The organism is Microbacterium sp. LWO13-1.2 (assembly GCF_038397725.1).
GTDB lineage: Bacteria > Actinomycetota > Actinomycetes > Actinomycetales > Microbacteriaceae > Microbacterium.
In genome coordinates this window covers 394,337-622,590 of record NZ_CP151634.1, presented here as the reverse complement: position 1 = coordinate 622,590, position 228,254 = coordinate 394,337, and the positions used below count along the sequence as shown (strand labels likewise).

At 67.9% G+C, this 228,254-nt stretch carries 208 protein-coding genes and 3 tRNA genes (2 of these 211 running past the window's edge); 138 read left to right on the top strand and 73 right to left on the bottom strand.

Going from position 1 to position 228,254, the window contains the following annotated elements; genetic code table 11:
* The 3 genes from MRBLWO13_RS02955 to MRBLWO13_RS02945 all read left to right on the top strand — a co-directional run.
* Positions 1-848, top strand: the 3' portion of a protein-coding gene (locus MRBLWO13_RS02955) for an amidohydrolase family protein (RefSeq protein WP_341976296.1). Its footprint begins 388 nt before the window's first position; the window shows 848 of its 1,236 coding nt (coding positions 389-1,236); the start codon falls outside the window, past its left edge; the stop codon is at positions 846-848.
* A gap of 65 nt (positions 849-913) precedes the next feature.
* Entirely contained in the window at positions 914-2,110 is a 1,197-nt protein-coding gene (locus tag MRBLWO13_RS02950) for a helix-turn-helix domain-containing protein (RefSeq protein ID WP_341976295.1), read from the top strand.
* 58 nt (positions 2,111-2,168) lie between these two features.
* Positions 2,169-3,224: a DUF998 domain-containing protein gene (locus MRBLWO13_RS02945; RefSeq protein ID WP_341976294.1), complete on the top strand. Its 1,056-nt coding sequence runs from the start codon at positions 2,169-2,171 to the stop codon at positions 3,222-3,224.
* A gap of 12 nt (positions 3,225-3,236) precedes the next feature.
* Here the strand turns inward: MRBLWO13_RS02945 and MRBLWO13_RS02940 are convergent, their stop codons facing one another.
* Positions 3,237-3,593: an HNH endonuclease signature motif containing protein gene (locus tag MRBLWO13_RS02940; protein ID WP_341976293.1), complete on the bottom strand. Its 357-nt coding sequence runs from the start codon at positions 3,591-3,593 to the stop codon at positions 3,237-3,239.
* Between the two features lie 118 nt (positions 3,594-3,711).
* Between MRBLWO13_RS02940 and MRBLWO13_RS02935 the strand changes: the two genes are divergently transcribed.
* The 14 genes from MRBLWO13_RS02935 to MRBLWO13_RS02870 all read left to right on the top strand — a co-directional run bounded on the left by MRBLWO13_RS02935 (position 3,712) and on the right by MRBLWO13_RS02870 (position 18,928).
* Positions 3,712-4,017: a hypothetical protein gene (locus tag MRBLWO13_RS02935; protein ID WP_341976292.1), complete on the top strand. Its 306-nt coding sequence runs from the start codon at positions 3,712-3,714 to the stop codon at positions 4,015-4,017.
* A 23-nt stretch (positions 4,018-4,040) separates the two neighbouring features.
* Positions 4,041-6,977 carry an AAA family ATPase gene (locus MRBLWO13_RS02930; protein ID WP_341976291.1) on the top strand — a complete coding sequence of 979 codons (2,937 nt, stop codon included), beginning with the start codon at positions 4,041-4,043 and terminating at the stop codon, positions 6,975-6,977.
* A gap of 569 nt (positions 6,978-7,546) precedes the next feature.
* Positions 7,547-7,750: a cold-shock protein gene (locus tag MRBLWO13_RS02925; RefSeq protein ID WP_102193879.1), complete on the top strand. Its 204-nt coding sequence runs from the start codon at positions 7,547-7,549 to the stop codon at positions 7,748-7,750.
* 209 nt (positions 7,751-7,959) lie between these two features.
* Positions 7,960-8,991: an iron-siderophore ABC transporter substrate-binding protein gene (locus tag MRBLWO13_RS02920; RefSeq protein ID WP_341976290.1), complete on the top strand. Its 1,032-nt coding sequence runs from the start codon at positions 7,960-7,962 to the stop codon at positions 8,989-8,991.
* Positions 8,988-10,034 carry an iron ABC transporter permease gene (locus MRBLWO13_RS02915; protein ID WP_341976289.1) on the top strand — a complete coding sequence of 349 codons (1,047 nt, stop codon included), beginning with the start codon at positions 8,988-8,990 and terminating at the stop codon, positions 10,032-10,034. Before MRBLWO13_RS02920 ends, MRBLWO13_RS02915 begins: the two co-directional genes overlap by 4 nt.
* Positions 10,031-11,053, top strand: a complete 1,023-nt coding sequence (locus tag MRBLWO13_RS02910) for an iron chelate uptake ABC transporter family permease subunit (RefSeq protein WP_341976288.1) — start codon at positions 10,031-10,033, stop codon at positions 11,051-11,053. The genes MRBLWO13_RS02915 and MRBLWO13_RS02910 overlap by 4 nt, the downstream gene beginning before the upstream one ends.
* Positions 11,050-11,850, top strand: a complete 801-nt coding sequence (locus MRBLWO13_RS02905; protein ID WP_341976287.1) for an ABC transporter ATP-binding protein — start codon at positions 11,050-11,052, stop codon at positions 11,848-11,850. The genes MRBLWO13_RS02910 and MRBLWO13_RS02905 overlap by 4 nt, the downstream gene beginning before the upstream one ends.
* Positions 11,840-12,790 (top strand): siderophore-interacting protein, encoded by a 951-nt coding sequence (locus MRBLWO13_RS02900; RefSeq protein ID WP_341976286.1) that lies wholly within the window; start codon positions 11,840-11,842, stop codon positions 12,788-12,790. The genes MRBLWO13_RS02905 and MRBLWO13_RS02900 overlap by 11 nt, the downstream gene beginning before the upstream one ends.
* Before the next feature lie 32 nt (positions 12,791-12,822).
* Positions 12,823-12,948 (top strand): hypothetical protein, encoded by a 126-nt coding sequence (locus MRBLWO13_RS02895; protein WP_341976285.1) that lies wholly within the window; start codon positions 12,823-12,825, stop codon positions 12,946-12,948.
* Complete coding sequence (locus tag MRBLWO13_RS02890) at positions 12,945-13,661, top strand: Type 1 glutamine amidotransferase-like domain-containing protein (RefSeq protein ID WP_341976284.1); 717 nt, start codon at positions 12,945-12,947, stop codon at positions 13,659-13,661. The genes MRBLWO13_RS02895 and MRBLWO13_RS02890 overlap by 4 nt, the downstream gene beginning before the upstream one ends.
* A gap of 137 nt (positions 13,662-13,798) precedes the next feature.
* On the top strand, positions 13,799-14,872 hold the full coding sequence (locus MRBLWO13_RS02885; protein WP_341976283.1) for a DUF998 domain-containing protein: 1,074 nt from the start codon (positions 13,799-13,801) through the stop codon (positions 14,870-14,872).
* 19 nt (positions 14,873-14,891) lie between these two features.
* The gene (locus tag MRBLWO13_RS02880) at positions 14,892-15,743 is read left to right on the top strand and encodes an ABC transporter ATP-binding protein (protein WP_341976282.1); all 852 of its coding nucleotides are present in this window, start codon (positions 14,892-14,894) and stop codon (positions 15,741-15,743) included.
* A gap of 33 nt (positions 15,744-15,776) precedes the next feature.
* The gene (locus MRBLWO13_RS02875; protein WP_341976281.1) at positions 15,777-16,808 is read left to right on the top strand and encodes an iron-siderophore ABC transporter substrate-binding protein; all 1,032 of its coding nucleotides are present in this window, start codon (positions 15,777-15,779) and stop codon (positions 16,806-16,808) included.
* Complete coding sequence (locus MRBLWO13_RS02870; RefSeq protein ID WP_341976280.1) at positions 16,805-18,928, top strand: iron ABC transporter permease; 2,124 nt, start codon at positions 16,805-16,807, stop codon at positions 18,926-18,928. Before MRBLWO13_RS02875 ends, MRBLWO13_RS02870 begins: the two co-directional genes overlap by 4 nt.
* A 180-nt stretch (positions 18,929-19,108) precedes the next feature.
* Here the strand turns inward: MRBLWO13_RS02870 and MRBLWO13_RS02865 are convergent, their stop codons facing one another.
* Complete coding sequence (locus tag MRBLWO13_RS02865; RefSeq protein WP_341976279.1) at positions 19,109-19,951, bottom strand: alpha/beta hydrolase; 843 nt, start codon at positions 19,949-19,951, stop codon at positions 19,109-19,111.
* Between the two features lie 92 nt (positions 19,952-20,043).
* Here MRBLWO13_RS02865 and MRBLWO13_RS02860 point away from each other — a divergent pair, with 92 nt between their 5' ends.
* Together MRBLWO13_RS02860 and MRBLWO13_RS02855 are read left to right on the top strand one after the other, a co-directional pair.
* Positions 20,044-20,628 (top strand): TetR/AcrR family transcriptional regulator, encoded by a 585-nt coding sequence (locus MRBLWO13_RS02860; RefSeq protein ID WP_341976278.1) that lies wholly within the window; start codon positions 20,044-20,046, stop codon positions 20,626-20,628.
* 11 nt (positions 20,629-20,639) lie between these two features.
* Complete coding sequence (locus MRBLWO13_RS02855; RefSeq protein ID WP_341976277.1) at positions 20,640-21,227, top strand: VanZ family protein; 588 nt, start codon at positions 20,640-20,642, stop codon at positions 21,225-21,227.
* Between the two features lie 46 nt (positions 21,228-21,273).
* Here MRBLWO13_RS02855 and MRBLWO13_RS02850 read toward each other — a convergent pair whose 3' ends face one another.
* From MRBLWO13_RS02850 to MRBLWO13_RS02825, 6 genes are read right to left on the bottom strand one after another with little or no spacing between them, the layout of a single operon-like run.
* Positions 21,274-21,945, bottom strand: a complete 672-nt coding sequence (locus tag MRBLWO13_RS02850) for a response regulator (RefSeq protein WP_341976276.1) — start codon at positions 21,943-21,945, stop codon at positions 21,274-21,276.
* Entirely contained in the window at positions 21,942-24,479 is a 2,538-nt protein-coding gene (locus MRBLWO13_RS02845) for an ATP-binding protein (RefSeq protein WP_341976275.1), read from the bottom strand. Before MRBLWO13_RS02845 ends, MRBLWO13_RS02850 begins: the two co-directional genes overlap by 4 nt.
* Positions 24,476-25,090 (bottom strand): K(+)-transporting ATPase subunit C, encoded by a 615-nt coding sequence (gene kdpC / locus MRBLWO13_RS02840; protein WP_341976274.1) that lies wholly within the window; start codon positions 25,088-25,090, stop codon positions 24,476-24,478. The genes MRBLWO13_RS02845 and kdpC overlap by 4 nt, the downstream gene beginning before the upstream one ends.
* 27 nt (positions 25,091-25,117) lie before the next feature.
* Positions 25,118-27,271, bottom strand: coding sequence for a potassium-transporting ATPase subunit KdpB (kdpB, locus tag MRBLWO13_RS02835; RefSeq protein ID WP_341976273.1), 2,154 nt, complete (start codon positions 27,269-27,271; stop codon positions 25,118-25,120).
* Position 27,272: 1 nt separating this feature from the next.
* Positions 27,273-28,952: a potassium-transporting ATPase subunit KdpA gene (kdpA, locus tag MRBLWO13_RS02830; protein ID WP_341976272.1), complete on the bottom strand. Its 1,680-nt coding sequence runs from the start codon at positions 28,950-28,952 to the stop codon at positions 27,273-27,275.
* Positions 28,952-29,041, bottom strand: a complete 90-nt coding sequence (locus MRBLWO13_RS02825) for a potassium-transporting ATPase subunit F (RefSeq protein ID WP_341976271.1) — start codon at positions 29,039-29,041, stop codon at positions 28,952-28,954. The genes kdpA and MRBLWO13_RS02825 overlap by 1 nt, the downstream gene beginning before the upstream one ends.
* A 207-nt stretch (positions 29,042-29,248) precedes the next feature.
* Here MRBLWO13_RS02825 and MRBLWO13_RS02820 point away from each other — a divergent pair, with 207 nt between their 5' ends.
* Positions 29,249-30,427 (top strand): SLC13 family permease, encoded by a 1,179-nt coding sequence (locus MRBLWO13_RS02820; RefSeq protein WP_341976270.1) that lies wholly within the window; start codon positions 29,249-29,251, stop codon positions 30,425-30,427.
* Between the two features lie 9 nt (positions 30,428-30,436).
* On the opposite strand, the gene MRBLWO13_RS02815 is transcribed toward MRBLWO13_RS02820, so the two are convergent.
* On the bottom strand, positions 30,437-32,392 hold the full coding sequence (locus tag MRBLWO13_RS02815) for an APC family permease (protein ID WP_341978268.1): 1,956 nt from the start codon (positions 32,390-32,392) through the stop codon (positions 30,437-30,439).
* Positions 32,393-32,739: 347 nt separating this feature from the next.
* Here MRBLWO13_RS02815 and MRBLWO13_RS02810 point away from each other — a divergent pair, with 347 nt between their 5' ends.
* Both MRBLWO13_RS02810 and MRBLWO13_RS02805 read left to right on the top strand, forming a co-directional pair.
* Positions 32,740-33,642 (top strand): intradiol ring-cleavage dioxygenase, encoded by a 903-nt coding sequence (locus MRBLWO13_RS02810; protein ID WP_341976269.1) that lies wholly within the window; start codon positions 32,740-32,742, stop codon positions 33,640-33,642.
* Between the two features lie 61 nt (positions 33,643-33,703).
* Positions 33,704-34,390, top strand: a complete 687-nt coding sequence (locus MRBLWO13_RS02805; protein WP_341976268.1) for a GTP pyrophosphokinase family protein — start codon at positions 33,704-33,706, stop codon at positions 34,388-34,390.
* 131 nt (positions 34,391-34,521) lie between these two features.
* On the opposite strand, the gene MRBLWO13_RS02800 is transcribed toward MRBLWO13_RS02805, so the two are convergent.
* Positions 34,522-35,736: an amidohydrolase gene (locus MRBLWO13_RS02800; RefSeq protein WP_341976267.1), complete on the bottom strand. Its 1,215-nt coding sequence runs from the start codon at positions 35,734-35,736 to the stop codon at positions 34,522-34,524.
* A gap of 30 nt (positions 35,737-35,766) precedes the next feature.
* Positions 35,767-36,282 (bottom strand): redox-sensitive transcriptional activator SoxR, encoded by a 516-nt coding sequence (soxR, locus tag MRBLWO13_RS02795; protein ID WP_341978266.1) that lies wholly within the window; start codon positions 36,280-36,282, stop codon positions 35,767-35,769.
* Positions 36,283-36,358: 76 nt separating this feature from the next.
* Here soxR and MRBLWO13_RS02790 point away from each other — a divergent pair, with 76 nt between their 5' ends.
* The 6 genes from MRBLWO13_RS02790 to MRBLWO13_RS02765 are packed head-to-tail and all read left to right on the top strand — an operon-like array spanning position 36,359 to position 40,133.
* A complete protein-coding gene (locus tag MRBLWO13_RS02790; protein ID WP_341976266.1) occupies positions 36,359-37,732 on the top strand; it encodes an FAD-dependent oxidoreductase in 1,374 nt (457 codons plus the stop codon).
* Complete coding sequence (locus MRBLWO13_RS02785; RefSeq protein WP_341976265.1) at positions 37,729-38,253, top strand: flavin reductase family protein; 525 nt, start codon at positions 37,729-37,731, stop codon at positions 38,251-38,253. The genes MRBLWO13_RS02790 and MRBLWO13_RS02785 overlap by 4 nt, the downstream gene beginning before the upstream one ends.
* Before the next feature lie 35 nt (positions 38,254-38,288).
* Positions 38,289-38,918, top strand: coding sequence for a superoxide dismutase (locus MRBLWO13_RS02780; RefSeq protein ID WP_341976264.1), 630 nt, complete (start codon positions 38,289-38,291; stop codon positions 38,916-38,918).
* Positions 38,919-38,975: 57 nt separating this feature from the next.
* Positions 38,976-39,323 (top strand): metalloregulator ArsR/SmtB family transcription factor, encoded by a 348-nt coding sequence (locus tag MRBLWO13_RS02775; RefSeq protein WP_341976263.1) that lies wholly within the window; start codon positions 38,976-38,978, stop codon positions 39,321-39,323.
* Positions 39,316-39,747, top strand: a complete 432-nt coding sequence (locus tag MRBLWO13_RS02770; RefSeq protein WP_341976262.1) for an SRPBCC domain-containing protein — start codon at positions 39,316-39,318, stop codon at positions 39,745-39,747. Before MRBLWO13_RS02775 ends, MRBLWO13_RS02770 begins: the two co-directional genes overlap by 8 nt.
* 23 nt (positions 39,748-39,770) lie before the next feature.
* Positions 39,771-40,133, top strand: coding sequence for a nuclear transport factor 2 family protein (locus MRBLWO13_RS02765; protein WP_341976261.1), 363 nt, complete (start codon positions 39,771-39,773; stop codon positions 40,131-40,133).
* A gap of 9 nt (positions 40,134-40,142) precedes the next feature.
* On the opposite strand, the gene MRBLWO13_RS02760 is transcribed toward MRBLWO13_RS02765, so the two are convergent.
* Positions 40,143-40,550 (bottom strand): arsenate reductase ArsC, encoded by a 408-nt coding sequence (locus MRBLWO13_RS02760; RefSeq protein WP_341976260.1) that lies wholly within the window; start codon positions 40,548-40,550, stop codon positions 40,143-40,145.
* 20 nt (positions 40,551-40,570) lie between these two features.
* Entirely contained in the window at positions 40,571-41,563 is a 993-nt protein-coding gene (locus MRBLWO13_RS02755) for a metalloregulator ArsR/SmtB family transcription factor (RefSeq protein WP_341976259.1), read from the bottom strand.
* A 256-nt stretch (positions 41,564-41,819) separates the two neighbouring features.
* Between MRBLWO13_RS02755 and MRBLWO13_RS02750 the strand changes: the two genes are divergently transcribed.
* The 3 genes from MRBLWO13_RS02750 to MRBLWO13_RS02740 all read left to right on the top strand — a co-directional run bounded on the left by MRBLWO13_RS02750 (position 41,820) and on the right by MRBLWO13_RS02740 (position 43,304).
* Positions 41,820-42,215: a hypothetical protein gene (locus tag MRBLWO13_RS02750; RefSeq protein WP_341976258.1), complete on the top strand. Its 396-nt coding sequence runs from the start codon at positions 41,820-41,822 to the stop codon at positions 42,213-42,215.
* A gap of 85 nt (positions 42,216-42,300) precedes the next feature.
* Positions 42,301-42,660 (top strand): metalloregulator ArsR/SmtB family transcription factor, encoded by a 360-nt coding sequence (locus tag MRBLWO13_RS02745; protein ID WP_341976257.1) that lies wholly within the window; start codon positions 42,301-42,303, stop codon positions 42,658-42,660.
* On the top strand, positions 42,633-43,304 hold the full coding sequence (locus MRBLWO13_RS02740; protein WP_341976256.1) for a cation transporter: 672 nt from the start codon (positions 42,633-42,635) through the stop codon (positions 43,302-43,304). Before MRBLWO13_RS02745 ends, MRBLWO13_RS02740 begins: the two co-directional genes overlap by 28 nt.
* Before the next feature lie 50 nt (positions 43,305-43,354).
* Here MRBLWO13_RS02740 and MRBLWO13_RS02735 read toward each other — a convergent pair whose 3' ends face one another.
* Complete coding sequence (locus MRBLWO13_RS02735; protein WP_341976255.1) at positions 43,355-44,659, bottom strand: FAD-dependent oxidoreductase; 1,305 nt, start codon at positions 44,657-44,659, stop codon at positions 43,355-43,357.
* A gap of 83 nt (positions 44,660-44,742) precedes the next feature.
* On the opposite strand from MRBLWO13_RS02735, the gene MRBLWO13_RS02730 reads away from it, so the two are divergent.
* Positions 44,743-45,084: a metalloregulator ArsR/SmtB family transcription factor gene (locus tag MRBLWO13_RS02730; RefSeq protein ID WP_341976254.1), complete on the top strand. Its 342-nt coding sequence runs from the start codon at positions 44,743-44,745 to the stop codon at positions 45,082-45,084.
* Positions 45,085-45,086: 2 nt separating this feature from the next.
* Here the strand turns inward: MRBLWO13_RS02730 and MRBLWO13_RS02725 are convergent, their stop codons facing one another.
* From MRBLWO13_RS02725 to MRBLWO13_RS02700, 6 genes are all read right to left on the bottom strand, one after another.
* Positions 45,087-45,785, bottom strand: a complete 699-nt coding sequence (locus MRBLWO13_RS02725; protein ID WP_341976253.1) for a TrkA family potassium uptake protein — start codon at positions 45,783-45,785, stop codon at positions 45,087-45,089.
* A gap of 43 nt (positions 45,786-45,828) precedes the next feature.
* A complete protein-coding gene (locus MRBLWO13_RS02720) occupies positions 45,829-47,193 on the bottom strand; it encodes a potassium transporter TrkG (protein WP_341976252.1) in 1,365 nt (454 codons plus the stop codon).
* A 143-nt stretch (positions 47,194-47,336) separates the two neighbouring features.
* On the bottom strand, positions 47,337-48,137 hold the full coding sequence (locus tag MRBLWO13_RS02715) for an ABC transporter permease subunit (protein WP_341976251.1): 801 nt from the start codon (positions 48,135-48,137) through the stop codon (positions 47,337-47,339).
* A complete protein-coding gene (locus tag MRBLWO13_RS02710) occupies positions 48,130-49,065 on the bottom strand; it encodes an ABC transporter ATP-binding protein (RefSeq protein WP_341976250.1) in 936 nt (311 codons plus the stop codon). Before MRBLWO13_RS02710 ends, MRBLWO13_RS02715 begins: the two co-directional genes overlap by 8 nt.
* 71 nt (positions 49,066-49,136) lie before the next feature.
* Positions 49,137-50,147 carry a LacI family DNA-binding transcriptional regulator gene (locus MRBLWO13_RS02705; RefSeq protein ID WP_341976249.1) on the bottom strand — a complete coding sequence of 337 codons (1,011 nt, stop codon included), beginning with the start codon at positions 50,145-50,147 and terminating at the stop codon, positions 49,137-49,139.
* 9 nt (positions 50,148-50,156) lie between these two features.
* Positions 50,157-51,818, bottom strand: a complete 1,662-nt coding sequence (locus tag MRBLWO13_RS02700; RefSeq protein WP_341976248.1) for an alpha-amylase family glycosyl hydrolase — start codon at positions 51,816-51,818, stop codon at positions 50,157-50,159.
* 160 nt (positions 51,819-51,978) lie between these two features.
* Here MRBLWO13_RS02700 and MRBLWO13_RS02695 point away from each other — a divergent pair, with 160 nt between their 5' ends.
* A complete protein-coding gene (locus MRBLWO13_RS02695) occupies positions 51,979-52,407 on the top strand; it encodes a DUF1761 domain-containing protein (protein WP_341976247.1) in 429 nt (142 codons plus the stop codon).
* A gap of 170 nt (positions 52,408-52,577) precedes the next feature.
* Here MRBLWO13_RS02695 and purQ read toward each other — a convergent pair whose 3' ends face one another.
* The 3 genes from purQ to MRBLWO13_RS02680 all read right to left on the bottom strand — a co-directional run bounded on the left by purQ (position 52,578) and on the right by MRBLWO13_RS02680 (position 54,133).
* Positions 52,578-53,285, bottom strand: a complete 708-nt coding sequence (purQ, locus tag MRBLWO13_RS02690; RefSeq protein WP_341976246.1) for a phosphoribosylformylglycinamidine synthase subunit PurQ — start codon at positions 53,283-53,285, stop codon at positions 52,578-52,580.
* Positions 53,282-53,530, bottom strand: coding sequence for a phosphoribosylformylglycinamidine synthase subunit PurS (gene purS / locus MRBLWO13_RS02685; RefSeq protein WP_341976245.1), 249 nt, complete (start codon positions 53,528-53,530; stop codon positions 53,282-53,284). The genes purQ and purS overlap by 4 nt, the downstream gene beginning before the upstream one ends.
* Positions 53,531-53,602: 72 nt before the next feature.
* The gene (locus tag MRBLWO13_RS02680) at positions 53,603-54,133 is read right to left on the bottom strand and encodes an adenine phosphoribosyltransferase (protein WP_341976244.1); all 531 of its coding nucleotides are present in this window, start codon (positions 54,131-54,133) and stop codon (positions 53,603-53,605) included.
* Between the two features lie 181 nt (positions 54,134-54,314).
* On the opposite strand from MRBLWO13_RS02680, the gene MRBLWO13_RS02675 reads away from it, so the two are divergent.
* The 6 genes from MRBLWO13_RS02675 to MRBLWO13_RS02650 all read left to right on the top strand — a co-directional run bounded on the left by MRBLWO13_RS02675 (position 54,315) and on the right by MRBLWO13_RS02650 (position 61,183).
* Entirely contained in the window at positions 54,315-55,592 is a 1,278-nt protein-coding gene (locus MRBLWO13_RS02675) for an ABC transporter substrate-binding protein (protein WP_341976243.1), read from the top strand.
* Between the two features lie 136 nt (positions 55,593-55,728).
* Positions 55,729-56,715, top strand: a complete 987-nt coding sequence (locus MRBLWO13_RS02670; RefSeq protein ID WP_341976242.1) for a sugar ABC transporter permease — start codon at positions 55,729-55,731, stop codon at positions 56,713-56,715.
* Positions 56,712-57,644, top strand: a complete 933-nt coding sequence (locus MRBLWO13_RS02665; RefSeq protein WP_341976241.1) for a carbohydrate ABC transporter permease — start codon at positions 56,712-56,714, stop codon at positions 57,642-57,644. Before MRBLWO13_RS02670 ends, MRBLWO13_RS02665 begins: the two co-directional genes overlap by 4 nt.
* Positions 57,641-59,062, top strand: coding sequence for a GH1 family beta-glucosidase (locus MRBLWO13_RS02660; RefSeq protein WP_341976240.1), 1,422 nt, complete (start codon positions 57,641-57,643; stop codon positions 59,060-59,062). The genes MRBLWO13_RS02665 and MRBLWO13_RS02660 overlap by 4 nt, the downstream gene beginning before the upstream one ends.
* A gap of 73 nt (positions 59,063-59,135) precedes the next feature.
* Positions 59,136-60,134 (top strand): LacI family DNA-binding transcriptional regulator, encoded by a 999-nt coding sequence (locus MRBLWO13_RS02655; protein WP_341976238.1) that lies wholly within the window; start codon positions 59,136-59,138, stop codon positions 60,132-60,134.
* A gap of 389 nt (positions 60,135-60,523) precedes the next feature.
* On the top strand, positions 60,524-61,183 hold the full coding sequence (locus tag MRBLWO13_RS02650) for a TetR/AcrR family transcriptional regulator (RefSeq protein ID WP_341976237.1): 660 nt from the start codon (positions 60,524-60,526) through the stop codon (positions 61,181-61,183).
* A 12-nt stretch (positions 61,184-61,195) separates the two neighbouring features.
* Here the strand turns inward: MRBLWO13_RS02650 and MRBLWO13_RS02645 are convergent, their stop codons facing one another.
* Complete coding sequence (locus MRBLWO13_RS02645; RefSeq protein ID WP_341976236.1) at positions 61,196-61,852, bottom strand: GntR family transcriptional regulator; 657 nt, start codon at positions 61,850-61,852, stop codon at positions 61,196-61,198.
* A gap of 134 nt (positions 61,853-61,986) precedes the next feature.
* On the opposite strand from MRBLWO13_RS02645, the gene MRBLWO13_RS02640 reads away from it, so the two are divergent.
* Genes MRBLWO13_RS02640 through MRBLWO13_RS02625 form a run of 4 tightly spaced genes read left to right on the top strand, consistent with a single transcriptional unit; the run spans position 61,987 to position 67,530 of the window.
* Positions 61,987-63,279 (top strand): NRAMP family divalent metal transporter, encoded by a 1,293-nt coding sequence (locus MRBLWO13_RS02640; protein WP_341976235.1) that lies wholly within the window; start codon positions 61,987-61,989, stop codon positions 63,277-63,279.
* A gap of 4 nt (positions 63,280-63,283) precedes the next feature.
* On the top strand, positions 63,284-64,048 hold the full coding sequence (locus MRBLWO13_RS02635) for a 5-oxoprolinase subunit PxpA (protein WP_341976234.1): 765 nt from the start codon (positions 63,284-63,286) through the stop codon (positions 64,046-64,048).
* 51 nt (positions 64,049-64,099) lie between these two features.
* Entirely contained in the window at positions 64,100-65,821 is a 1,722-nt protein-coding gene (locus tag MRBLWO13_RS02630) for an urea amidolyase family protein (protein ID WP_341976233.1), read from the top strand.
* Positions 65,818-67,530 (top strand): biotin carboxylase N-terminal domain-containing protein, encoded by a 1,713-nt coding sequence (locus MRBLWO13_RS02625; protein ID WP_341976232.1) that lies wholly within the window; start codon positions 65,818-65,820, stop codon positions 67,528-67,530. Before MRBLWO13_RS02630 ends, MRBLWO13_RS02625 begins: the two co-directional genes overlap by 4 nt.
* A gap of 21 nt (positions 67,531-67,551) precedes the next feature.
* Here MRBLWO13_RS02625 and MRBLWO13_RS02620 read toward each other — a convergent pair whose 3' ends face one another.
* From MRBLWO13_RS02620 to MRBLWO13_RS02600, 5 genes are all read right to left on the bottom strand, one after another.
* Positions 67,552-68,616 carry a hypothetical protein gene (locus MRBLWO13_RS02620; protein WP_341976231.1) on the bottom strand — a complete coding sequence of 355 codons (1,065 nt, stop codon included), beginning with the start codon at positions 68,614-68,616 and terminating at the stop codon, positions 67,552-67,554.
* Positions 68,589-69,461 carry a DUF1266 domain-containing protein gene (locus tag MRBLWO13_RS02615; RefSeq protein ID WP_341976230.1) on the bottom strand — a complete coding sequence of 291 codons (873 nt, stop codon included), beginning with the start codon at positions 69,459-69,461 and terminating at the stop codon, positions 68,589-68,591. Before MRBLWO13_RS02615 ends, MRBLWO13_RS02620 begins: the two co-directional genes overlap by 28 nt.
* Positions 69,462-69,617: 156 nt before the next feature.
* Positions 69,618-70,958, bottom strand: a complete 1,341-nt coding sequence (locus tag MRBLWO13_RS02610) for a solute carrier family 23 protein (protein ID WP_341976229.1) — start codon at positions 70,956-70,958, stop codon at positions 69,618-69,620.
* Between the two features lie 104 nt (positions 70,959-71,062).
* Complete coding sequence (locus MRBLWO13_RS02605) at positions 71,063-71,263, bottom strand: dodecin family protein (RefSeq protein WP_341976228.1); 201 nt, start codon at positions 71,261-71,263, stop codon at positions 71,063-71,065.
* Positions 71,264-71,353: 90 nt separating this feature from the next.
* Positions 71,354-72,232: a phosphoribosylaminoimidazolesuccinocarboxamide synthase gene (locus MRBLWO13_RS02600; protein WP_341976227.1), complete on the bottom strand. Its 879-nt coding sequence runs from the start codon at positions 72,230-72,232 to the stop codon at positions 71,354-71,356.
* 109 nt (positions 72,233-72,341) lie between these two features.
* On the opposite strand from MRBLWO13_RS02600, the gene MRBLWO13_RS02595 reads away from it, so the two are divergent.
* From MRBLWO13_RS02595 to MRBLWO13_RS02575, 5 genes are all read left to right on the top strand, one after another.
* On the top strand, positions 72,342-72,890 hold the full coding sequence (locus MRBLWO13_RS02595) for a GNAT family N-acetyltransferase (protein ID WP_341976226.1): 549 nt from the start codon (positions 72,342-72,344) through the stop codon (positions 72,888-72,890).
* 251 nt (positions 72,891-73,141) lie between these two features.
* Positions 73,142-74,569, top strand: coding sequence for a DHA2 family efflux MFS transporter permease subunit (locus tag MRBLWO13_RS02590; RefSeq protein ID WP_341978264.1), 1,428 nt, complete (start codon positions 73,142-73,144; stop codon positions 74,567-74,569).
* A 49-nt stretch (positions 74,570-74,618) separates the two neighbouring features.
* Complete coding sequence (locus tag MRBLWO13_RS02585; protein ID WP_341976225.1) at positions 74,619-75,149, top strand: GNAT family N-acetyltransferase; 531 nt, start codon at positions 74,619-74,621, stop codon at positions 75,147-75,149.
* A 119-nt stretch (positions 75,150-75,268) separates the two neighbouring features.
* Positions 75,269-76,747, top strand: a complete 1,479-nt coding sequence (locus MRBLWO13_RS02580; protein WP_341976224.1) for an amino acid ABC transporter substrate-binding protein/permease — start codon at positions 75,269-75,271, stop codon at positions 76,745-76,747.
* Positions 76,744-77,472, top strand: coding sequence for an amino acid ABC transporter ATP-binding protein (locus tag MRBLWO13_RS02575; protein ID WP_341976223.1), 729 nt, complete (start codon positions 76,744-76,746; stop codon positions 77,470-77,472). Before MRBLWO13_RS02580 ends, MRBLWO13_RS02575 begins: the two co-directional genes overlap by 4 nt.
* A 19-nt stretch (positions 77,473-77,491) precedes the next feature.
* Here the strand turns inward: MRBLWO13_RS02575 and purD are convergent, their stop codons facing one another.
* Complete coding sequence (purD, locus tag MRBLWO13_RS02570) at positions 77,492-78,769, bottom strand: phosphoribosylamine--glycine ligase (protein WP_341976222.1); 1,278 nt, start codon at positions 78,767-78,769, stop codon at positions 77,492-77,494.
* Positions 78,770-79,007: 238 nt separating this feature from the next.
* Entirely contained in the window at positions 79,008-79,679 is a 672-nt protein-coding gene (locus MRBLWO13_RS02565; protein WP_341976221.1) for a CoA pyrophosphatase, read from the bottom strand.
* Positions 79,680-79,790: 111 nt separating this feature from the next.
* Between MRBLWO13_RS02565 and MRBLWO13_RS02560 the strand changes: the two genes are divergently transcribed.
* Both MRBLWO13_RS02560 and MRBLWO13_RS02555 read left to right on the top strand, forming a co-directional pair.
* Entirely contained in the window at positions 79,791-80,159 is a 369-nt protein-coding gene (locus MRBLWO13_RS02560; protein WP_341976220.1) for a sterol carrier family protein, read from the top strand.
* A 184-nt stretch (positions 80,160-80,343) separates the two neighbouring features.
* The gene (locus MRBLWO13_RS02555) at positions 80,344-80,658 is read left to right on the top strand and encodes a potassium transporter Trk (RefSeq protein WP_341976219.1); all 315 of its coding nucleotides are present in this window, start codon (positions 80,344-80,346) and stop codon (positions 80,656-80,658) included.
* Between the two features lie 6 nt (positions 80,659-80,664).
* Here MRBLWO13_RS02555 and MRBLWO13_RS02550 read toward each other — a convergent pair whose 3' ends face one another.
* Positions 80,665-81,297, bottom strand: a complete 633-nt coding sequence (locus MRBLWO13_RS02550; RefSeq protein ID WP_341976218.1) for a zinc-binding alcohol dehydrogenase — start codon at positions 81,295-81,297, stop codon at positions 80,665-80,667.
* An 85-nt stretch (positions 81,298-81,382) separates the two neighbouring features.
* Between MRBLWO13_RS02550 and purM the strand changes: the two genes are divergently transcribed.
* The 3 genes from purM to MRBLWO13_RS02535 are packed head-to-tail and all read left to right on the top strand — an operon-like array spanning position 81,383 to position 85,281.
* On the top strand, positions 81,383-82,498 hold the full coding sequence (gene purM / locus MRBLWO13_RS02545) for a phosphoribosylformylglycinamidine cyclo-ligase (protein ID WP_341976217.1): 1,116 nt from the start codon (positions 81,383-81,385) through the stop codon (positions 82,496-82,498).
* Between the two features lie 6 nt (positions 82,499-82,504).
* On the top strand, positions 82,505-83,980 hold the full coding sequence (gene purF, locus MRBLWO13_RS02540; protein WP_341976216.1) for an amidophosphoribosyltransferase: 1,476 nt from the start codon (positions 82,505-82,507) through the stop codon (positions 83,978-83,980).
* Positions 83,977-85,281, top strand: a complete 1,305-nt coding sequence (locus tag MRBLWO13_RS02535; protein WP_341976215.1) for an MFS transporter — start codon at positions 83,977-83,979, stop codon at positions 85,279-85,281. Before purF ends, MRBLWO13_RS02535 begins: the two co-directional genes overlap by 4 nt.
* Before the next feature lie 61 nt (positions 85,282-85,342).
* On the opposite strand, the gene MRBLWO13_RS02530 is transcribed toward MRBLWO13_RS02535, so the two are convergent.
* Positions 85,343-85,528, bottom strand: coding sequence for a DUF3073 domain-containing protein (locus tag MRBLWO13_RS02530; protein ID WP_102193934.1), 186 nt, complete (start codon positions 85,526-85,528; stop codon positions 85,343-85,345).
* Between the two features lie 148 nt (positions 85,529-85,676).
* Between MRBLWO13_RS02530 and MRBLWO13_RS02525 the strand changes: the two genes are divergently transcribed.
* Positions 85,677-86,222 (top strand): universal stress protein, encoded by a 546-nt coding sequence (locus MRBLWO13_RS02525; protein WP_341976214.1) that lies wholly within the window; start codon positions 85,677-85,679, stop codon positions 86,220-86,222.
* Between the two features lie 127 nt (positions 86,223-86,349).
* Here the strand turns inward: MRBLWO13_RS02525 and MRBLWO13_RS02520 are convergent, their stop codons facing one another.
* The 3 genes from MRBLWO13_RS02520 to MRBLWO13_RS02510 form a co-directional block, all read right to left on the bottom strand.
* Complete coding sequence (locus tag MRBLWO13_RS02520; RefSeq protein ID WP_341976213.1) at positions 86,350-86,976, bottom strand: PadR family transcriptional regulator; 627 nt, start codon at positions 86,974-86,976, stop codon at positions 86,350-86,352.
* Positions 86,973-87,812 (bottom strand): DUF4097 family beta strand repeat-containing protein, encoded by an 840-nt coding sequence (locus MRBLWO13_RS02515; RefSeq protein ID WP_341976212.1) that lies wholly within the window; start codon positions 87,810-87,812, stop codon positions 86,973-86,975. Before MRBLWO13_RS02515 ends, MRBLWO13_RS02520 begins: the two co-directional genes overlap by 4 nt.
* A gap of 164 nt (positions 87,813-87,976) precedes the next feature.
* The gene (locus MRBLWO13_RS02510; protein ID WP_341976211.1) at positions 87,977-90,463 is read right to left on the bottom strand and encodes a glycogen/starch/alpha-glucan phosphorylase; all 2,487 of its coding nucleotides are present in this window, start codon (positions 90,461-90,463) and stop codon (positions 87,977-87,979) included.
* Between the two features lie 118 nt (positions 90,464-90,581).
* Here MRBLWO13_RS02510 and MRBLWO13_RS02505 point away from each other — a divergent pair, with 118 nt between their 5' ends.
* Entirely contained in the window at positions 90,582-91,361 is a 780-nt protein-coding gene (locus tag MRBLWO13_RS02505) for a MerR family transcriptional regulator (RefSeq protein ID WP_341976210.1), read from the top strand.
* A 156-nt stretch (positions 91,362-91,517) separates the two neighbouring features.
* Here the strand turns inward: MRBLWO13_RS02505 and MRBLWO13_RS02500 are convergent, their stop codons facing one another.
* On the bottom strand, positions 91,518-92,363 hold the full coding sequence (locus tag MRBLWO13_RS02500) for an SMR family transporter (RefSeq protein WP_341976209.1): 846 nt from the start codon (positions 92,361-92,363) through the stop codon (positions 91,518-91,520).
* A complete protein-coding gene (locus MRBLWO13_RS02495; protein ID WP_341976208.1) occupies positions 92,360-93,235 on the bottom strand; it encodes an alkaline phosphatase family protein in 876 nt (291 codons plus the stop codon). Before MRBLWO13_RS02495 ends, MRBLWO13_RS02500 begins: the two co-directional genes overlap by 4 nt.
* Positions 93,236-93,303: 68 nt before the next feature.
* Between MRBLWO13_RS02495 and MRBLWO13_RS02490 the strand changes: the two genes are divergently transcribed.
* The 12 genes from MRBLWO13_RS02490 to MRBLWO13_RS02435 all read left to right on the top strand — a co-directional run bounded on the left by MRBLWO13_RS02490 (position 93,304) and on the right by MRBLWO13_RS02435 (position 106,122).
* Complete coding sequence (locus MRBLWO13_RS02490) at positions 93,304-94,185, top strand: LysR family transcriptional regulator (RefSeq protein WP_341976207.1); 882 nt, start codon at positions 93,304-93,306, stop codon at positions 94,183-94,185.
* Positions 94,186-94,195: 10 nt separating this feature from the next.
* Entirely contained in the window at positions 94,196-94,579 is a 384-nt protein-coding gene (locus MRBLWO13_RS02485; protein ID WP_341976206.1) for a CrcB family protein, read from the top strand.
* On the top strand, positions 94,576-94,935 hold the full coding sequence (locus tag MRBLWO13_RS02480; protein WP_341976205.1) for a CrcB family protein: 360 nt from the start codon (positions 94,576-94,578) through the stop codon (positions 94,933-94,935). The genes MRBLWO13_RS02485 and MRBLWO13_RS02480 overlap by 4 nt, the downstream gene beginning before the upstream one ends.
* A gap of 118 nt (positions 94,936-95,053) precedes the next feature.
* The gene (locus MRBLWO13_RS02475; protein WP_341976204.1) at positions 95,054-96,328 is read left to right on the top strand and encodes a sugar ABC transporter substrate-binding protein; all 1,275 of its coding nucleotides are present in this window, start codon (positions 95,054-95,056) and stop codon (positions 96,326-96,328) included.
* Positions 96,329-96,334: 6 nt separating this feature from the next.
* Entirely contained in the window at positions 96,335-97,294 is a 960-nt protein-coding gene (locus tag MRBLWO13_RS02470; RefSeq protein WP_341976203.1) for a sugar ABC transporter permease, read from the top strand.
* Positions 97,287-98,180 (top strand): carbohydrate ABC transporter permease, encoded by an 894-nt coding sequence (locus tag MRBLWO13_RS02465; RefSeq protein ID WP_341976202.1) that lies wholly within the window; start codon positions 97,287-97,289, stop codon positions 98,178-98,180. The genes MRBLWO13_RS02470 and MRBLWO13_RS02465 overlap by 8 nt, the downstream gene beginning before the upstream one ends.
* A gap of 47 nt (positions 98,181-98,227) precedes the next feature.
* Positions 98,228-99,238, top strand: coding sequence for a LacI family DNA-binding transcriptional regulator (locus MRBLWO13_RS02460; RefSeq protein ID WP_341976201.1), 1,011 nt, complete (start codon positions 98,228-98,230; stop codon positions 99,236-99,238).
* A 44-nt stretch (positions 99,239-99,282) separates the two neighbouring features.
* Positions 99,283-100,452, top strand: a complete 1,170-nt coding sequence (locus MRBLWO13_RS02455; RefSeq protein ID WP_341976200.1) for a Gfo/Idh/MocA family oxidoreductase — start codon at positions 99,283-99,285, stop codon at positions 100,450-100,452.
* A 184-nt stretch (positions 100,453-100,636) separates the two neighbouring features.
* A complete protein-coding gene (gene phnA / locus MRBLWO13_RS02450) occupies positions 100,637-101,995 on the top strand; it encodes a phosphonoacetate hydrolase (RefSeq protein WP_341976199.1) in 1,359 nt (452 codons plus the stop codon).
* Between the two features lie 72 nt (positions 101,996-102,067).
* Positions 102,068-103,387, top strand: a complete 1,320-nt coding sequence (locus MRBLWO13_RS02445) for an MFS transporter (protein ID WP_341976198.1) — start codon at positions 102,068-102,070, stop codon at positions 103,385-103,387.
* Positions 103,388-103,478: 91 nt separating this feature from the next.
* Complete coding sequence (locus MRBLWO13_RS02440) at positions 103,479-104,591, top strand: zinc-binding dehydrogenase (protein ID WP_341976197.1); 1,113 nt, start codon at positions 103,479-103,481, stop codon at positions 104,589-104,591.
* A gap of 22 nt (positions 104,592-104,613) precedes the next feature.
* On the top strand, positions 104,614-106,122 hold the full coding sequence (locus tag MRBLWO13_RS02435) for an aldehyde dehydrogenase family protein (protein ID WP_341976196.1): 1,509 nt from the start codon (positions 104,614-104,616) through the stop codon (positions 106,120-106,122).
* Between the two features lie 85 nt (positions 106,123-106,207).
* On the opposite strand, the gene MRBLWO13_RS02430 is transcribed toward MRBLWO13_RS02435, so the two are convergent.
* Positions 106,208-107,098 (bottom strand): LysR family transcriptional regulator, encoded by an 891-nt coding sequence (locus MRBLWO13_RS02430; RefSeq protein WP_341976195.1) that lies wholly within the window; start codon positions 107,096-107,098, stop codon positions 106,208-106,210.
* Positions 107,099-107,163: 65 nt separating this feature from the next.
* The gene (locus MRBLWO13_RS02425; protein ID WP_341976194.1) at positions 107,164-108,264 is read right to left on the bottom strand and encodes a hypothetical protein; all 1,101 of its coding nucleotides are present in this window, start codon (positions 108,262-108,264) and stop codon (positions 107,164-107,166) included.
* 159 nt (positions 108,265-108,423) lie between these two features.
* Between MRBLWO13_RS02425 and MRBLWO13_RS02420 the strand changes: the two genes are divergently transcribed.
* Positions 108,424-109,029, top strand: coding sequence for a TetR family transcriptional regulator (locus MRBLWO13_RS02420; RefSeq protein ID WP_341976193.1), 606 nt, complete (start codon positions 108,424-108,426; stop codon positions 109,027-109,029).
* 21 nt (positions 109,030-109,050) lie between these two features.
* On the top strand, positions 109,051-112,230 hold the full coding sequence (locus tag MRBLWO13_RS02415) for an efflux RND transporter permease subunit (RefSeq protein ID WP_341976192.1): 3,180 nt from the start codon (positions 109,051-109,053) through the stop codon (positions 112,228-112,230).
* Between the two features lie 164 nt (positions 112,231-112,394).
* On the opposite strand, the gene MRBLWO13_RS02410 is transcribed toward MRBLWO13_RS02415, so the two are convergent.
* Positions 112,395-113,291 (bottom strand): aldose 1-epimerase family protein, encoded by an 897-nt coding sequence (locus tag MRBLWO13_RS02410; protein WP_341976191.1) that lies wholly within the window; start codon positions 113,289-113,291, stop codon positions 112,395-112,397.
* A gap of 274 nt (positions 113,292-113,565) precedes the next feature.
* Here MRBLWO13_RS02410 and MRBLWO13_RS02405 point away from each other — a divergent pair, with 274 nt between their 5' ends.
* Both MRBLWO13_RS02405 and MRBLWO13_RS02400 read left to right on the top strand, forming a co-directional pair.
* Positions 113,566-115,995 (top strand): DEAD/DEAH box helicase, encoded by a 2,430-nt coding sequence (locus MRBLWO13_RS02405; protein ID WP_341976190.1) that lies wholly within the window; start codon positions 113,566-113,568, stop codon positions 115,993-115,995.
* A gap of 136 nt (positions 115,996-116,131) precedes the next feature.
* Complete coding sequence (locus MRBLWO13_RS02400) at positions 116,132-117,310, top strand: PIG-L family deacetylase (protein ID WP_341976189.1); 1,179 nt, start codon at positions 116,132-116,134, stop codon at positions 117,308-117,310.
* Positions 117,311-117,334: 24 nt separating this feature from the next.
* Here MRBLWO13_RS02400 and MRBLWO13_RS02395 read toward each other — a convergent pair whose 3' ends face one another.
* Complete coding sequence (locus MRBLWO13_RS02395) at positions 117,335-117,874, bottom strand: YaeQ family protein (RefSeq protein ID WP_341976188.1); 540 nt, start codon at positions 117,872-117,874, stop codon at positions 117,335-117,337.
* 46 nt (positions 117,875-117,920) lie between these two features.
* Positions 117,921-118,964, bottom strand: coding sequence for an Rv2578c family radical SAM protein (locus MRBLWO13_RS02390; RefSeq protein ID WP_341976187.1), 1,044 nt, complete (start codon positions 118,962-118,964; stop codon positions 117,921-117,923).
* Positions 118,965-119,048: 84 nt separating this feature from the next.
* Here MRBLWO13_RS02390 and MRBLWO13_RS02385 point away from each other — a divergent pair, with 84 nt between their 5' ends.
* Both MRBLWO13_RS02385 and MRBLWO13_RS02380 read left to right on the top strand, forming a co-directional pair.
* Positions 119,049-119,978, top strand: a complete 930-nt coding sequence (locus MRBLWO13_RS02385) for a M15 family metallopeptidase (RefSeq protein ID WP_341976186.1) — start codon at positions 119,049-119,051, stop codon at positions 119,976-119,978.
* Positions 119,979-120,138: 160 nt separating this feature from the next.
* Positions 120,139-121,302, top strand: coding sequence for an acyl-CoA dehydrogenase family protein (locus tag MRBLWO13_RS02380; protein ID WP_341976185.1), 1,164 nt, complete (start codon positions 120,139-120,141; stop codon positions 121,300-121,302).
* 217 nt (positions 121,303-121,519) lie between these two features.
* Here the strand turns inward: MRBLWO13_RS02380 and MRBLWO13_RS02375 are convergent, their stop codons facing one another.
* The 5 genes from MRBLWO13_RS02375 to MRBLWO13_RS02355 all read right to left on the bottom strand — a co-directional run bounded on the left by MRBLWO13_RS02375 (position 121,520) and on the right by MRBLWO13_RS02355 (position 126,269).
* Positions 121,520-122,203, bottom strand: a complete 684-nt coding sequence (locus MRBLWO13_RS02375) for an ECF transporter S component (protein ID WP_341976184.1) — start codon at positions 122,201-122,203, stop codon at positions 121,520-121,522.
* Positions 122,200-123,075, bottom strand: coding sequence for a siderophore-interacting protein (locus MRBLWO13_RS02370; RefSeq protein WP_341976183.1), 876 nt, complete (start codon positions 123,073-123,075; stop codon positions 122,200-122,202). Before MRBLWO13_RS02370 ends, MRBLWO13_RS02375 begins: the two co-directional genes overlap by 4 nt.
* A 14-nt stretch (positions 123,076-123,089) precedes the next feature.
* Positions 123,090-123,902, bottom strand: coding sequence for an energy-coupling factor transporter transmembrane component T (locus MRBLWO13_RS02365; protein ID WP_341976182.1), 813 nt, complete (start codon positions 123,900-123,902; stop codon positions 123,090-123,092).
* The gene (locus tag MRBLWO13_RS02360; RefSeq protein WP_341976181.1) at positions 123,899-125,623 is read right to left on the bottom strand and encodes an ABC transporter ATP-binding protein; all 1,725 of its coding nucleotides are present in this window, start codon (positions 125,621-125,623) and stop codon (positions 123,899-123,901) included. Before MRBLWO13_RS02360 ends, MRBLWO13_RS02365 begins: the two co-directional genes overlap by 4 nt.
* 103 nt (positions 125,624-125,726) lie before the next feature.
* Positions 125,727-126,269, bottom strand: coding sequence for an ECF transporter S component (locus tag MRBLWO13_RS02355; RefSeq protein ID WP_341976180.1), 543 nt, complete (start codon positions 126,267-126,269; stop codon positions 125,727-125,729).
* A 144-nt stretch (positions 126,270-126,413) separates the two neighbouring features.
* Here MRBLWO13_RS02355 and MRBLWO13_RS02350 point away from each other — a divergent pair, with 144 nt between their 5' ends.
* The 7 genes from MRBLWO13_RS02350 (at position 126,414) to MRBLWO13_RS02320 (ending at position 135,952) form a co-directional block, all read left to right on the top strand.
* The gene (locus MRBLWO13_RS02350; RefSeq protein ID WP_341976179.1) at positions 126,414-129,464 is read left to right on the top strand and encodes a S8 family serine peptidase; all 3,051 of its coding nucleotides are present in this window, start codon (positions 126,414-126,416) and stop codon (positions 129,462-129,464) included.
* A 172-nt stretch (positions 129,465-129,636) separates the two neighbouring features.
* Entirely contained in the window at positions 129,637-131,922 is a 2,286-nt protein-coding gene (locus MRBLWO13_RS02345) for a carbon starvation CstA family protein (RefSeq protein WP_341976178.1), read from the top strand.
* 10 nt (positions 131,923-131,932) lie between these two features.
* Complete coding sequence (locus MRBLWO13_RS02340; protein ID WP_341976177.1) at positions 131,933-132,169, top strand: YbdD/YjiX family protein; 237 nt, start codon at positions 131,933-131,935, stop codon at positions 132,167-132,169.
* Between the two features lie 49 nt (positions 132,170-132,218).
* Positions 132,219-133,400, top strand: coding sequence for a histidine kinase (locus MRBLWO13_RS02335; protein ID WP_341976176.1), 1,182 nt, complete (start codon positions 132,219-132,221; stop codon positions 133,398-133,400).
* Positions 133,401-133,407: 7 nt separating this feature from the next.
* Positions 133,408-134,127: a LytTR family DNA-binding domain-containing protein gene (locus MRBLWO13_RS02330; protein WP_341976175.1), complete on the top strand. Its 720-nt coding sequence runs from the start codon at positions 133,408-133,410 to the stop codon at positions 134,125-134,127.
* A complete protein-coding gene (locus tag MRBLWO13_RS02325) occupies positions 134,124-134,498 on the top strand; it encodes a heavy metal transporter (protein ID WP_341976174.1) in 375 nt (124 codons plus the stop codon). Before MRBLWO13_RS02330 ends, MRBLWO13_RS02325 begins: the two co-directional genes overlap by 4 nt.
* Positions 134,495-135,952 carry a cation acetate symporter gene (locus MRBLWO13_RS02320; protein WP_341976173.1) on the top strand — a complete coding sequence of 486 codons (1,458 nt, stop codon included), beginning with the start codon at positions 134,495-134,497 and terminating at the stop codon, positions 135,950-135,952. The genes MRBLWO13_RS02325 and MRBLWO13_RS02320 overlap by 4 nt, the downstream gene beginning before the upstream one ends.
* Before the next feature lie 48 nt (positions 135,953-136,000).
* Here MRBLWO13_RS02320 and MRBLWO13_RS02315 read toward each other — a convergent pair whose 3' ends face one another.
* Positions 136,001-136,978 carry a pirin family protein gene (locus tag MRBLWO13_RS02315; protein ID WP_341976172.1) on the bottom strand — a complete coding sequence of 326 codons (978 nt, stop codon included), beginning with the start codon at positions 136,976-136,978 and terminating at the stop codon, positions 136,001-136,003.
* Positions 136,979-137,052: 74 nt separating this feature from the next.
* Here MRBLWO13_RS02315 and MRBLWO13_RS02310 point away from each other — a divergent pair, with 74 nt between their 5' ends.
* On the top strand, positions 137,053-137,427 hold the full coding sequence (locus tag MRBLWO13_RS02310; RefSeq protein ID WP_341976171.1) for a hypothetical protein: 375 nt from the start codon (positions 137,053-137,055) through the stop codon (positions 137,425-137,427).
* An 11-nt stretch (positions 137,428-137,438) separates the two neighbouring features.
* Here the strand turns inward: MRBLWO13_RS02310 and MRBLWO13_RS02305 are convergent, their stop codons facing one another.
* Positions 137,439-137,753: a GNAT family N-acetyltransferase gene (locus MRBLWO13_RS02305; RefSeq protein ID WP_341976170.1), complete on the bottom strand. Its 315-nt coding sequence runs from the start codon at positions 137,751-137,753 to the stop codon at positions 137,439-137,441.
* 130 nt (positions 137,754-137,883) lie between these two features.
* Between MRBLWO13_RS02305 and recQ the strand changes: the two genes are divergently transcribed.
* The 5 genes from recQ to MRBLWO13_RS02280 all read left to right on the top strand — a co-directional run bounded on the left by recQ (position 137,884) and on the right by MRBLWO13_RS02280 (position 144,975).
* Positions 137,884-139,887 (top strand): DNA helicase RecQ, encoded by a 2,004-nt coding sequence (gene recQ, locus MRBLWO13_RS02300; protein ID WP_341976169.1) that lies wholly within the window; start codon positions 137,884-137,886, stop codon positions 139,885-139,887.
* Positions 139,888-140,121: 234 nt separating this feature from the next.
* Positions 140,122-140,976 carry an SGNH/GDSL hydrolase family protein gene (locus tag MRBLWO13_RS02295; RefSeq protein ID WP_341976168.1) on the top strand — a complete coding sequence of 285 codons (855 nt, stop codon included), beginning with the start codon at positions 140,122-140,124 and terminating at the stop codon, positions 140,974-140,976.
* A 167-nt stretch (positions 140,977-141,143) separates the two neighbouring features.
* The gene (locus MRBLWO13_RS02290) at positions 141,144-143,210 is read left to right on the top strand and encodes an acyl-CoA dehydrogenase (RefSeq protein ID WP_341976167.1); all 2,067 of its coding nucleotides are present in this window, start codon (positions 141,144-141,146) and stop codon (positions 143,208-143,210) included.
* Between the two features lie 59 nt (positions 143,211-143,269).
* A complete protein-coding gene (locus MRBLWO13_RS02285) occupies positions 143,270-143,809 on the top strand; it encodes an MOSC domain-containing protein (RefSeq protein WP_341976166.1) in 540 nt (179 codons plus the stop codon).
* 119 nt (positions 143,810-143,928) lie between these two features.
* Positions 143,929-144,975: an NAD(P)-dependent alcohol dehydrogenase gene (locus MRBLWO13_RS02280; protein WP_341976165.1), complete on the top strand. Its 1,047-nt coding sequence runs from the start codon at positions 143,929-143,931 to the stop codon at positions 144,973-144,975.
* A 34-nt stretch (positions 144,976-145,009) separates the two neighbouring features.
* Here the strand turns inward: MRBLWO13_RS02280 and MRBLWO13_RS02275 are convergent, their stop codons facing one another.
* Positions 145,010-145,978 carry a hypothetical protein gene (locus MRBLWO13_RS02275; RefSeq protein ID WP_341976164.1) on the bottom strand — a complete coding sequence of 323 codons (969 nt, stop codon included), beginning with the start codon at positions 145,976-145,978 and terminating at the stop codon, positions 145,010-145,012.
* An 88-nt stretch (positions 145,979-146,066) separates the two neighbouring features.
* Between MRBLWO13_RS02275 and MRBLWO13_RS02270 the strand changes: the two genes are divergently transcribed.
* From MRBLWO13_RS02270 to MRBLWO13_RS02135, 28 genes are all read left to right on the top strand, one after another.
* Positions 146,067-146,633, top strand: a complete 567-nt coding sequence (locus MRBLWO13_RS02270) for a DNA-3-methyladenine glycosylase I (protein WP_341976163.1) — start codon at positions 146,067-146,069, stop codon at positions 146,631-146,633.
* Between the two features lie 130 nt (positions 146,634-146,763).
* Positions 146,764-152,841 carry an Ig-like domain-containing protein gene (locus MRBLWO13_RS02265; protein WP_341976162.1) on the top strand — a complete coding sequence of 2,026 codons (6,078 nt, stop codon included), beginning with the start codon at positions 146,764-146,766 and terminating at the stop codon, positions 152,839-152,841.
* 143 nt (positions 152,842-152,984) lie between these two features.
* A complete protein-coding gene (locus MRBLWO13_RS02260; protein WP_341976161.1) occupies positions 152,985-159,092 on the top strand; it encodes an Ig-like domain-containing protein in 6,108 nt (2,035 codons plus the stop codon).
* A gap of 49 nt (positions 159,093-159,141) precedes the next feature.
* Positions 159,142-160,113 (top strand): MoxR family ATPase, encoded by a 972-nt coding sequence (locus MRBLWO13_RS02255; RefSeq protein WP_341976160.1) that lies wholly within the window; start codon positions 159,142-159,144, stop codon positions 160,111-160,113.
* Entirely contained in the window at positions 160,113-161,375 is a 1,263-nt protein-coding gene (locus tag MRBLWO13_RS02250) for a DUF58 domain-containing protein (protein ID WP_341976159.1), read from the top strand. The genes MRBLWO13_RS02255 and MRBLWO13_RS02250 overlap by 1 nt, the downstream gene beginning before the upstream one ends.
* The gene (locus MRBLWO13_RS02245; protein WP_341976158.1) at positions 161,372-163,759 is read left to right on the top strand and encodes a transglutaminaseTgpA domain-containing protein; all 2,388 of its coding nucleotides are present in this window, start codon (positions 161,372-161,374) and stop codon (positions 163,757-163,759) included. The genes MRBLWO13_RS02250 and MRBLWO13_RS02245 overlap by 4 nt, the downstream gene beginning before the upstream one ends.
* Positions 163,756-165,042 (top strand): RDD family protein, encoded by a 1,287-nt coding sequence (locus MRBLWO13_RS02240; RefSeq protein ID WP_341976157.1) that lies wholly within the window; start codon positions 163,756-163,758, stop codon positions 165,040-165,042. The genes MRBLWO13_RS02245 and MRBLWO13_RS02240 overlap by 4 nt, the downstream gene beginning before the upstream one ends.
* Positions 165,039-165,848 (top strand): protein phosphatase 2C domain-containing protein, encoded by an 810-nt coding sequence (locus tag MRBLWO13_RS02235; protein WP_341976156.1) that lies wholly within the window; start codon positions 165,039-165,041, stop codon positions 165,846-165,848. The genes MRBLWO13_RS02240 and MRBLWO13_RS02235 overlap by 4 nt, the downstream gene beginning before the upstream one ends.
* The gene (locus tag MRBLWO13_RS02230) at positions 165,848-167,383 is read left to right on the top strand and encodes an FHA domain-containing protein (RefSeq protein WP_341976155.1); all 1,536 of its coding nucleotides are present in this window, start codon (positions 165,848-165,850) and stop codon (positions 167,381-167,383) included. Before MRBLWO13_RS02235 ends, MRBLWO13_RS02230 begins: the two co-directional genes overlap by 1 nt.
* A complete protein-coding gene (locus MRBLWO13_RS02225; protein WP_341976154.1) occupies positions 167,380-169,026 on the top strand; it encodes a protein kinase in 1,647 nt (548 codons plus the stop codon). Before MRBLWO13_RS02230 ends, MRBLWO13_RS02225 begins: the two co-directional genes overlap by 4 nt.
* A complete protein-coding gene (locus MRBLWO13_RS02220) occupies positions 169,023-169,754 on the top strand; it encodes a hypothetical protein (RefSeq protein ID WP_341976153.1) in 732 nt (243 codons plus the stop codon). The genes MRBLWO13_RS02225 and MRBLWO13_RS02220 overlap by 4 nt, the downstream gene beginning before the upstream one ends.
* Positions 169,751-171,103: an RDD family protein gene (locus MRBLWO13_RS02215; protein WP_341976152.1), complete on the top strand. Its 1,353-nt coding sequence runs from the start codon at positions 169,751-169,753 to the stop codon at positions 171,101-171,103. The genes MRBLWO13_RS02220 and MRBLWO13_RS02215 overlap by 4 nt, the downstream gene beginning before the upstream one ends.
* 43 nt (positions 171,104-171,146) lie before the next feature.
* Positions 171,147-175,658, top strand: coding sequence for an FtsK/SpoIIIE domain-containing protein (locus tag MRBLWO13_RS02210; RefSeq protein WP_341976151.1), 4,512 nt, complete (start codon positions 171,147-171,149; stop codon positions 175,656-175,658).
* Positions 175,659-175,763: 105 nt separating this feature from the next.
* A complete protein-coding gene (locus tag MRBLWO13_RS02205; RefSeq protein WP_341976144.1) occupies positions 175,764-176,051 on the top strand; it encodes a WXG100 family type VII secretion target in 288 nt (95 codons plus the stop codon).
* Between the two features lie 77 nt (positions 176,052-176,128).
* Positions 176,129-176,437: a hypothetical protein gene (locus tag MRBLWO13_RS02200; RefSeq protein ID WP_341976150.1), complete on the top strand. Its 309-nt coding sequence runs from the start codon at positions 176,129-176,131 to the stop codon at positions 176,435-176,437.
* Positions 176,438-176,448: 11 nt separating this feature from the next.
* Positions 176,449-177,615: a hypothetical protein gene (locus MRBLWO13_RS02195; protein ID WP_341976149.1), complete on the top strand. Its 1,167-nt coding sequence runs from the start codon at positions 176,449-176,451 to the stop codon at positions 177,613-177,615.
* A 64-nt stretch (positions 177,616-177,679) separates the two neighbouring features.
* Complete coding sequence (locus tag MRBLWO13_RS02190; protein ID WP_341976147.1) at positions 177,680-178,297, top strand: hypothetical protein; 618 nt, start codon at positions 177,680-177,682, stop codon at positions 178,295-178,297.
* Complete coding sequence (locus tag MRBLWO13_RS02185; protein ID WP_341976146.1) at positions 178,294-178,914, top strand: hypothetical protein; 621 nt, start codon at positions 178,294-178,296, stop codon at positions 178,912-178,914. Before MRBLWO13_RS02190 ends, MRBLWO13_RS02185 begins: the two co-directional genes overlap by 4 nt.
* Positions 178,902-179,963, top strand: a complete 1,062-nt coding sequence (locus tag MRBLWO13_RS02180; protein ID WP_341976145.1) for a hypothetical protein — start codon at positions 178,902-178,904, stop codon at positions 179,961-179,963. The genes MRBLWO13_RS02185 and MRBLWO13_RS02180 overlap by 13 nt, the downstream gene beginning before the upstream one ends.
* A 117-nt stretch (positions 179,964-180,080) precedes the next feature.
* Entirely contained in the window at positions 180,081-180,368 is a 288-nt protein-coding gene (locus MRBLWO13_RS02175) for a WXG100 family type VII secretion target (RefSeq protein WP_341976144.1), read from the top strand.
* Positions 180,369-180,553: 185 nt separating this feature from the next.
* Positions 180,554-180,841: a WXG100 family type VII secretion target gene (locus tag MRBLWO13_RS02170; RefSeq protein ID WP_341976144.1), complete on the top strand. Its 288-nt coding sequence runs from the start codon at positions 180,554-180,556 to the stop codon at positions 180,839-180,841.
* Positions 180,842-181,055: 214 nt separating this feature from the next.
* The gene (locus MRBLWO13_RS02165) at positions 181,056-181,646 is read left to right on the top strand and encodes a hypothetical protein (RefSeq protein WP_341976143.1); all 591 of its coding nucleotides are present in this window, start codon (positions 181,056-181,058) and stop codon (positions 181,644-181,646) included.
* Positions 181,647-181,657: 11 nt separating this feature from the next.
* A complete protein-coding gene (locus tag MRBLWO13_RS02160; protein ID WP_341976142.1) occupies positions 181,658-182,149 on the top strand; it encodes a hypothetical protein in 492 nt (163 codons plus the stop codon).
* 148 nt (positions 182,150-182,297) lie between these two features.
* On the top strand, positions 182,298-182,486 hold the full coding sequence (locus MRBLWO13_RS02155) for a hypothetical protein (protein ID WP_341976141.1): 189 nt from the start codon (positions 182,298-182,300) through the stop codon (positions 182,484-182,486).
* The gene (locus tag MRBLWO13_RS02150) at positions 182,483-182,764 is read left to right on the top strand and encodes a hypothetical protein (protein WP_341976140.1); all 282 of its coding nucleotides are present in this window, start codon (positions 182,483-182,485) and stop codon (positions 182,762-182,764) included. The genes MRBLWO13_RS02155 and MRBLWO13_RS02150 overlap by 4 nt, the downstream gene beginning before the upstream one ends.
* Before the next feature lie 3 nt (positions 182,765-182,767).
* A complete protein-coding gene (locus MRBLWO13_RS02145; RefSeq protein WP_341976139.1) occupies positions 182,768-184,330 on the top strand; it encodes a hypothetical protein in 1,563 nt (520 codons plus the stop codon).
* A gap of 2 nt (positions 184,331-184,332) precedes the next feature.
* The gene (locus MRBLWO13_RS02140; RefSeq protein ID WP_341976138.1) at positions 184,333-184,827 is read left to right on the top strand and encodes a hypothetical protein; all 495 of its coding nucleotides are present in this window, start codon (positions 184,333-184,335) and stop codon (positions 184,825-184,827) included.
* Positions 184,824-185,483 carry a hypothetical protein gene (locus tag MRBLWO13_RS02135; RefSeq protein WP_341976137.1) on the top strand — a complete coding sequence of 220 codons (660 nt, stop codon included), beginning with the start codon at positions 184,824-184,826 and terminating at the stop codon, positions 185,481-185,483. Before MRBLWO13_RS02140 ends, MRBLWO13_RS02135 begins: the two co-directional genes overlap by 4 nt.
* Positions 185,484-185,492: 9 nt before the next feature.
* Here the strand turns inward: MRBLWO13_RS02135 and MRBLWO13_RS02130 are convergent, their stop codons facing one another.
* Both MRBLWO13_RS02130 and MRBLWO13_RS02125 read right to left on the bottom strand, forming a co-directional pair.
* Complete coding sequence (locus MRBLWO13_RS02130; RefSeq protein ID WP_341976136.1) at positions 185,493-185,963, bottom strand: recombinase family protein; 471 nt, start codon at positions 185,961-185,963, stop codon at positions 185,493-185,495.
* Between the two features lie 54 nt (positions 185,964-186,017).
* Positions 186,018-187,007: a malate dehydrogenase gene (locus MRBLWO13_RS02125; RefSeq protein ID WP_341976135.1), complete on the bottom strand. Its 990-nt coding sequence runs from the start codon at positions 187,005-187,007 to the stop codon at positions 186,018-186,020.
* A 44-nt stretch (positions 187,008-187,051) separates the two neighbouring features.
* Between MRBLWO13_RS02125 and MRBLWO13_RS02120 the strand changes: the two genes are divergently transcribed.
* Both MRBLWO13_RS02120 and pip read left to right on the top strand, forming a co-directional pair.
* Positions 187,052-187,924 (top strand): neutral zinc metallopeptidase, encoded by an 873-nt coding sequence (locus MRBLWO13_RS02120; RefSeq protein ID WP_341976133.1) that lies wholly within the window; start codon positions 187,052-187,054, stop codon positions 187,922-187,924.
* A 68-nt stretch (positions 187,925-187,992) separates the two neighbouring features.
* A complete protein-coding gene (gene pip, locus MRBLWO13_RS02115; RefSeq protein ID WP_341976132.1) occupies positions 187,993-188,958 on the top strand; it encodes a prolyl aminopeptidase in 966 nt (321 codons plus the stop codon).
* Between the two features lie 165 nt (positions 188,959-189,123).
* Here pip and MRBLWO13_RS02110 read toward each other — a convergent pair whose 3' ends face one another.
* Genes MRBLWO13_RS02110 through MRBLWO13_RS02100 form a run of 3 tightly spaced genes read right to left on the bottom strand, consistent with a single transcriptional unit; the run spans position 189,124 to position 192,606 of the window.
* A complete protein-coding gene (locus MRBLWO13_RS02110) occupies positions 189,124-190,866 on the bottom strand; it encodes an aldehyde dehydrogenase family protein (protein ID WP_341976131.1) in 1,743 nt (580 codons plus the stop codon).
* 28 nt (positions 190,867-190,894) lie between these two features.
* A complete protein-coding gene (locus MRBLWO13_RS02105) occupies positions 190,895-192,292 on the bottom strand; it encodes an MFS transporter (protein ID WP_341976130.1) in 1,398 nt (465 codons plus the stop codon).
* Between the two features lie 50 nt (positions 192,293-192,342).
* Entirely contained in the window at positions 192,343-192,606 is a 264-nt protein-coding gene (locus tag MRBLWO13_RS02100; RefSeq protein WP_341976129.1) for a glutaredoxin domain-containing protein, read from the bottom strand.
* 104 nt (positions 192,607-192,710) lie between these two features.
* Here MRBLWO13_RS02100 and MRBLWO13_RS02095 point away from each other — a divergent pair, with 104 nt between their 5' ends.
* The 3 genes from MRBLWO13_RS02095 (at position 192,711) to MRBLWO13_RS02085 (ending at position 196,348) form a co-directional block, all read left to right on the top strand.
* The gene (locus tag MRBLWO13_RS02095) at positions 192,711-193,886 is read left to right on the top strand and encodes a glycosyltransferase (RefSeq protein WP_341976128.1); all 1,176 of its coding nucleotides are present in this window, start codon (positions 192,711-192,713) and stop codon (positions 193,884-193,886) included.
* Between the two features lie 80 nt (positions 193,887-193,966).
* A complete protein-coding gene (locus MRBLWO13_RS02090; protein WP_341978262.1) occupies positions 193,967-195,106 on the top strand; it encodes a low temperature requirement protein A in 1,140 nt (379 codons plus the stop codon).
* A gap of 123 nt (positions 195,107-195,229) precedes the next feature.
* Positions 195,230-196,348, top strand: coding sequence for an acyl-CoA desaturase (locus MRBLWO13_RS02085; RefSeq protein ID WP_341978260.1), 1,119 nt, complete (start codon positions 195,230-195,232; stop codon positions 196,346-196,348).
* A gap of 68 nt (positions 196,349-196,416) precedes the next feature.
* Here the strand turns inward: MRBLWO13_RS02085 and MRBLWO13_RS02080 are convergent, their stop codons facing one another.
* From MRBLWO13_RS02080 to MRBLWO13_RS02060, 5 genes are all read right to left on the bottom strand, one after another.
* Positions 196,417-197,040: a response regulator transcription factor gene (locus MRBLWO13_RS02080; protein WP_341976127.1), complete on the bottom strand. Its 624-nt coding sequence runs from the start codon at positions 197,038-197,040 to the stop codon at positions 196,417-196,419.
* Positions 197,037-198,251, bottom strand: coding sequence for a sensor histidine kinase (locus MRBLWO13_RS02075; RefSeq protein ID WP_341976126.1), 1,215 nt, complete (start codon positions 198,249-198,251; stop codon positions 197,037-197,039). The genes MRBLWO13_RS02080 and MRBLWO13_RS02075 overlap by 4 nt, the downstream gene beginning before the upstream one ends.
* 56 nt (positions 198,252-198,307) lie before the next feature.
* Positions 198,308-199,150: an ABC transporter permease gene (locus MRBLWO13_RS02070; protein ID WP_341976125.1), complete on the bottom strand. Its 843-nt coding sequence runs from the start codon at positions 199,148-199,150 to the stop codon at positions 198,308-198,310.
* Positions 199,151-199,152: 2 nt separating this feature from the next.
* Positions 199,153-200,091 carry an ABC transporter ATP-binding protein gene (locus MRBLWO13_RS02065; protein WP_341976124.1) on the bottom strand — a complete coding sequence of 313 codons (939 nt, stop codon included), beginning with the start codon at positions 200,089-200,091 and terminating at the stop codon, positions 199,153-199,155.
* Positions 200,092-200,235: 144 nt separating this feature from the next.
* Entirely contained in the window at positions 200,236-201,696 is a 1,461-nt protein-coding gene (locus MRBLWO13_RS02060; RefSeq protein ID WP_341976123.1) for a cell division initiation protein, read from the bottom strand.
* A gap of 258 nt (positions 201,697-201,954) precedes the next feature.
* On the opposite strand from MRBLWO13_RS02060, the gene MRBLWO13_RS02055 reads away from it, so the two are divergent.
* Positions 201,955-202,293 carry a metalloregulator ArsR/SmtB family transcription factor gene (locus MRBLWO13_RS02055; RefSeq protein WP_341976122.1) on the top strand — a complete coding sequence of 113 codons (339 nt, stop codon included), beginning with the start codon at positions 201,955-201,957 and terminating at the stop codon, positions 202,291-202,293.
* Positions 202,290-202,991 carry a DUF2071 domain-containing protein gene (locus MRBLWO13_RS02050; RefSeq protein WP_341976121.1) on the top strand — a complete coding sequence of 234 codons (702 nt, stop codon included), beginning with the start codon at positions 202,290-202,292 and terminating at the stop codon, positions 202,989-202,991. The genes MRBLWO13_RS02055 and MRBLWO13_RS02050 overlap by 4 nt, the downstream gene beginning before the upstream one ends.
* Here MRBLWO13_RS02050 and MRBLWO13_RS02045 read toward each other — a convergent pair whose 3' ends face one another.
* A complete protein-coding gene (locus MRBLWO13_RS02045; RefSeq protein ID WP_341976120.1) occupies positions 202,992-203,585 on the bottom strand; it encodes a short chain dehydrogenase in 594 nt (197 codons plus the stop codon).
* An 85-nt stretch (positions 203,586-203,670) separates the two neighbouring features.
* Positions 203,671-203,973: a hypothetical protein gene (locus MRBLWO13_RS02040; protein WP_341976118.1), complete on the bottom strand. Its 303-nt coding sequence runs from the start codon at positions 203,971-203,973 to the stop codon at positions 203,671-203,673.
* Between the two features lie 111 nt (positions 203,974-204,084).
* Here MRBLWO13_RS02040 and MRBLWO13_RS02035 point away from each other — a divergent pair, with 111 nt between their 5' ends.
* Entirely contained in the window at positions 204,085-204,366 is a 282-nt protein-coding gene (locus MRBLWO13_RS02035; RefSeq protein ID WP_341976117.1) for a hypothetical protein, read from the top strand.
* A gap of 6 nt (positions 204,367-204,372) precedes the next feature.
* On the opposite strand, the gene MRBLWO13_RS02030 is transcribed toward MRBLWO13_RS02035, so the two are convergent.
* The 5 genes from MRBLWO13_RS02030 to MRBLWO13_RS02010 form a co-directional block, all read right to left on the bottom strand.
* On the bottom strand, positions 204,373-204,537 hold the full coding sequence (locus MRBLWO13_RS02030) for a hypothetical protein (protein ID WP_341976114.1): 165 nt from the start codon (positions 204,535-204,537) through the stop codon (positions 204,373-204,375).
* A gap of 39 nt (positions 204,538-204,576) precedes the next feature.
* Positions 204,577-204,900: a hypothetical protein gene (locus MRBLWO13_RS02025; protein ID WP_341976113.1), complete on the bottom strand. Its 324-nt coding sequence runs from the start codon at positions 204,898-204,900 to the stop codon at positions 204,577-204,579.
* 99 nt (positions 204,901-204,999) lie between these two features.
* A tRNA-Phe gene (locus MRBLWO13_RS02020) sits at positions 205,000-205,072 on the bottom strand.
* 67 nt (positions 205,073-205,139) lie between these two features.
* A tRNA-Asp gene (locus tag MRBLWO13_RS02015) sits at positions 205,140-205,213 on the bottom strand.
* Between the two features lie 28 nt (positions 205,214-205,241).
* A tRNA-Glu gene (locus MRBLWO13_RS02010) sits at positions 205,242-205,314 on the bottom strand.
* Positions 205,315-205,525: 211 nt separating this feature from the next.
* Between MRBLWO13_RS02010 and MRBLWO13_RS02005 the strand changes: the two genes are divergently transcribed.
* Complete coding sequence (locus tag MRBLWO13_RS02005; RefSeq protein WP_341976111.1) at positions 205,526-206,893, top strand: M23 family metallopeptidase; 1,368 nt, start codon at positions 205,526-205,528, stop codon at positions 206,891-206,893.
* Between the two features lie 76 nt (positions 206,894-206,969).
* On the opposite strand, the gene MRBLWO13_RS02000 is transcribed toward MRBLWO13_RS02005, so the two are convergent.
* From MRBLWO13_RS02000 to MRBLWO13_RS01990, 3 genes are read right to left on the bottom strand one after another with little or no spacing between them, the layout of a single operon-like run.
* Positions 206,970-207,461, bottom strand: coding sequence for an inorganic diphosphatase (locus MRBLWO13_RS02000; protein ID WP_042536967.1), 492 nt, complete (start codon positions 207,459-207,461; stop codon positions 206,970-206,972).
* A 42-nt stretch (positions 207,462-207,503) separates the two neighbouring features.
* Positions 207,504-208,124: a TMEM175 family protein gene (locus MRBLWO13_RS01995; protein WP_341976108.1), complete on the bottom strand. Its 621-nt coding sequence runs from the start codon at positions 208,122-208,124 to the stop codon at positions 207,504-207,506.
* Positions 208,125-208,183: 59 nt separating this feature from the next.
* Positions 208,184-209,116 (bottom strand): LysR family transcriptional regulator, encoded by a 933-nt coding sequence (locus MRBLWO13_RS01990; protein ID WP_341976106.1) that lies wholly within the window; start codon positions 209,114-209,116, stop codon positions 208,184-208,186.
* Between the two features lie 151 nt (positions 209,117-209,267).
* Here MRBLWO13_RS01990 and MRBLWO13_RS01985 point away from each other — a divergent pair, with 151 nt between their 5' ends.
* The 4 genes from MRBLWO13_RS01985 (at position 209,268) to MRBLWO13_RS01970 (ending at position 215,376) form a co-directional block, all read left to right on the top strand.
* The gene (locus MRBLWO13_RS01985; protein WP_341976104.1) at positions 209,268-210,641 is read left to right on the top strand and encodes an MFS transporter; all 1,374 of its coding nucleotides are present in this window, start codon (positions 209,268-209,270) and stop codon (positions 210,639-210,641) included.
* Positions 210,638-211,411, top strand: coding sequence for a 3-hydroxybutyrate dehydrogenase (locus tag MRBLWO13_RS01980; protein WP_341976102.1), 774 nt, complete (start codon positions 210,638-210,640; stop codon positions 211,409-211,411). The genes MRBLWO13_RS01985 and MRBLWO13_RS01980 overlap by 4 nt, the downstream gene beginning before the upstream one ends.
* Before the next feature lie 15 nt (positions 211,412-211,426).
* The gene (gene tilS / locus MRBLWO13_RS01975) at positions 211,427-212,413 is read left to right on the top strand and encodes a tRNA lysidine(34) synthetase TilS (protein ID WP_341976101.1); all 987 of its coding nucleotides are present in this window, start codon (positions 211,427-211,429) and stop codon (positions 212,411-212,413) included.
* A gap of 125 nt (positions 212,414-212,538) precedes the next feature.
* Positions 212,539-215,376 carry a hypothetical protein gene (locus MRBLWO13_RS01970; RefSeq protein ID WP_341976100.1) on the top strand — a complete coding sequence of 946 codons (2,838 nt, stop codon included), beginning with the start codon at positions 212,539-212,541 and terminating at the stop codon, positions 215,374-215,376.
* A 102-nt stretch (positions 215,377-215,478) separates the two neighbouring features.
* Here the strand turns inward: MRBLWO13_RS01970 and MRBLWO13_RS01965 are convergent, their stop codons facing one another.
* A complete protein-coding gene (locus MRBLWO13_RS01965) occupies positions 215,479-216,084 on the bottom strand; it encodes a DUF937 domain-containing protein (RefSeq protein WP_341976099.1) in 606 nt (201 codons plus the stop codon).
* Positions 216,085-216,225: 141 nt separating this feature from the next.
* On the opposite strand from MRBLWO13_RS01965, the gene hpt reads away from it, so the two are divergent.
* The 10 genes from hpt (at position 216,226) to MRBLWO13_RS01915 (ending at position 224,949) form a co-directional block, all read left to right on the top strand.
* The gene (gene hpt, locus MRBLWO13_RS01960; protein ID WP_341976098.1) at positions 216,226-216,777 is read left to right on the top strand and encodes a hypoxanthine phosphoribosyltransferase; all 552 of its coding nucleotides are present in this window, start codon (positions 216,226-216,228) and stop codon (positions 216,775-216,777) included.
* Between the two features lie 78 nt (positions 216,778-216,855).
* A complete protein-coding gene (gene ftsH, locus MRBLWO13_RS01955; protein WP_341976096.1) occupies positions 216,856-218,865 on the top strand; it encodes an ATP-dependent zinc metalloprotease FtsH in 2,010 nt (669 codons plus the stop codon).
* 2 nt (positions 218,866-218,867) lie between these two features.
* Positions 218,868-219,488, top strand: a complete 621-nt coding sequence (gene folE / locus MRBLWO13_RS01950) for a GTP cyclohydrolase I (protein WP_341978258.1) — start codon at positions 218,868-218,870, stop codon at positions 219,486-219,488.
* On the top strand, positions 219,485-220,288 hold the full coding sequence (gene folP / locus MRBLWO13_RS01945) for a dihydropteroate synthase (RefSeq protein ID WP_341976094.1): 804 nt from the start codon (positions 219,485-219,487) through the stop codon (positions 220,286-220,288). Before folE ends, folP begins: the two co-directional genes overlap by 4 nt.
* A gap of 5 nt (positions 220,289-220,293) precedes the next feature.
* The gene (folB, locus tag MRBLWO13_RS01940) at positions 220,294-220,695 is read left to right on the top strand and encodes a dihydroneopterin aldolase (protein WP_341976093.1); all 402 of its coding nucleotides are present in this window, start codon (positions 220,294-220,296) and stop codon (positions 220,693-220,695) included.
* The gene (gene folK, locus MRBLWO13_RS01935) at positions 220,692-221,231 is read left to right on the top strand and encodes a 2-amino-4-hydroxy-6-hydroxymethyldihydropteridine diphosphokinase (RefSeq protein WP_341976092.1); all 540 of its coding nucleotides are present in this window, start codon (positions 220,692-220,694) and stop codon (positions 221,229-221,231) included. Before folB ends, folK begins: the two co-directional genes overlap by 4 nt.
* A complete protein-coding gene (locus tag MRBLWO13_RS01930) occupies positions 221,228-221,710 on the top strand; it encodes a DUF3180 domain-containing protein (protein ID WP_341976090.1) in 483 nt (160 codons plus the stop codon). Before folK ends, MRBLWO13_RS01930 begins: the two co-directional genes overlap by 4 nt.
* Positions 221,661-222,242, top strand: coding sequence for a PH domain-containing protein (locus MRBLWO13_RS01925; RefSeq protein ID WP_341976089.1), 582 nt, complete (start codon positions 221,661-221,663; stop codon positions 222,240-222,242). Before MRBLWO13_RS01930 ends, MRBLWO13_RS01925 begins: the two co-directional genes overlap by 50 nt.
* Positions 222,239-224,230 (top strand): PH domain-containing protein, encoded by a 1,992-nt coding sequence (locus MRBLWO13_RS01920; RefSeq protein ID WP_341976088.1) that lies wholly within the window; start codon positions 222,239-222,241, stop codon positions 224,228-224,230. Before MRBLWO13_RS01925 ends, MRBLWO13_RS01920 begins: the two co-directional genes overlap by 4 nt.
* Before the next feature lie 2 nt (positions 224,231-224,232).
* Positions 224,233-224,949, top strand: a complete 717-nt coding sequence (locus MRBLWO13_RS01915; RefSeq protein WP_341976087.1) for a DUF2520 domain-containing protein — start codon at positions 224,233-224,235, stop codon at positions 224,947-224,949.
* 205 nt (positions 224,950-225,154) lie between these two features.
* On the opposite strand, the gene MRBLWO13_RS01910 is transcribed toward MRBLWO13_RS01915, so the two are convergent.
* On the bottom strand, positions 225,155-226,996 hold the full coding sequence (locus tag MRBLWO13_RS01910) for a DUF2207 domain-containing protein (protein ID WP_341976086.1): 1,842 nt from the start codon (positions 226,994-226,996) through the stop codon (positions 225,155-225,157).
* 79 nt (positions 226,997-227,075) lie between these two features.
* On the opposite strand from MRBLWO13_RS01910, the gene lysS reads away from it, so the two are divergent.
* Positions 227,076-228,254: the 5' portion of a lysine--tRNA ligase gene (lysS, locus tag MRBLWO13_RS01905; RefSeq protein ID WP_341976084.1), read on the top strand. It continues 351 nt past the right edge of the window; 1,179 of the gene's 1,530 nt are visible here — the first part of the coding sequence; the start codon lies at positions 227,076-227,078; its stop codon lies off the right edge, out of view.

Genomic DNA, 228,254 nt, shown 5'->3' with positions numbered 1-228,254 from the left:
ACTCCGGCATCTGCGAAGGTCCGCGCATGGTGTGCGCCGGCGCCTACGTCACCTGCTCGTCCGGCGGAGGCGAGATCACCGACCTCGCCGTCGACATCGAACTTCCGAAGTCCTACCGCTTCGGCGTGGCCGATTCGGTCGACGAGGTGCGCTCCGCGGTGCGTCGGATCGCGCACCGCGGAGCAGATGTGATCAAGGTCATCACCACCGGAGCCGTCTACGCCTCGGGCACGAACCCCGGTGCGCCCGAATACACCGAGGCCGAGCTGCGGGCCTGTGTCGAAGAGGCGGCTCTCTACGGTCTCTACGTCGCGGCCCACGCGCACGGTGAAGAGGGCGCGCTGCGGGCGATCCGCGCCGGTGCCCGGACCATCGAGCACGGCACCCTGCTCGGCGAGGCCGCCATGTCGGCGATGATCGAGCACGGCACCTATTACGTGCCGACCACCTATCTGCTGCAGTGGGTCGAGGAGCACGCCGAGCGGGAGAATCATCCGGCCGGCGTCCGGGCGAAGACGGCTGCGGTGGGTGCCTCGGCGCGTGCCGCCGTGCGGCTCGCCATCGAGGCCGGCGTGCGCATCGCGTACGGCACCGACGCGATCGTGTTCCCCCATGGCAGGAACGCCGGCCAGTTGGCGGAGTTCGTCGAGTGGGGAATGACTCCCATGCAGGCGCTGCAATCGGCGACGACCGTCGCGGCCGACTGCCTCGGGCGATCGGCCGACATCGGGGCGATCGCTCCCGGGCGGTACGCCGACCTCGTTGCGGTCCGTGGAGCGCACCTTGGGGCGATCGAGCGTTTCTGCGATGTTTCGGCAGTCGTGAAGGGTGGAGAGCTCGTCGTGTGACGGGTCCTCGTGCGGTCCGCGGCGTAGGATCAGAGGCGTCTCGCCGGTCAGGTAGCGGAGGCCCGATGTTCGACACCGTGCAGGAGACCGTCGATCGGCTCGCGATGTCGCTGCGCCGGTCCGTGGTGCTCGAAGATGCCGAGTTCGTGCTGCTCGCCAGTAGCGCTCACTACGGCGATCTCGACCCGGCGCGGCTGCAGACGTTGTCGGAGCGGCGCCCGACGGATGCCCTCGCCGCCGAGCTGCGCAACCGACGGCTGCACGCACAACGCGCGCCCCGTGTGATCGAGCCCGATCCCGCTTTCGGGATCGAGTACGCGCGACTCTCGATCACGCTGCGCTCGCGCTACGGCGTGCTCGGGTTTCTGTGGGTCACTCTCGTCGAGCCGCTCACCCCCGGCGAGGTCGTCCTCATCACGGAGACGGTCGAGACGCTGCGCGCCGTGCTGGTGAACATCTCACAGTCGATCGAAGCGGTGAACGCCGAGGTCGAATCCGAGATGCTCGGTCTGCTCACCTCTGATGCACCGAGCAGAGAAAATGCAGCGAACGAGCTCATCGAGCTCGGCATGTTCACGCGATCGCGTCGATTCGTGGCGCTCTGCCTCTCGCTGAATGCCGAGTGGGCGCCGTGGGGAGGGCCACCCCCACGCGAGGTGATCTCGCACGCGCTGCTGCGTGCGATCACCACCCCGATGATCGACGCCTACAGCTTCGTGCCGACCATGCCGGAGACGTTCATCCTGATCGGTTTCCGGAATGAGCCGACTCCGGAAGCGATCGGCAGTGTCGTTGCCGCGATCATTCGCGAGACGGACGCCTCCGACGCGCAGGAGCCGCTCGGCGCCGTCCTCGGCATCGGGGCGCCGGTCGACGAACTGGTCGCGTCGTGGGAGTCGTACGAGCAGGCGCTGATCGCGGTGCGCGTCGCGCGGTCGCGGGGCAGCCGATCGGCATCCTGGAGCGCCGACCCGATCGCCGCGTCGATTGCGACCCTCCTGGCGGACGAGCCGCCGGAGCACCTGCTCCCGGAGCCGCTTCGTCGTCTGGCCGAGGCCCCAGCCGAGACGATCGAGCTGTTCGAGGCGTACGTGACGCACGGCGGCCGGATCGCCGAGGTGGCAGATCGACTCGGCGTGCATCGGGCGACCGTGCACTATCGCCTGCGTCGCGCCGCTGCATCGATCGGTGTCGACATCGATGCCGACGACACGCGATTCGTGATCGGAGCATGGCTCCGGCAGCGATGGCTGCGGGGGTGACCGGCGCGATCTCGGCGGGGTTGGACGCCGCGTCGGCGACCCGTGCTTCGATGGAGTCATGGACACGGCGCGGCGGCTTCGGCAGGAGACCCAGGCGATCTGGGCCATGGTGCTGTGCTTCGCCGTTGGCACCGGCGCGGGGATGCTGCTGCTTCAGGGGGTTCCGCGTCCGCTGGCCGGGGACGGCTCCGTCGTGTTCCCCGCGGCAGGCGTCGCCGCGATCTGTGCGGCGACCGCGTTCGTGGCCAGCACCGTTCTGCACCGACGCGGTGAGACCGCGCCGATGCCGCGCTGGCAGGCGGTGATCTCCGACGTCTCTGCGATCGCGCTCACCATCGCGTTCGGCGCCGTCGCCGCGATGGGGGTGCTCCTCGCCGGCGAGATCCTCGGCGTCGGTCTGCAGGGGCTGGAGCTCTCCGCTCTCGGCGGCGGTCTGCTCACCGGTGCGGCGAGTGCGTTTGCCGGCCGATTCGCGTTCGACGCCGGGATCACCCTGCGCACCGGAGACCTCGCCGGTCTCCTCTTCGGATTCCTCATCATCGGCACGCTCTTCGCGATGCTCACCGCCACCGACCCGCGCTGGTGGGAGCGCAACTTCTCGCAGCTCGGCCTCGGGACCGGCTCCTGGGCCTTCAACGGCACGCTCGTCGTCGCCGGGCTCCTGGTGGCGACGGTCGGCTCGTACATCGGACGCGACCTGCATCGGCTGCGCGGTGATGCTCCACTGCCCCGCATCGGCGGAGTGGTCGCGCTCTGGGCGGCGACCGGGGTCGCGCTCGCCGCGGTCGGGCTGTTCCCGCTGCACGCGGCGCCCGTCGTGCACAACATCGTCGCGTTCGGCGCGCTGGTGCTGTTCGGGGCAGCCGCTGCATCCACCACGTTCGTGATCTCGAAGCCGCCGCGTGCTCTCGTGGTGACCACGATCGGGGTGGTCGCCCTCGTCGTGCTCGCGGTGCTGCTGTGGGTGTTCTTCGGGCTCTACTCGGTCACGGCATTGGAAGCGATCGTGATCGGGCTCGGCCTGGCGTGGATGACGACACTCGTGCGGATGCTCGCCATCGTCGTCCCGCCGGAATCTCGGCCGTCGCTGCGCGCCACGCTCCTGCGCGCCTGACCCGCTCGCGGCTCAGTCCGGCTGGTCGTCCGTCACGAAGGACAGCTGCACGGCATGGTGGCGCAGCAGGAACGCGCTCTCATCGAGCCCGCGGCGCCGCAGCCAGCTCGTCACCTCGCCGTTCGACTTGCTGGCGTTGCAGGAGCCGCACGCGGGGACCACGTTCGTCAACGTGTAGCGGCCGCCGCGTGAGATCGGCTGCACGCAATCCTTCTGCAGCGGAACGTCGCCGATGCCGCAGTACGCGCATCCGCCCCACTCCCGCCGCAGCGCGTCCCATTCCGCCGGCGTCAGGTCGTTGTCGGCTGCCGCCACCCGCCGGCGTCGCCGACGATCCACGCGGGCACGGCGGCTGCGACTGACGGGCATGAGGCCACCCTAGACGGATGCCGCCTCAGATCCGCGCCGAAGATAGGGCATCCGTCCGATGTCGGCAGGGGGCCTCAGAGCGGAATGTAGGGGTACAGCAAACCGTCAGGAGAACCTCATGTTCGAACACCCCTATCTCAGCCAACGTGCGACCGAGCTCGAACTCGAGCAGCTGGAGCGGGCGCTCGCACGCCGTCGCTTCATCCAGGAGCACGCCGACCAGGTCGTCCTCCGTCCTGAGGGCGTTCTGCGTCGGGCGATCCGCCGCGTGGTGGGCCGGGCACCGCGGGCGACCGCGGTGCCCGCATCGGCGACGACGCGGACGGCCCCGGATGTCGCCTCCCGCCGGGTGGCGTCGGATTCCGCATCCGCATCCGCATCGCGTCGTGCCGCGGTGCCGTGCGAGCCCGCTGCGGCCCGGTGATCCCTGCGGTGACGGTGAATGCCATGAAGACGGCCGCCTCGGACGCCCCTGATGTCCGTGGAGAGTGGGACGATGTCTTCATGCTCCCATCCGTCCCGATCGCGGCGATGGTCGGCCGCGACGCCGACCTCGCCCTGCTGCGCGGGATGTTCGAGCGCACCACCGAGGGTACGCCCGCCGCCGTGCTCGTCGAGGGCGAGGCGGGCATCGGCAAGTCCCGGCTGCTGCGCGAGTTCGGCGAAGAGATCGCCACCCGTGCCGACGTGCACGTCGGCTGGTGTCTCGATCTGGGATCGGCGCGCACGCCGTACGGCCCCCTCACCGGCATCCTGCGCTCGCTCGTCGCTCTGCTGGGCATTGAGCAGACGCGGGCGGCGGTCGGCGTCGGCGCCGAGGCGCTCGGGATGCTGTTGCCCGAACTCGTCGACGTTCCCACCGACCGTGCGCACACCAGCCCGGAGCGGCTGCGTGATGCGATCGCCACCCTCATCGAAGTGGCGGCAGAACGTGCGCCGCAGGTACTGATCGTCGAGGACGTGCACTGGGCGGATGACTCGACCCTGGCGATGCTGTCGTTCCTGCTGCGCACCCTCACCCGCGGGCGCATCCTGCTGGTGATCAGCTGCCGCAGCGATGACGTGCGCCGCGGCGACGCCGTGAGCGGCTTCATCGGCGAGGCGAGCAGAGCGCGACTGCTGGAGCGCGTCGCATTGAAGCGTCTCGATGAGGGCGCGGTGCGCCAGCTCGCGGAGCAACTCGTCGGACGGCCCCTCACCGAGGGCGCGCTGGAGCGGATGCAGGAGCGCGCCGAGGGTGTGCCGTTCTTCATCGAGGAGATCGCCTGCTGCGCGTCCGGTCCGTTGCCCGAGGGGCTTCGCGACCTTCTGCTCGGCCGCTTCGACCGACTCGGAGCCGATGCCCGGCGTGTGGTCCAGGTGACGTCGGGCTCCGAGCGGCCGCTGTCGCATTCGCTGCTCTCGCGGCTGGTCGACATCTCCGAGACTCAGCTCGACGATGCGCTGCGCGAGGCTGCGCGCAGCGGCATTCTCATCGTCGTCGACGACGGCTACCGCTTCCGGCATGCGCTGCTGCGCGAGGCCGTGCACGGCGATCTTCTCCCCGGTGAGCGTGCTCGGCTGCACCGCGCGTATGCGGAGATGCTCGAAGAGAACTGCGCGGGAACCGGCAGCGGCGATGCGGCCGCGCTCGCGTATCACTGGCAACTCGCGCAGGACGATCGGCGGACGCTCACGGCATCCGTCGCCGCGATGCTGCACGCCAAGACCCGCTATGCCTTCGCGAGCGCTGCCCGTTTCGGCGAGTTGGCGCTCGAACTCTGGCCGCGGGTTTCAGATGCGGCGGATGCGGCCGGCATCGAACGCATCCCGTTGCTCGCGCTGCTCGGCTCCGTGCTGCGCAACGCCGGCGACGGCGAGCGTGCGCTGGCGGTGGTGAACGTCGCCCTCGGCGAGATCGATCCGGCCGTGGTCGACCCCCGGACCCATGTGCGCCTGCTGCGCGACAAGGCGCTGTACCTGACCAATCTGGGCCGCCCTGGGCCGATCGAGTTGTTGAGCGAAGCCCTCGACGTGCTCGATGCCGGAGTCGATGACGATCGCCTGCGCGCCTCGATCCTGAACTACCTCGCCAGCCGGCACATGGTCGCAGGTCACCGGCAGAAGGCGATCGATTTCGCGGCGCGCGCACAGGAATTCGCCGAGCGCGCCGGTTCCGACACCGAGATCTCCGTTGCGGCCAACGTTCGCGGGGGGAGCCTGGTGCATCTCGGCGACCTCGTCGGTGGCTTCACCGCCTACGAGACCGCGCGGGTGCGCGCCGTGGAGTCGAACGCCGAGCTGCGCTACCGGGTGAACTTCTCGGACACGCTGACCCTGCTCGGTCGCTATCGCGAGGCGGTGCAGGTCGCGGAAGAGGGGTTCGGGCGCGCGCGCTCGCTCGGTGTCGAGCGCACGTCGGGGTCGATCCTCACGCAGAACATGGTGTCGCCGCTTCTCGAACTCGGATACATCGAGAGGGCGGAGCAGCTTCTCGCACGTGATCTGGAGAAGAGCACGCTGCGGGTGTTCCGCCTGTACACGACTATGTCGCAGGTGCGATTGCTCGCCTGGCGGGGGCGGTCCGAGGAAGCCGCCGAACTGCTGCGGGGACTGATGCCGGCGTTCGAGGAGACCGGACAGGTGGAGCGTCAGATCTGGTACGACGGTGTGGTCATGAAGGTGGCGGTGGCCGAGAGCAGTGGTGACCTCACCGGCGCTCTCGACGCGATTCTCGCGATGCTGAACGACGAGGGCCCGGTCCTTCTGCACCAGCGACGGTTGCTGCTCCAAGCCGGATGGATCATCGCCGCGCTGCGTGCCGACGGCGGTGTCGTCGCTCCCGCCGTCGACGCGGTCCGTGCGGCCTGGCAGGCTCAGCCCGAGCAGTTGCGCGCCGGGGCATGGTGGTCGATTCTCGACGCGTTGCTCGCGCCGACCGTTCCCGCCCTGCAGCACGCGGTGTCCGTCGCCGATGGCGACGACATGCCCGTCACTTTCCGGGTGATCACCCGGTTGGAGCTGGGACGGATGCTGGTCGACAGCGGCGACCGCGCGGCTGCCGCCGTCTTGCTCGCCGAAGCGTTGACCGTCGCCGAGAAGCTCGGCCACGTGCAGCTCCAGACCGCCGTCAGCACCTTCGCCGATGCCGCCGGACTGCGCGCGGATGCCAGTGCCGGCGGCGACTCCGGGGAGGCAGAGCACCTCACGGCGAGGGAGCGTCAGGTGCTCGCGCTCGTCGCCGAGGGGCTCAGCAACCGGCAGATCGGCGAACGTCTTTACATCAGTGTGAAGACCGTCAGCGTGCATGTGTCGGCTGTGCTTCGCAAACTCGGAGTCAGTACGCGCACCGAAGCGGCGCTGGCCGCGCGGCAGATCGACGCGGTCGAACTGGTGGCCCGTTGACCGTGGGGAGAACTGCCAGGTCCAATTCCGGGTGGGCATGGTACGGTGGGAACGTCCCTCCTACCGGAGGCATCATTCATCACCGGCCCGCGAACGCATTGTGCGACGTGTGTGGCCCTAATACCAGGATCCGAATCTCTGTGCCCCGATCGGTTCGGCACGGATCCCACCGAAAGCTTCTTCACTTGTCAAACGCAGTCGGCTGCGGTGCATGCGCACCCAGCCAAGAACTCCACTGGCGCGACGCCGACGTCGACGTCCGAGTGGCCACCAGTGCCGGCGAATACGCCGGCTACGTCGTCGTTGAATTCGACGGCGCCGCCGCTTTCGGCGCGCGCGGCCAGGACCTCGGTCATCACGACTCGGCGCACGACGCCGAGGCCGCCGTCGCGGCATCCGCCATCATCGGGCTCGTCGCAGCCCGTCCCGCCGGCGCTGAAGGACACGTCCTCAGCGCCCCCCATTCCGTGGCCTCTCTTCATGAGAGCGTCCCCGCACGTGCCCGCCGGAGGTTCCGGCGCGGCGCTCAAGGCCGTGCAAACGGCCCGATCAACAGAAAGAAGAAACACATGGCCACTGGCACTGTGAAATGGTTCAACTCGGAAAAGGGCTTCGGCTTCATCGCTCCCGATGACGGCTCGGACGATCTTTTCGCCCACTTCTCGGCTATCTCCGGCTCTGGCTTCAAGGAGCTTCGCGAGAACCAGAAGGTCGAATTCGACGCTGAGCGTGGCCCCAAGGGCATGCAGGCTGCGAACATTCGCCCGCTCTGAATGCGAGAACCGCTCCGAGTTTGATCTCTGAGCGCTTCAAGCCGGTCGCTGCCTTCGGGCGCGGCCGGCTTTTCGCATGTCCGGGCGCGGGCTCGCGGCATGGCGGGCGGGAACTGAGGCAACCCTAACCATCTGATAAGTTAGGACAGGCTTACCAAAGCCTCCGCGCATTCGCGCCTCCCCCCGTTCCATACTCGAAGGGAATGCCCGTGCGCACTTCTCGACTCATCGGCCTCGGCTCCGCCGTGGTCCTCTCTCTCGGCCTCGCGGCCTGCGCGACCGCACCGACCAGCGACTCTGCTGCAGGCTCCGGCAACCCGGCGTCCGCCGGTGCTTTCCCCGTGACCATCGAGCATGTCTACGGTGAGACCACCATCGCCGAGAAGCCCGAACGCATCGCGACCATCGCATGGGCGAACCACGAGGTGCCACTGGCGCTCGGCGTCGTGCCGGTCGGAATGGCCGAGGCCACGTGGGGCGATGACGACGGTGACGGCGTTCTGCCCTGGGTCGAAGACAAGCTCGAAGAGCTGGGTGCCGAGACCCCCGTCCTGTTCAACAACGACGACGGTCTCGACTACGAGGCGATCGCCGACACCCAGCCCGACGTCATCCTCGCCTCCTACTCCGGCCTGACGCAGGAGGAGTACGACCAGCTCACGAAGATCGCGCCGGTCGTCGCCTACCCCGAGGTCGCCTGGGGCACCTCGGTCGATGACATGATCACGATGAACTCCGAAGCGATCGGCCTCGCCGACGAGGGCGCGGCACTCATCGAGCAGCTGCACGCCGACGCGGAAGCGGCGATCGACGCGCACAGCGGCTTGAAGGACAAGAAGCTCCTGTTCTCCTACATCGATCCGACCGACCTCAGCCAGATCGGCTACTACACCGCGATCGACACGCGCCCCGGCTACCTGCACGGAATCGGCTTCCCGATGCCCTCGATCGTCGAGGTCAACGCTGACAGCGACCAGTTCTACCTGACGGTCAGCTCCGAAGAAGCCGAGCTGTTCGACGATGTCGACGTGTTCGTCACCTACGGCGACGAGTCGATCATCCCTTTGCTGCAGGCCGACCCGCTGCTGTCGAAGATCCCCGCGATCGCTGAAGGGCGCATCGCCGTGCTCGGCGACGCCACACCGCTCGCCGCGTCGGCCAACCCGTCGCCGCTGTCGATCCCGTGGGGCCTTGACGACTACTTCGCCGTCCTCGAGGCACCTCTCCTCGCGGCGGAGTGACCACCGCGACTCGGATCCTCACGCCGGGCGCCGCTGCACTGCGGCGCCCGGCGCTGGTGCGTACCCTCTGGCTGCTCGCCGGGGTCGGAGTCATCCTCGTCCTCAGCATCCTCTCCATCTCCTTCGGGACGCGATCCGTGAGCGCCGGTGACATCGCCGCCGCGCTGACGGGTCATGACGACACCGTCGCGCAGGCGGCGGTCATCAAACGGATCCCGCGCACGGTCCTGGCCATCGCGATCGGGGCGGCGCTCGCGCTCTCCGGGGCGACCATGCAGGCCGTCACCCGCAACCCGATCGCCGACCCCGGCATCCTCGGTGTCTCCAACGGCGCCTCTCTCGCCGTCGTCATCGGCATCGCGTTCTTCGGACTCTCGAGCCAGTACGGCTACATGATCGTGGCGATCGTCGGCGCGGCCATCGCGGCGACCTTCGTCTACGCGGTCGGCGCCCTCGGCCGCGGCGGGGCGACGCCTCTCAAGCTGGCTCTCGCCGGGGCGGCGACATCCGCCGCCCTCGGTTCGCTCATCAGCGCCATCATGCTCCCGCGGGTCGATCTGCTTCAGGTGTTCCAGTCCTGGCAGATCGGCGGCGTCGGCGGCGCGGACTGGACACGCCTCGCCATCACCGCGCCCGTGCTCGCCCTCGGTGCTCTCATCTGCTTCGCGTGTGCACGCGGCATGAACTCGCTCGCCCTCGGTGACGACCTCGCCGCCGGCCTCGGTGAGCACGTCTTCCGCACCCGCCTCGTCTCCGCCCTCGGCGCGGTGATCCTCGCCGGAGCCGCGACGGCCATCGCCGGACCCATCGGCTTCGTCGGCCTGGTCGTTCCGCACATCTGCCGGATGCTCATCGGCACCGACCACCGGTGGTTGCTGCCCTTCTCCGCTCTCGCCGGCTCGGCGCTGCTCGTCGCCAGCGATGTCATCGGACGCGTCATCGCTCCTTCCTCCGAAGAGATCCAGGTCGGCATCATCACCGCGGTGATCGGCGCTCCGTTCTTCATCTGGATCGTCCGGCGCCAGAAGGTGCGCGAGCTGTGACCGCCGCGATCATCGCCGGGCGCCGTGCCCGCCACCGCCGCCACGCCACTGCCAGCGTGGTGCTCGGCACACTGCTTCTCGTCCTCGCAGCGGTGGCGCTCATGGTCGGCAACACGTTCTACGGGCCTGGCGAAGTGATCCGTGTCATCCTCGGCGAGACGGTGCCTGGAGCTTCCTACTCCGTCGGTGAACTGCGCCTTCCGCGCACTGTGCTCGCCGTGCTCGCGGGCGCCTGCTTCGGCATCGCGGGCGTCGCGTTCCAGACCCTGCTGCGCAATCCGCTGGCATCCCCCGACATCATCGGCATCGCCGAAGGCGCCAGCGCCGCGGCGGTGGTCGGCATCGTGGTGCTCTCGGTCAGCGGCCCGCTCGTGTCGGTGATGGCACTGGCCGGTGCCCTCCTCACGGCGATCGCGATCTACCTGCTCTCCAACAAGGGCGGGTTCGCGGGCACCAGGCTGATCCTCATCGGGATCGGCGTCGCGGCGATGCTGCAGAGCATCGTCTCGTACGTGCTCTCGCGCGCCGCCCAATGGGACATTCAGACGGCGATGCTGTGGTTGACCGGCAGCCTCAACAGTGCTTCCTGGGATCGCATCGCCCCGCTCGCCATCGCGTGCCTGGTGATCCTGCCGTTGATGTTCTCCCAGGGGAGGGCGCTGGGGATGCTGCAACTCGGCGACGATTCCGCTGCCGGGCTCGGTCTGCGGGTGAACGGCACTCGACTGCTGTTCATCTTGGGCGCCGTCGCGCTCCTCGCCTTCGCGACGGCGGCGACCGGCCCGATCGCGTTCGTCGCGTTCATGGCCGGACCCATTGCAGCGCGCATCACGGGACCGGGTGCGAACCTCCTGCTGCCGTCGGCGCTCGTCGGTGCCGCCCTGGTGCTCGCCGGCGATCTGATCGGTCAGAACCTGTTCGACGCGCGCTACCCCGTCGGCGTCATCACCGGCGTCCTCGGCGCCCCGTATCTCATCTACCTCCTCATCCGCACCAACCGCTCGGGAGGCTCGCTATGACGCAGCCGCACACACTCTCCGCCGAGGGGGTCACCCTCGCCTATGGCGATCGGACCGTCATCGACGCGCTCGACCTGGCGATCGCGCCGGGCAAGATCACCACGATCGTCGGAGCGAACGGATGCGGCAAGTCGACGCTGCTGCGATCGCTGGCGCGCCTGCAGTCGCCGAGCGCGGGTCACGTGATTCTCGACGGCAAGTCCGTGCACGCCCGCCCGTCGAAGGAAGTCGCCAGGATCCTAGGTCTCCTACCGCAATCGCCGATCGCGCCCGAGGGCATCGCCGTCGCCGATCTGGTCGGCCGGGGGCGGCATCCGCACCAGAAGGTGCTCTCGCGCTGGAGCATGCACGACTACGAGATCGTGGCCGACGCGCTCGCGGCCACCGGCACCGCCGACCTCGCCGACCGCAGTGTCGACGAGCTCTCCGGCGGACAGCGCCAGCGCGTCTGGATCGCGATGGCCCTGGCGCAGGAGACCGATATTCTCCTGCTCGACGAGCCGACCACCTTTCTCGATGTCGCGCATCAGGTCGAGGTGCTCGACCTGCTCACCGATCTCAGCGTCTCGCGCGGCACCACGATCGTCATGGTGCTGCACGACCTCAATCTCGCCGCGCGATACGCGGACGAGCTCGTCGCGATGAAGGACGGCCGGGTCCACGCGGTCGGCGCACCACACGACGTCCTCACCAGTGCGCTCGTCGAAGAGGTCTTCGGCCTGGCGAATCAGATCACCACAGACCCGGTTTCCGGAAAGCCGCTGGTCACACCAATCGGGAGGCACCATGTCCGCTGAGGCAACCACGCGCACGCGTCCGTCGTACATCCTCGCTCGCGCCGAGGTGCGCGCCGTCGAGCGGGTCTCGCCGAACTTCGTGCGGATCACGTTCGGCGGCGATGAGCTCCACGAGTTCGGCATGCCGGGGGAGATGTTCGACGTCAGGATCAAGATCATCTTCCCGCCGGCATCCGGCATCCTCCCGCCGCTCGACCGCACGGACGACGATTGGTGGGGCGCGTATCTGGCAGTGCCGGAGGACGAGCGCGGGTCGATGCGCACGTATTCCGTGCGGGAACTGCGAGTCTCGGACGCCGGCACCGAGGTGGTCGTCGATTTCGTGCTGCACCTGCAGCCCGGGCTCACCGGTCCGGCATCGAGCTGGGCGAGCACCGCGGCCGTGGGCGACGCGCTGATGATCGTCGGCCCGCGGCGCGGACGCGAGGACCGAGGCGGCATCGAGTACGACCCCGGCGCCGCGCGGTCCGTCGTGCTCGCCGGCGATGAGACGGCCGCTCCCGCGATCGCCCGCGTCCTGGAGGATGCCCCACGAGATCTTCGCGGCATCGCGTTCATCGAGGTGCCGCTGGCCGAGGACATCCTGCAGATCGATGCCCCGGCTGGCGTCGAGGTGCACTGGTTGCCCCGCGGCGACGCGCTGCACGGGCTGCGGCTGATCCCGACGGTGCTCGACTATCTCGGCGATTCCGATGCCAGCGCCGAGATCACCGTGAAGGACATCGAAGGTGAAGATCTGGTGTGGGAGACGCCGGACTACTCCGGCCTCGGTGAGGAGATCGCCTCCGGCGATGGCCCGGCCGAGCGCTACTTCTGGATCGCCGGAGAGAGCGGAGTCGTGACAACGCTGCGTCGCCACCTCGTCAAGGATCTCGGTATCGACCGGTCACAGGTCGCGTTCATGGGCTACTGGCGCCGCGGCGTCGCGATGCGGGGCTGAGGGGCCGCCTTGACGCCCAGTAGGCTCTTCGGATGACGTTCGATGCGAGCGATGCGGACACCCGCATCGACGGAATGCGCCGCGAGATCCTCACCGGGGACCAGTTCCGTGAGGCGGCACCATCGCGTGCCGTCGCAGCGGGGGACGGTGTCGCATGAGCGTCCACCTCATCGGGGGCGGCGCGACAACGGCTGCGGATGCCGCGCTCTACGCGCCGTTCGTCGCCGAAGCGGCGCTGCGAGCGGGCCACGCGCGGCCGCGCATCGCCGTGATCTCACTGCACCCCGAGGCCGAGGAGAAGGCGGCGGCGCTGGGCGAGCTACTCGTCGAGTCCGCAACGGGTACCGCGATCGAGATGCACCTCACCGCGGGGCGACCCGGCGAGCCGATCGGGCTCGGCGCGATCGCCGACGTCGACGGCATCGCGGTGGGGGGCGGCGTCGTCGAGGATGTGCGCGCGGGGCTCGAGCCGGTGTTCGGCGAGTTGCGCCGGCTGGTTGCCGAGGGTGTGCCCTACCTCGGCGTCTCGGCCGGAGCGATGATCGCGGCGGAGGGCTCGCTCGGAAGCGGCTCGCGCATCGGTGGCGTGGTCGTCTCACCCGAGGACCCCGACGAAGCGGGCGACGAGTTGGAGATCGAGACCGGCATCGGCCTCGTCGACGTGGCCATCGAGGTACATGTGGCTCAGCGCGGCATGCTTTCCCGACTGGTCGCCGCGGTCGAGTCCGGGCTGGTCCAGGGCGGGCTCGGCATCGACGAGCGCACCGCCCTGATCGTGGGCCATGGCGAGCTCCGGGTCGAGGGCAAAGGCAGCGTCTGGCGGGTGTTGCCGGCCGAGGGCGGCGTGCTGGTCTCCACGATCGGCGGCTGAGGGCGCCCCGAAGTCCCTCGCATGGGTAGGGCCTCCCCCCTTCGCGGATGCCGACAGGCCGTTTCCTGACCGGTGGTGGGAGCTCGCTCCTGTCTCTGGCGCCAAGAGGCGTGGTCGGTTCATGGTTCGATGGATGCGTGGACCAGAGCCGACAGCTGAGGCAGGAGTTCCGCGCGATCCGGGCGACGGCGATCTGCTTCCTCGTCGGAATCGGCGTGGGCACTCTCGTGCTCTGGGGCAACCCGCGCCCGGTCGCCGGCGCCGGCTCTGTCGGCATCCCGGCTGCGGTGGTCGCCGGTGTCATCGCAGCCGCGACCTTCATCCTCGGCACGTTGCTGCGTCGACGTGTCGAGCAGGCGGTGATGCCGCGGTGGCAGCGGATCATCTCGGCGGGGTCGGCCGCGGCCCTCACCGTCGCGTTCGCCGGGGTCACGGCTCTCGGCGTGCTTCTGGCGAGCGAGATCCTCGGCGTCGCGCTGAAAGGGCTCGAGCTGCCGCCCTTCGGGGGCGGGATCGTGATCGGCATCGCGAGCGCAGTCGGCGGGCGCCTGGCATTCGACGCCGTGGCGGGGTTGCGCACCTCCGATCTCGCAACCCTGCTGCTCGGATACGTCGTGATCGGCACTCTTCTCGCCATGCTCACGGCCACCGACCCGCGGTGGTGGGAACTGAACTTCTCGCAGCTCGGCGTCGGCGCGGGTTCCTGGGCGTTCAACGGCACACTCGTGGTGGCGGGTCTTCTGGTCGCGACCGTCGGAGCGTACATCGGACGCGATCTGCACAGGTTGCGGGGCGACAGCGCGCTCGGCCGGATCGGCGCTGTGGTCGTGCTGTGGTCGTCCACCGGCGTCGCGCTCGCCGCCGTGGGCGTTCTCCCGGTGCATCGCGGCGAGATCGCGCACAACGTCGCGACGATCAGCACCCTGGTCTTGTTCCTCGCCGCAGCGGCGCTGACGACGGCGGTCATGCCCGGACCGCCGCGCATGCTGGTCCTCTTCACCATCGGCGTCTGCGTGCTGCTCGTCGTCGCGGTCGTGCTCCGTGATCCGTTGCGGGTGTACTCGCTCACCGTGCTGGAGGTGATCGTCGTCGGGCTGGGACTGGGGTGGATGACGGTGCTCGTACGCACGCTCTCCTGGCTTGCTCCGCCCGATCCGCGCCCCTCGGAGCGCGAGTACCTGCTGCACAGGGCTTCACGGGCGGCAGCGTAATAGGTTAGGCTCTCCTAACGTGACCACCAACGAGCTCCCGGCATCCGCCGCTCTGCGTGGCGATGCGCTCGCGCTGAGTTACGGACGAACCCGTGTCGTGCACGACGTGTCGCTGCGACTCACGCCGGGGCGCGTGACGGCCCTGATCGGTCCGAACGGCAGTGGCAAGTCGACGGCGCTCCGTGCCCTCGCCCGCCTGCATCGCATCGGCGGCGGAACGGTGCAGGTCGGAGAAGGAGCAGATGCGCGCGACGTGTCGACGCTCTCCGCGAAGGAGTTCGCTCGCACTGTCGCGATGCTCTCGCAGTCGCGTCCGCATCCGTCGGGCATCGAGGTCGCAGACGTCGTCGCGTACGGCCGCCACCCGCACCGCGGACGGTTCTCCGGAACGACCGACGCTGACCGGGCGGCCATCGCGCACGCGCTCGCTCTCACCGGGTTGAGCGAAATGGCGCATCGCGCCGTCGATCAGCTCTCCGGCGGCGAGCTGCAGCGGGTGTGGCTCGCCACGGCGCTGGCGCAGGACACCGGAGTGCTGCTTCTGGACGAGCCGACCAACCACCTCGATCTGCGCTACCAGATCGAAACGCTCGACCTGGTGCGCGACCTCGCTGACAACCACGGCACGGCCCTCGGCGTTGTGCTGCACGACCTCGACCATGCCGCATCGGTCGCCGATGAGATCGTGCTGCTGCACCAGGGCCGAGTGCACGCGTCCGGGCTCCCCGCCGACGTACTGACCGGCGAGAACCTCTCCCTCGTGTACGGGCTGCGCATCGACACCGTGGTGGATGCCGAGACCGGCCTCGTCCGCGTCATCCCCCGTGGCCGTCACCACGAGCGGCACCGTGCCGTGGCGGCATCCCGATAGATCTCCCTCGTCCCCGACCCCGATAGAGGAACCATGAAGAAGACTCCCTTGACCGCGCTCGCTCTCGGCAGCGCCCTGCTACTCGCGCTCACCGCGTGCGGTACGACTCAGCCGACTTCGGCCGGCACGGACAAGCCGGTCTCCGCGTCCAGCGAGGACTGCTCCGCCGACTCCACGGAGACCTCGACCGGTGCGGTGACGCTCACCGATGCGTTCGACCGCAAGATCGAGCTCGACAAGCCCGCCGAGCGGATCGCGGTGCTCGAGTGGCAGCAGATCGAGGACGCTCTCACGCTCTGCGTCACCCCGGTCGCCGTCGCAGACGTCGAGGGATACAACACGTGGGTCAAGGCGGAGGAACTCCCGGCAGATGTGAAGGATGTCGGCACCCGGCAGGAGCCGAACCTCGATGCGCTGGTCGCCGCGGATCCCGACCTCGTCATCGTCGAGGCCTTCGTGCGCGATGACGCGATCATCGCTCAGCTCGAGGCATACGGCATCCCGGTACTCGCGACCCTCGGTGCCGACACCGCCGACCCGCTCGCCCAGATGCTCACCACGTTCGACCTGATCGCCCAGGCGACCGGTCGCGAAGATCGGGCTGCGGTCGTGACCGACGAGTTCGAAGCACACCTGGCCTCCGCGAAGGCGAAGGTCGCCGACCGCGTTGCCGACACCGACGAGTTCGTCTTCTTCGACGGCTGGGTCGATGGCAGCAACGTGCGACTGCGCCCCTACGGTCAGGGCTCGCTGGTCGGTGAGGTCGGCGAGGCGCTCGGCCTGACCAACGCATGGACTGGTGAGGTCGATGCAGCGTACGGTCTCGGCCAGACCGACATCGAAGGCATGACGGCAGCGGGTGACGCGAGCCTCTTCTACGCAGGCACCAGGGAGACCGACGGCAGCATCTTCATCGATGCCGTCGCCGACAACGCGGTCTGGAAGTCGCTGCCCGCAGTGCAGGACAAGCGCATCCACGCGTTCCCGGCGGGTGTGTGGATGTTCGGCGGACCGCGCTCGACCGAGCAGATCATCGACGCCTACCTTGAGGTCCTCTCGAAGTGACCCGCATCCAGCTCCCGTCCGCGTCGGATGAACAGACGGCCTCCGGGTCAGGCGTCGCACACGCGTCGTCCGGGTCGTCGGTCGTCTCGCCCGGCACGGACGGGGCTGGAGACGCCCGGACCGGCGGATCGAGCGTCGTCCGGGGGATCGTCGTTCTCGGCGCTCTCGTGGTCGCGCTCTCCGCGGTGGGGTTCTGGCACCTCACGCAGGGAACCAGCGACGCCTCGTTCACGGATGGGGCGATCCTCGTCGGATCGCGCCTTCCGCGCCTCGCCGCGGGGGCTGCGGTCGGCATCGCGCTCGGCGTCGCCGGCCTCATCCTGCAGTCCCTCGCGCGTAACGCGCTGGCCTCACCAGACACCCTGGGTGTCACCGCTGGTTCCTACCTGGCCGTGACAGCCGTCGCCGCGTTCGGCATCGCGATCCCGGTGTGGGCATCGGGTGCCGTCGCGTTCGCCGGCGGTATCATCGCCGCCGGTATCGTCCTGGGCCTCGCCGGGGGCGCAGGCTCTTCGACGACCCGCCTCATCCTCGCCGGCTCCGCCCTCGCGCTCGCCTTCCAGGCGTGCACATCGACGCTGCTGGTGCTCTTCGACGAGGAGACCGAGGGGCTGTTCGCCTGGGGCAGTGGCAGTCTGTCGCAGCTCGGGTTGGATGCGTTCCTGCAAGCAGCGCCCGTCGTCGTGGTGGCCACGATTCTGGCGCTCCTGCTCTCCCGACGCTTCGACGTTCTCGCTCTCGGCGATGACACGGCGTCGTCGCTCGGGGTTCCGATCCGGTCGACCCGGGTCGTCGGCATCCTGCTCGCCGTCGTGCTGATCGCTGTATCGGTCACGCTCGCCGGCCCGATGGGATTCGTCGGACTGTGCGCCCCGGTACTCGCGCGACTGCTCGCCCGCGTCGTGCCGATCCTGCACCGTCACGTGCTGCTCATCCCGGTCTCCGGATTGCTCGGTGCGATCGTGGTGATCCTCTCCGACGCGCTGCTGCGGGCCATCATCGGCGCGGAGGCGGCGATCGCGGTGCCCACCGGTGTCGCCACGACGCTGCTCGGCGCCGTCGTGCTCGTCGTGATGGCGCGCCGACTGCGCGACTCCGGACCGACGCGCGAGCCGCCGAAAGTGCGCTTCGGTGTCCGCAGCACGCGGCGGTTCCGCCTTGTTCTCGTCGTGACGGTGGCCGCGGTGATCGGGGCTGTGCTGCTCGGCCTGCTGGCAGGGAGCACCTGGCTGCTCACCGGAGACATCGCCCTGTGGCTGCGCGGCGAGGCTCCGCCGCTGATCTCGTTCTCGCTCGACGAGCGCGCGCCGCGGGTGATCGCCGCGGTCGTTGCCGGGGGAGCACTCGCACTGTCGGGCGGCATCTTCCAGGCCGTCAGCCGCAATCCGCTGGCCGATCCCGGCATCCTCGGTGTCACCGGCGGCGCCGGTCTCGGCGCGGTCCTGGTGGTGACCAGCGCCGTCGCCTCGACCGCCGGCATGATCGCCGCTGCGCTGGTCGGTTCGCTCCTCGCGTTCGCCCTCGTCTACGGCCTGGCCTGGCGGCGCGGGCTGAACGCCGACCGGTTCATCCTCATCGGCATCGGGGTGTCCTACGGCACGACCGCATTGACGACCTTCTTCCTCCTGCGCGCGAATCCGTGGGACACCCCGAAGGTCTACACCTGGCTCTCCGGCACGACGTACGGGCGGATCTGGGAGCAGGTCGTGCCGGTCGCCGTCGTGCTCGCCATCGCCCTGCCGCTGGTCTTCATGGCCCGGCGAGAGCTCGATGTGATGTCTCTCGATGAGGACACCCCGCGCCTGGTCGGCATCAGCCTGGAGCGCACCCGGCTCGGCCTGCTGCTCCTTGCCGCCGTGCTGGCATCGTTCAGCGTCGCGGCTGTCGGCGTGATCGGCTTCGTCGGACTGGTCGCCCCGCATGCCGCCCGCGCGCTGGTCGGCTCACGGCACGCGCGCGTGATCCCGGTATCCGTGCTGCTCGGGGCCGTGCTCGTCGCCCTCGCCGACACCCTCGGACGCACGGTCATCCAGCCGGCCCAGCTGCCTGCCGGGCTCATCGTGGCACTGCTCGGAGCGCCGTACTTCGTCTGGCTGCTCTGGCGCTCGCGCGACGCGTAGGCGCACCGGCCGCCGTCTCATTGCTGCGGCGGCGCCATCGCCGAAAACAGGAGGACCGCCCGAGATCAGGAGAATCCCGCGAAGATTCTCCTGATCTCGGGCGGTCCTCCTGATCTCGGGACGCCGGATGACGCGCCATCCGCTCCCCAGATCTGGAGGAGCGGATGCCGCGGCGAGACGCTACTTCGTGAGGAACTCCTTCAGCGCGGCATTGACCTCGTCGGCGTGGGTCCAGAGGAGGCCGTGCGGCGCGCCCTCGACCTCGACGTAGTCGGCCTCAGGCACCGCCTGGTGGAAGCGGCGGGCGGTGGCGTCGATGGGGAGGATGTTGTCCTTCGTGCCGTGCAGGATCAGCGTGGGCTTGCCCGCCGCGCGCACCGCCTCGACGTCGCCGCGGAAGTCCTCGATCCAGGCCGGCACGACGGCGTAGGCCGCGACCGGAGCGCTGGTGACGGAAAGGTTCCAGTTGGCGGTGACGACCTCCTGGCTGATGCGCGAGCCGAGGTTCTCGTCGAGGTTGTAGAAGTCGTTGTAGAACTGCGTGAACCAGGCGTAGCGATCGCCCTTCGCAGCCGCGGCGATCCCGTCGAAGACCTCCTGCGGAACGCCTTCGGGGTTGTCATCGCGCTGCACGAGGAAGGGCTCGAGCGAGGCGAGGAACGCCAGCTTCGCGACACGCTCGTGTCCGTAGCGGGCGACGTAGCGGGCGAGTTCGCCGGTGCCCATCGAGAAGCCGACGAGGACGACATCGCGCAGATCCAGGGTCTCGAGCACGGTGTTCAGATCGGCGGCGAAGGTGTCGTAGTCATAGCCGGCGCCCACCTTCGACGACTGGCCGAAGCCGCGACGGTCGTAGGTGATGACGCGGTAGCCCTGGTCGAGGAGTTCGCGGGTCTGGCGCTCCCAGCTGTGGCCGTTCAGCGGGTAGCCGTGGATCAGCACGACGGGCTGGCCAGCGCCCTGGTCCTCGTAGTAGAGCTCGATGGACGTGCTGTTCTCCGTGCCGACGGTGATGTAACCCATGATCGTTTCCTCTCTGTCTGCGAGAACGATCGTTCTCACTTGATGTCATCAATCTAGAGAACGAACGTTCTCTTGTCAAGTAAACTCTTGGTATGACCGAAGAAGAGGCTCGCGAGCGCATCCTCGCCGCCGCCGAGGAGCTCTACTACCGCAAGGGATACGCGGCCGTCGGGATGGATGAGCTGCGCACGGCGGCCGGCGTGTCGCTGCGCCGGCTGTATGCGCTGTTCCCCGCCAAGACCGACATCGTCGCCGCGGTCCTGCAACGCAAGCACCACGAGTGGGAGACGTCGCTCACGGCCGCGGTGGCGGATGCCGGCACCGACCCGCGCACCCGACTGCTCGCGGTCTATCGATACCTCGAGGGATGGTTCTGCACGGACGGCTTCCGCGGCTGCGCCTTCATCAACGCGTTCGGCGAGCTCGGCGGCACCAACCCCGAGGTCGCGCAGATCGTGCGCGAACACAAGGCGTCGTTCCAGAAGTACATGGCCTCGCTCGCCGCAGAGTCGGGCGCGCCCGCGACGCTCGCAGCTCAGCTGTCCATCCTCGCCGAAGGGGCGCAGAGCACCGCGGCGATCTCCGCCGACCCGCAGGTCGCCGCGCAGGCCAGGGCGGCCGCCGAAGTGCTCATCGACGCTGCGCTGGTGCAGAGCATCCATAACAGCGCTCGGTAACCTGATTCCCTATGAACGACCCCTTTCAGCAGATCCCGGTGCTGCCGGTGGTCATTCCTCTCGGCGCCGTGATCTTCGCGCTGCTGCTCTGGCGCCTCAACGCCGAGCGGATCTTCTCCGTTCCGCGCGCCATGGTGGCCGCAGCTCTCGCCGTGTACGCCGCCGGCATCGTGGGGAACACGATCTTCCCGATCTATCTCAACCCCATCACTGGCGGCACCAACTGGGTTCCCGGGCTGGCGATCATCCCCTTCGCCGACTACGAGTGGGGCGACGCGGTGACGAACATCCTGGTGTTTGTGCCGCTCGGCATCCTCAGTGCACTGCTGCTGGCGAAGCCATCCTGGTGGAAGGTCCTCATCGCCGTGGCCGGAACCAGCCTCGGCATCGAGGTGGCTCAGTTGGCGGCGCAGAAATTCTTCGCCGGAGGGCACATCGCAGACATCAATGACCTCCTCTCCAACATCGCGGGAGGGATGCTGGGCTACGGTCTGCTGCTGATCCTGTCGCGCATTCCTCAGGTGTCCGGTCTCGTCGACCGCTTCCGCTGGTCGCAGGTTCCCGCTCCAGCGGAGATCCCGGCGCCTGTCGCCGCTTAGGGCGCTGGCGGCACCGCCGCCGCAGATCTGAGGCGCACGAGCGTGCTCACAGCACGAGGCGGTAGCCCATCCCGGACTCGGTCAGCAGGTGCACGGGTGCGGCGGGCGAGAGCTCGAGCTTCTTGCGCAGCTGAGACATGTACAGGCGCAGATAGCCGGAGTCGGACACCTGTTCGCTGCCCCAGATCTCCTTCAGCAGGTCCTGCCGCGTGACGAGGGCGCCCGGATGCCGGCACAGATGCTCCAGCATCCGCCACTCCGTCGGAGTCAGGTGCACGCGTGCGCCCGCTCGGGTCACCGCCTTCGCTGACAGGTCGACGACGACGTCGCCGAAGCTCACCGTCGACTCTCCGGCCGCGGGAGCCGTGCGTCGGGCGAGCGCGCGCAGCCGCGCGAGCAGCTCGTCGACCTGGAAGGGCTTGGTGACGAAGTCGTCGGCTCCGGCATCCAGGGCATCGACCTTGTCGGCAGAGCCGGTGCGGCCGGAGACGACGATGATCGGTGCGCTCGTCCAGCCGCGCAGAGCCTGGATGACCTCGATGCCGTTCATCTTCGGCATCCCCAGATCGAGCAGGATGATGTCCGGATGCGTCTGCGCCGCGGTGGTGATGGCGGCGGCGCCGTCAGCGGCGGTGATCACGTCGTAGCCGTGCGCCGCCAGGGTGATGCGCAGCGCCCGCACCATCTGGGGGTCGTCGTCGGCGATGAGGAGCTTCACTGCTGCGCTTCCTCCGTGTCGGACTGTTCTGCGGCCAGGGGCAGAGAGATGACCATGGTGAGGCCGCCTCCCGGCGTATCCTCCGGAGTCAGGCTACCGCCCATGCCCTCGGTGAACCCGCGGGACAGCGCGAGTCCCAGACCGAGTCCGGTGGTGTTGTCGGTGTCGCCATAGCGCTGGAACGGCTGGAACATGCTGTCGCGCCGGTTCGCGGGCACGCCCTCTCCGCGGTCGATGATCCGGATCTCCGCGCGCGCACCGAGCCGGCTCGTCGACACGATCACCTGCCGCCCATCCGGGGAATGCCGGTGCGCGTTGGCGAGGACGTTCACCAGCACCCGCTGCAGCAGCACGGGATCGGCCTGCAGCGGCGGCAGCGAGGGGTCGAGCGCGAGTTCGACATCGGACGGGCCGAAAGACAGCTCGTCGATGGCGGCGAGGATGCTGCCGGCGGCATCCATCCGCGTCGCGGACACGGCGAGCACACCCGCCTGCACTCGACTCACGTCGAGCAGATCGGTGATGAGCGTCGACAGCGTGCCCAGGCTTTCATCGGCGGTGGCGAGGAGCTCGTCCCGATCGGCGGCGGACAGCGCACCCGCCCCTCGTAGACCGCCGATGGCGGCGACCGCTGATGCGAGCGGGCGGCGGAGGTCGTGACTCAGCGCCGAGAGCAGGGCGCTTCGCACCTGATCGGTCTCGGCGAGGGTGACCGCCTCGCGCGCCGTCGCACGGAGGTCGGTGTGCTCGATCGCTGCCGACAACTGGGCGACGATCGCGTCGAGCAGTCGCCGGGCCGGACCGTCCAGCGGCCCGCCATGCAGTTCGAGCATCGCGCGCGGGGCATCGCCGGATCCGACCGGCACCGTGATCGCTCTGCCGTCCCGCAACGGCTCCCCGTCGCGCGCGAGCACCTCGCCGTCGGCGTCGAGCAGGCGCACCCCGCTCAGCCCGAACGCCTCACGGGTACGACTCACGAGCGCGAGCACGGCGTTGTCACCGCGGAGCACGTTGCCCGCGACCGCGGCCAGCAACTCGGCCTCAGCCGTGGCGCGCTTGGCGGTGCGAGCCCGACGCGCGGCCTGATCGACGATGATGCTCACCAGGATCGCGATCGTGACGTACAGGGCGAGGGCGAGCACATGCAGGGGATGAGCGATCGTGATCGTGAACTGCGGCGCGACGAAGAGGAAGTCCAGGGTGATGCCGGAGAGCACTGCGGCGAACACCGCAGGGCGCAGCCCTCCGATGAGCGCGACCACCACGACGAGCAGCTGATACGCGAGAACCTCGGCGGTGATCGATTCGGGGCTGCGGAACGTGAACATCAGCCAGGACAGCAGCGGCCCGAAGGCGAGCGCGACGGCGAATCCGAGCACCTGGCGGCGCCATCCGAGCGCCCCACCGGTGATCTTGGGGAGCGAGGCGCGTCCGCCGGCTGCCGCGTGGGTGACGATGTGCACGTCGATGTCGCCGGAGTGACGGATGATCTCCGCACCGATCCCCGGGCCCGTCAGCGCTGTCATCAGACGGCCGCGCCGGCTCACGCCGATCACCACCTGCGTGGCGTCCACGGACTGCGCGAACTCCACCAGGGTCTCCGGGATGTCGTTGCCGACGATCTGGTGATAACTGCCACCCAGCGACTCGACCAGGGTGCGCTGGGCCGTCAACGCCCCGGGTGAGTCGTTTCGCAACCCGTCCTGCGCCGACACGTGCACGGCGAGGAGCACCCCGCCCGCGGATCGGGCAGCGATCCTGGCACCGCGGCGAAGCAGGGTCTCGCCCTCCGGGCCACCGGTCAATGCGACGACCACGCGTTCCCTGGCCTGCCACGTGCCCTCGATGCCGTGGTCGGCCCGATAGCTGCGCAGGGCACTGTCGACTTCGTCGGCCAGCCACAGCAGGGCGAGCTCGCGGAGTGCGGTCAGGTTGCCGAGACGGAAGTAGTTCGACAGCGCCGCATCGATGCGCTCGGCCGGGTAGACGAGCCCCGCCGAAAGCCTGTCCCGCAGCGACTGCGGGGCGAGATCCACGACTTCGACCTCGTCGGCGGCACGGACGACGGCATCGGGGATCGTCTCCTGCTGGGCGATGCCGGTGATCTTCTCCACGACCGCGTTCAGCGACTCGATGTGCTGGACGTTGACCGTCGTGATGACATCGATGCCGGCATCCAGCAGCACTTCGACGTCCTGCCAGCGCTTCGAATGCTGCGAACCGGGGATGTTCGTGTGCGCGAGCTCGTCGACGAGGGCGATCTCCGGGGCGCGGGCGATGACCGCATCGAGGTCGAGTTCGGAGAGCTCGACGCCGCGGTGGCTGTCGATCCGTCGGGGCACCTCGGGCAGGCCGACGGTCTGCGCCAGCGTCGCCTCGCGCTCATGGGTCTCGACGATCGCGATGACGACATCCCGGCCCTCGTCGTGAAGCCGACGGCCCTCGGCGAGCATCTCGTAGGTCTTCCCGACCCCAGGGGCTGCGCCGAGCAGCACGCGGAGGCGACCACGTCGCTGCATCCGCTCTCCGGTCATGCGCCCTCCCGCTCGTCAAGAGCGAGATTGAGTTCTGCGACGTTGACGCGCTCTTCGCCGAGGAATCCCAGATCCCGCCCTTGAATCCTAGACTCCACGAGCGAGAGCACCTCTGCTTCGGAGAGGCCTCGCTCTGCTGCCACCCTGGGGGCCTGGAGCAGTGCATAGGCGACGCTGATGTGCGGGTCGAGTCCGGATGCGGATGCCGTGACGGCATCCGCCGGAACCTGCGCGGGCGCGACGCCCTCGCGCTCGGCGATCGTCGTGCGACGCTCCTCGATAGCGGCGACGAGATCGGGGTTCTCCGGCCCGAGGTTGCTGCCGCTGGAGCTGGCGCCGTCATAGCCGTCGCCGGCCGCCGACGGTCGTGACTGGAAGTACTCCGGCAGGGCCTCGCCGTCGGCGTCGGTGAAGGACTGGCCGATCAGCGCACTGCCGACCACGGTGCCCTTTCCATCGGCGAGGGGAGAGCCATTCGCCTGCCAGGGCAGGAGCACCTGTCCGATGCCCGTGACGAGGAGGGTGTAGCCGACGCCGAGGACCAGCGTGAGGACGAGCATCGCGCGGAGTGCGACGCCGGTGGTGCGAACGGTGCTGCGGAATGAGGACATGTCTCTTCCTTGTCGGATCGGGGAGGGTCAGAAGCCGGGGATGAGGCTGACGACGACGTCGATGAGCTTGATCCCGATGAACGGCGCGATCACACCGCCCAGGCCGTAGATGAGCAGGTTGCGCTGCAGGATCTGCGAGGCGCTCGCCGGCCGGTACTTCACGCCGCGCAGGGCGAGCGGGATGAGGAAGACGATCACGATCGCGTTGAAGATGATCGCGCTCGTCACGGCGGATGCCGGCGAGTGCAGCTGCATGATGTTGAGCGCTGCGAGTCCGGGGAAGACCCCCATGAACATCGCCGGGATGATCGCGAAGTACTTCGCGATGTCGTTCGCCAGGGAGAAGGTCGTGAGAGCTCCCCTGGTGATCAGCAGCTGCTTGCCGATGCGCACGATGTCGATGAGCTTCGTGGGATCGGAATCGAGGTCGACCATGTTGCCGGCCTCCTTCGCGGCGGAGGTGCCGGTGTTCATCGCCACTCCGACGTCCGCCTGGGCGAGGGCCGGGGCATCGTTGGTGCCGTCGCCGGTCATCGCGACGAGCCGGCCGCCGTCCTGCTCCCGGCGGATGAGCGCGAGCTTGTCCTCGGGAGTGGCCTCCGCGAGGAAGTCGTCGACGCCGGCCTCGGCGGCGATCGCCTTCGCCGTGAGCGGGTTGTCGCCGGTGATCATGACCGTGCGGATTCCCATGCTGCGCAGTTCCTCGAAGCGCTCCCTCAGGCCCTCCTTCACGATGTCCTTGAGGTGGACGGCGCCGAGCACACGGCCGGCGCCTGCAGGCGCTTTCACGGCGACGACGAGGGGCGTGCCGCCGCTCTGCGCGACGGCATCGGTGCGGCTCGTCAGCTCGACGTCGTCTCCGGTGATCTCGAGCCAGGCGCGCACCGCTGATCCGGCGCCCTTGCGGATCTGGGTGCCGTCGGCGAGGTCCAGTCCGCTCATCCGGGTCTGCGCGGTGAACGGCACGACGATCGCATCCGCCGGTTCCGCGACCCGGATGCCGCGTGCCGCAGCCAGTTCGACGATCGATGCGCCCTCCGGTGTCGGGTCTGCCAGCGAGGAGAGAGCGGCCGTGCGGAGCAGCTCGTCGGCGTCGACACCCGGAAGCGGCAGCACCTCGTGCGCGCGGCGGTTTCCGTAGGTGATGGTTCCGGTCTTGTCGAGCAGAAGCGTCGTCACGTCGCCGGCGGCCTCGACCGCGCGCCCGGACATCGCCAGCACGTTGCGCTGCACCAGTCGGTCCATGCCGGCGATGCCGATGGCCGACAGCAGGGCGCCGATCGTGGTCGGGATCAAGCAGACGAGAAGCGCGATGAGCACCGGGATGCTCACGGGTGACGCGGCGTAGGCGGCGATCGGGTTGAGGGCGAGGACCACGATCAGGAACACGATGGACAGGCTCGCCAGCAGGATGTTGAGGGCGATCTCGTTCGGCGTGCGCTGGCGGCTCGCGCCCTCGACGAGGGCGATCATCCGGTCGACGAAGGTCTCGCCCGGTTTCGACGTGATGCGCATCACGATCCGGTCGGACAGCACGCGGGTGCCGCCGGTGACGGCGCTGCGGTCGCCGCCGGACTCGCGGATGACGGGGGCGCTCTCGCCCGTGATCGCCGATTCGTCGACGGTCGCGATACCGGAGACGATGTCGCCGTCACCGGGGATCAGTTCGCCGGCCTCCACGATCACGATGTCGTCGCGCTGCAGGTCGGCCGAGGAGACCTGCTCCGTCTCGGTGCGTACGGCGGCGGCGTCCTGCGCCGCGTCGTAGCCGGTGACCCGACGGGCGAGGGTGCTGGTGCGCGTCTCGCGCAGACTCGCCGCCTGCGCCTTGCCGCGGCCCTCGGCCACGGACTCGGCGACGTTCGCGAAGAGCACGGTCAACCACAGCCAGACCGCGATGCCCCAGGTGAACATCGGCGGCACGGCGGTGCCGCCGGATTCCCCGGGGCCGCCGAGGAAGGGTTCGGCGATCGCGAGAACGGTCGTGAACACGGCGCCGGCCCAGACGAGAAGCATGACGGGGTTGCGCACGAGGGCTCGGGGATCGAGCTTGCGCAGGGCGCCGGGCAGGGCCTGGACGAGTTGCGCCCAGCCGAACGCGCGAGGCTTCGCGGTCTCGGATGAAGGGGAGGCGGATGCCGCGGCATCCTGCATCTCGGGGGTGGAGGTGACGATGGTCATGTCAGACGAGTCCTTCAGCGAGCGGCCCCAGAGTGAGGACCGGGAAATAGGTGAGTGCGGTGACGATGACCGTCACGGCGAGGAGGAGACCGACGAACTGCGGCCGATGGGTGGGGAGGGTGCCCGCGGTGGCCGGTACTCGCTCCTGCGCGGCGAACGAGCCGGCCAGTGCGAGCACGAGCACGATCGGGAGGAATCGCCCGAGCAGCATCGCCACGCCCAGCGCCGTGTTGAACCACGGGGTGTTCGCCGTGAGTCCGGCGAAGGCCGAGCCGTTGTTGTTCGCCGCCGAGGTGAACGCATAGAGCACCTCGCTCATCCCATGGACGCCCGGGTTCAGGATGCTGGTCGACTCGACGTCTTCCCGGATCCCGGGAATCGCGAAGCTCAGGGCGGTACCGCCGAGCACGAGGGCAGGGACGACGAGGATGTAGAGGCTCGCGAGCTTGATCTCGCGCGGGCCGATCCGCTTGCCGAGGTATTCCGGGGAGCGTCCGACGAGCAGCCCGCCCACGAAGACGGCGATGATCGCGAGTACGAGCATCCCGTACAGGCCGGAGCCCACGCCGCCGGGAGCGACCTCTCCGAGCATCATGTTCAGCATCGGCATCATGCCACCGAGAGCGGTGTACGAGTCGTGCATCGAGTTGACCGCTCCGGTCGAGGTGAGCGTGCTCGCGCTGCCGAAGAGGGTGGATCCCAGGATGCCGAAGCGCTGTTCCTTGCCCTCCATCGCCGCTCCGGCGAGTTCCGGCGCCGAGCCGCGTCCTGCCAGTTCGAGTGCCGAGAGCGCGAAGGTCGAGACGAGGAAGATCGTGCCCATGACGGCGGCGATCGCGTACCCCTGGCGGTTGTCGCCGATCATGCGTCCGAAGGCGCGGGGGAGCGCGAACGGGATGGCGAGGATGAGCAGGATCTCCAGCAGGTTGGTCCACCCGGTCGGGTTCTCGAACGGGTGCGCCGAGTTGGCGTTGAAGAAGCCGCCGCCGTTCGTGCCGAGCAGCTTGATCGCCTCCTGCGACGCGACCGGTCCGCCCGGAATCGACTGCGCCGTGCCGCCGATGGTCTGCACCTCGGTGAAGCCGGCGAAGTTCTGCACGACGCCGCCGATGATGAGCGCGACTGCGCCGATGAACGCGATCGGCAGCAGCAGCCGGCCGAGCCCGCGGATCAGGTCGACCCAGAAGTTGCCGATCGTCGCCGAGCCCCGGCGGGCGAGCCCACGGGTCAGTGCGATGGCGACGGTGAGGCCGACGGCGGCGGAGACGAAGTTCTGCACGGTGAGGCCGGCGAGCTGCACCGTGTAGCCCATCGTCTGCTCGGGGGAGTAGGACTGCCAGTTCGTGTTGGCGACGAAGGATGCCGCGGTGTTGAATGCGAGGCCTTCGGGGACGGCCGGGAGGCCCAGGGATTCCGGAAGGAACGCCTGGAGCCGCTGCAGGCCGTAGACGAGGAGGAGCCCGGCCGCGGAGAACACGAGCACGCTGCGGGCGTACGCGCGCCAGGTCTGCTCGGACGAAGGATCCACGCCGATGAGGCGGTAGAAGCCGCGTTCGACGCGCAGATCGCGCGCCGAGGTGTACACGTGGGCGATGTAGTCACCGAGGGGCCGGTACAGGAGCACGAGCGCGATGATGAGCGCCGCCGCCTGCAGGATGCCGAACCAGATGCCCGCGCCCATCAGAACTTCTCCGGGGCGACGAGGGCGACCACGAGGTAGGCGATCGCTGCGAGTGCGAGAGCTGCAGCGATGATCTCGAAGACGATCACAGCCGCTCCACCCCCTTTGCGGTCAGCGAGACGAGGGCGAAGAGCGCGAGAGTCAGCGCGAGGTAGAGGATGTCGAGCACGGAGTCGATACAACTCCGGCTGACGCGTGTCGACGACGATCCTCACGGTTCCCCTACGCCCTTCGCCGTGACGCATGCGGCTTGCTCACGGCGAGTGTCCAAGGGGAAGCCGTCGTATGCTCTCGGAGTGACTGCGGCACGACGAACGCTCAGCAGGGGGTCGATCATCGTCCTCGTGCTGGCCGGCGTCGCCGCGATCGTCGTCGTCACCGGCATCCTTCCTGCACCGGATGCCGGTGCGCTCGGGCTCCGCATCGTGCCCGTGCTGGGATTCGTGGTCGCGATCACGATCGTCGCCGAACTCGCCCGCGACGCTGGTGTCTTCGATGTGCTCGCGCAGAGGCTCGCCCGCTGGGGGCGGGGGCAGGTTCTGGCGCTCTGGGCATCGGTCGTCGCGCTCGCGGTCGTCAGCACGGTCTTCCTGTCACTCGACACGACGGCCGTGATCGTGACCCCGGTCGTCGTGGTGCTGGCGCAGAGCATCGGCGTCTCACCGCTCCCGTTCGCGCTCGCGACGGTGTGGCTGGCGAACACGGCATCCCTCGCGCTGCCGGTCTCGAACCTCACGAACCTGCTCGCCGCGCCAGCGGTCGGCAGTGACCCGGCGGCGTTCATCGCGCTCAGCTGGGCGCCGACGCTGATCGGCGTGCTCATCCCTGTCGCGATCCTCACCATCGTGCACCGGCGCACTCTGTTCGGCGGCTACCGCGTGCCGCCGCCGGGGTCACCCTCTGACCGTGTGCTCTTCTGGGGCGCAGCCGCGGTGCTGATCGCGCTGCTTCCGTTGCTCACGGTGACGCACGACGTGTGGATCCCCGCCACGGCCGCCGCCCTGCTCCTGGTCGTGCTGTTCGCGGTGCGGCGTCGACATGTGCTGCGGCTCGGACTGGTTCCGTGGTCCGCAGTCGGACTCGCCACCGCTCTGTTCGTGCTGGTCGAGACGGCGCATGCCAATGGCCTCCTCGATTTCCTGACGGCGCTGGCTCCCGACGATCACGGGCCGGCGGCGCTCCTGCAGCTCGCGGGAATCGGCGCCCTCGCCGCCAACGGTGTGAACAACCTCCCGGCATATCTCATCCTGGAGCCCGCCGCGGGAGACCCGGTGGCGTTGATGGCACTGCTGATCGGTGTGAACCTCGGCCCGCTCGTCACTCCGTGGGCATCACTGGCGACGCTGTTGTGGCATCACCGGATCGTGGCGCTCGGCGTGACGATCAGTTGGCCGCGCTTCATGCTGTGGGGGCTCGTCGTCGCGGTGCCGACGGTCGTCGCAGCCACTCTGGTGCTCGCCCTCGTCGCCGGGTGATGCTCGGCGTCAGCTCTGCGGTGGACCGGCAGGCCGGTGCGCACGCCGGCCGTTCACGACGACGGGGCGGCCGGCACGCTCCTGGCCCGGCAGCGGGCGGGAGCGACGTCCGTAGATGAGCTCGGAGGAATCCAGCAGCCACGGCACGAGCGTGATCGAGACGCCGTGCACGAGCATCAGCTGGTTCGCCAACCGACGGGCGCGTCGGTTGTGCAGGAACGTCTCCCACCAGTGCCCGACGATGTACTGCGGAAGGTAGACCGTCACGACGGACGAGCCGTGCTTCTCGCGGTACTGGTTGATGAACTGCGCCACCGGCTGCGCGAACGACCGGTACGGCGATTCGATGATCACCAGGGGGACGGGCATCAGATGGTCCGCCCACTGCTGCTGCAGCTCGGTGGCGTCGTCCGCGGCAACCCCCACGTGCACAGCGAGAGTCTTGCCGTGCTTCGCCGCGACGGCATACTCGACGGCTTTCACGACCGGCTTCTGCAGCCGGTTGACCAGCACGAGGGCGAGGTCTCCGTTGGCGCCGAAATGCGTGACGTCATCGATCGCGATCTCGTGCTCGACATCGCGGTAGTACCGCTTCACGCCCATCATCAGGAACGCGAGCACCGGGATGGCGAAGAACACCAGATACGCGCCGTGGGTGAATTTCGTGATCGTGACGATGACGAGCACGAGGATCGTGAGGCTCGCGCCGACGGAGTTGATGATCAGGCCGACGCGCGCAGAGCGGCGATCGGATGCCGTGGCCTGCACGCCGGTGCTTCCTTCGGCCGGCCGGCGCAGGATGCGTCGCCAGTGCCGCACCATGCCGAGCTGGCCGAGCGAGAACGACACGAAGACGCCGATGATGTACAGCTGGATGAGCGTGGTCAGTTTCGCCTGGAACACGATGAGCACGATCATCGCGACGATGCCCAGGGCGATCATGCCGTTCGAGAAGACGAGCCGGTCGCCGCGGGTGTTCAGGGCCTTCGGGGCATAGCCGTCGCGGGCGAGCACCGAGCCGAGCAACGGGAAGCCGTTGAACGCGGTGTTCGCGGCGAGCAGCAGCACGCACGCGGTCGCCGCCTGCACGATGAAGAAGAGGATGCTGCCGCCACCGAAGGTGGCGCTCGCCACCTGTGCCATCAGGCTCGGCTGCGGGTTCGTGCAGTCGAAGCCGATCAGGTCGCAGGGATTCTCGGCGTAGTGGACGCCGGTGATCAGGGCGAGCGCGGTCAGACCGGCGAACAGGCCGATCGCGATCGTGCCCATCAGCACGAGGGTGGACTGCGCGTTTCGCACCTTGGGTGCGCGGAAGGCGGGAACGCCGTTCGAGACGGCTTCGACGCCGGTGAGGGCGGAGCATCCGCTCGAGAAGGCCCGCAGAACGAGCAGGATCACTGCGGCCTGGCTGAGGTCTTCGGCGTGCACGGCGAACTCGGCGCTGGAAGCGACCGGCGCATCGCCGAGGAATGTGCGGACAAGGCCGGTGAGGATCATGAAGCCGACCGAGGCGATGAAGACATAGGTCGGGATCGCGAACACGAGGGACGCCTCACGCACACCGCGCAGGTTCACGACGATGATCAGGATGACGAAGCCGACGGCGAGCCACACCCGGAACGGGTCGAGCGCCGGAACGGCCGAGATGATGTTGTCGACGCCGGATGCCACCGACACAGCGACCGTCAGTACGTAATCCACGAGGAGCGCCGCCGCCACGACGACGCCGGGGATCTCGCCGAGATTCTTCGACGCCACCTCGTAGTCGCCGCCGCCGGAGGGGTACGCCTTGATGAGCTGGCGATAGCTGAGCACGACCACGAGCAGCAGCACGATGACGCATACGGCCACGATCGGCGTGAAGGACAGAAAGGTGAGTCCGCCGATCAGCAGGATCATCACCAGTTCCTGTGGGGCGTAGGCCACGGAGCTCAGCGCGTCGGAGGCGAAGATCGGCAGCGCCATGCGCTTCGGCAGCAGCTGACCCTCGAGGTGCTCGTTGGTCAGCGGATCCCCGATGAGGATGCGCTTCGCGAGCTGCGGGGTGTCCGGCAGGCTCCGGGATTCATTTGCCACGAGCGGCGACGATACGCCTGCGGGGGCGATCCTCACGACATCCTTACGGAATCCCTACGGGGTGTGCGGACGCCCTTACGGAACCCTTACGCTTCGGTGTCGTCGGCTCGTGGGACGCGTTCTCTATGATTCGCACTCATAGGATTCGCATCGTTGCGACATAGCATCCGCTCCGCCCCGACCTATCGTTCGCACAGCGTGCCTTGATTCTCTGGATCCAGACGACGGGAGAGATCATGAGCGAGACGACGACCGATCCGCGATGGATCGATAAGGATGGCAACGAGATCGACGAGGACCACCGCGGGCTGGTCTACGACATCCGCACGCTGGTGAACCGGCGACGGGCCCTGGGCATCTTCGGTGGAGTGGCCGCGACGGCGCTGCTCGCCGCGTGCGCGCCGGTGGCATCCTCAGCAGGGAACTCGTCCGGAGAGCCCAGTGGTTCCGGTGCGCCGAGCGGATCCGGCGGACCCAGCGGAGCACCAGAGGCGGAGGGCGACGGTGTGACGGTGGAAGGCGAAGTGCCGGACGAGACGGCCGGGCCTTACCCCGCCGACGGATCGAACGGCGTGAACGTCCTCGATGATTCCGGGATCGTGCGCCGAGACATCCGCTCCAGCTTCGGATCCTCGACGACGACCGCCGAGGGCGTCCCGCTGGAGATCGTGCTCACGGTGCGCGACGCCGCGACTGGCAGCGCCTTGGTCGGGGCCGGCGTCTACCTCTGGCACTGCGACCGGGACGGGAACTACTCGCTGTACTCGGATGCTGCGAAAGGCGAGAACTATCTCCGCGGAGTCCAGGAGGCCGACGACACCGGCACTGTGCGATTCACCTCGATCTACCCGGCCTGCTACGACGGCCGCTGGCCGCATATCCACTTCGAGGTCTACGGGGATGTCGCATCGGCAGTCGCGACCGGCCCGATCGTGAAGACATCGCAGATCGCCCTCCCCGAGGAGAGCAACGCGGCCGTGTACGCGACCGGTGGCTACGAGAAGAGCGTGACCAACGCATCCAGGGTGACGCTGGCCGGTGACAACGTCTTCGGCGACGACGACGGCATCCACCAGATCGCGACCATGGCCGGCGGCGTCTCTCAGGGATACACGGCCGCACTGACGATCGGGGTGTGAGGGCATCCGCTGCGGGCGAACACCCAGGCGATTCCGATCACGGATGCGTAACGTCAGGATCATGAGCACGGTTTCCGTCGACGAGCAGGCCATCGCCGAGGCGAAGGATCTCCGCGATCAGTTCCAGCGGTTCCTCCGGGAGTACGAGTTCGGGATGCGGGAGGTCGAGACCAAGATCTCGATCCTCCGCGACGAGTTCACGCACAACCACGCGTACAACCCGATCGAGCACGTCAAGAGTCGGATCAAGACGCCGGACAGCATCGTCGAGAAGGTCGCCCGCAAGGGGATCGAGCCCGACTTCGACACCATCCGTGCGGAGATCACCGACATCGCGGGCATCCGGGTGACCTGCAGTTTCGTCGCCGACGTGTACCGCCTCTTCGATCTGCTCACCCAGCAGGACGACGTCAGCATCCGTCTGGTCAAGGACTACATCGCCGACCCGAAGCCGAACGGCTACAAGAGTCTGCACACGATCATCGAGGTTCCCGTGTTCCTCTCGACCGGCCCGATCGCGGTGCCGGTCGAGGTGCAGTTCCGCACCATCGCGATGGACTTCTGGGCCAGCCTCGAGCACAAGATCCACTACAAGTTCCAGGGCCAGGTTCCCGGCCACCTCGTCGACAGCCTCACCGATGCGGCCGATGCAGCGAGCGAGCTCGATGTACGCATGGAGCGCCTGCACCGCGAGGCGCACGGCGTGCGGCCGCGCGAGCTCGCTCCGCCGCGTGTGATCGCGGTGTAATCGGCCGTTCAGGCTGGTGCTTCGCGGTTCACAACTCAGGAAGAATTCCAGCGACCGGGCCTATTCGGGCGCGGACGGTGAGTACCGGAGCGGATCTTCCTGAGTTGTGAACGGAGCTCGGCAGCCGCGACTCAGTCGAGGAACTCCCGCGCCGCCGCAGACAGCGCCGTGACGCCGACCTCGATGGTGGGGTGGATCTCCGGCGCGTAGTACGGCGAGTGGTTGGTCGGGATGTCCTCGGCCTGCCGGCCCGCTGCCGTCGCCTCGGCGAACTTCACCGGATCCGCTCCGCCCCAGAACCAGAACACCAGGGGAGCACCGGCATCGCGGGCGAACCAGGACACGTCCTCGCTGCCGGTGAACATGCCGGGGTCCATGACGGATGCTTCACCGAGGGCGCGCTGCAGCGCACCGGTGACCCGTGCCGTGGCGTCTTCGTCGTTGATGGTGGCCGGCAGAGTGTGGTCGGTGCGGATCTCGGGTTCGCGCTCTGCGCCGGATGCCGCGGCCTCGGCCCGCACGATGCGCTCGACGCTCGCGAGCACCTTGTCGCGCATCTCGTCGTTCGGGTACCGGAGGCTGAGCTCGAGCTTCGCCTCGGCGGGGATGATGTTGTTCTTCAGTCCGGCGTGGATCGAACCGACCGTCACGACGGCGACGCCCTGCGGATCGATCTCGCGAGAGGTGATGGTCTGCAAGCGCATCACGGTCGCCGCCGCCATCACGACGGGGTCGATCGTGGCGTGCGGGCGCGAACCGTGTCCGCCGCGACCGTGCAGGGTCACGGTGAGGCCGTCGGATGCGGCCATCTGGGTGCCGCTGCGCACTCCGATGATGCCGGCAGGCAGCGGGGTGACGTGCTGACCGAGCACGATGTCCGGCTTCGGGTAGCGGGCCAGGATGCCGTCGTCGAGCATCGCTCGTGCGCCTGCTCCGTATTCCTCAGCGGGCTGGATGATGACGACCAGCGTTCCCGACCATTCGTCGCGTTCGGCGACGAGCTTCTCGACGGCGCCGATCATGGCGGTGACGTGCATGTCGTGGCCGCAGGCGTGCATGACGGGGACGGCGGTTCCCGTCGGGTCGATGCCCTTCGCCGTGCTCGCATACGCGAGCCCGGTCTGCTCCTCGACGGGGAGGCCGTCCATGTCGGCGCGGAGCCAGACGACAGGCCCGTCGCCGTTGCGCAGCAGTCCGACGACGCCGGTGATGCCGACGCCCTCCTCCACCTCGAGCCCCAGGTCGCGCAGGTGCCCGGCGGCGACGCCGGCCGTGCGCGTCTCCTGGAAGGACAGCTCCGGATGCTGGTGCAGGTCGATGTACAGGGCCTCGAGGTCGATCGTCATGCCATCACCCTAGTGCGCCGCCATCTCGCATCAGTGGCCAGGCGGCGACGTCCGACGTCCGGGGTCAGTGCGGGGTGCGGGGTCATCCGAACCCTGCAATCGCTGTGGCCCCGCACCTCGGCTGGCGAGTGCGTCGTCAGGGTTGAGCAGGCCGCAGGCCTTCATGGACAGGCAGCCGCAGCCGATGCATCCGGTCAGCTCCTTCTCCAGGCGTTCGATGCCTTCTCGGCGTCGTTCCAGCGCGCGCTTCCAGCGACGCGATGCGCGCTGCCAGTCCTCATGGCTGGGGGTGACGGCGAGCGGGACGTCGGCGAAGGCATCCTGCACGTCCGCGAGCGGAATGCCGAGCCGCTTGGCCACGGTGATGAGGGAGACCCGGCGCAGCATGTGGCGCGCGTATCGGCGCTGATTGCCCGGAGTGCGCGTCGATGCGATCAAGCCGAGCTTCTCGTAGAAGTGCAGTGCCGACACGGCCACGCCTGTCCGTCGGCTCATCTCACCGATGCTGAGCAATTCGTCCGGCGCGTGCGGCGGTGCGTCCGTGATGTCTTCAGGCGTCAATCCGGGCCCTCCCGCTGCTCGATTTGACCTCAAGCCTACTTGAGGTTTTACCGTGGAGAACGTGACAAGAACCCGAATGAACGTCGCTGAACCGCGAGTCGCCATCGTCGGAGCCGGCCCCGCCGGCATCTACGCCGCCGACATCCTGCTCGGGCTCTCGCCCACCGCAACCGTCGACCTGTTCGAGAAGCTCCCCGCCCCTTACGGTCTGGTGCGATACGGGGTCGCCCCTGATCACCCGCGGATCCGGAAGATCACCGACGCCCTGCACGAGGTGCTCACGAACCCGCGGATCCGGCTGCGCTGCAATGTCGAAGTCGGTGCCGACATCGGCATCGCCGAGCTCCGAGCCGCCTACGACGGCGTGATCGTCGCGACCGGCGCCGACCTCGACGTGCCGCTCGACATCCCCGGCATCGATCTGCCCGGTTCCTTCGGAGCCGCCGACTTCGTCGCCTGGTACGACGGGCATCCCGATGTGCCGCGCAGCTGGCCGCTCACCGCCGAGTCCGTCGCCGTGCTCGGAGCGGGCAACGTCGCGCTCGACGTCACCCGGATCCTCGCCAAGCACGCCGCAGCGCTCTCGCACACCGATACTCCCGACACCGTCCTCGAGCAGCTCGCGGCCAGCTCCGTGCGCGATGTGCATCTGTTCGCGCGGCGTGGCCCCGCCGATGTGCGCTTCTCGGCGCTCGAGCTGCGCGAGCTCGCCGATCAGCACGATGTCGACGTCATCGTGGACCCGGATGAGCTGGTGCTCGACGCGCATGCCGAGCGGATGATCGAACAGTTCTCGCAGCGCAGGATCATCGTTCGCACACTCACCGAGTGGGCGAGTCGTACTCCGTCGACGCGCAGTGCGTCGCGCCGCATCCACCTGCACCTGCGGCAGCGACCGGTGCGGTTGCTCGGCACCGGGGCCGTGACCGGGATCGAGATGGAACGGACCGCCTCCGACGAACTCGGGCGGATGGTCGGCACCGGAGCGATGCTCCGCTACGACGTCGCGGCCGTCTACCGCGCGATCGGATACCGATCGACTCCGGTTCCCGGCATGCCGTTCGATGCCGAGCGCGGTGTGGTGCCGCACGTCGAGGGGCGTGTCACCGACGCCGACGGCGCCCGCATCCCGCGCCTGTACGCCACCGGCTGGATCAAGAGAGGACCGGTCGGGCTCATCGGTTCGACCAAGTCGGACGCCGCCCAGACCGTGCGGCACGTGCTCGATGACCTCGGTGATCTTGCCGAGGGGCCCGCTGAGCGTGCGGCCGATCCGTTCGACGCGCTCGCCGGTGCCGTCGACTTCGCCGGCTGGCTGCGCATCGACGACGCAGAACGCCGCGCAGGCGCCGAGCGCGGTCGCGAGCGGACCAAGCTCGTGGCCAGAGAAGAGATGCTCGGCCACGCGCTCCCGATCGGGGAGGTTGTCCGATGACGGCGAATCCCGTTCCGACGCCCGTCGGCGAAGGACTCAAGGCGGCCTTCCGCACCCATCCGGCCGGCGTCGCCATCATCACCGCGATGACCGACGACGGCCCGGTCGGCCTCACAGCATCGAGCGTCGCCTCCGTCGCCGTCGACCCGGCCGCGATCGTCTTCTCGGTGACGCGGGCGACAGGCTCCGCCGGCGCGATCCTCGGCGCCGACACCTTCGTCGTGCATCTCATCGACGATGAGCACGCCGCCCTCGCCCAGAGCTTCGCGACGAGCGGCGCCGATCGCTTCACTCCGGAACAGGGCTGGACGGCACTCGAGACCGGCGAACCGTTTCTCGCTTCCGCACGCGCCGCACTGCGCTGCCGGTCGCTGCACACGGTAGCCGTCGGCTCGTCGACGGTCGTCATCGCCGAAGTGCTCGACGTGCTCCACGGCCCGCAGGGTCGACCGGTCGTCTACCTGGACCGCGGGTTCCACTCGCTCGCGCACCCTGCGCCACTCGTCGCACCTCTGACCTGAACCACCCTGAACCACGCTCGAAAGGAACCCCCCCCATGTCTGCCCTGTACACGCTTCCCGAACTGCCGTACGACTTCTCCGCCCTCGAACCGCACATCTCCGGCACGATCATGGAGCTGCACCACACCAAGCACCACCAGGCCTACGTCACCGGTGCCAACACGGCTCTGGAGCAGCTCGCGGACGCGCGAGATGCGGGGGATCTCTCGAACGTGAACAAGCTCGAGAAGGATCTCGCCTTCAATCTGGGTGGTCACATCAACCACTCGGTGTTCTGGCAGAACCTCTCGCCGAACGGCGGTGGGGCGCCCGAGGGCGAGCTCGCCGCTGCGCTCGCCGATTCGTTCGGATCGATCGACGCTTTCCGTGCGCACTTCACCGCCAGTGCGCTCGGTGTGCAGGGCTCCGGGTGGGCTGTGCTCGCCTGGGACAGCATCGGGGCCAGGCCCGTGATCTTCCAGCTGTTCGATCAGCAGGGGAACGCGCCGCTCGGCGTGATCCCGCTGCTGCAGCTCGACGTCTGGGAGCACGCGTACTACCTGGACTACCGCAATGTGCGCGCCGATTACGTCAAGGCGTTCTGGGAGATCGTGAACTGGGCCGACGTTCAGGAGCGGTTCACCAGGGCGCAGACGGCGACGCGCGGACTCATCGCCGCGCGCTGATTCGGCGCGGGGTCGTCACAAACAGACACTTGTACAAGTGGCTGTTTGTGGAGCATGATGAGCGCGGAGGTGCTCATGGAAGCTCTGAGTCTTGACCACGCGTTTCACGCCCTGTCGGATGGCAACCGTCGGGCCATCCTCGCGCTGGTGCGCACCGGTCATCGACCGGTCGGCGAGATCGCGAGCGAGCTCGGCCTGTCGCAGCAGATCGTGTCGCATCACCTGAAGGTGCTTCGCGAAGCGGGCCTGGTGTCGGGCACACGATCGGGCACCCGGCACCTGTACGCAGTCCGGGTGGAGGGTCTTGCGGTGGGCAAGGCGTTCTTCGACGACTTCTGGCCGGAGCGGCTGACGCGACTCAAGAATGCGATCGAGGGAGCCGGGGTGGGTGAGGGCGATGGCTGAGCACCGCTCGAGCATCGACATCGCCGCGCCCCCGGAACGGGTCTTCGAGTACCTGGTGACCGCGGAGGGGATCACGGCATGGATGGGCGACTGGGCTCAGGTCGAGCCGACTCCGGGCGGAGAGTTCTCCGTGAACATCGCCGGGTACGGCGCCCGGGGGATCTTCCTCGAAGTCGACCGGCCGCGTCGGGTGACGGTGTCCTGGGGTTTCGAGGGGAGCGAGGAGCTGCCACCCGGATCGTCGACGGTGTCGTTCGAGCTGAGTGCGACCGACGGCGGCACGCGAGTCGAGGTCGTGCACACAGACCTGCCGGAGAGTGCGGTGCCAGGACACGTCGACGGATGGGACCACTTCGTTGCCCGGCTCGCCCTCGCCGCCACCGGGCAGCGGCTTCCGCCTGACACCTGGACGCCGTCGCAATGACCGATACCGAAGGAGTGCACGAGATGACGAACGTACCGACGCCCGTTGCCACCGTGGAGGCGTATCACCGAGCCTGGACCGGAGGAGACGTCGAGCTCGCGCTGACGTACCTGTCGGACTCCGTCGTATGTGCAGCGCCGGATCCCGCGATCACGACGAAGGCCCACTGGCGGGAGTACCTCTCCAGATTCGTCCCCATGCTCACCGGGGCTCCCGAACTCACTCGGATGACAGACGGCGACCGGGTGGCGCTCTGGTACTTCCCGCAAACCGCCGTCACCGACACCACGCTGGCCAGTGAACTCTTCCGTGTGGAGGATGGGCGAATCACCGATATCCGGCTGTGCTTCGACAGGCTCAACTACATGCCGCCGCCATCGGCGTGACGCTCGCCCTCAGCCCAGCAGTTCCCCGACGAGCGTCTCGATGCGGCCGCGGATCTCGTCGCGGATCGGACGCACGGAGTCGATGCCCTGGCCTGCCGGGTCATCGAGCTTCCAGTCTTCGTAACGCTTCCCAGGGAAGAACGGGCAGGCATCGCCGCAGCCCATCGTGATGACGACGTCGGATGCCTGCACGGCCTCGGTCGTCAGCACCTTCGGAGCCTCGGCGGTGATGTCGATGCCGAGCTCGGCCATCGCCTCGACGGCGATCGGGTTGATCTGGTCGGCTGGCATGGAACCGGCAGAGCGCACCTCGACGCGGTCGCCGGCGATGTCGCGGAGGAATCCTGCGGCCATCTGCGAGCGTCCGGCGTTGTGCACGCAGACGAAGAGAACAGAGGGCTTGGTGGTGTCAGTCATGGTGTCTCCCGAGTGATTGGTCAGTTGAGAACGTCGTCGACGAGGATGCGGACGCGGGCGGCGATGTCGTCACGGATGGCTTCGACGCCCTCCACAGAGGCGAGGGCCGGGTCACCCACGGCCCAGTCCTCGTAGCGGACGCCGGGGATGATGGGGCAGACGTCGCCGCATCCCATCGTGACGACGACGTCGGCCGCGCGGACGGCGTCGTCGGTGAGCGGCTTCGGGAAGCGTTCGGATGCCGCGTCCCCCTCGATCTCCGCAAGGAGCGACCGCACGTGCGGGTGGATGACGTCGGCCGGGCTGGAGCCGGCCGAGCGGGCGACGACCTTGCCGCCGGCCATCTGGTTCACGAGGGCCGCGGCGAGCTGCGACCGGCCGGCGTTGGCGACGCAGACGAACAGTACCTGAGGCACGCCCGTATCGCGGTCGCGGGTGAGGTCGCTCAGGCGCTGACGGGCGAAGCGCTCAGTGAGGGGGATCAGCGCCGAGCTGACCCGTGCCGTGCGGGCGAGGCCGGTGTACGACTCGCGCACGATCGCGAACACGACCCCCGCGTCGAGCTCCGGAACCTCCGCGGCGAGTTCACCGGCGAGGCGCGTGACACGTGCGTCGAAGTCCGGTCGCAGTCCATCGTCCCCTGAGTCGTTGCGCCATGGAGCGGCGACCGTCGCGGGCGCGAACGAGTCCAGGAGCGCGGTGACGGCACGACGGCGGTCCGGATTGATGCGGTACCAGACCCAGGTGCCGCGCCGCTCGGAAGTCAGGACGCCGACGTCCTTGAGGACCTTGAGGTGATGCGAGACGGTCGGCTGGGCGACCTCTGCGAGCTCTGCAAGATCGCAGACGCAGGACTCGCCCCGCGGGTCGGAGGCGATGGCCGACAGCATCCGAAGTCGCAACGGATCGGCGAGCGCCTTCAGCGTCGTGGCGACGGATGCGGCGGCATCCTGCCCGATCGCATGGGTGGCGACGGGACTGCAGGTGTCTGCAGTCAGGGATGTCGCGTTCATGACGGGGTCCTTTCACCAGTGAACGGGGCGGTGATGAGCGCCAGAAGGTGAGCAGTGTGAATCGATATGTCTCTATATTGACGAATATCAATTCAAGTCGCAAGCTGCCCTGGAAGAGTTCACTTGCTGGTCATCTGGCGGCTCGAAGCCGGGGTTCTTCCTGCTCCCGCGCTCGCCTCGCACGGGAGGCCGATACTCTCCTCTCTATATGAGCGACAGCCGCGGTGGTTGAATGCTCTCATCAGACAGGAAGACCATGGACGCGCTGGACGTTCTCGGCAGTATCGCCGACATCATCGCGTGGATCGGGCTCGGCATCGGGATCCCGCTGCTCCTGGTCGTCGCCATCGGCAGGGCTCACGACGGCCGGTGGCATCCCATCGAGGTCGTCATCCTGGAGGAAGCTGAGCGGGCGCGCGCCCGCTGGTACACCGCCGGTGACTTCTGGGAACGCCCCCTCCGCGCATCCGAAGCAGAGCACTGGCGGGGGCGCGAAGAAGCCCCGGCCTTCATCAGCGAGAAGCACCCGCGCGTGATGAGTTTCGAACCCCGGCGACCTGCCCTCCACGCGATCCAGGTCGTTGCGATCGCCCTTGCCAGCGCCGGGGGAGCGGGACTGGTGCTGTCGTTCGTCCTGCTCTTCGTGGCGTAAGACGGCTCCTGGCGGCAGAGACGCACTTGATCTAAGAGGATTCCGATGCAATTCAATTAGTCAGTGGTGACTGTATAGTCATTGCATGCTGACTATTGCCTCACGGCTCGACGTGATGAACCGGCTCGGCCGTGCAATGGCCGATCCGACGAGATCCCTCATCCTGATGACGCTCATTGCCGGGCCCAGCTACCCTGCGGTGCTGTCGCGCACTCTCGATCTCACCCGCTCGAACGTCTCGAACCACCTGACGTGCCTCCGGGACTGCGGCATCGTGATCGCGGAGCCGGAGGGCCGTCAGACGCGGTATGAGATCGCCGACCCGCACCTCGCCGCGGCGCTGACGGCGCTCGTGGACGTGACCCTCGCGGTCGACGAGAACGCCCCCTGCATGGATGCCGCCTGCGCGGTGCCCGGATGCTGCGGGACGGATGCTGGCGCGTGACCGAGCTCACCGTGGAGAGGCGCGCCCGGCTGCACCGACGGGTCCGGTTCATCGTCGCCTTCACGATCACCTACAACGTGATCGAGGGCATCATCGCGGTGTGGGCCGGAGTCGTCGCCTCGTCGGCGGCACTGATCGGGTTCGGCCTTGATTCTGCAGTAGAGGTGCTCTCGGCTGCCGCGATCGCGTGGCAGTTCACCCGGAAGAACCCCGAGCGCTGGGAGAAGGGCACCGTCCGCGTCATCGGCCTCGCCTTCTTCCTCCTCGCCGCCTACGTCACGATCGACGCGGTACTGGCCCTGATCGGACAGGAAGGTCCAACGCATACTCCGCTCGGATTGGGGATCACGGCGCTCAGCCTCATCGTCATGCCGCTGCTGGCATGGCTCGAGGTGCGTACCGGTCGCGAGCTGGACTCGAAGAGCGTTGTCGCGGATGCGAAGCAACTCATCCTGTGCGTCTATCTCTCCGGCGCCGTCTTCCTCGGTCTCCTCCTGAACAGCCTGCTCGGCTGGTGGTGGGCGGATTCGGCCGCCGCTCTCATCGTGGCGGTCCTCGCGATCCGGGAGGGCATCGAGGCGTGGCGCGGCGACGTCGAATCACCGTTCGAGGTGCTCGAAGAGCTCGAGGACGCCCACACCTGAGTACCGGAACCGGGCCGCCGACATGCGCCGCCCCGGCTCCGAGAATCACGTCAGACGGATGCTCCCACCGGCCGGCCGATCTGCAGCACCGCCGGAGCGGCGCAGCATCCGCCGGCCGCCGCCTCATCGAAGTCGCTGGAGCCGCCGCAGACCCCGGTCTCGGGAAGGGTGAGCTCGTTGCGCGCCGCCGCCTCATGATCGCCGGCGAGATGGGCGACCACACTGCGCACCTGCTCGTACCCGGTCAGGGCGAGGAAGGTCGGCGCGCGCCCGTAGGACTTCACGCCGACGATGAAGAGGCCGGGTTCGGGTTGAGCGAGTTGGCGTGCGCCCGTCGCCGACACCGAGCCGCAGGAGTGGATGTTGGGGTCGATGTCGGCTGCGATTCCGGCGACGGCGTCGAGCACCGGATCCAGATCGATGCGCAGTTCGCGCAGGATGCCGGTGTCCGGCCGGAATCCGGTGAGGGCGTAGACGTGCGCGACGTCGGTGATCTCCCTGCCGTCCTCGGCGATGACCGTGAGGGCATCGGCATCCGCCTGGAGCTCGGCGACGCGGAATCCGGTCACCAGGTCGACGACACCGGATTCGATCACCTTGCGCGCGCGCGACCCCAGTGCTGCGCGTTCCGGAAGATCGTCTCCCGCACCTCCGCCGAAGACATTCGCCGCGCTGCCTCGGCGCAGCAGCCAGGTCACACGCGTTCCCGGCGAGCGGCGTGCGAGCTCGCTCAGCCGCAGGACGGCGTGCGTGGCGGAGTGCCCGGCGCCCACGACGACGACGTGCTGGCCAGCGAGAGCGGCGACATCATTCGGGATGCGATAGGAGATCCGTTCAGCGGCGCTGGCCTCACCGAGTGCCGGGAAGCCGTCGGCGCCGGCGGGATTGGGGAGTGACCAGGTGCCGCTCGCGTCGATGACCGCTCGGGCGAGGAGCCGGGCGTCGTTGCCGTTCGCATCGACGGTGTGCACCACGAAAGGCTGGCTCTTGCGACCGGCTTCGACGACCTTGTCTCGGCCCTGGCGGGACACGCCGGTCACCGTGGTCGCATACCGGATGCGCTCGCCGAGGGCATCCGCGAGGGGAGCGAGGTATTCGCTCACCCACTCAGCGCCGGTCGGGAAGCCTGATGCGGGCGCGCTCCATCCGGTCGGTTCGAGTAGCCGCCTTCCCGCCGTGTCGGTGAGTTCGGCCCACGCGGAGAAGAGGCGCACATGTCCCCACTCCGAGACCGCGGCCGCAGGCCCATCCCCGCGTTCGACGACGACGACGTCGAGGCTGCGTTCGACGAGGTGCGCTGCGGCGGCGAGGCCCTGCGGGCCTGCTCCGATGACGACGACGGGAAGCTCAGACATCACATCTCCTCAAATCGAGATTCTTCAATATGACGACTGTTACGCATCTATCGAAGAATGTCAATACGTGGCAGACTGGAGGGGTGAGCCTGCCAATGACCATCGAAGCGCCGTCGTGCTGCGTGCCGCCGATCACGTCTTCGCTCACTGCGGAAGACGCCGAGCGCATCGCGCACGTCTTCAAGGCGCTGGGCGATCCGACGCGCATCCGGTTGCTCTCGCTCATCGCCGCGGCCGATGGCGGCGAGGCCTGCATCTGCGACCTCATCGATCCGGTCGGCCTGTCGCAGGGCACCGTCTCCCACCACATGAAACTGCTCGCCGACGCCGGCTTCGTCACGCGCGAGCAGCGCGGCAAGTGGGCGTATTTCGCGCTCACCGAGGGCGCGCTGGATGCCGCCGCCGACGCGCTCCGCTCCGTCTGACCTCAGCGCAGCTGCGCGAACTTCTCGACGTCGATCGTCGGTCCCACCACGAGCACCGTATCGCCGTCGCGGAGGATGGTGTCGGCCTGAGCGTTTCGCCACTCTCCGTGGGCAGATGAACGGTAGGCGGCGATCGTGACGCCATGGGTGCCGCGCACCTGTCCTTCGGTGAGAGTGATGCCGTGCAGATGCTGGGGTGCGACGGTCTTCACGATCGCGTAGCCCTTGTCGATCTCGAGGTAGTCGGCCGCTGCGCCGCGCACGAGGTGCGCCACCCGGCGGCCCATGTCCTTCTCCGGATACACGACCTTGTGCACGCCGAGCTGCTCGAGCACCGCGCCGTGGCGTTCGTCAACGGCCTTCGCCCAGATCACAGGCACCTTGAGCTGCAGCAGAAGTGAAGCAGTGAGGATCGATGCGGTGATGTCGGAGCCGATGGACACCACGACCCGGTCGAACTCTCCGATCGCGAGCTGTTCCAGAACGTCGAGACGCGTCGAATCGGCGCGGACGACCTGGGTGAGTTCTCCATTCAACGCCTGGACGATGTCTTCGTCGGCGTCGATTCCGAGCACCTCGGTGCCGGATGCCATCAGCTCGAGCGCGAGCGAGGTGCCGAACCGGCCGAGGCCGATGACCGCGACCGAGTCGGCCTCGGCGATCCGCCGGGCGTCCTGGCCGAACGAGAGAAACTTGGGCACGTGAGTCCTTTCGAGGGGTGAGAGATGCTCGGCGTCGGGGCGTTCAGCCGATCGCGGGCCGCTCCTTGGGGAGTTCGTAGGCAGTCCTGCGCTCCCGGAGAGCGAGCGCCGACCCGAGGGTGAGCGGGCCGAGTCGCCCGAGGAACATGAGCAGGATGAGGATGATCTGCGCGGCCTGCGGCAGCTGTGCGGTGATTCCGGTGGACATGCCGACCGTGCCGAAGGCAGAGACGACTTCGAACAGCACCTGATCGAGGTCGAGGTCGGTCATCGCGAGGATGGCGATCACCGCCGCCGTGATCGCTCCCAGCGCGACGATGACGACGGTGATGGCCTCGCGGTGCACGGCGCGAGAGAGCCGCTTGCCGAAGACGTTCACGGCGGTGCCTCCGCGCAACTCTGTCCACATGATGAAGAACAGCACCGCGAATGTCGTCACCTTGATGCCGCCGGCGGTACCGGCGGGACCGCCGCCGATGAACATCAAGACGTCCGTGCCCAGCCATGTCTCGTCGTGCATCTGCGCGACGTCGACCGAGTTGAAGCCGGCCGTCCGCGCCTGCACGGCGTGGAAGAAGCCGGCGAGCACTCGAGAACCCGGTGTGAGCGTGCCCAGCGTGCCCGGGTTGTTCCACTCCATGAGCAGCACATAGGCGGTGCTGAGTGCGAGGAGGGCGGCCGTCGTGGCGAGGACGATCCGCGTGTTCATCGTCCAGTGCAGCGGGCGCCGGAACTCCCGTCGCAGCTGTCGCAGTACGGGGAAACCGAGACCTCCCAGGATGATCGCGATGCAGATCGGCAGGCAGATCCAGGGGTCCGAGACGAATCCCATCAGGCTGTCCGTGTAGAGCGCGAAGCCGGCGTTGTTGAACGAGGACACGGAGTGGAAGACGGCGTGCCACGTTGCACGACCGACGTCGTATCCGTATCCCGTGGTGAATCTGACGAAGAGCACCAGCGCCACCATCACCTCGATCGCGACAGTCGTGACGAGGATGCCGGTGGCGATCCTCTTCAGGTCTCCGGCGCCGGCAGTCTTGGTCTCGGTGCTGGTGATCAAGCGCGAGCGCACGGTGAACCGGCGGGCCAACGCCAAGCCCACCAATGCGGCGAAGAGCATGATGCCGAGACCGCCGAGCTGGATCAGCGCCAGGATCACGATCTTCCCGAACGGGCTCCAGTGCACAGCTGTGTCGACCACGATCAGTCCGGTGACGCACACCGCCGATGTCGACGTGAACAGGGCGTCGATCGGTCCCGTCCAGGTGCCCGCGGCCGAGGAGGCAGGCAGCATCAGGATGACCGCCCCCACGAGGATCGCCACCCCGAACCCGACGGCGATCGTCTGAGCGGGCGCCAGAGGGCGGCTCTTCGCGAGCCGACCGCGGACGGAAGTGTGTGAAGCCACGAGCAAGCACACTACTCCACGAAAACTCGCTGCGTGCTCAGTGGCCTCCGCCGAGGTTGCCGGTCAGCCGCTGGTGGAGAGCCGCCGCGGTGTCGTGGAGATCGCGGATCTCCACCGCCTTGCCGCACTGCTCGTACAAGCGGTCAACCGACGATGTCGCGCCGCCGCAAGGCCCACACGCTGCCGGCGATCAGTATCGCGGTCGCGCCCCACAACGCGATGCATCCGGCTGGAGCCAGACCCTCCACGAGCGGCGGCTGGTGGAATGCCCAGGAGTACGGGGAGAGGATGCGCAGCCATTCGGCATCCGGAGCCTGATTCGAGATCGCGTTGAACGCGTATCCGACCACGGCGATCCCCGCGCCCGCCGCGACGCCTCGACTGCGACGGCCGGTCAGCGCGCCGACGAAGAGGGAGACGGTGCCGGACAGCATCGTGACCCCGACGAACACGACTGTCTCGTCGACGATGCGCCACGGCTCGATGTCGAGCGAAGCGGAACCGTTCAGGGCGAAGATGATGATCGCGGCGAAGACGCCGAGCCAGACCACCCTGATCAGCATCGCCGAGGCTGCCTGCATCGCGAAGGCCGCCCTGCCGACGCCGTGAGCGAGATCCAGCTCCAGGCGCCCGGACTCCTCCGCGCCGCCGATGGCGTCGGCGCCCCAGCTGACTGCGGCGATCGTGACCAGAAGGAATCCGATGAGTCCGTAGAAGGTGGCCTGCGTGTATCCGGCGCCGGTTCCGATCTGGTTGTAGCCGAGAGCGTTCACCAACTCGGGCGGCAGGCTCTCGATGATCTGCGTCATCTCGCCGTTGCCGCCGATGCTCGGGAACAGGGGTAGATAAAGGAACAGGATGGCGGCGATACCGACGGTCCATCCCAGCAGGCCGCGCCAGGATTCGCGCAGCGCGCGACGGAAGACGGGAAGCGGCTTAGACATCGTCGGCCTCCGTCGTCGCGGCCGGACTTCCGTAGAGCCGCAGGACGGACTCCTCGAGATCCGGCTCCTCGACCGCGAGGTCGACGATGCGGTGGCGGGCGATCGCCTTGACGAACGGATCGATGTCGCCCTCCACGGTGGCGGCGAGGCGCACCGATCCGTCTGTGTTCTGGATCTCCAGCTCTGCGACGTGCGGGATGCGACTGAGCTCCGCACGCAGCTCGTCCGCGTCGACCTCGGCGAACCCGGCCCGCACCCGGCGGATGGCGCCGAGCCGAAGAGATGCCACATCGCCCTCCGCGACGATACGGCCCGCACTCAGCACGGCCACGGCATCCGCCGTCTGCTGGATCTCGCTGAGCACATGAGAGCTCAGCAGCACCGTCTGCCCTCGGCCGCGCGCTTCGCGGACGAGCTGGAGGAACTCTCGCTGAACCAGCGGGTCCAGCCCGCTCGTCGGCTCGTCGAGGACGAGCAGTTCCGGTTCGTGCATGAAGGCCTGCACGATGCCGAGCTTCTGCTTGTTCCCCTTCGACAGCGTTCGTACAGGGCGGGTCAGATCGAGGCCGAGGCGAGAGGAGAGCCGGTCGATGGTGCCGGACGGTACCGGCCCGGAAACCTCCGCGTAGAAGTCGAGCATGCGGCGGCCGGTCATCCGCCCGTCGAGGCGGAGCTCTCCCGGGATGAATCCGATGCGGCGGCGCAACGCCGCACCCCCGGTGCGCGGGTCCTCACCGAGAACGCGCACTGTTCCGGATGTCGGGCGGATGATGTCGAGGATCATTCGCAGGGTGGTGGTCTTGCCGGCGCCGTTCGGACCGATGAGGCCGAAGACGGTGCCGGGTTCGATGGACAGGGTCAGCGAGTCGACAGCGGTGTGGCGCCCGTACTGCTTGCGCAGGCGGGAGAGGTCAACGGCAGAGTTCACGGTCCCGCTCCCTTTGCGTCCATCGCCCCAGTATGCCCGGTACCTGGACGGTGTCCACCTCTGGCCGGAGCTCAGACGCGGGAAGTGGTTCCTCGCACGATGAGCTCGAACGGGAGATCGGCGTGCTTCCTCGCCGGAGCGTCGGTGCCGTCCTCGAGCTTGGCGAGGACGGCGTCCGCGGCCCGCTCGCCCTGCCCGAGGGGGAACTGATCGACCGTCGTGAGCTGGAAGAACTCCCCGAGCTCGTGGCCGTCGATGCCGACGATCGAGAGGTCCTCCGGCACCCGGAAGCCCAGGTCCCGTGCGGCGAGGATCGCGCCGATCGCCATCTCGTCGGATGCTGCGAACACCGCCGTCGGCCGGGGGCCGGGGCGACCGAGCAGTTGCTTGGCCGCGCGATAACCGCCGCCGACGGTGAAGTCGGCCGGCTCCAGGAAGGCCGGATTCAACGGGATGCCGGCCGTGGCCAACCCCTTCTCGAATCCGAGACGCCGGTTCGTCGGGATGTGGAAGTCGAGGTCGAACTCCGGGTTCGCGCCGATGTGCGCGATGTCGCGGTGGCCGAGCCCGATCAGATGCTCGGTGGCGAGTTGCGCCACGGCCACATCGTCGACCGTCAGGGTGTCGAGGTTCGGATTCGGACCGCCGATCGCGATGACGGGGAGTCCGAGGTCGATCAGTTGACGTGTCTCGTTCTCGTCGAGCTCGATCGACACCGCGATGACGGCATCCACCCGCTGACGCCGCAGGAAGGTGTCGAACACCTCGCTGCGGACGTCGCGGTCGGCGGTGATGTTGTACAGCGTGATGTCGTAGCCCTGACGCATCAGAGCGCTGGAAACCCCCGACAGCACCGCGCTGAAGAACCACCGATCCAGGAACGGGACGACCACGCCGATGTTCTTCGTGCGCCCGGAGGCCAGGCTCGATGCGCGTGATGAGACGACGTAGCCGAGCTGGTGAGCCGCGGCGCGCACTCGTTCCCGAGATGATTCGGAGACGTGCCCGCGTCCGCTGAGGGCGCGCGACACCGTCGCCGTGGAGACTCCGGCCAGTCGCGCGACCTCATCGATGCTCGCCATGACAGGCGTTCAGCCCTTGGTGTACCAGGCGGCGGTGTCGACGGGCAGTGCCGTGCCCTCGAACGGCTGGCTCTGCAGCACGAACGTGACATCCTCGCCGAGCTCGAGCGGCTCGGTGCCCAGGTTCGCCGCGACGTGGATGTCGCCACGGCGGAAGGCCACAGCATCCGCTCCGGCGTCCTCCCAGATCAGTGAGCCGGTGCCGAGGCCGCGCGCGCGGCGCTCGGCCAGCAGCTCCTTGTACAGGGACAGGGTCGAGGTGGGGTCCGCGCTCTCGGTGTCGCGCGCGTACTGCGTCCACTCGGCCGGCTGCGGGAGCCAGGAGTCGCCGGTGTCGTTGAAGCCGAAGGCCGGAGCATCCGCCTCCCACGGCAGCGGAACGCGGCAGCCGTCGCGGCCGTAGCGCTCACCGTTCGTGCGGAACCAGGTCGGGTCCTGACGGAACTCGTCGGGGATCTCCATCGCCTCGGGCAGGCCGAGCTCTTCACCCTGATACAGGTACGACGAGCCGGGGAGGGCGAGCATCAGCGTGGTCGCCGCGCGGGCGCGGGCCAGCCCGATGGCGGTGTCCGGCTTGTCGGGAGTCTCCGGTCCGATGCCCTCGCCCTGCGGGTTCTCCGCCGTCAGGGCAAGACGCGAGGCGTGCCGCACGACATCGTGATTCGAGAGCACCCAGGTGCTGGGCGCGCCGACCTTGCCGAACTCGTCCAGCGATTCGCGGATCACCGCGCCGAGGGCCTCGGCGTCCCAGGCGGTCATCAGATACGGGAAGTTGAACGTCTGGTGCATCTCATCGGGACGCACCCAGAGCGCCGTCTTCTTCAGAGTCGGCAGCCAGGCCTCGCCGCACAGCGCGCGATCACCGTCGTACTCCGCGAGCAACTGATGCCAGTCCCGGTAGATGTCGTGCACTTCGTCCTGGCCCCAGTACGGGACGTTCTCCTCGCCGCCACCCATCGAGTCGGCATCCGCGACCGGGGCGTAGTCGGGAAGACCCGCCTCCTTGACCATGCCGTGCGCGACGTCGACGCGGAAGCCGTCGACTCCGCGGTCGAGCCAGAAGCGCAGGATCGAGCGGAACTCCTCGCGGACCTCGGCGTTGGTCCAGTCGAAATCCGGCTGGCTGGGGTCGAAGATGTGCAGGTACCACTGGCCGGGAGTGCCGTCGGCCTCGATCACGCGCTCCCACATCCCGCCGCCGAACACGGATTCCCAGTTGTTCGGAGGAAGCTCGCCGTTCTTGCCGCGACCGTCGCGGAACACGTAGCGCCCGCGCTCGCGGCTGCCGGGGGCGGCCTTCAGGGCCTCCTGGAACCAGACGTGCTGGTCAGAGGAGTGGTTGGGGACGAGGTCGACGATGACGCGGATGCTGCGGGCGTGCGCCTGCGCGAGCATCTCGTCGAAGTCGGCGAGCGTGCCGAAGATCGGGTCGACGTCGCGGTAGTCGGCGACGTCGTAACCCGCATCCTTCTGCGGGCTGGTCATGAACGGGCTCAGCCAGATCGCGTCGATGCCCAACTCCTGGAGGTCATCGAGGCGCGAGGTGATGCCGGGAAGATCGCCGATGCCGTCGCCGGACGCGTCCGCGAAGGAGCGGGGGTAGATCTGGTAGATGACCGCGCTGCGCCACCACTCGGAACCGGGGGCTGCGATCTGCTCAAGCTGTGCCATGCGATCAGAATAGTGCAAACGCTTACAGTCTTGGTAGATGCGGGATCGAATCGGTTCGGTGAGGTCTTGCGCCTGCGTGCCTTTGCCGCGCTTGCAGGCGCAGGGCTACGCTCAGCGCAAGACGGGTCTTCCGGATCCGTCCTGACGGCGAGGAGACATCATGGTTCCTGAGATCAACTACTGGGCGGTGCTGCTGGCGACGGCGTCGAGCATGCTCGTCGGATCGATCTGGTACGCGCCGAAGGTCTTCGGCACGCGCTGGTCGAAACTGGCGAACGTCGACATGGACAAGCCCGCGGCGAGTGCGACGATGGCCATCATCACGACCGTGATCGTGAGCTTCATCACCGCATGGGTGCTCGCCGGTGCGACGGCGATCGCCTGGCACTTCTACGAGGGGTCATTCTTCGGTGCGGCCGTCATCACCGCGGTCACGCTGTGGGCCGGGTTCACCGCGGCGCGTTTCATCACGCACGACGCGTTCGAAGGGCGCCCGACGGCGCTGACCACGATGAACATCGCACACGAACTCGTCACGGTCCTCGTGATGGCCGTGCTGATCGGGGTGTGGCCGCCGGCCCTCGGGTAGCGCCGAGCATCCGTCCCGCCTGCTGTGCCAGGTGCAGGGCCGAATCACGGATGCAGGATGAAACGCCGCTGATCGGTCCTGCATCCGTACGTTCGTCCTGCAAGTGGAACGCGACGGACGGATGCCGCGACGGACGGATGCCGCGGACGGACGGATGTTTCCGCGATGCCTTAAGCTGCGACGCGGGCGACCGCGGCGATCGCGCTCGCGAAGAAGCCGATGCCGTCGATGCCGGATCGCATCGCCGCTGCCGTGTCGGGGCCGAAGCCGGCCTCGGTCGCGTGCTCCGGATGCGGCATCAGACCGACGACGTTCCCAGCCTCGTTCGTGAGGCCGGCGATGTCGCGGAGCGAGCCGTTCGGGTTCACCCCGGCGTAGCGGAAGGCGACGAGGCCCTCGCCTTCGATGCGGTCGAGTGTCTGTTCGTCGGCGATGTAGCCGCCGTCGGCGTTCTTGAGCGGGATCACGATCTCCTGACCCGCGCGGAAGGTGTTCGTCCACGCGGTGTCGGAGTTCTCGACCGTCAGCCTCTGGTCGCGGCGCACGAAGTGCTGGTGGCCGTTGCGGATCAGGCCGCCGGGCAGCAGGTGCGCCTCGACGAGCATCTGGAAGCCGTTGCAGATGCCGAGGACGGGCATGCCCTTGGCTGCGGCATCCTTCACCTCGGCCATGATCGGCGAGAGAGCGGCGATCGCGCCGGCTCGCAGGTAGTCGCCGTAGCTGAAGCCACCGGGAAGCACGAGGGCGTCGACACCGTCGAGGTCGTGCGAACCGTGCCAGAGCGCGACGGGCTCGGCCCCCGCGATGCGGACGGCGCGCTGCGCGTCGCGGTCGTCGAGCGAGCCGGGGAAGGTGATGACACCGATGCGGACGGTCACTCGGCGACCTCGATGCCGACGACGTCTTCGATCACGGAGTTGGAGAGCACCTCGTCTGCGATGCGCTTGGCCTCGGCGAGAATCTCGTCGGTGACCTCGCCCTCGACGGTGAGTTCGAAGCGTTTTCCGATGCGGACATCGGTGAAGCCCTCGACGCCCAGGCGTGCGAACGCTCCGGAGACGGCCTTCCCCTGCGGGTCGAGCAGTTCGGGCTTGGGCATGACGTCGACGACGATGATGGGCATGAACGGCTCCAGAAGTCGCGGGAAGGCTGGCCGCCTCAGTCTACCGGCCCGCGGCATCCCCCCACGCGGCGGTCAGGAGCGGAAGACCGTGTGCACGTCGCCGATGACGTCGCGGCCGCCGAGGCCCTGGATCTCGAAGAGCACCGAGATGCCGGCGACCTGGCAGCCGAGGCGCTCGAGGATCTGGCGACCGGCCGCGAGAGTGCCGCCGGTGGCGAGCACGTCGTCGATGAGCAGAACGCGTGACCCCGCCGGCAGATCATCGTGCATCTCGATCGTCGCGGTGCCGTACTCGAGGGCGTAGTCGACGGATGCCGCCGGCCGGGGCAGTTTGCCCGCCTTGCGGATCGGGATGAACCCGACTCCGGCGGCGATCGCGGCGGCTCCGGCCAGGATGAACCCGCGCGCCTCGACGCCGGCGACCACATCGAACTGGCCGGCGAACGGCTCGATGATGGCCTCGATCGTGACGCGCAGTGCCTCGGCATCCGCCAGCAACGGCGTGATGTCGCGGAACACGATGCCCGGCTGCGGGTAGTCCGGCACAGAGCGGATCAGCGTTTCGGCGCGGACGAGGGAAGGCGACAGTTCGGCGGGAGGCACCGGGCAAGGTTACCCCGCTGAGGGTCCGCGAGCCCTGTCGATCGGTGTCGCTTGACTTTCGTGGGAGCGCTCCCATACAGTGGCTGACACCTCGTGGGAGCGCTCCCACGGTATTGAAGATCAACGCCGTGCGCCCACGACCTGCACCACTGCATCCCATCCACACACAAAGGAGTGACCTGTGAATACACGCGCCCAACGGCGGATCCTCACGACGGCCGCCGTCGCCTCCATCTCTGCTCTCGCCCTCGCCGGCTGCGCATCCGGCGCGGAGGGCGGCAGCAGCGACCCGAACGACGAGGTGACGCTGACCGTCGCCACGTTCAACGACTTCGGCTACACCGACGAGCTCCTCCAGGAGTACATGGACGAGCACCCTAACGTGAAGATCGTGCACAACCGCGCCGCGACCAGCAACGACGCACGCGAGAACTACTTCCAGAAGCTCGGCAAGACCGGTCTCGCCGACATCGAGGCCATCGAGGTCGACTGGCTCCCCGAGGTCATGAAGTACTCCGACCTGCTCGCTCCGGTCGGCGACGACCTCAAGGACCGCTGGCTGGACTGGAAGACCGAGGCGGCGACGGATGCCGAGGGCAACCTCATCGGCTACGGCACCGACATCGGCCCCGAGGGCGTCTGCTACCGCACCGACCTGTTCGCCGCGGCCGGCCTGCCGACCGACCGCGAGGAAGTCGCCGCTCTCCTCGAGGGGGACTGGGCGAAGTACTTCGAGGTCGGCCAGAAGTACACGGATGCCACGGGCAAGGCCTTCTTCGATTCGGCGGGCGGCACCTACCAGGGCATGATCAACCAGATCGAGGCCGCCTACGAGGACCCGAAGTCCGGTGACATCGTCGCCACCGAGAACGGCGAGGTCAAGGACATCTACGACCAGCTGCTCGCGGCCAGCAAGAGCCAGTCGGCGCACCTCGGCCAGTGGTCCGACGACTGGTTCGCCGGCGTCTCCAACGGCGCGTTCGCGACCATGCTCTGCCCCGGCTGGATGCTCGGTGTCATCGAGGGCAACGCGAAGGACGTCACCACCTGGGACATCGCCGACGTCTTCCCGAACGGCGGCGGCAACTGGGGCGGCTCGTACCTGACCGTCCCGTCCACCGGCAAGAACGTGGCCGCTGCCCAGGAGCTCGCAGACTGGCTGACCGCACCCGAGCAGCAGGTCAAGGCATTCGCGAATGCGGGAACCTTCCCGAGCCAGAACGACGCTCTCACCGACTCGACGCTGCTCGACAGCACCAACGAGTACTTCGGCGGGGCGCCGGTCGGTCAGATCCTCTCCGAGCGCGCGAAGGCCGTGACGGTCGCACCGTTCAAGGGCGAGTTCTACTTCCAGATCAACGACGCCATGCAGAAGGCGCTCACCCGCGTCGAGGACGGCACGCAGGATGCCACGACGAGCTGGGACCAGTGGGTCTCCGAAGTCGAGGCCATCAAGTAGCAAGCGCCCTCCGGTCGTTGAGCGAGCGGAGCGAGACGAAACGCGGCCACGCAATCACCGCGTTTCGTCTCGGTCGCTGCGCTCCCTCGCTCAACGACCGGAACCGGTCGAGCCATCGACGAACCCAAGGAACCTCATGACCGTCGCATCCGCCGCACCACCGAGGCGAGTCGGCTTCAGTCAGCGCCGTGCGCGCTGGGATCTGAAGCTCTCGCCGTACCTCTACATCTCGCCGTTCTTCCTGCTCTTCCTCGTGGTCGGGATGTTCCCGATCGCCTATACCGCCGTCATCTCGTTCATGGACTGGGACCAGGTCCGCGGGAACGGCGAGTTCATCGGCTTCGAGCAGTACGCCTACATCCTCGGCCAGCCGAAGTTCTGGGTGGCGCTGCGCAATACATTCAGCATCTTCCTGCTCTCCAGCATCCCCCAGCTGATCGCGGCCGTCGCGATCGCCGCCGTGCTCGATCAGAACATCCGGGGGAAGACCTTCTGGCGGATGGGCGTCCTGGTGCCGTACGTGATGGCGCCCGTCGCGGTGGCCCTCATCTTCAGCAACATGTTCGGCGACAAGTACGGCATCGTGAACTCGCTGCTGGCCGACATCGGCATCGGCGCGATCCCCTGGCATTCCAACGCCTTCGCGAGTCACATCGCGATCGCGACCATGGTGAACTTCCGCTGGACCGGGTACAACACGCTCATCCTGCTCGCGGCGATGCAGGCCATCCCGCGGGACTACTACGAGGCGGCCACCGTCGACGGCGCCGGCAAGGTGCGCCAGTTCTTCGCGATCACCCTGCCGAGCCTGCGGCCGACGCTCATCTTCGTGATCATCACGTCGACGATCGGCGGCCTGCAGATCTTCGACGAGCCCCGCATGTACGACCAGTACGGCACCGGCGGCGCGAACAGCCAGTGGCTGACGATCACGCTGTACCTCTACAACATCGGCTGGGGGGAGTGGAACTTCGGCCGCGCCGCGGCGCTCGCGTGGATCCTCTTCGTCATCGTGCTGGTGATCGGCATGATCAACCTTCTCGTCACGCGGGCACTCGTCCGTGGCGATGCCGCGAACTCGGTCCGCACACCGATCAAGAAAAAGGGACGGATGCCGTCATGAGCGTGATCGACAAGACGGACGCCGTGGAAGAGACGAGTCCGCGTACTGGTCGGAGGGCCCTGGGCGGTTCGACGGGGGGTCGCAGTCGGAGGACCCGCCATGTGCGGGGCTCGCGTCCTGGGTGGATCGTCTACGCGACGCTCGGCATCGTGCTGCTCGGCAGTGTGTTCCCCTTCTACTGGTCCTTCCTCATCGGCTCGGGCGACGCCTATACCCTCCGCGATCCGAACATGTCGTGGATCCCTGGCGGGAACTTCTGGCAGAACGCTCTGGCTGTCATGAATGATCCGGCGGTGAACTTCTGGCGTGCGCTGTGGAACTCGATCTACACGTCGGCGCTGATCGCGGCATCCGTCGTGTTCTTCTCCACGCTCGCGGGTTGGGCGTTCGCGAAACTGAAGTTCAAGGGACGCGGCTGGCTGCTGGCGTTCGTCGTCGGAACGATGGCGGTGCCGACCCAGCTCGGCGTCGTGCCGCTCTACGTGCTGTTCAGCGAACTCGGCTGGACGGGCAGCACCGGCGCGATCATCATCCCGGCGCTGACGAGCGCGTTCGGCGTCTTCTGGATGACGCAGTACCTGGGGCAGGCGGTGCCGGACGAGCTCATCGAGGCGGCGCGCATGGATGGTGCATCCTCGTTCCGCACCTTCTGGACGATCGGCGTACCGGCGGCGCGGCCCGCAGCAGCGATGCTCGGGCTCTTCACATTCGTCTCGGCCTGGAACAACTTCTTCTGGCCCTTCATCGTGCTCGATCGCCAGGACCCGACGCTCCCCGTCGCCCTCTCCCTGCTCCAGTCGAACCACTTCGTCGACTACTCGATCGTGCTCGCCGGGGTGCTGCTCTCGACCATTCCGCTGCTCCTGCTCTTCGTCGTGGCTGGCCGTCAGCTGGTCAGTGGCATCATGCAGGGCGCAGTGAAAGGATGACCTCCATGACCCGACCCTTCCCAGAGAACTTCCTCTTCGGTGCCGCGACGGCCGCGTACCAGATCGAAGGTGCGGCGTTCGAAGACGGTCGCACGGCGTCGATCTGGGATGCGTTCGCCCGCGTGCCTGGCGCGGTGATCAACGCCGACAACGGCGACGTGGCCTGCGACCACTACCACCGGTACCCGCAGGACGTCGCGCTGATGAAGGAACTGGGGCTGCAGACGTACCGCTTCTCGACCTCGTGGTCGCGGGTTCGTCCTGACGGCGGAGCCGTCAACGCGAAGGGCGTCGACTTCTACAAGCGGCTCGTCGACGAGCTGCTCGGCAAGGACATCGTGCCGTGGCTGACCCTTTACCACTGGGACATGCCGCAGGCGCTGGAGCTGCACGGCGGCTGGACGAACCGCGACACCGTGAGCCGTTTCTTGGAGTACGCGGACACCATGCACGACGCCCTGGGTGATCGGGTGCACTACTGGACGACGCTCAACGAGCCGTGGTGCTCATCGTTCCTCTCCTACACCGCGGGGGTCCATGCCCCAGGGCGCATGGACGTCGGCGACGGGATGCTCGCCGCGCATCATCTCCTCCTGGCCCACGGCAAGACCGTGCAGGAGCTGCGTACGCGCGACCCGAAGCTCGAGCTCGGCATCACCCTGAACCTCACCGTCGCGGATCCCGCTGATCCGGATGCTCCCGCCGACATCGACGCCGCCCGTCGCATCGACGGACAGTTCAACCGCTGGTTCCTCGACCCGATCTTCCGCGGGAACTACCCCGACGACGTCATCCGCGACTTCCGCAAGGTCGACAGCGACGCAGTCTCCCGTTGGGAACAGGCGGTGCTGCCTGGCGATCTCGATGCGATCTCCACTCCGCTCGACGCCCTGGGCGTGAACTACTACCACGGCGAGATGGTGGCCGGAAGTGTTCCGGAGCAGGCGGCGCCAGGCGGCGATGCGCCGACGGAGCGGAAGACGGCCTCCCCGTTCCCGTCGACCGACGGCATCCACTGGGTCGAGCGCGGGCTGCCGCGCACCGCCATGGGGTGGGAGGTGCAGCCGGAAGGGCTGACCCGTCTGCTGCGACGCGTCTCCGACGAGTACGCCGACGGCATTCCGCTGTACGTCACCGAGAACGGCGCCGCCTACGATGACGTGCGCGAAGGCGACACGGTTCCGGATGCCGAGCGCCGTACATTCCTCGTCGAGCATGTCAAGGCGATCGTGGATGCGATCGACGCCGGCATCGACGTGCGCGGCTACTTCTACTGGTCGCTGCTCGACAATTACGAGTGGGCGTGGGGCTACGAGAAGCGCTTCGGCATCGTCCGCGTCGAGTACGACACCCAGGAGCGGATCCTCAAGGACAGCGGCCGGGAGTACGCTCGAATCATCGCAGCGCGCGCCGTGTGACCACGGTCGATCAGCCTTCCGTGAATCGATCTCGGCGGGCCGGCCGGGAACGTTGCGTCACAGGAGGATGCCGATGACGAGGGCGACGATCGAAGAGGTCGCCGCGACCGCCGGAGTGTCGCGCTCCACGGTTTCGCGGGTCGTCAACGGCTCGACGGCGGTGAGCGCGGAAGCACTCACCGCGGTGCAGGATGCGATCCAGCGTCTGAACTACGTGCCGAACCGTGCGGCGCGAACCCTCGCCAGTCGGCAGACGCACGCCATCGCGCTGATCGTTCCCGAAGACACCACGCGATTCTTCGGCGACCCGTTCTTCGCGGCCATCGTCGCCGGCATCAGCGCGCGGATGATCCGGTCGGACTACATCTTGAACCTTCTGATCGCCAGCGACGATCCAGGGGAGAAGACGACGAGCTTCGTGCGCAACGGGGGCGTCGACGGGGCGATCATCGTGTCGCACCACACCAGCGACTCCTTCGTGGACCGCATCGCCGAGTCGGTTCCGGTCGTGTTCGGCGGCCGGCCGATCACGGCGCGGCCCAACGACTACATGGTCGACGTCGACAATGTGCTGGGCGGCCGCGACGCAGCCCAGTACCTGATCGACCGCGGGCACCGTCGGATCGCCACCGTGACGGGATCACTGACGATGCCCGCAGCCGTCGACCGTCTTCATGGGTTCCGGGAGGCGCTCGCCGGGGCGGGTCTCGAGCCGGTCGCCGAGATCGACGGCGGGTTCAGTGAGGAGGGCGCTGCCGAGGCCGCGCGCCGGCTGCTGGCATCCGGGTCAGCCCTGCCCGATGCCATATTCGTGGCCAGCGACCTGATGGCGCGTGGTGTGCTGCAGGTGCTCCGCGGCGCAGGGGTCCGGGTTCCGGACGACGTCGCCGTCATCGGCTTCGACGACTCGCAGGTCGCGGTCGCGGTGGATCCGCCGCTCACCACGATCCGTCAGCCCATGTACGCGCAGGGCGAGACGATGGCTTCGGTCCTGCTCGACGTGCTCGCGGGCCTCGAGCCCGCGCACGCGACGATCCTGTCGACCGAACTCGTGGTGCGCGCCTCGGCGTAGGTTGCTCGGTTCAGGGGTTGCCCGGCCAGGGGCGCCCAGCCAGGGGTCGTCCGTGGCCGCATCCACGACCATTTGGCGGCCATCTGCGTCCCCACCCGGTGGGGAGGGGGCGCTGGTGGTCGCATCCGTCGCCGAATGGTGACCATCTGCGTCCCCTCATGCGCCGCGATGCCGGGCGGGGCCTCGGGTATCCGCCGCTGAGCAACACACGGGCGCGGGCCCGCTGCTCCCCCTGAACGGGCCCGCGCTCGTGGTCTGTGCTGGCTGCGCGCGAACGGCAGCGGCAACGAGGATGCTCGATCACTTAAGTTGAATGAGCATTCAACGAGTAATCTATACGGCAGAGAGCCCGTGAGGAAAATCCGGTGGTCACGGGAGGAGGATGCCGCATGGCCCGCTCCGAGGAGCAGAACCGAATCGCCCGCGAACGCTCGCGCGAGAGCATCCTGCAGGCGGCCGTCGAGCTTTTCAGCGAACGCGGCGTCGCCGGAGCGAGCATTGCCGAGATCACCGGTCGCGCGCGCGTCGCCCAGGGGCTGGTCAATTACTATTTCGGCGGCAAGGAGCAACTCGTCGCTGCCGTGATCGACCGCTGGTTCGACATGCTCTTCGGTCTCGCCCGCGCGCAGGGCGACGCCGATGCGCGACTGGCTGGCGTGATCGATTCGGCGTTGATGGCGACAGCCTTCGCCCTACCGTTGCAGCGCGCTGTGCTCGCCATGCAGCAGCAGCCGTCGACGCACCGGCTGTTCGCCGAGGCGGAAGAGCGGCATGCTGCGGCTGTCATCGCCGCGGAGGACGCGGTTCGAGACATGTTCCGGGAGCGGGGCGCCGATGACCCCGCTGTCGAAGAGATCATGCTGCGCACGACGCTCGAGGGCATCGTCGTGAAGTACGGGGTGTACGGCGCCACATATCCGCTGGAAGCCGCGCGGCGGTGGGTCTACCGGATCTACGATCTCCCCGCCCCGGCCGAGCCTCTCCCACTGGCGCCCGGATCAGGCGACGGTGAGCACCGGCCGCGGGCGGCCGGCGCCGTCACCGACTAGCCTCGGTGTCGCTCAGCCCTTGCCCATGCGCGCGAAGGCGCCGAGCACCGTGCGTTCGGACTGGACGAGATACCGCTCCAATTCCTCAGCACCCGCATCCGCCCCGTGTTCGAGAAAGGCCGTGAGCACGGCGCGGTTCCTGCGTACGAAGGGCTCGTGCAACGAACGCGGATCGTCGATCTCGAGGAAGGCGAGACGCAGCTCGGCTGCGACGTCGCGGTAGGTGCGAGCCAGGCGGGGGCTGTCGGCGAGGTCGACGATGGCCACGTGGAACGCCATGTTCGCGCTTCCGACCTCACGCCACGCTGCCTCATCGCGCGGGGTGGCGCGGGAGATCCCGGCCTCGGCGGCCTCGACGGCATCGCGCATGCGCTGGACGGCAGGATGTTCGGGCTCGGAGTGCCGCAGTGCGGTGCATTCGATGACCCGGCGAGCGCGGTAGATGTCGACCACGTCGGCGATCGTGGGAGAGGCCACCGAGACCCCGCGATGGGGGATGTGTTCGATCAGCCCCTGTTCCTCGAGGACGCGGAAAGCCTCGCGGAGTGTGTTCCGGGAGACCTCGAAGCGCTCGGCGAGAACCGTTTCAGAGAGGCGTGCGCCCGGTGAGAACTCGCCGTCGATGATCTGCTGGCGAAGGACGTCGGCCAGCACTGCCTGTTGTGCCACGGCATCAGCGTAGGGCAGTTCCCGGCTGCATCCTCCGCTCTACGTTGAAAATTGTTGAACAATCTTGCCGGGAATGTTCTACACTCTTGGAAACCCGCACTTGACCCGCACCCGCCAATGACGATGGGAACCTCATGTCCGAGCAGACTCCTGCTGCCGCCCCTCCCGCCACTTCCACCCCCGAAGACGATGCGCGACTGGCCGCCGCGAAGAAGCGTGTGGGCCGCAGCGCCGTCATCGGCGCGATCTTCCTCATGGCGACCTCCGCCATCGGCCCGGGGTTCATCACCCAGACCGCCACGTTCACCGCGACGATGGGCGCCGCGTTCGCGTTCGCGATCCTGATCTCGATCCTGGTCGACATCGCGGTGCAGCTGAACATCTGGCGGATGATCACCTCGTCAGGCAAGCGCGCCGGCGAGCTGGCGAACTCCGCGATCCCGTTCTCCGGTCATGTGATCGCCGTGCTCGTGGTCATCGGCGGCCTCGCCTTCAACATCGGTAACATCGCCGGCGGCGGGCTGGGGCTGAACGCCCTGCTCGGCATCGACGCGAAGCTCGGCGGCATGATCACCGGCGGCATCGCGATCGCGCTGTTCCTGGTGAAGCGCGCCGGCAAGGTCATGGACATCGTCGTGCTGATCCTCGGCGTCGGCATGATCATCATGACCGTGATCGTCGCCTTCATCACCAATCCGCCCGTCGGCGATGCGCTTCGGCAGACCTTCCTGCCTGACCAGCTGAACTTCGCCACGATCACCACGATCGTCGGCGGCACCGTCGGCGGGTACATCACGTACTCCGGCGCGCACCGCTACCTCGACTCCGGGCACACCGGACCTGCGTACGCCGGGCCGGTGATGAAGGCCGCAGCCAACGGCATCCTGGTCACCGGCCTGATGCGTTACGTGCTCTTCCTCGCGATCCTCGGGGTCGTGGCCTCCGGCGTGACCCTCGACCTCACCACCAACGCCGCCAACCCCGCGGGGCAGGCCTTCGGAGCGGCGCTCGGCGACGGCGGCATCCGCATCTTCGGAGCGATCTTCTGGGCGGCTGCGATCAGCTCGGTCATCGGTGCGGCATACACCTCGGCGACCTTCCTCTCCACGTTCAACAAGAAGCTCGCCGGCGGATGGCCGTTGCAGTTGGCGACCGTCGCCTTCATCGTGGTGTCGTTCATCGTCTACGTGTCGATCGGCACCGCCCCGGCAGCGATCCTGGTCTTCGTCGGCGGATTCAACGGGCTCATCCTCCCGATCGGTCTCACCGTCTTCATGTACATCGGCTGGTTCCGTCGCGACCTGCTCGGCGCCAAGAAGTACCCGATCTGGCTCCTGGTCGCCGGGACCCTGGCCACCGCGCTCACCTGGTACATGGGCGCCGTCTCGATCGTCCCCATCTTCGCGCTGCTCGGAACCGGAGCGTGATCTGATGGCGACCATCGATCTGAACTCGGACCTCGGGGAGAACGTTCCCGACCGGATCGTGAGCGACGACGACGCGATGCTCGCAATCGTCACCAGCGCCAACGTCTCCTGCGGCTTCCACGCCGGTAGCCCCGAGGGGATCCGGGCGACCGTCGCCGCAGCGGTGCGCAACGGCGTCACGATCGGCGCGCACCCGGGTTACCGTGACTACGAGAACTTCGGTCGCACGATTGTCGACATCGACTCCGCGACGCTGCAGGCGCATGTCGAGTACCAGCTCGGCGCGCTGGAGGCGCTCACCCGCTCGGTCGGCGGCACCGTCGCCTACGTCAAGCCCCATGGCGCGCTCTACAACACCATCGCCCGCGACGAACGTCAGGCGAAGGATGTCGTCGCGGCGATCCGTGCGGTGAATCCACGGCTCGTGCTGCTGGGTCTCGCCGGCGGAGTCGTTCTCGACGTCGCCCGACGTGCGGGTCTCGCCGTCGCGGCCGAGGCCTTCGCCGACCGGGCCTATCTGCCGGACGGTCAGCTGGTCTCGCGAACGCAGGAGGGCGCGGTGCTGCACGATGCGTCCGCCGTCGCCGAGCGGATGCTGCGACTGGCGCAAGAGGGGGTCGTCCGCGCGATCGACGGGACCGACGTGCGGGTGGAAGCGCAATCGATCTGCGTGCACGGTGACAGCCGCGGATCCGTGGCGATGGCGGCGGAGACGCGGCGCCTGCTTGAAAGCGCCGGAATCGTCATCGCGCCGTTCGCCGGAGTCTGAGATGACGCTCCCGTCCATCACAGGCCCTCACGACGCGGAGCGCCGCGGCTGATGCGCATCCTCACGGCATCCGATCGGGCTCTTCTCGTCGAAGCGGCCGACCTCGACGAGGCCATGCGCCTCAATCTCGCCTGGGCGGACGTTGCGGGGATCGACGAGCTCATCCCCGCTGCCCGCACTGTCCTGGTGCGGTTCGACCCGCTGCGGATCTCGGCATCCGAGCTCGCGACAGTTCTCAGGACCACGCGCATCGACGCCGCCCACGTGCCGCACGTCCGGGACGTGACCATCCCGGTGCGCTACGACGGTGAAGACCTGGAGGACGTGTCGACTCTGCTCGGCGAGTCCGTCGAGGCGGTGATCGCCCGGCACCTCGCGGCCGAATGGCAGGTCGCGTTCTCCGGCTTCGCGCCCGGATTCGGATACGCGGTCTCGTCGGATCCGTTGTTCGACGTGCCCCGGCGTTCCTCGCCCCGCACGCGGGTTCCCGCGGGCTCCGTCGCCCTCGCGGGGCACTTCACCGGCGTGTACCCGAGGGAGAGTCCGGGCGGCTGGCAGCTGATCGGACACACGGATGCGGCGATGTGGGACATCGACCGCGATCCGCCGGCGCTCCTCTCGCCGGGCACGTCGGTGCGCTTCGAGCGGGCTGACCGGGAAGCCGTCGTGACGGGGAGTCGAACGTCGGAGACTGCGTTTCGTCTCGGTCGCTCCGCTCCCTCGCTCAACGACCAGAATGACAACCCGCGGTCGTTGAGCGAGGAGCGCCAGCGACGAGACGAAACGCTCTCCTCCGACGACCAGAATGACAACCCGCGGTCGTTGAGCGACACTCCGAGCGCGACGTCAGCCCCGCGCATCGAGATCGTCCGCCCCTCGCTGCAGCTGCTCGTGCAGGACCTCGGCCGCCCGGGGCACGCGGCTCTCGGCGTCTCGGCATCCGGCGCGGCCGACCGCACCGCGGTCCGCGACGCGAATCACGCGGTGGGAAACGCCCCAGGGGCCGGCGTCCTGGAAAGCGTGGGCGGTGCGGTGCTCCGCTTCCACGGTGCGGACGTCGCCGCCGTCACCGGGGCGGTGGGGGAGATCACCCTCATCGACCGTGACGATGTGCGCCGCAGCATCCCGCACGGCGTGCCGTTCGCGCTCGCCGACGGCGACGAACTCCAGCTCGGGCATCCCGACCGTGGCCTGCGCTTCGTGATCGCGGTGCGCGGCGGGATCGTCGCCCCGCCCGCCCTCGGCAGTGTGTCCACCGATACGCTCGCCAGCCTCGGCCCGGAACCGTTGGCGGTCGGTGACGTCGTCGCCCTGGGCAACCCCCGTACCGCACCGCATCCGGTCGAGCCGCATCCGATCCCGCGTCGTCTGCCCGCGTCGGGGGAGACGGTCGAACTCGAGATCACGCGCGGTCCGCGCGACGACTGGTTCACCGAGCCCGCCCTGGATGCGCTCCTCGGCCAGGACTGGGAGGTGACTCCGCGCTCCGATCGCGTCGGAATCCGGCTGCATGGAAAAGTCCCGCTGGAGCGGGCCATCGCGGGCGAACTGCCCAGCGAAGGCGCTGTCACCGGCGCGATCCAGGTGCCGCCGGACGGTCAGCCGGTGCTGTTCCTGCCTGACCACCCGCTCACCGGTGGCTATCCGATCATCGGCGCACTCACCGATCGCAGTCTCGACCTCGCCGGGCAACTGCCGCCGGGCGTTCGCATCCGATTCGTCGCTGCGACCGGTGCCGAACCCGTCGCACACTCCGCAGAGGGAACATCATGAAGAAGATCCTGATCGCCAACCGCGGCGAGATCGCCGTCCGTGTCATCCGGGCGTGTGCGGAGGCGGGTCACCACTCGATCGCGGTGTACGCCGATCAGGATGCCGACGCGATGCACGTGCGTCTGGCCGACGAAGCCGCAGGGCTCGGCGGCACGACGGCCGCCACCACCTACCTCTCCGTCGAAGCGCTGCTGGATGCCGCGAAGCGGACGGGAGCGGATGCCGTGCACCCCGGCTACGGCTTCCTCTCCGAGAGTGCCGAGTTCGCTCGGGCGGTCGAGGACGCCGGACTCGTCTGGATCGGCCCGGCGCCGGCGAGCATCGAGGCCCTGGGTGACAAGATGACGGCGCGCCGCATCGCGCAGCGCGTCGGAGCGCCGCTCGCAGCCGGCACCGATCAGCCGCTCGCCGGCCCGGCTGAGGCGGTCGCCTTCGCCGAGCAGCACGGACTCCCGATCGCGATCAAGGCCGCGTTCGGTGGCGGCGGGCGCGGGCTGAAGGTCGTCCGCGAGCTGGCAGAGGTCGCCGAGGCCTTCGACGCGGCGACTCGTGAGGCGATCGCCGCGTTCGGCCGGGGCGAGTGCTTCGTGGAGAGGTTCCTGGAGAGCCCGCGTCACATCGAGGTGCAGGTGCTCGGCGACGGTCGCGGCACGGTGGTCGTCGTGGGCGACCGGGACTGCTCGATGCAGCGCCGCAATCAGAAGCTCATCGAAGAGGCCCCGGCTCCCGGCCTCACCGAAGAGCAGCGTTCTCTGATCCATCAGGCGTCGCGGGAGATCTGCGCCGAGGTGCAGTACCGCGGGGCGGGGACCGTCGAGTTCCTCCTCGCCGCGGATGGCACGATCTCCTTCCTCGAGGTGAACACCCGGCTCCAGGTGGAGCATCCGGTCACCGAAGAGGTCACCGGCGTCGACCTGGTGCGCGAGCAGTTCCGCATCGCGTTCGGCGAGGGGATGTCGCTCTCCACGACTCCGGCGCCCGTCGGGCACGCCTTCGAGTTCCGCATCAACGCCGAGGACCCTGGTCGCGGGTTCCTGCCGAGTCCCGGCCTCGTCGAGACGCTGCGCGTACCCGGCGGCCCCGGCGTGCGCTGGGACAGCGGCATCGAGGCGGGCGATGTCGTCCAGCCCGCCTTCGACTCGATGATCGCGAAGCTCATCGTGCACGCCGGCACGCGCGACGACGCCCTTGTGCGCGCACGCAGGGCGCTGCGGGAGCTCGCGGTCGAGGGCCCGGCGACCGTCATCCCGTTCGACAGGCTCGCACTCGACGAAGAGGCGTTCGCGACGGCGACCTTCGCCGTGCACACGCAGTGGATCGAGAGCACGCTGCTGCCCCGGCTCGAGCCTCAGCTGCGGCCCGCTCCGTTGGCGGATGCCGCGCTGCAGCGTTTCCCGGTCGAGATCGACGGTCGACGGGTGATGCTCGGCCTGCCGCTCACGCTGCTGGCGGGGTTCGGGCAGGGCGCGGCGGTCGGATCGGATGCCCCCGGCCCGGATCCGCGCGAGCTGCGTGCCCCGGCACCGGGAACGATCGTGCGCTGGCTCGTCGAGGAGGGCGCAGAAGTCGCCGAGGGAACCCCCATCGTCGTGATCGACGCGATGAAGATGGAGACCACGGTCGCCGCCCATCGAGCCGGCACCCTGTCGGCGCGCGCCGATGTCGGTTCCGCGGTCATGGCTGACGGACTGCTCGCCGTCATCCTCTGAATCCGCGCCCGGCGCCGCGCGTCAGCCGACGCCCAGCACCCGCAGCACATCGCCGCCGAAGAACGTGAACGCGGTCATCCCTGCGGAGAGCAGGAGCACTCCCGCGGTGCCGGCGATCGCGATCGCAGAGATGCCGCGACCGGCGAGCCGCTGACCGCGCAGTCCGACCGAGACCCCCGCATGGGCCGCGAGTGCACCCGCGCTGTCGTCGCGGTACAGCTCGGTGCGGGCGGCGAAGCGCCGGTGGAACTCTTCGGCGAGGACGAGCGCGGCCGTCATCGTTTCGGGGCGATCGAATCTCGTGCTGTTCGGCAGATACACGTAGAGCCGATCGGAGACGAGTTCGATCTCGGTGGCCGAGCCGAGGTCGAGCACCCGGGCCATCAGATCAGGGGTGAAGATGTAGAGCGCGTCCTGTTGATACCCCTGCGGGACGATGAGGCGGAAGATCTTCGCGAACTCCCCCTCGAGCTCCATTCGCGCGGCTCCTCGGCCGAGGCCCAGCGTCGGGATGATGCTGCGCTTCCGATTCGCCAGCACGATGTGCGGCACCGCGGTGGGCAGCGGCAGCTCGATGAAGGCGAACGGTCGCTGAATCGTCGCGGCTTCCTGGCCGCGCGCGATCGAGAAGTGCCTGCCGAGCTCGAACGGCATCCGCGGATCTTCGCACGCCACGACCGCTCGTTCCCGCCCGCGTGCGACGCGAGCGAACGCGGCGCCGGGGCGTCGAGTGCGCTCGAGGCTGTCGGCATAGGCCCAGCCGTTCTGCCACGCGAAGGCGGCGACCTTCACCCGGCGGCTCAGGTCGATGGCGTACCAGATGAAGCCGACGGCGGCGAGAAGCGGGTAGACGACGACGAATGCCCCGAGGACCGGGGCGACGGCGAGCACATCGTTGCGACCGAGCCACCAGAGCCCGGCGAGCATGGCCGCTGCGAACAGCAGCACCGCGATGAGGATGACGACGAAGCGCCGGTACAGCGGCGTGCCGCAGATGCGCTCGTACGCGAGGATGTCGCGGAATCCGGCGCTGCGTCGCAGCGGGTCCAGATCGACGGCTACCGGCTCCACGACAGCGTCGCCCACGGACCGTTGCGCTTCTCGGTGCCGGCCGCCTTGAAGTCCGACCAGCCGTCGCCGAACTTCTCGAACGACTTCTCGTCGACATCTCCGTCGCTCCAGTGCATGACACGGCCGGCGATGTAGCTGAGGCCGAAGTCCGCCCACGACGAGAAGGCTCCTCGGGACTCGCTGTTGATGCGGTGGATGATCGACCGCGCCTCGGCGACGTCACCGTGACCGAGGGCGACTCCCCAGGTGGTCATCGCGACGGCTTGCCCGATGGCGTAGCCGTCGAGGGTTTTCACGAAGAGGCCGGGGGTGACGATGTCCTTCCCGACGCGCTTGCGCACTTCCTGCTCGATGTACTCGATCGCCGTGACGAAGGAGCGGGCGTCGCGCTTGTCGCCGCCCTCCTCGACGATGGCGGCGAGCCATTCCTTCGCCTTCGGCGTGCGTCCCAGTCGCTCGGCCGCCGTCGCGCGCACGGCGAGGTAGAGGGTCCACATCTCGCGGCGGCGGCGCACCGTCGTCAAGCGCTCGATGTTCTCCAGCCAGTCCTCGCGGGTGGCCACGCCCCACTGGGCGACGAGGGCCGCTTTCTCGCGGTCACCGAGGTCGGAGGCCGTCGGATCGTTCCACGGACCGGATGGCATGTTGGTGATCTGCAGGAATCCGAGCGCGATCTCGTTGGCCTCGGTGTCGGTCGTCGAGTACTGCTCGGATGCCTTCACCTTGGCGTCCGGCAGGATCCACACCACGAGGAAGAACAGCACGACGACGCCGACGATCGCCCAGACCCACCACTGTCCGATGAGCCAGCCGATGATCGAGCCGAGGTCGTTGAGGTCGACGCGGGCAGAGGGGTGCATGGGCGCTCCTGAAGGGGGATCCGGTGCTCTTCATAGGCTGAATGAGCATTCAGCGATAAATCTATACGGCAGTGAGTGCGTTGCGGAAGTTCGGAGATCGGAACGATCGGATCCGGATGCTCTTGACGACGCATCCGGATCCCACAGCTGCTCCCGTTAAGCGGAGTCGCCGCCCAGCGGACCGACAGCCGGAATCGGGCCGCCGTCATCGGCGCCGCTCTTGCGCCACCGGGCGATCGCGTTGCCCAGGTGGTAGATGAGCAGAGCCGCGACCGTGCCGAGCACGATCGCGCCGAGCTGGAAGCTGCCCCAGCTCATCGCGAAGCCGGCGATCGCAATGACGAACGACACGGCCACCGTGTACTGGTTCACCGGGCGCGAGAAGTCGACGCGGTTGTCGACCCAGATCTTGATGCCGATGACGCCGATCAGGCCGTAGAGCGCCGTCGTGACGCCACCGAGAACACCGGCGGGGATCGTGTTGAAGATGACGCCGACCTTCGGCGAGAACGCGAGCAGGATCGCGACGACGCCGGCGACCCAGTACGCGGCGGTCGAGTAGACGCGAGTCGCCGCCATCACGCCGATGTTCTCGCCGTAGGTGGTCGTTCCCGACCCGCCGAAGCCACCCGCGAGAGTGGTCGCCAGGCCGTCGGCGAGGAGGGCGCGGCCGGTGTGCTTGTTGATCGACGGGTCGTTCGTCATGGTCGCGACGCCGCGCACGTGGCCGACGTTCTCGGCGATGAGCACCAGCACGACGGGCAGGAACATCGGCACCAGACCCCAGGCGACCGGATCGCCGACCGCGGCGAGGTGGAAGTCGGGCAGTCCGACCCAGGCCGCCTCGGCGACGCCGTCGAACTTCACCTGACCGGTGAAGAGCGCGACGATGTACCCGACGATGACGCCGAGGAAGATCGAGATGCGCCCGAGGAACCCGCGGAACAGCACGCTGAAGAGAACCACGGCTGCCAGCGTCACGGTCGCGAGCTCCGGCTGCTGCTGGAAGTTGTTCCATGCGGCCGGAGCGAGGTTGAAGCCGATCAGAGCGACGATGGACCCGGCCACCACCGGCGGCATGAGCCGGTCGATCCAGCCGGTGCCGACCGCCTGTACGAGGAATCCGACGAGTGCGAGCAGCACACCGGCGGCGACGACACCGAGGAGCGCCTGCGTGATCTGTTCGGCCGACTCGAGCGCCTGACCTGCATTGAGCGCCGTGATCGGGGCGATGAAGGCGAACGAGGAGCCGAGGTAGCTGGGCAGACGGTTGCGGGTCAGCAGCAGGAACAGCAAGGTCCCCAGGCCGGAGAACAGCAGTGTCGTCGAGACGGGGAACCCGGTGAGGATCGGAACCAGGAAGGTCGCGCCGAACATCGCGACGACGTGCTGCACGCCGATCGCGATCGTGGCGGGCCAGTTCAGACGCTCATCGGGTCGGACGACGGCACCGGGTTCGACGGTGCGACCGTCTCCGTGCAGGTTCCACAGCGGCATGCGTGCTCCTCAGGGTCAGGGTAGAACTGGGGAAACACTATCGGCTCGCCGTCGATGAGCTCGTGCGCCCGATCGCACGTGCGGACGGGGCCCGACGCCGGACGTCAGTCGAGGACGAAGGTGACCTCGAGCGTCACCTGCCACTCGGTGATCGCGCCGTCGCTGACGCCGACCTTGTGCTCTTTGACCCAGGCGCCGCTGACGTTGCGAAGAGTCTCGCTCGACCTCGCGATCCCGAGCCGGACGGCATCCTCGAAGCTCTCTGTCGAGCGGGCGGTGATGGTGGTAACGCGTGCAACGGACATGGCGATCCTCCTTGACGGCCTGTGGACCTCCCATGCAACGCGTGTTCCGCGGCATGCGCAAGAGGCAGCGCCGATCCTGTCGGAGAAGCGTCAGGCCCCCAGGCGGTCGATCAGCTCGCGGTATCGGTCTGCGGTGCGGGCGACGATGTCCTTCGGAAGCAGCGGCGGCTCGCCCTGCTTGTCCCAGTTGGCCGCCAGCCAGTCGCGGACGATCTGCTTGTCGAAGCTCGCCATGCGCTCGTTCGGAGTCGAGCCCGCACGCCAGGATTCGGCATCCCAGTACCGGGACGAGTCGCTCGTGAGCACCTCGTCGGCGAGGCGCAGCGTGCCGTCGGCATCCGTCCCGAACTCGAACTTCGTGTCGGCGAGGATCAGGCCCTTCTCCTCGGCGATGGCTGCGGCCCGCGCGTAGATCGCCAGCGACGTATCGCGCAGTTCGGCAGCGCGTTCGGCGCCGACCAGCTTGACCGTCTGCTCGAAGGTGATGTTCTCGTCGTGCTCGCCCATCGGGGCCTTGTACGCCGGGGTGAACAGCGGTTCCGGCAGTCGGTCGCCGTTCTGCAGCCCCGCCGGCAGCGGAATGCCGCACACGGTGCCGCTCTCCTGATACTCGGCCCACCCCGAGCCGGTGATGTACCCGCGCACCACGCATTCGATGGGCAGCATCTCGAGCGACTGCGCGAGCATGGCCCGGTCGGCCACGGACGCCGGGATCTCGCCCTCGGCGAGGTGATTGGGCACGTCGGAGAGCTGGGCGAACCACCAGCGGCTGAGACGCGTGAGCAGCGCGCCTTTCTCCGGGATACCCGGTGAGAGTACGAAATCGAAGGCGCTCACCCGATCGCTGGCGACGACGAGGATGCGGGTGTCCGCAGCATCCGCCGACGCGAACAGGTCGCGGACCTTGCCGGAGTAGATGTGCCGCCAGCCGGGGATGCTCTGTGCCGTGCCTTCAGAAGGAGTGCTCACCCTGCCATTATCGCGGTTCGGCCGGTGTCGCTCTGCGGTAGGGCGGATAGCGGGTGCGGACTGCGTCGACGAACATCCGGATGTCGTTGGGGCTGCCTACCCTGGAACGGTGTCCGACGACCTGCTCACCCCGCGCCTGCGGTTGTCTCGCCCGAGCCCCGCGGATCTGGATGCCGTTCACGCGATCAACGCGGATCCCAGAGTGTGGACGCACTTCCCGAGCCTGCGGCACAGGGAGCTCGCCACGACCGTGGCGATGATGGAGCGCTGGGAGCGCAGCTGGAACGAGGCCGGACTGGGATCGTCGGTGGTGCGGCTGCGGAGTACCGACGACGTGATCGGAAACGGCGGGTGCACGCTGCTGGGCGGCGAAGTGTGGAACGTGGGCTACCGGATCGCGGCCGATCATCACGGTCACGGCTATGCGACCGAGGTCGCCGGCGCCGCCATCGAGCGCGCACGGACGATTCGTCCCGACCGCCCGGTGATCGCCTTCCTCGTCGAGCACAATCACGCCTCCGCTCGAGTAGCCGAGAAGCTCGGGCTGCGTCTGGTGCACCGCGGGCCGGATGCAGGGAACCCTGACCCTTCGGTGATGCGGCTCGTCTACACCGACCGGGACCTGACCGCGGGGCAGCTTGCCGCGACGCTCCGGTAGCGACCCGATGCGGGAGCGATCCCTGGATGTCGTCCTGCGGTTCGCCGAGACCCACACTCGGCGCCGAGACCCCCGTCTGTGAGCGTGGGTCTCGGCGGCAGGTGTGGGGCTCGATATCGCCTGCGCAGGCAGGGGAGGGATGCCGTCCGCATGTCGGATCCCGGGTGTAGCGTTGCGCCGTGACTTCCCCTGAGCGCACCACGACCGGTTCGATCCTGCAACCGCGCAGCCCCTGGCCGGCGCTCTGGGCGATGGTGATCGGCTTCTTCATGATCCTCGTCGACACGACGATCGTGTCGGTGGCGAACCCGGCGATCAAGGCCGCACTCGATCCGGACACGAACAATCTCGACAACGTCGTCTGGGTCACCAGCGCCTATCTGCTCGCCTATGCGGTGCCGCTGCTGATCACCGGGCGGCTCGGCGACCGCTTCGGGCCGAAGAACATCTACCTGATCGGCCTCGCCGTCTTCACGCTCGCGTCGCTGTGGTGCGGGCTGTCGACAACGCTCGAGGGCCTCATCATCGCGCGCGCGGCGCAGGGGCTTGGTGCGGCCTGCATGACCCCGCAGACGATGGCCGTGATCACCCGCACGTTCCCGCCCGACCGCCGAGGCGCAGCGATGGGACTGTGGGGCGGCACATCCGGCGTGGCGATGCTCGTCGGGCCGCTGGCCGGTGGATTGCTGGTCGACGCATTCGGGTGGGAGGCGATCTTCTTCGTGAACCTCCCCATCGGCATCCTCGGTTTCGTGCTCGCACTGTTGCTGGTGCCGAAGCTCGAGACGCATCCGCACCGCTTCGACATTCCCGGGGTCTTTCTCAGTGCGGTCGCGCTGTTCCTCATCGTCTTCGGGCTGCAGGAGGGCGAGGCTCACGACTGGGGCATGATCTGGGGGCCGATCTCGGTGTGGGGTCTCATCGCGGCGGGTGTCGTGGTACTCACGTTCTTCCTCTGGTACCAGGCGCGCACCAAGAACGAACCGCTGGTGCCGATGGCGCTGTTCCGCGACCGCAACTTCTCCTGGTCGAACGTCGCCATCGCGACCGTCGGCTTCACCGTGACGAGCATGTCGCTGCCGTTGATGTTCTTCCTGCAGCTGGCCCGGGGGCTCACGCCCACCGAGGCGGCGCTGCTGATGATCCCGATGGCCGTGGCCGCCGGCGTGCTCTCGCCGTTCGCCGGGAAGGTGCTCGATCGGATCGACCCTCGCATCATGCTCGTGCCCGGACTGCTGCTCGTCTCCGCCGCGCTGTTCCTGTTCGCCTTCCTGATGAACACCGAGGTCGATACCGCATGGCTGCTCGTGCCGTCGGCGATCCTCGGGATCGGGAACGCCGGAATGTGGGGGCCGCTGGCCACCACGGCGACACGCAACCTGCCTCGGCTCCAGGCCGGCGCCGGCGCCGGCATCTACAACACCACCAGGACCGTCGGCTCGGTGCTCGGTTCCGCCGCGATCGCCGCGTTCATGCAGAGCCGCATCGAGGCGAACCTTCCGGGCGCCGGAGATGCGCCGGGTGGCATGGGCGGCGGGTCGCTGCCGCCGGCGGTCGCCGCGCCGTTCGCCGATGCGATGGCGCAGACGATGCTCATGCCGGCGGTGCTCATCCTGTTCGGGGTCGTCGCGGTGCTCTTCCTGCGCGGCAAACCGTCTTCCGCGGTCGACCTCCGCTAGACGCCCGCGTCGTTTTGCGTTCGCCGCATCCGTCTGCTGGGCTGGACCGATGACGATCGCACTCATGCGCCCCACCACCGAACTGTTCGACAGCTGGTCTTCGGCCATGGCCGAGTTCGGCGAATCGCACATCGACGGCTCGGGGCTGACGGCTCCGGTGACGCCGGACCGGGCGACACTCGACGCGCTCATCGCCAAGGCCGCACTGTTCGCCGACCCGGACGCGGAGTTGCCTGAGGGGTTCGTGCGCGACGACATGTACTGGATCGTCGATGACCACGAGGTCATCGGCACGCTGTCGTTCCGGCACGCACTGAACGACTATCTCAGCGAGGTCGGCGGCCACATCGGCTACGCCGTCCGGGAATCCCGTCGTCGCCGGGGGTACGCATCCGCGGCGCTTGCGCTGAGCCTCGACCGTGCCAGGGAGGTCGGCCTCGAGCGCGTGCTGCTGACGTGCGATGACGACAACGTCGGTTCCTCTCGCACCATCGAGCGTGCCGGCGGCGTTCTGCAGGACGTCACCGACCAATCGGCGCGCGGGCACGCGCTGCTGCGTCGGTACTGGATCGAGCTGTAGCGGAAACGCGCTCACACGCTCCCCGACGCGGGCGACACGCCGTCGCCGGTTAGGGTTGATGGTCGACGACCATCGCGGTGACAGCATCTGTCGCCCATCCGATCCGAGGAGCATCCGTCGTGATCCGTAATCCCTCTCCCGTGTCCGCGCGTCTGCGCGCGCTCGGACGCACCGCCGGAGCGATGGCGCTCAGCGCGTTCGTCGCTGTCGGTGCGCTGCTCGGCGGGGCATCTGCCGCCGCCGCGGCCGATGGCACCGAGACCTATGTCATCGGCACCGACACGACGTTCGCGCCGTTCGAGTTCACCGACGAGAACGGCGACCTCGTCGGCATCGACATGGACCTGCTCCGCGCGATCGCCAAGGATCAGGGTTTCGAGGTCGAGATCCGTCAGCTCGGCTTCGACGCCGCGGTGCAGGCGCTCCAGGCGAACCAGGTCGATGCTGTCATGGCGGGCATGTCGATCACCGACGAGCGTGAGAAGACCTTCGACTTCAGCGAGCCGTATTTCACCAGCGGTATCCAGCTCGGAGTGCTCGAGTCCAGCGACATCCAGTCGCTCGACGACCTCGACGGCGAGGCGGTCGCAGTCAAGACGGGCACGCAGGGGCAGACCTTCGCGGAGGAGAACCAGGACGAGTACGGCTTCAAGGTCACCCCCTACTCCGACACGACCGACATGGTGGATGCCGTGAAGGCCGGCCAGGCGGTTGGCTACTTCGAGGACTTCCCGGTGCTGGCCTATGGCATCCAGCAGGGCTCCGGGTTCCGCCTGGTCGGCGAACCAGAGCTCGGCGGCGAGTACGGCTTCGCGGTCAACAAGGGGATGAACCCCGAGCTGGTCGAGATGTTCAACGCGGGCCTCGCGAACCTGCAGGAGTCCGGCGAGTACGACGAGATCGTCGACACGTATCTCGCGGGCGGGGAGAAGTCGACGCAGGCGACCGACATCATCTCGGTCGCCGTGCAGTACTGGCCCGCTCTCATGCAGGGTCTCTGGCTGACGATCCTCGCGACGCTCGTCGCCCTCGTCGCCGCCTTCATCCTCGGACTGGTGTTCGGCTTCGGCCGCATCTCGAAGTTCGCCCCCTTCCGTTGGCTCGCGACCGCCTATGTCTTCGTCTTCCGCGGCACACCGATCCTCGTGCAGGCGTTCTTCGTGTTCTTCGCCATCCCGCAGTTGTTCCCTGGGCTCACGTTCAACCCGTTCGTCGCGGGCGCGATCACGCTCTCGCTGAACACCGGTGCCTACATGACCGAGATCATCCGCGGCGGCATCCAGGCCGTCGATCCCGGCCAGGCGGAGGCGTCGCGCTCGCTCGGGCTCGGGCACTGGAAGACGATGCAGAAGGTCGTGCTGCCGCAGGCGTTCCGCATCATGATCCCGTCGTTCGTGAACCAGGGCATCATCACCCTCAAGGACACGTCGCTGATCAGTGTGATCGGGCTCGCGGAGCTGACGTTCGTGTCCCGCCAGATCATCGCCTCGACGTACCTGTCAGCGCAGGTGCTGACGATCGTCGCCATCATCTACTTCGTCGTGATCACGCTTCTCACGCTGCTCGCGAACCGCCTGGAGAGGAAGTTCAACGCATGAGCAAGATCAAGGTCACAGACCTGCACAAGTCCTTCGGCGACAACCACGTGCTCAAGGGCATCGACCTCACGGTCGAAGACGGTGAGGTCGTCGCCGTCATCGGGCCGTCAGGATCGGGCAAATCCACCCTGCTGCGCTGCCTCAACAAGCTCGAGGAGCCCAGCTCCGGGCACGTCATCATCGACGGCGTCGACCTCACCGACCGGAGCGTGAAGCTCGACGAGGTGCGTCAGCGCATCGGCATGGTCTTCCAGCACTTCAACCTGTTCCCGCACATGACGGTGCTCGAGAACATCACCCTCGCGCCCATCGAGCTCGGAAAGCTCTCCAAGGCCGAGGCCCGCGAGCGCGCCCTCACGCTGCTCGCCCGTGTCGGTCTCGAGGAGAAGGCGGACGCGAAGCCGGCATCCCTCTCCGGTGGCCAGAAGCAGCGTGTGGCGATCGCCCGTGCCCTGGCGATGGATCCCGAGATCATGCTCTTCGACGAGGCGACGAGCGCGCTCGACCCCGAGATGGTCGGCGAGGTGCTGCAGGTGATCCGCGACCTCGCGTCCGGCGGCATGACCATGGTTCTGGTGACGCACGAGATGGGTTTCGCCCGCGAGGTCTCAGGTCGGACCGTGTTCATGGACGGCGGGGTCGTGGTCGAAGAGGCCACGCCAGCCGAGTTGTTCGGTGCCCCGAAGAACGAGCGCCTGAAGGACTTCCTCTCCAAGGTGCTCTGAGCCGCGGGACTGCTCCGGGCTACTCGGCGACGCGGGCGGCGATGTCGGTGCGGAAGTGCGAGCCCTCGAGCTCGATACGGCCGATCGCGTCGTAGGCGCGTTCGCGCGCGGTGCGGAAGTCGGATGCCACGGCGACGACGTTCAGCACACGACCGCCGGTCGCGACGAGCGAGCCGCCAGGAGCATCGGGGCCCGCGGTCGCGGCATGCACGATGCGGACGCCGTCGACGGCAGCGGCATCCGCCAGCCCTTCGATCGGGCGGCCGGTCTGCGGCGCCTCGGGGTATCCCTCGCTGGCGAGAACCACGGTGATCGCGACGTCGTCGCTGAAGACGGGGTCGGGCTGGTCTTCGAGGGTGCCGGATGCCGCGGCGAACAGCAGCTCTGACAGGGGTGTGACCAGGCGGGGAAGCACCACCTGCGTCTCGGGATCGCCGAAGCGCGCGTTGAACTCGATGACCCGCACCCCGGCAGGGGTGAGGATCAGTCCGGCGTACAGCAGACCGATGAACGGCGTGCCCTCGGCGTCCAATTGGCGGATGACCGGAAGCGCGACATCGCGCGTGATCTCGTCGACGAACTCCTGCTCGCTGCCGAACTGCTCGGCCAGCCAGGGCAGGGGGGAGTATGCGCCCATGCCGCCGGTGTTGGGACCGGCGTCGCCGTCGAGCGCTCGCTTGAAGTCCTGCGCCGGGCTGAGCGCCCGTACGGTGTCGCCGTCGCTGAGGAAGAAGAGCGACACCTCGGGGCCGGAGAGGAACTCCTCGATGAGCAGGGGCCCGGCCGGCAGATAATGCGCGGCATGCGCGAGCGCTTCGGCGCGGTCGGAGGTGACGATGACGCCCTTGCCGGCGGCGAGTCCGTCGGCCTTCACGACGTAGGGGGCGCCGAGGTCATCGAATGCAGCCTCGACTTCTGACGCGGTGGCGGCGCGCACGGCGCGTCCGGTCGGCACGCCGGCAGCATCCATCACCCGCTTCGCGAAGGACTTCGAGCCCTCCAGCTGCGCGGCGGCCTTGCCCGGACCGAAGACCGGGATGCCGTGGGCGCGCAGCGCGTCGGCGACGCCCGCCACGAGAGGCGCTTCGGGACCGATCACCACAAGGTCGACGGCGTGCTCGTTCGCGAACGCGGTCACCGCGCCGCCGTCGAGCGGGTCGACGTTGACGGGGGTGGCATCCTGCGCGATGCCGGCATTGCCGGGCGAGACGAGAATGTCGTGCTCAGCCTGCTCTGCTCGCAGGGCGAGGATGATCGCGTGCTCACGGGCACCGGAACCGAGGACAAGGATCTTCACCTGTACAGCCTACCGAGGGGGTCAGCCGGGGTTTCCGTCCATAACTCCGGAGAACGGGCGGCATATGACCCGGATTCGGGGCCAAGGCGCCCGCCGCGCGGTGTTTCTCCGGAGTTGTGGCACGCGCGGCCGCCGGTCACCGGTTCGCAATTCAGGAAACTTCGGGCATTCGAGCCCCATCCGGGCCGCGCTGCGTTGTGTCGGCCAGGTTCTTCCTGAGTTGTGAACGCGTCACGCCTCAGATCGGACGCTCATCCGCGACGTCCCAGGGCACGGTCCATCCCGCGGCCTCGAAGATGCCATCGAGCACCATCGCCGTGAAGCCCCAGACGATCGTGCCGTCGACGTCGAAGGCCGGGGCGCGAAAGGTGAGGTCGCCGTGCTGTCGTACCGAGGTGTGCCGCGTCGCCGGGTCGAGCAGCTGGGCCACCGGCACCCGGAACACGTCGACGGTTTCGGCGTGATCGACGGCTGCGACACGGGAGGGCATGCGCCACCATGCGAGCACGGGCGTCACCCGGTGGTTGCTGACCGCGAGCGGGATCACCGGAAGCGGCGTGAGCACCTCGACACCGGCCGGGTCGAGCCCGGTCTCCTCCTGAGCCTCGCGCAGGGCGGTGGCGATCGCGTCGGCATCGCCCGGATCGCGGCGCCCACCAGGGAACGACACCTGTCCCGGGTGCGAGGACAGGGTCGAGGCACGGCGCTGCAGCAGCACATCGAGATCTTTTGCCACCGCGGTGTCGGAGTGCGGGGCCGGGATGCCGTCCAGCACGCCGAACAGGATGAGCACGGCCGCGTCGTTGGCGGCATCCGTGTCAGCGAGCTGCGGAAACCGGCCCGTCCAGTCGTAGTCCGAGGTCGCGGCGAGCAACTGGGCGCGGGCCCCCTCGGGATGCGGCGTGCTCATGGTCCGAGCCTAATCCGCGCGGGGATGGACTGGTCCGGTGGCGGATCAGGATGCCGGAGGTAGGCTCGGCGGATCGACGGGACGCAGCACGCGGGAAGGGACGACCGACCGATGGCCAAGAGGATCGACACCGGCGAGGGACGAGCGGCGCTCGAAACGGTGCACCTCGCGGATGCTTCAGGAGCGAAGCCACCGCGAGCGGCGCTCGCGACCGCCGTCCGCTATCTTCTGCAGCTGCTCGACGAGAAGGCCCCGGGCAACAGCGTCGAGGTGCGCGTTCCTCCGTTCGGCGCGGTGCAGGTCATCCAGGGTCCCCGGCACACGCGCGGCACGCCGCCGAACGTGGTGGAGATGGATGCCGCGACCTGGATCGCCGTCGCGACAGGCTCCGAGCCCTGGGTCGACGCCGCAGCCTCGGGGCGCATCAGCGCCTCCGGCATCCGCGCCGACCTCAGCGACGTGCTGCCGCTGCGGCCGTAGTCCCGGGATTCGCCCCGCCGCGCCATCCGCCCGCCGCCGTCCGACCAGTTTGTCGGCTCGGGATCATGGATGCCGGCTCCGATCGGCCGATCTCGCCGACATTCCGCACTTCGAGCCGACAGTGTGATCCCGCGCGAGCGCACGCCGAGGTACCGTTACCGGCGAACGGTGGGACAATGGTTCCATGGCTCCCACCGATTCTCACCAGACCGTCGAAGTGACGGTGCGCCGTGTGCCGCGGTACGGCGTGTTCATGGGAATCGGCGTCGTGCTCGGCATCATCGCAGCCGGCATCATCACCCTGACGGGGAGTTACGAGCAGTCCGTCGCCCTCGATGTCGTCTACCCGCCGAGCCAGGTGTTCGGGTTCGCCCTGCTGTGGACGGTCCCGATCGGCCTCGCCCTCGGCGGGGTGGTCGCGCTGATCCTCGAGCGAGTGGCTCGCCGCCATGATCGCGTCGCCCTGGTCGACCGCGAGACGATCACCGAGTCCGACTGATCGGACTCACGCCAGCTCGGCGATGATCGGACGGATCGCCGCGTCGAAGGCGACGATGTCGCGACGCATGCCGTCGGTGACGGCCACGGTGAGCGCACCGATCCACCAGATGCCGCGTTGCGAGAACGGCAGCACCTGCACGTTCAGTTCGAACGAGTGGGCACGGCGCCCGATGTCGCGTTCGAATTCGGCGATCGCACTCGCGTAGGCACGGTACGAGTCGCCGCCGGGATGACTGATGCCGGCTCTGCCGCTCGTCGTGCTCCGAATCGAACGCACGTAGCGGTCGTGCGCTCCTCGTGCGAACTGCAGAGCGGATGCCGCATGCGGCGCGATCGCCGCCCGGAGCTCCTCTGCGCCCGTCGCGGGCAGGGCGACCAGCGTCTCGAAACCGTCGACGAGTTCGAGCGGCACGCCGGAGGGATGCGCGCGCGGTTCGACCGTCATGTCCCAGTACTCGCGCCATTGGGCCTCGACTTCAGGTGAGGCATCCGCCGCGTCCGGCGCGCGGACCGGCAGCTCACGAAGACTGGGCAGATCTTCCGGAAGGCGCACGCCGAGCGTCTGCCGGAGTGCGAGCGCGAGGAGCACAGGGACGCTCGCGTCCTCTCGGATCAGCCACTGCGGCTTGTCGGCCATGGCCCCATCGTAGGCGCGTCCGGACCTGGCGTTCGAGGATCTTTCGGCGGAGTGCCGCCCCCCGTGCGGGCGGTAGGCTTGACGGGTGGCAGACTCCCCCACTAACACGTACGCCGCAGCAGGTGTCGACACCGCTGCAGGCGATCTGGCCGTCGAGCTGATGAAGTCGTCCGTGCGCGCGACGCACGGCCCCGAAGTGCTCGGAGGCGTCGGCGGATTCGCCGGACTCTTCGACGCCAGTGCGCTTCTCGGCTATCGGCGCCCGTTGCTCGCCAGCAGCACCGACGGCGTCGGCACGAAGGTCGCGATCGCGCAGGCCATCGACAAGCACGACACCATCGGCCAGGATCTGGTCGGCATGGTCGTCGATGACATCGTCGTGGTGGGTGCGAAGCCCCTGTTCATGACCGACTACATCGCCTGCGGCAAGGTCGTGCCAGAACGCATCGCCGACATCGTCCGCGGCATCGCGCAGGCCTGCTCGGCGACGGGAACCGCCCTCGTCGGTGGTGAGACCGCCGAGCACCCCGGCCTCCTCGGGCCGCGTGACTACGACGTGGCGGGAGCTGCGACGGGCGTGGTCGAGGCCGACGCCATCCTCGGCGCGGATCGTGTGCGCGACGGCGACGCCGTCATCGCGGTCGCCTCCAGCGGTCTGCACTCCAACGGCTTCTCCCTCGTGCGCCACATCGTCACGCGCGCAGGTATCGGCTACGGCGACAACGCTGCCGATCTCGGCACGACCTGGGGCGAGGCGCTTCTCGAGCCCACGCGCCTCTACACGCTTCCCCTGCTGCGCCTGATCGAGACGCTCGGCGGCGGCGTCCACGCTCTCAGCCACGTCACCGGCGGCGGAATCGCGGCGAACCTCGCGCGCGTGCTCCCGCAGGGCAGCTGGGCCGAGGTCGACCGCAACTCCTGGTCGCCGAGCCCGGTGTTCCGGGTGCTCAGTGACATCGCCGGCTCCACTCTCGAGTCGGCCGAGGGCACCTGGAACCTCGGCATCGGCTTCCTCGCGGTCATCGCCGCAGACAAGAAGGATGCCGCGATCGCGGCGCTGTCCGCAGAGGGCATGCCTGCGTGGCAGGTCGGAACCGTGGGCTTCGGCGCGCGGCCGGCAGGAGAATTCGAACAGGGCGCCAAGGGCGTCGACGGCGGAGCGGTGCGCCTTGTCGGCGCGTACGCGGACGGAGCGAAATAACACCCCATGTGCGGCATCGTCGGAATGGTGGGGACAGCCCCGGTCAATCAGGACATCTACGACGCACTCCTGTTGCTGCAGCATCGCGGCCAGGATGCGACGGGCATCGCCACGGCAGAGCCGAACGGCATCATGCACAACGCCAAAGCGCAGGGGATGGTGCGGGAGGCGTTCCGCACCCGCGACATGCGTGCGCTTCTCGGCAATGTGGGCCTGGGCCATGTGCGCTACGCCACCAAGGGAACCGCCTCGAGCGAAGAGGAGATGCAGCCGTTCTACGTGAACGCGCCGTACGGCATCATCCTCATCCACAACGGCAACCTCACCAACACCCGTGAGCTCACCGCCGACATGGCACAGCGCGACCGTCGCCATCTGAACTCGTCGAGCGACACCGAGCTGCTGCTGAACGTCCTGGCCGGCGAACTGCAGTCGACGACCTCGGCCGTCGACCTCGAGCCCGAGCGCGTCTTCGAAGCCGTGGCGCGCACGCAGGAGCGCATCGAAGGCGCCTACGCGGTGATCGCGGTGATCGCCGGATACGGCCTGCTCGCGTTCCGCGATCCCTTCGGCATCCGCCCGCTCATCCTCGGTCACCGCATCGGACGCGACCAGGACGGCAACCCGAAGGGCGACGAGTGGGTCGTCGCGAGTGAGTCGCTCGTGCTGGAGAACGCCGACTACGAGGTCGTCCGCGAGATCGAGCCCGGCGAAGCGGTGTTCATCACCAGCGAGGGCGAGCTGCACAGCAAACAGTGCGCGACGGATCCGCGACTCACGCCCTGCGCGTTCGAGTACGTCTACCTCGCCCGCCCCGACTCGGTGATGAACGGCATCTCGGTCTACGAGTCGCGGCTGCGGATGGGCGACCGGCTCGCCGACACGATCGCCAAGCATGTGCCGATGGACAAGATCGACGTCGTCATGCCGATCCCCGACTCGTCGCGCCCCGCGGCGATGGAGGTCGCGCGCAAGCTCGGCATCGAGTACCGCGAAGGCTTCTACAAGAACCGCTACGTCGGACGAACCTTCATCATGCCCGGCCAGGCAGTGCGCAAGAAGAGCGTCCGTCAGAAGCTCAATGCGATGTCGACGGAGTTCCAGGGCAAGAACGTGCTGCTCATCGACGACTCGATCGTGCGCGGCACGACGAGCAAGCAGATCATCCAGATGGCACGGGATGCCGGGGCGATCTCGGTGACCTTCGCTTCGGCGGCGCCGCCGGTGCGGCATCCGCACGTCTACGGCATCAACATGCCGTCGCGTCACGAACTCATCGCGCATGGGCGCACCATCCCGGAGATCGCCGAGGAACTCGGCTGCGACCACCTCGTCTACCAGGAGGTCGACGACCTGAAGGCCGCGATCACCGAGGGGTCGGCGGTGACCGAGCTCGACATGAGTTGCTTCGACGGTCACTATGTCACCGGCACCGTCACCGACGAGTATCTGGCGTGGGTCGAGGGGTCGCAGACGTCATGACGTCGAGCACTCGGCCGCTGTGGCAGGGCCGGGCGCTCGCGCTGCTGGGCATCCTGCTGGTCGCGTTCTCGCTGCGGTCGGCCGTCGCCTCGTTGTCGCCCGTGGTCGATCACATCGATCGTGACTTCGCGCTTTCGTCGGTCGTCATCGGGCTGATCGGTGCGGCACCGCCGGTGTGCTTCGCGATCTTCGGGCTGATCACCCCGCTGCTCGAGCGTCGCTTCGGACTGGAACGGGTCGCCGTCGCGGCCATCGCCGTGATGGCCGCAGGTCTCCTGCTGCGCGGCTTCGCGGTCGATGCCACCACCCTGCTCGGTGCGACGGTGGTCGTGTTCGCGGGAGTCGGGTCGGGCAACGTGCTGCTGCCGCCGCTGGTCAAGAAGTACTTCCCCGACCGGCTCGGCGTCATGATGACGCTGTACTCCACCACGATGGCCGTCTCCACCTTCCTGCCGCCGATGCTCGCGGTCCCGGTGGCCGACACGCTGGGCTGGCGGGTATCACTGGGGATGTGGGGCGTCTGCGCCGCGCTCGCCCTGATCCCGTGGCTGACGCTGCTGGTGCAAGGAAAGGCCGACGTGGTGGTCGCCGCGCCCGTCGTCGAGGAGCCGGACCAGATCGCGCGCCCCTTCGCGCCGGATGCCGTCGAGGTCGCCACCGGACCGATTGCCGTCTCGCCGGCGAACCCGCGGATCTTCGGACGGCTCTGGCGGCTACCGCTGGCGTGGGCGCTCGCCATCGTCTTCGGCGCCTCCTCCACGACCGCGTACGTGTCGTTCGCATGGTTGCCGACCCTGCTGGTCGACGTCGGCGGCGTGACCCCGGCGACGGCCGGGTTCCTGCTCTCGTTGTTCGCGCTGGTCGCCCTTCCGTGCTCGATGGTCGTGCCGATCCTGGTGGTGCGCTTCCAGGCGACGCGGCCGCTCTTCTTCTTCGCGGCCGGCGCGGGACTCGTCGGTCTCGCGGGTCTGCTCTTCGTGCCGACCCTGGCGCTCGCTGTGTGGGTGATGATCTACGGACTGTCGGCGATCATGTTCCCGTTGAGTCTGGTGCTGCTGAGCATCCGCGCGCGCACCCCGGAGAGTGCTGTCGCACTGAGCGGGTTCGTGCAGAGCATCGGCTACGCGATCGCGGCGGTCTTCCCGCTGCTGATCGGCATGCTGCACGAGGTCACCGGTGGGTGGCAGGTGCCGTTGATCGTGATGGCCGGAGTGCTCATCGTCTCGCTGCCGGCCGGCTATATCGCCGGGCGCCGTCGCACGATCGAGGACGAGTGGGAACGCCGGCACGGTCGCTGGTGACCGGCTGATACGAAGAATCCCCCGCGCAAAGCGCGGGGGAGACCGAGGAATGAGTCGGCGGTTACGCCTTCTCGAGTTCGTCCTCGTCTTCGTCTTCGTATTGATCTGCCCACTTGTCGACGTACTCGTTCTCGTCGCTCGGATGCGCAAGCTCGCGCTCCAGCGCCGAGTAGTTCACCGACGGACTGTACGACTTGAGTTCGCGGGCGATCTTGGTGTGTTTCGCCTTCTGACGGCCACGGCCCATGCGCGACCCCCTTCACGAGTTGAGGTGCGGGCAAACTCGGGCCCGACGCATTCACGGCACCGGCGTGCGGCCGGTAAGAGTAGCATTCAGAATAGCACGCGCGTAAGGGCCTCTGGCCGCTGCCAGGCAGGTGAAGGGAACGATTCTCATGTCAGACAACACCTCCACTCCATCCGACGAAGCCGCACAGAACGTCGCATTGCAGAAAGCGGTGATCGTCGGGATGCAACCGGGCCAGGCCCGGCATGTGCTTGATGAGGCCGCCCGCTATGCCCGATTGCTGAACGCGCCGCTCATCGTCGTCCACGTCGACGTCACCCGTTTCGTCACCTACGAGGATCCAGACGGCTACGTGCACTCCGCGCCCATCGATCTCAACCTCGATGCGGGTGAGGCCGAGTTCGACGCTGTGCAGGCCGAAGCGGGGGAGATCCTCGACCGCACCGGCCTCACCTGGACGGCGCGGCAACTCGTCGGTGACCCGGCGCTGGCGATCAAGCAGCTCGCGGGTAAGGTCGATGCCCAGTTGATCGTCGTGGGCACGCGCAAGCGCGGTATCGGTGAATCGATCAGAGAGTTCTTCACCGGGTCCGTCGCGGCGCGCCTCGCGCATCGGCAGCATCGTTCGATTCTTGTGGTCCCGCTCGGCGAATCCGTGCCGGACGACCAGAAGGAGATCTGGCCGGAGTCCTAAGCCGGGCTCGCCCCGGTCGTTGAGCGCAGCGAGACGAAACGCGCCGTCCAGCGTATGACGCGGGATCGACGCGTTTCGTCTCGTCGCTGCGCTCCTCGCTCAACGACCAGGGGTTCGGGTTGCGCGGTCAGCGGCCCAGTGAGTTGAGCCCGACGGTGATGCCGCGGGCAGCGGTATCCAGGGCGCCCTCGAGGTCGGTGACGATGGATGCCGGCAGTTCGCCGCCCCGAGCGACATGCGTGCGCAGGTCGGTGCGCACCTGTGCACGGAAGGCATTGATCAGAGCATCCGCCCGGTGCAGCTCTTCGCGACTGGAAACCCGGGCGTCGCCCGCCGGTGTCCGCGGGCGGGCCTTCGCCGCGCTCCGCTCGTCGCGCTCGGCCGATGCGAGGTCGGCGCGGAGGCTCTTCATCGCGTCCTGCACGCTCTGGCGCACCTCATTGGCGATCAGCCGCACCGAGTCCGCGAGGCCGGACTCGATGCCGGCCAGGTCCCCTTCGCGGGAGGCGAGCTCTGCGCGACCGGCTTCCGTGATCGCATAGATCGTGGTGCGGCCGTCGACGGTCTTCGTCACCAGGCCCTCTTCCTCGAGCTTCGCGAGCCGCGGATAGATGGTGCCGGCGCTGGGCGTGTAGGTGCCGCCGGTGCGATCGGTGAGAGCCTGGATGATGCCGTACCCGTGCTGCGGCGCCTCGGCGAGCAGCGACAGCAGGTACAGGCGCAGATCGCCGTGCGAGAAGACTGCGGGGCTCATGATTCCCACTCCGCGTCGTCGGCGACGGATGCCGTGGCGCGGCGCAGTACGGTGATGGAACCCGACACCGAATTGGCGCGCACGTCGACGAAGCGTCCGGCGAGTTCTCCGGTCGAGCCCGTGTAGTTGCTCGGACCGGAGGAGTTGCGCTCGATCCCGTCGATCAGGATCCGGCCGCTCATCGAGCGCGCGACGTAATTCGCGGGCAGCGTCTCGTCGAGGCGGACGGTGCTGGATCCGGCGACCGTGTTCAGGTTGATCGTGTTCACGTCTCCCATGGCGTCCACCAGGGCGGCGCCGGAGACGGTGTCGATCGTCGCCTTGCGCACGGCGCCGGTGACAGCCACATCGCCGGAGACGCTGTTGGCGCTGAGCGAGCCGGTGAGGCCGCGCACCTGCACGTCGCCGGAGACCGAGTTCACCGTCAGATCGCCGATGAGCGTGTCGACGATGATGTCGCCGGAGACGGTGCTGAGGCGGGCGTCGTTGCTGATGCCGGAGACGAGCGCCCCCGCGCTGACGACGCCCAGGTTGAGGGCGATCGCGCGCGGAACGGCGACGCTCACCTCGGCGCGCGGTCCGCCCGAGCCGAAGTTGCGGAAGACCTCGAGGAAGTTGTCCCAGCCCAGCTGCGGGTGGTCGATCTCGACCTCGCCGCCGTGGGACTCCACGCGGAGGTCCTTGATGGTGACGCCGTGCACCTCGATGCGGATGCCCGGCTCGTCGTGGGCGATGATGTCGATCTGTCCGCCGACGAGGCCCACCTTGAGGCGCGTCACGGATTCGATGTCGATGACGCGTTCTTCGCCGGGGGCGATGAGCCACTTCTCGGTCATGTCCTTCTCCTGTGTCTGGGGATTCGCGATATATCGCGTGTCATCACAGTAACACGATATATCGCGAGTCTGTCAAGCCCTGTTCCGTTCAAAGAGCGCAAACGGCTGCATCCGCGGGCGAAATGCAGCCGTTTGCGCTCTTTGAACGCTGAGGGGAGCGCGCCTCAGAACGCGGGCGGCGTGTGCCAGATGCGGTCGATGTAGTCGCGGATCGATCGGTCGGAGGAGAAATAGCCGCAGCGGGCGACGTTGAGGATGGCCGAGCGCGTCCAGGCATCCTGGTCGGCGTAGGCGGCATCCACCCTGGCCTGCGCCGCGATGTACGCGGAGTAGTCGGCGAGCACCATGAACCGGTCGTCGTAGAGCAGATTCGACACGATCGGCTCGAAGACCGACCGATCGCCGCTGGAGAACGTGCCGGAGGCGATCAGGTCGATGGCCCGGCGCAGCCCCTCATCGGCCTGGTAGAACTCGCTGGGGCGGTACCCGCGCACGGCGAGCGCCTCCACCTCTGGCTCACTCATCCCGAACAGGAAGAAGTTCTCGTCGCCGACGAGCTCGCGGATCTCGACGTTCGCGCCGTCGTCGGTGCCGATCGTGAGAGCCCCGTTGAGCGCGAACTTCATGTTTCCGGTTCCGGAGGCCTCCTTGCCGGCGAGCGAGATCTGCTCGGAGAGGTCGGCGGCGGGGATGACCCGCTCGGCGAGGGTGACGTTGTAGTTGGGCGGGAAGATCACCTTCAGCCGCCCCTCGAGGCGAGGATCGGTGTTGACGACAGCGCCGACCGCATTGATGAGGTGGATGATCCGCTTCGCCATCGCGTAGCCAGGGGCGGCCTTCGCGCCGAAGATGAACGTGCGCGGCTGAATCTCGTCGACGGCCACCCGCCCCGACACGACGCCCTCGTAGGCGCTGACGATGTGCAGCACCTTGAGCATCTGCCGCTTGTACTCGTGCAACCGCTTCACCATCACGTCGAGCATGTGCCCGTCGCTGACCTCGAAGCCGTCCCGTTCCAGAAGCACTTCGCTCAGGCGGCGTTTGTTCGCCGCCTTCACCCCGGCGAACGCAGTGCGGAACTCGGCATCCGCTGCGAACGGCTCGAGGTCGCGGAGCCGCTCGAGGTCGGTGACCCAGCCGTCGCCGATCGCTGCAGTGATGAGGTCGGAGAGCTCAGGGTTCGCCAGCCGCAGGAACCGTCGCGGGGTGACTCCGTTCGTGACGTTGGTGAACTTGCCGGGATAGAACTCGTTGAAGTCGGTCAGCACGTTGTCGCGCAGCAGCTGGGAGTGCAGTTCGGCGACGCCGTTGACCTGCGCACCGGCGACCGTCGCGAGATACGCCATCCGCACCGAGCGCTCGGGATGCTCGGCGATGATCGACATGTTGCGGATGCGCATCTCGTCGTCACCGAAGCGCTCGCGCACCGCCGCGAGGAACTCCTCGTTGATGCGGTAGATGATCTCCAGGTGGCGGGGGAGCAGCCGGCCCAGCAGCTCGACCGACCACACCTCGAGCGCCTCCGGCAGCAGTGTGTGACAGGTGTAGGCGAAGCACTGCCGGGTGATCTGCCATGCGGCATCCCACGCCATTCCTTTCTCGTCGACGAGCACCCGCATGAACTCGGGCACCGCGATGACGGGATGGGTGTCGTTGAGCTGGAAGATCACCCGCCCAGGCAGCTCGTTCAGGTCGAAATCGTCGGCGATCATGGTGTCGAGGAAGTCGTGGATGGATGCTGCGACGAAGAAGTACTGCTGCTGCAGCCGCAGCTCCTTCCCCTGCGGGGTCGAGTCCTCGGGGTACAGCACTTTCGAGATGTTCGCGGCGTACGTCTGCGCGCGCACGGCCTCCTCGTAGTCGCCGGAGTTGAAGATGCGCAGGTCGAAGGCATCCGTGGCGACCGCGCTCCAGAGTCGCAGCGTGTTCACGCGCCCGTTCTGGAATCCGGGAACCATGTAGTTGTAGGGCACCGCCTGCACGTTCCACGCCGGGATCCACCGACTGCGCATCACGCCGCCGTCGTCGAACTGCTCCGTGCGACCGCCGAACGAGATGGTCTGCGCGGCCTCCGGGTGCGGGAACTCCCAGGGGGAGCCCATCGTCAGCCAGGCATCCGGCTGCTCGACCTGCTGACCGTCGATGAAGGTCTGTCGGAAGATGCCGTACTCGTAGCGGATGCCGTAGCCGATGTTCGGCACGCCCATGGTCGCGAGGGAGTCGATGAAGCACGCGGCAAGACGACCGAGGCCGCCGTTGCCGAGGCCGGGCTCGACCTCCTGCGCGCGCAGGTCGTCGAGCTCGATCCCGCAGGCGGCGAGCGCCTCTGCCGCGATCTCGGTCAGACCGCTCGCCAGCAGATTGTTGTCGAGCTGGCGCCCCAGGAGGTACTCGGCGGAGAGATAGCAGACGCTCTTGGACGGTGCCTCCTTCTGGCGGCGCAGGTCTTCGAGCCAGCGCGCCATCAGGTAGTCGCGGACGGTGTAGGCAAGCGCGAGATAGCGATCGTTCGGGCTGGATGCCGAGAGGGCGACCCCGCAGTGGAAGTTGAGGTTGCGCAGGAACTCCTGCACGAACCCGTCCACCGTGCTCGGTGGAGCGGTGACGGGGGCAAGGGCGAGCGGGTGGGTGGCATCGCGGTTCTCTGGCACGTATCGACGGTAGCGAGCGGGTGTATCGCGCGCATCAACAAGTCGTGAAGAGTTCGCGCTTGACATTGACGTAGCGGCAACTTCTACGGTGGAGATATCGACACGGAAGGAGGATGCCATGGACAGGCGCGACTGGTCGATCCAGGAGATCGCCCGCCTCGCGGGCACCACGAGCCGCACGCTGCGTCACTACGACGACATCGGGCTGCTCGCGCCGTCGCGGATCGCGCGCAACGGGTATCGGCACTACGACGAACATGCCCTCGTGCGGCTGCAGAGGATTCTGCTGCTGCGCGAACTCGGCCTGGGTCTGCCGCAGGTGCGCGAAGTGCTCGAGAAGGAGCGCAGTGAGGCATCCGCGCTCGAGACCCACCTCGCGCTCCTGCGCGAGGAGCAGAACCGGCTGACGCGGCAGATCGTGTCGGTCGAATCCACAATCAACGCATTGAAAGGAGGTGAAACCCTCATGGCAGAGAACATGTTCGACGGTTTCGACCACACCCAGTACAAGGACGAGGTCGAAGAGCGCTGGGGCAAGAAGGCCTACGCCGACAGCGACCGCTGGTGGCGCGGGATGACGGATGCCGAGCGCACCGCATGGCAGCAGCGCGTGTCCGACCTCGGACGCGACTGGATCGCCGCCGCGGAGAGCGGCATCGATCCGGCATCCGCCGACGCCCAGGACGTCGCACGTCGCCACGTCGAGTGGCTCACAGGTATCCCCGGCACCCCGGCCGCCGTGCCCGGAGGCGACGCGAAGGCGTACGTGATCGGTCTCGGCGAGATATACGTCGCCGATCCGCGCTTCGGCGCGAACTACGCGACGGCGGACGGCGGCACCCAGGGTGCCGAGTTCGTCCGTGACGCGCTCCGCATCTACGCGGAGGCCAACCTGTAGTCGGCGGGACGTTTCGTCTCGCTTCGCTCGCTCAACGACCGGGGGCTGTCGGCACCCGGTCGTTGAGCGACGAGCGCAGCGACGAGACGAAACGCGGCCGTGCGCTGCGATCGGTCCTCGTGGGCAGCGCGCGGCCGGACCTGATACGTGCAGAACCTACGATCCGACGCGAACGGCGATGATCCCGGCCGTCGCTGCCACGGCCGCGGCGATGCCGATGGGGCCGGGCCTTTCCTTGAACACGAGTATGCCGATGAGGGCTGCGGCGATCACCCCGGTCTCGCGCAGCGCAGAGACGAGTGCGAGGGGAGCCTCGGCCTGGGCCCAGAGGACGATCGTGTAGGCGGCGAGAGACAGTATCCCGCTGACGATCCCGATCCGCGCGTTCTCGCCGAGTGCGACGAGATGCCTCCGTCGGTCGCGTGACAGCGCCAGGGCGCACAACGGAACGGCGGCGCCCTGCAGCAGGAAAAGCCAGGCCGCGTAGCCCAGCGGTGTTCCGGAGGCGCGCACGCCGACGCCGTCGACGAACGAGTACGCGGTCACGCACGCGCCCACCGCGATGGCCAGGAGCAATCCGCTGCGTGGCCAGCGTCGTCGTCGGCCGAGCGTCAGCGCGAACAGAGCGGTGATGACGATCGCGACGCCCGCGTACTGCACGGTGCTCAGCCGTTCCCCGAGCACCAGCACCGAAAGCACCGTCACGCCGAGAACGGCCAGTCCACGCGTGAACGGGTAGGCGACGCCCAGGTCGAGGTGCGAGTACACCGCGGTGAGCAGGATGAGGTACGCGGTCTGCAGGAGCGCCGAGACGATCAGGGCCGGCCAGGCTGCGGCGTGCGGCGCGGGAAGCACGAGCACGCCGATGGCGCCGATCACGAAGTACACGCATCCGATCAGCGAGGACGAGACGAGCCGATCCGTGATCGCCTTCGCCATCGCGTTCCATGTCGCGTGCATGACCGCCGAGCCGAGCAGGGCGACGAGCACGACCGTGCTCATGCCGGACGTGCACCGAACGGCCGCCCGGGAAGGTCTTCACGCACGCCCAGCCCGAGGGACTGGAGCACGTGCGGCGCCACGTCGGCGTGATCGACTCCGACGGGTGCCCTGTCGATTCCGGGTCCGCGCGCGGCGATCCATGCCAGGCGCTCCTCGTCGCTGTCGCCGCCGTGGTCGCCCTCGTCGCGGTGCCCATGATCGGTGAGGACGATGATCGTCCAGTTCTCCTGTCCGCGAGTCGGCCGCGCGTCGATCGCTGCCATGAGCACGCCGAGCTGCTCGTCGCAGGTCTCGACCGAGACGCGGTAGCGCTCCGTCACACCCTCGGTATGGCCGACGATGTCCGGGAGTGCCGCGTAGGCGAAGACGACGGAGTGGTCGCGGTGGCGCAGTTCCCGCGCGACTCGCGAGATGACGGCCTCGTCCATGGCCGCGACAGTCTCGAGGGGGCCGTCCTCGGATCGCTCGGGCAGCCCTGGTCGGTACCCGCCTCCGGCGAAGAGCGGTCCGCCCGATGCTTCTTCTACGAGCGGCGCCCAGGCGCCGGCGGCGAACGTCGTGGCGCCGGGCTGCGCGGCGCGGACCTGGGTGAGCACGTCGGGATACCGGTCGAAGGCGTTCGCGTGGAAGTCGTTGTCGTGCACTCCGTGGAGATCGCGGTAGACACCCGTGGCCATCGTCGACCACACCGGCCCGGAGATCGTCGGGTTCTTCTCGTGCACGCGCACGGTGGCGAGGAATCCGTCAGCGGCGATCTCGTCGAGATGCGGAGTGCGCGCGGCGCGGAGGATGTCATCGCGGACGCCGTCCCACCCGACGATCAGGACGTGGTTCCGCCGTGCCGTCATCTCGTGCCCGCCCATCGTCGTCATGCGCTCAGACTAGGACTCGACGACGGAGAACTCCACGGGGTGAGGTTATGTGCACATAAGATTTGTTTATGTCGCTCGCGCAGCTCCGAGTCTTCGAGGCCATCGTCGCGTCCGGGAGCATCACGGCCGCTGCGCGGTTCCTCGGTATCACCCAGCCGGCCGTCTCGGCGCAACTGGCGGCGCTCGAACGCGCTCGCGACGTGCAGCTCATCGATCGCCGTACGGGCGCTCCCACCGAGGTCGGCGCCGCTCTGCACGAGATCACTCGGCCGCTTTTCGAACTCGCCGACGTCGCGGAGCGCCACCTCGCGGATGCCGCCCACCTCGGAGGTGAGGTCTTCCGGATCGCCGCTGACGCGCCGGGGTACCTGATGCCGTTGCTCGCCGAAGCGCGCCACGATCATCCGGGCGCCAGGTTCGAGGTCACTGCGGGGAACTCGACCGCGGTGATCGACGCCGTGCGCAGCCGTCGTGCCGATGCGGGCGTCGCGGCCGATGTGCCGGACGATCCGGCGCTGCACCGCATTGCGCTCCGCGCGCAGGATCTCGTGGCTGTCGTGCGCACGGATCACCCGAGGGCCGGTGGGAAGAAGCTCGCGCTCGCCGACCTCGCCGGGGAACGGCTGATCGGACGCGAACGCGGCAGCGTCACACGGGCCTCGCTGGAGGAAGCAGCCGCGGACGCAGGGGTCGAGCTGTCGTACGGCATGGTCGCCGATACGCGAGAGGCCGTCCTCGCCGCTGTCGCGGCCGGATTGGGCATCGGCATCGTCGCAGAAGATGAGATGCTCGACGACCCGCGCCTGGTGATGCTCGACCTGAGCGATCCGGTGGTCACCGTCACCGAGTATCTCGTGTGCGTGTCCGGCGTGGAGCGGACATCGATCTGGCGAACGCTCGAGGCTGTGGCGAACGCACCCAGGGCGTACCGAGATCGGCCGGCGGGCTAGAGTGGCGGGCGTGAACATTGCCCCCCTCGTTCGCGTCCTGCTCGTCGCCGCGGGTGGCACGGTGGGAACGGCGGCCCGACTCGGGCTGGGTCTCGCGGTACCGGACGCCGGCGGTTTCCCGGTCGCGGTGCTCATGGCGAACCTCATCGGGGCCCTGCTGATCGGCATCCTCACTGCTCGGCTTCCCGCCACGACCGGACTGCGGCTCTTCCTCGGCACCGGTCTGCTCGGCGGGTTCACGACCTATAGCGCGTTCATGACGGGGACGGTGGCGCTGTGGGCGGATGCTCCGCTCATCGCGATCGCCTATGCCGGAGGCACCCTCGTGCTCGGCCTCGCTGCGGCGGCAGGCGGGCTCCGACTCGGACGTCCTCGTGCAGAGGCGACGTCATGAGTCCGCTGCTGTTCGTCGGCGCCGCGCTCGCCGGAGGCCTCGGTGCGACACTTCGCTACCTCGTCGATCTCGGCGTCGGGAAGGTGGCGGGGCGGCGCTTCCCCTGGGGGATTCTGCTGGTGAACATCACCGGCTCTTTCGCGCTCGGTCTCATCACCGCTGTTCTCCCTGACCAGGCATTTCTCCTCGGCGCCGGCCTGCTCGGCGGCTACACGACGTTCAGCACGGCGATGCTCGACACGGTCGCACTCTGGCGCGACGGCGAGCGACCGGCATCCGCCTTCAACGCGGTGGGGATGCTCGCGCTCGGGCTTCTCGGGGCGGGCCTCGGCCTCGCTCTCGGTTCCCTGATCTGAACCCGCCCTTGCGCAGGTCGCCCGCGCGGGCTACTCTCCTTGCTAATCGTTTAACACGATCGATCACAGACCCGAGTGATCCCCCCTCGCACCCGTAGCACCGTCAAAGGAGACACCCATGGCCCGCCTTTCCCGCCGCACCCTCGGCGCCTTCGCAGCCTCAGTGGCAGCCGTCCTCGCGCTCAGCGCATGCTCGTCCTCGACCGGGGGCGAAGGATCCTCCGGGGGCGGCGACGTCACCCTCAGCTATGCGATCTGGGATGAGAACCAGAAGCCTGCGATGGAGGAGATCGCGGCCGCATTCACCAAGGAGAACCCGAACGTCACGATCGACATCCAGGTCACGCCGTACAAGGAGTACTTCACCAAGCTGCAGACCGCGGCCACCGGTGGATCGGCCGCCGACGTCTTCTGGATGAACGGCCCGAACTTCCAGCTGTACGCGTCGAACGGCCAGCTCGCGCCTCTCGACGACGCCGGAGTCGACACCGCCGATTACCCCGAGGGTCTGGTCGACCTCTACACGTACGACGGCAAGCTCTTCGGCGCTCCCAAGGACTTCGACACCGTCGCCCTCTGGTACAACAAGGAACTCTTCGACGCGGCCGGTGTCGAGTACCCGACCGCGGGCTGGACCTGGGATGACTTCACCGCCGCGGCGGGCAAGCTCACCGACCCGGCGAAGGGCCAGTTCGGCATCGCTGCCAGCCAGTACGGGCAGGAGAACTTCTACAACTCGATCGCCCAGGCCGGCGGCGAGGTCGTCTCGGCGGATGGCACCGAGACGGGCTACGGCACGCCGGAGGCTCTCGCCGGCATCGAGCTGTGGACCGACCTCATCGCGGCCGGATCGTCGCCGACGGCGCAGCAGATGACCGACACGAACCCGGAGGACTTCTTCCTCTCGGGCAAGGTGGCCATGTTCCAGAACGGCTCGTGGGCGGCGATCGCCTACGGTGATAACGCCGACATCGCCGACAAGGTCGATGTGGCTCCCCTTCCCGCTGGCGCCGAGGGAAACCAGAGCGTGATCCACGGCGTGGGCAACGTCGCCAACGCGAAGAGCCCGCACTTGGCCGAGGCGAAGGCGTTCGCGGCGTTCGCGAGCGGTGAGGAAGCGGCGAAGATCCAGGCCGAGACCGGTACGGTGATCCCCGCTTTCAATGGCACTCAGCAGGGCTGGGTCGACGCGCTGCCGCAGTACGACCTGCAGGTCTACATCGACGCGCTCGAGACGGCCGTCCCGTACCCGGTCTCGAAGAACACCTCGGCGTGGACGAGCCTCGAAAGCGAGATCCTCTCGCAGGTCTGGTCGGGTGCGGTCACCCCTGAGGCCGGACTCAAGGACCTCGCCGAGAAGATGCAGGCCGCGCTGGACGCGGAGCAGGAGTAACGACATATGAGCGTCGTCGCGTCTCGCGCCGGCACGTCGGCAGAGCGGATGCCGGAGGCCCCCAGCCCCGGCATCCGCCGCCGCCGGCGCAGCCCCGGAGCCTCCCCATGGTGGGCACTGGTGTTCATCGGCCCCACAGCGCTGGGTATCGCGGTCTTCTACCTCTGGCCGACCGTGCGCACCCTCATCATCTCCTTCACGAAATCCGGACCGTTCGGCGGCGCCGAATGGGTGGGGATCGAGAACTACGCGCGGCTCTTCCAGGACCCCGAGCTGATCGGGGCCCTCCGCAACACCGCTCTGTACACGGTGATCGCGTTGATCGGCATCCCGCTCGCCGTCGCGATCGCCGCGCTTCTGAACACCACAGGACTCCAGGGGCGAAGCGCATACCGGACGCTCTACTTCATCCCCGTCGTCACGATGCCCGCCGCGATCGCGCTGGTGTGGCGAATGATCTACAACGGCGACTACGGCGTGCTCAACGCCGGACTCGGCGCCATCGGGATCGACGGGCGCAGCTGGCTCACCGACCCGAACACGGCACTGATCGCGATCGCCGTCGTCGGCATCTGGGCGGGGCTCGGCACGAACATCGTCATCTTCCTCGCCGGACTCCAGGGCATTCCCGACACGATCATGGAGGCCGCGGACCTGGATGGCGCTGGCCCCGTGCGCAAGTTCATCTCCATCACGATTCCGCTCCTGTCGCCGTCGATCTTCTTCGTGAGCGTCATCAGCGTGATCGGCGCCCTGCAGGTGTTCGACCTCATCTACATGATGCTCGGCCGCAGCAACCCTGCGATGCCGAACACCCGCACGGTGGTCTATCTGTTCTACGAAGCGGGTTTCCTCGACAACGACCGCGGGTACGCGGCCGCCGTCGCCTTCTTGCTGCTCGTGATCATCCTGCTGCTCACGGTCGTGCAGTTCCGCCTGCAGAAGAAGTGGGTGCACTATGAGTGACGTCTCGCTCGACACGCGCGCCGTGGTCGGCGCCTCCCCCGCCGGCGAGGATCGCCGCGCGGGAAAGCCGAAGAACCGCGCGATCTGGATCGTGCACGTCGTACTCGCCGTCGGGGCGGTGCTGATGGTCTTCCCCTTCATCTGGCAGCTGCTGACCTCGTTCAAGACGCTGTCCGACTCGGTTCAGGTGCCCCCGAGCTTCCTGCCCCGCGAATGGGTCTTCACGAACTTCGCGGAAGTGTTCGAGTCGATGCCGTTCGCGCAGATGTTCGCGAACTCGGTGCTGCTCACCGTCGGCCGCACGATCGGCCAGGTCGTGCTCTGCACGATGGCGGGCTATGCCTTCGCGCGCATTCCGTTCCCCGGACGCAACGCGCTGTTCGTCGTGTTCCTGTCGGTGCTCATGGTGCCGTCACAGCTGTACTTGCTGCCGCAGTACGAGATCATCCAGGCGCTCGGCTGGCTGAACACGCTGCAAGCTCTGATCGTGCCCGGTATCTTCAGCGCCTTCGGGACGTTCCTGATGCGTCAGTTCTTCATGTCGATGCCTGCCGAACTCGAAGAGGCGGCGCGCATCGACGGAGCGAATCCGTGGCAGACGTTCTGGCAGATCATGGTTCCGCTGGCGAAGCCTGGCATCATCGCTCTCGTGGTGTTCACTGTGCTCTGGTCGTGGAACGACTTGCTCTGGCCGTTGATCGTGACGACCGACCCCGCCAAGATGCCGCTCTCGGTCGGGCTCTCGCAGCTCGTCGGGATCCACGGCACCGACTACCCGGTGCTGATGGCGGGCGCACTGCTGGCGACCCTGCCGATGCTGGTGACGTTCATGATCCTGCAGCGACAGTTCATCCAGGGCATCGCGTTCAGCGGATCGAAGGGCTGACCGTGGCGGGGCGGAGACAACAGGAATCGCGTCGTCCGACGCTTCGGATGGTCGCCGAGCATGCCGGGGTGTCGACGGCGACGGTGTCGTACGTTCTCTCGGGACGTGCGGGCGCCGCGGGTCCGGGCGTCGCCGAGGCGACGGCGGCGCGTGTCCTCGCATCGGCAGAAGCGCTCAACTACCGCCCGAACAGTGCCGCGCGCACCATCCGGACCGGTCGCAGCGGCACCGTGCAGCTCTCGCTGCACATGCTCAGCGACCCGTGGTCTCTGGCGGTGGCTGACGCCGTGAACGCCGAGGCGAACCGGCACGGCCTGACCACTCTCATCCTCGCCGACGGCGACTGGTACACGGCCCTCGACCGTCTCGAAAGCGATGTCGCCTTTCTCGACGCCATCGGATCCGACGAGCAGACCCGCACGAGGATCAACGATCTGGTCAAACGCGGCCAGCGCCTCGTCGTCTTCTCTGAGCACCTCGAACCCGAGGGGTTCGATGTCGTCCGCTCCGATGCCCTTCCCGGGTGCGAGATCGCCATGGATCACCTTCTCGAGCGGCATACCGCGATCGGATGCCTCGCCGCCGAGGCCGCCGTCACGCTCTCGGCGACCCAGCGCACGCGGTACTCGGCCTATGTGCAGCGGATGGGGGATGCCGGCATCGACCCGGCTCCGTCGTGGACGGAGACCTACACGGAGACGCAGGCGAGCGCCTTCGCCGCCGCGGTTCGCTTGCTCACGGGCGAGAACCGGCCGTCCGCGATCTACGCCACCACCGACTTCGCCGCGATCGCTGCGATCAACGCGGCGCACATGCTCGGCCTGCGCGTGCCGCATGACGTCGCGGTGATCGGTGTGGGCAACACCCCGGATGCCCGTCTCATCGCGCCGACGCTCACCACCGTCGGCCCCACCGACTTCTATGAGCGTCACGCGCGCATCCTCGTCGACTGCGCTCTCGCGAAGGACCCGCCGCGCGGACAGCTTCACGAGTTCGAGTGGTCGCTCTTCCCCGGTGCGTCGACAGATCTCGACGCACCCCCGTCCCGCTCCCGGTGACGGTCTCGCCCTTTCCCTCACAATCGACTCCCAGAAGGACCATCGTGGATCTCAAGATCGGCATCATCGGCTTCGGCGCGCGCGCCTCTCTCCGAGAGGAGGTGCAGCGACCGGGCGAGGGATCGCGCATCACTGCGATCTGCGACCCCTCAGAGCGCGCCCGTGACGATGCACGTCGCCTCGTGCCGGACGCACTCGTCACGGATTCACTCGACGAACTGCTCGCCTCAGGGGTGGACGCCGTGATGGTGCTCACGCCGGACGACACGCACGCAGCCCTCAGCATCCGCGCCCTCGAAGCGGGCGTCGCCGTCTTCTGCGAGAAGCCGCTCGCGATCCATCTCGCCGACGCCGACGCGATGCTCGAGACTGCCCGCCGCACAGGCAGTCGGTTGTACATCGGTCACAACATGCGGCACATGCCCGTGATCACGCTGATGCGCGACCTCATCCAGGACGGGCGCATCGGTGACGTCAAGGCCGTCTGGGTGCGTCATTTCGTCGGCCACGGCGGGGACTTCTACTTCAAGGACTGGCACGCCGACCGTCGCCGCACCACCGGGTTGCTCCTGCAGAAGGGCGCGCACGACATCGACATCATCCATTGGCTGGCCGGCGCCTACACCGAGCAGGTCGCCGCGATGGGTGAGCTCAGCGTCTACGGAGACATCACCGATCGTCGCGAGCGCACCGGCGAGCGGATGCCGGACTGGTTCAGTGTCGACAACTGGCCGCCCACCTCGCTCACGGGTCTGCACCCGGTGATCGACGTCGAGGACATCTCGATGGTGAACATGCGGCTGACCGGCGGGATCATGGCCTCGTATCAGCAATGCCACTTCACGCCGGACTACTGGCGCAACTACACCGTCATCGGCACCGCGGGGCGCATCGAGAACTTCGGCGACACCGCGGGGAGCGAGGTCAAGCTCTGGAACCGCCGTCACCGTGGCGCGGCCGAGGCCGACGAGACCTTCATCGTGCCCGAGGTCCCGGACGCGGGGCACGATGGTGCCGACGCTCTGCTGGTCGCTGAATTCCTCCGGTTCGTCCGTGACGGCGGGCTCACCGAGACCTCGCCGGTTGCGGCGCGGGAAGCGGTGGCGGCCGGAATTCTCGCGACGCAGTCACTGCGCTCTGACGGCTCCGCGATCGACGTTCCGTCGCTCGATCCCGAGCTGGTCGAGTACTTCGCGCGGGGGCAGGTCGCGTAACTCGGGCGTGCGCGCGTCCGCGAGTATCGGGGCTGCGCGTCGTTTCGCGGGTCAGGGGACCGACGTCGCGCAGAGGTAGCACCGTTGTGGCTATCGCTCCCATAGCCCCGTTCGGGGTTCCGGGCCTGCTGCGGTGAGCGCAGAGTGGGTGACATCCGAATCACCTGAATCTGAGGAGCCACCCGTGACTGCTGAGACGTTCACCGTCAACGACCGCACGTACACCAAGCCTTCGGCTCCGGTCGTCGTCATCTGCATCGACGGCAGCGAGCCCGACTACCACATCGAGGCCATCAAGGCCGGTCGGATGCCGTGGCTCGCCAGCGTTCTCGAAAAGAACGCGAGCTCGTGGGAGGCGCACTGCGCGATGCCCGCGCTCACCAACCCGAACAACATCTCGATCGCGACCGGTCACCCGCCGGCAGTGCACGGAATCAGCGGAAACTACATCTTCGACACCTCCACCGGCGAAGAGGTGCTGATGAATGACAAGAAGTTCCTCCGCGTCCCCACCATCTTCGGTGCGGCGAACGAAGCCGGGCTCGACGTGGTCATCGTCACCGCCAAGGACAAGCTGCGTCGCCTGCTGGGCGCCGGCGTCGTCGAGGCGGGCCCCAGTCTCGAGGGCAGCGGGGAATTCGTCGAGCCGAGCCGCAGGGGCATCTGCTTCTCCGCCGAGAAGGCCGACCAGGCCACGATCGAAGACAACGGCATCGACAACGTGCTCGAGCTCGTCGGACTTCCGTTGGCCAGCGTCTACTCGGCAGACCTGTCGATCTTCGCGCTCGCCGCAGGCGTCGAGATCCTGCGCACCCGCGGCGCCGACATCATGTACCTGTCTCTGACTGACTACATCCAGCACAAGAACGCCCCTGGCACCGAGGCGGCGAATGACCTCTACGCCGAGATCGACCGCTACGCCGCCGAACTCGAGGCGCTCGGCGCGATCGTCGTTCTCACTGCCGATCACGGTATGAGCGCGAAGACCGACGCGGCCGGCAAGCCGAACGTGCTCTTCGTCGAAGACGAGGTCCGCAGGATCCTCGGCACCACCGGTGCCGAGCCGGGCTCCGACGGGCTGCGGGTCATCCTCCCCATCACCGACCCGTACACAGTGCACCACGGCGCGCTGGGTTCGTTCGCCTCGGTCTACCTTCCTGAGGGCGCTGACCGCGACTCCACCATCGAAGCGCTCCGCCAGATCCCCGGTGTGCAGGTCGCCGTCACCCGCGAAGAGGCCGCGTCGACGTTCTCGATGCCTGCCGACCGTATCGGCGACATCATCGTCCTCGGCGAGGAGGGAACCGCCGTCGGCCGCTACGCCGCTTGGCACGACCTCACTGGTCTCGACGCCCCGCTGCGCTCGCACGGTGCACTCGGCGAACTCCAGATCCCGTTCATCATCAACCGCGAGCTGCCGCGTCCCGCCGAACTCGACGAGCCGTGGGGTCGCACCGCCTACATCCACAACTACGACGCGTATTGGGTCGCCACCACCCTGGTGACCCAGAACGAAAACGCGGCTGAACTCGCCGTCGCCTAAGAAAACCCCTACCCCAGTCTGCGTCCGACGAAGGGCGCAGGCGACTCGGAGATTGGCTAGACAATGTCGACTATGACCGACCGGGCAATGGCGCCCGGTAAGCAGCTCGATGAGCACTCCTTCCGCAAGAAGGCGTGGCAGATGCTGCTCGCGGCGATGTTCATGTATCTGTTCTTCTACACGGGCCGCCAGGCTTTCGGCTTCGCGATCCCCGGCATCCAGGAGGAGTTCGGCTGGACCAAGGCCACCGTCGGAATGATCAGCGGCGTGGCGCTCTGGGCCTACGCCGTCGGTCAGATGGTCAACGGCAACCTGGCCGACAAGTTCGGGGGTCGCAGGCTCGCGACCGTCGGCTCGATCAGCTCGACCATCTTTTGCGTGATCGCCAGCTTCATGGGCTCGCCCGCCGCGATGGCGACGGTGCTCGGGGCGAATGGCTTCGTCCAGGCGATGGGCTGGTCTGCAGGCGGGCGGGTGATCTCCAACTGGTGGAGCCACTCCGAACGCGGCAAGACCTTCGGGTTCTACACGCTGGCTGCCGGATGCTCGTCGGTGCTCGTCTTCAGTACCTCGACGCTCGTGGTGTCGACGTTCCAGCTCGACTGGCAGTGGCTGTTCCGCCTGCCGGTGCTGCTCATGCTCGTGGGTGGAATCACCTTCTACTTCGTCGCCCGCGACACCCCGAAGCAGGCGGGCGTCATTCCGCCTGAGCGCTTCACCAAGGACGCCGATGAGGCCGAGAAGCCCCTTCTGACGACGACGTCGTCGCACGCGACCGTCGAGGTGCCGGCAGAGACGCTGACCTCACTCACCCGCTACAAGACCGTGCTCGGCATCCCCAAGATCTGGCTCACCGGTGTCGCGATCGGGTTCCAGAACGCCGCTCGCTACGGCATGCTCATCTGGGTGCCGGTGTTCTTCCTCGGCGACGAATGGAAATCGACCCCGGGCGGTCTGTGGATCTCGCTGTCGCTGCCGGTCGGCATGGCCGTCGGCGCTCTGGTCAACGGTCAGCTGTCCGACCGCCTCTTCGGCTCTCGCCGCGACCGTCCGATCATGCTCTTCATGGCTCTCGGCGCCGTTTCGGCTCTGGCGATGTGGCTGCTGAACCCCGGCCCGCTGCTCGGCATCGTCCTGCTCTTCCTCTGCGGGTTCTTCATCTATGGTCCTCAGTCTTCGTTCTGGGCCCTCTGCCCCGATCTCGCCGGCAAGGTGATGGCGGGCACCGCGATCGGTGCAGTGAACTTCTTCGCCTACCTGTTCGCAGGTGCCGCAGAGCCGATCATCGGGGCGATCATGGACCACAACGGCGGAGACGCAGGCCTGATCTTCCCGATCGTCGCTGTCGCCTGTACCTGCAGTGCCCTCGTGGCGGCGACGATCCGGCGATGACAACTGCGGGTCCCGGGAGCATTCCGTCCCGGGGCCCGCACTCCATGAACGCAAGCGTACGATCGCTCGAAGAGAGCGCTGAGGAGCAGCGATGAACACCGACGAAGACGTCACTGAACAGGCCACGGACACCCGAGAGGCGACGCCCACGGCCGCAGCCGCAGTCTGGTCCGGAGTCGACGAGGGTTTCTCGGTCGACAGCCAGCCGTTGCCCGTACTCCGTCCCGGTGAGGTGCTGGTCGAGATTGAACTCGCGACCATCTGCGGCAGCGACCTGCACACCATCGGGGGAGATCGCCCGACTCCGCTGCCCACCGTTCTCGGTCACGAGGCCGTCGGACGCATCGTCGCCACCGGCGGCAGCGCTTCGGGTCCTGATGGGGCGGCCCTCGCCATCGGAACTCGAGTCACCTGGACCATCGGCACCTCGTGCGGCGAGTGCCGCCGATGCCTGCGCGGCATCCCGCAGAAGTGCGAGAGCGTCCGAAAGTACGGCCACGAGGCGATGGATGACCACTGGAAGCTCAATGGCGGCTTTGCCTCGCACTGCCACCTCATCGCTGGCACCGGTCTGGTTCCGGTGCCCGAAGACCTTCCCGCGGAGCTGGCCGCTCCCGCGAACTGCGCCACGGCGACAGTGACCTGCGCCGCACGCCGGGTCGAGCTCGACGCCTCCGATGTCGTCGTCGTGCTCGGATGCGGGATGCTCGGGCTGACAGCCGTCGCCTATGCGAAGGATCGCGGCGTCGAGACCGTCATCGCTGTCGACGTCGATCCCGCCCGACGCGAGCTGGCCGCGCAGTTCGGTGCGACCGCCACCGTCGCGCCCGAGGACCTCGCGGAGACGACCGGGCGCCTGGGCGCTGACGTGATCTTCGAGCTCTCCGGCAACAGTCGTGCCGTGCAGTCTGCGTTCCAGGTGGTCGCCATGGGCGGCCGCATCGCGATGGTCGGCTCTGTGTCGCCCGCCCCGGAGATCATCTTCGAGCCGAGTGGTTTCGTGAAGAACCTGACCACCGTTGTGGGCAGCCACAATTACCGGATCGACGACCTCGTCGAGGCCGTCGATTTTCTGCAGCGCACCTCTGTGCAGCACCTGTTCTCCGATCTCATCCCCGACGCCTTTCCGCTGAACGAGATCGACGAAGCCGTCGCCGTCGCACGCACCGCCGTCGCTCCGCGCATCGCCGTCCGCCCGAACTGACCCCCGAACTCAGGAGCTTGAAGTGACTGACGTGAGTATCGATCCGAAACCTTCGACCGTGGTCGGATATGCCGTGACGCATAGCCCCGATCCCGACCACCTCCTCAATTACATCGACGGACAGTGGCGCGCCAGCGTCAGCGGCGACACCCGACGCAACATCAACCCGGCGGACCTGAACGACGTCATCGGCGAGTTCACCGAGTCGGTCACCGCCGATGTGACAACGGCGGTCGACGCCGCCGAACGCGCTCGCATCGAGTGGGATGCGATCGGCCCCATCGAACGAGCGAAGGTGCTCACCCGCGCCGCCCGTATCATCGAGGACCGGATCGACATCCTGGCTGCGGCGATCACCCGCGAGCAGGGCAAGCGTCTCAACGAGGCTCGCGGCGAGGTTACCCGCTCCCTGGCGATCCTCGACTTCACCATCGGCGAGGCGCGACGCATCAACGGTGTCACGACTCCTGCTGAGGAGCCGCGCACCATCGTGATGACATTCCGCCGCCCGCTCGGCGTCGTCGGCCTGATCACGCCGTGGAACTTCCCCGTCGCGATCCCGATGTGGAAGATCGCTCCCGCGTTGATCGCGGGCTGTGGCGCGGTGCTGAAGCCGTCTCCGCTGACCCCGTGGACCTCGGCCTTGCTCGTGCAAGCCTTCCACGACGCGGGCGTTCCGGCCGGCGTGCTGAACCTGATCCAGGGCGACCGCGAAGCGGGGGAGGCGATCGTCAACGACCCCCGCGTCGCCGGCATCTCGTTCACCGGCTCGCTACCGGTCGGTCAGGCGATCAACCGCGCCGGCGCCGACCGCCTCATGCGCACCCAGCTCGAACTCGGCGGCAAGAACGCCCTCCTCGTCCTCGATGATGCCGACCTCGACGCCGCCGTCGAGGCGATCATCCATGGCGCGTTCGGCCAGAGCGGGCAGCGCTGCAGCGCCACGAGCCGCGTGATCGTCGACGCGAAGGTGCACGACGCTCTTCTGGAGCGTCTCGCGCCGCGCGTGCGGGCCATGAAGATCGGCCGCGGGGATCAGAGCTGGTCCGACATCGGCCCTGTGGTCAACGAGGAGCGTCACCAGGCCTGCATCACCGCCATCGAGCGCGCCATCACAGACGGCGCGAAGGTCGTCGCCGGTGGAGAGGCCGCGGAGCTCGACACTCCGGGATTCTTCATCAAGCCGACCATTCTCGACGATGTCGCCTGGGACTCCGAGCTCGCACAGGAGGAGGTCTTCGGGCCGGTACTCTCCGTGATCACGTGCGACGGCTACGACGACGCGATGCGCATCAGCAACTCCGTCAAGTACGGCATGTCCGGAACGATCTTCACGCAGGACCCATCGCGCATCTTCCAGGCGCTGCAGGAGTTCCAGGCCGGGATGCTGCACGTGAACCGTCCTGGTGTCGGTGCATACTCGCATCTGCCTCACATGGGTGCCAAGGCTTCTCAGCTCGGAGCGCCCGAGTGCTCACCGGAGGTTTGGCAGTTCTACACGGATCTGCGCTCGGCCTGCATCCGATACTGATCTATTCCGCGCAACGGTGCATCCGTGAGGAAGCTCGCGGATGCACCTCCTGCATCGCAAACGATCCGGCGATCGGATCGAGTCTTCAGGTCGGCCAGTGCGCCATGCTGCGAAGAAGCGTGACGAAGGCCTCCTCCGGCGGGGTCAGTACCCGATCGGCCCGCCGGATCAGCGACACCGTTCGCCCGGGCGGTGCCGGGGTGATGTCAAGGGCGACGAGGTCTCCAATCGCGCGCTCACGTGCTGTCGCGTGCTCCGAGAGCAGCGCGACGCCAAGGCCGGCGGACGCGGCTTCCTTGAGGGTATCGGGGCCCCACATCTCCCAGCGCGCTGCGGTCTCGAGGCCCCAGGTGCGCAGGATCTCCTCCTGTTGTCGACGGGTCGCTGATCCCTGCTCTCGCACGAGGAAACGCTGCCCTGAGAGCTCGATCGCCTGCAGCGTGCGCCCTGCCAGCGGTGAACCGGAGGCGGCGACGAGCACCATCTCCTCGGTGAGTAGCGGCTCAGCCTCAAGCTGTTCGCGCGGCAGGCCGATCGAGAGGCCGAGAGCCACGTCGCCGCGGATGACCCATCCCTCGACGGCATCCTCGTTGCCCACCCGGATCTGGCAATCGACGCGCGGTGCGCGAGCGCTGAACTGTGCGACCAGGCGCGGCAGCAGGTACGTGCCGAGGGTCGTCGTGCCGGCGACGGTGAGGCGCCCCGCGTCCGGCCCCTGAAATGCGGCGACGTCTTGTTCCAGCGCCGCGAGCAGGGCGAAGATCCGGCGGGCGTGATCGACGACGACCGTGCCGGCGGCTGTCGCGCGTGCGCCCTGCGTCGTGCGTTCGACGAGAGGCACGCCGAGCGACGTCTCCAGGTTTCGCACGTGGGTCGAGACCGACGGCTGACTCATGTACAGCTTCTTCGCGGCCCCGGAGAAACCGCCCGCCTCGACCACCGTGACGAGCACTTCGAGCTGGTTGAGATTGACCATGTCCACCCTCTCGGAAGCCGTCGTGGCCCTGCGTAATTCTATGGCGCCGGGCGAAAGGAGCGCGGCTACGAGGCGTCGTCGAACACGTCGCGGCCGACGAGAGTGTCCGTGAGGCGCCAGTCGGTCTCCTTCACAGTGTGGAAGAAGCCGACGAAGGAGGCCCCGGCGTCGCTCGCCCGCTCGATCAGCATCCGCGACCAGCCTTCCTGGGTGATCCAATCCTGTGGCGTCTGTTCGTACGGCGGGTTCGCGGGCCATTGGTGCACCCACGTGCCCCAGGCCCCGTAACCGGGGCCTCCCAGTTGGAAATCGGCGGGGTCGTCGGGGGCGGATGCCACTTCGGCGATGCCCCAGGGCTTCGCGCCGGCCAGCGCTTTGAGCCTCGGCACCGGGCCGTTCGGAGTCGAGAACCCGAAGACGTCCTCCGGGCTCTGCCACCCGGCCGAGCCCGTCCGGACGTAGCCCCAGTTGAAGCCGTCGAGCGCGAGAGCGTCGACATGCGCAGATCCGGGGAAGTACGACTCGAAGGGATGCGGCCCGGCTCCGTAGTTCAGAGGATTCCAGAGGAAGACCACCTCGGGCGCGACCGCCTGCTTGATCGCGTACACGTGACGCCACATCGCGATGTACTCCGCCGGTGTGCTGCTCCCGGCGGCCGTGCCGCTCGACCAGGGGCGGCTCGAGTCGTCCATCTCGGGAGCGAAGCGCACGATGATCTCCGCGTCGGCGGTGCGCTGCGCGGCCTGGGTCAGCCACGCCGTCAGCTGGGTGTCGAACTCGCCGGCGGCGATCCGGCGCGGGGCGAACTCAGGTTGCTGATCGGCGGGCCGATTCCAGTCCCATGGTTCCCAGGCGATCAGCAGGGCCGAGCCGCGGGCCTCGGCAGCATCGACGTCGTCGTGCGGGAATCCAGGAGACTGCACGAAATCGACGTAGGTGGAGAGCATCCCGTTGCTCCTGCCGAAGGCGGTTTCTTCCGTGGCCATCGTGGGCAGGTCGTGCGACGCCCACCCGAGGATCATCGTCGGATCGTCATCCAGAATGCTGACCGCCGGCGCCGTCGAGCCGGTCGTGCCGCTCGCGGCGGGTGCGGCCCCTGCCAGCGCCGCGGTGAACACGATGGCGGCTGCGAGAAGTGCGAACGGGAAACGAGGCCTTGCGACCATGGGGGACCTCCGGGAACCGGCCTCCTGGGGGGAACGAGACCATGCCTTCCCATTCTCCGGAGGACGGTGTCGCGGAGACAGAGACGAATGTCCTGAGCGGGGCGGTCGAAAGGCGTGAACTTCGCCTCTCAGCGTTCTCCAAGCGCAGTGAATGTACAAATGTACAGAAGGGGGTGGGTGATGCCGGATGCGGTGACGCGCAGGAGACGCGACCCTGAGGCGCGCCGACGCGAGATCGTCGCCGCCGCCTCCGAGCTGATCGTCGAGATCGGCGTCGACGCGATCACGCACCGCAAGGTCGCCGCCCGCGCTGGGGTGCCGCTCGGCGCCACGACCCAGTACTTCGCCACGCTCGACGACCTCCGCGACGCCGCTCTGCATGCGCTCGCCGCCGAAGTCGAGCTGCGTATCGACATCACGCGGCAGGCCGTGATCGCCGACGGCGTCACACCGGCAGGGCTCGCGCGTCTCATCCACGGGGGGCTCGAAGACGCGCGTGCCGTCCAGGCGGACCGTGCCGTCGTCACCGCAGCCGTGCACGATCCTCGCGTGCGCGAGCTCGCCAGGCACTGGTCGGACGAGGTCGTCGCCTTCATCGCTCCCGTTCACGGAACCGACCGTGCCAGGGCGGCCGCCGTCTTCATCGACGGCGTACTCTGGCACGCACAGATCCACGACGAGCCGCTAGACGAGAGCCTCATCCGCGACGCCCTCGCCGGCATCCTCACATCCGCACCCACCGCATCCGCACCTGCATCCGCCTGATCCGACCGAGAGAGAACAGCCGTGTCGAACCTCGCCGTCCTGAGCCTCAAGAACCGCGCGCTCATCGCACTCATCACGATCGTCGCCGCGGTGTTCGGCGGCCTCGCGCTGACGAACCTCAAGCAGGAGCTCATCCCGTCGCTGGAGCTGCCCAACCTGATCGTGATGACCACGTATCCCGGTGCCTCGCCCGAGGTCGTCGAGAACGACGTGTCCACGCCCATCGAGTCGGCGATCCAGGGCGTGCCAGGACTCGAATCGACGACGGCGACGAGCACGACGAACGCCTCGATCGTGCAGGCGACATTCGCGTACGGCACGAATCTCGCGACGGCCGAGCAGAAGATCCAGCAGGCGATCAACCGGGTCGCGCAGCAGCTTCCCGACGACGTGAGCCCGCAGGTGCTCGCCGTGGCGATCGATGACTTCCCGGTCATCCAGGTCGCCGTCACCGGCTTCGACGACGCCGAGAACGCCCAGGCCGAACTCGAGCGCGTCGCGATCCCCGACCTCGAAGACGTCGATGGCGTCAACGCCGCACAGATCGTCGGCGGCATCGGCCAGCGGATCACCATCACCCCTGACGCCGCAGCCCTCGCCGAACAGCGCCTCAGCACGCAGGCGATCAGTCAGGCGCTGCAGCAGAACGGCACGCTCTTCCCCGGCGGTGACATCACCGAGAACGGCCAGACGCTCACCGTGCAGACGGGTGCGAAGATCACCTCCGTCGAAGAACTCGCGGCGCTCCCGCTGGTCGGATCCGCGGCGACGATCGGCGACGTGGCGACGGTCGCGCAGGAATCCGACCCGGTCTCGTCCATCTCCCGGGTCGACGGTGAGGACGCGCTGTCGATCTCGATCACCAAGCTCCCGGCGGCGAACACCGTCGAGGTCTCGCAGGGCGTGCTCGCGGCACTCGACGAGATCGGCAAGGCGTTCCCGGATGCCGAGTTCACGGTGATCTTCGATCAGGCGCCGTTCATCGTGCAGTCGATCGAGACGCTCGCCACCGAGGGTCTGCTCGGGCTCGCTTTCGCGGTGATCATCATCCTCGTCTTCCTGCTGTCGATCCGATCGACGCTGGTGACGGCGATCTCCATCCCGACGTCGGTGCTGATCACGTTCATCGGTCTGCAGGCGTTCGGCTATTCGTTGAACATCCTCACGCTCGGTGCGCTGACGATCGCGATCGGTCGCGTCGTGGATGACTCGATCGTCGTCATCGAGAACATCAAGCGGCACTACGTCGGAGACGCCGACAAGGGGGATGCGATCCGGCTCGCCGTGCGCGAGGTCGCCATGGCGGTCACCTCCTCCACGATCACCACGGTCGCCGTGTTCCTGCCGATCGTGTTCGTCGGCGACATGGTCGGCGAGCTCTTCCGTCCGTTCGCGGTGACGGTGTCGATCGCGATGATCGCCTCGCTGCTGGTCTCGCTGACGATCGTCCCGGTGCTCGCCTACTGGTTCCTCCGGCCGGGCAAGGAGCTGCTCGACGAGAACGGCAAGGCCATCGATCCGGAGCATCCGGACGCTCCGCCGACGCCGCTGCAGCGCATGTACCGCCCGATCCTCGGCTGGACTCTGAAGCACTCGGCGGTCACGGTGATCCTCGCCGTCGTCGTGCTCGGTGCCACCCTCGCGGCAGCGCCGTTGATGAAGGTGAACTTCCTCAGCGACTCCGGTCAGAACACGATGCGCGTCACGCAGGATCTCGGCCCGACCGCGAGCCTGGAGGCGAAGTCCGACGCGGCGATCGCCGTCGAGGAGGCGCTGCTCGGCGTCGACGGTGTCGAGCACGTGCAGGCCTCGATCGGCTCGAGCGGGTCGGCGCTGCGCGACGCGTTCTCCGGAAGCGCCGGTGTGACCTACTCGGTCCTGACCGATGGCGACGCCGACCAGGAGGCGCTGCGCGCCGACGTGCAGGATGCGATCGATTCGCTGTCGGATGTTGGCGAGATCGCCGTCGCGGCGAGCTCCGGCTTCGGGTCCAGTGATATCGAGATCACCGTCACCGCTTCGAATTCCGAGGATCTGCAGACCGCGACGTCAGCGGTCGTCGACGAGCTCGATGGACGAGACGGCGTCGGTCAGGTCACCGACAACCTTGCGGCGTCGTTGCCGTACATCGCGGTCGTCGTCGATCGCGTGGCGGCAGCGGAACGCGGCCTCTCCGAGGTCGCGGTCGGCTCCATCGTGTCGAACACGATGCGTCCGGAACAGCTCGGCTCGATCGAGATCGGTGACACGGCGCTGACCGTCTACCTCGCCGCATCCGAGCCGCCGGCGACGGCGGATGCGCTGCGTGCGCTCACGATCCCGACGCCGCTCGGCCTCGTGCAGCTGCAGGAGATCGCCACGGTGGAGGAGCGCAACGGGCCCACCTCCATCTCCACGGAGCAGGGGCGCCGTACGGCGACGGTCACGGTGCCGCCGGCCTCCGACAACCTCGCCGTCGCCACCGCTTCGGTCAACGAGGCGCTCGCCGCTGTCGAGCTGCCGGATGGAGCGTCTGCCGCCGTCGGCGGCGTCGCGACTCAGCAGGCCGACTCGTTCTCGCAGCTGGGGCTGGCGATGCTCGCCGCGATCCTGATCGTCTACGTGGTGATGGTCGCGACGTTCAAGTCGTTGCGTCAGCCGCTGCTGCTGCTCGTCTCTGTGCCATTCGCAGCGACCGGTGCGATCCTGCTGCAGATCGTCACCGGCGTGCCGCTCGGCGTCGCCTCTCTCATCGGGGTGCTGATGCTCATCGGCATCGTGGTGACGAACGCGATCGTGCTCATCGACCTGGTCAACCAGTACCGCGAGAAGGGGCTGTCGACCGCCGACGCGGTGATGGCCGGTGGAGAGAAGCGTCTGCGTCCGATTCTGATGACCGCACTGGCGACGATCTTCGCGCTCACGCCGATGGCGCTCGGCATCACCGGGCACGGCGGGTTCATCTCGCAGCCGCTCGCGATCGTCGTGATCGGCGGGCTCATCTCGTCGACCGTCCTGACGCTCATCGTGCTGCCGACGCTGTACAACCTCGTCGAGGGCGCGCGTGAGCGTCGGCGGGCGAAGCGGGCCGGTGCCGGCGATGTCGGCAGCGGTTCCGGCGATGCTTCGGAGTCGGGGACGGATGACGCGGCATCCGAGTCCGTGCTGCCGCACGCGCATCCGCTGACCCGTCGGGAGCTCCGCGAGCACCCGTCGGAGTAGCTGGCCGCTGATCGCGGGCCGATCGGCCCGCGATCCACTGGTTCATAACTCAGGAGATCCGGAGCCCGGGCGGGCGAGCGGTCGCGGAACTTCGCGGATGGAATCTGCGCATAGCCCTCGATGGGTCGGTTCTTCCTGAGTTGTGAACCGATCCGCGGCGAGCGTCAGCCGAGCTCGATGCCCCAGTGCAGGGTCCAGCTCTCGCCGGGCGCGAGGTGGCGGATGCCGAGGCCGCTGTTGAACGCGTCGGCGGGAGCGGTCATCGGCTCGATGGCGACCGCGAGTTCCTGACCGGGATAGCCGGTGGTCGTGTAGACCTGCGCGTAGTCGAAGCCCTCGCCCTGCCACAGGGTGACGCGACGGCCGTCGGGAGCGGTGAGCGAATGCCGTACGCGGCCGTCGGCGTCGCGGCTCAGGTCGGTGAAGCCGGTGTCGAGCGTCACATCGCCGAGCCTGACCCCCTCGCGGAGCGCCGCGTCGGCGGGCCGGGTGCCGATGGGCAGCATCCGCTCGTCGGTGTCGAATGCCGTCTCCGCGGGTATCCGCAGCACGAGGTCATGCGGGTCGACATCGCCGATCGTGACGAAGGGATGCGTCCCGAGCGCGACCGGCGCGGACTCGGCCGACCGGTTCGCGAGGACATGGATGACCTCGATGCCGACGTCGGTCAGCAGATAGGTGACCGAGGTCTCGACCAGGTACGGGTAGCCGGTCTGCGGCACGATCGTCGCCGTCAGGGTGGCCGCGGCATCCGTCTGGTCGATCTCGTAGGCGCTGAAGCGGAGCAGGCCGTGGCTGGCATTGTTCTTCGCCGGTTCGGTGATGGCGAGCTGCCGCATGGTGTCGCCGTCGTTCCATCGACCGTCGCGCACACGGTTCGGCCAGGGCGTCAGCACGACTCCGGAGCAGGCCGGCGTCGGCGCGTCGGCAGGGTACGGCGGCACGAGGTCGACGGTGCCGATGGCCAAGGAGCGCAGGGATGCTCCGACCTGCGAGATCTGCGCGGTGACGTCGCCGCGACGGAGGTGCACCTGGGTGCCGGTGGGGGAGTACGTGGTCACCAAGTCATCGTACGGGGAGGTTTCTCAGGCGCATCCGCTAAACTTGTGCGGTCGGCTTCGGACACCCGCGCAGAGCGCGGACGTTTTTGTGTAAGAAGTGTGAGTCCAGGGGCCGATGGTGAGCGTCGATCGACGCAAATCAACCATCACATGAATGGCCCCGGCCGCTGACAGTCCGGACCCCGAGCTTTTGTCTTGATCTTTGATGAGGCGCTGGGTGCTCGCGCGTGCGCGCAGCGCTGTTCTCGTGCGAGAACCCAGAAGGACTGCATCAATGCCCAAGAACAAGAAGCCCCAGGGCGGCCGGCCCGCCCGTAACTTCGAGCCGCGTTTCGCCGCGAAGAAGACTTCCTTCCACGACCGTCACCACGGCGCACCGTCGTCGGACGGCGAGCGTGGAGGCCGAGCGGATTCCACCGAACGCCGCTCCTCTCCCGCAGCCGGCGGCTACGACCGCCGTCCGGGCAGCCGCAGCGCCGGCCACCGTGGACACCGCCCCGTCGAGGCGGAGTCGGGTGCGCCGAAGCAGCGCTGGAGCGCGCAGGAGCGCGCCGGCCGCGACGAGGCACGCGGCATCCGCAATCGCGCCGAGTCGGGACGCCGCGAGGCCCCGCATCACCGCGATGAGCGTCCGCGCACGTCCGGCGGCGCCGACCGTCCGCGTTACACCGACCGTCCTGCCGCCGGGTCGGCCCGTCGTTTCGACGACCGCCCCCGCCGTGACGACCGCGGCGCGGGTTCGTACCGCAGCAGTGGCGATGCCCGCCAGCGTTTCGAGCGGAACTCGACCGAGCGTCCGACCGGTGCAGGCACCTACCGCGATGACCGTGCCGGTCAGGACCGCGGGCAGCGCCCGTCGACCGGAACCGGGAACTACCGCGGCGGCGGCTCCGATCGCCCCCGTTTCGACCGGAACGCGTCCGAGCGTCCGCGGTCCGATCGTGACGAGCGTCCGAACCGTTCCTTCGACGGCGATCGCGCACGCCGCGCCTTCGATCGTGATCGACTGAACCGTTCCTTCGACGACAGCCGCGACGAGCGTCCCCGCCCGTCGACCGGATCCGGAGCACACCGCGACGCCGCAGGCCGTCCGCGCTTCGACCGCGATGCCCGCCCGAACCGCGATGACCGCGGTGGCGAGCGCACCCGCCCGTCGACGGGCGGCGCCTACCGCACCGACCGTCCGCGTTTCGATCGTGACGAGCGTCCGCGTCGTGACGCGACCGAGCGTCCGCGTTTCGATCGTGACGAGCGTCCGCGCCGCGACGATCGCGGCTCTGACCGCCCGCGGTTCGATCGCACCTCCGCCGAGCGCCCGCGATTCGACCGTGACGACCGCCCGCGTCGTGACGCGAGCGACCGCCCGCGTCGCGACTCCAACGACCGCCCGCGCCGCGAGGACCGTCCCACCCGCGACAACTGGGACAAGTCGTCCAAGGCGAAGACCGAGCAGACCGAGGACGTCGTGCACGAGCGTCTCGAGGCGCAGTCCATCGAGGCTGTCGCCGTCGACGGCGTGAGCTTCGGAGACCTCGGCCTCGGCTCGAACATCGTCGAGACGCTGAACAACATGGGCGCCGCCTCACCGTTCGCTATCCAGGCCGCCAGCATTCCCGCGGTCCTCGAGGGCCGTGACGTGCTCGCTCGTGGCCGCACCGGCTCGGGCAAGACCATCGCGTTCGGTGCGCCGCTCGTCGAGAACGTCCTGAAGTCGCAGGCCGGCAAGCGCCGCGAGTTCGGTCGCTCCCCGCGCGCGATCATCCTCGCTCCGACGCGCGAGCTCGCTCTGCAGATCGACCGCACCATTCAGCCGATCGCCCGCAGCGTCGGCCTGTTCACCACGCAGATCTACGGCGGCGTGCCGCAGGGTCGTCAGGTGGGCGCGCTGAAGAAGGGCGTCGACATCATCATCGGCACCCCCGGTCGCGTCGAAGACCTCATCAACCAGGGCAAGCTCGACCTCTCAGACTGCCGCATCGCGGTGCTCGACGAGGCCGACCACATGTGCGAGCTCGGCTTCGTCGAGCCTGTGCAGCGCATCCTCCGGCACACCGCCGAGGGCAGCCAGAAGCTGCTCTTCTCGGCGACGCTCGACCGCGAGGTCGCAGCTCTCGTCGACGAATTCCTGGTGGACCCGGCCGTCTTCGAGGTCGCCGGTGAGGACCAGGACTCCAGCACGATCGAGCACCGCGTGCTCGTGATCGAGCACCGCGACAAGGCCGAGATCCTCACCTCGCTCGTCGACCGTGCAGGCAAGACGCTGGTCTTCGCCCGTACTCGCGCCTACGCCGACATGCTCGCCGAGCAGTTCGACGACGCGGGGATTCCCGCGGTTTCGCTGCACGGAGACCTCAACCAGGCCAAGCGCACGCGCAACCTCGAGCGTCTCACCTCGGGTCGCGTGAATGTTCTGGTCGCGACCGACGTCGCGGCTCGCGGCATCCACGTCGACGACATCGACCTGGTCGTGCAGGCGGATGCTCCGGACGAGTACAAGACGTACCTGCACCGCTCCGGCCGTACTGGCCGCGCTGGCCGCTCCGGCCGAGTGGTCACGCTGATCACACGCCAGCGTCAGCGCCGGATGACGGAACTGCTCGATCGTGCAGAGATCGACGCGCCGTTCGAGAACGCGCGCATCGATGACGACATCCTCGAGGAGATCACCGGTCGGGCGCCGAGCGCGGCCGACCTCACGGCGTGACCTATCAGGACGCGCTGATCTGCTAAGAATATGGCTAGGAGTTCTGGGGGTGGCCGACGGCTGCCCCCAGAACGTTGATCGCCTTCCCGTGCGTCGTCGATCATGTGCGCAGTGACAGTCGACCGGGGGGTTATGAATGATCGTGTTTCGACCGAGTGCACGCGCGCGGAGGCGCGCTGCCGGAGCCGTTCTGATCACCGCAGTCCTCGCCTCGCTGCTCGCTGCGTGTGTCGCGCCGCCGACGGCGGAACCGACATCGACCGCGACCTCCACGCCGACGCCCACACCGCCCGCGAACTCCTTGACCGCGGCGCGCATCGCCGAGATCACCGAGCAGCAGTGCCCCGCGACGGTCGCCGCCGACGTGCTGAGCGAACTCCCCGAGTCCGCGGCGAACGCCATCGATTTCATGGCCGCCACGGCGCAGTGCGGCCTGATCGCTCTGGTCACGCAGGCTCCTGCGCAGCCGGCGACCTTCGTCTCACCCCTGCAGTACACGGCGCCCTGTGCCTCCGCGGCGACGGTCACGGTGTGGGCGCACTACGACGATGACCTGATCTTCGGCAGCCCGACGATCCCGAACGCGCTGGCCGCAGGCCAGTGCATCCGGACGCTCTTCATCACGGGCTCCGACGCCGGAAAGGGCCCGGAGTACGCAGCGAACCGAGAGCGGGGCATCCGGGCGGCGTATGACGTCATCCGCGGCGCCGAGGGCGAGTGGGCCGATATGACGGTCGGGCTGCGCAGCGGTCTGACGATCACCACGACCTCGCCCGTCGGTGATGCTCGCGTCGCGTTGCTGTTCGTGCGGCTGCCGGACGGGGGCCTGGACTCGAGTGGTTTCAGCGCCACCGGCAACCAGGCGCTGCCCCAGCTCCTCTCCGGGGCGCTCGAAGCGATAACGACGATCGACACCGGCCAGCAGGTCACGCTTGCGGCGCTGGAAGCCACCGTCGCCGAAGTGGTGACCGCGTATGCGCCGCAGGCGGTGCTCGCCCACATGCCTGCTGTGTCTCCGCTGGCGCATGGCGACCACCCTGACCACTCCGCCACCGGCACCCTGGTCGCGAACCTCGTCGATCGGGGGGTGGTCGAGAGCGCGAAGGTCCAGTACGCCGTCGGGTACCCCAGCGAGTGGAACGGCGTGAACCTCGGGGGCGACGAGCTGCAGCGCAAGCTCGAGGCCTTTGCTGCGTACGCCTCCCACGACTCGGTGTTGAAGTGCTCGACGGCCGAAAGTTGCCTGAACGTGCGGAAGTTCGGTGCCTGGCTGCAGCGGCAGTACCTGGTTCCGGATGCGGACGTCGCTCGCTGAGCCGAAGACGCCTGTCGCCGCGCTCTAGTCGAGTCGGTGCTCGTGGACCGCAGAGGTCAGCGTCGTCCCGTTCAGGTCGAGGTACAGCTCTCGTTCCGTGACCGAGAGCGTGAGGGTGTTGCGCCGCTCGAGCACGCCGACGGCGGAGTCGATGAAGCCCGGGTCGAAACTGTGCAGGGTGAGCGCGTCAGACTGATGGATGCGCTTCCCGACCCACGGTGCCATCACCTTCGCCGGATCACGGTGGGTGTAGACGGTGGTGCGCTCGGCGAGTTTGCTGCCGTAGTGCAGCCGTTCGGCATCCGGGGCTCCGACCTCGATCCAGGTGAGGATCCGGCCGGTGAGATCACGCACCAGCACGGCGGGCTCCTCGGTGGACGAGATGCCGTCGCCGAAGGTGATCCCCTCGCCGTACTCCAGGCAGTAGGCCAGCACACGAGTGAGCATGTACGCATCCGTCTCGGAGGGATGCCGTGCCACGCGGAGCGTGAAGTCGTCGTAGACGCCGCGGTCCATATCGGCGAGTTGCACGGTGAAGGTGTGGATCATTGCGCCGATGGCCATAACCGTCGAGCCTACGCGCTCACCACCCTCTGCAAACCCACGGTCATCAGAACAGCATCGCCGGCGCAGGAGCGGGTGCTGCAACCGGCGCGGGGCGAGCCGACATCCGTCGCGGTGGAGTGACGTCATCCTCGTCACGACCGTCCAGGCCATGCGCGCGGATGAGAGGGCGGGTGCGTTTCGCGAGCCACTGCCGGTACGCCTTCGGGGCGACGGATGCCGTACCCGGGTAGAGCGCCCGGTAGGACGAGAGGAGGTCAGGACGGAACTCGCCCAGCCACTGGATGAACCAGGGCTTCACGCCCGGACGCAGGTGGAGGGCGCCGTAGATGACGTAGGCGGCGCCGGACGCCTTGATGCGCTGGAGCGCCTCATTGATCGCCGCGACCGAGTCGGTGAGGTGCGGCAGGATCGGCATCAGGAAGACCCCGACCCGGAACCCGGCGTCCGCGAGCGCCCGCACGGTGTCCAGACGCGCCTGGGTGCTGGGCGTGCCGGGCTCGATCGCCTTCTGGAGCTCATCGTCGTACATGGCGATGGACATCTGCACGTCGACGGGTACGCGCTGCGCGGCCTTTACGAGCAAGGGGATGTCGCGCCGGATCAAGGTGCCCTTGGTCAACACCGAGAACGGCGTGCCCGAGGCGGCGAGCGTCTCGATGATCCCGGGCATCAGCTGGTAACGGCCCTCAGCGCGCTGATATGGGTCGGTGTTCGTCCCCAGGGCGACCAGCTCATGATCCCAGCTGCCGCGACGGAGCTCCTTCTCCAACACTTCGGCGACGTTGACCTTCACGACGATCTGCGAATCGAAGTCCCCGCCGCCGTCGAGGTCGAGGTACTCGTGCGTGCCGCGGGCGAAGCAATAAACGCACGCATGACTGCACCCACGATAGGGATTGATCGTCCAGCTGAACGGCATCCGCGAGGCACCGGGCACGCGGTTGAGCGCCGACTTGCTGAGCACCTCGTGGAACGTCATCCCGGCGAACTCGGGCGTGGTCACCGAGCGGAGGACGCTGGAGCGATCTTCCATTCCTGGCAGGGCGGCGGCATCCACATCTCCGACCTTCTGTCCCTGCCAGCGCATACTCTATGCGAACATATGAACGAATGAGTGTCAAGCCGAAAGGGGATTTATGTTCGATCAGTGAGGATGGGGGACAATGGAGGGATGTACGCCGCCCCGCAGCCACAGCATGCGGAGTCGCGATCCCCGATCCACGGACCTGCTCTGCCCATCGGTCTCGCGATCACCGCGCTCGGCGTGCTGCTCTCCTTGGCCGGCGCTTCCGATGCGTCGACGTCTGCGGCCGTGCAACCGGAGCCCTTGGCCGTGCTGGAGGTGCCGGCGGTCGACGTCGGAGCGACACCGGCGGTCGATCCGTGCGCGGACCCGGCGGTTCAGCAGGCGCTGGCGGCGGGAGACGACGCGGCGACGGTCGCAGGATTCGGCGGCGGCGAGAGCTTCCGCGCCGCTGTGGTCGCCGGCAACGCGCCGTGCATCGCCCTCGACGATCCTGCGCACAGCTGGGTCGTCGTGAACAAGGCACGACCTCTCGTGCCGATGGATTACGCCCCGCCGGTGCTGGAGCCGCTGCCGATGCAGACGACGACGAGCGCGAATCAGGTGCGGCCCGAAGTGGCTGCGGCCGCGGGGGAGCTGGCCCAGGCCGCGGATGCTGCCGGAGTGGGGCAGCTCGGGGCGAACAACGGATACCGCTCCTACGGGCTGCAGGTGGCCACATACGAGTCGTACGTGGAGGACCTGGGGCAGGCCGAGGCGGATGCCGGATCGGCTCGCCCCGGACACAGTGAGCACCAGACCGGACTCGCGCTCGATGTCGTCGCCTGTGGAGGCGGCTGCGGGGGGATCGACGGTTTCGGTGGTACCCCGCAGAGCGACTGGGTGGCGGCGCACGGCTGGGAGCACGGATTCATCGTCCGGTACGAGACGGTCGGCACCGGGGCGACGGGCTACGAGCCCGAGCCCTGGCATATCCGCTACATCGGGGTGGACCTCGCGGCCGCCTATCACGACGGCGGCTTCCACACGCTCGAGGAGTTCTTCGGCCTGCCGGCTGCTCCCGACTACCCGCACTGAGTCGCGATACGGAGCTCGATGAGCGCGGCTGGCGGCTTCCCACAATCGCGGTACCCAGTCTCATGAATTGTGGGATGCATTCTCACAATGGCTGTCTTCCCTGCGGCGTACCGACATAGAATCGCCGGAGCAATGACGCACGAACGTTCAGGAGGACGGCATGGAACGCGACATCTATGAAGAGGACCACGAGGCTTTTCGCGACCTCGTCAAGGATTTCGTCAAGCGCCACGTGAACAACGCGGCGATCGAGAAGTGGGATGCCGCGGGTGAGATCGACCGCGCGACCATGCTCGCAGCCGGCGAAGCCGGCCTGATCGGACTCTCCGTTCCGGAGGAGTTCGGCGGCGCGGGAATGCTGCAGGATTACCGCTTCCGCACGATCGTGATGGAGGAGGTCATCGCGGCCGGCGCCGGCTCGCTCGCGGGGGCCTTCGGCATCCAGGACGACCTGGCCGTTCCCTACCTCGTGCACATGGGCACGCAGGAGCAGAAGGAGAAGTGGCTGCCCCGCATGGCGACCGGTGAGGTGCTCGGCGCACTCGCCATGACCGATCCGGGTGCCGGTTCCGACCTCCGCGGCATCAAGACCAACGCGAAGAAGGTCGACGGCGGCTACATCCTCAACGGCGCGAAGACGTTCATCTCGTCTGGCACGACGGCCGACGTGGTCGTGACCTTCGTGAAGACCGGAGAGGGCAACCGCCCCGACGCGTTCAGCCTGCTGCTCGTCGAGAAGGGCATGGAGGGCTTCGACCAGGGCAAGAAGCTCAGCAAGATGGGCTTCCACGGCTGGGACACCGCCGAGCTCAGCTTCACCGACGTGTTCGTCCCCGACGAGAACCTGATCAGCGGCAAGGAGGGTCAGGGTTTCATCCAGCTGATGCTGAACCTGCCCCTTGAGCGCCTGTCGATCGGCGTCGCCGCAGCGGCGGCCGCGCAGGCGGCCCTGGACTGGACCGTGGCCTACACGAAGGACCGCGAGGCGTTCGGCGAGCGCATCGCCGACTTCCAGAACACGCGCTTCCGGCTCGCTGACATGTCGGCGACCACTGACGCGATGTGGGCCTACATCGACCGCGCACTGCTCGCGTACAAGGACAAGAAGCTCACCGCGGAAGACGCGGCGAAGGTCAAGTTCTGGGCGACGGAGCGCGAGTGGGAGGTGCTCGACACCGGCGTGCAGCTGCACGGCGGCTACGGCTACATCATGGAGTACCCGATCGCGCGGGCCTTCACCGATGCCCGCGTGCACCGCATCTACGGCGGCACCAACGAGATCATGCGCGACCTCGTCGGTCGCCAGATCGTCGGCAAGCGCTGACGTCACGTTTCACGAGGGCCCCGGATGCCGCATCCGGGGCCCTCGTTCATTTCGCCGTGGTGAACGACTTCTGAGTCGTCCCTTCGATGCGGGCACAGCTTCGGAGTCGCCTCGCGACACCCCAGTGGGGGATGCCGCTGTGCGGCGTGTCGCCGAGACTCCCCGAAGTGTGCGCGGGCGAGGACCCACCAGGGCGGGGCCCGGCCTGGCGGGTGACTCAGGCTCGCCGAGCGCGCCCGCCGACTCCGGCCGTGCGCAGGCGATCGGCGATGAGGATGCCGAGGGCAGTGGCGCCGACGCAGCTCGCCAGCGTGAGGGCGAAGAACGCCACCTGCACGCCGGTGCTCATCGCGCCGAGGTCGAACGACGCCCAGGCCAGCACCGGATAGACGATGCCGACGATGACCGCGCCGAGGTAGTGCAGCCACGTGCCCCAGTAGCGCCAGATCACGAACAGGAACGGCAGCTCGGTGAACGCCGCCCACCACAGGTTCGTGAGCACGCTGCGGAAGCCGTATCCGGAGAACGGCACGAGGATGAGCCCGGCGAGAAGGCCGACGAGCAGTCCGACCAGCGGGCGCTTGAGCAGCCGGAGGGCGATCACCGACGGCAGCAGCCAGAGCCCGGCCAGCGCGACGCTCACGAACGGCAACCCAGCGAACATCAGGGTCGAGATCCAGTTCGCCGGGGCGAGCAGCAGCGCGCCGGCCACCCCGAGCGCCGCGCAGGTCAGCAGGATCGCGGTCGGCAGGCGGAATCGGCCCGCTGCTCCCGTGCGAGGTCGAGAAGGCACCCCGGACGGGGCTGCCGGATGCGTTTCTGACGTCGCACCGACATAGGGATTCGTCTCGGATGCCGCATCGCGGTCGGCCGCTGCATTCCCCGCATCCGTCCCACTCATGCGAGGGGCTCCGCTGCGGCCTCGCGTGCGGCCTTGGATGCCGGGGATGCGGCGCCGATCTTCCAGTACCCGCAGAAGCTGACCAGGTTCTTGTCGACGTCGCGCTCGCCGACGAGATGCTTGCGCACGCCGGAGGCGAGAGCCTGCTCACCGGCGCCGTAGGTGTGGAACGGTGCTTCCGGGAGTTCGGTCTCCCGGAGCCGCGCCAGTGCGACCGTGCCGGGCTGCTGATCATGCGCGCGCACGACCCAGCTCACCTCGACTCCGGAGGGATGCGGGAATTCGAGCGCGTCGTCGTCGGACGGCACCTCGATGATCGCCGTTCCGGTGGCGTCGGCGGGAAGGGAGGCGCAGATGGATGCGATGGCGGGCAGTGCGGTCTCATCGCCCACGAGCACGACCCGGTCTGTCCCGCGCTGCGGATTGAACGTCAGGCCCTCGTCGATGATCAGCACGTGCTCTCCCGGCTGGCAGGTCTCGGCCCAGCGTGATGCCGGGCCGGCAGTGCCGTCGGCGGCCGACCCGTGCAGCACGAAGTCGACGTCGATCTCCGCGCCCTGGTCGCCCACGGCAGGCCGGTAGGCGCGCACCGTGTAGTTGCGCATCACCGGGCGCTCATCATCCGGGATGCGCAGGAACTTCAAGTAACCGAACATCTTGTTGGCCTTCGCCGGAACCCGCTCGAGCCCTGCTTCTCCCGCGATCGGCAGGAACAGCCGGAACCACTGGTCGAAGCCCATCGGGCGGAACTTCGCGATCTCGCCCTCGCCGAACGTGATCCGCATCCAGTGCGGTGAAAGTCGTTCCGAGCGCAGCACGGTGAGGTGGATGAGCTCCGACGACTCGGGCTTGACGAGCTTGCTGAACGCCATGGGGCGCCTTTCTCTCAAAAGCTGAAGGTGAGGATGAAGATGAGGGCGGATGCCGCCAGGCACAGTGCGATGAAGATCCAATCGCGTGTGCGGAACGGCACGAGGTGGCGCTCGGTGCGGGTGGGGTGGGCTCCGAACGCGCGGGAGTCCATGGCGAGTGCGACGCGCTCCGCGTGCCGGATCGCGCCGGCCAGCAGCGGCACGATGTAGCCCCAGCCGCGGGCGATGCGCGAGAAGGGGCCGCTCCCACCGTGATGGCCGCGCACGCGATGCGCGGCACGGATCACCGCGAGCTCGTGACCGAAGCGGGGGACGAACCGGAACGCCGCCAGTGCGGTGTATCCGATCCGGTACGGCACGCGCAGCTGCTGCCCGCTCGCGCGCACCAGGTCGGGGCCGGTCGTGGTGAGGCCGCCGATGAGGGCGAGCGCGAGGATCGCGCCGAGCCGCAGACCGGTCGCGAAGCCGATGTCGAGCGCGCCGGCGAACAGGGTCCAACCGCCGAGCTGCAGGACGGGGGCGGTGTCGTCGACGCGTGCCGCATCCACCCATAGCGAGAATCCGATGCCGATGGCCGTCACGCCGACCGGCAGCGCGAGAAGCAGCAGCGCCGCGGTACGCCGAGTGAGCCGGGCGCCGACCAGGATCAGTGCGTAGGCGACGACGAGGAACGCGGTCGGGGTGGTCATGTCGCGGACGAAGACCAGCGCCACCATGGCCGGCGCGACGCCGATGACCTTCGAGAGCGGATTCAGGCCGTGCAGGAACTGCCGGCGTGATGCGGGCGCCGCGGCGGCGTACGGGTCGATGACGGTCGTGGTCGTCATGTCTCGCGGATCCTTCCGCGCAGCGCGGGCGGCAGCATCCGGTGCAGCGCGGGCAGGCGAAGACCCGCGTCGGCGAACAACGCCTCGTCGCGGAAGAGATCTCCCGTCGAGCCTGCCGCGTGCACGCGCCCCTCGGCGAGCACGACGGTGTGCGTCGTGTGGTCGGCGACGAGCTGCAGGTCATGGGTGACGAGCACGATCGTCGTGCCCGATTCGCGCAGGGACTCCAGCAGCGTGAGCATTTCGGATGCGCGGGCCCTGTCCTGGCCGAAGGTCGGCTCGTCGAGGGCGAGCACACGCGGCCGAGCGATCAGGGCCGTGCCCACCGAGAGTCGGCGCTTCTCGCCGCCGGACAGCAGGAACGGATGCACGTCGGTCTTGGCTTCGAGTCCGAAGCGCTCGAGCATCTCGTGGACGCGCTCTGCGACCTCGGCATCCGGCGTGTGCCGCAGCCGCAGGCCGTGGGCGAGCTCGTCGAACACCGTGTGCGCGATGAACTGATGTTCGGGATTCTGGAAGACGAAGCCGATGCGGGCGGCGAGATCCCGCGGGGAGGCGGAGCCGGCGTCGAGACCGTCGACGACGACCTGATGCCTCGGCGGCGGGACGACGCCGGCCAGCGCCTGGATCAGCGTCGTCTTGCCTGCGCCGTTCGCACCGACGATCGCGGTGAGGCTGCCGGTGGGGATGTCGAGATCGATGCCGTGGAGGATCTCGGTGCGGTGCCGTCGAACGGTGAGACCGCGGGCTCGGACGATCGAGTCGCCCTCGCCCGCATCGCCGGGGTGCACCTGTCGGGCGAAAGTACGGATGTCGGTCGATTCGGGCGCGTTTCGACCTGCATCCGTGCTTTGGGCATGCATCTGTACCGTGCCCAGCGCCTCGGCCAGCTGTTCCGGCGTGACCGGGAGCGGGTCGAGGCGGATGCCGTCCGCTTCCAGCCGCCGCGCGGCGAGGGTCGCGGCCGGGAGCCACACACCCATCTCGATCAACTCGTCGGTGTGCGCGCGGATGATCTCGGCCGCGGGGCCGTCGAACGCGACGCGGCCCGTGCGATCGAGAACGATCGTCCGGGTGACGAGCTCCATCGCCGCATCCAGGTTGTGCTCGACGAGCAGGATGGCCCGATCGCCCTCGGCCACGACGTCGGCGAGAGCGGCGTAGACGTCGTCGATGCCCTGCGTGTCGAGGTTGGCCGTCGGCTCGTCGAGCACGATCAACGGCGAACCCAGAGCGAGTGCGCAGGCGATCGCGAGGCGTTGGCGGCCACCGCCGGAGAGCCGGTCGGGGTTGTCCGCGCGACGATCCCAGAGCCCCACCCGGCGCAGGGCCTCCTCGGATCGCCGATGCACCTCTGCGACCGGCAGCAGCAGGTTCTCCGGGCCGAAGGCCACCTCGTCGTAGACGCTTCCGGTGACGATCTGCGCGTCGGGGTCCTGGAAGACCATGCCGACCCGGGTGCTGAGCATCGCCGTCGGTGTGGTCGTGGTGTCGAGCCCGCCGGCCTCGACCGTGCCGGACATGCTCGTCGGCAGCGCGTGCGGGATGAGTCCGTTCAGCGCGAGCGTGAATGTCGATTTGCCCGAGCCGGATGGGCCGAGCAGCAGGACGACCTCGCCAGGGTGGATGTCGAGGTTCACCTCACGGGGGGAGGGGAACGCCGCATCCACGTGAGTGAGGGTGAGGTCACGCACGCGAAGCAGAGGCGCGGATGAGCGCACGGCGGAACCTCGGGTAGGCGGGTCGAATACCCTCTTAACTTAGCCTAGCCTTACCTGATTCGCCATCCGGCGGTGGATGCCGGCGTTCACCGCTCCGCGTTCGTCAGCGCCGTGCCACGCCGGCGCGGCGCAGCGCCGAGCCGATCCCCAGGCCGACGGCCGTCCAGGCGATCGGACCGAGGACCGAGATCGTCAGGTACAGGATCTGCGCCCACGGCGCCATCACGGCGAGGTGCGCGGCGAAGTAGACGACGACGGCGACGAGCACGCCGATCACGGCCGCGGAGATGAAGAACCGCCACGGACCCCAGGATCGGTACCGGGTGAGGGCGGCGACACCCTCCTGGATGGCGCCGAACAGGAGCGCGGTGCCGAGGAAGCGCAGCGTCCACGCCGGGTTGAACGCGCTCGCGATGAGAGCTGCGACGACATGCGTGACGATCGCCACGAACGGCTGGCGGAGCACCTCCTGCGCGATGATCCCCGGCAGCACGTGCGAACCGAGCACCAGGCCGTAGAGGAAGAACGGTCCCAGCAGGACGGGGATCGTCAGCCAACCGGCGATCCCGCCGAGGATTCCGGTCGCGACTCCGATCGCCGCACAGACGAGCAGCACTCGCGTCGACAGGGTGGAGGTGCGGGTCACTTTCTCAGCCTACTGGCGACGAAAGTCACGGGGGCTGGACGTTCGTCTATGACACTGCGGCGCACCTGGTGTGAGACCGGGAGTCGCACTAGGTTGATCGACAATGTGGCAACCCGGCCGCATCATGACCACCGGGAGCAGTACATGGGTTCAACCCCACTCCGGATGGCAGCAGCCACAACCCTGGCTGCGCTGTTCATCGCTTCGACGGCAACCGCAGGATACGCAGGCGTGGAGGAGGTGACAGATCCTGTTCCGGTCGCCGGCACGCCGGGGCACTACATCGTGGTGATGAAGTCCGACCCGTTGGCCAGCTACACGGGCGACGTGAACGGACTCAAGGCGACCAAGCCGGATGCCGGCGCTCAGCTCGAGGCGCAGTCCGACGACGCTCAGCGCTACGTGAAGCACCTGAAAGGTGAGCAGAAGAGCCTCGCCGAGGAGATCGGGGTCACCCCGGACACCACCTACCAGGTCGTGCTCAACGGCTTCAGCGCCGAGCTCACCGGCGAACAGGTCGACAAGCTGCGCACCTCGAAGGACGTGTTCGGCGTCTTCCCCGACGAGATCCGTCACCCGGATGCCCAGACGTCGACCGATTTCCTCGGACTCGGCGATGACAAGAAGGGCCGCGGCGGCGTCTGGGAGGACACCGGCGGGGTCGGCAAGGCAGGCGAGGGCGTCGTGGTCGGCGTCATCGACACCGGCATCGCGCCGGAGCATCCCTCCTTCGACGGCAAGAAGCTGAAGAAGCAGAAGAAGCAGCAGAACCGCCACAAGGGCAACCAGCCCTATACCGACGGCACCTACGTCTACTTCGACAAGTCCGACGGCGGCCAGTTCCAGGCCGAGATGCTCGATGCCCAGGACTGGGACAAGGGCGACTACTCGACCAAACTCATCGGCGCCCAGTACTTCTCCGCAGGAGCCGCGGCGGCGGGCTTCGACTTCCAGTACGACTATCTGTCGCCCCGCGACGGCGATGGCCACGGTTCGCACACCGCCAGCACCGCGGCGGGCAACTTCAAGGTGAACGCCTCCGTCGGCGGTGTCGATTTCGGCAAGGTCTCCGGTGTCGCCCCCGGCGCGAAGGTGGCGGCATACAAGGCGTGCTACGTCGGCCCGGACACCACGGTCACCACCGATGACATCTGCGCGCTGAGCGATCTCGTCGGCGCCATCGACAAAGCCGTCGCCGACGGCGTCGATGTGATCAACTACTCGATCGGCGGCGGAGCAGCCTCGACGGTGCTCGCTCCCGAAGACATCGCGTTCCTGAACGCGGCGGCTGCCGGCGTGTTCGTCGCCGTCAGCGCCGGCAACGACGGTCCGGACTCGGCCACCGCTGATCATGCATCGCCGTGGTACACCACGGTGGCGGCATCCACGATCCCGACCTGGGAGGGAACCGTCCAGTTCGAGGGCTTCGAAGAGGCCGGCGCCTCGGTGAGCGTGCCCTTCGGCAGCACCCTGCAGGGCCCCTCGGTCTACGCGGGGGACGCGGCGGCGGCGGATGCCGTCGACGCGCAGCTGTGCCTCCCCGGAACACTCGATCCGGCGAAGGTCACCGGCCACATCGTCGTCTGCGACCGCGGTGGCAACGCGCGCGCCGAGAAGTCGCAGGTCGTGAAGGATGCCGGCGGCATCGGCGTCGTGCTGGTGAACGTGCCGGGTGGTGCGGATTCGCTCGACAACGACTTCCACGCCGTGCCGACGGTGCACCTCTCCTCGGTGCACCACGAAGCCGTGCTCGCGTATGTGCAGGGCGGAGCAGACCGTCCGATCACGCTCGTCGGCGAGAACACCACCGGCGAGACCACTCCGGTTCCGCAGATCGCCGGATTCTCCAGCCGCGGTCCGATGCTGGCCGACGGCAGCGACATCATGAAGCCGGACGTCACCGCCCCCGGTGTCGCGATCCTCGCGGCCGGGCACAATGCCGCAGGTGCGGATCCGACGTTCGAGATCCTCTCCGGAACCTCGATGTCGTCGCCGCACGTCGCGGGCCTCGGCGCCCTGTACCTCGGCGAGCGTCCGAACGCGACGCCTGCAGAGGTGAAGTCGGCGATGATGACCACCGCGTACGACACCGTGCTGGCGGATGGTTCGGCGAACACGAACCCCTTCGAGCAGGGCGCAGGTCACGTCGACCCGACCCGCTACTTCGAGCCGGGTCTGCTGTACCTCAACGGCATCGCCGACTGGGCGGCCTTCATCGAGGGCAAGGATCTCGCGGAGTTCGACGGCGTCGAGCCGATCGACGGCAGCGACCTCAACATCGCGTCGATCTCGATCGGTTCGCTGGCGAGTGCGCAGACGGTGACCCGCACAGTCACCTCGACCGAGGCGGGCACGTTCACGGCATCCGTCGACGTTCCCGGTGTCGACGTGACCGTCGAGCCGGCCACGCTCGAGTTCGGCGCCGCGGGCGAGACGGCGACGTTCAACGTCACCTTCGACAACAAGAGCGCCCCGGTCGAGCAGTGGGCGACCGGCTCGCTCACCTGGTCGAGCGATTCGAACACGGTGCGTTCTCCGATCGCGGTGTTCCCGGTGACGGCGGATGCTCCGGCCGAGGTCGCGGGCACCGGCGTCGACGGTTCGACCGAGGTCGAGATCACGCCGGGTGTGGACGGCGACCTGCCGCTCAACCTGTCCGGTCTGACGCCGTTCGAACTGCTCGTCGACGAGGCCAACCCTGTCGAGGGGCACTCGGGCAACGAGAACTCGGGCGATGAGAACAAGGACGTGTCGTGGATCGTGACGGTGCCGGAGGGCACCGCGCTGTCGCGGTTCGACCTCGATTCCTCGGATGACGAAGGCAGCGATCTCGACCTCACGGTCTTCCGGGTCGTGTCGCCGGATGACCTGCGCTACCACCAGCGCTGGGCGTCGGCGACCGGCTCGGCGGACGAGCAGGTCACCGTCGTCGCACCGACCGCGGGAACGTATCTGGTGGTCGCGAACGTGTACTCGACGACCGGGCCGATGACGTGGGATATGTCCTACGCCAACGTCGTCCCGGGCGGAGAGGGCGCGTTCACCGCGACGCCGAATCCGATTCAGGCCGTCCGCGGTGAGAAGACGAGCTACGAGCTGAGTTGGACCGGCCTCACCGCCGGCACCGACTACCTCGGCGTCGTGCGGTACGGCGACTCCGAGGTGCGCACCGTCGTGACGGTCGCCGCCGAGTAGCCCACTCGCACAGCGCCCCGCGGTCCACGGACCGCGGGGCGCTGTGCTGCGCGCGCCCGTTCATCGCGCGATCGGCGCCGCTCGTCGCAGCATCCGCTCGAGTGCTCACGCGCGCGGCCCGCGCTTTTCTAGCGTGGGGAGACGCAACGATGCGCACACCGAGGAGATCTCCATGACTGCACCTTCATCGGGCCGCCGCGACGGCACCGCGATCGTCGATGACGAACCTCCTGTCGCCACCGACCCGAATCTTCCCCCGGTCGCCCTGACCGACGAGCACCACGAGAAGGCGAATCGCTGGACCTGGCCCAAGATCCTCATCTGGTCGGCGATCGCGCTGCTGGGTGCGGTGGCCTGGACGATGCTCGCGATCGTCCGCGGCGAGACCGTCAACGCGATCTGGTTCGTGTTCGCGGCCGTCTGCACGTACCTGATCGGCTACCGCTTCTACTCCAAGGTGATCGAGAAGTACATCACCCGACCCGACGACCGCCGGGCCACCCCGGCCGAGGTCAAGCAGGACGGCAAGGACTACGTCCCCACCGATCGCCGTGTGCTCTACGGCCACCACTTCGCCGCCATCGCCGGCGCCGGTCCGCTCGTGGGCCCGGTGCTCGCCGCCCAGATGGGCTACCTCCCCGGCACGATCTGGATCATCGTCGGCGTCGTGCTCGCCGGTGCGGTGCAGGACTACACGGTCCTGTTCTTCTCCATGCGCCGCGGTGGTCGCACGATCGGCCAGATGGCCAGGCAGGAGCTCGGCAGGATCGGCGGCACGGCCGCGATCGCGGCATCCCTCCTGATCATGCTGATCATCGTCGCGATCCTCGCGCTCGTCGTCGTCAACGCGCTGGGGGAGAGCCCCTGGGGTGTCTTCTCGGTGGCGATGACCATCCCGATCGCGATCTTCATGGGCGTCTACCTGCGGTACCTGCGCCCCGGCAAGGTCACCGAGGTCTCGATCATCGGGTTCGTGCTGCTGATGGCGGCCATCATCGGCGGCGGATGGGTTGCTGGCACCGACTGGGGTCAGGCGATCTTCCACCTCGACCGCACCACGATCGCGTGGGGCATCATCATCTACGGCTTCATCGCCGCGGTGCTTCCGGTCTGGTTGCTGCTCGCCCCGCGCGACTACCTGTCGACCTTCATGAAGATCGGCGTGATCGTGATGCTCGCCGGCGCCATCATCCTGGTGCGTCCGGAGATCACCGTCCCGGCCGTCAGCATCTTCGGCGAGAACGGCATGGGGCCGGTGTTCGCCGGTCCGCTCTTCCCCTTCCTGTTCGTGACGATCGCGTGCGGGGCGCTGTCGGGTTTCCATGCTCTGATCGCCTCGGGAACGACACCGAAGCTCATCGAGAAGGAGCGCCAGTCGCGCTTCATCGGCTACGGCGGCATGCTCATGGAGTCGTTCGTCGCGATCATGGCGCTGGTCGCCGCGATCTCGATCGACCAGGGCATCTACTTCGCCATGAACGCGCCGGCGGCGGTGACCCAGGGCACGGTGGAAGGTGCAGTCGCGTTCGTGAACTCCCTCGGGTTGACCGGGGTGAACCTGACGCCGGAGATGCTGACGGGCACCGCCGAGGCGGTCGGCGAGGAATCGATCGTCTCCCGCACGGGTGGGGCTCCGACGCTCGCGCTCGGCCTCGCGCACATCATGCAGCAGGCCCTCGGCGGGCAGGCGCTGATGGCCTTCTGGTATCACTTCGCGATCATGTTCGAGGCCCTTTTCATCCTCACGGCCGTGGATGCCGGTACCCGTGTCGCCCGCTTCATGCTGCAGGACTCGATCGGCGCCTGGTTCCCGAAGTTCCGCGACGTGTCATGGCGCCCCGGCGTCTGGATCTGCACCGCGATCATGGTGGCCGGCTGGGGAGCGATCCTCATCCTCGGCGTGACCGACCCCCTCGGCGGCATCAACACGTTCTTCCCGCTGTTCGGCATCGCGAACCAGCTGCTCGCAGCGATCGCGCTCGCCGTGGTGCTGGCCATCGTCGCGAAGCGCGGCCGGAGCTACGTCAAGTGGCTGTGGATCATCGGTCTGCCGCTCGCGTTCACCGCCGTCGTGACCATCACGGCGTCGCTGTACAAGATCGCCTCCCCGGTGCCGGCGATCGGATACTGGGCGAACCACTTCCGGTACGTCGAGGCCCGCGACAGCGGCGATACGTCGCTGGGCGCTCCCGAGGTGCTCGACGCGGTCATCCGCAACACGGCGGTGCAGGGCACGCTGTCGATCATCTTCGTGACGCTCGCGATCATCGTGATGGTGGCCGCCGTCATCGTGACGATCAGGGCCATCCGCAACGGCGGCGGCGAGAACACCGAGGAGACCCCGGTGGCCTCGCGACGCTTCGCTCCGGCCGGCTTCCTGCCGAACGCGGCCGAGCGCGAGCTCGAGAAGCAGTGGGAACCGCTGCTCGCCGAGGAACGCAAGGCGACGACCCACTGATGAGTACGCGATGACGAACCACACGGATGCCGCGACCGCCCCTCTGCGCACGCTCGCGCGTGCTGCAGGGCGGGTCGGCCGCGGCATCCGCTGGTACATGACCACGCTGATGGGCGACACGGCCTATGCGACGTACGTCGCCCATCATCGGCGCCAGCATCCTGACGAGGAGCCGATGACGGAGCGGCAGTTCTGGCGGCAGCGGATGGATGACCAGGATCGCAATCCCGGTGCGCGCTGCTGCTGACGGCGAGGCTCGTGACGGCGCAGGATGCCGCGGTGCCTAGGCTGAGGGCATGACCGACGTCGTTCTCGCTGCGGTGCTCGGCGTGCTCGGCGGGATCGTCCTGACAGTCCTGCTGCTGCTCGCCCGTCGCCTGGCGCGCGGTGCGGCCGATCTCGGCAGCGAAGCCGAGCAGGCCGCACTCGACGCGCTGCACCACGCGAGCCTCGCCGCTCCCCACCTGCGCGCGGGTCTCGCGGCGCCGGCCGTCGTCAAGGCTGCCCGTCACCTGCGCGTGCTGCTCGGCAGCGCGGCGGTGGCCATCGTGAGCGCCGATGGCACCGTGTCATTCGACGGGCCCTCCGACGGGCTGGAGTCGGCTGCCGTCCGGATCGCCGGGCAGGTCACCGCTTCGGGTCGGCGGCAGGTGTTCCCCTCACCGGGGCCGGACGACGATCTCGAGGCCGTCGGTGCGCCGATCCTCGTCGAAGGCCGGGCCGTCGGGGCCGTCGTCGCGTTCGCGGCACCGGTGCGGGCCGCGCTCGTCCGGGCGGCCGAGGAGGTCGCCGACTGGTGCGCAGCACAGGTCGAGCTCGGCGATCTGGAAGCGTCGCGCACCCAGCTGGCCGAGGCGGAGTTGCGATCACTGCGGGCGCAGATCTCGCCGCACTTCATCTACAACGCGCTGACGGCCATCGCATCATTCATCCTCAGCGACCCCACCCGTGCTCGCGAACTGGTTCTCGAGTTCGCCGACTTCACGCGCTACTCCTTCCGGCGGCAGGGCGAGTTCACCACCCTCGCCGAGGAACTGGGCAGCATCCACTCCTATCTCGAACTCGAAAGCGCGCGCTTCGGCGACCGGCTGAAGGTCACTCTGCAGATCGCCCCGGAGACCCTCGCGACGGTGATCCCCTTCCTCTCCGTGCAGCCGCTGGTCGAGAACGCCGTTCGGCACGGGCTGGAGCCGGGAGAGGGCGGAGGAGAGATCCGCATCGCGTCTCGTGACGACGGCACGCACACCGAGATCTCGGTGGAGGACGACGGTGTCGGCATGGACCCGGAGGGGCTGCGCGCCACGCTCACCGCCGCCGATGACGGTCTGCACGTCGGACTCCGAAACGTCGACACGCGCCTCCGTCAGCTCTACGGGGCCGAGAGCGGACTGATCGTCGAGACCAACACCGGCGCGGGTACCCTGGTGCGCATGCGGGTGCCGAAATCGCAACCGCTGCACGACCCGGACAACGACTGAGGTGCGCATGATCGACGTCCTCGTCGCCGACGACGAGAAGCCGGCACTCGATGAACTCGTCCACCTGCTGCGCACGGACGACCGCATCGGCGAGATCCTCACTGCCGCAAACGGTGCGGACGCGCTTCGTCAACTCTCCGAGCGTGCCGTGCAGATCGCGTTCCTCGACATCCACATGCCCGGGTTGCTCGGTACCGCGCTCGCGCGTGCACTGCTCGCTCTGGCCAGGCCACCGGCCGTGGTGTTCGTGACGGCCGACGAGGCCCGAGCGGTGGAGGCGTTCGAGTTGCGCGCCGTGGACTACCTGCTCAAACCGGTCCGCGCGGAGCGCCTGCGTGGTGCCGTCGATCGCGTCCTCGAGATCGGCGACGCGGCGAGTGCCGGCGACGATGAGATGGTGCCTGTCACGGTCGGCGCCGCCGTGCGGTTCGTGCGGCGCAGCGACGTGCGCTGGGTGCAGGCGCAGGGCGACTACTCGCGTCTGCACACCGGAGACGGTGCCGGGCATCTCGTGCGCATCCCGATCTCTGAGCTCGAGTCCCGGTGGGCGGATGCCGGGTTCATCCGCATCCATCGCTCCTCGCTCGTGCGCATCCTGGCGGTGACCGAGGCGCGCCTTTCCGGGGCGGAGCCCGTGGTGTCGATCGGTGACCTTTCGCTGCCGGTCAGTCGTCGTCTGGTGCCGACGGTGCGTGATGCCCTCCTGCGCGGCGAGGGTGCGGGATGACGGCGACCCCCAAGCGCGTACGGGTGACTGCCGATCTCCCCGCTCGGCGGACGCCGACATCGACCCGCGGCATCGCGCTGCCCGGTTCGCCGGTGGACGAGGCGGATGCCGTCTACGCTCGAGCGCTCATGCGCAGCCAGCTCCGCCTCGCGCTCGGCACGATCGCCGGCTTCGTGCTCGTGGTGGTGGCGCTGACGCTGACGATCGCCTTGATTCCCGAGATCGGGCAGATCCTGGTGTGGGGTCTTCCCCTGTCGTGGCTGCTCCAGGCGTATGCGTTCTATCCGATCATCCTCGTGTTCGCGGTGCTCTACCTGCGCACCGCGGCTCGCAATGAGCGGCGCTATCGTGCGCTGCTGGCTCGCGAATGAACGCGGCCATGGACCTGGTGGGCGTCGCGCTCGTCGTCGCGGCGACGCTGCTCATCGGGGTGTACGGACTGCGCATCTCGCGAACGACGAGCGACTTCTTCGTGGCGTCGCGCACCGTGCGGCCGGTCTGGAACGCGTCGGCGATCAGCGGGGAGTATCTCTCGGCCGGCACGTTCCTCGGCCTGTCGGGGCTCGTGCTGCTCGACGGCGCCAGGGGGTTCTGGTTCCCCATCGGCTATGCAGCCGGGTATCTGCTGGTGCTCGCGTTCGTCGCCGCGCCGCTTCGACGCAGTGGCGCCTACACGATCCCCGATTTCATCGAGGCACGACTGGAGTCGACTGCGGCTCGACGGGTGACGAGCATCGCGGTGCTCATCATCGGCTGGCTGTACATCGTGCCGCAGCTGCACGGGGCAGGGATCACCCTGCTCGTCGTGGCAGGGGTACCCGAGTGGGTCGGAGCGGTCACGGTGGCCGTGCTCGTGGCGGCGGCGGTGGCTGCCGGCGGCATGCGCGCGATCACCTATGTGCAGGCGTTCCAGTACTGGCTCAAGCTCACGGCGCTGCTCGTGCCGGTCGTCTTCATCGCCTTCGCGCTGAGCGGCGGGCCGCATGAGTTCGATCCTGCGCTGGTCTTCCCCGCCGAGGCCGGTCCCTCGGGTTTCGACGCCTATGAGACGGCATCCCTCCTGCTCGCGCTGCTGCTCGGAACCATGGGCCTGCCGCACGTTCTGGTGCGGTTCTACACGAGCCCGAACGGAGTGTCGGCGCGACGGACGACCGTGATCGTCATCGCCATGGTGAGCGCGTTCTACGCGGTTTCGAGCACGATGGGCCTGCTGGCGCGTATCGCCGCTCCCGACCTCGCAGTCCCCGGTCTCGCCGACACCGTCGTGCTGCAGCTCCCCTCGCGCGTCTTCCCCAGCCTGCTCGGCGAACTGCTCACGGCGCTCATCGTGGCCGGAGCATTCGCCGCGTTCCTCGCGACTTCGGCGGGGATCGTGGTGTCGCTCGCCGGCGTGATCAGCCAGGACGTGTTCTCCGGGTCGGTGCGCTCGTTCCGCCTGTCCGCCGTCCTGTGCGCGTTGGTGCCGCTCGCGGTCGCGTTGCTCACGGCGCCGGCCGGACTGGGGTCCAGCGTCGGTGTCGTCTTCGTCGTGGCGGCGTCGACGCTGTCACCTGTCGTGCTGTTGGGGGTGTGGTGGCGCGGGCTCACCGCCCGCGGTGCGGTGGCGGGGATGCTGTCCGGGGGTCTCGCGGCCGGACTCGCGCTGCTCGTGCATGCGGCGATCGGGGGAGTCGGAGTGGCGGCACCGTACCTCGCGCAGCCGGCCGCGTGGACGATTCCCCTCGCCGCGGTCGTCACGATCGTCGTGTCCCTGCTCGATCCGCGGGCACCGTCGCCTCGCACCGACCGGTTCCTTGCGCGGGTGCATACGCCGGAGCGCGGCTGATTCGCGGCATCCGACCGCTGGTGGCGTCGGGGCTCGTGTGAGCGGGCCTCAGATCGTGCGGGTCCGTGGCAGCAGGCGCACCGGCGGGAGCGGCGGAGCCGGAATGCGCTCATCGTGGCCGGGGACCACGCCGAAGCGTGCGGATGCCGCCTCCCAGTCCTCCCGAGCGGAGGCGATCTCGTCGTGCGTGCGGGCGGCGAAGTTCCACCACATCACGAGGTCCTCCTCGAACGGTTCGCCGCCGATGAGGAACAGCAGCGCGCCCTCGGCGGACGACACCTCCACACCGTCCCGTGAATCGCCGAGGTACAGCAGGTCGTTGAGCGCCATCGAGTGCGATGCGACCGACACCGCGCCGTCGACGAGCATCACGGCGTGCTCCCAATCCGCGCGCAGTGGCAGCGTCAGCCGGGTCCCGGCAGGCACTCTGATCTCCGCGCCGACGATCGGGGTGTGCACCGTCGCCGGCGATCGGGTCCCGGCGAACTCGCCGAGTACAACGGTGGCAGTGGCATCCGTCCCTGCGATCGACGGCAGATCGAGCGTGGGCAACGACGTGTGCCGCTCGAATCCGCCGTCGCCGTGCCGGGCGGACTCGGGCAGGACCACCCAGAGCTGCAGCGCGTCCAGCGGAACCGGGTCGTCGCCGATCGAGTATTCGGAGTGCGAGATGCCGTTCCCGGCCGTCATCAGATTCAGCTGGCCGCGGCGCAGGTCCGCATCGCTGCCGAGGGAGTCGCGGTGGCGGATCTCGCCGACGAGAGGCCAGGTCACCGTCTGCAGCCCGAAGTGCGGGTGCGGCTCCACCCGCATCCGGGTCTGGGCCGGACCGAACCGGTCGAGGAAGCACCAGGCGCCGATCGTCGGCAGGTTGCGGTGCGGGAGAGCGCGCAGCACGTTCATCCCGCGCACGCCGCCGAGCGGCACCTCGCGCGGCTCCAGAATGATCCGGCGCTGTCCGATCGTTCGACCGTCTCCCGGCGTGCCGGGCCCGTCGACGCGTGCGCCGTCTGCGAGGTCGCTCATCGGTTGCTCCTTCACGTGGGTACGTCCAAACTAATGCCGTCAGCCCTACCGGAGGGCTGCGTAGACTCGGCCGCATGCTCGCTCGACGCCCGATCCTGATGTCACTTGCGCTCGCCACAACTCTCGCTGCAGCCGGCTGCGCCTCCGGCGGCGATGCGGGATTCTGCGGTCCGCTGCATGACGCCAACGAGACCGCAGCCGTGGCGTTCACCCCGTTGATCCCCGGTGCGGACGACGCAGAGACAGCGCGGACGCGTCTTTCCCTCGTCGAGAAGCTCGAACCGACGTCGGAGCTGGCCGACGACCTGGAGGTATGGATCGGATATCTGAACAGCGCGGCCGAGACCATCGACGACGATCCCGCTGCGCTGCTCGCCGAGTACGACCGTGAGGTGGCGGCGGCGGGTAGCGCCCTCGACGGGTACTACAAGGGGACCTGCCTCCAGTAGCCCCCGCCCGGTCAGGCTCCTCGACGCTCGGGCCAGCGGATCTTCGCGCCCTCGATCTCGTGCGTCTGCAGGTACTTGGCGATGTAGGGGCAGAACGGCACGATGACGTCACCGGATGCCGCGGCATCCGCCAGTGCGTCTGCCGCGAGCCGCCCGGCGAGCCCTTGGCCCTGGAAGGCGGGATCGACCTCGGTGTGGGTGAAACGGATCTCTCCCGGTCGTCGATCGAACTCCGCGAATCCGGCGAGGGTGCCGTCGGTGCGGATCTCATAGCGGGAGAGCTCGTCGTTGCGGGTGACGACGGAGGTGGCGGTCGTGTCGGTCATCGAATGCTCCTTCGGGCGTTTGTCTCCAACCTAAGGCCGTCAGGCAGGCCCGGCCCCGGTTCCCCGAAGTCCATGTGTCGGCCTGTGGATGACGCCAGCCGACGTCGGCGCCGGTCGTTAGGCTGGACGGATGCCGCAGACTCCCCGTGACCCGTACGAGGATCTGCCGTACGCGGACGAGCCGTGGGACGACACCCCGCCGGAGGAGATGGACTGGGTGCCGCAGGGGGCGGACTACGAGCCTCCCCTCGACTGGGGGCCGGGTCCCGTGACGCCGGTGGCGGCGGCATCCGCCCCGACCGCTCGCAAGGCCACGCCGAGCCAGTACGCGACTCCGGGCGAAGCGCTGCACGCGGTCTTCGGCTATGACGCGTTCCGAGGCGATCAGGCGGCGATCGTCGAGCACGTCATCGCCGGCGGTGACGCCGTCGTGCTCATGCCGACCGGTGGCGGCAAGAGCGTCACCTATCAGGTGCCGGCGCTCGTGCGCGAGGGCACGGGTCTGGTGATCAGCCCGCTGATCGCGCTCATGCACGATCAGGTCGACGCGCTCCGCGCCAACGGTGTGCGGGCGGCGTACCTCAACTCGACGCAAGCCCCTCAGGAGCGCGCCAGGGTCGAGCGCGAGTACCTCGCCGGCGAGCTCGACCTCATCTACGTCGCGCCCGAGCGGCTGTCGAGCGCGCAGACGACCGCTCTGCTGCAGCGCGGCACGCTCAGCGTCATCGCGATCGACGAGGCCCACTGCGTGTCGCAGTGGGGGCATGATTTCCGCCCGGACTATCTCGCCCTCGGCGACCTGGCCGAACGGTTCCCCGGTGTGCCGCGGATGGCGCTCACCGCGACGGCCACGCGCGAGACGCACAAGGAGCTCACCGAGCGGCTGCAGCTGCCGACGGCGAAGCACTTCGTGGCGAGCTTCGACCGACCGAACATCCAGTACCGGATCGTTCCCAAGATCGACCCGCGCAAGCAGCTGGTGGCGTTCATCAAGTCCCAGACCGAGGGCGCTGCGGGCATCGTCTACGCACTCAGCCGCAAGTCAGTCGAGCAGACGGCGACCTATCTCGCAGCCCAGGGTCTCGACGCCTTGCCGTATCACGCGGGCCTCCCGGCCGAGGTGCGCGCGGCGAACCAGTCGCGCTTTCTCCGTGACGACGGCGTCGTGATGGTCGCGACCATCGCGTTCGGCATGGGTATCGACAAGCCGGATGTCCGATTCGTCGCGCACATCGACCTGCCGAAGTCGGTCGAGGGCTACTACCAGGAGACCGGTCGAGCCGGCCGCGACGGCGAGCCCGCCGTCGCATGGATGGCGTACGGACTCGGCGACGTCGTGCAGCAGCGCCGGCTCATCGATCAGAGCCCCGGCGATCGCACCTTCAAGATGCGGCTCGGGCAGCATCTCGACGCGATGCTCGCGCTGTGCGAGACAGTCGAATGCCGCAGGCAGAACCTGCTCGGCTACTTCGGGCAGGACTCCCAACCGTGCGGCAACTGCGACACCTGCCTGGAGTCGCCGGAGACGTTCGACGGACTCATCCCCGCGCAGAAGCTGCTGTCGACGATCGTGCGCCTGCAGCGCGAGCGCGGTCAGTCCTTCGGCGCCGGGCACCTCATCGACATCCTCCGCGGCGCATCCACTGAGCGGATGCGGCAGCAGGGGCACGAGCGCCTCTCGACCTTCGGCATCGGCGCCGACCTCTCCGATCAGGACTGGCGCAGCGTCGTCCGCCAGCTCCTCGCCCGCGGCATCCTCGTCGCCCAGGGTGACTACGGCACCCTCGCACCGGGTGAGCAGGGGGCTGGCGTGCTACGCGGCGAGCTGCCGGTGCCGTTGCGCAAAGACACCATCGGGCGCGTCACCACGACACGCGCACGCAAGGCGTCGGCGGCCGATGCGCTGGATGCCGGTGACCGGCCCCTCTTCGAGGCGCTGCGCGCGTGGCGAGCGGAGACCGCGAAGGAGCAGGGCATGCCCGCGTACATCGTCTTCGGCGATGCGACGCTGCGGGCACTGGCCGAACATCGCCCGAACTCGTTGTCCGGCCTCGACGGCATCACCGGGATCGGCGAGAAGAAGCGCGAGGCCTACGGTGAGGCGGTCATCGCGGTGATCGCCGCCGCGTCCTGAGCGGGCCGCACTGCTCTGCCCGATCCGTCGCGGTGCGGGGTCGAAAAGGCACCCGCCGTTGCCGTGGGAGATGCATTCCTGACCTCGCACCGCGTCTCGATCGCCGGCGCCTCTTCACAGCGATGGAAGATGCCCTGGTGCGCGCAATACGACAGGTCTAGTGTTGGCCCCATCTCGCCGACGACGGTGTCGACGAACCGGTTCTGGGGAACCGGCGAGATCAAGGGGACCACCATGAAGCGACGCCTCATCGCCATGCTCGCAGCACTGACTCTGGGCGGAGCAGCCCTCATCGGAGGAGCATCTCCGGCCCTGGCGGATGATCCGGGCGGGGTGACGTACGTCGCCATCGGCGACTCCGAGGCAGCGGGCACCGGCAACCTTCCGTACGTCGACCAGGAGTGCCTGCGTTCGAAGAAGTCCTACCCGATGCTCCTGGCCGGCATGGCGGGGGTACCGGTGGCATCGAGCGCCTGTGCCGGCGCCAGCACTCAGGACGTCGTGGCGCAGCAGCTCGGAGACCTCGGCCCGGCAACACAACTCGTGACCCTCACCGCCGGAGTCAACGATCTCGACTGGCAGGGGGTGCTCACTGCGTGCAGCAGTGCCGGCACTGCTGCGGCGTGCGGGGCGGCGATGAGCGCCGCGGGCGTCGCTCTGCAGGGTGTGCCGCTGGGCATCGCACAAGTGCTGGTCGCTGTGCGCACGCTCGCTCCGAACGCCCTGATCGTGGTCACCGGTTACCCGATGCTCTTCGGTGCGTTCGCCGACTCCTGCAGCGTGGGGAACTACCAGGGTGTCTCGGTGAAGTTCAACGCGGCGCAGGCAGCGGGGGTCAACGCGGGGCTGATGGGTGTGAACACCGCAGTGCAGACGGGCGTCGCCGGATACGTCGGCCAGACCGGCGATCCAGGGGTCCGGTATGTCGATGTCACTCAGGGCTTCACCGGACACGCGCTGTGCGACACGGGGGATCGCTGGATCAGCGGCCTCGTCTCAGGCAAGCCGACGGTGGACCGCGGTTTCCATCCGAACGCGGCAGGGCAGCAGGCCTACGCAGCGATCGTGGCGGCAGCGCTCGCGCCGTGAGCATCCGCTCGTCCTGATCGGCCCGCGCGCGCGTTGCTGTCGCGAGCCGACAACCGGAACCGGAGCAGCCCCTGCATCGCGTTGGAGGATGCTCACAGTGGAGTTCCCCTGATGTTGTCGCAGACCTACGATATGAGCATCCCTACTTCTCCTTGAGAGGAATGCTCATGGTCGACGCCGCCGTCCGTCCTACGACGACCCCCAGCCTGACGAACGACGCGGAGAACACTCCGCAGATCGACGTCGATGCCGTCAACGAACTCCTGCTGGGCACCTGGGCCGACACTCGTCGGCAGGCGCGCGAGATGATCAAGGACCCGGCGTTCTGGCGCAAGGACGAGCTCGGCATGGACGAGCACCGCGAGCGTGTGCTCAGCCAGCTGCACCTGCTCGTCGAGAACAAGACCGTGCACCGCGCGTTCCCGAAGTCGCTGGGCGGCGAGGAGAACAACGGCGCGAACATCGCCGGCTTCGAAGAGCTCGTCGTCGCCGATCCGAGCCTTCAGATCAAGTCCGGCGTGCAGTGGGGCCTGTTCGGCTCGGCCATCCTGCAGCTCGGCACGAAGGAGCATCACGAGAAGTGGCTTCCCGGTGTGATGGATCTCTCGATCCCTGGCGCCTTCGCCATGACCGAGATCGGGCACGGCTCCGACGTGGCGTCGGCCGGCACGACCGCGACCTACGACCCGGCAACCGAGGAATTCGTCATCCACACGCCGTTCCGCGGCGCGACGAAGGAGTACCTCGGCAACGCCGCGTTGCACGGCATCGCCGCGACCGTGTTCGCGCAGCTGATCACGAACGGCGTGAGCCACGGCGTGCACTGCTTCTACGTGCCGCTCCGCGGGGAGGACGGGAACGACCTTCCCGGGATCACCCGTGAGGATGACGGGCTCAAGGGAGGATTGAACGGCATCGACAACGGCCGTCTGACCTTCGACCACGTTCGCATCCCGCGCACGAACCTGCTGAACCGCTACGGCGATGTCACCGCCGACGGCACCTACTCGAGCGCGATCGACAGCCCCGGCCGCCGATTCTTCACGATGCTCGGCACGCTGGTGCAGGGGCGCGTCTCCCTCGACGGTGCGGCCTGCTGGGCATCCGCCCTCGGTCTGCACATCGCGATCACCTACGCGTCGCAGCGCCGTCAGTTCGACGGCGTCGACGGGCAGGAGGTCGTCCTGCTCGACTACGGCAAGCACCAGCGCCGGCTGCTGCCGCGTCTGGCGACCACCTACGCTCAGATCTTCGCGCACGACGAGTTCCTGCAGAAGTTCGACGGCGTCTTCTCCGGACGCACCGACACCCCGGATGACCGTGAGGACCTCGAGACGCTCGCTGCCGCTCTCAAGCCGCTGTCGACCTGGCATGCGCTCGACACCATGCAGGAAGCGCGCGAGGCGTGCGGCGGTGCCGGCTTCATGTTCGAGAACCGGCTGGTCGGGCTGCGTCAGGACCTCGACATCTACGTCACCTTCGAGGGCGACAACAACATTCTCCTGCAGCTCGTCGGCAAGCGCCTGCTCACCGACTACGCGAAGCAGTTCCAGGGCAAGGATGCCGCGGCCCTGGCGAAGTTCGCGGTCGAGCAGACCGCCGGCAAGGTGTTCCACGGCGCGGGACTCCGTCAGTTCGGGCAGGCCGTCGCCGACCTCGGCTCGACCGCCCGCTCGGTCGAGAAGGGTCTCCGCGAGGAGCAGCAGCACGAGCTGCTCGCCGACCGCGTGCAGCAGATGGTGGCCGACATCGCCGGACGCCTGCGCCCCGGCGCCAAGGACAAGGCGCTCGGTGCCCGCCTCTTCAATGAAAACCAGGCCGAGCTCATCGAGGCGGCTCGTGCGCACGGCGAGCTCTTGCAGTGGGAGGCGTTCACCGACGCCGTGCACAGCATCGAGGATGCCGAGACGAAGAAGGTGCTCACCTGGCTGCGCGACCTCTTCGGTCTGCAGCTCGTCGAGAAGCACCTCGCCTGGCATCTCATCAATGGGCGTCTGTCGACGCAGCGGGCAGCGGCCGTGTCGAGTTACATCGACCGGCTCTGCGCACGGCTGCGGCCTTACGCGCTCGACCTCGTGAACGCCTTCGGCTACGAGCCCGAGCACGTGCGTGCGCCGATCGCTTCGGGGGCCGAGGCCGAGCGCCAGGACGAGGCACGCGCCTATTACGCCGATCTCGCCGCCTCGGGGAACGCCCCGGTGCAGGAGAAGGCGCTGAAGAAGGCGAAGCGCTAGGGCGTCTTGCTGAAGGCGGGCCGGTCGAGAGTCCCGATGTTTCGTGGAACGATCGAGGCATGGCTCCTCGGGTTGTCGCTGTTCATTCCCACGCCTTGCACACCTTCAGCAAGCTGACGCGTGAGTCGATCACGCTCCTCGAGGGGCTCGGGGTGGAAGGGGATGCGCACTGTGGCGCGACCGTGCAGCACCGCTCACGGGTAGCCGCAGACCCCTCACAGCCGAACCTGCGACAGGTGCACCTGATCCATGGAGAGCTATTCGACGAACTGCGCGCGAGCGGTCACGGCGTCGTACCCGGTGAACTCGGCGAGAACATCACCACTCGGGATGTCGACTTGCTCGCACTTCCCGTCGGCGCTCGCCTGCACTTCGGCGATGCGGTGGTGACGATCACAGGCCTCCGCAACCCGTGCCAGCAGATCAACGATTTTCAATCCGGGCTGCTCAAGCAAGTGATCAAGACCGATGATGAGGGCCAAGTCGTCCGACTCGCCGGGGTCATGGGTATTGTCTCCCGCGGCGGACCTGTGGCCGCCGGAGACACGATCGACGTCGAGCTACCGCCGACACCGCACTTTCCACTCACGCGCGTTTGATCGCGGCCCAGAGCTTCACCCTGCAGGCGCGTCGCACGGGGATGAGCAGCATGCCCCAGGGGTCTGCACGATCGGGTCGGCTATCGTCGGACTGCACCGCGCAGAACGAAGGAGCAACCATGCCCAGCACCCACGCCTATGCAGCCCCGAATGAAGCAGCGCCCCTCGCGCGTACCGTCATCGAGCGCCGTGACCTCGGCCCGCACGATGTGCTGATCGACATCGCCTTCGCGGGTATCTGCCACTCCGACATCCACACCGTCCGGGGCGACTGGGGGCCGCAGCAGTACCCGCTCGCGCCAGGCCACGAGATCGCTGGCGTCGTCGCGGCCGTCGGTACCGAGGTGACGAAGCACGCCGTCGGTGACCGAGTCGGCGTCGGCTGCCTGGTGAATTCGTGCGGTGAATGCCCGAGCTGTGTTCGAGGCGAGGAACAGTTCTGCGCCGAAGGCGCCGTGTTCACCTACGGAAGCACCGACCGCGACGGCACCGTCACCCAGGGCGGCTACTCCGAGAACGTCGTGGTGACGGAGTCGTTCGTCGTCCGCATCCCCGACGCGATCCCGCTCGACGCGGCGGCACCGCTGCTCTGCGCCGGCATCACTACCTTCTCCCCGCTGCGCCGATGGAAAGTCGGACCGGGTACCCGCGTCGCCGTCGTCGGGCTCGGCGGGCTCGGCCACATGGGAGTGCAGTTCGCGCACGCCCTCGGCGCGGAAGTGACCGTGCTGTCGCAGACCTTGAACAAGAAGGACGACGGTCTTCGGCTCGGCGCCGACCACTATCGCGCGACCGGCGATCCCGCGACGTTCAAGGAGCTGCGCGGGTCCTTCGATGTGATCCTCAACACCGTCAGCGCCGTCGTCGATCTGCGTGCCTACCTCGGCCTGCTCGACGTGGGAGGCGCGATGGTCTGCGTCGGCGCCCCCGGAGAGCCGCTGTCGCTCGGCGTGATGTCGCTGATCGGCGGCAACAAGACGCTCGCCGGGTCCAACATCGGCGGCATCCGCGAGACGCAGGAGATGCTCGACTTCTGCGCGGAGCACGGCATCCTCCCTGGCATCGAGGTCATTCCGGCATCCGCGATCAACGACGCCTACGAGCGCGTGCTCGCCTCCGATGTCCGCTACCGATTCGTGATCGACGCATCGACCATCGCCGCCTGACCCCAGGAGAAGGCGCTGAGGAAGGCGCAGCGCGCTAGCTCGCCGGCGGCGCCGCGGGCGGATACGGCGGCGCGGCCGGCGGGTACGGCGTGACATGCGGCGCCGGCGGGTACGGCTGAGCCGCTGACGCATCGGGCTGAGTCGCCGGCGACCACCGGCGGGACTGTGCTCGTACCCGCAGCAGCACGGCGGTGAACGCGAGATAGAGGAATGCGACGGCCGTGCCCGCTCCGATCAGCAGCAGAGTCGAGGCCGCGCGGCTCATCTCGATCGGCAGCGCGGAGAAGAGCACATGAGAGGTCGCCGGGACGACGAACAGCAGGCTCACCAGCAGCAGCGCCAGTGCCGGCAGCACCAGAGCGAATGAGGACCATCGAGTGGCGCCGATTCCGGCGAGCACGAACACGAGGCCGGCGATCACGGCGGCCGCCGCATCGGGGGCGAAATCGAACCGGAACTGCTGCAGCGCGATCAGCTGGCCCCGGCCGATGCCCCAGCTCAGCAGGATGGCGCCCACGGCGAGCAGCGCAGGCGCGCCGATCAGCCCGGCGACGGACCATCCCGCTCCGGTCGGCTCCGGGCGCCGCCGGACGATCGCGAGAACGACGCCCATCATGCCCAGCACGGGGAATATGGCGAGCGGGATGCCGAAGCTCAGACCGTCGATCCACTCTCGGGGCAGCACCCGCGCGATCAACCGGTACGTCTCGAGCAGGAGCGCGGGGAAGAGCGCGTAGACAAGAGGAACGACGGAGAGTGCGCCGACCGCGATCAGACCCGCCGAACTCCACAACCCGGTGAGCACGACCCCGACCAGGAGGGCGATCGCGAGCAGCTGGAGCAGGGCAGGCAGAATGAGCCGACTGATGCCGGGAACGCCGTAGCTCGAGAATTCGATCAGCCAGGGGTACCCGCCGGCGGAGAGGACTCCCGTGGCGATCGGCGTGACGAGGACGGCGATCACGACCGTGAGCACGCGGGCGGGTGTGGAAGAGCTGCGCATGGGACTTCCCTCCAGAGTCGTGCCCATCACGCTACCTCTATCCCTTCCGAGGGCACAGCGTGTCCGAGCCGGTCGATAGCCTGAGGAAATGGACACCGTGCTCGGCCCCGATGAACGTCACCGCTGTGCCTGGGTCGGTGACGACGCGGAATACCGCCGCTATCACGATGAAGAATGGGGCACCCCGCTGCGCGGCGACCGCGCTCTCTTCGAGAAGATGGCGCTGGAGGGGTTCCAGGCCGGTCTGAGCTGGATCACGATCCTGCGCAAGCGACCGCGCTTCCGCGAGGTGTTCCAGGGATTCGAGCCGGCGGTGGTCGCCGCGTTCGGCGAGGCCGAGGTCGAAGAGTTGATGGCCGACGCCGGCATCATCCGCAACCGGGCGAAGATCGAGGCGACGATCGGCAACGCCCGCCTGGTGCTCGAGATGGCCGAGGGCGAACTGGATGCTCTGATGTGGTCGTTCGCGCCCGCGGCATCCGGGTCCCGGCCAGCGTTGATGGCCGATGTGCCGGCGGTCACGGCGGAGTCCACCGCGATGAGCAAAGAGCTGCGTCGGCGCGGATTCCGTTTCGTCGGTCCCACCACGATGTACGCGCTCATGCAGTCGGCGGGCATGGTGGATGACCATGTTGCGGGGTGCTGGCGGGCCTGACGCCCCCTTCGACGCACGCTGGTCGATGGGTATTTCTCCCCGCCATCGCATTCAGATGACGCAACTAGGATGAAATGGTTACACTGCGGGCCATCAGATGCCGCGGGTGAGTTTCCTGGGGGGACCGGGTATGAAGGTGTTGTCGTGGATCCGCGCGCGGCCCAAAACGCTGGCGTCAGCCGCGGGTGTGACCGCCGGCGTCGTCGCGCTCACGACGATGGCACTGACCTATGAGGGTTTTCCGACGACGAAGGTCGATCTGAACGACGGCGGCGTCTGGATCACGAAGACGTCGAGTCTGCTCGTCGGGCATTTCAATCATGAGTCCACGGTGCTCGACGGCGGCGTGCGCACCACGGGTGAAGACTTCGACATCCTGCAGGATGCCACGAACGTGCTCGTCGTCGACGAGGGAGCCTCCACGGTCAGCTCGGTCGACCCGGCGCGCGTATCGCTGGGGGATTCTGCCAGCATTCCGAGCGCCTCGAAGGTGGCGCTGGGAAATCAGACGGCGGCGATCCTCGACCAGAAGTCAGGCGACCTGTGGGTCGTGCCGGTGAAGGGGATCGCATCGTTCGAGATCGAGTCCGCCGAGCCGGTCGCAGAGCTCGGCAAGGACGCCGATGTCGCCGTCGCCGACGATGGAACGGTCTTCGGCCTGTCGAGTGTGCGCGGCGAGGTCGTCACGGTTTCGGTCGACAACGAGGGGCAGGCGCTGGAGTCGTCGTCGGCCTCCGTCGGTGAGATCGATGCATCCGAAGCGACGCCGACGATCGCGGCGGTCGGCCGGACGCCGGTGGTGCTGGATCCTGCAGCGGGTGTGGTGATGACCCCGGGTGGCTTCCGTACCGAATTGCCGAACGCCGATGGGGCGGTGCTGCAGCACGCGTCGGCGGAGACGAATGCGGTTGCCGTCGCGACCAAGTCGGCGTTGGTGCAGATTCCTCTGGATGGCAGCGAGCCGATCGTGACGGATGCCGGTGGCGACGGTGCTCCGGCGGCGCCGGTGTTCTTGAAGGGCTGTACGTACGGTGCCTGGGCGGGTGCTGCGAGGTTCGTTCGCGAGTGCCCTGGCGACAGCAACGATGTCGCGGCGTCGATCAAGGACGCGGCGGATTCGAAGACCCTCACCTTCCGCGTCAACCGCGATGTGATCATCCTCAACGACGCCGTCGGCGGCGCAGCCTGGATGGCGAACGAGAGCCTGCAGCGCGTCGACAACTGGAACGATCTCACGCCGCCGGAAGGCGAGACCGAGAACCAGGAAGACTCCACAGAGGAGACGGTGGAGACCACCCTCCCGGAGCGCAGCGAGGTGAACACCCCGCCGATCGCCGAAGACGACTCCTTCGGCGTGCGACCCGGGGCATCCGCCCTGCTCCCGGTGATCGACAACGACAACGATCCGGATGGTGATGTGCTGGTCGCGGCGATCGCCGAGCAGCAGCCATCTATCGGCACCGTGCAGCCGATCTACAACGGTGCTTCGTTGCAGATCGCCGTCGACAAGAAGGCGTCGGGTTCGACCTCCTTCCTGTACGAGGTCGATGACGGACGCGGCGGCAAAGACACCGCGACGGTCACTCTCTCCGTGCACGATTGGGGCGTCAACGGAGCTCCGGCTCCGAAACGCAAGACGTCGCTCACGGTCGAGGCCGGCGGCACGGTCTCGTACAACATCCTTCCGGACTGGATCGATCCGGACGGTGATGACATCTATCTCAAGGACGTCATCGCCGCCCCCGGTGACGAGGTCGATTTCAGCACCGATGGTCAGCTCACGTACAAGGCGACGGCGAGCCAGCAGGGTCGTAAAGACGTGCAGGTCACGGTCGCGGACGGTTCCGGCGAGACGTCGACGGCGACGATCTCCCTCGATGTGCGCCCGCAGGGCACCACGAAGCCGAAGACGAACGCCGATCACGTGGTCACCCGCGTCGGTGAGCAGATCACGGTCGCTCCGTTGGCGAACGACACGAGCTCAGGCCGCGAGCCGCTGCGCCTCGGCCGTGTCGACGAGTCGCCCGGTGCGACGATCCTGCCTGACTTCACGAACAAGACGTTCACGTTCTCGGCACCGACTGCCGGTGTCTATTACGTGCAGTACCTCGCGACGGCAGGGCCAGAGAACGGTGAAGGCCTCGTGCGCATCGACGTGACCGAGGGGACTGAGGTCGATCTGCCTCCGGTCGCCGTCCGCGACGTCGCGCTATTGCCCACCGGTGGCGACGTGCTCATCGGTGTGCTCAACAACGACACCGATCCGTCCGGCGGCATCCTCGTCGTGCAGTCCGTGACGATGGAGCCGAGTACCGGAGTGTCCGTTTCGGTGCTCAACCATGAAACCCTGCGCATCACCGATCAGGGTGCGCTGGACAAGCAGGTCCGGATCTCGTACCGCATCTCGAACGGCGAGCAATCCGCCGACGGTGAGGTCGTGGTGGTGCCGATTCCGGCTCCGGAGAAGATCCTGCAGCCTGTTGCGAACCCGGACACCGTCTACGTCCGTGCCGGAGATGTCGTGACGATTCCGGTGCTGGATAACGACACGCATCCCAGTGACGATGCGCTGCATCTGTCGCCGGAGCTGGTCGAGCCGCTGGTCGATCCGGAGGATGGTGAGGCTTTCGTCTCCCAGGATGTCGTGCGGTTCAAGGCCGGCGCCGAGGCCAAGACGGTCTACATCACCTATGAGGCGGTGGATTCCCGGCAGCAGAAGGCGGCCGGATACGTCACGGTCCAGATCCTGCCGATCGATGAAGAGACGAATGCGGCCCCGCGCCCCCGCGACCTCATCGCCCGCGCGCTCAGCGGCACCGAGGTGAACATCGCGGTGCCTCTGGACGGCATCGACGGCGACGGCGACTCCGTCGAGCTCCTCGACATCGCCTCGTCTCCTACGAAGGGGCGTATCACCGAGGTCGCGCAGAACTATTTCTCCTATGAGGCGTTCGACGGTTCGACCGGGGTAGACACGTTCAAGTACCGGGTGCGTGATCGCCTCGGTAAAGAGGGCACGGCGACCATCCGCGTCGGCATCGCTCCGGCGGAGCAGGTGAACCAGGCGCCCTACGCGGTGAAGGATGCCGTGGTGGTGCGTCCGGGCCGCGAGATCGCAGTGCCGGTGCTGGGCAACGACTCCGATCCGGAGGGTGACAAGCTCGCCCTCGTCAAGGACGGCCTCGAACTGCCCGACATCGATGGGCTGTCCGCACGGGTCTCCGGCGACCGGGTGCTCGTCCAAGCGCCCGACCGTTCGGTGGAGACCTCGCTGCAGTACACGGTCAGTGACGCGCGCGGAGCCACGGCATCCGCAGTGCTGCAAGTCACGGTCGACGAGGAAGTGCCGCTGCAGGCGCCGGTCGCACGCGATGACCGCCTGCGCCCGGTCGACCTCAAGGACGGGACTCTGACGGCCGACATCGACATCCTCAGCAATGACGAGGACCCGGACGGAACGGTTGATCGTCTTGACCTGGAGGTCGGTGCCGGTGGTACGCCGCTGGAGAACGGCAAGATCAGAGTCACCGTCACCGACGAGCTGCAGCTGATCCGGTACACCCTCACGGACCAGGATGGTCTGGCGGCGTCGGCGTTCATCTTCGTGCCGTCGGTGGACGGGCTGCGCCCGACATTGACGTCGACGAAGCCGCTGGAAGTCATCAGTGGCGAGACGAAGGAGCTCCCGCTCTCCGAGTACGTCACCGTCGCCGGCGGCGGCGATGTGGTGATCACCGAGCACGCGAAGGTGAGTGCGGCGAAGGGTGACGGTTCGAACCTGGTCAAGGATGAGCGGACGTTGGTCTACACGTCGGCGCCGGGTTATTTCGGTCAGGACTCCCTCACGTTCGAGGTGACGGATGGCACGGGGCCGGATGACCCTGAGGGTCGCAAGGCGACGCTGAGCATCTCGATCAATGTGCTCCCGCCGGAGAATCAGCAGCCGAAGTTCATCCGTGGTGAGGTGAACGTCGCGCCGGGGGAGACCGCGCAGGCATTGGACCTTGCGGCGTTGACGACGGATGCAGATCCGGAGGATGCAGGCAAGCACAAGTACACGCTCGTCGGCGGTGAGGGCAAGGGCATCACAGCGAAGGTCGACAAGGACCGGTTGCTGGTGGAAGCGTCGTCGAACGCGAAGAAGGGGACGGCGTTGACGCTGACTCTGCGCATCGACGACGGTGTGACCGAACCCGTCGAGGGCACCGTACAGGTGCTGGTCACCGCATCCAATCGGGCGATGCCGGCGGCGAACACCGACACGATCTCCGAGGCGGATCAGGGCAAACCGATCACGGTGCCGGTGCTCGCCAACGACTTCAACCCCTTCCCCGAAACCCCCTTGAAGCTGACCTCATGGGTCGTCGAGACGGGCAGCGGTTTGGTGGAGAAAGACGGGGACAAACTCGTCGTCACACCGTCCAAAGAATTCGTCGGCACGCTGGTCGTCGCCTATCGCATTCAGGATGCGACGGAAGACGTGGATCGAGAGGTGACCGGTCAGGTCGTGGTGACGGTGCAGGGTGTGCCGGCGGCGCCGGGAACGCCGACGGTGACGAGTGTGCAGGATCGCACCGTGGTCGTGTCGTACGGGGCGCCGTCGAACAACGGCGCGGAGATCACGAAGTACACCGTCAAGTCCGTGAGTGGCAGTGCCTATTCGAAGGATTGCGAGTCGACGACCTGCACGCTGACCGGGCTGACCAACAACGTCGAGTATGCGTTCCAGGTGACGGCGACGAACCGGGTGGGCGAGTCCGAGCCTTCGGGCACGTCGGCCGTGGCGCGCCCGGATGCCCGTCCGGATACCCCGAATCCGCCGACGTTGAAGTTCGGCGACAAGTCGTTGCAGGTCAGTTGGACGACGCCGACGACGCCGGGCTCGCCGGTCGAGCGGTACACGCTCGAGATCTCGCCGGCGCCGCCGTCTGGGATCACGCAGAAGGAAGTCACGGGGAACTCGATGACCTGGGAGGGTCTGGAGAACGGTGGCAACTACCAGGTGAAGGTGCAGGCGCATAACCGGGCGCCGGAGCCGTCGAGCTGGAGCAACTGGTCGACATCTGAGGTTCCGGCCGGTCCGCCGTTCGCGGCAGGGGCTCCGACGACGGAGGAGCTGACGCCGGTTGGTGACCAGGCGCAGATGCAGGTGAACTGGGTCGCGCCGAACAGCAACGGCGACGCGATCGACAGTTACCGGCTCGAGGTCTACGAGGGCTCGAGCCTGGTGCGCACGCACACGCCCAGTGCCGGTGCGACGAGCTTCGCGGTCGTCGTGCCGACGTCGGAGACCGCGTACACGTATCGGATCCTGGCGCATAACAAGGCCGGCTGGGGCGAGCCGAGCGCCGCGTCCGCACCACGCCGCGGCGTGATCGCGCCCGGCGCGCCGACCGGAGTCGTCGCGTCCCCGGCGGACCAGGCGATCACTGTCGCTTATTCGGAGGGGTCGCGTAACGGCGCCCGTTCCGGCGAAATCTCGTACCAGTACCGCCTCAACGGCGGTGGCTGGGCCGGTCTCCCCGGAAACAACACCATCGGCGGCCTCTCGAACGGCACGGACTACACGGTCGAGCTGCGTGCCGTCGCCAACGTGGACGGAACGACGTATGCCGGTGCGACATCGAACGCGTCGACGGCGAGACCGTTCGGGCCCCCGCACACGCCCTTGGCATCGGCGCGACAGCTGCCGACCCAGGTCGAATTGTCCTGGAACGCCACTGGCTCACCCAACGGTCGCAACATCAAGGTCGTGCAGGTCAGCATCGACGGTGGCGGCTGGCAGAACGTGGCAATATCGGGCTCGGTCGTCGTCGGCAACGGCTACAGCGAGCCGCACAGCATTCGGGTCAGGGCCCAAGACGAAGCGAACCAGTGGACCGCGGAAGCCGCGGCGTCGGCGCAGTCGGGCGATCGTCCGCAACCCGATGCCTGGGTGACGCGAGGCGATGCGAAGACCAACGGCTGCACGAGCGTGAACGGCGGTCCTTGCTACAACCTCCGGCTGAACACCTCGAACTTCGCCGCAGGGTCGTACAAGATCGAGTGCACGGCTGGCGGTGTGGTGTTCGCGAACAACGACGGATACTCGGTCAGCATCCCCGCGAACGGATCGATCATCATCAACTGCTGGAACGGCTACGAAACCACGAAGGGCTTGAACATCATCGGTGGCAATCCGGCCCAAGCGAGGGAAGGCTACTTCTAAGCCGCCATCACGGCCCGGGGCGCACCTGATGGGGAATACTCCCCATCAGGTGCGTCGACGGAGCCGGTTAGGATTACCGGGTATCTGCGGCGCTTTCGAGCGACCGACTCAGAGCCGAATCGTGCCACCAGGGGGAAATGAGTATGAAGGCGTTGTCGTGGATTCGCGCGCGGCCGAAGGTTCTGGCCTCGGCAGCAGGCGTGACCGCCGGCGTCGTCGCACTCACCACGATGGCCCTGACGTATGAAGGTTTTCCGACGACGAAGGTCGATCTGAACGACGGCGGCGTCTGGATCACGAAGACGTCGAGTCTGCTCGTCGGGCATTTCAACCACGAATCCACGGTGCTCGACGGGGGTCTGCGGACCACGGGCGAGAACTACGACATTCTGCAGGACGCCACCAGTGTGCTCGTCGTCGACGAAGGATCGTCGACCGTCAGCTCGGTGGACCCGGCCAGGGTGTCGCTGGGCGATTCCACCGGCATCCCCGGATCCGCCAAGGTGGCGCTCGGGAATCAGACCGCGGCGATCCTCGACCAGAAGTCGGGCGACCTGTGGGTCGTGCCGGTGAAGGGGATCGCCTCCTTCGAGATCGAGTCCAAGGAGCCGGCTGCAGAGCTCGGCAAGGACGCCGATGTCGCCGTCGCGCAGGACGGCACAGTCTTCGGCCTGTCCAGCACGCGCGGCGAGGTCGTCACGGTCTCGGTCGACAACGAGGGAGAGCCGCTGGAGTCCTCGACGGCCTCGCTCGGCGAGATCGATCCGGCAGAGGCAACGATCACCGTCGTGGGCCGCACCCCGGTGGTGCTGGATGCGGTGTCTGGTGTCGTACTGACCCCGGGCGGGTTCCGTACTGAGATCCCGAATGCGGATGGCGCGGTGCTGCAGCAGGCGTCGGCGGAGACGGATGCGGTTGCTGTCGCAACTGCGTCGGCGTTGGTGCAGGTGCCGCTGGATGGCAGCGAGCCTGTTGTGACGGATGCCGGGGGCGAGGGTGCTTCGGCGGCTCCGGTGTTCTTGAAGGGCTGTACTTACGGCGCGTGGGCGGGTGCCGCGAGGTTCGTTCGCGAGTGCCCCGGCGACAGCAATGACGTGGCGGCGTCGATCAAGGATGCGAAGGATTCGAAGACCCTCACGTTCCGGGTGAACCGCGATGTGATCATCCTCAACGACGCCGTCGGCGGTGCCGCGTGGATGGCGAACGAGAGTCTGCAGCGCGTCGACAACTGGAACGACCTGACCCCGCCGGAGGGCGAGACGGAGAACCAGGAGGACTCCACCGAGGAGACGGTGGAGACGACCCTGCCGGAGCGCAGCGAGGTGAACACCCCGCCGATCGCGGAGGATGATTCCTTCGGCGTGCGTCCTGGGGCATCGGCTCTGCTCCCGGTGATCGACAACGACAACGACCCGGATGGTGATGTGCTGGTTGCGGCGATCGCCGAGCAGCAGCCCGCCATCGGCACCGTGCAGCCGATCTACAACGGGGCGTCTCTGCAGATTGCCGTGCCGGAGGACGCATCCGGCTCGGGATCGTTCACGTACGAGGTCGACGACGGCCGAGGCGGCAAGGACACCGCGACGGTGTCGCTGTCGGTGCACGGATGGGACGTCAACGCGGCGCCATCACCCAAGCGCAAGACGTCGCTGACGGTCGAGGCTGGTGGCACGGTCTCTTACAACATTCTCCCGGACTGGATCGATCCCGACGGCGATGACATCTACCTCAAGGCAGTCGTGGCGGCTCCGGGCGATGAAGTCGATTTCAGCACCGATGGTCAACTGACATACAAGGCGACCGCGAGCCAGCAGGGCCGCAAAGACGTGCAGGTCACGGTCGCCGACGGCTCCGGCGAGACCTCGACGGCGACGATCACTCTCGATGTGCGCCCGCAGGGAACCACGAAGCCGAAGACGAACGCCGATCACGTCGTCACCAGGGTCGGTGAGCAGATCACCGTCGCGCCCCTCGCGAACGACACGAGCTCGGGCCGTGAGCCGCTGCGTCTGGGTCGTGTCGACGAGTCGCCCGGTGCGACGATCCTGCCTGACTTCACGAACAAGACGTTCACGTTCTCGGCGCCGACCGCCGGGGTCTATTACGTGCAGTATCTCGCGACCGCGGGCCCTGAGAACGGTGAAGGTCTTGTGCGCATCGATGTGACGGAGGGGGCCGAGGTCGATCTGCCTCCGGTCGCCGTCCGTGACGTGGCGTTGCTGCCCACCGGTGGCGATGCGCTCATCGGCGTGCTCAACAATGACACCGATCCTTCCGGCGGCATCCTCGTCGTGCAGTCCGTGACGATGGAGCCGAGTACCGGCATCTCCGTGTCGGTGCTCAACCATGAAACCCTGCGCATCACCGACCAGGGAACCCTGGAGGAGACCGTCCGGATCAGCTATCGCATCTCGAACGGATCGAAGTCCGCCGACGGTGAGGTCGTGGTGGTGCCGATCCCGGCGCCCGAGAAGATCCTGCAGCCGATCGCGAACCCGGACACCGTCTATGTGCGTGCCGGAGATGTCGTCACCATCCCGGTCCTCGACAACGACACCCACCCCAGCGACGATGCCCTGCACGTCGCCCCCGAACTCATCGAGCCGTTCGTCGACCCGGAGGACGGTGAGGCGTTCGTCTCCCAGGACGCAGTCCGGTTCAAGGCCGGTGCCGAGGCGAAGACGGTCTACTTCACCTACGAGGCGGTGGATTCTCGCCAGCAGAAGTCTGCCGGGTACGTGACCGTGCAGATCCTGCCGATCGACGAAGAGACGAATGCTGCCCCGCGCCCCCGGGATCTCGTCGCGCGCGCACTCAGCGGCACCGAGGTGAACATCGCCGTGCCGCTCGACGGCATCGATGGCGACGGCGACTCCGTCGAACTCCTCGACATCGCCTCGTCCCCGACCAAGGGCCGCATCATCGAGGTCGCGCAGAACTACTTCACCTACGAGGCGTTCGACGACTCCACCGGCGTGGACACGTTCAAGTACCGGGTGCGTGATCGCCTCGGTAAAGAGGGCACGGCGACGATCCGTGTCGGTATCGCTCCGGCGGAGCAGGTGAACCAGGCCCCGTATGCGGTGAAGGATGCCGTGGTGGTGCGTCCGGGGCGCGAGATCGCGGTCCCCGTGCTGGTGAACGATTCCGATCCTGAGGGCGAGAAGGTGGCGCTCGTCAAGGACGGCCTCGAAGTGCCCGACATCGGTGGATTGTCGGCACGAGTGTCCGGCGACCGCGTCCTGGTCCAGGCTCCCGACAAGTCGTTGGAGACCTCGCTGCAGTACTCCATCAGCGACACACGCGGTGCGACCGCATCGGCCGTGCTGCAGATCACCGTCGACGAGGAAGTGCCGCTCGTGGCGCCGGTCGCTCGTGACGATCGGCTGCGTCCGGTCGACCTTGAGAAGGGAAGTCTGACCGCAGACCTCGACATCCTCGAGAACGACGAGGATCCCGATGGAACCGTCGAACGTCTTGACCTGGAGGTCGGCGACGGTGGTACGCCGCTGGAGAACGGCAAGATCAGAGTCACCGTCACCGACGAGCTGCAGCTGATCCGGTACACGCTCACCGATCAGGATGGTCTGGCGGCTTCGGCGTTCATCTTCGTGCCGTCGGTGGACGGGCTGCGCCCGACCCTCACGTCGACGAAGCCGCTGGAAGTCATCAGCGGTGAGACGAAGGAGCTCCCGCTCTCCGAGTACGTCACCGTCGCCGGCGGCGGCGATGTCGTGATCACCGAGCACGCAAAGGTCGCGGCAGCGAAGTCTGACGGTTCGAACCTCGTCAAGGACGAGCGGACCCTGGTCTACACCTCGGCGCCGGGCTACTTCGGTCAGGACTCCCTCACGTTCGAGGTGACGGATGGCACGGGCCCGGATGACCCTGAGGGCCGCAAGGCGACGCTGAGCATCCCGATCAATGTGCTCCCACCGGAGAATCAACAGCCCACGTTCATCCGCGGAGAGATCAACGTCTCCCCGGGCGAGAAGGCCGAGGTACTCGACCTGGTACCGCTGACCGTCGATCCGGACCCGGAAGACGCGGGCAAGCACAAGTACACGCTCACCGGTGGCGAGGGCAAGGGCATCACGGCTCAGGTTCGCGGTGGGAAGCTCTCCGTCGAGGCCTCGTCGAATGCCAAGAAGGGCACCGTCGCGACGCTGACCCTGCGCGTGGACGACGGTGAGACCGAACCCGTCGAGGGCACGGTGCTGGTGCAGGTCACCGCATCGAACCGGGCGATGCCGGCGGCGAACACCGACACGATCTCCGAGGCGGATCAGGGTAAGCCGATCACGGTGCCGGTGCTCGCGAATGACTTCAACCCATTCCCCGAAACCCCTCTGAAGCTGACCTCATTCGTCGTCGAGACGGGCAGCGGTTCGGTGGAGAAAGACGGGGACAAACTCGTCGTCACACCGTCCAAGGAGTTCGTCGGCACGCTCGTGGTGCGCTATCGCATCCAGGATGCGACGGAAGACCCCGACCGGGAAGCCTCGGGACAGGTCGTCGTGACGGTGCAGGGCGTTCCGGCGGCACCGGGCGCCCCGACGGTCACGAGCGTGCAGGACCGCACCGTGGTGGTGTCATATGGTGCGCCGTCGAACAACGGCGCGGAGATCACGAAGTACACCGTCAAGTCGGTGCAGGGCAGCGCGTATTCGAAGGAGTGCCAGTCGACGACGTGCACCCTCGACGGCCTGACGAACAACGTCGAGTACACCTTCCAGGTGACGGCGACGAACCGTGTGGGCGAGTCGGAGCCGTCCGGAGCATCGCAGATCGCGCGTCCGGATGCGCGTCCTGACACTCCGAATCCGCCGACGCTGAAGTTCGGGGACAAGTCCTTGCAGGTGGCGTGGACGACGCCGACCACCCCCGGTTCCCCCGTGGAGCGCTACACGTTGGAGATTTCGCCGGCGCCGCCGTCTGGGATCACGCAGAAGGAAGTCACGGGGAACTCGATGACCTGGGAGGGTCTGGAGAACGGCGCCAATTATCAGGTGAAGGTGCAGGCGCATAACCGGGCGCCGGAGCCGTCGAGCTGGAGCAACTGGTCGACATCTGAGGTTCCGGCCGGTCCGCCGTTCGCGGCAGGGGCTCCGACGACGACGGAACTGGCGCCGGTCGGTGACCAGGCGCAGATGCAGGTGAACTGGATCGCGCCGAACAACAACGGTGATGTGATCGACAGTTACACGCTGGAGGTCTACGAGGGCTCGAGCCTGGTGCGCACGCACCAGCCCGCTGCCGGCGCGACGAGCTTCGCGGTCGTCGTGCCGACGTCGGAGACCGCGTACACGTACCGCATCCTGGCTCACAACAAGGCCGGGTGGGGTGAGCCGAGCGCCGCGTCCGCGCCACGCCGCGGCGTGATCGCACCCGGCGCGCCGCGCCTCGGGAGCGTGACCCCCCGCGACGGAGCACTCTTCGCCCACTTCTCGGAACCGGCGCGCAACGGCGCCCGCTCCGACGAGTTGAGGTACCAGTACCAGTTGAACGGTGGCGGATGGGCCGACTTCGGCAGCGTGACCCGCGATGCGGGCTTCGACCCGCCGCTCCTGGGGACCATCGGGGGGCTGCGCAACGGTGATTCCTACCGGGTCGAGGTGCGCGCTGTCGCCAACGTCGACGGCAGCACCTACGTAGGCAGTCCGTCGAATGCGATCGCCGAGATCCCGTACGGGGCACCGCGCGCGCCGGAGGCCAACGCCAGGAACCTCGGCACCAGCGTCGAGCTCACCTGGGACTCGAGAGGGTCCGCCAACGGCCGGCCGATCGAGCTCACGCAGATCAACGTGAACAACGGCGGCTGGCAGGACGTGCCGCAGACGGGATCGCGGACGCCGGGCAACGGTTATCAGCAGCGCTACACCATCGAGGTCAGAGCGCGAGACACCGCAAATCAGTGGACACCGGTCGCCTCGGCATCCGCCGTCACCAGCGATCCGCCGGCGCCGAAGGCGTGGGCGAGCAAGGGCGTTTCCGCGAAGGGTGAACCCGGCTGCAGCACTGACCCGTGCCGCTGGATCGTGGTGAACACCGAGAACTTCACGGCGGGCAATTTCACCGTGACCTGTCTCGAGAACGGAAGCCGTATCGGCGGAACGAGCCCGCGGACCATGTCGCTCCCAGCCAACGGAGCCACCCGGACCAGTTGCTACTTCGGGTATCCGGGTGAGCGCGTCTCCGTGTGGATCGAAGGACCCGGGTACAACAAGGAATCCGGATCCGTCACCTGGTGACGGCCGGCGCGACGACAACTTCGAAGAACCGAGAACGAATGGAATCCTCATGACAATGACACCCGAACAGGCCGCCTGGTTCCAGGGCACGTTCCACCGCCTCGTCGACAACATCGACAAGGCCGTGCAGGGCAAGCGCGAGGTCGTCAGCCTCGTGCTCTCCGCCATGCTCGCCGAGGGACATGTCCTCCTGGAGGACGCCCCCGGCACCGGCAAGACCAGCCTCGCGAAGGCGCTCGCGGCGACGGTGCAGGGCACCAGCTCCCGCATCCAGTTCACGCCCGACCTGCTGCCGTCCGACGTCACCGGTGTCACCATTTACGACCAGCAGTCGCACAAGTTCGAGTTCCACAAGGGACCGATCTTCGCGTCGATCGTGCTCGCCGACGAGATCAACCGCGCCTCGCCGAAGACGCAGTCCGCACTGCTCGAGGTGATGGAGGAGTCGCGGGTCACCATCGACGGCGTCACGCACGAGGCCGGACGTCCGTTCCTCGTCATCGCGACCCAGAACCCGATCGAGCAGGCCGGTACCTACAAGCTCCCCGAGGCGCAACTGGACCGCTTCCTGATCAAGACCTCGATCGGCTACCCCGACCTCGCGATCACCGAGAGCATCCTCGCCGGAGCCTCCGACCGCAACCCCTCGGCCGGACTCAGCGCGATCATCACGACGAGCGCGGTCGCCGACATGGCCGACCTGGGTGCATCCGTGCACGTCGAGCCGGCAGTACTGCGCTACGTCGCCGAACTCGTCGAAGCGACCCGCAACGACTCGGCGATCCGTCTGGGCGTCTCGGTGCGCGGCGCGATCTCGATGATCCGCATGGCCAAGGTGTGGGCGGCAGCGCACGGCCGTCACTTCGTGCTCCCCGACGACATCAAGACCCTCGCCCGCCCGGTGTGGCAGCACCGTCTGCTGCTCGACGCCGAAGCGGAATTCGCGGGCACGAGCAGCGACGTGGTCATCTCCCGCGTCCTGGATGCGGTGGCAGCGCCGCAGGCACGAACGGCGGCCTGATGACCGCGGAGACGCTTCAGGCGCCGCCGGTGCCGACCGACCGCGACGCCGGCTGGCAAGACATCGCGGCGGTCATCGGCGCGCGCATCCTGGCTCGTCTCCGGAAGATCACCGCATCCATCCGTCCGCTGGCCTGGGTGCTGATGGCGACCACTGTCGGCTTCTGGGTTCTCGGCCAGGTGGCCGGCTGGTCCGAGTTCACCGTTGCCGCGGTCGTCGTCGCCATCACGGTCGCGCTGTGCGCGCTGTTCCTGATCGGCCGCACCGCGTATGACGTCTCGCTCGATCTTGCGCGTACCCGCGTCGTGGTCGGCGAACGCGCCGTCGGCGCGCTGACTCTGGCGAACCGCGGCACGAGGGCGATCCTGCCCTCGCGCGTCGTGCTCCCGGTCGGCTCCGGCCGCGGTGAGTTCGGCATCCAGCGCCTTGCTCCGGGGGAGGAGGCGGAGGAGCTCTTCGCGATTCCCACGCAGAAGCGCGGGGTGGTCAAGGTCGGACCGGTGAGCGTGGTCCGCGGCGACCCACTCGGCCTGTTCGAACGGGCACACCGTCGCGACGACCCGGTCGACCTGTACGTGCACCCGCGCACCGTGCTGTTCGACGGTCAATCGCTCGGATACCTGCGCGACCTCGAGGGACTGCCTGCCGCTGACCTCTCGCGTGACGACGTGTCCTTCCATGCGCTGAACGAGTATCAGCCGGGTGACGACCTGCGTCACGTGCACTGGAAGTCCACGGCACGCACCGGGGTGATGATGGTGCGTCAGTACGAGGAGACCCGCCGGTCGCACTTCGTGATCGGCCTCTCCCGCTCGTCCGGTGATTACGCGACGAACGAGGACTTCGAGCTGGCGATCTCCGCTGCCGGGTCCGTCGGCCTGCGCGCGATCAGGGACTCGCAGCGCGTCGACGTGCGCGTGCAGGGCAGGGACCTGCCCGCCGGCACCGGCAAGCAGCTGCTCGACTCCCTGTCAGCGGTGGAGCACAGCAAGCCGCGCGACGGCGGTATCGCCGAACTCGCGGGCGTCGTCGCCGCGCATATGCCGCTCGCCAGCGTCGTGGTTCTCGTGTGCGGGTCCAAGGTGTCGACCGACAGCCTCCGACTGGCATGCGCCCGGCTGCCGTTCGGCGCCCGGGTGCTCGCCATCGTCGCCGATGGCACGGTGTCCTCCCCGGCCCTGCAGCGGATCGGCGATGCCGACGTGATGACCATCGGCGCCCTCGAACAGGTTCCCCTCGCTCTGCGGAAGGTGCTCGCATGACCTCGCCCGCGTCCTCGGCACTTCCGCCGCGCCGCTGGATCCTCGACCTGGTCGCGACGGCACTCGTCGTCGGCGTCTCGATCGTCGGCTTCTGGCCGACCTTCGCCGGTCCGTCCTACCTGCTCGCCGCCATCGGCGCTCTTCTGCTGGGGCTCAGCATTGCCGCTCTCGCGACGTGGCGCCACTGGGGCATCCTCATCGTCAGCGGCCTCACGATCGCCGCCTACTTCGTTTTCGGTGGGGCGCTCGCACTGCCGCATACGACGATCGCCGGGTTCGTTCCGACGCTCGAGACATTGCGGCAGCTGGCGCTCGGCGCCGTCACCTCATGGAAGCAACTGCTGACGACCGTGGCTCCGGTCGCCGCCGCCGACGGACACCTCCTCGTGCCGTTCCTGCTCACTCTCGTGATCACGGTGCTCACGGCATCCCTCGCGCTCCGTCTGCGGCAGGTCGCCTGGGCCCTGCTCCCTGCTGGGTTCATGCTCATCCTCGTGATCGCGCTGGGGACACCGGAACCGGCGTTCCCCGTCGTGCAGGGTTTCGTGTTCGCCGCGCTCACCGTCGCCTGGCTCGCGCTGCGCCAGCTCTGGGCGCCGCAGAACGCGGCCATCTCGGTCAGCGAGGTGGACCCGTCGCGGGCCGCCCACATGCGGATGCGCAGACTACTCGCCGGCGTCGCTGTGCTCGCCATCGCCGGTGGTGCGGGCATCGCCACCAGCGCGGTCGCCGCTCCGGTCGCGCCGCGCCACATCTTCCGCGACGTGATCATCCCGCCGTTCAACATCCGGGACTATCCGAGCGCATTGCAGTCCTTCCGCAAGATCGTGCGCGACGACCTGAACGACACGCTCTTCACGGTGCGCGGGTTGCCCAAGGGCTCCCGCATCCGGATCGCGACCATGGACCAGTACGACGGAATGGTCTACAACGTCACCAACGGCGGGCCGGAGTCCTCCAGTGCCTTCGCGCCGCTGCGTTCCAACATGTCCCCGGATGCCGAAGGCGTGCCGGTCACCCTGCAGGTCGAGATCGACGAGTACCGCGGCGTATGGGTGCCGGAGACCGGCGAGGTCTCCGCGATCGAGTTCGCGGGCGACCGCGCCGAGGAACTCCAGCGCGGCACGTACTACAACGGCTCGACCGGAACCGCTGTCGCCACACCGAAGCTGAAGGCGGGCGACTCGTACACGGTCGACACCGTCATCCCCGCCGAGTTCGATGACGAGCAGTTGGCCGATGTCGAATTCGGCACGGTGCCGATGCCCAAGCAGAGCAACGTTCCCGAGGAACTCACCTCGCTCGCATCCGACACCGTTGCCGGCGCCGAGTCGCCGATCGAGCAGGTCAGGGCGCTGGAGACCTTCCTCGCCGAGGGCGGATTCTTCAGCCACGGCCTCGAGGGCGAAGTGCTCTCACGTGCCGGGCACACCGCCGAGCGCATCTCGACACTCATCGGCGGCGATCAGATGATCGGTGACGACGAGCAGTACTCGGTGGCGATGGCGTTGCTCGCACGCGAAGCCGGCATCCCCGCTCGCGTCGTGATGGGGTTCTACCCCGAGGAGGAGCAGGACGGCGCGCCGCTGTTCGAAGCCACCGGCGACAACGTGCACGCCTGGGTGGAGATCAACTTCGATGGGCTCGGCTGGCTCACGTTCAACCCGACCCCGCCGGAGGACAAGGTCCCCAACGACCAGAACACGAAGCCGCGGGTCGATCCGAAGCCGCAGGTCCTGCAGCCGCCGCCCCCGCCCCAGGAGCCGGTCGACCTGCCGCCGACGCTTCCCGATGACCGTGAGTCCGAGGACGAGAACCTCAACCTCGCCGGCATCCTCGCGGCGATCCTCGTCATCGGCGGGATCTCACTCGGCATCATCGCGCTGCTGATGTCGCCGTTCATCGTGATCGGCGCGTGGAAGGCGGCCAAGCGTCGCACTCGCCGTTCGGCGGCCCGCACCGCCGACCGGATCAGCGGTGGCTGGGACGAACTCACCGACCGCGCCGTCGACTACGGAGCACGCCTCGCTCCCGGCGGAACTCGCATCGAGGAGGCCACCGCGGTGGCCAGCTCCCTCCCCGTTCCCACGGTCACCACCCTCGCCGAGCGCGCGGATGCCGAGGTCTTCGGTCCGGCGGAGCCCACCCCGGAGGACGTGGATGCCTTCTGGAGCGAGGTCGATGAGATCGTCGGCGGTCTCCACAGCGAGGCCGGCTTCTGGAAGCGCACCAAGGCGCGACTCAACCTTCGGTCACTGATGGGCGACTCGGCGGTCTCGCAGCAGCTGCAGAGCCTGAAGGATGCCGCGGCGGCGCGCGTCCGGCGTGAACCTGGCACGATCAAGACCACTACTTCACCGTCACCCGAGAGTGAGACCCCATGACCCAGCTTGCGTTCGGACAGGTCGCCCCGATCTCTCGGCGCGCGGTGGCCTACGTCATCGACGCAGCGATCGCCACCGGCCTCACCATCGTGCTCGGCGGCGGCCTGATGATCGCCGCCTCCCTCACTGGTTCTATCGAAGGAACGCTCACGACGCTCCTGATCGGCGGACCCATCGTCAGCCTGATCCTGCTCGGCTGGTTCATCGTGTACACCCTGATGCAGTCGAAGAACGGGTCGATCGGCATGCGTGCGCAGGGACTCCGGCTGGCCGGTGCCGTCGATGGCGCCCCGCTCGGGTTCGGGCGTGCATTGCTGCGAAACGTCATCTTCGGCCTCGCCGCCTCGATCGTCGTCGGCTACTTCACACCCCTGTTCGACGGCTCCGGCCGCTATCAGGGCTGGCATGACAAGGTCGCGAACTCGCTGATGCTGGACGCGCGGGCCACGGGTTCGCCGAGCGTGTGGATGACGGGGCCCGCCGTGGTTCCGCAGCGGCCGACGCGCGCGTCGGACCCTGCGCCCTCCGCCGCGCTGCCTGGCTTCCCGGCGCCCGCCGCAGCATCCGGACCTCCCGCCTTCCCTGCCGGTCTCGCCTCGGCAGCTGCTCCCGCCGGGCCGGGCGCTCCGGTCGCTTCGCCCGTCGCGCCGGCCGCTCCAGTCCTGCCGGCTTCCGCACGCCGACCGGTCGTCCCGGCCGCGCCGGTGGCCGAACCGGGTGCGCTCATTGCTTTCGTCCCGGGTGTGACGCAGGATGCACAGCCGCCGCGCGTCGCCCCCGCTGCAGCCCCGGAACCTGCGGTCGATATCCAGCCCGCACCGACATACGCACCCCCGGCGCCGACCTACACGCCCCCCGCGCCCGCATCCGCTCCCGCGGCCCCGGTCGCACCGGCGGCCCCGCCTGCCGCGGAATCCGTGGACGATGCCGAACTCGAAGACACGCGGATCAGCGTTCCCGGGCATCGGCTGATCTTCACGTGGGACGATGGCACGCGCGTCTCGGTCTCGCGCCGCACCGTTTTCGGACGCAATCCCGCACCGGAAGACGGCGCAACTCTCGTCTCGGTGCGCGATGAGACCCTTTCCCTCTCGAAGACGCATTTCGAGGCCGCAGCGGAGACGTCGGGCGGCTGGGTCCTCGACCGTCACTCGACCAACGGCATGACCATCGTGCGCGACGGTCAGCGAATCGCGTGCCCGGCAGGGCAACGCGTCCCGGTACGCCTCGGCGATGCCATCGAGATCGGTGACCGCATCGTGACGATCGGTGGTTACGCGTGAGTTCCGCAGTCAGCGTGTCGACGGGGTTCGCGACGCATCCCGGCCTCCGGCGCGCGCTCAACGAAGACGCGCTCCTGGCCAGCGCCCCGGTCTTCCTCGTCGCCGACGGAATGGGCGGACACGAGGCCGGCGAACGCGCCAGTGCCGCGGTGATCGCCGAATTCTCGCTCTTCGTCGGCCGCTCCGCCCTCGCGCTGGACGACGTCCGCGGCGCGTTGGCGCGAGCCAGGGATGCGGTGGAAGAACTCTCGACGTCGGGCAACGGCCGCGCGGGCACGACGCTCAGCGGCGTCGTGATCGCCTCGGTCGACGGCGTCGGCTACTGGCTGGCGATGAACATCGGCGATTCCCGCACGTATCGGTTGGCCGACGGCGACCTGGAGCAGATCACGGTCGATCATTCCGTGGTGCAGGAACTCATCGAGGCCGGTGAGCTCACCATCGAGGATGCCGCCACGGATCGACGCCGCAACATCATCACGAGGGCGATCGGTGCGAGCAGCACCGGAGATGCTGACTACTGGCTGTTCCCGGCGGAACTCGGGGACCGGATCATGGTCTGCTCCGACGGACTCACCTCGGAGGTGACGGATGCGCGGATCCGTGACATCCTGCTGACGACCCCGGATCCGCAGACAGCGGCCGACGTACTGGTCGAAGAGGCAGTGCAGGCGGGCGGACGGGACAACATCACCGTGGTGATCCTGGATGCCGTCTCGGTGGTGACCCGGCCGGGGACGCCGATTGAAGCCGATGACTTCGACATGGACACACGGCCGCGTACAGCTGCAGGAGGGACACGCTGATGCAGACGATCTACCGACCGGGACAGTGGTACCTGATGGTGATTCCGGGTGCACTCGTCGCATTGCCGCCCGACGTGCCCGGGGAGATCCTCGCGGGACTGTGGGAGCGGCTGCCGGGCACGAAGACACTCGCGACGGTCGTCGACGTGCTGACATCGCACGCCGGTGGTTCGTTCACGGCGCTTCCCCCGTTCGTGGCAGCGGTGGCTGAAGGTGCCGACCTGAGGATCGCGCTGCGCGGACGCGTCGTCGCACGGGTCAGCTCTGCGACCGGTGCCGTGGAATTCTCGGGTGCCGAGGTCACGACCTGGAGCGAGCGTTTCGTTGCCGGTGCGACCAGGGTGGAGATCACCGTGGAGGAGACCGGTTCCGGGTCCGTCCTCACGGTGAACAGCGGGCTCGTGCTCGCGGCTGCGGTGAGCGCCGATCTCGAACCGGACGACGCCGAGCAGCTCACGAGTGCGTTGGGTCCGACCCCGGTCGTGGTCTCCGCCTCGATGGGCGTCTCCGCGGCTGCCCTGGCCGGTGCGCCCGCTCCGCTTCTCGCCGCCTTCCCCGTTCCGGGTGTCTCGGGCTCTGCGTCAGAACCGACGGAGCGAGACGCTTCCGTCGGGCCCGTCATCGAGGCTGGCCCACCCGAGCCCGTCGAGTCGGCTGCGGAGCCGCTCGTCGCGGCCGTGGACGATGCCGCCGAGTCACCGGGGCCCATCGCCTCCGTCTTGGCGAGTGCCGGCTCCGTCGCCGAATCGGCGCTCTCGGACGTTCCCGCCGGTGCGGAGACTCCGATCGACGCGGCGCCGACCGAAGCGCTGCCCGTTGCGCCGATCTCGGAGGACGGCGGAGAGTCGGGTGACGTCGAGTCGGTCGAGAGCTCCGCGGATGACGCGTCCGACGTGGTCTCCGCGGATGAGGCGGACGAGCCCGTCATGCCCGTGATCGACGGCGTGACGCTGTTCCCGACCGAGGTGACGCTCGCGCCGTCCGCCGACGACGACTTCGACCAGCTCTGGGGCGAGACGGTGCACTCCGTGTCCGCAGTCTCCGATCAGCCCGGTACGAAGGCGCCCCCCGTCGATGCGACGGGTGACCACGACGGCGCCACGATCTCTGCAGCCGAGTTGCGGGCGCTCCGTCAGCAGCCGCCGGCCGTGGCCGACGAGGTGGCGACAGCCGTGATTCCGGTCGCGGCGGCGCAGGGTGGTCGCATCCGGATGTCCACCGGCCAGGTCATCGCGCTCGACCGCACCGTGATCATCGGACGGCGCCCTCGGTCCACGCGTGCGAGCGGCGCGAACATGCCGCACCTCGTCGCTGTCGAGAGCCCGCAGCAGGACATCTCCCGCAGCCATCTGGAGATCCGGCCAGAGGGCGACACGGTTGTCGTGATCGATCTGCACACGACGAACGGATCCACGTTGCTCCGGCCCGGCGCTGATCCACTGCGTCTGCACCCCGGCGAGCAGACGCTCGTCCTCTCCGGAGATGTGGTGGATCTTGGCGACGGCGTCACCGTCGCATTCGAGGATCTCCCATGAGTCGTCGTCCTTCGCCGCCGCCTGAGCTGCCCGGCTTCACCTATCTGGAGCCGCTCGGCACCGGTGGCTTCGCCGATGTGTTCCTGTACGAGCAGCAGATGCCCCGCAGGCGCGTGGCAGTGAAGGTGCTGCTGGCCGACCGGATCTCCAGCGGTGCCGCACGCGAGTTCGCCGATGAGGCGAACGTGATGGCGATGCTGTCCACGCACCCCGCGATCGTCACGATCTACCAGTCCGACGTCGCCGGAGACGGTCGTCCGTATCTGGTGATGGAGTACTGCCCGCGTCCGAACCTCCAGCTCCGCGCCCGCAAGGAGCCGTTCTCGGTGGCCGAAGCGCTGCGCGTCGGCATCCAGGTGTCCGGGGCCGTCGAGACCGCTCACCGGGCGGGCGTCCTGCACCGCGACATCAAGCCGGCGAACATCCTCGTCACCGAGTACAACCGGCCGGCGCTGACCGACTTCGGCATCGCCTCGACGACCGGCGCGACCGGTGAAGCATCCGGAATGTCCATCCCGTGGTCGCCGCCCGAGTCGTTCGCCGAGCCGCCGCAGAGTGGACCGCGTACCGACGTCTGGGCTCTCGGGGCGACGCTCTACACGCTGTTGGCCGGCCGTTCGCCCTTCGAGCGTCCGGGCGAGCGCAACTCGAGCGCCGATCTCATCGAGCGGATCGAGCGCGGCGCCCTGCCGCAGCTGGGCCGCCCGGACTCGCCGGCGAGCCTGCAGCGGCTCCTGGAACGTTCGATGGCGAAGAACCCGGACGACAGGTTCCCCAGCGCGGTCGCGTTCGGCCGCGCCCTGCAGAAGGTGCAGATCGAGCTCTCGCACTCGGTGACGCCGATCGATATCGTCGACGATCATCCGTCCCCGGAAGAGCTCGAGGATGACGGCGACGGGCTCACACGTGTGCGCGAGATCGTCAGCATCGACCCTGACGTCGCCGCGTTCACCCGCCCGTCGGCCACGACGCAGCGGAAGAACCCGTCGGTGGTCCAGCCCGACATGCCGCGCTTCGACTCGCCGGCGCCGGCGGATTCGGCGATCGACGAGACCCAACTCCGGATGCCGGTGGCACCTGCTCCCGTGACGGCAGCCAGCGCCGACGAGCGCACGATCCTGAGGGCGCCGAAGGTCGTGGCGCCCGAGGGCGCCGCGACAGCTCCGGCGCCGACGATGACGCCGGCACCGGTGGCAGACCGGCCGGTGGGCGCTGCTGCGCACGCTCCAGCCCGCAGCCGCACCGGGCTGTGGGTCACCCTCGGCATCGCCGGCGTGGCGATCATCGTCGGTGCGATCATCGGACTGAATTTCCTCGTCTCCGGATTGACGCCGGAACCGATCGCCACCGACGACGACGTCGTCCCGCAGGACGTGACGTCGGATGCAGTGCCGAAGGTGGCCGAACTCACCGGCACGCGCGACGGGGAACAGGTGACATTCACCTGGACGAATCCGGATCCGCGCGAGGGCGACAGCTTCATCTGGTCGGTCGTCGACGTAACCGGTGTGGTGGATCCGCAGCAGGCACCCGAACCGAAGGCGCAGTTCGTGCCGCCGGCCGCGGGCAAGGTGTGCATCGATGTGCTGCTGCGTCGTGATGACGGCCGGGCGTCGGAAGCGGTTCGGGGGTGCGTGGAATGAGCGGCACAGCAGGCGTGACGGTGGAGTTCGCCGGTGAGTACTTCCCGATCGAGGCCGGAGGTCGATTCATCGTCGGGCGAGAGGGAGACCTCGAACTCGACGAGAATCTGTTCCTGCACCGGCATTTCCTGGAGATCAGCGACGACGACGGTCTCTGGTGGCTGGCGAACGTCGGGACGCGACTCACCGCGACGGTGACCGACTCGGTGGGCGGTGTACAGGCCTGGCTGGCGCCAGGTGCGCGACTGCCTCTGGTATTCGAGACGACGACCGTCGTGTTCAGCGCGGGCCCGACGACGTACGAACTCACCCTGCATGCCGCAGAGCCGACCTTCCGGACGACGAAGCGCGAGCACGATGACGGCGGAGCATCCACGATCGGTGCGGTTCCGCTGACCCTCAGTCAGAGGCTGCTGATCCTTGCCCTCGCCGAACCCCAGCTGCGCAGGGACGGCACCGGAATGAGCGAGATCCCCACATCTGCGAAGGCGGCCGAACGGCTCGGCTGGACGGTCACCCGGTTCAACCGAAAGCTCGACAACGTGTGCGACAAGTTCGATCGCATCGGTGTGCCCGGCATGCGCGGCGGTCAACGCACCTTCGCCACGAACCGCCGTGCCCGTCTCGTCGAGCACGTGATCGCGTCGCGTCTGGTCAGCCGAGAAGACCTCGCGCTGCTCGACGTTCCCCTTCCCGCCGACGCCGAAGGCGAAGGGGAGTCGGAGTGATCTGGGAGATCGACGATCGCGCACCCGTGATCGAGGGACTCGACGCGCACGGACGGCCCGATCCCGCATACGCGGCATCGCTCGGACTGGTGCCCGCTCCTCGTGGTCGCCGCGTTCTGGCGGCACTGCTGGAGTGGTTCGTGGCCGGGCTGATCATGATCCCGGCGATCATCGTCCTGGTGCCGTTGCTGACGCAGGTGGCCGCCGGCGGATTCGATGGCGAGAAGTTCTTCGCTCGCGGCGACCTCGTCTGGATCATCGTCGCCCTGGCAGTCTCGCAAGGGCTGATGACGGTGTACATCATCGTGCAGCTCGTGCTGCACGGACGCAAGGGCGTCACCCTCGGCAAGGGGATCTGCGGGATCCGCTCGGTGAACGTCAGAACCCTCGAGCGCCCCCGATTCTGGCGGGGCGCTGTCGTGCGCTATCTGGTCGCGTACGTGTCGCTGGTCATCCCGCTCATCGGTCCGCTGCTCGTCGTCGTCCTTTCGCCGCTGTTCGACATCGAGCGCCGCAACAGGGGGTGGCTGGATCTCGCCGCCGCGACCTGGTTCGTCGATGTGCGCAAGGGGCTGAACCCCTACGACCAGAAGCGGATGCGCATCGCGCGCAAGCGCGTGAACACGCCGGAGCACGAGGAGAAGGCCCCGCTTCCCTCGTTGGCCACTCCGATGGCACGGGATGCCGTGGCGGAATACGTCCCGAGCGCGCGCCTGTCCGGCGGCGTGATCGGAGCGCACCGGAGCTCGTCGCCGGCGGCGCAGACCGACGTGCCGGCAGCGGACTCGATGGTGTCCGCGGTTCCCCCCTCGCTCGCGACGGGTGCACCCGGGCCGTCGCAGTACGCGCCGCCAGCGGCGGCTCCTGCTCCGGCGGCACCTGCGACACCGGCGCCTGTTCCAGCGTCGGTGTCGCAACCCGCTCCGGTCGCCGCAGCCCCTCAGCCCGCACCGGTCGTCGCCGCGTCTTCGCCCGCAGCGCCAGAGCTTCCGGCATCCGATGTCGAACCGGCAGCCGCCGGCGTACGGGCCGTGCTCGTGCTGGACAACGGCGATCGCATCGAGGTGCGTGGCACCACCATCTTCGGCCGGTCGCCCAGCGCCGCCGCCGGAGAGGGCGAGGCGCACTTGGTGCGGGTCCACGATGACACGCGTTCCGTGTCGAAGACCCACATCGCCGTGATCCCCGCGCGACGCGGTGTGTTCGTCGTCGACCGCGCGTCGACGAACGGAAGCGCCGTCGTGCGGAACGGGTCGGAGACGGCTCTCGTCGCGGGGCACCCCGCAGAGGTGCAGCGCGGCGACACCGTGCGATTCGGTGACCGGACGCTGCAGGTGGAATGGGTATGAGCAGGATTCGTGAGATGGGCGCCCGGCGCCAGGAGGCCAACCGATGAGAGTCAAGCTGACACTGCGGCGCCCTGCGGCTCCCCTGACGGACATCGTCGTGATGGCCGACTCCACGGCGACCGTGGCCGACGTCGCGCGGCAGATCGCCGCCACGGATCCGCTGCGCAGCATCCCAGCGGGCCCTGCCGACGTGCTGACGTTGTCGGTCTCGCCGCCGACCAGTGACAGCCCGGTGATGCTCACGCCGGATCTCCTCATCGGTGATGCGCCGATCGGGTCGGGATTCCTCGCCGAGGTCGTCAACGTCGGTCCGAACCGGGCGGCGGTGGGAAGCGTCGGAGCGCGCCCGGCCGCGCTGCTCTCGGTGGTCTCCGGGCCGGCGGCAGGGCAGGAGTTCCCCCTTCCCATCGGGCACTTCCTGATCGGTCGGGATGCCTCCAACAACGTCACCATCGCCGATCCGCTGGTGTCCAAGCGGCATGCGCGAATCGAAGTCGCAGCGACCTTCGTCGAACTCGTCGACCTGAACTCCGCGAACGGCATCCTCGTCGACGGCGGCCTCGTGCAGCGTCTGCGGGTCATCCCCGGCCAGAAGTTCGTGCTCGGAGACGGCGAGTTCGTCGTGCACATGGTCAGCGATTTCGACGGCTCGGCCGACGGCGACCCGGTGCTGGAGCGCGGCGGCGCCCTCATGTTCAACCGCAGCCCGCGGGTCGAGGAGCGATTCAAGGGCGAGGATCTCGACGAGCCGCGATACCCGCGCGAGGCGCCGTCACGACTGTTCCCGTGGCCGATGCTCGTTGCCCCGATCCTGCTCGCCGTGACGATGTGGGCGGTCACCGGCCGCATGCTCTCACTGCTCATGGCGGCGGCGTCGCCGATGATGATGTTCGGAAACTTCATCTCCCAGAAGACCAACGTCGGTCAGCGTCTGGGCAAGGAGGTCGAGACCTTCGAGGAGCAGATCGAGCGGCTCGAGGAGAAGCTCTACCACGCGCATCCCCGCGAACGCGAGGTGCGCCAGAACGAGGTGCCTGCCGTCGCGGTCGTCTTCGACGAGGCCATGCGCCTGGGGCCGCTGCTGTGGACGCGCCGACCGGAGCATTGGAACTTCCTCGCCCTGCGGCTGGGCGTGTGCGAGAGCGAATCGCGCACCAAGATCAAGCGCACCGAGACGCCGGAGGCGCTCGCCGAGTACGTCGAACGCGTGAACCGCCTCGAAGAGCGCTACAAGATGATCGCCGATGTGCCGATCCTCGAGTCGCTGCAGAGCGTCGGATCGATCGGTGTCGCCGGACCCACGTCTCTCGCGAGCGACGCACTGCGAGGCGTCGCCGTGCAGCTCTTCGGCATGCACTCGCCCAATGAGCTCGTCACGGTCGCCCTTACCGAGCCGGGCTGGGCGAATGAGCTCGACTGGCTCAAGTGGCTGCCGCACACCTCCAGCGAGCGGAACCCGTTCAAGGATGTGGCGCTGGCCGACTCGGCATCCACGGGGGCCGCCCTGCTCAGCGGGCTGGAGGAGATCGTGCTGCGCCGTGCCCGCGAGGCGAAGTCGCAGCGCCCGCCCTACGGCGACGACTGGGATCCGATGGTCTACGGCACCGACGTCAAGCGCGCTGCAGAGGACGCGACGTTCCCCGGCCAGGCGGCGATCGTCGTCATCGTCACGAACGACGCACCCGTCGACCGTGCCCGGCTCACGCAGATCCTCGAGCGGGGTGCCGATGTCGGCGTCTACGGGCTCTTCGTGGCGCCCGTCGTCGAGGCGCTGCCCGCCGCCTGCCGCACATTCATCGACGTGAGCGGCGGTCTCGACCACGCCACCGTCGGAACGGTCCGCAGTGGCGTCGCGTATCGCGACGCGCAGGTCGAGGGCGTCTCGCACGCGTACATGACCATGTTCGCCAAGCGGCTCGCACCCGTGGTGGATTCCAGCACGGTCATCGAGGATGCTTCGGACATCCCCAACTCGGTCATGTTCCTCTCCCTCGTCGGCGCCGACATCGCGGCGGACCCGAATGCCGTGATCGACCGGTGGCGGCAGAACAACACGATCCTCGATCGCTCCGGTGCCCCGCAGTCCCGTCTGAAGAAGGCCGGAAACCTGCGCGCGATCATCGGACAGTCCCAGACCGACGCGATGACCCTCGACCTGCGGACGCAGGGCCCGCACGCCCTCGTCGGCGGCACGACCGGTGCCGGAAAGAGCGAGTTCCTGCAGGCCTGGGTGCTCGGTATGGCCGCCGCGCACAGCCCCGATCGCGTCACCTTCCTCTTCGTCGACTACAAGGGCGGCTCGGCGTTCGCCGACTGCGTCGACCTGCCCCACACGGTCGGTCTCGTCACCGACCTCAGCCCGCACCTGGTGCGTCGAGCACTGACCAGCCTGCGAGCCGAGCTGCACCATCGCGAACACCTGTTTAACCGCAAGAAGGCCAAGGATCTCCTCGAGCTCGAGAAGCGCCGCGACCCGGAGACGCCGCCCGCGCTCGTTCTCGTCATCGACGAGTTCGCCGCGCTCGCCGGCGAAGTCCCCGAGTTCGTCGACGGCGTCGTCGACGTCGCCCAGCGAGGCCGATCACTCGGCATCCACCTGATCATGGCGACCCAGCGACCCGCCGGCGTCATCAAGGACAACCTGCGAGCGAACACCAACCTGCGCGTCGCGCTGCGCATGGCCGACGAGTCGGATTCGAAGGACGTCGTCGACGATCCGGTAGCCGCCAGCTTCCCACCCTCGATCCCCGGCCGAGGTATCGCCAAGACCGGCCCCGGTCGTCTCGTGTCGTTCCAGTCGGCTTATGCCGGTGGATGGACGACCGACGAGGTGCAGGCGGCAGAGGTCAAGGTGGCCGAACTCCGCTTCGGGTCGATCCAGACCTGGGAGGCCGACCAGGCGCCGGAGTCGGACTCGCACGACGAGGACCTCGGGCCGAACGACCAGAAGCGCATCGTCGCCAGCCTGGTGAAGGCTGCGGCGGCAGCCGGCATCCCGGCGCCTCGCAGGCCGTGGCTCGACGACCTCGAGCGCGCGGTCGACATCCGCGACCTGCCGGTGCTCGGTGACAGCCAGATCCTTCTCGGCAAGATGGACGTTCCGCAGCGTCAGTTGCAGGAGCCCGCCTACTTCCACCCTGACAAGGACGGCTCGCTGCTCGTCTACGGCACCAGCGGGTCGGGAAAATCGACCGTGCTGCGCACGCTGGCGATCGCCTCCGGCTTCCACGCCGGAACGTCCAATGCCGAGGTGTACGGAATCGACTTCGGATCCGGGTCGCTGCGGAGCCTCGAGGTGCTGCCGCACGTCGGATCGATCATCGCCGGTGATGACGCCGAGCGCGTCCAGCGCATCCTGCGTTCCCTCGCTCGCGTGCTCGATGACCGCGGGAAGCGGTTCAGCGCGGCGAACGCGGCCAGCCTCACGGAGTATCGCGAGATCACCGGCAAGGCCGAGTCGCGCATCCTGCTGCTCATCGACGGCTTCCCGCAGTTCCGCAGCGAGTGGGAGTCGACGACGGCGCGGATGCCGTTCTATCAGACGTTCATGCGGATCCTCGGCGAGGGGCGCCCGCTCGGAGTGCACGTCGTCGCGAGCGCCGACCGGTCCGGCTCGGTTCCGACCGCGGTGAGCGCAAACGTCTCACGACGTGTGGTGCTGCGTCTGGCCGACGAATCCAGCTACGCGATGCTGAACGCACCGAAGGACGTCCTCGACGAGCGCTCCGCCCCTGGCCGCGCGATCGTCGACGGTCTGGAGACGCAGATCGCCACGCTCGGCGGCACGCCGAACGTCGCTGAGCAGACGAAGCTGCTGGACAAGCTGGCCGCCGACCTGCGCGCGGCCGGCGCCCGCGAGGTGGCCGAGATCGGCGCGCTGCCGACGCGGCTGTCCGCGCGGGACCTGCCGGATCGGATCGGCGAATTCCCGGTTCTCGGTGTCGCCGAGGACACGCTCGCGCCTCGGGAGTTCGACCCCGTCGGCACCTTCGTGGTCGCCGGTCCGCCGCTGTCGGGCAAGACGAACGCGCTCAAGGCGATCATCGGATCGATGCGTCGTTTCGACCCCGAGATCAAGCTCTTCCACTTCGGCGGCCGTCGCGCACAACTCAAGGGCTACGCCGACTGGACCCGCAGCGCGGTCACGCCGGAGGATGCGAAGGAGCTCGCCAAGGAGATCGCCGAGATCGCCGCCGACGAGACGCTGCCGGTGCGGATGCTCATCGTCGTCGAGGATGTGCCGCAGTTCGCTGACGGACCAGCGGAGCGCGAGATGAAGGCTCTGTTCCAGGCGGTCAACCGCAGCGACCACCTGCTGATCGGCGACGCGGATGTGACCCAGGTCACGAGCGGGTTCGGCTTCATCGGCGACTTCAAGGCCGGTCGCAAGGGCATCATCATCAAGCCGGATGCGTTCGACGGCGACGCCGTGTTCAAGGTGCCGTTCCCGAAGGTCAAGCGCACCGACTTCCCGGACGGCCGAGGCATCTTCGTGCAGGCCGGCCGGCAGGTCACGGTGCAGCTGCCCCTAGTGGACGGGGATCGACTCGTCTGATCCGGGATGGGGAGTTGTCCCCATCGACAGTGTCGTGCGAGGTTTCGTAGGGTGTAGGTATCGGGCCGGAGGGGTTCGAGGAATTTTGAGTCGAGGGAGTTGACGATGGCTGATTTCGGTGCATCTTATTCGGAGATGGAGCAGGTGGCGTCGTCGCTGTCGCAGGCTCGTGATGACATTCAGGGGCAGTTGGACACCCTGAAGGGTCAGGTCGACACCCTGCTGGGTGAGGACTTCAAGACGCAGCACGCTTCGGGCAAGTTCGGTGAGGGTTATGGCGAGCTGACCACGGGTCTGAAGACTGCGGTGGATGGCATCAACGACATGTCCGAGTCGCTGCTGGGCATGATGCGTGCGATCCAGGACCTGGACACGCAGCTCGCCGGCGGCTGAGTTACGGCACAAGAATTATCCGGGGGTCGGTTGCAAGACCGGCCCCCTTCACTTGACTTCTACCGGAGGAGAAGAGCGTGGGCGACGGGGTCAAGCTCAAGTACGACGATCTGGATGAACTGCAGACCGAGCTGAAGAACATCATCGACGAGTTCGAGGCAGCGGGAAGCCGCCGCAAGGACCTGTCCCGGGCCGTGGGGCGCCCATACGGCGAGGACGACCTGCAGGACGCCGCCGACGACTTCGAAGGTCGCTGGGACGACAAGCGCAAGACGCTGATGGATAACTGCAAGAAGGTCGCAGAGCATCTCGAAGGCGTCATCAAGGGCTTCAAGGACTTCGATGTCGAGGCCGCGAAGAAGTCCGACAACAGCGGAGGCAACTGACCATGCACGTGATGATGCCTCAGACGTCACCGGGCGGCCACCACATCCAGGTGGTCACCGGCGACCCGGCCGAGATCAAGGAACGCGGCACGCAGATCAGTGATCTCGCGACCGACATGAAGAACTCCGCCCTCCTGCTGCAGCGGCTCGTGGAGAACGGCGCCGACATGCGCGGCGACGCCATCGACAAGCTCAAGGAGCTGTCGGAGAAGGTCCACGGAGACCTCAAAAAGGGCGGCGACCTGTACAGCGCGGTGGCGCCCTACATCAAGACCTACGGGCAGGAGCTCGAGGACTCCCAGAAGACGATGACGACGATCATCGAGGACCTCTTCGATCTCTGGGACGAGTACAACCGCAAGCTGGAAGCCGCAGACGCGGCACGCAACGAGCGCCCCGACTACCCGACCGGTGAAGACGCCGATGACGAGACCCTCCGCGAGGAGGCCGAGAAGGCCAGAGACACCGCGGCAGGATCCGCGAACACGCTCGCGACCAACGCCAAGGGCGCCTGGGACGACAGGGCCAAGGACTACGACACGGAGTGGGACTCCTGGCACACGGCGTTCTCGAACGCCGCCAAGGGCATCCGCGACGACATGGCGGGCAAGATCGAAGACTCGTGGAACGACGACTTCGGTGGCTTCCTGCAGTTCATGTCCGACGTGCTCGCGGTCGCGGGCATCATCCTCGCTGTCCTCGCCATCATCGTCGGCGGACCCCTCATCGCGATCCTCGCCGGGATCGTCGCGGTTCTGACCCTTGCGGTCGCTCTCACGAGAGCGATACGGGGTGAGGGCAGCTGGGTCGACGTCGCCTTCGGCGTGATCGGCGTGATCCCCTTCATCGGCCCCGCCGCCCGCGGCCTGAAGTCGTTCGCCGCTGCAGACAATGCGCTCGGCTTCTTCGGACGCATGACGCCGAGCGCCGGGTGGAGCGCGTGGGCGACGAAGACCAACCCGGTGACGGGATTCGCGGACTTCAGTGCGCGCCTGTTCGGCGGCCACTCCATCGATGACTTCGGACGGCTGACGGATGGCACGGCGACCGGGGTGCAGACCCTGGAGATGGTCGGCAACATCTGGTCGTCGCAGTTCGCGATCGCCGGCGCAATCAAGGACTCTGCGGGCGGCGCATGGTCCGGCACGTTCGACGCGGATCAGAACCCGTTCAGCTGAGCCCCGCGCCCGCGGGAGTCGGCTGAGCCCGTGTGCGCGTTGAGAGAGATGACAGACTGATTCCATGAGCGATCTTCGTGCTGAGCTGCTCGGGCGCCGCGGCGCCGTCGTCCCCCCGTATCGGATGCTGCTGCCTCCGGGGTGGGAGGCGTACGACCTGAGCGAGCAGACCGAGAAGCAGCTGACGGATCGCGCGACCGCTCGGCTCAGGGCGGCGCAGGCGAGCGAGGCGCTCACGCTCAAGCTCTCCCGGCAGGTGCATGACGCGCTCGCCTCTGTGCGAGGGCAGAACGGCTTCGCGTACGCGTTCGCCGGCGAGAGTTCGCCGACCTGGGCGCTCGGCACGGCGAGCATGATCGGCATCAAGCGGGCAGCCACACCGGAAGCGCCGCTGAGTCGCGTCGTCGAGAGCATGATCACCAATCACGGTGGTGTCGCCGTCGGCGAGGGGCACCGGATCGTCCGCTGGACAGAGCGGCGGCCGGTTTCGATGGACGATGTGAGCGCCGTGTCCTTCATGATCAACTACCTCATCCCGATCCCCGGCTCCAAGCTCACGGAAGCCGTCCAGTGGACAGTCACCGTTCCTCATGAGGCGGATCTCCCGGAGGACGACCCGGTGATCGCGCTGTGGATATCCCTGTTCGACGCTCACGTGTCGACGTTCACCTGGCAGGAATGATGGACATCTTCTTCGATTACGAGCGCGCCGACGCCATCCCGATCTCGATCGGCGAGAACGGGCCGCAGAGCCCCGCCGAATGGGCGGCCGGCGCGCGGTCCGAGTACACCGCGGCAGTCGAGGTCCCGGAAGAGCTGCACGCGCGGCTCGAGCGTGCTCTCGAGACGCTTGCGACGCGGGCCACTCCGGACGCTCGGCTCTTCCTGCTCGTGGGCCCGGATGCCGCCGCACTCGCCACACTGACGATCGTCGTCGCGCAGAGCGAGTTCTCCCGCCAGGAGCAGGCGGAGTTCCTGTGGTCGCCGACTGCCATCCTTCCGCCTGCACCGTTGCGCGTCGAGACCGAGCACCTCGGGGTGGGGTTCTCCGCGACCCTCGCGCAGCGCGAGAACGGCGAGGACTTCGGCACCAGGCGGTGGCTGTTCTTCGGCAGCGGCATGACCATCGGGGCCGTGCTCGGCCCGGTGCCGCCGTATCTGCTGGCAGTGGTCGAGCCTCTGGCCGAGGGTGTCCTCAACGGCATGAGGGTGGATGGCTTCACCCCGCTGCCCAGCGAGGAGCGCGTCGCCGAGCTGGTATCCGCTGTCGTGAAGAAGGGCGACGAGTGGCAGGCGTGATGCCCCTCGCGTTCGACACGACGGCGCTCCGAGAACCGCTCGATGCGGCTGCGGCGCACTCCGAGGCGGAGAAGCGCGTACGCGAGATCGCCGGCGAGAACGGCAGGTCTGCTCTTGTCGCCCGGATCGTCGTCCGCTTCATCGTCCTGGTGGTCGGGTTCGGCCTCCTGGCTTCTCTCTTCGCCCTCGTCGTGCAGATGATCTTCGGCGGCTCAGGAGCCAACGTCTACACCTGGCTCATCGCCGCAGTCATGGTCATCCCGCTGGCCGTCTCGCAGATCAGGACGGAACTCAGGACCAGACGAGACGAGGAGGAGCGCTGGTACCGGCTCGCCCGCTTCGCCGCGTCGAACTCCCTTTCGTACGAGGCATTCCGCGAGAATCCCGACCTGCCGGCTTCGCTGTTCCGCCGGGGAGGGGCCCGGGCCATCCGCGACGGCCTCGCATCCGGCGCCGTCGGAGGGTTCCAGGTCGCGAACTACGGGTACGAGAGGATGTCGGCGCGCACGCGGATGCAGCACACCGCCTGCTTCGTCGCGTTCGATGCTCCTTCGGGCCTGCCGCCCATGACGCTGATCACCCGTCTGGGTGACGTGTGGGGTCAGCCTGCGGTCCCGCCGCCGACTCAGCGCGAGCAGCCAATCGACGTCGAGTTCGACAAGCACGTCACGGTGTCCTGCGAACCGCAGGACGAGGCCGCGGTGCGCGAGGCGCTCACGGCGCCCGTCAGGGACGCCCTGCTGCAGCTCGCGTCGAGCTGCGACATCGAGGTGATCGGTGGACGCGTGTACATCATCGCCCGCCGCGAGCTCGCGCTCACCGACACCGCATTCTGGCGCTGGGTCGAAGATCTCGCCGTGCTCGTCGGATCAGTGCTGGTGCGCTCGGCGTCCGTCGACGATGCGACGCGGACGGGCTGGGAGGAACGCAGCAAGGAGCGCGCGGCGCTGTTCGCGGCACCCCCGTCCGGCAGGGCCTTCGTGATCGGATGCCTGATCCCCGCGGTGTTCGGCATCGTCGCCGCGGCGTTGACAGCGCAGCTGGCCTGACCTCGTCGGGTTCGGAGGATGGGGAGTTGTCCCCATCGACGTGTTCGTCTTCTGTTCCGTAGGGTGTAGGTATCGGGCCGGAGGGGTTCGAGGAATTTTGAGTCGAGGGAGTTGACGATGGCTGATTTCGGTGCATCTTATTCGGAGATGGAGCAGGTGGCGTCGTCGCTGTCGCAGGCTCGTGATGACATTCAGGGGCAGTTGGACACCCTGAAGGGTCAGGTCGACACCCTGCTGGGTGAGGACTTCAAGACGCAGCACGCTTCGGGCAAGTTCGGTGAGGGTTATGGCGAGCTGACCACGGGTCTGAAGACCGCGGTGGACGGCATCAACGACATGTCCGAGTCGCTGCTCGGCATGATGCGTGCGATCCAGGACCTGGACACGCAGCTCGCCGGCGGCTGAACCACGGCATCTTCTGGAGGGGGTCGACCATGAAGGTCGGCCCCCTCTGTCGTGTCGTCGCATCGCCAGAGAGGCAGACGGGTCGGATGGGGAGTTGTCCCCATCGACAGTGTCGTGCGAGGTTTCGTAGGGTGTAGGTATCGGGCCGGAGGGGTTCGAGGAATTTTGAGTCGAGGGAGTTGACGATGGCTGATTTCGGTGCATCTTATTCGGAGATGGAGCAGGTGGCGTCGTCGCTGTCGCAGGCTCGTGATGACATTCAGGGGCAGTTGGACACCCTGAAGGGTCAGGTCGACACCCTGCTGGGTGAGGACTTCAAGACGCAGCACGCTTCGGGCAAGTTCGGTGAGGGTTATGGCGAGCTGACCACGGGTCTGAAGACCGCGGTGGACGGCATCAACGACATGTCCGAGTCGCTGCTCGGCATGATGCGTGCGATCCAGGACCTGGACACGCAGCTCGCCGGCGGCTGAACCACGGCATCTTCTGGAGGGGGTCGACCATGACGGTCGGCCCCCTCTGTCGTGTCGTGGCACGGGGAGTCGGAGGACGATGGGGAGTAGTCCCCATCGCCCTTGACAGCTCGGCGTGCCGGGGACGTTCACGAACCTCAACGACTTCTACAGGGCCGAGGTGCAGGAGATCGGACAGTTCATGTTCGACAACGTTCCGGGGACCGTCGCGTTCGTGTACAAGGACGGCCCCTTTCCGGGTGAGGACAGCGAGAAGGGCGGCGTCAACTTCATTCGCATCACCGAAGCGAACGATCCGGACACCGCGCGAGGTTCGGGGGAGCAGCTCGCGCGGTTCGAGCTCGGGATGCGAACGGACCCGCAGTTCGCTGGCGCGGAGCATGATGCGTTCGGGCACAGTTGGGGCCTGGCCAACGTGACAAGCGCTGAGGTCGCGGGCGTGGACTATGACAAGGTGATCTCGCTGTCGGGTGCCGGGATGCTGCCGGAGTGGGAAGCGGACCCGGACACGCTGTATGTGGATCTGTCGTACCAGGATGCTCTCCAGGAGGCGCAGTCGATGGACCTGGTGTGGGGCGGGAACAATCCCCGCGAACATCCCGCATTCGATCACGACGACTACTATCGAGGACCTGACGATGACGTGCTCGACCAGGTGTCGGTCGGGATGGTCGGTGAGTATCCGTCGATCTACGTGCCGCCGGACTACGGGAGTGTGCTTGTGGAGAACCACAACCTCATCGCAAGCAACAGCGACGACAACAAACGGGCTTTGAGGGACATGCTTGAAATGGTCAATCAATGAGGCGGGCGCACGTGGCCAAGGTAGTGCTTGTCGCGGTGCTCGTGACGTCGCTGACTGGCTGTATGCCCTCGAAGGAGGAGCCAGTGGATGACAGCGGTTTTACCTGGGAGGAGGCCAAGCGGACTTCGCAAGAGGTGGAGCTTGAGGTGGCTGAGCTGATCCCGCCGGAGGTCATCGTTAGCGTCGAGCAGAACCCGACGGGGTCGCTGTTCGCGTGCAATGAGACGCAGCACAGCTGGAACGGAGCGACGACAGTCACTCTGGCGCCGGGGACGGAGATTGAGTCGATCGTGAAGGCGATGGAAGCACATTTTCTAGATGATGATCGCTTCGAAATCAGGACACGCCTGAACATCTCTGACAAGTATGAAGTGCAGCTTATGTCGCCGGAAACAGCGGAGAACTACATCTTCGGTCAGGGCGTTTCAAACACGATCCGAATTGATTCGGGTTCGGCGTGCTTCACCTTGCCGGAGAGCGTGTACCCGGGCGGCGCCTTCTGACGTGGATTCGACGACGCGTCGGATCCGTGTTCGAGTGTGATGGGCAGTTGTGCCCATCGACAGCGTCGTCCGCGGTTCCGTAGGGTGTGGGTATCGGGCCGGAGGGGTTCGCGCGGTAGGCGTATTCACGCAACAAGGGGGGCGCACGATGTCGGACGAGTCTCTGGCGGCGGCACTGCAGGGATTGCGGGTTCGCGTGCCCGTATCCGCCGCGGATGCCGCGGACCTGCGCGCCGAAGTGCGAGCAGCCGACGCCGCCCTGGGCGCGTGGTTGCGCACGGCGACGACCGAGCGCCTCGCGCAGCGCGACCGGCACGACGACGGGGGAGAGCGATGAGCGACGTCAAGATGGACCTCGCGCGGCTGCAGTCCACCGCACACACGGCCAAGGGGCTCGCCACGACCTTCGATGAGGCCGAAGCTCTCGCAGACGATCTCGGCGGGCTCACCGGACACGGTGGACTCAGCGGCAAGATCGACGACTTCGGTGGCAAATGGGACATCGCGCGCGAGAAGCTGCGCGACAACCTGCGGTCGCAGGCCGATTTCATGCAGGCGATCGTCGACACGTTCCGTGACCTCGACGACAAGATGGCACAGGATGGGGAGAAATAGTCCATGAGCGTTCTTCCCGGGCGGCCCGCTGAACTGACATCGCGCGCCGCAGACCTCGCCTCCTCGGCAGAAGTGATCCTCGATGTGATCCGCGAACTGCGTGGCATCGTCGACGACGACGAGGGCAAGGCCGTTCAGGCTCTTCACGAGCAGAACGAGCAGATCGCCTCGGATCTGGATCGCATCCAGCCCCGCTACAAAGGCACCGCTGACGCGATCACCGAGTACGCCGTCGCCCTCACCGAGGCCCACGCCGATGCAGAGCGAGCGCAGGACGACCTCGACAATGCGCTTCTCGCGCAGAGCCGCGCCGACAGTGCGCTCGAAGACCTCAACGACAGAGTGGATGCCGCTGACGACGCAGCTCCCTCGCTGACGGGGCAGGTGCCTGGCGCTCAGCGGGCCGCTGATGACGCCCAGGCGGCCGTCGGATCCGCCAGCGGACGGATCGACGCGGCGCGAGAGGCCATGAATGAGGCCGCAGAGGCAGCGATCCGCAAGATCGACGCGGCGATCGATTCGACGAATGAAGGATTCTGGGACAAGGTCGGGGACTTCTTCTCCGACATCGGCGACTTCCTCGAGGGGATCGGGGAATGGATCGGCGACTTCCTGCAAGACGTCGTCGATCTGTTGAAGAGGATCGCGAACACGATCGTCGCGATCCTGGGCGTGCTGGTGATACTGCTCCTCATCATCGCGGTGGGGATGTTGTTCGGCACGATCGGGCTCATCATCGCGGCCATCATTGCAGGAGTACTCGCCGCGTTCCTCATCGCCAGCATCCTCTCCGACGTGCTCAAGGACACGCCCAAGGTGAGCGAGACGGACCCGTACGCCGATGTGCTGCCGGAGGACGTTCCGGCGGATCCGAGCCTGGCCACGGTGCTCAACGGCACCGGGGAGGTGGATGAGCTCGGCGGGGAGACCGACTCCGTCGTCAAGATCACCAAGGTGCTCGGGCCCGACGGCTGGTACTACACCGTCACGCTGCCGAGCACACAGGAGTGGCTGTCGCGCTTCGGCGACCAGGGGGCCGTGAACGACCTCGACAGCAACCTGGCCTTGATGCTGACGCCGGCCCTGCAGACGCAGTACGAGCGGGCCGTGCTCGAGGCCATGGAGCAGGCCGGCATCGGCGAGAACGACCCGGTCATGCTCGTCGGCTTCAGCCAGGGCGGCATCATGGCGGGGCATCTCGCGGCGTACAACTCCGACTACAACTGGCAGGCCGTCGTCGTCTCGGGAGCGCCCATCGATCACATGCCCATCCCGGATTCGGTGGACGTGGTCTCGGTGCAGCACAACGGCGACCCGGTCCCGAACCTCGACATCGTCGCCGGGGATCTCGGCACCGAGCACGGACCGAACTGGACGACCATCAACGTCGACCCGCCGAATCCGAATCCGGTCCTCGGCGTGGACGCCGGTGCCCACAACGCCGACAAGTACTCGCAGACCTATCAGGAGCATCTCGCCGAGGTGCAGGCGAACCATCCCGACCTGGGGAACTTCTTCAACGAAGATGGGTATACCGACACCTCCTACTACCACTGGAATGAATGAACATGAAGCGACGACACATCGGGACGCGCCGTCTCCTCGCCGTGACGCTCGCGGGTTCGTTGCTGAGCGGTGCACTGTCGGGTTGCGCGATCGCGACGCCCGGAACGGAACAGACGGAAGGAACGACAGTGGACTACGGTGACGTGGCGGATGCCGTGACGGCGGCCGAGCCGAGGATCGTGGGCGTGCGAGACCTCGCTCGTTCGGCCAACGGGTTCGGCCATCGGATCAGTCTCGGGCTCGAGGTCGACTCCGCCGAGCCGCTCACCGCCAGCGAGCTGGATGCCGTGGTCGAAGCCATTTGGGGTGCTCTGCCGTGGGAGCCGAACACGATCAAAATCACGGCCGGCGCCGACACGGCGCAGGGCCACGAGGTCGTCGATCTCAGGTCTGCCGCAGCGGAACTCGACCCCCTGGGCGTCACGGAGGCGGGCACGGGCGGCGTCAGCCTGACCGATATGAACGCCCGCTACGGAGAGTGGGCGGCACCCGAGTGAGCGGCCGCGGCCTGCGGTTCCGCCTTCCGGGGCGCTGGTTCTCGGTGGATCTGTCCGCCGAGGAGGCGACGAACTCCTCCATCAGACGCATCGCACGAGATGCGATCGGCCCTGCCGACGATCGTGCCGTCGAGCGCGCTACCGTGCGCAACCAGCTGCACGAGGCGGTGGCAGCGGGCGCGCAGGGCGAGGTCCGCGCCATCATGTTCTCGACCGAGATCGCACCGGGCACCCCGTTGCCGGTGACGCTGCTCGTATTCGAGCCGGCCGATCTTCGGATGAGTCCCGCGGTCGGCACTGCGCCGCAGAAGGTGCTGAAGGTCATGGCCGAGGGGTTGAAGCAGATCGATCCTGCGGCGTTCGCGTCGATGGTCGAGGTGCGCGGTCCTGGGGTCCCCGCGCTGCGTACGCACCGTGTCGAGCTGGTCGAGGAAGGTGCGGAGTCGGACGGAGTCATGCGGTTGATCGCTGACTACTGGATCCCCGTGCCCGACACGAAGCGGATTCTGATGGTGCGTTTCTCCACCCCGTTGGGTGAGCTGGAGAACGTGATGTGCGCGCTGTTCGACGAGTTCGTCGCGGTCGCCTACTTCAGCGACGAGAAGCCCGAATCGCTGCGCGACCAGTTGCTCGCCGGAGGAGCCAAGGCGAGCTGATGCTGTGGCTCAGGCGCCGGCGTCGGCCAGGTGCCGGGAGTCGTGGCTGAGAACCTTCACCATGATGCCGCGGCGGCGCAGCTCGGCCACGGCGCGCGTGCCCTCATCGGTGTCCCGGCCGAGCGCGTTGAGGTTGGCGACCACGAGAACGTCACCGGGCTTCAAGGTCGCGATGAGCCGGCCCAGCCGCTCACTCCAGCTCTCCAGGATGTCGGGCGCCGGGTGGCGGAAGCCCTCGATGGGCACGCCGAAGCGGGTGAGGTCATCGCGCTGCTGCACGACCGATGGCATCCCCTCGCGGGCGACGACGAGCCCGACCAGACGTGAACCATCGGGTCGCGCCGACCAGAAATTGCGGTTCTGCTGCAACTCGGTGAAGCACTTCGGGCACTCGGCCGCAGCATGGGGCAGGTGTACCGGACTGGTCCGCGGGTCGTCAATATGCACGTTCCCGGTCGTCAGCTCAGTTGAATCGCTCATCGGCGCACCTCCAGCATCCATTCTGCCTTGCTGCGTAGCCGGATGGCGACCGATTCAGAGCATCCCGAGCGCCCGTACGGCCTCGCGCTCCTCGACCAGTTCGGTCACGGAGGCGTCGACCCGCGCGCGTGCCCACTCACTCAGCTCCAGCCCCTCGACGACCTGCCACTCGCCCGCAACGGAACGTACCGGGAACGAGGAGATCAGCCCCTCCGGAACTCCGTACTCGCCGTGCGAGACGACACCGGCGCTGGTCCAGTCCTCGGTGCCGTGCACCCAGTCCCGCACGTGGTCGATCGTCGCGCTCGCGGCCGACGCCACCGATGACGAACCGCGCACCTCGATGATCTCGGCGCCGCGCTTCGCCACCCGGGGGATGAAGGTCCTCTCCAACCACGCCGGTACATCGCCGACGATCGCGGCCAGAGCCTCGGTGACCGGTCGCCCGTCGACGGTCGCGTGCGACACGTCAGGGAACTGCGTCGCCGAATGGTTGCCCCAGATCGGCACCCGACCGATGCTCCCGACGCGAGCCCCGAGGGCCTGCGCAAGCTGCGCCTTGGCGCGGTTCTCGTCGAGGCGGGTGAGTGCGGTGAAGCGCTCGGCCGGAACTCCGTCAGCGGATGCTGCCGCGATCAGCGCGTTCGTGTTCGCCGGGTTGCCGACGACCGTCACCCGCACCCCGGATGCCGCGTTGGCGGCGATCGCCTCGCCTTGCGGGCCGAAGATCCCGGCGTTCGCAGCGAGCAGGTCGGCACGCTCCATGCCAGGGCCTCGTGGCCGGGCGCCGACGAGCAACGCGAGATCGCAGCCGTCGAACCCGACGGCCGGGTCATCCGTCACCTCGACGTGCTCGAGCAGGCCGAACGCACCGTCCTGCAGTTCGAGCGCCGCACCCTCCGCGGCGCCGAGCCCCTGGGGGATCTCCAGCAACCGCAGCCGCACCTTCTCGTCCGATCCGAGCATGTCGCCGGCCGCGATTCGAAACAGCAGCGCGTAACCGATCTGCCCGCCCGCGCCGGTGATGGTGATGGTCGTCGTCATGATTCCGAGCCTACGTCTGATCGGCACGGGAGTACCCTCGATTCATGACCTTCAACCCCGACGCCGACATCTCGGGCAACACCACGCGACGCCGCGGACGCAACGCGGCGATCGCCGGCGGTGGCGTGGGTGTCCTCGGCATCATCGCTCTCCTGGTCGGACCGCTCCTCGGTGTGGATCTCACCGGCCTTCTCGGTGGCGGCGCGACGGGCGGCGGTACGGAGCCTGCCGGCGGTTCAGTCATCGAGGACTGCAAGACCGGCGCTGACGCCAACGCGGATGTCGACTGCCGGATGGCAGGCGCGCAGGTCGCACTCGACGAGTTCTGGGCGGAGAACATCGAGGGCTATCGAGCCCCGCAGCTCACCGTCGTCGACGGGCAGACTCCGACGCAGTGCGGTACCGCATCCAACGCCGTCGGGCCGTTCTACTGCCCGCCCGAAGAAGGTGTGTACCTCGATCCGACGTTCTTCGATCTCATGCGGCAGCAGTTCGGAGCATCCGCCGGCAACCTCGCGCAGCTGTACATCGTCGGGCACGAGTGGGGTCACCACATCCAGAACATCACCGGCTACATGGAGCAGTACCCGAACAACGGCACCGGTCCCGGCAGCAACGGTGTGCGCATGGAGTTGCAGGCCGACTGCTACGCGGGCGCCTGGATCGGGCAGATGACCAAGCAGAAGGATGCCGACGGCGACCCGTATCTGCTGGAGCCCACCGAGGCGCAGTTGAACGACGCCATCAATGCGGCGGTCACGGTCGGTGACGACCACATCCAGGAGCAGTCCGGTTTCGTGAACCCGGAGAGCTTCACGCACGGCTCCAGCGATCAGCGCCAGTACTGGTTCGCGAACGGATACCAGAACGGCCTGGGCGTCTGCGACACCTTCACTGTCGCCGAGGGCGACCTGTAATACCAGGAGGTCGTCATCCCTCGGCTAGCGTGGAAGGTTGAACTTCTTTTCACCGGGTCGGGGGACCAATGATGATGAACCTGGATACACTGTATCCATCGATCGAGCCGTACGATGAGGGGCAACTGCTCGTCGGTGACGGGCACCGCATCCATTGGGAGGTCAGCGGCAACCCCGAGGGCAAGCCCGTGGTCTTCCTGCACGGCGGACCGGGCAGTGGCACCTCGCCCTGGCAGCGCCGCTTCTTCGACCCGGAGAAGTACCGGATCGTGCTCTTCGATCAGCGCGGTTGCGGCAAGAGCACCCCGCACGCCGCCGAGCCCGGCGCGGACCTGCGCTTCGTCACCACGGCGCACCTGATCGCCGACATGGAGCTGCTGCGCAAGAACCTCGGGATCGAGGCCTGGCAGGTGTTCGGCGGCTCCTGGGGCAGCAGCCTCGCCCTGGCCTACGCGCAGGCGCATCCGGACGCCGTCACCGGCCTCGTGCTCCGGGGCATCTTCACGCTGCGCCGTGAAGAGCTCGAATGGTTCTACGAGGGCGGCGCGGCCGCGCTCTTCCCCGATCTGTGGGAGGACTTCATCGCACCGATCCCGATCCTCGAGCGCTCACGGATGATCGAGGCGTACCACCGTCGCCTCTTCGATCCGGATCCTGCGGTGCACATTCCCGCGGCGGTCGCCTGGACCACATGGGAGGCGTCGACCGTGACGATGCGTCCGGACCCGGAGCACATCGCCGAGATGGCGAATCCGGAGCGCGCGGTGGCGTTCGCCCGCATCGAGAACCACTTCTTCGTGAACCGCGGATGGTGGAGCGAGGGTCAGCTGCTCGCCGGCATCGATGCGATCCGCCATATCCCGGCGATCATCGTGCAGGGGCGGTACGACGTCTGCACCCCGGTGATGACGGCCTGGGATCTGCATCGTGCATGGCCGGAAGCGGAATTCGTCATCGTCGAGGCCGGGCACTCGGCATCCGAGCCCGCGATCCAGCAGGCGCTGCGCGACGCGACGGATCTGCTCGCCCTCTGAGCGGCCCAGTTCTCGCTGGTCGTTGAGCGAGGGAGCGCAGCGACCGAGACGAAACGCATCGATCCGACCTCGAACGCTGGATGACGCGTTTCGACAGGCTCCTGAGCGAGGAGCGAAGCGACGAGACGAAGGGCGCTCGCTCAACGACCGAGCTGACGGGTGCCGTCAGGCGCGAAGCGCCTGGAGCAGGGTTCGTACGAGTCCGGGGACGCTGCCGGTCACGCGGAAGCGGGTCAGGCCCTCGCTCACCACGGCGCCGGTGCGAGACGATACGAACCACGGCGGCTTCGGCAGGATGCTCAGGCGCCCGCCGCCGTTCAACAGGGGGAGTGACCGCGGGAACGGCCGGAACGGTCCGCGGACGACCGAACGTTCGACACCGTCCAGCAGCAGCGCGTTGTGCACCACGCCGATCCCGCTGCCCACATCGTCGATCGTGCTGCCGGGGAAAGCGCCCCAGGTGAGGGTCGGGGTGATGAAGCCGAACGCCGTCCAGCCGTTGATCGCGATCGATCCGTAGCGGAGGGCGGTGATCGCCCGCTCGAAGCCGGAGCCGAGAGCCTTCTCGGTCGCCGGGTCGATCAGCAGGTTCGCGCCGAGCGTGCCCTGCAACTCGTTGTTCGCGTGCGCGACGGCCGCATCGAGGAAGTCCTGGCCGTGACCCGGTACGGTGACGACGCCGAGCACCGGAGCGAAGTACTCGGTGTGCTCGAGGGGCGCGGCATCCTGACCGTTCTCGATCTCCACGAGCACGCGGTCGCCGAGCACGAGGGCATCGGGGTAGGCATCCGCTGCCGACTGCATCCGCGATGGTGAGCCGGGGTACCAGGTCGGCCGCTCCGGGGCGTTCGCGTAGGCGCGGCGCAGAGCGGCACGGAAGGCATCGGCCTGCGCCCAGTCGGATGAGAGGATCACGACCTGGCCGGCGATGCAGTTGTGTCCGCTGTTCTGCAGACGCATCGTCGCAATGTGCTCCGCCTGGAACGTGATGTCGGCATCGGTCCATTCGCCTGGCACGACGATGATCGGCGAGACACCGCCCAGCTCAGCCGTGATCGGCTTCTTCAGTTGCGGACGGTTCTCGCGCCGGCGCCGCTTGGCCGCCGCGCCCTGGCCCCACACGATCGCATCGAACGTCGCCGCGGACCCCGTGATGTGCACGTGGATCAGGTCAGGGTGGCCGGTCAGGTGCGCCCCGACCGCCGGCCCGCCTCGGACGATCCGGAGGAACCCCGGCTCGATGAGAGCGGCGAACGCGCGCTTGTACACCGGCACGAGCGAGTCCTGCGTCGGGTTGACCTTGAGGAGGGCGGTGCGGTTGTGGGCGAGCAGCTCGTAGAGCACGTCGAGCACCGGGATGGAGGTGATATTGCCGGCGCCGAGCACCAGGCCGACGCCCCCGGACTCGGTGGGTGTGCGCTGGGCGAGGCCGGCCGCGGCGCGTGCGGCGTTCGGGGTGATGCCGGGCTCCAGCCAGACTTCTCCGGTGTACCCCGAGAGCAGGAACTTGTCGATCCCGGTGAGGGGGAACGCGTGCACGCGCGTACGGCCGCCCGGTGCCCGGTCGAGTCGCACGCCGTCGAGCGGGTTGACGCCCTGGGCGAGACGGGAGAGGGTCTCGATGTAGGCGTCGAGCGCGCCGAGCACGCTGTACGGGCCACTGAGCCACTCCTCGCCGCGCAGCGGATGCTTCGCGTCAAGGCCCTTGGATGCCGCCGCTGTCGTCGCCCAGTCCTCGGCGGTCGCCGCCACACCGGCGCGTACCGCTCGAAGCAGCGTTGCCCGCTGGCCGACCGTGAGGCTCGACCAGGTGCGGGTGCCGGTCTGGAGCGCGGCCACGTCCTGGTCGAGACGTGCGCGCTCCGCGTCGTCGAGGTCAGCAGGGGCGGACGTGGTCGTAGAAGTCATCGACGTCTCCTTCGGGCGGGGTCCCAGCTTATGCGTGCGGATCGCGGATGCGAGCGGGAGCCTCGTCGATGTCCGCGCGGCGCAGCCGGTATCCCCGCAGCGTCAGCAGGCTCGCCGCCATCAACACGGCGGGAAGGATGCTGAAGCTGAGCACGATGCCCGTGATCGCGGCATCCGGCTGCTCCACCGAGGCCCCGGCGACGGTGGAGACGTAGCCGGTCGCGGCCAGCGTGAGCGAGACCGCAGACGCGCCGAGAGCGAAGCCGACCGTCTCGCCGGCCGTCCAGACGCCGGTGAACGTGCCGGCCTGGCCTGCACCGTGCGTGCGTTCGTCGTGCGAGATCACATCGGGGAGCATCGCCATCGGCAGGGCCTGCAGCCCCGCATAGGCGACTCCCGCGACCGCCACCGAGGCATAGATCCACGGTCCGGGCGCCCAGACGGCGGCGGTGGTGGATGCCGCGGCCAGTGTGAACAGCACGCTGGCGATCATGAAGGCCCGCTCTTTGCCGAGGCGTCGGGCGAAGGTCGTCCATCCGGGCGCAGCGAGCAGCGCCGGCCCGACCAGGGCGATGAACACGAAGGTCACGGCGTCCTCGGATCGCAGCACCCAGGTCGCAACGTATTGTGCGCCGGCGAGCATCGTGCCGGTGGCGAGCGCCTGCAGCAAGAACGTGCCGAGCAGCGCGCGGAACGGGATGCTGCGTCCCAGCGCGCGGAACCCGGCGAGATACTGCTCGCGGATTCCGGCCGGGGGAGCCGCAGTACGAGAAGCGCCCTTCGCGCCGGCGACCGCGGTGCGTGCGGCGATGAACATTCCCGCCCCGATGACCACGCCGGCGACGACACCCATCAAGAGATAGCCCGCGACCGGATCAGATCCCGCCCTGCGCAGGGCAGGGCCGCCCGCTCCGAACATCAGGATCGCCGCGGTGAGCACGACCACGCGCCAGCCGAGCAGCCGGCTGCGTTCGTCGTAGCTGCCGGTCAGTTCGGCGGGAAGCGCGACGTACGGCACCTGGAAGAGGCTGAACGCCGTCGCCGTCGCGAGGAATGCCAGCAGCACGCAGGTCGCGCCGGCTGCCGGACCCCACGACGGCGGGACGGCGAAGGTGAGCGCGAAGAACAGCGGGAGTGTGAGCGCGCCGGTCATCATGAATCCGCGGCGCGAGCCGGTGCGCGCCAGCTGGCGATCGGATGCCGCGCCGATGAGGGGGTCGATGATGACGTCCCAGATCTTCGCGGCGGTCACGATGAGTCCCGCGGCGAGAGCGGCGACACCGAGGTTGTCGGTGAGGAAGTACGTCAGCACCAGCCCCGGCAGGGTGGCGTAGCCTCCGGTGCCCAGCGAGCCGACCGCGTACAGCACGATCGTGCGGGGAGAGAGGCGGACGGATGCGCGCTCCGGTCGAGCGTCTGAGCTCATCGCGCCAGTGTATCGGCGCGCATGTCACAGGCGACGTCGCGGCGCGGGCCTCAGATCAGCGCGAGTTCGCGCAGTTTCGCTTCGACGTCGGCGTTCGACGGCTCGACGTGGTGCGAGGAGTCCGGGTAGACGACGACCGGGATGTTCATGCGACCGGAGATGTCCTTCGCGATGTCTGCGGCAGCAGGGTCAGCGGCGAGATCGACGTACGTGTACTCGATTCCCAGTCCGTCGAGCTGCTTCTTGGTGCGGCGGCAGTCGCCGCACCACTCGGCGCCGAACATCGTGATGGTGTCAGAAGCAGGAGAAGTCATGTATCAAGGGTAGGGCCGTTCAGCAGAGCAAGCGCTGAGAGAAAGCACGGCGCGGCCAGACATGGAACGATGGAGCCGAATATCATCCGACGGGAAGGGTGCACGTGAAGACAGCGGTCACGGTCATCGTGCCGACCTTCAACGAGCGTGACAACGTGGCCGAGCTCGTCGAGCGCACGGCGACGGCGTTGCGCGGGTGGGATGCCGAGATCCTCTTCGTCGACGACAGCGCCGATGGCACCACGGCCGAGGTCGAGCGCGTCGCCGCAGACGCGCCCCTGTCGGTGCGCGTCATCCATCGCGCGGAGAACACCGGTGGGCTCGGCGGCGCGGTCGCCGTGGGGCTGGCCGCGGCGGCATCCGACATCTGCATCGTGATGGACGGCGACCTGCAGCATCCGCCGGAACTGCTGCCTCAGTTACTGGCGCGACACGCGCAGGGCGACGCCGATGTCGTCGGCGCCTCGCGCTACGTCGGCGGCGGGGACTCCGGCGGACTCGGCACGGCGCTGCGCTTCGGGGTTTCGCGGGCGGCGACCTGGCTGACGAAGGCGATGTTCCCGCTGCGACTGGCCCGGAGCACCGACCCGATGACGGGGTTCTTCCTCGTCGACCGCAGCCGCGTCGATCTCCCCGCTCTGCGTCCGCAGGGCTTCAAGATCCTGCTCGAGATCCTGGCCCGCTCCGACCTGCGGACCGCCGAGATCCCGATGGAGTTCGGCGAGCGCCGGCACGGAACGTCCAAGGCGAGTCTGCGTCAGGGGATGACGTTCGTCGCCCACCTCACCCGCCTGCGCTTCGGAAAGATGTCGCTGTTCGCCCTGATCGGTCTCGTCGGGGCGATCGTGAACCTCGGCATCATGTGGCTGCTCACCACGGCCGGTATGGACTACATCTGGGCCGCGATCATCGGCGCCGGGACGACCATCATCGGCAACTTCATCCTGCAGGAGCGGTTCGTCTTCGCCGACATGCGCACCGGCGCCCGAGGCCTCGGCATCCGGTTCGCCACCTCCGTCACGTTCAACGGCATCGAGGCAGCGCTGCGCATCCCGTTGATGGCACTGATGGTCGAGTCCTGGCACATCTCGAGCGTGGTCGCCACAGGGATATCCCTCATCGTCGCGTTCTTCGCGCGGTTCCTGTTCCACTCCCTCGTCGTCTACGCGCCCCGCGGCCGTCGACCGGCCGGTGCCGCGGCTGAACCGCCGGTCGACACCGCGACGCAGCGGATCATCCGCGCGATCGATGCCGAGGCGATGCGGCCGGGAGAGCTGTAGACGCCACCGTGTGAATGGGCAGGCATTATTCTGTCCCGGTGACTGACATCGCAACGGCCCCGCGCTTCCGGCTGACCCGCATGCACCCGCGCGACCCCCATCAGGGACACCGCGCGGCGACGCCGCTCGAGCTCTTCTTCGACCTGGTGTTCGTCGTCGCGGTGAGCACGGCTTCGGCCCAGCTGCACCACGAGCTGTCGGCGGGACATGTCGAGAACGGGCTCGTATCGTACGGGTTCATGTTCTTCGCCATCTGGTGGGCGTGGATGAACTTCACCTGGTTCGCGAACTCGTTCTCGACCGACGACTGGCTCTACCGCATCCTCACCTTTGTGCAGATGGGTGGGGTTCTCGTGCTCGCGGCGGGAATCCCGGCCGCGTTCCATGGCGACTTCACCGTGCCGGTCATCGCCTACATCGTGATGCGCGTCGCGATGATCGTGCAGTGGCTGCGCGCCTCTCGTTCGGCAGGCAGCGCGCGCAGGGCGACGCTGTTCTATGCGGCAGGCATCACGATCGTTCAGCTCTGCTGGGTCGCATTCCTGTTCGTCCCCGCCGAGGCGAAGATCGCGGTCTTCCTCCTGTTCGTGGTCTTCGAGCTCGCGGTGCCGGTCATCGCCGAACGCCAGGGGCAGACGCCGTGGCATCCGCACCACATCACTGAGCGTTACAGCCTGTTCACGCTGATCGTCCTCGGCGAGAGTCTGCTGGCCTCGTCCAACGCGATCATCGAAGCCCTCGACGAGGTCGAGTCGCTCGGACCGCTCATCTCCATCGCGGTGCTCGCGCTCGTCGTCACCGCCTCGCTGTGGTGGATCTACTTCTGGCCGCCGCACCACCGCGCCATCACCACCCTGGCAAGCTCCATCCGCTACGGCTATACCCACTTCTTCGTTTTCGCGGCCGCAGCGGCATTCTCCGCCGGTATCGAGGTCGAGATCGATCGCCTGACGCATCACTCAAAACTCGATGCGGTCCAGGCATCCTTCACGGTCACCGTTCCGATCGCGGTGTTCCTGCTCGGCATCTGGTGGATCGCGATCCGCGAGAACGCGGATCGGGTCGTCAACACGGCGATCCCGCTCGCGGCGGTGCTGGTGCTGCTCGACCCGTTGCTGCCGACTCCGGTGGTGTTCACGGCCATCGTGCTGGTGGTCGTCGTGGTGATCCTCGTGCTGCGGCCGCCGGTGGGCGAAGAGGCGCCAGGATCTCAGCCCTGAGTATCAGAAGGATCACACCTGCGTATGCCCGGTGGTGCATACGCAGGGGCGTAGCCTGAGGTGAAGCCTTCGGCATCCGCCTTCGGCTCCTGCAGCTCCAGGGCTCCCAACTGGCAGGAGAGCATCATCTCCATCACCAAGGTCGAATCGACCTCGAACACCCTTGGCCCCGTACGCCAGACGTACGCCGGGTCAGCCGAGATCCCGCCGATGGCTCAGGCCTTCAAGCAGGTCTCGCAAGTTGTCCGTGAGACCGGCCTTCTGCGCCGAGCGACCTGGTTCTACATCGCCGTAGCCTCCGGTATCGCCGTCGCCCTCGGCGGTTTGATCACCGGCTTCATCCTGCTCGGCGACAGCTGGTTCCAGCTGCTCATCGCCGCCGGACTCGGCATCGTCCTGACGCAGATCGCATTCCTCGGACACGAGGCCGCGCACCGTCAGATCCTGACCTCGGGGCCGGCGAACTTCAAGCTCGCCCGCATCGTGATCGCCAGCATCGGCATGAGCTACTCCTGGTGGGACTCGAAGCACACCAAGCACCACGGCAACCCGAACCAGGTCGGCAAGGACCCCGACATCGAAGTCGACACGATCTCGTTCCTCGAAGAGGATGCCGCGAAGGCCAAGGGCCTGATCAAGCTGATCACCCGCAAGCAGGGCTGGTTCTTCTTCCCGCTGCTCACCCTCGAGGGGCTGAACCTCCATTACCTCGGCCTGAAATACCTGTTCACGACCAAGAACGTCAAGGGGCGCTGGATCGAGCTCAGCATCATCGCCGCACGCTTCGTGCTCATCCTCGTTCCGGTGTTCATGATGCTCCCGCTCGGAATGGCGTTCGCCTTCATGGGAGTTCAGTTCGCCGTCTTCGGCGTATACATGGGCGCCGCGTTCGCACCGAACCACAAGGGCATGCCGATCATCGATCCGAGCGCCCGACTCGACTTCTTCTCCAAGCAGGTGCGCACCTCCCGGAATGTCTCCGGTGGATGGCCCACCACTTGGCTGATGGGCGGCCTGAACTACCAGGTCGAACACCACCTCTTCCCGAACATGCCGCGCCCGCATCTGTCGAAGGCGCGCGAGATCGTCCGTGACTACTGCGCCGCGAACAACGTGCCGTACACCGAGACGACTGTCATCCAGTCGTACAAGATCGTCATCGAGTACCTGAACCGCGTGGGACTCGCCGCGGGCAGCGACCCGTTCGACTGCCCCGCAGCCGGACAGATGCGCCGGGCGTAGTCCGCTCCTCGAATCGCTGAATGGCTCGATCTCTCCGGAGATCGGGCCATTCGTGCGTTGGGGAGGCGCTACAGCAGCCCGAGCTCGAGAGCGAGGGTGACCGCACGGGTGCGGTCCGACACCTCGAGCTTCTCGAATGCGTGCAACAGGTGCGTCTTCACCGTGGCCTCGCCGATGAACAGTTCCCTGGCGATCTCAGGATTGCTGCGCCCCAGCGCGACCAGGCGCAGCACATCGAGTTCGCGGGGGCTCAACTGAGGGCGCTCAACCCTGTCGGTCCGCATCCGCGTCACCAGGGTCGCGGCGATCGAGGGAGCCAGAACGGTGTGGCCCTCCGCCACGGAGCGGATGCCGGCGACGATCTCCTCCTGCGGCGCGGCCTTCAGCAGGTAGCCGCTGGCGCCGGCTTCGATCGCACCGAGGATGTCGTCATCGCTTTCATAGGTCGTCAGGACGAGCACCCGCACGCCGGGAAGCTCCTCGGTGATCCGTGCGGTGGCCTCGGCGCCGCTGAGGCGCGGCATCCGCAGGTCCATGAGAACGACGTCGGGGCGCAGAGTGCGGACGAGTTCGACGGCTTCGAGACCGTCGGATGCCTCGCCGACGACCTCCAGGCCGTCATCGAGAGCGAGGAGGCCGACGATGCCGGAACGCACGATCGGATGGTCGTCTGCGACGATGACGCGGATCATGCTGTCCTCGCCGCGGCATCAGTCGAACTGCCCGACAGCGGCAGCCGCGTCAGCGGGATGCGCACCGTGAGCGTGGCCCCTGACTCTTCGGCATCCTGCACCTGCAACGCGCCGCCGACGAGAGCGACGCGGTCTCGCATGCCCGACAGCCCGAACCCGCGGCCGTCGTCGATCTGCGTGTCGCCGATGCCGCGGCCGTCATCGCTCACCGTGAGCACCGCCTCATCGCCGATCTCCAAGGTCAGGGATGCCGCGTGGGCCGCCGCATGCTTGCGGACGTTCGCGAGTCCTTCCTGCGCGCACCGCAGCAGCACGACCTGCACATCGCGGGGCACGACCTCGGCGGAGGCTTTCACGGATACCGGCACGCCGGTCTCCCGGCCGAAGCGCTCACCGAGCCGATGCAGCGCCTGCGCGAGGGAACCGGACGGGTCTGTCGCCGGCGACTCGACGACGACGAGAGCGCGTGCCTCACGCAGGGCGTTGCGCGCCGCCTCCTCGATGAGCAGGACCGTGTCAGCCGAGCCGTCGTGACGGGCGCGCTCCGCGAGCATGACGATGCTGGTCAGGCTCTGGGCGATCGTGTCGTGCACGTCTCTCGCCAAGCGTGTTCGTTCGGCCGTCGCGCCCGCCTCGTGGCTCGCCGCCTCGAGACGGGTCTGCGCGGCGGTGAGCTCGGCGAGCAGCCGCTGACGTTCGGAGCCCCACTCCGCGATCCGCGTGATCCAGAGTCCCAGCGCGAGACTGAATGCGCCGGACAGCCCGGAAGTCAGGAATCCGGCGATGACCAGTTCCGGGGCGAAACCGCCCCAGACCGAGTATGCGGTGCCGAGGATGAGCGCGTTCAGCACTGTCACGATGACGGACTGGAGCGTTGAACGCGAGGTCATCCAGATCAGAGGCAGCACCAGAGTCTGCAACAGGAGCATGTTCGGTTCGAGCGAGACTCCGAGCGCGAGCAGGATGACGAGGGCTGCCTGCAGCACGATGGAGGTCATCGGCGTCGGCAGGGGAGACTCGCGAATGCTGACGAAGCGACGGGCACCGAGGGCATAGACCAGGACGATGCCGCACGCGACGGTGAATAGCAGCCACGGCGATCCGGGGAAGCGGGCAGGCAGCATGGCGAAAGCGAGCAGCGTGATCACCGCGAAGAGGGCGGCAGTGGCGATGTCCCAGCCCAGGCGTTCCTTCCTGATGGTGCTGCTCATGGGAACTACTCTTCCACCCTCCGGTGCCGGTGCGCTCCGGCGATGCACGGCATCCGTCATCCGTCGCGGCGGATCCAACGGAACGTGAACCGGCTGAGCAGCAGGCCGATCACCAGCCACACGCCGAGCATGATCACGATCATCCCGAGATCCCACTGCCCGCCCGCCTCACCCGCTTTGAAGGAATCCGGCAGCAGCGACGCACGCATGCCCTGCGCGATCCACTTCAAGGGGAACACCCCTGCGACATTCTGCAGCCATTCCGGCAGCATCGTGAACGCGATGTACACACCGGAGATGAACTGCAGGAGGAGCACGATCGGGATGACCACCGCCGAGGACGTCTTGCCGGACCGGGGCACTGAGGAGAGGGCGATGCCGAGCAGGGTGCAGGTGAGGAGGCCGAGCACGAACACCCAGGCGAACCGAGCCCACGCTTCCGGGGCGGTGGGCAGTTCGACGCGATAGACGACGACCGCGACGGCGATCAGCAGTGCGATCTGCAGGATGGCGGTGACGAACACCTCGCCGATCTTGCCGATGAAGTACGTGACCGGTGAGAGCGGCATGCCTCCGAGGCGCTTCAGGGTGCCGTCGCTCTTCTCGACGGCGATCTCGATCGACAGCCCCTGCACCCCGGAGAGCAGGATGCCACCGGCGATCAGGCCGGGAAGGTAGTAGGTCGCCATGCTCACGGCATCCGCCCCCTCGCCGATGTCGCCGGTGAAGATGGTCGCGAAGATGAGGTACATCACCGTCGGGAACAGGAACGTGAAGAAGACCTGGTCGCCGGCACGGAAGTATTGGCGCAGCTCGAAGCGGATGCGGCGGGCACCGAGGCGAATCGTACGTGGCAGGCCGAAGTTCGGGGATGCGGCGGTGGGGGCGGTGATGGTCATGTTCACAACTCCTCAAGAATCGCGACCGGAGCGAAGGGGGCCAGCGTGTCCTCAGGGGTGGCGCGCAGCGGGTGGACGGTTTCTGCGGGGTCATGAACAGCGGATGCTCGGATCAACTCCAGGTAGACGTCTTCCAACGTCGGCCGGACGATCTCCAGACCTCGCGGCTCGCCGTCGCGGCGGTAGAGCTCGGCCACGAGTGCGCCGGGTGCGACGGTCTTCTCACTGTGGGCCGTGCCTGCGGGATCGATCCAGCGCACCACGGGGGTGCGCGCGTCCGGTCCGCCGATCTCGTCGATGCGCCCGATCGCGGTGATGGTGCCGCCGGTGATCACGGCCGCGCGGTCGCCGAGTTGCGCTGCTTCATCGAGGTAGTGGGTGGTGAGGAGGATGCTGGTGCCCTCCCGTTTCAGCGAGCGGATGAGATCCCAGAACTGGCGCCGCGCCGCGGGGTCGAACCCCGTCGTCGGCTCGTCGAGGAAGAGGAGCTCGGGGCGGCCGATGATTCCGAGCGCGACGTCGAGTCGACGCTGCTGCCCGCCGGAGAGCTTCGCCGCCCGTGTGCGCTGCTTCTCGTCGAGCCCGACGGCGGCGATGACCTCGTCGACGTCACGGGGGTGAGGGAAGTAACCGGCGAACTCGGTCAGCAGCTCGCGGACCGTGAAGGTGCCCGCTTCTCCGGTGGACTGTAGAACGATGCCGAGGCGAGCCTTCCAGTCCAGCCCGCCGCGCTGCGGGTCGACACCGAGCACGCGCACGTCGCCGGAGGTGCGATGCCGATAGCCCTCGAGGATCTCGATCGTGGTGGACTTGCCCGCGCCGTTCGGTCCGAGGAGCGCGAAAGTCTCACCGCGGTGGATCTCGAAGCTGATGCCGTCGACAGCCGTGAAGCCCCCGTACTCCTTGCGGAGGTCACGCACCTCGATCACGTTGTCTGTCATGACTCCAGCGTGGCTGGAGCCGCGGCGACGCGGTAGCGGTGAGGAGGCGGATTCCGGGGTCCACCGATCGGTGGACCCCGAGCATCGGAAACGACTGAGGCGCGAACGGAAATCCGTTCGCGCCTCAGTTCGAGAGGACGGTGATCAGCGTCCTGCGTGCTCCTCGTCGGCCTCGACGACCTCGATGGTGATCTTGTTGGCGACGATGGACTCGTCGTCGATCAGTTCGTCGTCGAGCGCCTCATCGCCGAGGAAAGACTCGTCGCCGACGGGCGCCTCCGGCGCGGCGTCTGCGGCGTCTTCCACTTCGGCCTCGGTCACCAGCTCCGACTCGGAATCGATCGCGTTCTTGGTGCCCTTGGCGTTCTTGGTGCTCTTGGTGCTGACGGCCACCGCCGCGGAGTCGGCAGTGGTCGGCTCGGCGGCAAGGATGCCGTCGGGGCGGATCAGCTCGCGCACCTCGGACATGAAGCTCGACAACTGCTGCTGCTGCCAGCGCAGCTGGCGGGTCCGGTCCTCGGCGTCGCGCAGCACGGTCGTGGCGTGCTCCATGACAGTGTCGACGATCTTCTGCGACTTCACGCGAGCGCGGTCGAGGGTGTCGCGGGCGCGCACATGAGTATCGGCCTCGATCGTCGCGGCCTGCGCGCGCATCAGGCGCTCGTAGTCGTCGGCCTTGCCGGAGATCCGCTGGGCGTGCTCCAGGGAGGCGGCAACCTGCTCGTTCGCGTCGGTGGTGATGCGCTCGGCGTGCGCGACCGCCTGGTTGTGCAGCACCAGGAACTCCTGCTGCGCGTCGTCCTGGCGGCGGGTGAGCGTCTCCTCGAACTCGAGAACGCGGGCGTTCATCTCGCGGACCTCGCGCTCGGCATCCGCCCGCAGTTGTGTCGTCTCGCGGGTCACCAGCGAGCGCAGTGCGGCTGCACCCTTCTCGGCCTCGGTGCGGATCGCAGTCGCTTCCTGAGCGGCCTGGGCGACCTTCTCGTCTGCGTGCGCGGCTTCGCGTTCGATCCGCGCCTCGTGCGCGGTGTACTCGGTGTCCATCTTCAGACGCACCTGGTCGGCATCGCGCTGCGCCTGCGCGGTGATCCGGGTGGCGTCGGCGTCGGCCTCGGCGCGCTGTGCGGCGACTTCTTCACGAGCGGCCGCCATCAGACGGTCGGCCTGCACAGCCGCGTTCTGGATGAGCACGTTGGCCTGCTCCTCGGCAACCCGCAGGATCGCCTCGAACTGCTGGCGCGACGGCGCTTCCTTGCCTTCCGGGCGGGGAGCGTCGACGAGCTCGGAGGTGAGCGTGCTGACCTGCTGCTCGGCCTCGGCAGCCTGGGCCTTGGCGGCGGCGATCTGCGACTCGAGAGCTTCTCGAACGGCGCTCTCCTCGGCGCGCACGGCTTCGAGCTCCGAAGTGTGGCGTTCGTTGATGTCGTTCAGATCGGCGGTGACCTGCTGCAGCTGGTGCCGCAGGCCCGAGAGCGCTGTATCGACCTCGCCCTTGTCGTATCCGCGGAAGCCCACGGTGAACGCGGACTGCTCACGGGGGTTGCTCTGAACCAGCTGGTCGAAGAAGTCGTCTCCGCGATCGCCGGTGCCGGGGGAGTCGCTCATGTGCTCAGGCCTTTCTGGGGTGGCGCATCCGCCGAACTCGGTCCGCCCGGATCATGCGGCAGGGGCGGAGCGATTTCGCGGGGCCAAGGGGATGTCGTGGGGAACGCCGCCACAATGCCCTTCCGGAAGCCGGAGAGACATGCGCCGCGCACTCAGCTTATCTTTGCGTGCTGTGATTCGGGGATGGAGTCTTGGATCGAGGTCCGGCTCCGGGAAGCGGAGGGCGAAGCTATTTCGCACTAGTGCTATATTGCAAATATGGAAGACGAAGCGACCACAGTCTTCGAGGCGCTGGCGCATCCGACCCGACGGCAGATCCTCCAGGACTTGAAAGACGGCGAGCTGGCCGCTGGCCAGATCGCCGCGCAGTTCCACGCGACGGGGCCCACCATCTCTCGTCACCTTCGCGTTCTTCGAGGTGCAGGACTGATCAGCGAGCGGCGCGACGCCAATCGCATCCTGTACTCGCTCGTCAGCGGACGCCTCGCCCTCACGGTCGGAGACTTCCTCTCCACCGTGTGCCCGGAACAGGTCGTGGTGCGCGAAGTGCGCAAGAGACGTTCGGCGAATGCCGCGAAGGGTGAGGCGATCGAATGACTGTTCTGCGAGAGGTACGGGCGCACCTTCGTCGGCGACTCCTCCTCAGTTACCGACTCGACCCGGAAGTGGCTCGCAGCCTCCTCCCCGCGCGGTTCCGCCCGCAGCTCATCAAGGGATATGCGCTCGCCGGGGTCTGCGTACTGGGAATCGAGGACGTCCGCCCGACATGGCTTCGCGGACGGTGGGGCCTGCGCTCGGAGAACGCCGCGCACCGCATGGCCGTCGAGTGGGACGACGCCGGCGAGACTCATCGCGGTGTCTACATCTTCGAACGGCACAGTTCCGCGTGGAGTCCCGTGCTGTTCGGGGGCCGCCTGTTTCCCGGTGTGCACCGAAAGGCGCGATTCACGATCGACGAGTCCGGCGACAGGTATGCGCTGACGATGGATGCGAAAGGGGAGAGCCTCGCTGCCGACGTCGAAGTCGGAGGCGAATGGCGCAGTGACTTCTTCGATACCGTCGACGACGCCTCGGAGTTCTACCGCGCCGGACGCATCGGGTGGTCGCGCCGGCAGGACGGTGTGACCCTGGAGCCGGTGGTGCTCGCATCCGAGGAGTGGTCCGTGGAAGGGGCCAGAATGCGCAGCCTGCGCTCGTCGTTCTTCGACGCGTTGCCGCCTGGTGCGGCGGTGTTCGACAGCGTCGTCGTCATGCGGAATCTGCCGCTCACACTTTCGGCGCCGCGGCTCGGCTGATCAGTCGAGTCGGAAGACCTGACCGGTCTGCACTCCGTCGACCGACTTCGTGAACGCCTGGCCGACGGCGACGGAGGAGACCGGGATGAATCCGGGGAAGGCAGCGTGGTAACCGGTGGATTCCTCGAGAACCGTGGGGCTGACGGCGTTGACGCGGATGCCACGGGGCAGTTCCGTCGCCGCGGCGAGCACGAACGATTCCACGGCGCCGTTCGCCATCGAGGCGGCAGCGCCGGTGGCGATGGGTTCGCGTGCCAGGATGCCGGTGGTGAGCGTGAAAGAACCGCCGTCGGCGACGTAGGGCGTTCCGATCCGGACGACGTCGATCTGGGAGAGGACCTTGCCCTCGAAGGCGCTCCGGTAGTCGTCGGGTCCCAGTTCCGCGAGCGGCTCGAAGGGGACTGACCCCGCGGCGACGACGACGGCATCGACCTCGCCGACGGCTTCGAACAGCGCCGTGATCGAGGCGGCATCCGTGACGTCCACGCGCGGTGAGGTGGAGCGCCCGACCGGGATGACGGTGTGACGGGCCTCGAGAGCGCGTGTCGCGGCGGCGCCGACGTGTCCACTTGCGCCGATCAGCAGAATTCTCATATGGTCCTCACCTCGGTGGCCGTTGTGCCTTCGACTGCAACCGGAGTCGTTGCGGACCTATTCCGTGCCCGGGCGACTGGCGGCTTCACTGCGAGGTGAAGTGGTCGAGGACCAGTTCTCCGGTCGCATTGAGCGCACCCATCATCTCGGTGATGCGGTGCGCATCGATGGGCGGGGCCTCGGCGTCATCGAATCCGAACTGCAGCGGGATAGCCGGGTGGATCCACACGGTCGCTCGAGCGTCGGGTCCTTGGCCGATCGGGCGCCACGTCATCATGAAGCTCTCCTGGCGTCGAAGCTTCGTGGCGATGATGATCTTGAGATGTGCCAGCGTCGCGTCCTCGATGAGGATCGGATCCGACGTGCCGTCGTACTTGAGTCTGCCCATGAGAGAACCGTAAGTCCTCCGTGCCGTTCCCGTCTCATCGGGTCTGACACTTGCCTGTCAAAGATGCAACCCCCCTTACTTCCTCAAGCCTCCAGGGGTAGCGTTCGCCAGATGGACGAGGTGCAGACGATGGTGCGAACCCAGGTCGCCGTCAACGGTGGCAGCTTCTTCCTCGCGCAGGGGCAGAACGTCGACGAGCTCAAAGGGCTGATCGAGGAAGCCGTTCGTACCGGCGGAAGATTCGTCGACTTCACCGTCATGGGCAATCGTGTCGTGAGCGTGCTCATCTCGGCGGGCAGTCAAGTGGTGATCTCCGTCGAGACCGTTCAGTTCGATACCGACGACGACGGAGACGATGCTTTCCCGTTCGGCGGCATGTTCGACCTGCTCTGAGTGAACCTATACGTGCCGCAGCGCCTTGGGCGTGTAGTAGATCACTTCGCCGTCGGCGTCCTCGACCCCGAAGATGAACTGCCCAGAAGGCGTGGCGCAGATGTCGATGATGATCCCGCGAGAGCGGGTTGTGAAGACCTCGTCGCCGGGCTTGAAAGTCGTTCTCGTCATGACCAGACGGTACACCGGCGAAGCCTGAGACCGGCTGCGTCAGCTGTCAGCGGTGTGATCGGAATGCAGGCGGATTCGCCCGCGCAAGAAGGGCAGGGCCGGCGCCCGATATACGAGGGCCGGCGCGTCATGGGGTTCGAGTGCGAATTCGGCCTCGCCGAAGCGCCAGAGGCGGTTGAAGAGGAACACGCCCAGAGTGACTGTTCGGTCGGACGGAACCTGCCAGGTGCCAAGGCCCCATTGCGTCGGCTGACCGCGCCCCTCGATGACGAGGGTCGGCCGGACCCCGGCGTACAGCGCGAACCAGGGCTTGACGAGAGTCAGCTCGATGCGGCGAGAGGAGAGAAGGGCGTCAGCGCTCATGGGTGACTCGATTCTCTGTGGCCGGTCCAGGGAAAAGCAAAACCCCCGCCATGTAGAAGCTAGGCGAGGGTTTCTAAGGTGATTGTAATGATCACCCTGTGGCTCCGACGGGCGTCGATCCCGTGACCTCTCGATTTTCAGTCGAACGCTCTACCAACTGAGCTACAGAGCCGCGCGACCGGCGAACCTGTCGCGTCCTAGACGAAGAGCCTCCTCGAAAGAAGGCTCAACGCGTGGAGCGACCCTGACGGGACTTGAACCCGCGACCTCCGCCGTGACAGGGCGGCACGCTAACCAACTGCGCTACAGGGCCATACTTGTATTCAATTATATCGGATGAGTGACCCCAACGGGATTCGAACCCGTGCTACCGCCGTGAAAGGGCGGCGTCCTAGGCCGCTAAACGATGGGGCCGTTGTGCTTCCCGGGGGAGCACTCCTTGCCGACGCTCAAGCATAAACGACGATCGAGGCAAAACGCGAATCGAGGGCGAGCCTGCCCCCGGAGAGCCATGAAACGGAGGACGATGGAACCGTCACCGTGCCAACTCTCTAACATGCAGCCCTGGTGTGGATGTGGTTGTTGTTGTTAGTGTGACATGTGTGAATCCGGCGAAAGGGGCCGCGTGAACGACAAGACCACGCTGGATGCTGCTGCTGCGGCATCCTCTGAATGCGGGTGCGCGCCGACATCCGTGGAGCGCAAAGCGTTCTGGAACCGCGGCTCGATCAGCCGCCGCGGCGTTCTTGGCCTCGGTGCTCTCAGCGTCGTCGCGCTCAGCGCGTTCGGCGTCTCGTCCGGTGTGTCCGCCGCCAACGCTGCGTCGTACCCCAGCTGGGACGACGTGCAGGCGGCCATGCAGAACGAGGGAGCCAAGGCTGCCGAGATCACCCGCATCGAAGGCCTGATCCAGTCCCTGACGCAGAAGGTCGCGGACGCCCAGGCAGCCGCGAAGCTCGCAGGCGAGGAGTTCTACGCCGCACAGCAGGCGTTCTTCCAGGCCGTCACCGATGCCGAAGAACTGCAGTCGAAGGCCGACGAGCAGGCCGGCATCGCCGATGATTCCGCCCGCAAGGCCGGCCAGGTCGCGGCTCAGCTCTACCGCAACGGCGGCGACGACACGTCGCTCGAACTCTTCTTCGCCGGCTCTGCCGCGAACGCCGACGAACTGCTCACGCGCCTCGGCACGATGGACAAGCTGCTGCAGTACAACCAGTCCATCTACGACGACGCTGTTGCCGCACGCAACTCGGCGCAGTCGCTCAGCGACCAGGCCGTCGTCGCGCGCACCGAGCGTGACCGCCTGCAACAGATCGCCGAGCAGAAGATGGTCGCGGCCCAGCAGGCGGCTCAGGCTGCTCAGGCCGCGCTCGACGAGCAGGCCGCGAACCTCAACACCCTGCAGGGGCAGCTCGCTGCGCTGAAGGATGCCACGGCCACCACGGTCGCCGGCTACCAGGCCGGTGTCGCGGCGCGTGAAGAGGAAGAACGACAGCGTCGAGAGCGCGAGGCCGCGGAGGCTGCGGCCGGCGGTGGCGGCGGAAACGGTGGAGGCGGCGGAGGCGGAGGCACTCCTTCCTCCAGCGGCTGGGTTCGCCCGCATGGCGGAGGGAAGTCCTCCGGGTACGGTCCCCGTGAGTCGCAGTGCGGGTCGAACGGGTGCTCGTCGAGCTTCCACCGAGGTGTCGACCTGGCCAACGGCTGTGGCGCCCCCATCTACGCGGCATACTCCGGCACGGTCGATGCGGCCTTCTGGAACGACGGCTACGGCCGCTACATACGGATCCAGCACGGCGGCGGCATCGCCACCGGGTACGCGCACATCAACGAGTTCGCCGTGGGCTACGGGCAGTGGGTGGAGGCCGGGCAGGTCATCGCGTACGCCGGCAACACCGGTGGTTCCTTCGGATGCCACCTGCACTTCGAGGTCTACATCGACGGCTACCCCAACAACCCCGAGTGGTTCATGGGCGACCGCGGCGTCTACTTCTGAGCATCCGCCCGAAGAATTCCGAAAGAAAGACCCCCGGCCGCTGAGCGGACCGGGGGTCTTCTTCTGTCGCGAAGGGTCAGTGACCCTGCTCGCCGAACCGCACGATCGCCTCGTCGAGGATGCGCTGCGCCTCAGCGGCGTCGCCCCACGCGTCGACCTTGACCCACTTGTTGGGCTCGAGGTCCTTGTAGTGCTCGAAGAAGTGCTCGATCTCCTTCTTGGTGAACTCGGCGACGTCGCCGATGTCCTGGATGTGCGCCCAGCGCGGATCCTTGGACAGCACGGCCACGAGCTTGTCGTCTCCGCCGGCCTCGTCGCTCATCTTCAGCACGGCGACGGGGCGGACCTCGACGACGACGCCCGGGTAGATGGCGTGGTCGAGCAGCACCAGCACGTCGAGCGGGTCGCCGTCCTCGCCGAGGGTGTTGTCGAAGTAGCCGTAGTCGGCGGGGTAGCCGAAGGTCGTGTAGAGCACACGGTCGAGGTGGACTCGTCCGGTCTCGTGGTCGACCTCGTACTTCACGCGGCTGCCGCGCGGGATCTCGATGACGGCGTCGTGTGCGCCCATGCGTGTGCTCCTCAGAAAGACGGTTGGATGCCGCCGACCAGCCTACCTGGGCAGCCGCGTCAGAATCCTGGTGACGGGTCCGGTCAGTGCGATCAGCAGGAGGGCGTAGTACCCGATCGGATGCACCCAGGCGGCGATCGGCATGGCGATGGCGAACAGGATGATCGCCGCGACGTCTCCGAGTGCGCCGTGACGCAGCTCGCCGGCGGGGAAGTCATGAAGCTCCGGATGCCGCAGCAGATAGAGCTTCGCCGCGAGCGTCGTGACCTGGGTCAGGATCAGCGTGCCGATGTAGAGCACGGTCTGCAGGGCGTCGCCCTCCATCTGACCGAGCATCGCCGTCGGCACCGGAAGCCACACGATCGTCAGCATCCAGCCGGCGTTGATCCACAGCAGCGGACCGGTCATGCCCTCGACGCGCGAGTACATGCGGTGGTGCTCCATCCAGAACGCGGCGATGAGGACGAAGCTCAATCCGAAGCTCAGCAGCTGCCCGCTGTGCTCAGCGAGGAATTCCGCCGTGCCGAGTCCTTCGTTCGCCGCTTCGGACACCGATTCCAGCAGCGGCAGGATGAGCAGCGTCATCGCGATCGCGACCACCGCGTCGACGAACGCCTTGAACCGCTCGGCTTTGAGCGGATGGGGCGTTCTCTCGTCGGTCACGCGCTCAGAGTATGACGGCGGATGCGAAACGCGCCACCCCGGAGGAGTGCACGGCGCCTTCAGTACTCAAGAGGCGCGAGGCCCAGCAGCGCGTCGTGCACGGCGGCCGTGCGGCGACGCAGTGCGTCTGCCACCGCGGCGACGGCGGGTTGACGCAGCGAGTCGGGTCGCAACACCATCCAGTAGGGCAGGCGTTCGGCGAAGTCTTCGGGCAGCAGCCGCACCAGATCAGGGTGTCGGCCCGCCATGAAGCACGGCAGGAAGCCGATGCCTGCTCCGGCGCGGGTGGCTTCGACATGGACGAAGACATTCGTCGAGCTGAGCGAATCCAGCATCCCGGGAACCAGTCGCCGCGGCGCGTCGAGGTCGTCGACCTGCAGCATGGAATCGACGAAGTACACCAGGGGGTGCGTGCTCAGATCCGCGATGCCGGCCGGAGTGCCGAATTCGTCGAGGTAGTCGCGCGAGGCGTACATCCCCAGCGTGTAATCGCCGAGCCGGATCGCCTCGGCTCTGTGCACCTGCGGCTCGCCGACCACGACCTCCAGATCAAGCCCAGAGCGGTGCTGCAGGGCGCGCCGGGTGACGTTGACGATCTCGACGCTGAGCCTCGGGTGCCTCCGTCGCAGGTGCGCCACCGCCGGTGCGACGATGAACGCGCTGAACCCGTCGGTGGCGGAGATGCGCACGACGCCGGCGATCTGATCGGCCTCGTCATCGCCCTCGTGGATGGTGGCGACCGCGGTCTCGACGTCTTCGGCGGCGCGAACGGCGCGGCGGCCGAGGTCGGTCAGCTCCCAACCGCCGGGGGTGCGCGCCAGCGTGCGTCCGCCGAGCGACATCTCCAGCGCGGCGATCCGGCGCGACACGGTGGTGTGGTTCAGACCCAGGCTCTCGGCCGCGGTGGTGAACCGTCCGGTGCGCGCCACGGCGAGAAGGATCAGGAGGTCGTCGGGGTTCGCGGCGACGGTGCCACGAGTCGGGATATTCATATCTGCAATTGTGCACACGATCTCTGCTCGACTGGTCATTGATGCACACTGCCGCGCGTGCCCATACTTGCTGAGGCCGCCCTGCCCGTGAGAGCCCGGGCGCCGCACGCCGAGGTCAACGCGGACGTCGGCACAACACGAAGGAGTGAGCGTGAGCGCCGATAAGACGACCATCGTCCCCGAGACGAAGACCTCGGGACTCAAGAAGATCGTGGCCGCCTCGATGGTGGGCACGGTGGTGGAGTGGTACGAGTTCTTCCTGTACGCGACCGCCGCCTCGCTGGTGTTCGGCACGTTCTTCTTCCCGAATGCCGGTACCGAGCTGGATGGCATCATCGCGGCATTCCTGACCTACGCGGTGGGCTTCGTGGCCCGCCCGCTCGGCGGCATCGTGTTCGGCCAGATCGGCGACAAGCTCGGCCGCAAGCACACGCTGCAGGTCACCATCATCCTGGTGGGCGTCGCCACCTTCCTGATGGGCTGTCTGCCCGGTTTCACCTCGATCGGCTACTGGGCGCCGGCGCTGCTGGTGATCCTTCGTTTCGTGCAGGGGTTCGCCGTGGGCGGCGAGTGGGGCGGGGCCGTCCTGCTGGTGGCCGAGCACAGCCCGGACAAGTCACGTGGCTTCTGGTCCAGCTGGCCGCAGGCCGCCGTTCCGGTGGGGAACCTGCTGGCGACGCTGGTGCTGCTGGGCATGTCCTGGATCCTTCCCTCGGACCAGTTCCTGAGCTGGGGCTGGCGTGTGGCCTTCTGGGTGTCGGCCATCGTCGTCATCATCGGCTACTACATCCGCACCCACGTCAGCGAGGCGCCGATCTTCCTCGAGGCCCGCGCACAGGCGGAAGCCGAGAAGGCCGTCAGCTACGGCGTGCTGGAGGTCGTGAAGAAGTACCCGCGGGGCATCTTCGGAGCGATGGGCCTGCGCTTCGCCGAGAACATCCTGTACTACATCATCGTGTCCTTCACCATCGTGTATCTGAAGACCGTGCACGCGTACGACACGAGCCAGCTGCTGCTGGCGCTGCTGGTGGCCCACGTCATCCACTTCATCGTGATTCCGCAGGTCGGCCGGCTCTCCGACGCCTTCGGCCGCAAACCGGTCTACCTGGCCGGCGTGGTGCTCGGAGCATCCTGGGCGTTCTTCGCCTTCCCGATGTTCGACACCCTGAACCCGTTCATCATCACGGCGGCTGTCGCCATCGGCCTGTGCTTCCACGCCCTGATGTACGCCGGACAACCGGCCATCATGGCCGAGATGTTCCCCACCCGCATGCGCTACTCCGGTGTCTCCCTCGGCTACCAGGTCACCTCGATCGTCGCCGGCTCGCTGGCGCCGATCATCGCGACGGCATTGCTGCAGGACTTCGGTTCCTGGCTGCCGGTGGCCGTATACGTGGCGGCCGCCTGTGCCGTCACAGCGGTCGCGGTGATCACCCTGAAGGAGACCAGGGGCATCTCCCTGCACGACATCGACGACGCCGACGCCCGCAAGCACGGTCTGAACACGGCGCGGGTGCGCAGTTGAGCCCCGCAGCGGAGCCGCTCTCCGGAAGACAGGCGTTGGTCACCGGCGGCGCCAGCGGGATCGGCGCGGCCGCGGTGCGTGCGCTGGCGGCCCGGGGTGCGCACGTCATCGTCGCGGACAAGGACCGGGCCGGTGCTGAGGCATTGGCGGCGGCGGTCGGAGGATCGAGCTGGGCCGTCGACCTGCTGGACCCCGCCGCTCTCACCGACCAGCGGTTGTCGGACGCGCTGGCCGGGGTGGACATCCTCGTGAACAATGCTGGCATCCAGCACATCAGCCCGATCCAGGATTTCGACCCTCAGGACTTCCGCCGGATCATGTCGCTCATGCTCGAGGTCCCGTTCCTCCTGATCCGGGCGGTGCTCCCTGGGATGTACGCGCGGGGCTTCGGCCGGATCATCAACGTCTCGTCTGTGCACGGACTGCGCGCTTCGCCCTTCAAATCGGCCTACGTCACAGCCAAGCACGGTCTCGAGGGGCTCTCCAAGGTCACCGCGCTCGAAGGCGGCGAGTACGGCGTGACCAGCAACTGCGTCAACCCCGGCTATGTCAGGACCCCGCTGGTGGAGAAGCAGATCGCGGACCAGGCACGGGTCCACGGCATCCCCGAGACGGAGGTGCTGGCAAGGATCATGCTCACCGAGAGCGCCATCAAGCGGCTCATCGAGCCGGAGGAGGTGGCCGCGCTGGTGGCGTGGCTCGCCGGCGACGAATCCGCGATGGTGACCGGTGCCAGCTACACGATGGACGGCGGCTGGGCCGCGCGGTAGTACTACCGTTGTGCTGTGCCTTCCCTGTCGCCGGCCATCGCCGAGATCCGCCTTGCGGTGCGCACCGCACTCGCCGCCGTGCCCGACGGAGCCACCGTGCTCGTCGCCCTCTCGGGAGGCGCCGACTCGCTCGCGCTCGCCGCGGCTGTCGGTTTCGAGGCGCCGAAGCGGGGCCTGCGGGTCGCGTCACTGACAGTGGATCACGGCTTGCAGCCGGGGTCGGATGCGGTCGCAGCCCAAGCCGGTCGGGCCGCCGCCCGCCTCGGCGTCGACCCGCTGATCGTGAAGGTGAAGGTCGGTACCGAGGGCGGTCCCGAGAACGCCGCGCGTGAGGTGCGCTACGGGGTGCTTCGCGATGCGGCTCTCGACGTGCGCGCGGCCGCAGTGCTGCTGGGGCATACCCTCGACGACCAGGCCGAGACGGTACTGCTGGGCCTCGCCCGAGGCTCGGGCGCAGCCAGCCTGCAGGGGATGGCTCCGGTCCGCGAGGATGAGGACGGCATCCGCTGGATGCGCCCGCTGCTGGGCGTGCGACGTGAGACGACCCGGGCCTTCTGCGCGGCATCCGATCTCGAGTTCTGGGATGACCCGCACAACGTCGACGAACGTTTCGCCCGGGTGCGCGTGCGCGCGCAGGTGCTGCCGGTGCTGGAAGCCGAGCTCGGCCCCGGGATCGCCGAAGCCCTCGCGCGCACGGCGGAGCAGCTGCGCGAAGACGCCGAGGCCTTCGACGAGATGATCCACGAGACCATCGAAGACATCGTCGAGCACGCCGAGGCCGGCATCTCGGTCAGCGTCGCCGCGCTCGCCGCGAACCCCGCCGCGCTGCGCAACCGCATCATCCGCCTCGTCGTCGACAGCGAGTTCGGGGTGAGCCTGACGCGCACGCAGACGCTGGAGGTCGCGCGCCTCGTCACGGACTGGTCCGGCCAGGGGCCGATCGACCTGCCGGGATGCTCAGCGCAGCGTCACGGCGGACGGATCGTGTTCACCGCCCGCTGACGGCAACGCTTCCGGGTGCGGATCTTGTGGACCGCGTTCGGGCGCGGTAATGTCGGGCGCGTCAACTAAAGCGATTTAGTGGTGCCCCCAGCATCCGTCGCTCCGCTCATCGGAGGAGATCTGCGTTGAACACCGTCCCCGCGCATACGCGCCCCCACCGAAACCGTCGCAGAGCGCTCGTCGGTACGACGCTCGGTGCAGCCCTCGTCGTGGCCGGCCTCGTGCCCGCCCACGCTGCCGATTCGCATCCGCCCGCTGGAGAGGCCGCCGTCGACGCTGCGCAGCCGTCATTCCCGGGCTATCGCGTCCGCGACATCCTGAACTGGTCTCCCGAGACCGACCCCGACGCCGAGATGCTGCGTGCCCGCATCCCGCTGCAGCCGCGGATCGAGCCTTTCGCCCCGACCCAGGCCAATCCCGACCTCACCGGCGACGCGCAGGTGCTGCTGATGCAGGGCGACTACGGCAACTCGTTCTTCGGCAGCACGCCGTACAACGACGAGTTCTCCGAACACACGCTCAACTTCTGGCAGTACACCGACATCTTCGCCCCGTGGCACGGCGCCGCCACCAGGGCCACTCCCTCCGCGCTGTACGACCCCGCGACGTCCGATTGGCGCAACCGCGGCTTCGAATTCGGATCGGTCAACATCCCCAACCCCGCGTACACCAACGCGGCGCATCGCAACGGCGCTCTGTCGATCGCGACGATCTATTTCGACCCGTACTTCCGCCCCGGCGTCAGCGTCGACGAACTGCTGCTCGATCAGCGCGAGGACGGGTCCTTCCCCGTCGCGGACAAGCTCATCGAGATGGCCGAATACTTCGGCTACGACGGGTACTTCTTCAACAAGGAGGAGCACAGCCCGCACCCCGATGCCACGTTCAAGAAGTTCATGGCGTACCTCACGGCGAACGGCATGTACACGAACTACTACGACGTGAACAGCTCGATCGACGACGACAAGGTCGCCTGGCTGAAGGACGAGGAGCACGGGCAGATCCATGACTCGGTCTTCGTGAACTACGGGTGGCCCGAGTGGGCGCCGGATGCCACCGAATGGGATCGCATCCGAGACGCGTACGGGCCTGAACTCTATGACGAGTTCTTCCTCGGTGTGGAGGCCAACCAGGGCAAGCTCGGCGGCGGGCACCCGACGACCACCGAGTTCCCGAGCATCTACGAGCCGGGCACGAAGAATCCGCGCACCTCGGTCGCGCTCTTCACCCCGTCCGACTTCTACCAGCGATCGCTCGACGACGACCTCGGCGCGGATCTGCAGAAGACCGAGCCGCTCCCGCTGATGCAGACCGACGCGTACCAGTGGATGGTCACCGAACGCGAGCGGATGTTCTTCTCCGGCGTTCGCGAAGACGTCACCCGAACAGGCGCCGAAGCCGGCTACGCCCGTCCGGATGTCGGCGTCGCCGATGCCGACGCGTGGACCGGCGTCGCCGACTTCACGCCCGAGCGATCGGTCGCCGGCGGTACCGAGTTCGCCAGCTGGTTCAACACGGGGCACGGCGTCGGATGGTGGGATGACGGGCGTCACTCTTCTGCGCAGGAGTGGACGAACATCAGCATCCAGTCGCTGCTGCCGTCGTGGCAGTGGTGGTTCGAGACGGCATCGGGTGCGGCATCCGACCTGCACGCCGATTTCGACTACGGCACCGACCTCGCTCGTAAGGACACCCAGGGGGTGGAGACCGCGACGCCGTTCGCGCCGATCGGGGCGTTCCGGGGCGGTTCGTCGCTGGCGATCTACGGCGGCCTGGCCGAAGACACCACGATGCGCCTCTTCAAGACCGATCTCGCCGTCGAATCCGCCACCGAGGTCGATGTCACCTACGCGGTGCCGTCCGGTGCAGGCGTCGGCGCGCAGCTCGCTGTGGTCTACGCCGACCAGCCGGACACCGTCGTGAACTACCCGCTATCGCACAGCGGGGCGGACTGGGCGACCGAAACGGTCGACCTGGGCGAGCAGTCCGGCCGGCGCATCGCCACGCTCGGTCTGACGCTGGCAGGACAGTCGGACGGAGTGCAGGTCAATCTCGGCGGCATCCAGGTCGGCGCGGACGAGTCTGCACCGGCTGCGCCGAGCGCGCTCAGCGTCGATGCCCTCTACGCATCGGGCGAGGCGGTGCTGTCGTGGGACCTGCAGTCGTTCGACGAGGTCGATTCCTACGAGGTCTACGCCACTCGCGGCGACGGCGAGCGGGTCTGGCTCGGCGGCACCTACGACGGCACGCTGCATGTGCAGAACCTCGACATGGAGCCGGGACACGGCGACCTCGCCATCGAGGTCGTCGCGGTGGGCAAGGACGGCGTGCGATCCGAGCCGGCGACCCAGCTCATCGGACTGGACAAGTCCGTCTCGGCGATCAGCGTCGCGGAGACCACGGATGCTCGTGGCTTCCGCACGCAGGCGGCAGAGGCAGGTTCCGTGCAGGTGTCATGGCAGGCGCCCGCCTCGCCCGCGAGGGTCGGCGGGTATCTGGTAGAGCTCACTGCGCAGGACGTCGCCGGTGCGGAGAAGATCGAGGTGCGCGTGGGTGCGGATGCCCGAACGGCTGTCGTTCCGGTGGCCGATCCTGAGGGGCGCCGCTACGACGTATCTGTGGTGCCGCTGAACCCGGCCGGGAAGCCGCGAGGCGTCATGCCGGTCTCGTACCGCGGGAACACCCACGATTCGCTCGCGGCTTCGTATCTGCCGGCGGACGTCGTGTCGGATGCCGACGGATGGCGGCTGACACCGCCGAGTACGTGGGACTGGCACACGCTGACCGTCGCGTACGACGGCGTGGAGCAGTTCACGGCGACCCGCGGCGCCACCGACGCGAACCGCGAGCTGTTGATCACGCGGCCGTATCCCGATGCCGAGAAGATCTCCATCGTCGTGACGGATTACGCTGGCAACACGTCGGAACCGCTCGTCCTCGATACGGCGGACCTCCGGCAGTGACACCCACCGGATGCCGGGTGCGCTGAGCATCCGGCATCCGGCATCCGGAAACAGTTCGACGGGCTCAGGGATCACCTGAGCCCGTCGATGCGTTCGGTGCTGCTACTTCTTGCCGCCGAGGAGGCCGCCCAGGAGATCGCCGATTCCGCCGCCGCCCGTGTTGCCGCCGGAGCCGCCGCCCAGGAGACCGCCGAGCAGGTCGCCGATTCCGCCGCCGCCGCTGCTGCCACCGGAACCGTTGCCGCCGCCGAGGAGGCCCCCGATGAGGTCGCCGATCCCGCCGCCGGACTGCTCCGTCGCTGCCTCCGTCGTGCCGGTCTTGCCCTTCGTCGCGTTCGCGATCAGGCCCATCACGATCGGGGCGAGGATCGGCAGAAGCTTGCCGAAGTCGATGCCGGCGGTCTCCTTGGACTCGGTGAGAGTTGCGGTGACCTCCTTCTCCTTCGCGCCGAGGATGTGCGAGACGATCTTGCCGCCGTCGGCCTGATCGATGTCGTCGACGGTCGCCGCACCCTTCGCACCCTTGTGCTTCTTGAGCGCGTTCTCGATCGCTGCGGACCCCTCTGAGGTCTCGGCGTTCTTCGCGAGACCGCTGAGCAGCACGGCGCCGCCCTGCTCGACCGCCTGCTTGGCGACGTCGGGGGAGACGCCCAGCTTCTTCGCGATGTCGTCGATCGGCACCTGCTTGAGGATGTCGTCAAGAGCCATGGGTGAATCCTTCCGTCAGTGGGCGTCCGCCCCTCTTCTCCCGCTCACAGTAGTGCGGATGCGGCCTGCTGAGGAGGGTTGGCAGTGTTCGATCGCAAGAGCTGTGCCCGAGCATCCGATCGCGTCACCTAAAATCGATCCATGCGCGCCGCGGAAATCCAGGATGACCTTGCTCAAATCCTCGTCACAGAGGAGGAGATCCTCGCCAAGCTCGAGGAGCTCGCCGCCCGCGTCGCCGCGGACTACGCGGGCAAGGACCTGATCCTGATCGGCGTGCTCAAGGGCGCGATCATGGTGATGGCCGACTTCGCTCGTGCGCTGCCGTTCCACGCTCCGATGGACTGGATGGCGGTCTCCAGCTATGGCGCGAGCACGAAGTCCAGCGGCGTCGTGCAGATCCGCAAGGACCTCGACGTCGACATCAACGGCAAGCACGTGCTGATCGTCGAGGACATCATCGATTCCGGCCTCACCCTCAGCTGGCTGCTGGAGAACTTCGAGTCCCGCGGCGCCGAGTCGATCGAGGTGCTGGCACTGCTGCGCAAGCCGGAGGCAGCGAAGGTCGAGATCGACTGCCGCTACGTCGGCTTCGACATTCCCACCGACTTCGTCGTCGGCTACGGCCTCGACTACAACGAGCGCTACCGCAATCTTCGCGATGTCGCGGTGCTCGCACCGCACGTCTACTCCTAACGCTCGCGCCCGCGCGCGCGTACGCCGTGGGCGAATCACAGCCGACCGTAAAGTGCGGCGCGATACGCTGATCGGATCATGGACGTGAAGAAGATCACCCGGAATCCGCTGATCTACGTGGCGCTGATCGGACTGCTCCTGTTCGGCGGCTTCCTGCTGATCTCGAACCTCGGAGCCCCCAAGCAGATTTCCACGCAGGAGGGCCTGAAGCTGCTCGCCGGCAGCTCCGTCACCGAGGTGGTGAACACCGACGGCGATCAGCGCGTCGACATGACCCTGTCGAAACCGTTCGAGGGCGCCGAGAACGTGCAGTTCTACTACGTGACTGCCCGGGCCGACGAAGTCGTCACCGCGATCAACGAAGCCGAGCCCAAGGACGGCTTCAACGACGCCGTGCCGCGTGCGACCTGGTTCGACGGCTTCCTCTCGCTGCTGCTCCCGCTGGTGCTGCTCGGTCTGCTGTTCTGGTGGCTGCTCTCGTCCATGCAGGGCGGTGGCAGCAAGGTCATGCAGTTCGGCAAGTCCAAGGCGAAACTGGTGAACAAGGAGACCCCGACGGTCACCTTCGCCGACGTCGCCGGGGCTGACGAGGCGATCGAGGAACTCCACGAGATCAAGGAGTTCCTGCAGGACCCCGCGAAGTTCCAGGCCATCGGAGCGCGTATCCCGAAGGGCGTGCTGCTGTACGGCCCTCCCGGAACCGGTAAGACCCTCCTCGCCCGCGCTGTCGCCGGTGAGGCCGGAGCGCCGTTCTACTCCATCTCCGGATCGGACTTCGTCGAGATGTTCGTCGGTGTGGGAGCATCCCGCGTCCGCGACCTGTTCAACCAGGCGAAGGAAGCGGCACCCGCGATCATCTTCATCGATGAGATCGACGCCGTCGGCCGTCACCGCGGTGCTGGCATGGGCGGCGGCAACGACGAGCGCGAGCAGACCCTCAACCAGATGCTCGTCGAGATGGACGGTTTCGACCCGAACGCGAACGTCATCGTGATCGCGGCGACGAACCGCCCCGACATCCTCGACCCTGCGCTGCTGCGCCCCGGCCGTTTCGACCGGCAGATCGGCGTGGACGCCCCTGACCTCAAGGGCCGCCAGAAGATCCTCGAGGTGCACTCGAAGGGCAAGCCGCTGGCCAAGAGCGTCGACCTCGAGATCGTCGCGCGCAAGACGCCGGGCTTCACCGGTGCGGACCTCGCCAACGTCCTCAACGAGGCGGCTCTGCTGACTGCTCGCTCCAACGCGCAGCTCGTCGACAACCGCGCGCTCGACGAGGCCATCGACCGCGTGATCGGCGGCCCGCAACGCCGCACCCGCGTGATGAAGGACAAGGAGAAGCTCATCACGGCGTACCACGAGGGCGGACACGCGCTCGCGGCGGCGGCGATGAACTACACCGATCCGGTCACGAAGATCACGATCCTCCCTCGAGGCAAGGCCCTCGGCTACACGATGGTGCTGCCGCTCGACGACAAGTACTCGGTCACCCGCAACGAGCTGCAGGATCAGCTCGCCTACGCCATGGGCGGCCGCGTCGCCGAGGAGATCGTCTTCCACGACCCGACCACCGGTGCATCGAACGACATCGAGAAGGCGACGTCGATCGCCCGCAAGATGGTCATCGAGTACGGCATGACCACCGAGGTCGGCCCGGTCAAGCTCGGACACGAAGGCGGCGACATGTTCGTCGCCCGCGACGTCGGACGCGGCCGTGAGTACTCCGAGAGCGTCGCCGAGCGTGTCGATGCCGAGGTGCGCGCCCTCATCGAGCAGGCGCACAACGAGGCCTATCAGGTGATCAGCCAGAACCGTGACATCCTCGACCGACTCGCGCTGGCCCTGCTCGAGCAGGAGACCCTCGACCACAACCAGATCGCCGAGATCTTCACCGAGGTGCAGAAGCTCCCCGAGCGCCCGCTGTGGTTGAGCAGCGAAGACCGCCCGGTCTCGCAGCGGCCTCCGATCGAGGTTCCCAAGCGCGATGTCTCGCTGGCTGCCTCCGTTGAGGCGCCAGCGGATGCCGTGACGACGCGCAGTCAGGCCGGATCAGCGAACGCGACGGGTCACAGCCGACCAGCGACGGCGTGACCGTGGCCGTCGACAGGGCGCGTGTCGAGCGACTCACTCGTGAGCTGCTCGAGGCGATCGGCGAGGACCCGGATCGCCCCGGTCTGAAGCAGACGCCCGCACGGATGGCTGAGCTGTACTCGGAGTACTTCGCCGGTGTCGGTCAGGATGCGGCGGCACCGCTCGCACACACGATCAGCGTGGCCCGTGGTCCGGCTCCGGACACGCTTCCGTCCGGCGCCGTACTGCTGCGCGACATCCGCTTCCGCTCCGTCTGCGAGCATCACCTGCTCCCCTTCGCCGGTCACGCTCACCTCGCCTATCTTCCCGGCGAGCAGGTGGTCGGCCTGGGGGCGCTCGTGCGCGTCGTGGAGACGCTCGCCGCGCGACCGCAGGTGCAGGAGCGTCTCGGCGAACAGATCGCCGACACGATCGCCGAGCACCTCGACACGCGTGGCGTGCTCGTCGTCCTCGATGCCAGCCACGGGTGCGTCACGATGCGCGGCGGCCGTCAGCCCGAGGCATCCACGCTCACGATCGCAGCCCGCGGCGTGTACACCGAGCCGATCGCACGCGCCGAACTGATCACGCTGATCGGCAGCCCATCCGGGCGCTCATCGAGCGGTACGGGACCCGCGTTGTGACGGCGATCTGGGGCATCCTCAATGTCACGCCGGATTCGTTCAGCGACGGCGGACGCTACCTCGACGTCGAGCACGCGGTCGCCCACGGCCTGCTGCTGCGCGAACAGGGAGCGACCATCCTCGACATCGGCGGCGAATCGACCCGCCCCGGCGCCGAGCGCATCGGTGCCGACATCGAGCAGCAGCGCGTCATCCCGGTGATCGAACGCCTCGCCGAGTCGGGTGTGCCGGTGAGCATCGACACGCTCAACGCTGCCACTGCGGCCGCAGCCGTTCATGCGGGCGCGCGCATCGTCAATGACGTCTCGGGCGGTCTGGCCGACCCGGAGATGCGCGCGGTGGTCGCCGAGTCCGGGGCAGACTTCGCGATCGGGCACTGGCGGGGTCCGTCCGCAGACATGCACGCCCACGCGGATTATCGCCGCGTCGCACGTGAGGTCGCCGGCGAGCTGCAGGAGCGCATCGGCGAGGCGGCTGCGGCCGGCATCGCCCCTTCGCGTCTCATCGTCGACCCGGGCATCGGCTTCGCGAAGGCCGGCGCCCAGAACTGGGACGTGCTGCGGGGCCTCGACGAGATCGTCGCCCTCGGCCCACGGGTGCTCATCGGCACCTCCCGGAAGCGTTTCCTGGCGGAGACGCTGCAGGCGGATGCCGAGGCATCCGTCTCCGAGGCGCGTCGCGATCTCGCGACCGCCGTCACGAGCGCCCTCGCCCTGCGCGCGGGCGTGTGGGCCGTACGCGTGCACGATGTGGCCGCAACCCGCGACGCCCTCGCCATCGCTCACGCCTGGGAAGGGTAATCCTCATGTTCGAGCTCGACCACATCGTCCTCACCGGCCTCACCGTGTTCGGACGTCACGGCGTCTACGACCACGAGCGCGAGGACGGCCAGGAGTTCACCATCGATCTGCGCCTGTCGATGTCGCTGGCACGAGCGGCCGAGTCCGATGACGTCACCGACACCGTGCACTACGGCGAACTCGCCGAGAAAGTCGCAGCGGTCGTCGCCGGCGAGCCGGTGAACCTCATCGAGACGCTCGCGGCGCGGATCGCCGACGTCGTCCTCGAAGACCCGCGGGTGCAGCATGCCGCCGTCACCGTGCACAAGCCGCATGCCCCGATCCCGCTCACCTTCGCCGACGTCGCGGTGACCCTGCACCGCGGTCGCACGTCGGACGGCGCCTCCTCGTCGGAGTGGCCGGCATGAGCCGCAACCTCACCAACCCGCCGCCGGCACCCCCCGTCCGCCCAGGACGAGAGGATGCTGTCGCGGTCGTCGCCTTCGGCGCCAACCTCGGCGATCGGCAGGCGACGATCCGTCATGCCGCCGAGCGCATCGGGCGTCTGCCGCTGGTGAGCGAGGTGCGGCTGTCCGAGCTCTTCGAGACCGTCGCGCTGCGCCTCGACGGTCCTGATCCGGATGCTCCGGGGTACGTGAATGCCGTGGCACTCGTGACCACGCAGCTCGCCCCCGAGATCCTCCTCGGGATGCTGCACGCCATCGAAGACGAGAACGGCAGGGTGCGACACGAGCGCTGGGGCGATCGCACCCTCGACCTCGACCTGATCGCCTACGGCGATGTCACGTCCGTCGACGAGCGCCTCCAGCTGCCGCATCCGCGCGCTGCCGAACGGCTGTTCGTGCTCGAGCCGTGGCTGACGCTCGACCCGGAGGCTGAGCTCGTCGGGCACGGTCGGGTGGCCGACCTCGCGACGAGGCTGCGCGCACAGGACGCGGTATGAAACGCACCTCGGCAGGTCTCCTGGCGCTGCTCGCGCTCCTCGGCGTCGGAGCCGGTTTCCTGCTCGATCAACTCCTCACCGCGACGGGCCGCGCGACGTTCACCCCGTCGCTTCTGCTTCCGGTCCTCCTGCTGCTCGTCGCCGCCGCGTCGCTCGGGGTGGCGTGGCCGGTGCGCCGGAGCGTGCGGGGCGCCGGACGGATCGACCCGTTCCGCGCCTTGCGGGCGGCAACGCTCGCTCGCGCGTCCAGCCTGCTCGGTGCGATCATGGCCGGAATCGGAGCGGGGCTCCTCGTGTTCCTGCTGACCCGTCCGATCGATCCCCCGGTAGGGTCGACTGTGGCCATGCTGGCGCTGATGGGGAGCGCGATCGCCCTCGTGATCGCCGGCCTCATCGCCGAACAGTTCTGCACCCTGCCGAAGGATCCTGATGACTCAGAACCCAGAGACCACGCCCCTGAACCCTACGGAGGGCACTGACCGCGCAGCCCTCGACCAGGGCACCTACGGACAGCTGCGCACAGCCCGCAACGAGAATCGTCTCGAGCTCGACGGCGCCTGGCACCAGATCTCGCCGCGCTACGTGGTGTCGCAGATCGTGCAGAACGTGCTCTTCATCGTGGTCGTCGCGATCGCGGCATCCGTCATGGCACTGGGATTCGAGCAGACCTGGGCGTGGATCCCCGCGGTCGTGATCGTCCTGGTCACGCTGATCACCCTGATCATCCTGCCGCGGCAGGCGAAGGCGATCGGGTACATGCTCCGCGCCGACGACATCGTCTTCCGCAAGGGCATCCTCTGGCAGCGCATGATCGCTGTTCCGTACGGGCGGATGCAGCTGGTCGACATCACGCAGGGCCCGTTGGATCGTGCCTTCGGAGTGAGTCAGCTGAAGATGGTCACCGCCGCGGCGACGACCGGAGTGCAGATCCCGGGTCTCACGCAGGGCGCGGCGGAAGCTCTCCGCGACACCCTCATCCAGGTCGCCGAGACGCGCCGGACCGGCCTGTGAGCGAGCCGCAGTTCCCGCCGCCCGCGGCCGCGCCTGTCGTGCCACCGGCGGATGACTCGACGTCGCTCGCGGACGGTGAGTGGCACCGGATGCATCCGCTCACCCCGCTGTTCAAGGGTGGGCTTGCTCTCCTCATCATCGGCGGCATCCTGATCACGAACATGCGCGATCGCGTCATCGCGTGGGTCGTCAACCTGTTCGCGCCGGAAGAGGCGCATTACGGGCAGAACGGCGGAGACCCCGTCGACTGGGTTCTCGAGAACAACCTGATCCTGATCGTGCTGCTGGGCGTGCTGGTCCTGGTCGTCGTGCTCGTCGGCGCGTTCTGGCTCGTCTGGCGCTTCCAGCAGTTCCGCATCACCGGCGACCATGTCGAGGTGCGCAAGGGGATCATCTTCCGATCGCATCGCCGCGCACCTCTCGACCGCGTGCAGGGTGTCAACCTCACGCGTCCGTTCCCTGCGCGCATCATCGGACTCGCCAAGCTCGAGGTCGTCGGTGCCGGCACCGATGCGAACGTGCCGCTCGAGTATCTGGCGACGGCGCGGGCGGAGTCCGTGCGCGCAGACATCCTGCGGCTCGCCTCGGGCGCGCGCGCGGCACGCCACGCGGCGGCGGATGCGGCGAGCGGCGAAGGCGCGGCAAGCAGTGTTCCTGGCGCTCCCAGTGTTCCCGGCACGGCGCGGGCGCAGCTCGTCGGTTCGGTGAATGCCGGCGTGACCGGCCTCATCGAGGGCGTGGACCTCGCCGATGTCGCCCCCGAGAGCGTCGTCAAGATCCCCACCGGTCGTCTGATCGGGTCGCAGGTGATCGCCGGCGTGCTCTGGCTGTTGTTCTTCGGGGCGATCTTCGCGGTCGCGATGGGCAGTGCCGTCGTCGGGACCCTCGCCGAAGACGACGGGGAGACCGGGATCGTCGTGCTCGCCATCGGGCTGGGCATGGGCATCCCGCTGATCATCGCCGCCGTCGGTATCACCTGGGCGCAGATCTCGAAGTCGCTGCGATACTCCATCGCTCCGACCCCTGACGGGGTGCGGATCACGTACGGCCTGCTGACCACGGTGACCGAGACGCTCCCGCCCGGGCGCATCTTCGCGGTCGAAGTCTCGCAGTCGCTGCTGTGGCGCCCGTTCGGCTGGTGGACGGTCAAGATCAACCGGATGAGCGGCAAGAGCGTCGCGCAGCAGTCATCCGGGAGCGCGCAGCAGTTCAACATCGTGCTTCCGGTCGGCAAGCGCGCCGATGTCGAGCGCGTGCTCGCGCTGATGCTGCCGGATGCTCCGGTCTCCGACATCCCACTGGTGTGGGAGCACGGCATCCTGGGTCCGGTGGAGGGCGATCCCTATCGCACGATGCCGGCGAGAGCATGGTGGCGTCGCCCGCTGTCGTGGAAGCGTCACGGATACGTGCTCACCGAGTTCGGCCTCGTGCTGCGCCGGGGCATCGTGTGGCGCAAGCTCGCCGTCTTCCCGCTCGCGCGACTGCAGGGCGTCTCGCTCTCGCAGGGGCCGATCGACCGCGCACAGCGCGTTTCCGGCGCACAGGTGCACACGGTTCCCGGGCCCATCCAGGGGTACCTCTCCGGCCTGGAACGCGACGACGCGCTCGCCCTGCTCGACGGGGTGGGTCGTGCTGCGGCGGAAGCGGCGCATCGGGACCACACGCACCGCTGGGGCGAGTACGCACCACAGGCGCCGGCGGTGTCGTGGGCGCCCGAGCAGGTGCCCTCGGCGGGGATCGTCGGGCAGCCCTTCCCCGGTGCTCCGGTTGCTCCGCCGATGCCAGGATTCGCGCCTGCTCCGCCTGCACCACCTGCGGGGTACGGGCAGCCGCCGGTGGCGCAGCCCCCCGCGCCTCCGATCTCGGCCGCTCCGATCTCCGCGCCTCCGTCGTTCGCGCCCGCGCCGCCGCCGCCCGCTCCTCCGGCCGCGCCGGTTCCGCCAGCCGCGCCGCCGGTACCGCCCACAGCGACGCAGCCGGGGGAGTAGCGATGCCTCGTGACGGGCGCCTCGGCGTCGGCATCATCGGCGCGGGCCGGGTCGGTCCCGTGATCGGCGCGGCGCTCGCCGGGGCAGGCCACGCGATCATCGGGATCACCACGGGGTCCGATGACGATCGAGCCTCGGCCGTGCTCCCAGACGTGCCCGTACTGGACGCACTGGAGATCGTTCGCCGCAGCGAGCTCGTCGTGATCGCCGTTCCCCACGACCAGCTCCCGTCGCTCGTCGCCGGCATCGCGGAGATCGGCGGATGGCAGATCGGCCAGCTCGTGCTGCACACCGATCCCGCTTACGGCATCGAGGTGCTGCGTCCCGCTGCCGAGCGCGGCGCGATTCCCCTGGCGGTTCATCCGGCGATCACTTTCACTGGAACGTCGATCGACCTGCGCCAGTTGCAGGCGGGTTTCGCCGCGGTGACGGCACCTGCGGCCGTCCTGCCGATCGGTCAGGCGCTCGCCGTCGAGATGGGCTGCGAACCCGTGGTCATCGCAGAGACGGATCGGACGGCGTACGCCGACGCGATCCAGACCGCGACCGAGTTCTCCCGCTCGATCATCGGCCAGTCGACGAGTCGGCTGCGAGAGATCGGTGTGGACAACCCCGGGAGCTACCTCTCCGCGCTCGTGCAATCCACCGTCGAACGGGCGCTGCGCGAAGCATCCGGCCCCATCGACACTCTGCCTGACTCCGGCGCCACTTTCATCTGACACCTCGGGTCGCTACACCACCGGGATTGCGGCCCGAGGTGTCAGATGAACGTGCTGGCGCGAGGCTGATCTGACACCTCGGGTCGGTATTCGGCGCGCATTCCGACCCGAGGTGTCAGATCAGGCGACGCGGGGCAAGAGGCGAGAGGCGCGGCCAGGCCAGGCGAGAGGCGCGGCCAGACCAGTGAGAGCGGATGCGGCGCGCTCAACGCCCTCCCGACGAGCCGCCACCGCCCCCTCCACCGGAGAACCCGCCGCCCGACGAGCCGCCCGCACTCGAGGAACTCTCTGAATACGTGGCCGCGGCGTGCGACGACACGGCGAATGCCGCGAGATGAGTACGGAGATACGGGGAAGTCGGGTCGCCGATCCACCCCGGTCCGCGTTGCGCTTGCGCGTACGCGGCTTCAAGCACACCGCCCCATTGGTCTTCCTGCCCGAACAGCATCGCGTACGGCAGCAGAAGCTCGTAGAGCTCGATGACGTTCACGCTGCCGTCCTGGCGACGCTCGGCACCGGTGTACGACTGCAGCACCTGCAGCCGGTCGGCTTCGGCCACGCGGATGAACTCGCGCACGCCGAGCAGGTACTCATGGGCGAGAGCACCCTCCGGCGTGAGGACCGTGTGCTTCGAGAACGTGAACAGGCTCGACATCAAGACGGCGAACCCGCCGAAGGAGATCGCGACGAGAGCCGGGATGCCGGTCACCCGGCCGGAGATCGCCCCCCACAGGCTCAGGCCGAGCCCGGCGGCGACGACGGCGATCGCGCACCACTGCAGGATCATCGCCCCGCGGCTGCGCGTCTTCGTGGTGAGCCCCCGCGATGCGGCCGCCGTCTTCCCGCTCTGCAGGAGGCCGTTCATACGCCCGGCGAAGGACTCGTCGGTCAAGGGGAGGCTCACGACGCCCTCGGCATCCGCGCCGAGGAACAGCGCATCGAGTGCCTCGACATCCAGCTGGTCGGGGATCCGGCCTCCTGGCGTTCTCCGCAACCGGGGCTGTCCGGTGGCGCCTTCGCTGTCGCCGGCTTCCTCTATGCGAAGAGTGCCGCGAACCGCGAGGTGCACGATCTCGGCGGGGATCGGATCCTTCGCACCAGGCACGATCGCGGCCGCGAGCAGCGGCGGCATCGAATCGGGCACGTCGTACTGCGCGATGACGACGCCGGTGGCGGTGCGGCGCCGGCGTTTGAGCACGGCTACAGCCGCACATCCGCCCGCGGAGAGCCCGAACGCTCCGAGGGCAGCCAGCGCCGGCACGGTGTCGGTCACCGTGTTGGGCGTGCGGGCGGAGGGTTGCGTGGCCGTGTTCGGCTCGAACCCGATCGCGACGGTCACACCATCACCGGCGGCGCGCTCACCGGACTCGACGCGGAACGAGGCCGCGTCGCCATCGGCGGACGGCCCCTGGATCGCGCACTCGTCGGTGGAACCCGCGTAGCCGGTGTAGCACCGCGCCGAGCCGGTGAGCTGCGCGCTCATCGCCGCATCGAAGACGATCTCAGCGTGGAACGACTCGATCGCCTGACTGCTGTCCAGAGGGAGAAGATCCCAGTAGAACTCATCGGCCTGGCCGTCGTCGCGGTGCAGGATCACGTCGGTCATCTCGTACTCGATGACGTAGGTGTTGAGTCCCTGCACGTAGTCGTCGTCTCCGGTGAGGACGAGGATGAGGCCGTCGTCCTCCTCGGTCTCGAACGGTACTGCCGCGCCGGTCTCGTCGGTGACGGAGATTACACGGGTGTCCAGATGCGCGTTGTCGTACGTGACCGGGAGCCCTCGGACGATGCCCCGGTTCTGGTCGAAATCGGGGAAGCGGGCGACGAGCGTTTCGGTGACGAGCATGTGCGACCGGCCGTCGTCATCCAGGCTGACCTCGTATCGGGCATCCCAGGACGCATAAGAGAAGTCATCGACGTCGGCCGAGACCGCCGATGCCTGCCGATCTGCGTCGACGGCGGATGCCGCGGCGGCGGCGGGGGCGAGCAGTCCCGCGCCCGCTATGGCGACCGCGGTAAGAACGGGGAGCATCCGGTTGACGGCCATTCTCCGAGGCTACCCAGCTGTCGCCATCGTCGGCAGAAATCGCCCCGGTAAACTGGGACCGACTTCCAAGGAGCCCCGAATGACTGACGCGTCTGCCGCGCCCGCTGCAACCCCCGCCGACACCCTCGAAGACGACGTCTTCGAGCAGAAGGCGGTGCGCCTGGCGAAGCGCGAGCGCCTGATCGCAGAGCGGTCGGATGCCGGTGGCGGTGCGTTCCCCGTCGCCGTTCCGGTGACGCACACCATTCCGGCGCTGCGCGCGGAGTACGGCGAGATCGAGGCCGACACCGCGACGGGGCTGATCGTCGGCGTGGCGGGGCGGATCGTCTTCAGCCGCAACACGGGCAAGCTCTGCTTCGCGACGCTGCAGGCCGGTGACGGCTCGCGCATCCAGGCGATGATCTCCCTCGCGAACGTCGGCGAGGAGTCCCTCGCCGACTGGAAGGCTCTCGTCGACCTGGGTGACCACGTGTTCGTGCACGGTGAGGTCATCTCCAGCCGCCGCGGCGAGCTGTCGATCATGGCCGATGCCTGGACGATCGCGTCGAAGGCGATCCTCCCGCTGCCGAACGCCTACTCCGAGCTCAGCGACGAGGGGCGAGTGCGCAGCCGCTATCTCGACCTCATCGTGCGCGAGCAGGCCCGCACGACCGTTCGCGCCCGCGCCGCGGTGAACGCCAGCCTGCGCGCCACGTTCGGCAGCCACGACTACCTCGAGGTCGAGACGCCGATGCTGCAGGTGCAGCACGGCGGAGCATCCGCTCGTCCGTTCATCACGCACTCGAACGCGTTCGACACCGACCTCTACCTGCGCATCGCGCCGGAGCTCTATCTCAAGCGCGCCGTCGTCGGCGGCATCGAGCGGGTGTACGAGATCAACCGCAACTTCCGCAACGAGGGTGCCGACTCCACGCACAGCCCCGAGTTCGCGATGCTCGAGGCGTACCAGGCCTACGGCGACTACAACCAGATGGCGGGGCTCACGCAGGAGCTCGTGCAGCAGGCGGCCATCGCGGTCACCGGGTCGACGACCGTGACCTGGGCCGACGGCACCGAGTACGACCTCGGTGGCGAGTGGGACCGCATCTCGATGTACGAGTCGCTCTCCGCGGCATCCGGTCGCACCGTCACTCCGCAGGACGATGTCGCCGACCTCATCGCGTTCGCCGAAGCGTCCGGTGTCGACCTGCCGCCGCAGGCGACGCACGGGAAGCTCGTCGAAGAGCTCTGGGAGCACTTCGTGAAGGGCGACCTCGTG

Coding starts and splice junctions, on each gene's coding strand:
- MRBLWO13_RS02950 (WP_341976295.1), top strand. CDS start 914: ATGTTCGACACCGTGCAGGAGACCGTCGATCGGCTCGCGATGTCGCTG.
- MRBLWO13_RS02945 (WP_341976294.1), top strand. CDS start 2,169: ATGGACACGGCGCGGCGGCTTCGGCAGGAGACCCAGGCGATCTGGGCC.
- MRBLWO13_RS02940 (WP_341976293.1), bottom strand. CDS start 3,593: ATGCCCGTCAGTCGCAGCCGCCGTGCCCGCGTGGATCGTCGGCGACGC.
- MRBLWO13_RS02935 (WP_341976292.1), top strand. CDS start 3,712: ATGTTCGAACACCCCTATCTCAGCCAACGTGCGACCGAGCTCGAACTC.
- MRBLWO13_RS02930 (WP_341976291.1), top strand. CDS start 4,041: ATGAAGACGGCCGCCTCGGACGCCCCTGATGTCCGTGGAGAGTGGGAC.
- MRBLWO13_RS02925 (WP_102193879.1), top strand. CDS start 7,547: ATGGCCACTGGCACTGTGAAATGGTTCAACTCGGAAAAGGGCTTCGGC.
- MRBLWO13_RS02905 (WP_341976287.1), top strand. CDS start 11,050: ATGACGCAGCCGCACACACTCTCCGCCGAGGGGGTCACCCTCGCCTAT.
- MRBLWO13_RS02900 (WP_341976286.1), top strand. CDS start 11,840: ATGTCCGCTGAGGCAACCACGCGCACGCGTCCGTCGTACATCCTCGCT.
- MRBLWO13_RS02895 (WP_341976285.1), top strand. CDS start 12,823: ATGACGTTCGATGCGAGCGATGCGGACACCCGCATCGACGGAATGCGC.
- MRBLWO13_RS02890 (WP_341976284.1), top strand. CDS start 12,945: ATGAGCGTCCACCTCATCGGGGGCGGCGCGACAACGGCTGCGGATGCC.
- MRBLWO13_RS02875 (WP_341976281.1), top strand. CDS start 15,777: ATGAAGAAGACTCCCTTGACCGCGCTCGCTCTCGGCAGCGCCCTGCTA.
- MRBLWO13_RS02865 (WP_341976279.1), bottom strand. CDS start 19,951: ATGGGTTACATCACCGTCGGCACGGAGAACAGCACGTCCATCGAGCTC.
- MRBLWO13_RS02860 (WP_341976278.1), top strand. CDS start 20,044: ATGACCGAAGAAGAGGCTCGCGAGCGCATCCTCGCCGCCGCCGAGGAG.
- MRBLWO13_RS02855 (WP_341976277.1), top strand. CDS start 20,640: ATGAACGACCCCTTTCAGCAGATCCCGGTGCTGCCGGTGGTCATTCCT.
- MRBLWO13_RS02845 (WP_341976275.1), bottom strand. CDS start 24,479: ATGACCGGAGAGCGGATGCAGCGACGTGGTCGCCTCCGCGTGCTGCTC.
- kdpC (WP_341976274.1), bottom strand. CDS start 25,090: ATGTCCTCATTCCGCAGCACCGTTCGCACCACCGGCGTCGCACTCCGC.
- kdpB (WP_341976273.1), bottom strand. CDS start 27,271: ATGACCATCGTCACCTCCACCCCCGAGATGCAGGATGCCGCGGCATCC.
- kdpA (WP_341976272.1), bottom strand. CDS start 28,952: ATGGGCGCGGGCATCTGGTTCGGCATCCTGCAGGCGGCGGCGCTCATC.
- MRBLWO13_RS02815 (WP_341978268.1), bottom strand. CDS start 32,392: ATGGCGCTGCCGATCTTCGCCTCCGACGCGCTGAGCTCCGTGGCCTAC.
- MRBLWO13_RS02810 (WP_341976269.1), top strand. CDS start 32,740: ATGAGCGAGACGACGACCGATCCGCGATGGATCGATAAGGATGGCAAC.
- MRBLWO13_RS02805 (WP_341976268.1), top strand. CDS start 33,704: ATGAGCACGGTTTCCGTCGACGAGCAGGCCATCGCCGAGGCGAAGGAT.
- MRBLWO13_RS02800 (WP_341976267.1), bottom strand. CDS start 35,736: ATGACGATCGACCTCGAGGCCCTGTACATCGACCTGCACCAGCATCCG.
- MRBLWO13_RS02785 (WP_341976265.1), top strand. CDS start 37,729: ATGACGGCGAATCCCGTTCCGACGCCCGTCGGCGAAGGACTCAAGGCG.
- MRBLWO13_RS02780 (WP_341976264.1), top strand. CDS start 38,289: ATGTCTGCCCTGTACACGCTTCCCGAACTGCCGTACGACTTCTCCGCC.
- MRBLWO13_RS02775 (WP_341976263.1), top strand. CDS start 38,976: ATGAGCGCGGAGGTGCTCATGGAAGCTCTGAGTCTTGACCACGCGTTT.
- MRBLWO13_RS02770 (WP_341976262.1), top strand. CDS start 39,316: ATGGCTGAGCACCGCTCGAGCATCGACATCGCCGCGCCCCCGGAACGG.
- MRBLWO13_RS02765 (WP_341976261.1), top strand. CDS start 39,771: ATGACGAACGTACCGACGCCCGTTGCCACCGTGGAGGCGTATCACCGA.
- MRBLWO13_RS02760 (WP_341976260.1), bottom strand. CDS start 40,550: ATGACTGACACCACCAAGCCCTCTGTTCTCTTCGTCTGCGTGCACAAC.
- MRBLWO13_RS02755 (WP_341976259.1), bottom strand. CDS start 41,563: ATGAACGCGACATCCCTGACTGCAGACACCTGCAGTCCCGTCGCCACC.
- MRBLWO13_RS02750 (WP_341976258.1), top strand. CDS start 41,820: ATGGACGCGCTGGACGTTCTCGGCAGTATCGCCGACATCATCGCGTGG.
- MRBLWO13_RS02745 (WP_341976257.1), top strand. CDS start 42,301: ATGCTGACTATTGCCTCACGGCTCGACGTGATGAACCGGCTCGGCCGT.
- MRBLWO13_RS02740 (WP_341976256.1), top strand. CDS start 42,633: ATGCTGCGGGACGGATGCTGGCGCGTGACCGAGCTCACCGTGGAGAGG.
- MRBLWO13_RS02735 (WP_341976255.1), bottom strand. CDS start 44,659: ATGTCTGAGCTTCCCGTCGTCGTCATCGGAGCAGGCCCGCAGGGCCTC.
- MRBLWO13_RS02715 (WP_341976251.1), bottom strand. CDS start 48,137: ATGTCTAAGCCGCTTCCCGTCTTCCGTCGCGCGCTGCGCGAATCCTGG.
- MRBLWO13_RS02705 (WP_341976249.1), bottom strand. CDS start 50,147: ATGGCGAGCATCGATGAGGTCGCGCGACTGGCCGGAGTCTCCACGGCG.
- MRBLWO13_RS02700 (WP_341976248.1), bottom strand. CDS start 51,818: ATGGCACAGCTTGAGCAGATCGCAGCCCCCGGTTCCGAGTGGTGGCGC.
- MRBLWO13_RS02695 (WP_341976247.1), top strand. CDS start 51,979: ATGGTTCCTGAGATCAACTACTGGGCGGTGCTGCTGGCGACGGCGTCG.
- purS (WP_341976245.1), bottom strand. CDS start 53,530: ATGCCCATCATCGTCGTCGACGTCATGCCCAAGCCCGAACTGCTCGAC.
- MRBLWO13_RS02670 (WP_341976242.1), top strand. CDS start 55,729: ATGACCGTCGCATCCGCCGCACCACCGAGGCGAGTCGGCTTCAGTCAG.
- MRBLWO13_RS02665 (WP_341976241.1), top strand. CDS start 56,712: ATGAGCGTGATCGACAAGACGGACGCCGTGGAAGAGACGAGTCCGCGT.
- MRBLWO13_RS02660 (WP_341976240.1), top strand. CDS start 57,641: ATGACCTCCATGACCCGACCCTTCCCAGAGAACTTCCTCTTCGGTGCC.
- MRBLWO13_RS02655 (WP_341976238.1), top strand. CDS start 59,136: ATGACGAGGGCGACGATCGAAGAGGTCGCCGCGACCGCCGGAGTGTCG.
- MRBLWO13_RS02650 (WP_341976237.1), top strand. CDS start 60,524: ATGGCCCGCTCCGAGGAGCAGAACCGAATCGCCCGCGAACGCTCGCGC.
- MRBLWO13_RS02640 (WP_341976235.1), top strand. CDS start 61,987: ATGTCCGAGCAGACTCCTGCTGCCGCCCCTCCCGCCACTTCCACCCCC.
- MRBLWO13_RS02635 (WP_341976234.1), top strand. CDS start 63,284: ATGGCGACCATCGATCTGAACTCGGACCTCGGGGAGAACGTTCCCGAC.
- MRBLWO13_RS02630 (WP_341976233.1), top strand. CDS start 64,100: ATGCGCATCCTCACGGCATCCGATCGGGCTCTTCTCGTCGAAGCGGCC.
- MRBLWO13_RS02625 (WP_341976232.1), top strand. CDS start 65,818: ATGAAGAAGATCCTGATCGCCAACCGCGGCGAGATCGCCGTCCGTGTC.
- MRBLWO13_RS02615 (WP_341976230.1), bottom strand. CDS start 69,461: ATGCACCCCTCTGCCCGCGTCGACCTCAACGACCTCGGCTCGATCATC.
- MRBLWO13_RS02610 (WP_341976229.1), bottom strand. CDS start 70,958: ATGCCGCTGTGGAACCTGCACGGAGACGGTCGCACCGTCGAACCCGGT.
- MRBLWO13_RS02605 (WP_341976228.1), bottom strand. CDS start 71,263: ATGTCCGTTGCACGCGTTACCACCATCACCGCCCGCTCGACAGAGAGC.
- MRBLWO13_RS02590 (WP_341978264.1), top strand. CDS start 73,142: ATGGTGATCGGCTTCTTCATGATCCTCGTCGACACGACGATCGTGTCG.
- MRBLWO13_RS02585 (WP_341976225.1), top strand. CDS start 74,619: ATGACGATCGCACTCATGCGCCCCACCACCGAACTGTTCGACAGCTGG.
- MRBLWO13_RS02575 (WP_341976223.1), top strand. CDS start 76,744: ATGAGCAAGATCAAGGTCACAGACCTGCACAAGTCCTTCGGCGACAAC.
- MRBLWO13_RS02565 (WP_341976221.1), bottom strand. CDS start 79,679: ATGAGCACGCCGCATCCCGAGGGGGCCCGCGCCCAGTTGCTCGCCGCG.
- MRBLWO13_RS02560 (WP_341976220.1), top strand. CDS start 79,791: ATGGCCAAGAGGATCGACACCGGCGAGGGACGAGCGGCGCTCGAAACG.
- MRBLWO13_RS02555 (WP_341976219.1), top strand. CDS start 80,344: ATGGCTCCCACCGATTCTCACCAGACCGTCGAAGTGACGGTGCGCCGT.
- MRBLWO13_RS02550 (WP_341976218.1), bottom strand. CDS start 81,297: ATGGCCGACAAGCCGCAGTGGCTGATCCGAGAGGACGCGAGCGTCCCT.
- purF (WP_341976216.1), top strand. CDS start 82,505: ATGTGCGGCATCGTCGGAATGGTGGGGACAGCCCCGGTCAATCAGGAC.
- MRBLWO13_RS02535 (WP_341976215.1), top strand. CDS start 83,977: ATGACGTCGAGCACTCGGCCGCTGTGGCAGGGCCGGGCGCTCGCGCTG.
- MRBLWO13_RS02530 (WP_102193934.1), bottom strand. CDS start 85,528: ATGGGCCGTGGCCGTCAGAAGGCGAAACACACCAAGATCGCCCGCGAA.
- MRBLWO13_RS02525 (WP_341976214.1), top strand. CDS start 85,677: ATGTCAGACAACACCTCCACTCCATCCGACGAAGCCGCACAGAACGTC.
- MRBLWO13_RS02520 (WP_341976213.1), bottom strand. CDS start 86,976: ATGAGCCCCGCAGTCTTCTCGCACGGCGATCTGCGCCTGTACCTGCTG.
- MRBLWO13_RS02515 (WP_341976212.1), bottom strand. CDS start 87,812: ATGACCGAGAAGTGGCTCATCGCCCCCGGCGAAGAACGCGTCATCGAC.
- MRBLWO13_RS02505 (WP_341976210.1), top strand. CDS start 90,582: ATGGACAGGCGCGACTGGTCGATCCAGGAGATCGCCCGCCTCGCGGGC.
- MRBLWO13_RS02500 (WP_341976209.1), bottom strand. CDS start 92,363: ATGAGCACGGTCGTGCTCGTCGCCCTGCTCGGCTCGGCGGTCATGCAC.
- MRBLWO13_RS02495 (WP_341976208.1), bottom strand. CDS start 93,235: ATGACGACGATGGGCGGGCACGAGATGACGGCACGGCGGAACCACGTC.
- MRBLWO13_RS02490 (WP_341976207.1), top strand. CDS start 93,304: ATGTCGCTCGCGCAGCTCCGAGTCTTCGAGGCCATCGTCGCGTCCGGG.
- MRBLWO13_RS02480 (WP_341976205.1), top strand. CDS start 94,576: ATGAGTCCGCTGCTGTTCGTCGGCGCCGCGCTCGCCGGAGGCCTCGGT.
- MRBLWO13_RS02475 (WP_341976204.1), top strand. CDS start 95,054: ATGGCCCGCCTTTCCCGCCGCACCCTCGGCGCCTTCGCAGCCTCAGTG.
- MRBLWO13_RS02470 (WP_341976203.1), top strand. CDS start 96,335: ATGAGCGTCGTCGCGTCTCGCGCCGGCACGTCGGCAGAGCGGATGCCG.
- MRBLWO13_RS02465 (WP_341976202.1), top strand. CDS start 97,287: ATGAGTGACGTCTCGCTCGACACGCGCGCCGTGGTCGGCGCCTCCCCC.
- MRBLWO13_RS02460 (WP_341976201.1), top strand. CDS start 98,228: ATGGTCGCCGAGCATGCCGGGGTGTCGACGGCGACGGTGTCGTACGTT.
- MRBLWO13_RS02445 (WP_341976198.1), top strand. CDS start 102,068: ATGACCGACCGGGCAATGGCGCCCGGTAAGCAGCTCGATGAGCACTCC.
- MRBLWO13_RS02440 (WP_341976197.1), top strand. CDS start 103,479: ATGAACACCGACGAAGACGTCACTGAACAGGCCACGGACACCCGAGAG.
- MRBLWO13_RS02430 (WP_341976195.1), bottom strand. CDS start 107,098: ATGGTCAATCTCAACCAGCTCGAAGTGCTCGTCACGGTGGTCGAGGCG.
- MRBLWO13_RS02425 (WP_341976194.1), bottom strand. CDS start 108,264: ATGGTCGCAAGGCCTCGTTTCCCGTTCGCACTTCTCGCAGCCGCCATC.
- MRBLWO13_RS02420 (WP_341976193.1), top strand. CDS start 108,424: ATGTACAGAAGGGGGTGGGTGATGCCGGATGCGGTGACGCGCAGGAGA.
- MRBLWO13_RS02405 (WP_341976190.1), top strand. CDS start 113,566: ATGCCCAAGAACAAGAAGCCCCAGGGCGGCCGGCCCGCCCGTAACTTC.
- MRBLWO13_RS02400 (WP_341976189.1), top strand. CDS start 116,132: ATGATCGTGTTTCGACCGAGTGCACGCGCGCGGAGGCGCGCTGCCGGA.
- MRBLWO13_RS02395 (WP_341976188.1), bottom strand. CDS start 117,874: ATGGCCATCGGCGCAATGATCCACACCTTCACCGTGCAACTCGCCGAT.
- MRBLWO13_RS02390 (WP_341976187.1), bottom strand. CDS start 118,964: ATGCGCTGGCAGGGACAGAAGGTCGGAGATGTGGATGCCGCCGCCCTG.
- MRBLWO13_RS02385 (WP_341976186.1), top strand. CDS start 119,049: ATGTACGCCGCCCCGCAGCCACAGCATGCGGAGTCGCGATCCCCGATC.
- MRBLWO13_RS02380 (WP_341976185.1), top strand. CDS start 120,139: ATGGAACGCGACATCTATGAAGAGGACCACGAGGCTTTTCGCGACCTC.
- MRBLWO13_RS02375 (WP_341976184.1), bottom strand. CDS start 122,203: ATGAGTGGGACGGATGCGGGGAATGCAGCGGCCGACCGCGATGCGGCA.
- MRBLWO13_RS02370 (WP_341976183.1), bottom strand. CDS start 123,075: ATGGCGTTCAGCAAGCTCGTCAAGCCCGAGTCGTCGGAGCTCATCCAC.
- MRBLWO13_RS02365 (WP_341976182.1), bottom strand. CDS start 123,902: ATGACGACCACGACCGTCATCGACCCGTACGCCGCCGCGGCGCCCGCA.
- MRBLWO13_RS02350 (WP_341976179.1), top strand. CDS start 126,414: ATGGGTTCAACCCCACTCCGGATGGCAGCAGCCACAACCCTGGCTGCG.
- MRBLWO13_RS02345 (WP_341976178.1), top strand. CDS start 129,637: ATGACTGCACCTTCATCGGGCCGCCGCGACGGCACCGCGATCGTCGAT.
- MRBLWO13_RS02340 (WP_341976177.1), top strand. CDS start 131,933: ATGACGAACCACACGGATGCCGCGACCGCCCCTCTGCGCACGCTCGCG.
- MRBLWO13_RS02335 (WP_341976176.1), top strand. CDS start 132,219: ATGACCGACGTCGTTCTCGCTGCGGTGCTCGGCGTGCTCGGCGGGATC.
- MRBLWO13_RS02330 (WP_341976175.1), top strand. CDS start 133,408: ATGATCGACGTCCTCGTCGCCGACGACGAGAAGCCGGCACTCGATGAA.
- MRBLWO13_RS02325 (WP_341976174.1), top strand. CDS start 134,124: ATGACGGCGACCCCCAAGCGCGTACGGGTGACTGCCGATCTCCCCGCT.
- MRBLWO13_RS02320 (WP_341976173.1), top strand. CDS start 134,495: ATGAACGCGGCCATGGACCTGGTGGGCGTCGCGCTCGTCGTCGCGGCG.
- MRBLWO13_RS02315 (WP_341976172.1), bottom strand. CDS start 136,978: ATGAGCGACCTCGCAGACGGCGCACGCGTCGACGGGCCCGGCACGCCG.
- MRBLWO13_RS02310 (WP_341976171.1), top strand. CDS start 137,053: ATGCTCGCTCGACGCCCGATCCTGATGTCACTTGCGCTCGCCACAACT.
- MRBLWO13_RS02305 (WP_341976170.1), bottom strand. CDS start 137,753: ATGACCGACACGACCGCCACCTCCGTCGTCACCCGCAACGACGAGCTC.
- recQ (WP_341976169.1), top strand. CDS start 137,884: ATGCCGCAGACTCCCCGTGACCCGTACGAGGATCTGCCGTACGCGGAC.
- MRBLWO13_RS02295 (WP_341976168.1), top strand. CDS start 140,122: ATGAAGCGACGCCTCATCGCCATGCTCGCAGCACTGACTCTGGGCGGA.
- MRBLWO13_RS02290 (WP_341976167.1), top strand. CDS start 141,144: ATGGTCGACGCCGCCGTCCGTCCTACGACGACCCCCAGCCTGACGAAC.
- MRBLWO13_RS02285 (WP_341976166.1), top strand. CDS start 143,270: ATGGCTCCTCGGGTTGTCGCTGTTCATTCCCACGCCTTGCACACCTTC.
- MRBLWO13_RS02280 (WP_341976165.1), top strand. CDS start 143,929: ATGCCCAGCACCCACGCCTATGCAGCCCCGAATGAAGCAGCGCCCCTC.
- MRBLWO13_RS02275 (WP_341976164.1), bottom strand. CDS start 145,978: ATGCGCAGCTCTTCCACACCCGCCCGCGTGCTCACGGTCGTGATCGCC.
- MRBLWO13_RS02270 (WP_341976163.1), top strand. CDS start 146,067: ATGGACACCGTGCTCGGCCCCGATGAACGTCACCGCTGTGCCTGGGTC.
- MRBLWO13_RS02265 (WP_341976162.1), top strand. CDS start 146,764: ATGAAGGTGTTGTCGTGGATCCGCGCGCGGCCCAAAACGCTGGCGTCA.
- MRBLWO13_RS02260 (WP_341976161.1), top strand. CDS start 152,985: ATGAAGGCGTTGTCGTGGATTCGCGCGCGGCCGAAGGTTCTGGCCTCG.
- MRBLWO13_RS02255 (WP_341976160.1), top strand. CDS start 159,142: ATGACAATGACACCCGAACAGGCCGCCTGGTTCCAGGGCACGTTCCAC.
- MRBLWO13_RS02250 (WP_341976159.1), top strand. CDS start 160,113: ATGACCGCGGAGACGCTTCAGGCGCCGCCGGTGCCGACCGACCGCGAC.
- MRBLWO13_RS02245 (WP_341976158.1), top strand. CDS start 161,372: ATGACCTCGCCCGCGTCCTCGGCACTTCCGCCGCGCCGCTGGATCCTC.
- MRBLWO13_RS02240 (WP_341976157.1), top strand. CDS start 163,756: ATGACCCAGCTTGCGTTCGGACAGGTCGCCCCGATCTCTCGGCGCGCG.
- MRBLWO13_RS02230 (WP_341976155.1), top strand. CDS start 165,848: ATGCAGACGATCTACCGACCGGGACAGTGGTACCTGATGGTGATTCCG.
- MRBLWO13_RS02225 (WP_341976154.1), top strand. CDS start 167,380: ATGAGTCGTCGTCCTTCGCCGCCGCCTGAGCTGCCCGGCTTCACCTAT.
- MRBLWO13_RS02220 (WP_341976153.1), top strand. CDS start 169,023: ATGAGCGGCACAGCAGGCGTGACGGTGGAGTTCGCCGGTGAGTACTTC.
- MRBLWO13_RS02210 (WP_341976151.1), top strand. CDS start 171,147: ATGAGAGTCAAGCTGACACTGCGGCGCCCTGCGGCTCCCCTGACGGAC.
- MRBLWO13_RS02205 (WP_341976144.1), top strand. CDS start 175,764: ATGGCTGATTTCGGTGCATCTTATTCGGAGATGGAGCAGGTGGCGTCG.
- MRBLWO13_RS02195 (WP_341976149.1), top strand. CDS start 176,449: ATGATGCCTCAGACGTCACCGGGCGGCCACCACATCCAGGTGGTCACC.
- MRBLWO13_RS02190 (WP_341976147.1), top strand. CDS start 177,680: ATGAGCGATCTTCGTGCTGAGCTGCTCGGGCGCCGCGGCGCCGTCGTC.
- MRBLWO13_RS02185 (WP_341976146.1), top strand. CDS start 178,294: ATGATGGACATCTTCTTCGATTACGAGCGCGCCGACGCCATCCCGATC.
- MRBLWO13_RS02175 (WP_341976144.1), top strand. CDS start 180,081: ATGGCTGATTTCGGTGCATCTTATTCGGAGATGGAGCAGGTGGCGTCG.
- MRBLWO13_RS02170 (WP_341976144.1), top strand. CDS start 180,554: ATGGCTGATTTCGGTGCATCTTATTCGGAGATGGAGCAGGTGGCGTCG.
- MRBLWO13_RS02155 (WP_341976141.1), top strand. CDS start 182,298: ATGTCGGACGAGTCTCTGGCGGCGGCACTGCAGGGATTGCGGGTTCGC.
- MRBLWO13_RS02150 (WP_341976140.1), top strand. CDS start 182,483: ATGAGCGACGTCAAGATGGACCTCGCGCGGCTGCAGTCCACCGCACAC.
- MRBLWO13_RS02145 (WP_341976139.1), top strand. CDS start 182,768: ATGAGCGTTCTTCCCGGGCGGCCCGCTGAACTGACATCGCGCGCCGCA.
- MRBLWO13_RS02140 (WP_341976138.1), top strand. CDS start 184,333: ATGAAGCGACGACACATCGGGACGCGCCGTCTCCTCGCCGTGACGCTC.
- MRBLWO13_RS02130 (WP_341976136.1), bottom strand. CDS start 185,963: ATGAGCGATTCAACTGAGCTGACGACCGGGAACGTGCATATTGACGAC.
- MRBLWO13_RS02125 (WP_341976135.1), bottom strand. CDS start 187,007: ATGACGACGACCATCACCATCACCGGCGCGGGCGGGCAGATCGGTTAC.
- MRBLWO13_RS02120 (WP_341976133.1), top strand. CDS start 187,052: ATGACCTTCAACCCCGACGCCGACATCTCGGGCAACACCACGCGACGC.
- pip (WP_341976132.1), top strand. CDS start 187,993: ATGATGATGAACCTGGATACACTGTATCCATCGATCGAGCCGTACGAT.
- MRBLWO13_RS02110 (WP_341976131.1), bottom strand. CDS start 190,866: ATGACTTCTACGACCACGTCCGCCCCTGCTGACCTCGACGACGCGGAG.
- MRBLWO13_RS02105 (WP_341976130.1), bottom strand. CDS start 192,292: ATGAGCTCAGACGCTCGACCGGAGCGCGCATCCGTCCGCCTCTCTCCC.
- MRBLWO13_RS02100 (WP_341976129.1), bottom strand. CDS start 192,606: ATGACTTCTCCTGCTTCTGACACCATCACGATGTTCGGCGCCGAGTGG.
- MRBLWO13_RS02090 (WP_341978262.1), top strand. CDS start 193,967: ATGCACCCGCGCGACCCCCATCAGGGACACCGCGCGGCGACGCCGCTC.
- MRBLWO13_RS02080 (WP_341976127.1), bottom strand. CDS start 197,040: ATGATCCGCGTCATCGTCGCAGACGACCATCCGATCGTGCGTTCCGGC.
- MRBLWO13_RS02075 (WP_341976126.1), bottom strand. CDS start 198,251: ATGAGCAGCACCATCAGGAAGGAACGCCTGGGCTGGGACATCGCCACT.
- MRBLWO13_RS02070 (WP_341976125.1), bottom strand. CDS start 199,150: ATGACCATCACCGCCCCCACCGCCGCATCCCCGAACTTCGGCCTGCCA.
- MRBLWO13_RS02065 (WP_341976124.1), bottom strand. CDS start 200,091: ATGACAGACAACGTGATCGAGGTGCGTGACCTCCGCAAGGAGTACGGG.
- MRBLWO13_RS02060 (WP_341976123.1), bottom strand. CDS start 201,696: ATGAGCGACTCCCCCGGCACCGGCGATCGCGGAGACGACTTCTTCGAC.
- MRBLWO13_RS02055 (WP_341976122.1), top strand. CDS start 201,955: ATGGAAGACGAAGCGACCACAGTCTTCGAGGCGCTGGCGCATCCGACC.
- MRBLWO13_RS02050 (WP_341976121.1), top strand. CDS start 202,290: ATGACTGTTCTGCGAGAGGTACGGGCGCACCTTCGTCGGCGACTCCTC.
- MRBLWO13_RS02045 (WP_341976120.1), bottom strand. CDS start 203,585: ATGAGAATTCTGCTGATCGGCGCAAGTGGACACGTCGGCGCCGCCGCG.
- MRBLWO13_RS02040 (WP_341976118.1), bottom strand. CDS start 203,973: ATGGGCAGACTCAAGTACGACGGCACGTCGGATCCGATCCTCATCGAG.
- MRBLWO13_RS02035 (WP_341976117.1), top strand. CDS start 204,085: ATGGACGAGGTGCAGACGATGGTGCGAACCCAGGTCGCCGTCAACGGT.
- MRBLWO13_RS02030 (WP_341976114.1), bottom strand. CDS start 204,537: ATGACGAGAACGACTTTCAAGCCCGGCGACGAGGTCTTCACAACCCGC.
- MRBLWO13_RS02025 (WP_341976113.1), bottom strand. CDS start 204,900: ATGAGCGCTGACGCCCTTCTCTCCTCTCGCCGCATCGAGCTGACTCTC.
- MRBLWO13_RS02000 (WP_042536967.1), bottom strand. CDS start 207,461: ATGGGCGCACACGACGCCGTCATCGAGATCCCGCGCGGCAGCCGCGTG.
- MRBLWO13_RS01990 (WP_341976106.1), bottom strand. CDS start 209,116: ATGAATATCCCGACTCGTGGCACCGTCGCCGCGAACCCCGACGACCTC.
- MRBLWO13_RS01965 (WP_341976099.1), bottom strand. CDS start 216,084: ATGGCTCTTGACGACATCCTCAAGCAGGTGCCGATCGACGACATCGCG.
- hpt (WP_341976098.1), top strand. CDS start 216,226: ATGCGCGCCGCGGAAATCCAGGATGACCTTGCTCAAATCCTCGTCACA.
- ftsH (WP_341976096.1), top strand. CDS start 216,856: ATGGACGTGAAGAAGATCACCCGGAATCCGCTGATCTACGTGGCGCTG.
- folB (WP_341976093.1), top strand. CDS start 220,294: ATGTTCGAGCTCGACCACATCGTCCTCACCGGCCTCACCGTGTTCGGA.
- folK (WP_341976092.1), top strand. CDS start 220,692: ATGAGCCGCAACCTCACCAACCCGCCGCCGGCACCCCCCGTCCGCCCA.
- MRBLWO13_RS01930 (WP_341976090.1), top strand. CDS start 221,228: ATGAAACGCACCTCGGCAGGTCTCCTGGCGCTGCTCGCGCTCCTCGGC.
- MRBLWO13_RS01925 (WP_341976089.1), top strand. CDS start 221,661: ATGACTCAGAACCCAGAGACCACGCCCCTGAACCCTACGGAGGGCACT.
- MRBLWO13_RS01915 (WP_341976087.1), top strand. CDS start 224,233: ATGCCTCGTGACGGGCGCCTCGGCGTCGGCATCATCGGCGCGGGCCGG.
- MRBLWO13_RS01910 (WP_341976086.1), bottom strand. CDS start 226,996: ATGGCCGTCAACCGGATGCTCCCCGTTCTTACCGCGGTCGCCATAGCG.